136 protein-coding genes, 5 pseudogenes and 1 riboswitch (1 of these 142 running past the window's edge) are annotated in these 164,515 nt (G+C 61.4%); of the genes and pseudogenes, 80 read left to right on the top strand and 61 right to left on the bottom strand.

All coding sequences use genetic code 11. The annotated features are described in order from the left end of the window. Positions 1 to 317: 317 nt before the first annotated feature. The 10 genes from DQ405_RS11795 to DQ405_RS11750 all read right to left on the bottom strand — a co-directional run bounded on the left by DQ405_RS11795 (position 318) and on the right by DQ405_RS11750 (position 17,193). Complete coding sequence (locus DQ405_RS11795; protein ID WP_168424403.1) at positions 318 to 803, bottom strand: hypothetical protein; 486 nt, start codon at positions 801 to 803, stop codon at positions 318 to 320. Beyond that, the gene (locus DQ405_RS11790; RefSeq protein ID WP_168424402.1) at positions 800 to 1,087 is read right to left on the bottom strand and encodes a hypothetical protein; all 288 of its coding nucleotides are present in this window, start codon (positions 1,085 to 1,087) and stop codon (positions 800 to 802) included. The genes DQ405_RS11795 and DQ405_RS11790 overlap by 4 nt, the downstream gene beginning before the upstream one ends. Before the next feature lie 7 nt (positions 1,088 to 1,094). Further along, complete coding sequence (locus DQ405_RS11785; RefSeq protein WP_168424401.1) at positions 1,095 to 4,532, bottom strand: T6SS effector BTH_I2691 family protein; 3,438 nt, start codon at positions 4,530 to 4,532, stop codon at positions 1,095 to 1,097. Between the two features lie 14 nt (positions 4,533 to 4,546). Continuing rightward, a complete protein-coding gene (locus tag DQ405_RS11780; RefSeq protein WP_168424400.1) occupies positions 4,547 to 5,395 on the bottom strand; it encodes a DUF4123 domain-containing protein in 849 nt (282 codons plus the stop codon). Next, a complete protein-coding gene (tssI, locus tag DQ405_RS11775; RefSeq protein ID WP_168424399.1) occupies positions 5,392 to 7,491 on the bottom strand; it encodes a type VI secretion system Vgr family protein in 2,100 nt (699 codons plus the stop codon). The genes DQ405_RS11780 and tssI overlap by 4 nt, the downstream gene beginning before the upstream one ends. Before the next feature lie 190 nt (positions 7,492 to 7,681). After that, the gene (locus DQ405_RS11770) at positions 7,682 to 8,200 is read right to left on the bottom strand and encodes an Hcp family type VI secretion system effector (RefSeq protein ID WP_021206448.1); all 519 of its coding nucleotides are present in this window, start codon (positions 8,198 to 8,200) and stop codon (positions 7,682 to 7,684) included. 280 nt (positions 8,201 to 8,480) lie between these two features. After that, complete coding sequence (selO, locus tag DQ405_RS11765) at positions 8,481 to 9,941, bottom strand: protein adenylyltransferase SelO (protein WP_168424398.1); 1,461 nt, start codon at positions 9,939 to 9,941, stop codon at positions 8,481 to 8,483. A gap of 81 nt (positions 9,942 to 10,022) precedes the next feature. Continuing rightward, complete coding sequence (gene mscK / locus DQ405_RS11760) at positions 10,023 to 13,322, bottom strand: mechanosensitive channel MscK (RefSeq protein WP_168424397.1); 3,300 nt, start codon at positions 13,320 to 13,322, stop codon at positions 10,023 to 10,025. A 109-nt stretch (positions 13,323 to 13,431) separates the two neighbouring features. After that, a complete protein-coding gene (locus DQ405_RS11755) occupies positions 13,432 to 15,177 on the bottom strand; it encodes a potassium/proton antiporter (RefSeq protein ID WP_168424396.1) in 1,746 nt (581 codons plus the stop codon). A gap of 213 nt (positions 15,178 to 15,390) precedes the next feature. After that, positions 15,391 to 17,193 carry an acyl-CoA dehydrogenase gene (locus tag DQ405_RS11750; RefSeq protein WP_168424395.1) on the bottom strand — a complete coding sequence of 601 codons (1,803 nt, stop codon included), beginning with the start codon at positions 17,191 to 17,193 and terminating at the stop codon, positions 15,391 to 15,393. Positions 17,194 to 17,490: 297 nt separating this feature from the next. On the opposite strand from DQ405_RS11750, the gene fni reads away from it, so the two are divergent. Beyond that, a complete protein-coding gene (fni, locus tag DQ405_RS11745; RefSeq protein ID WP_168424394.1) occupies positions 17,491 to 18,540 on the top strand; it encodes a type 2 isopentenyl-diphosphate Delta-isomerase in 1,050 nt (349 codons plus the stop codon). 25 nt (positions 18,541 to 18,565) lie between these two features. Here fni and DQ405_RS11740 read toward each other — a convergent pair whose 3' ends face one another. After that, on the bottom strand, positions 18,566 to 19,606 hold the full coding sequence (locus DQ405_RS11740) for an NAD(P)H-dependent flavin oxidoreductase (RefSeq protein ID WP_168424393.1): 1,041 nt from the start codon (positions 19,604 to 19,606) through the stop codon (positions 18,566 to 18,568). Between the two features lie 142 nt (positions 19,607 to 19,748). Between DQ405_RS11740 and DQ405_RS11735 the strand changes: the two genes are divergently transcribed. Further along, positions 19,749 to 20,588, top strand: coding sequence for a 23S rRNA (adenine(2030)-N(6))-methyltransferase RlmJ (locus DQ405_RS11735; RefSeq protein ID WP_168424392.1), 840 nt, complete (start codon positions 19,749 to 19,751; stop codon positions 20,586 to 20,588). A gap of 103 nt (positions 20,589 to 20,691) precedes the next feature. Here DQ405_RS11735 and DQ405_RS11730 read toward each other — a convergent pair whose 3' ends face one another. After that, positions 20,692 to 21,666: a serine/threonine protein kinase gene (locus tag DQ405_RS11730; RefSeq protein ID WP_168424391.1), complete on the bottom strand. Its 975-nt coding sequence runs from the start codon at positions 21,664 to 21,666 to the stop codon at positions 20,692 to 20,694. Positions 21,667 to 21,735: 69 nt separating this feature from the next. After that, the gene (locus tag DQ405_RS11725) at positions 21,736 to 22,443 is read right to left on the bottom strand and encodes a ComF family protein (protein ID WP_168424390.1); all 708 of its coding nucleotides are present in this window, start codon (positions 22,441 to 22,443) and stop codon (positions 21,736 to 21,738) included. Between the two features lie 83 nt (positions 22,444 to 22,526). Between DQ405_RS11725 and bioB the strand changes: the two genes are divergently transcribed. From bioB to DQ405_RS11675, 10 genes are all read left to right on the top strand, one after another. Further along, entirely contained in the window at positions 22,527 to 23,585 is a 1,059-nt protein-coding gene (gene bioB / locus DQ405_RS11720) for a biotin synthase BioB (protein ID WP_168424389.1), read from the top strand. A gap of 122 nt (positions 23,586 to 23,707) precedes the next feature. Beyond that, complete coding sequence (gene bioF / locus DQ405_RS11715) at positions 23,708 to 24,889, top strand: 8-amino-7-oxononanoate synthase (protein WP_168424388.1); 1,182 nt, start codon at positions 23,708 to 23,710, stop codon at positions 24,887 to 24,889. Continuing rightward, positions 24,882 to 25,604, top strand: coding sequence for an alpha/beta fold hydrolase (locus tag DQ405_RS11710; RefSeq protein WP_168424387.1), 723 nt, complete (start codon positions 24,882 to 24,884; stop codon positions 25,602 to 25,604). The genes bioF and DQ405_RS11710 overlap by 8 nt, the downstream gene beginning before the upstream one ends. Beyond that, positions 25,601 to 26,422 (top strand): malonyl-ACP O-methyltransferase BioC, encoded by an 822-nt coding sequence (bioC, locus tag DQ405_RS11705; RefSeq protein ID WP_168424386.1) that lies wholly within the window; start codon positions 25,601 to 25,603, stop codon positions 26,420 to 26,422. The genes DQ405_RS11710 and bioC overlap by 4 nt, the downstream gene beginning before the upstream one ends. Continuing rightward, on the top strand, positions 26,422 to 27,108 hold the full coding sequence (gene bioD, locus DQ405_RS11700) for a dethiobiotin synthase (RefSeq protein WP_168424385.1): 687 nt from the start codon (positions 26,422 to 26,424) through the stop codon (positions 27,106 to 27,108). The genes bioC and bioD overlap by 1 nt, the downstream gene beginning before the upstream one ends. 89 nt (positions 27,109 to 27,197) lie before the next feature. Further along, positions 27,198 to 27,455 carry a hypothetical protein gene (locus DQ405_RS11695; protein ID WP_168424384.1) on the top strand — a complete coding sequence of 86 codons (258 nt, stop codon included), beginning with the start codon at positions 27,198 to 27,200 and terminating at the stop codon, positions 27,453 to 27,455. 236 nt (positions 27,456 to 27,691) lie between these two features. Continuing rightward, a complete protein-coding gene (locus tag DQ405_RS11690; RefSeq protein ID WP_168424383.1) occupies positions 27,692 to 29,497 on the top strand; it encodes a phenylacyl-CoA dehydrogenase in 1,806 nt (601 codons plus the stop codon). 144 nt (positions 29,498 to 29,641) lie between these two features. After that, positions 29,642 to 30,940, top strand: coding sequence for a diguanylate cyclase (locus DQ405_RS11685; RefSeq protein ID WP_168424382.1), 1,299 nt, complete (start codon positions 29,642 to 29,644; stop codon positions 30,938 to 30,940). Between the two features lie 108 nt (positions 30,941 to 31,048). Next, a complete protein-coding gene (locus DQ405_RS11680) occupies positions 31,049 to 32,842 on the top strand; it encodes an acyl-CoA dehydrogenase C-terminal domain-containing protein (RefSeq protein ID WP_168424381.1) in 1,794 nt (597 codons plus the stop codon). Between the two features lie 219 nt (positions 32,843 to 33,061). After that, entirely contained in the window at positions 33,062 to 34,840 is a 1,779-nt protein-coding gene (locus DQ405_RS11675; RefSeq protein WP_168424380.1) for an acyl-CoA dehydrogenase C-terminal domain-containing protein, read from the top strand. Between the two features lie 400 nt (positions 34,841 to 35,240). Here DQ405_RS11675 and msrA read toward each other — a convergent pair whose 3' ends face one another. Then, a complete protein-coding gene (gene msrA / locus DQ405_RS11670) occupies positions 35,241 to 35,888 on the bottom strand; it encodes a peptide-methionine (S)-S-oxide reductase MsrA (RefSeq protein WP_168424379.1) in 648 nt (215 codons plus the stop codon). A 100-nt stretch (positions 35,889 to 35,988) separates the two neighbouring features. Continuing rightward, a complete protein-coding gene (locus DQ405_RS11665) occupies positions 35,989 to 38,661 on the bottom strand; it encodes a sensor domain-containing protein (protein WP_168424378.1) in 2,673 nt (890 codons plus the stop codon). 110 nt (positions 38,662 to 38,771) lie between these two features. On the opposite strand from DQ405_RS11665, the gene DQ405_RS11660 reads away from it, so the two are divergent. Then, positions 38,772 to 39,299 (top strand): hypothetical protein, encoded by a 528-nt coding sequence (locus DQ405_RS11660; RefSeq protein ID WP_168424377.1) that lies wholly within the window; start codon positions 38,772 to 38,774, stop codon positions 39,297 to 39,299. A 78-nt stretch (positions 39,300 to 39,377) separates the two neighbouring features. Here DQ405_RS11660 and aceF read toward each other — a convergent pair whose 3' ends face one another. Both aceF and aceE read right to left on the bottom strand, forming a co-directional pair. Next, the gene (gene aceF / locus DQ405_RS11655) at positions 39,378 to 41,381 is read right to left on the bottom strand and encodes a dihydrolipoyllysine-residue acetyltransferase (RefSeq protein ID WP_168424376.1); all 2,004 of its coding nucleotides are present in this window, start codon (positions 41,379 to 41,381) and stop codon (positions 39,378 to 39,380) included. A 27-nt stretch (positions 41,382 to 41,408) separates the two neighbouring features. Next, complete coding sequence (gene aceE, locus DQ405_RS11650; protein WP_168424375.1) at positions 41,409 to 44,054, bottom strand: pyruvate dehydrogenase (acetyl-transferring), homodimeric type; 2,646 nt, start codon at positions 44,052 to 44,054, stop codon at positions 41,409 to 41,411. A gap of 276 nt (positions 44,055 to 44,330) precedes the next feature. On the opposite strand from aceE, the gene glnE reads away from it, so the two are divergent. The 14 genes from glnE to DQ405_RS11580 all read left to right on the top strand — a co-directional run bounded on the left by glnE (position 44,331) and on the right by DQ405_RS11580 (position 61,280). After that, entirely contained in the window at positions 44,331 to 47,276 is a 2,946-nt protein-coding gene (glnE, locus tag DQ405_RS11645; protein WP_168424374.1) for a bifunctional [glutamate--ammonia ligase]-adenylyl-L-tyrosine phosphorylase/[glutamate--ammonia-ligase] adenylyltransferase, read from the top strand. 45 nt (positions 47,277 to 47,321) lie between these two features. Beyond that, complete coding sequence (gene ilvE, locus DQ405_RS11640; protein WP_168424373.1) at positions 47,322 to 48,245, top strand: branched-chain-amino-acid transaminase; 924 nt, start codon at positions 47,322 to 47,324, stop codon at positions 48,243 to 48,245. An 81-nt stretch (positions 48,246 to 48,326) separates the two neighbouring features. Then, a complete protein-coding gene (waaF, locus tag DQ405_RS11635) occupies positions 48,327 to 49,361 on the top strand; it encodes a lipopolysaccharide heptosyltransferase II (RefSeq protein ID WP_168424372.1) in 1,035 nt (344 codons plus the stop codon). Continuing rightward, positions 49,362 to 50,363 carry a lipopolysaccharide heptosyltransferase I gene (gene waaC, locus DQ405_RS11630; protein ID WP_168424371.1) on the top strand — a complete coding sequence of 334 codons (1,002 nt, stop codon included), beginning with the start codon at positions 49,362 to 49,364 and terminating at the stop codon, positions 50,361 to 50,363. After that, positions 50,363 to 51,484, top strand: a complete 1,122-nt coding sequence (locus DQ405_RS11625; RefSeq protein WP_168424370.1) for a glycosyltransferase family 4 protein — start codon at positions 50,363 to 50,365, stop codon at positions 51,482 to 51,484. The genes waaC and DQ405_RS11625 overlap by 1 nt, the downstream gene beginning before the upstream one ends. Then, on the top strand, positions 51,481 to 52,296 hold the full coding sequence (rfaP, locus tag DQ405_RS11620) for a lipopolysaccharide core heptose(I) kinase RfaP (protein ID WP_168424369.1): 816 nt from the start codon (positions 51,481 to 51,483) through the stop codon (positions 52,294 to 52,296). Before DQ405_RS11625 ends, rfaP begins: the two co-directional genes overlap by 4 nt. Next, positions 52,293 to 53,030, top strand: a complete 738-nt coding sequence (locus DQ405_RS11615; protein ID WP_168424368.1) for a lipopolysaccharide kinase InaA family protein — start codon at positions 52,293 to 52,295, stop codon at positions 53,028 to 53,030. The genes rfaP and DQ405_RS11615 overlap by 4 nt, the downstream gene beginning before the upstream one ends. A gap of 67 nt (positions 53,031 to 53,097) precedes the next feature. Next, on the top strand, positions 53,098 to 54,537 hold the full coding sequence (locus DQ405_RS11610; RefSeq protein WP_168424367.1) for a lipopolysaccharide kinase InaA family protein: 1,440 nt from the start codon (positions 53,098 to 53,100) through the stop codon (positions 54,535 to 54,537). Positions 54,538 to 54,635: 98 nt separating this feature from the next. Continuing rightward, positions 54,636 to 56,375 carry a carbamoyltransferase C-terminal domain-containing protein gene (locus DQ405_RS11605; RefSeq protein WP_168424366.1) on the top strand — a complete coding sequence of 580 codons (1,740 nt, stop codon included), beginning with the start codon at positions 54,636 to 54,638 and terminating at the stop codon, positions 56,373 to 56,375. Between the two features lie 2 nt (positions 56,376 to 56,377). Then, entirely contained in the window at positions 56,378 to 57,529 is a 1,152-nt protein-coding gene (locus DQ405_RS11600) for a glycosyltransferase (RefSeq protein ID WP_168424365.1), read from the top strand. Positions 57,530 to 57,558: 29 nt separating this feature from the next. Continuing rightward, on the top strand, positions 57,559 to 58,254 hold the full coding sequence (locus tag DQ405_RS11595) for a CatB-related O-acetyltransferase (RefSeq protein WP_168424364.1): 696 nt from the start codon (positions 57,559 to 57,561) through the stop codon (positions 58,252 to 58,254). Then, a complete protein-coding gene (locus tag DQ405_RS11590; RefSeq protein ID WP_168424363.1) occupies positions 58,251 to 59,210 on the top strand; it encodes a glycosyltransferase family protein in 960 nt (319 codons plus the stop codon). Before DQ405_RS11595 ends, DQ405_RS11590 begins: the two co-directional genes overlap by 4 nt. Positions 59,211 to 59,212: 2 nt before the next feature. Next, positions 59,213 to 60,124, top strand: a complete 912-nt coding sequence (locus DQ405_RS11585; RefSeq protein ID WP_178114079.1) for a DUF6625 family protein — start codon at positions 59,213 to 59,215, stop codon at positions 60,122 to 60,124. Positions 60,125 to 60,149: 25 nt separating this feature from the next. Continuing rightward, positions 60,150 to 61,280: a glycosyltransferase gene (locus tag DQ405_RS11580; protein WP_168424361.1), complete on the top strand. Its 1,131-nt coding sequence runs from the start codon at positions 60,150 to 60,152 to the stop codon at positions 61,278 to 61,280. Here the strand turns inward: DQ405_RS11580 and DQ405_RS11575 are convergent. After that, positions 61,226 to 61,861, bottom strand: coding sequence for a toluene tolerance protein (locus DQ405_RS11575; protein WP_168424360.1), 636 nt, complete (start codon positions 61,859 to 61,861; stop codon positions 61,226 to 61,228). The genes DQ405_RS11580 and DQ405_RS11575 overlap by 55 nt on opposite strands. Before the next feature lie 98 nt (positions 61,862 to 61,959). Between DQ405_RS11575 and DQ405_RS11570 the strand changes: the two genes are divergently transcribed. The 3 genes from DQ405_RS11570 (at position 61,960) to hldE (ending at position 66,496) form a co-directional block, all read left to right on the top strand. Next, positions 61,960 to 63,144 (top strand): O-antigen ligase family protein, encoded by a 1,185-nt coding sequence (locus DQ405_RS11570; protein WP_168424359.1) that lies wholly within the window; start codon positions 61,960 to 61,962, stop codon positions 63,142 to 63,144. Then, entirely contained in the window at positions 63,141 to 64,958 is a 1,818-nt protein-coding gene (msbA, locus tag DQ405_RS11565) for a lipid A export permease/ATP-binding protein MsbA (RefSeq protein ID WP_168424358.1), read from the top strand. Before DQ405_RS11570 ends, msbA begins: the two co-directional genes overlap by 4 nt. Before the next feature lie 116 nt (positions 64,959 to 65,074). Then, positions 65,075 to 66,496 carry a bifunctional D-glycero-beta-D-manno-heptose-7-phosphate kinase/D-glycero-beta-D-manno-heptose 1-phosphate adenylyltransferase HldE gene (hldE, locus tag DQ405_RS11560; protein ID WP_168424357.1) on the top strand — a complete coding sequence of 474 codons (1,422 nt, stop codon included), beginning with the start codon at positions 65,075 to 65,077 and terminating at the stop codon, positions 66,494 to 66,496. 32 nt (positions 66,497 to 66,528) lie between these two features. Here hldE and DQ405_RS11555 read toward each other — a convergent pair whose 3' ends face one another. From DQ405_RS11555 to DQ405_RS11540, 4 genes and pseudogenes are all read right to left on the bottom strand, one after another. Beyond that, positions 66,529 to 67,416 (bottom strand): metal ABC transporter ATPase, encoded by an 888-nt coding sequence (locus DQ405_RS11555; protein ID WP_168424356.1) that lies wholly within the window; start codon positions 67,414 to 67,416, stop codon positions 66,529 to 66,531. A gap of 37 nt (positions 67,417 to 67,453) precedes the next feature. Then, positions 67,454 to 68,266 (bottom strand): aldo/keto reductase, encoded by an 813-nt coding sequence (locus DQ405_RS11550; RefSeq protein ID WP_168424355.1) that lies wholly within the window; start codon positions 68,264 to 68,266, stop codon positions 67,454 to 67,456. After that, a pseudogene (locus tag DQ405_RS28545) lies at positions 68,263 to 69,436 on the bottom strand (NAD(P)/FAD-dependent oxidoreductase). The gene DQ405_RS11550 and the pseudogene DQ405_RS28545 overlap by 4 nt, the downstream one beginning before the upstream one ends. Positions 69,437 to 69,515: 79 nt before the next feature. Continuing rightward, positions 69,516 to 69,848, bottom strand: coding sequence for a DMT family transporter (locus tag DQ405_RS11540; protein WP_168424354.1), 333 nt, complete (start codon positions 69,846 to 69,848; stop codon positions 69,516 to 69,518). A gap of 146 nt (positions 69,849 to 69,994) precedes the next feature. On the opposite strand from DQ405_RS11540, the gene waaA reads away from it, so the two are divergent. Further along, a complete protein-coding gene (waaA, locus tag DQ405_RS11535; RefSeq protein ID WP_168424353.1) occupies positions 69,995 to 71,266 on the top strand; it encodes a lipid IV(A) 3-deoxy-D-manno-octulosonic acid transferase in 1,272 nt (423 codons plus the stop codon). 147 nt (positions 71,267 to 71,413) lie between these two features. Here the strand turns inward: waaA and DQ405_RS11530 are convergent, their stop codons facing one another. Continuing rightward, complete coding sequence (locus DQ405_RS11530) at positions 71,414 to 72,871, bottom strand: TolC family outer membrane protein (protein ID WP_168424352.1); 1,458 nt, start codon at positions 72,869 to 72,871, stop codon at positions 71,414 to 71,416. A 196-nt stretch (positions 72,872 to 73,067) separates the two neighbouring features. Continuing rightward, a riboswitch (TPP riboswitch) is annotated at positions 73,068 to 73,173 on the top strand. 104 nt (positions 73,174 to 73,277) lie between these two features. Between DQ405_RS11530 and thiC the strand changes: the two genes are divergently transcribed. Continuing rightward, the gene (thiC, locus tag DQ405_RS11525) at positions 73,278 to 75,158 is read left to right on the top strand and encodes a phosphomethylpyrimidine synthase ThiC (RefSeq protein WP_446730877.1); all 1,881 of its coding nucleotides are present in this window, start codon (positions 73,278 to 73,280) and stop codon (positions 75,156 to 75,158) included. A 229-nt stretch (positions 75,159 to 75,387) separates the two neighbouring features. Continuing rightward, positions 75,388 to 76,683 carry a putative hydroxymethylpyrimidine transporter CytX gene (gene cytX, locus DQ405_RS11520; protein ID WP_168424351.1) on the top strand — a complete coding sequence of 432 codons (1,296 nt, stop codon included), beginning with the start codon at positions 75,388 to 75,390 and terminating at the stop codon, positions 76,681 to 76,683. Here the strand turns inward: cytX and DQ405_RS11515 are convergent. Then, entirely contained in the window at positions 76,655 to 77,383 is a 729-nt protein-coding gene (locus tag DQ405_RS11515) for a DUF3298 and DUF4163 domain-containing protein (protein ID WP_168424350.1), read from the bottom strand. The two genes, cytX and DQ405_RS11515, sit on opposite strands and share 29 nt — an antisense overlap. Before the next feature lie 227 nt (positions 77,384 to 77,610). Between DQ405_RS11515 and nudF the strand changes: the two genes are divergently transcribed. The 9 genes and pseudogenes from nudF (at position 77,611) to DQ405_RS11470 (ending at position 87,033) form a co-directional block, all read left to right on the top strand. Continuing rightward, positions 77,611 to 78,228: an ADP-ribose diphosphatase gene (gene nudF, locus DQ405_RS11510; RefSeq protein ID WP_168424349.1), complete on the top strand. Its 618-nt coding sequence runs from the start codon at positions 77,611 to 77,613 to the stop codon at positions 78,226 to 78,228. Then, positions 78,225 to 78,671, top strand: a complete 447-nt coding sequence (locus tag DQ405_RS11505; RefSeq protein ID WP_168424348.1) for a DUF1249 domain-containing protein — start codon at positions 78,225 to 78,227, stop codon at positions 78,669 to 78,671. Before nudF ends, DQ405_RS11505 begins: the two co-directional genes overlap by 4 nt. Before the next feature lie 201 nt (positions 78,672 to 78,872). Continuing rightward, positions 78,873 to 79,688, top strand: a complete 816-nt coding sequence (cpdA, locus tag DQ405_RS11500) for a 3',5'-cyclic-AMP phosphodiesterase (protein WP_168424347.1) — start codon at positions 78,873 to 78,875, stop codon at positions 79,686 to 79,688. A 158-nt stretch (positions 79,689 to 79,846) separates the two neighbouring features. Beyond that, positions 79,847 to 80,464, top strand: a complete 618-nt coding sequence (locus tag DQ405_RS11495) for a YqiA/YcfP family alpha/beta fold hydrolase (RefSeq protein ID WP_168424346.1) — start codon at positions 79,847 to 79,849, stop codon at positions 80,462 to 80,464. A gap of 18 nt (positions 80,465 to 80,482) precedes the next feature. Further along, on the top strand, positions 80,483 to 82,369 hold the full coding sequence (gene parE / locus DQ405_RS11490; protein WP_168424345.1) for a DNA topoisomerase IV subunit B: 1,887 nt from the start codon (positions 80,483 to 80,485) through the stop codon (positions 82,367 to 82,369). Beyond that, positions 82,366 to 83,348, top strand: a pseudogene (locus DQ405_RS11485) (esterase-like activity of phytase family protein). The gene parE and the pseudogene DQ405_RS11485 overlap by 4 nt, the downstream one beginning before the upstream one ends. After that, complete coding sequence (locus DQ405_RS11480; protein ID WP_168424344.1) at positions 83,345 to 83,872, top strand: TIGR02281 family clan AA aspartic protease; 528 nt, start codon at positions 83,345 to 83,347, stop codon at positions 83,870 to 83,872. The pseudogene DQ405_RS11485 and the gene DQ405_RS11480 overlap by 4 nt, the downstream one beginning before the upstream one ends. Then, entirely contained in the window at positions 83,869 to 86,127 is a 2,259-nt protein-coding gene (gene parC, locus DQ405_RS11475; RefSeq protein ID WP_168424343.1) for a DNA topoisomerase IV subunit A, read from the top strand. The genes DQ405_RS11480 and parC overlap by 4 nt, the downstream gene beginning before the upstream one ends. A 210-nt stretch (positions 86,128 to 86,337) precedes the next feature. Next, positions 86,338 to 87,033, top strand: a complete 696-nt coding sequence (locus DQ405_RS11470) for a PqiC family protein (protein ID WP_342030410.1) — start codon at positions 86,338 to 86,340, stop codon at positions 87,031 to 87,033. A gap of 161 nt (positions 87,034 to 87,194) precedes the next feature. Here the strand turns inward: DQ405_RS11470 and DQ405_RS11465 are convergent, their stop codons facing one another. Further along, on the bottom strand, positions 87,195 to 88,748 hold the full coding sequence (locus DQ405_RS11465; protein ID WP_168424342.1) for an AhpA/YtjB family protein: 1,554 nt from the start codon (positions 88,746 to 88,748) through the stop codon (positions 87,195 to 87,197). 208 nt (positions 88,749 to 88,956) lie between these two features. On the opposite strand from DQ405_RS11465, the gene serB reads away from it, so the two are divergent. Next, a complete protein-coding gene (gene serB / locus DQ405_RS11460; protein ID WP_168424341.1) occupies positions 88,957 to 90,171 on the top strand; it encodes a phosphoserine phosphatase SerB in 1,215 nt (404 codons plus the stop codon). A gap of 131 nt (positions 90,172 to 90,302) precedes the next feature. On the opposite strand, the gene DQ405_RS11455 is transcribed toward serB, so the two are convergent. From DQ405_RS11455 to DQ405_RS11435, 5 genes are all read right to left on the bottom strand, one after another. Then, positions 90,303 to 92,369, bottom strand: coding sequence for an EAL domain-containing response regulator (locus DQ405_RS11455; RefSeq protein ID WP_168424340.1), 2,067 nt, complete (start codon positions 92,367 to 92,369; stop codon positions 90,303 to 90,305). 62 nt (positions 92,370 to 92,431) lie between these two features. Then, positions 92,432 to 94,249, bottom strand: coding sequence for a molecular chaperone (locus DQ405_RS11450; protein WP_168424339.1), 1,818 nt, complete (start codon positions 94,247 to 94,249; stop codon positions 92,432 to 92,434). A 154-nt stretch (positions 94,250 to 94,403) separates the two neighbouring features. Continuing rightward, positions 94,404 to 95,306, bottom strand: coding sequence for an archaetidylserine decarboxylase (gene asd / locus DQ405_RS11445; protein ID WP_168424338.1), 903 nt, complete (start codon positions 95,304 to 95,306; stop codon positions 94,404 to 94,406). Positions 95,307 to 95,317: 11 nt separating this feature from the next. Next, positions 95,318 to 96,133 (bottom strand): rhodanese-like domain-containing protein, encoded by an 816-nt coding sequence (locus DQ405_RS11440; RefSeq protein ID WP_168424337.1) that lies wholly within the window; start codon positions 96,131 to 96,133, stop codon positions 95,318 to 95,320. A gap of 45 nt (positions 96,134 to 96,178) precedes the next feature. Next, positions 96,179 to 97,693: an HDOD domain-containing protein gene (locus tag DQ405_RS11435; RefSeq protein WP_168424336.1), complete on the bottom strand. Its 1,515-nt coding sequence runs from the start codon at positions 97,691 to 97,693 to the stop codon at positions 96,179 to 96,181. A 165-nt stretch (positions 97,694 to 97,858) separates the two neighbouring features. On the opposite strand from DQ405_RS11435, the gene motA reads away from it, so the two are divergent. Continuing rightward, positions 97,859 to 98,710 carry a flagellar motor stator protein MotA gene (gene motA, locus DQ405_RS11430; RefSeq protein ID WP_168424335.1) on the top strand — a complete coding sequence of 284 codons (852 nt, stop codon included), beginning with the start codon at positions 97,859 to 97,861 and terminating at the stop codon, positions 98,708 to 98,710. Between the two features lie 2 nt (positions 98,711 to 98,712). Beyond that, positions 98,713 to 99,729, top strand: coding sequence for a flagellar motor protein MotB (gene motB, locus DQ405_RS11425; RefSeq protein WP_168424334.1), 1,017 nt, complete (start codon positions 98,713 to 98,715; stop codon positions 99,727 to 99,729). A gap of 43 nt (positions 99,730 to 99,772) precedes the next feature. Here the strand turns inward: motB and rsgA are convergent, their stop codons facing one another. Beyond that, complete coding sequence (rsgA, locus tag DQ405_RS11420; RefSeq protein ID WP_168424333.1) at positions 99,773 to 100,804, bottom strand: small ribosomal subunit biogenesis GTPase RsgA; 1,032 nt, start codon at positions 100,802 to 100,804, stop codon at positions 99,773 to 99,775. Positions 100,805 to 100,928: 124 nt separating this feature from the next. Between rsgA and DQ405_RS11415 the strand changes: the two genes are divergently transcribed. Both DQ405_RS11415 and orn read left to right on the top strand, forming a co-directional pair. Beyond that, the gene (locus DQ405_RS11415; protein WP_168424332.1) at positions 100,929 to 101,738 is read left to right on the top strand and encodes a class I SAM-dependent methyltransferase; all 810 of its coding nucleotides are present in this window, start codon (positions 100,929 to 100,931) and stop codon (positions 101,736 to 101,738) included. Between the two features lie 28 nt (positions 101,739 to 101,766). Further along, on the top strand, positions 101,767 to 102,309 hold the full coding sequence (orn, locus tag DQ405_RS11410) for an oligoribonuclease (RefSeq protein WP_168424331.1): 543 nt from the start codon (positions 101,767 to 101,769) through the stop codon (positions 102,307 to 102,309). Between the two features lie 25 nt (positions 102,310 to 102,334). On the opposite strand, the gene DQ405_RS11405 is transcribed toward orn, so the two are convergent. The 3 genes from DQ405_RS11405 to DQ405_RS11395 form a co-directional block, all read right to left on the bottom strand. Next, positions 102,335 to 102,976, bottom strand: a complete 642-nt coding sequence (locus DQ405_RS11405) for an oxidoreductase (RefSeq protein ID WP_168424330.1) — start codon at positions 102,974 to 102,976, stop codon at positions 102,335 to 102,337. A gap of 20 nt (positions 102,977 to 102,996) precedes the next feature. Continuing rightward, positions 102,997 to 104,676: a C13 family peptidase gene (locus DQ405_RS11400; protein ID WP_168424329.1), complete on the bottom strand. Its 1,680-nt coding sequence runs from the start codon at positions 104,674 to 104,676 to the stop codon at positions 102,997 to 102,999. Positions 104,677 to 104,751: 75 nt separating this feature from the next. Further along, a complete protein-coding gene (locus tag DQ405_RS11395) occupies positions 104,752 to 105,207 on the bottom strand; it encodes a MaoC family dehydratase (RefSeq protein WP_168424328.1) in 456 nt (151 codons plus the stop codon). 189 nt (positions 105,208 to 105,396) lie between these two features. Between DQ405_RS11395 and DQ405_RS11390 the strand changes: the two genes are divergently transcribed. The 3 genes from DQ405_RS11390 to DQ405_RS11380 are packed head-to-tail and all read left to right on the top strand — an operon-like array spanning position 105,397 to position 107,075. After that, positions 105,397 to 105,759 carry a CidA/LrgA family protein gene (locus DQ405_RS11390; protein WP_168424327.1) on the top strand — a complete coding sequence of 121 codons (363 nt, stop codon included), beginning with the start codon at positions 105,397 to 105,399 and terminating at the stop codon, positions 105,757 to 105,759. Then, positions 105,756 to 106,475, top strand: a complete 720-nt coding sequence (locus DQ405_RS11385; RefSeq protein ID WP_168424326.1) for an LrgB family protein — start codon at positions 105,756 to 105,758, stop codon at positions 106,473 to 106,475. Before DQ405_RS11390 ends, DQ405_RS11385 begins: the two co-directional genes overlap by 4 nt. 9 nt (positions 106,476 to 106,484) lie before the next feature. After that, the gene (locus DQ405_RS11380) at positions 106,485 to 107,075 is read left to right on the top strand and encodes an LON peptidase substrate-binding domain-containing protein (protein ID WP_168424325.1); all 591 of its coding nucleotides are present in this window, start codon (positions 106,485 to 106,487) and stop codon (positions 107,073 to 107,075) included. A gap of 27 nt (positions 107,076 to 107,102) precedes the next feature. Here the strand turns inward: DQ405_RS11380 and DQ405_RS11375 are convergent, their stop codons facing one another. Then, positions 107,103 to 108,422 carry a bifunctional DedA family/phosphatase PAP2 family protein gene (locus DQ405_RS11375; protein ID WP_168424324.1) on the bottom strand — a complete coding sequence of 440 codons (1,320 nt, stop codon included), beginning with the start codon at positions 108,420 to 108,422 and terminating at the stop codon, positions 107,103 to 107,105. A gap of 243 nt (positions 108,423 to 108,665) precedes the next feature. Here DQ405_RS11375 and DQ405_RS11370 point away from each other — a divergent pair, with 243 nt between their 5' ends. From DQ405_RS11370 to lipB, 11 genes are all read left to right on the top strand, one after another. Beyond that, positions 108,666 to 109,931 carry a glutamate-5-semialdehyde dehydrogenase gene (locus DQ405_RS11370; RefSeq protein ID WP_168424412.1) on the top strand — a complete coding sequence of 422 codons (1,266 nt, stop codon included), beginning with the start codon at positions 108,666 to 108,668 and terminating at the stop codon, positions 109,929 to 109,931. Further along, on the top strand, positions 109,931 to 110,590 hold the full coding sequence (nadD, locus tag DQ405_RS11365; protein WP_168424323.1) for a nicotinate-nucleotide adenylyltransferase: 660 nt from the start codon (positions 109,931 to 109,933) through the stop codon (positions 110,588 to 110,590). The genes DQ405_RS11370 and nadD overlap by 1 nt, the downstream gene beginning before the upstream one ends. Before the next feature lie 14 nt (positions 110,591 to 110,604). Then, positions 110,605 to 110,964 carry a ribosome silencing factor gene (gene rsfS / locus DQ405_RS11360; RefSeq protein WP_045424039.1) on the top strand — a complete coding sequence of 120 codons (360 nt, stop codon included), beginning with the start codon at positions 110,605 to 110,607 and terminating at the stop codon, positions 110,962 to 110,964. Positions 110,965 to 110,971: 7 nt separating this feature from the next. Then, positions 110,972 to 111,439, top strand: a complete 468-nt coding sequence (gene rlmH / locus DQ405_RS11355) for a 23S rRNA (pseudouridine(1915)-N(3))-methyltransferase RlmH (RefSeq protein WP_168424322.1) — start codon at positions 110,972 to 110,974, stop codon at positions 111,437 to 111,439. Positions 111,440 to 111,455: 16 nt separating this feature from the next. Next, positions 111,456 to 113,345, top strand: a complete 1,890-nt coding sequence (gene mrdA / locus DQ405_RS11350) for a penicillin-binding protein 2 (RefSeq protein ID WP_168424321.1) — start codon at positions 111,456 to 111,458, stop codon at positions 113,343 to 113,345. Positions 113,346 to 113,383: 38 nt separating this feature from the next. Next, positions 113,384 to 114,487, top strand: a complete 1,104-nt coding sequence (gene rodA, locus DQ405_RS11345) for a rod shape-determining protein RodA (protein ID WP_174824669.1) — start codon at positions 113,384 to 113,386, stop codon at positions 114,485 to 114,487. 83 nt (positions 114,488 to 114,570) lie between these two features. Further along, on the top strand, positions 114,571 to 115,518 hold the full coding sequence (gene mltB, locus DQ405_RS11340) for a lytic murein transglycosylase B (protein WP_168424319.1): 948 nt from the start codon (positions 114,571 to 114,573) through the stop codon (positions 115,516 to 115,518). After that, the gene (locus DQ405_RS11335; protein ID WP_168424318.1) at positions 115,515 to 116,504 is read left to right on the top strand and encodes a septal ring lytic transglycosylase RlpA family protein; all 990 of its coding nucleotides are present in this window, start codon (positions 115,515 to 115,517) and stop codon (positions 116,502 to 116,504) included. The genes mltB and DQ405_RS11335 overlap by 4 nt, the downstream gene beginning before the upstream one ends. A gap of 77 nt (positions 116,505 to 116,581) precedes the next feature. Beyond that, on the top strand, positions 116,582 to 117,739 hold the full coding sequence (locus DQ405_RS11330; protein ID WP_168424317.1) for a D-alanyl-D-alanine carboxypeptidase family protein: 1,158 nt from the start codon (positions 116,582 to 116,584) through the stop codon (positions 117,737 to 117,739). A 59-nt stretch (positions 117,740 to 117,798) separates the two neighbouring features. Next, complete coding sequence (locus tag DQ405_RS11325) at positions 117,799 to 118,083, top strand: DUF493 domain-containing protein (protein WP_168424316.1); 285 nt, start codon at positions 117,799 to 117,801, stop codon at positions 118,081 to 118,083. A 61-nt stretch (positions 118,084 to 118,144) separates the two neighbouring features. Continuing rightward, the gene (gene lipB / locus DQ405_RS11320; RefSeq protein ID WP_168424315.1) at positions 118,145 to 118,801 is read left to right on the top strand and encodes a lipoyl(octanoyl) transferase LipB; all 657 of its coding nucleotides are present in this window, start codon (positions 118,145 to 118,147) and stop codon (positions 118,799 to 118,801) included. A gap of 87 nt (positions 118,802 to 118,888) precedes the next feature. Here lipB and lipA read toward each other — a convergent pair whose 3' ends face one another. From lipA to leuS, 6 genes and pseudogenes are all read right to left on the bottom strand, one after another. Further along, entirely contained in the window at positions 118,889 to 119,941 is a 1,053-nt protein-coding gene (gene lipA / locus DQ405_RS11315) for a lipoyl synthase (RefSeq protein WP_168424314.1), read from the bottom strand. A gap of 315 nt (positions 119,942 to 120,256) precedes the next feature. Further along, complete coding sequence (locus tag DQ405_RS11310) at positions 120,257 to 121,555, bottom strand: lytic murein transglycosylase (RefSeq protein WP_168424313.1); 1,299 nt, start codon at positions 121,553 to 121,555, stop codon at positions 120,257 to 120,259. A gap of 60 nt (positions 121,556 to 121,615) precedes the next feature. Continuing rightward, a complete protein-coding gene (gene arfA, locus DQ405_RS11305; protein WP_158186233.1) occupies positions 121,616 to 121,774 on the bottom strand; it encodes an alternative ribosome rescue factor ArfA in 159 nt (52 codons plus the stop codon). A 149-nt stretch (positions 121,775 to 121,923) separates the two neighbouring features. Further along, the gene (gene holA, locus DQ405_RS11300) at positions 121,924 to 122,952 is read right to left on the bottom strand and encodes a DNA polymerase III subunit delta (RefSeq protein WP_168424312.1); all 1,029 of its coding nucleotides are present in this window, start codon (positions 122,950 to 122,952) and stop codon (positions 121,924 to 121,926) included. A gap of 41 nt (positions 122,953 to 122,993) precedes the next feature. Continuing rightward, a complete protein-coding gene (locus tag DQ405_RS11295) occupies positions 122,994 to 123,599 on the bottom strand; it encodes an LPS-assembly lipoprotein LptE (RefSeq protein WP_168424311.1) in 606 nt (201 codons plus the stop codon). A gap of 44 nt (positions 123,600 to 123,643) precedes the next feature. Continuing rightward, a pseudogene (gene leuS, locus DQ405_RS11290) lies at positions 123,644 to 126,249 on the bottom strand (leucine--tRNA ligase). A gap of 255 nt (positions 126,250 to 126,504) precedes the next feature. On the opposite strand from leuS, the gene DQ405_RS11285 reads away from it, so the two are divergent. Continuing rightward, on the top strand, positions 126,505 to 126,957 hold the full coding sequence (locus DQ405_RS11285) for a hypothetical protein (protein ID WP_174824668.1): 453 nt from the start codon (positions 126,505 to 126,507) through the stop codon (positions 126,955 to 126,957). Positions 126,958 to 127,028: 71 nt separating this feature from the next. Beyond that, positions 127,029 to 127,801, top strand: a pseudogene (locus DQ405_RS11280) (YdcF family protein). A gap of 36 nt (positions 127,802 to 127,837) precedes the next feature. Here DQ405_RS11280 and lnt read toward each other — a convergent pair. The 10 genes and pseudogenes from lnt to DQ405_RS11230 all read right to left on the bottom strand — a co-directional run bounded on the left by lnt (position 127,838) and on the right by DQ405_RS11230 (position 137,498). After that, positions 127,838 to 129,349, bottom strand: a complete 1,512-nt coding sequence (lnt, locus tag DQ405_RS11275) for an apolipoprotein N-acyltransferase (protein ID WP_168424310.1) — start codon at positions 129,347 to 129,349, stop codon at positions 127,838 to 127,840. A gap of 96 nt (positions 129,350 to 129,445) precedes the next feature. Then, positions 129,446 to 130,294: an HlyC/CorC family transporter gene (locus tag DQ405_RS11270; RefSeq protein ID WP_045163810.1), complete on the bottom strand. Its 849-nt coding sequence runs from the start codon at positions 130,292 to 130,294 to the stop codon at positions 129,446 to 129,448. A 38-nt stretch (positions 130,295 to 130,332) separates the two neighbouring features. Next, a complete protein-coding gene (gene ybeY / locus DQ405_RS11265; protein ID WP_168424309.1) occupies positions 130,333 to 130,785 on the bottom strand; it encodes an rRNA maturation RNase YbeY in 453 nt (150 codons plus the stop codon). Beyond that, a complete protein-coding gene (locus tag DQ405_RS11260; RefSeq protein ID WP_168424308.1) occupies positions 130,778 to 131,776 on the bottom strand; it encodes a PhoH family protein in 999 nt (332 codons plus the stop codon). The genes ybeY and DQ405_RS11260 overlap by 8 nt, the downstream gene beginning before the upstream one ends. Before the next feature lie 145 nt (positions 131,777 to 131,921). Further along, positions 131,922 to 133,262, bottom strand: coding sequence for a tRNA (N6-isopentenyl adenosine(37)-C2)-methylthiotransferase MiaB (gene miaB, locus DQ405_RS11255; RefSeq protein ID WP_168424307.1), 1,341 nt, complete (start codon positions 133,260 to 133,262; stop codon positions 131,922 to 131,924). A 155-nt stretch (positions 133,263 to 133,417) separates the two neighbouring features. Next, positions 133,418 to 133,942, bottom strand: a complete 525-nt coding sequence (locus DQ405_RS11250; protein ID WP_168424306.1) for a tetratricopeptide repeat protein — start codon at positions 133,940 to 133,942, stop codon at positions 133,418 to 133,420. 120 nt (positions 133,943 to 134,062) lie between these two features. Further along, positions 134,063 to 134,691: pseudogene (locus DQ405_RS11245) on the bottom strand (hypothetical protein). Next, positions 134,691 to 135,980, bottom strand: coding sequence for a glutamate-1-semialdehyde 2,1-aminomutase (gene hemL, locus DQ405_RS11240; protein WP_168424305.1), 1,290 nt, complete (start codon positions 135,978 to 135,980; stop codon positions 134,691 to 134,693). Before hemL ends, DQ405_RS11245 begins: the two are co-directional and overlap by 1 nt. A 70-nt stretch (positions 135,981 to 136,050) precedes the next feature. Further along, positions 136,051 to 136,689: a thiamine phosphate synthase gene (thiE, locus tag DQ405_RS11235; RefSeq protein ID WP_168424304.1), complete on the bottom strand. Its 639-nt coding sequence runs from the start codon at positions 136,687 to 136,689 to the stop codon at positions 136,051 to 136,053. A gap of 14 nt (positions 136,690 to 136,703) precedes the next feature. Continuing rightward, positions 136,704 to 137,498, bottom strand: a complete 795-nt coding sequence (locus DQ405_RS11230) for a hydroxymethylpyrimidine/phosphomethylpyrimidine kinase (RefSeq protein ID WP_168424303.1) — start codon at positions 137,496 to 137,498, stop codon at positions 136,704 to 136,706. Positions 137,499 to 137,736: 238 nt separating this feature from the next. Between DQ405_RS11230 and DQ405_RS11225 the strand changes: the two genes are divergently transcribed. From DQ405_RS11225 to DQ405_RS11210, 4 genes are all read left to right on the top strand, one after another. Continuing rightward, positions 137,737 to 139,680, top strand: a complete 1,944-nt coding sequence (locus DQ405_RS11225; RefSeq protein ID WP_168424302.1) for a sensor histidine kinase — start codon at positions 137,737 to 137,739, stop codon at positions 139,678 to 139,680. Positions 139,681 to 139,948: 268 nt separating this feature from the next. Further along, positions 139,949 to 141,598, top strand: a complete 1,650-nt coding sequence (locus DQ405_RS11220; RefSeq protein ID WP_168424301.1) for an acyl-CoA dehydrogenase family protein — start codon at positions 139,949 to 139,951, stop codon at positions 141,596 to 141,598. A gap of 152 nt (positions 141,599 to 141,750) precedes the next feature. Then, on the top strand, positions 141,751 to 142,008 hold the full coding sequence (locus DQ405_RS11215) for a type II toxin-antitoxin system prevent-host-death family antitoxin (RefSeq protein ID WP_168424300.1): 258 nt from the start codon (positions 141,751 to 141,753) through the stop codon (positions 142,006 to 142,008). Between the two features lie 7 nt (positions 142,009 to 142,015). Continuing rightward, positions 142,016 to 142,270: a Txe/YoeB family addiction module toxin gene (locus DQ405_RS11210; protein WP_168424299.1), complete on the top strand. Its 255-nt coding sequence runs from the start codon at positions 142,016 to 142,018 to the stop codon at positions 142,268 to 142,270. Between the two features lie 57 nt (positions 142,271 to 142,327). Here DQ405_RS11210 and DQ405_RS11205 read toward each other — a convergent pair whose 3' ends face one another. Beyond that, positions 142,328 to 143,278 (bottom strand): threonine dehydratase, encoded by a 951-nt coding sequence (locus DQ405_RS11205; protein WP_168424298.1) that lies wholly within the window; start codon positions 143,276 to 143,278, stop codon positions 142,328 to 142,330. An 80-nt stretch (positions 143,279 to 143,358) separates the two neighbouring features. Here DQ405_RS11205 and DQ405_RS11200 point away from each other — a divergent pair, with 80 nt between their 5' ends. Together DQ405_RS11200 and amn are read left to right on the top strand one after the other, a co-directional pair. Continuing rightward, a complete protein-coding gene (locus tag DQ405_RS11200; RefSeq protein ID WP_168424297.1) occupies positions 143,359 to 144,699 on the top strand; it encodes an aminotransferase-like domain-containing protein in 1,341 nt (446 codons plus the stop codon). 74 nt (positions 144,700 to 144,773) lie between these two features. After that, a complete protein-coding gene (amn, locus tag DQ405_RS11195) occupies positions 144,774 to 146,246 on the top strand; it encodes an AMP nucleosidase (RefSeq protein WP_168424296.1) in 1,473 nt (490 codons plus the stop codon). Positions 146,247 to 146,450: 204 nt separating this feature from the next. On the opposite strand, the gene DQ405_RS11190 is transcribed toward amn, so the two are convergent. Next, complete coding sequence (locus tag DQ405_RS11190; RefSeq protein ID WP_168424410.1) at positions 146,451 to 146,933, bottom strand: GNAT family N-acetyltransferase; 483 nt, start codon at positions 146,931 to 146,933, stop codon at positions 146,451 to 146,453. Between the two features lie 337 nt (positions 146,934 to 147,270). Here DQ405_RS11190 and DQ405_RS11185 point away from each other — a divergent pair, with 337 nt between their 5' ends. The 3 genes from DQ405_RS11185 to DQ405_RS11175 all read left to right on the top strand — a co-directional run bounded on the left by DQ405_RS11185 (position 147,271) and on the right by DQ405_RS11175 (position 150,299). Next, complete coding sequence (locus DQ405_RS11185) at positions 147,271 to 148,164, top strand: DMT family transporter (RefSeq protein WP_168424295.1); 894 nt, start codon at positions 147,271 to 147,273, stop codon at positions 148,162 to 148,164. Positions 148,165 to 148,241: 77 nt separating this feature from the next. Next, positions 148,242 to 149,105 (top strand): isocitrate lyase/PEP mutase family protein, encoded by an 864-nt coding sequence (locus DQ405_RS11180; RefSeq protein ID WP_168424294.1) that lies wholly within the window; start codon positions 148,242 to 148,244, stop codon positions 149,103 to 149,105. A 42-nt stretch (positions 149,106 to 149,147) separates the two neighbouring features. Next, positions 149,148 to 150,299, top strand: a complete 1,152-nt coding sequence (locus DQ405_RS11175) for an MFS transporter (RefSeq protein ID WP_168424293.1) — start codon at positions 149,148 to 149,150, stop codon at positions 150,297 to 150,299. Between the two features lie 4 nt (positions 150,300 to 150,303). Here the strand turns inward: DQ405_RS11175 and DQ405_RS11170 are convergent, their stop codons facing one another. Further along, a complete protein-coding gene (locus DQ405_RS11170; protein ID WP_168424292.1) occupies positions 150,304 to 151,020 on the bottom strand; it encodes a TorF family putative porin in 717 nt (238 codons plus the stop codon). A gap of 301 nt (positions 151,021 to 151,321) precedes the next feature. Here DQ405_RS11170 and DQ405_RS11165 point away from each other — a divergent pair, with 301 nt between their 5' ends. Beyond that, positions 151,322 to 151,588, top strand: coding sequence for a DksA/TraR family C4-type zinc finger protein (locus tag DQ405_RS11165; RefSeq protein ID WP_168424409.1), 267 nt, complete (start codon positions 151,322 to 151,324; stop codon positions 151,586 to 151,588). A gap of 126 nt (positions 151,589 to 151,714) precedes the next feature. Here the strand turns inward: DQ405_RS11165 and DQ405_RS11160 are convergent, their stop codons facing one another. The 3 genes from DQ405_RS11160 to DQ405_RS11150 form a co-directional block, all read right to left on the bottom strand. Beyond that, positions 151,715 to 152,905 (bottom strand): GAF domain-containing sensor histidine kinase, encoded by a 1,191-nt coding sequence (locus DQ405_RS11160; protein WP_168424291.1) that lies wholly within the window; start codon positions 152,903 to 152,905, stop codon positions 151,715 to 151,717. A gap of 92 nt (positions 152,906 to 152,997) precedes the next feature. Further along, entirely contained in the window at positions 152,998 to 154,482 is a 1,485-nt protein-coding gene (locus DQ405_RS11155; protein WP_168424290.1) for an NCS1 family nucleobase:cation symporter-1, read from the bottom strand. A gap of 298 nt (positions 154,483 to 154,780) precedes the next feature. Further along, on the bottom strand, positions 154,781 to 155,341 hold the full coding sequence (locus tag DQ405_RS11150) for a GNAT family N-acetyltransferase (RefSeq protein WP_168424289.1): 561 nt from the start codon (positions 155,339 to 155,341) through the stop codon (positions 154,781 to 154,783). Positions 155,342 to 155,987: 646 nt separating this feature from the next. Here DQ405_RS11150 and DQ405_RS11145 point away from each other — a divergent pair. The 6 genes from DQ405_RS11145 to DQ405_RS11120 all read left to right on the top strand — a co-directional run bounded on the left by DQ405_RS11145 (position 155,988) and on the right by DQ405_RS11120 (position 161,362). Further along, positions 155,988 to 156,851, top strand: coding sequence for a branched-chain amino acid ABC transporter permease (locus DQ405_RS11145; RefSeq protein WP_168424288.1), 864 nt, complete (start codon positions 155,988 to 155,990; stop codon positions 156,849 to 156,851). Further along, a complete protein-coding gene (locus DQ405_RS11140; protein WP_168424287.1) occupies positions 156,851 to 157,879 on the top strand; it encodes a branched-chain amino acid ABC transporter permease in 1,029 nt (342 codons plus the stop codon). Before DQ405_RS11145 ends, DQ405_RS11140 begins: the two co-directional genes overlap by 1 nt. Next, positions 157,872 to 158,639, top strand: a complete 768-nt coding sequence (locus tag DQ405_RS11135; RefSeq protein WP_045163780.1) for an ABC transporter ATP-binding protein — start codon at positions 157,872 to 157,874, stop codon at positions 158,637 to 158,639. The genes DQ405_RS11140 and DQ405_RS11135 overlap by 8 nt, the downstream gene beginning before the upstream one ends. Beyond that, positions 158,623 to 159,333, top strand: a complete 711-nt coding sequence (locus DQ405_RS11130) for an ABC transporter ATP-binding protein (protein WP_241729940.1) — start codon at positions 158,623 to 158,625, stop codon at positions 159,331 to 159,333. The genes DQ405_RS11135 and DQ405_RS11130 overlap by 17 nt, the downstream gene beginning before the upstream one ends. A 24-nt stretch (positions 159,334 to 159,357) precedes the next feature. Beyond that, complete coding sequence (locus tag DQ405_RS11125) at positions 159,358 to 160,506, top strand: ABC transporter substrate-binding protein (protein WP_168424286.1); 1,149 nt, start codon at positions 159,358 to 159,360, stop codon at positions 160,504 to 160,506. A 217-nt stretch (positions 160,507 to 160,723) separates the two neighbouring features. Further along, the gene (locus DQ405_RS11120; protein ID WP_168424285.1) at positions 160,724 to 161,362 is read left to right on the top strand and encodes a pseudouridine synthase; all 639 of its coding nucleotides are present in this window, start codon (positions 160,724 to 160,726) and stop codon (positions 161,360 to 161,362) included. A 9-nt stretch (positions 161,363 to 161,371) separates the two neighbouring features. Here DQ405_RS11120 and DQ405_RS11115 read toward each other — a convergent pair whose 3' ends face one another. The 4 genes from DQ405_RS11115 to DQ405_RS11100 form a co-directional block, all read right to left on the bottom strand. Beyond that, the gene (locus DQ405_RS11115; protein ID WP_168424284.1) at positions 161,372 to 161,590 is read right to left on the bottom strand and encodes a DUF2788 domain-containing protein; all 219 of its coding nucleotides are present in this window, start codon (positions 161,588 to 161,590) and stop codon (positions 161,372 to 161,374) included. A 172-nt stretch (positions 161,591 to 161,762) separates the two neighbouring features. After that, positions 161,763 to 162,242 carry an Lrp/AsnC family transcriptional regulator gene (locus DQ405_RS11110; protein ID WP_168424283.1) on the bottom strand — a complete coding sequence of 160 codons (480 nt, stop codon included), beginning with the start codon at positions 162,240 to 162,242 and terminating at the stop codon, positions 161,763 to 161,765. A 304-nt stretch (positions 162,243 to 162,546) separates the two neighbouring features. Beyond that, positions 162,547 to 163,482, bottom strand: a complete 936-nt coding sequence (locus DQ405_RS11105; protein ID WP_168424282.1) for a cation diffusion facilitator family transporter — start codon at positions 163,480 to 163,482, stop codon at positions 162,547 to 162,549. Continuing rightward, the gene (locus tag DQ405_RS11100) at positions 163,482 to 163,898 is read right to left on the bottom strand and encodes a polyribonucleotide nucleotidyltransferase (RefSeq protein WP_168424281.1); all 417 of its coding nucleotides are present in this window, start codon (positions 163,896 to 163,898) and stop codon (positions 163,482 to 163,484) included. Before DQ405_RS11100 ends, DQ405_RS11105 begins: the two co-directional genes overlap by 1 nt. 177 nt (positions 163,899 to 164,075) lie before the next feature. On the opposite strand from DQ405_RS11100, the gene hrpB reads away from it, so the two are divergent. Beyond that, on the top strand, positions 164,076 to 164,515 hold the 5' end (the start) of the coding sequence (gene hrpB / locus DQ405_RS11095; protein ID WP_168424280.1) for an ATP-dependent helicase HrpB. The gene runs 2,080 nt beyond the window's last position; 440 of the gene's 2,520 nt are visible here — the first part of the coding sequence; the start codon lies at positions 164,076 to 164,078; the stop codon falls past the right edge of the window.

Genomic DNA, 164,515 nt, shown 5'->3' with positions numbered 1-164,515 from the left:
CGCCGGCTATAAATCCGGAAAGAGGGGATGATTTGATCGTTTTTTAGCCGAATCACCGTTTTGAAATCGGCAAGGGCTGGAGTCAGCCAGAAATACCTGACTACTTCAGACCATCCCTAGCAACGCATGTTGATTAGCATGTTTCCACCGATGGTCGTCTGGAAGTTCTATGGGCTGCTTCCAGGGAAGAGTCTGGATAAGTTTGTTCAAGGTACTACTCATAAGCAATCATTCACTCGTATGTGGCACCTACAAAGGGAACAGCCAGGTGTTTTGTGAAAATAGCGCCATATCGGTATTGGATTTCTATTGATTTTTTAAAACTGTAAGACCTCTATTTTTTTACGTGTGTGTGGGGTGTCTGTGTTTTTTGAAAGTATGATTTCAGCAGTGGTTTCAAAATCTTTTTCGTGACAGAAAATATATGTCCACCACGGCAGTGTCTTGTTGAGATTCTCGTTGAGCCACTCATATTCCAAGCTGATTAGGTGACGTGATTTGTCTATGTAAATGTGCTTTATTTCGTCCCAGGTAAATACATTGTGTCTGTAGAGACCGTGCATTTCTTGGAATTGCTTTGAGTTAGCCAGGCCTAGATAAAGCAAGCCCATGCCGCCAGGCCCGGCGAGTGCTATCCAAAAGGCCGATGGGGCAAGTGCGACAACGAATAGAACGGCGATAGCGGAGATAGCCGTCAGCCATTTCAAGACGATCATCCAGCGCTTGCTGGGGGATTTCCATTCGCAGGTCTCTATGCACTCCTCAGTTAGGCGATAAGAAAATTTTGTTTTCTGATGTGTCATGGTGTATATCCCCCCATTGTCAATAGGTAAAATGGAACTCCCATGAATTTCTCAAGTAATGACTGAGCGGCAATGTTGTAGGCGATGCCAATAAATACTAGAGTTATAATTGTTAAGAGAGAGAAAAACATAATATTTGCGACTTTTGTATTGTAGGGCCTTGCTTCTACACTCCACTCCAATAAGGCAGGTTTGTTGGCGTTTTTCCATTGGTGGCGGCGTGGAAGCTCAATGCGCTTATTCCAGTTAAGAGCATGTAGGCATCTGGTGAATGCATTGATCATAAATAAATCATTTACTCGTATGTGGCACGTGCAAGGGTAGCAAGCGGGTACTTTGTGAAGAGAGCACCATATCGGCAACAGGTTCCTTGCTGAAAGCATCGCTTTTCAGGTCCGCCTCGGAAGACGAGATGCCTATATCCACGCGGAACATATAGCCCTGGCCGTTGGCGCGTTCCAGAATCTGCTCCGGGTAGCGAACTTCCAGCTCCAGCGCGGGGGGACGCTGGTAGGCGATCCAGGTTTGCCAGAGGCGGTGTTGTGTGCCCTCGGGGTAGAGGGTGTCACCAGGCAGTGGCCCATTGGGGCGCTGCGCAGGTGGTTGACCAAATTGGTCGATGGGCGCCCAGTGGCCTTCGAGGAGCTGGTCGTAGAACTTGTCTGCCATGCCTTGCATCAGGCTATCGGAAAACCAGCCGCTGTCGACCATGGCCGGTTGCAGTTTTACGCTTGTTCCCGCCAGTTCGGACGGTAGCAGGAGTTGTAGCCAGAAACCGGTATAGATGCGTGGGCCACGCCCGTAGTAAGTCAAGGTGGAGGCGCGAGCCGCCAGGCTGGGGCGCAGGCAGATTTCTTTCAGGGTGCGCAGTTCCTCCTTATGATGCTCGTCACTGTGCGTCCAGGTGGGAGATTTTCCCCAACTGCTGCGATACAACCAGAGCCGTAGACCCTCGCGCTTGTATTGGTTGGCAACCATGCTGGCGATCAGGTAGATCACGCCAAGTAACGCGATGATGATGGTCACCGGGTTGGACATGACCCAGGCAAAACCGAACCAGAAGCCCAAGGCGCTGCCTATTAATTGTGCTCCTGCCAGCCCTGCCATTGCAGTCAATGTGTAGAATTTCACGCTTAAAGCTAAACTCTCGGTTTTGCTGGTCGTTTTGGCGATATCTTTGTAAACCTGCCAGGCCTCTACTCCCGCAGCGATGGCGCCGAATGCAGCCATGCCCATGGTGCGTAAAACCAACTGCCGAGCCAGCAATGAGGCTTCAACTTCGCCCGTTTTAAGCCAAGCCCTCACACCTGCTTTTGCAAGTTGAGTGGTATTCCGGCCAATTGTTTTTTCAAGCTTGGCCCACTTGTTCCACGCCGGCACCGTCCAGAGCGCCATCAGTGCGTTGGCGGTATAGGCGGCATTGGCGCCGACCGTGCGCAGCTCATCCTCACGGAAAATGCCGTCATTGCGTGCCTTGTCCAGGCTATTGATGAAGTTCCAGATATTCAGCCCTGCGACCAGCACGGGCAAACTGCCGCCGAGCTCTTGGTTTATCCACTGACGGCTGCGGGCTGCATAGCCTGCCGAACTTCTTGCTTTGAGCTGCAACTGATCGAGCAGCTCTGACTGGCCCAGTGTCGCAAGCCACATGTTTACTTGGCGGGTTTGTACCTTGGTGATCCTGGTTTCGGTGACGACGCTACCGATTACCTCATTAGGCCGTTGCAGGTTCAGCGTCTCGCGCTTTTGTTCCAGCCCGAGCAACTGTATGCGCGCCGAGCGTTTGTCGGGGCCTTTACCGGGTAGAGAAAGAGTGCGTTGCAGGCCCTTGATGTTCTTTTCGAGCTGGGCAACCTGCATCTGCCATTGACGGTTCTTCTTCGCGAACTCGGGATCCAGAATCAAACGCGTCTGCGTGGAGATTTCCGTAGAGACCAAGACTTGGGTGACGCTGAAGGCAAAGATTCGAACCTTGGGCGCAAATTTCGTGCTCAAGGCAGGCAACAGAACAAAGGCCATCAGGTTCCAGCTGTCCTTGGCTTTTTGCCCCACTACGTTGCGCAAGGTCTCGAAGGCACGCTTGCCGGGTTCGGAAAGGCTCTTGTACAGGTTGCTAGCTTGTACGCTCGGCAGGTCAAGTACCGATTTCACCTCGTTGGCACGGCTGACTTCGCTAGTGATGTCGGAGAGTCCGCCGTGAGCCTGGCCGCTGCCGTCGCCCTGCCGCCCCTGATTGTCGATGGTGCCGTAGGTGGTGAAGTTGGTGGAGATCTTGTCGATCAGCGCGGAAAGCTCGGCGCTGAAATTGAACAGCGCCAGGCCTGCCAGCGTAGTGGGTTTGCCGTACTGCTCGCAGAGCCATTGCTTGCCCGTGTCGCTCGCGCCCAATTGCTCGTAAAGGTTGGCCATGGTGTCCAGCAGATCGGTCGATTGCTGCGGGTGGCAGGGGTCATAGAAAACCTCTTCCGCTTTCGGACTAAAGCTTTTCAGCCAGGCGAGCAGGTCGCTTTCGCTGCGTTGGATGTGGGTATTGAGGCGCTCCATTTCATCGGCGCGCTCTTGCAGATAACTCCAGGCCTCATCGAAGCGAACGTCCTCGCGCCAGATCTTTTTCTGCTGCCATTCTTCTACCAGTGCGCGCCATTTAGGCCCCGACGGTGGGTTACCCCAATTCGTGCGAAATTGCTGTTGAACCCGCTGCACTTGCAGCGATTTGAGTGTCAGGGTCGCGTCACTGCCGCTGTGATTGAGTAGCTGCGCTTCGCTATCGAGCAGGCTGTGAGCGTCTTTGATGAAAGCTTGCTTGCGGCTTGGGTTAGTCGATACCGATTTGGGCATGAAGGGGTCTAGTTTGACGCCGCAAAGCCCCTGAATGAGCGTAGCGCTATTGATCTTGTTGGCGTGCTGTTTGTCTGCTGCTGCCAGTTCCAGCCAGCGGCCCTGCAGATTCATGGCCAGGTCATCGACGATGGCCATGGGATCGTCCAGAGCAACGAAGAGGGCACTGTCCTGATCGGGTACGCTGCCGAGTATGAGAGCCTGGTCGATCGGCTTTTTGCAGGGGCGGGACGAATCATCTTTGTTCGCCGCCACCAGGCAGCTCTTGAAGGTCGGGGCTTCTCCTCCTGCCAGGATATCGGCGACCGCGCTGCCTATTTCGCGGATAGGAGCGGCATGTGCTGCCTGCATCTGGGTGCAGTATTGCGGCAGGTTAAGCACGCGCATCCAGCGCTTTTGCTCCTGCGGGTTGCTGCGCATTTTTTCGCACAGGCGCCAGGTCCACTGCACGGGGGCGTAGGCAATGAGTAGGCGGCTGCGCTTTGGGTAAAGCAGATAAGGTTGGCTGTCACCGGGGTTGTTTCGCTCATCCTTGCCCAGCTGTGCGCTACCCCATTGATGGCGGGTGAATTGGTGGCCATTCACCTGATATTCGTGAAGGGTGCGATCAGTTTCATTCCACACATAAAGCCAGCCGTCACGGAGCTGACGCAGGGTATAACTACGCGTCTTGAGCTTCGGCAGGTTGCTGCTGGACCAGCCTTTTGGCAGCGGGTTTGGACCTTGGGCACTGCCGCGTGCCGGTGACTCATCTATCGCATAGCGAACGGGATGGATCGCAATTTCACCCGCTTTCAACGGGCACTGGCCGTTCGCATTGGCGGGCTTGTCCTCGAAGGCCTGATTGCGTTTGGCTTGTTGCAGCATTTTGTCGGAAGTTGTCGTGCTCATGGAAATCCGTTCCTTTAGCCGGTAAGGCAATCTTCATCCAGAGCTTGAATACGTCGCTCTGGAGGCAGTTCCTGGGCGTCTGGCACCTTGGCTAGCCAAGCTTGGTAGGGGCTATCGAGGCGTGTGGCGAAGTCGTCTCCCCAGCAGGCGCAGCGCTCGACCCAGATCGCAATACTCTGTTCATTGACCAGCCCCCAGGCTTCGGCATCTAGCAGACGCTGTTCCAACCATAGATCTCGCTCTTGTTCGGCAAGGCTTGATAAGGTTTGTGGATAGTCTTCGTTCAACCAGTCGTAGAGGCGTTCCTTGAAGCTTCGCCGATAAGCCTGTTCTAGGGCCTGAACCTGGTCATCGGCGAGGTGGTTGAGTTTGCCCTCTAATGTCGGACTGTGTGGTTGCGGACGATAGGAGTGCCATTCGACTGCTACCGAGGGCGCCCACCTTGGAGGGGATAGTGGAACGAGCCATTCACCGATGGGGCCCAACAGACTTTGATAAGCGGACGAGGGATAGCTGTTCAACCAGTAAGAGGTCACCAGTGGGTCAGCGAAACGGAAGAGGCTGTAGCTACCAAAGTCGTCCGTGACGGTGATGTACTGGCTCAGGTGATCGGCGACATCGTTCAGCGGTGCTGAACTCTGTAGCCTGCTGGCCTGACGCTGAAGAAGAGGGTTGTGTTGCCATTCATCGAGCAATGATGAATGCGTATCTAGCCCTACCAGAATTGGGCCGATTTCTTTGACGCCGTCCCAGCGGGTGCCGTTGTAAAGTGGGATGACCTCGATATGCTCGCCTGCTGCATAAAACCATTGCAGAGCGTCCTGGCGGAGCACACCATCTACGAGCAAGAAGTCTCGGCTCATGCCCCGGCCTCCTGGTTGGCTCGCTCGCAGATCTCACAGCGTGGAGAGGCTCGTAATAAAGCTTGGCGCTGCGCAGGCACTAGGAGCTCGCCTGCCTTATCCGCATCCGCCGATTCCACCGCGCCCGGCTGGACCGGCGCAGCCCCCGACCCCTTACCCGGACTGCCGCCAGAGTTCATCCTGATCACCGGCCCGACCATGGTGATGCCGCTCGTATCGAGCTTGATAAAGCTGCCGGCGGCTTTGAAGGTCAGTTCGCTGCCCGCTTCGAGGACGACTTTCAAGCCGCTGGAGAGGTGGATTTCCTGGCCGGCCTCTACGAATTGGCCGGTGCCGATCTTCACGTGTTGGTTGTTGCCGATGGTCAGGTGGTCGTCTGCTTTGACTTCGCTGCGGCGGTCGCCGTGGGTGGTGCGGTGTTCTTCGGCGCGGAATTCGCTGTAGCTGTTGGCCTCGACGGTGTCATGGCGTTCGTGGCCGATGCGGATCGTCTGGTCGTGCTCGATGTTCTCGTCCCAGTCGCGTTGGGCGTGGATGTAGATCTGCTCGGCGTCCTTGCGGTCTTCGATGCGAAGTTCGTTGTAGCCACCCCCGCCGGGCGTGCTCAGGGTCTTGAAGACGCTGCGGGTCTTGTTGGCCGGCAGGTCGTAGGGGACGGCGTTTTCCTTGTGGTAGAGACAGCCGGTGATCAGTGGCTGGTCGGGATCGCCCTCGAGGAAGGTGATCAGTACTTCCATGCCGACGCGGGGAATGGCGATGCCACCGTAGCGGTCGCCGGCCCAGCTCGATGAAACGCGCAGCCAGCAGCTGGTTTTGTCGTCGGCTTGGCCGTGGCGGTCCCAGAAGAATTGCACCCTTACTCGACCGTATTCGTCGCAGTGAATCTCTTCACCGGCTGGCCCGGTGACAACCGCACTCTGGCTGCCAAGGATGCGTGGCTTGGGGTGGTCGAGCGCGGGACGGAATGGGACGGCCCAGGGCGTGGCGGTGAAGTGGTTGCGGTAGCCTTGGTGGAAATCGGGGCTGGCAAGAGCCCCTTCACCGCAGCCTTCGTCCCGGAGGGGAGGGTGGGTCGGAACGTGCAGGCTGGACGCGCTGGTGACCGACTCCTCCAGTACCTGCGGTTGTTTGCCTTCGTGATGAATTTCGGTGAGCAGCCATAGCTGATTCCAGTCGCCGCGCGGATGATCGCTGAGTGAGAGGAAGTGGCCGCTGACCAGCTTCGGCTGATCGCTATCGCCCACGGCCAGTTCGAAATCGTGGCGGTGGCGTTCCAAGGCGCGGCGGGACAGGTGTTTGCCACGCTCGCGATCGACGAAACGCCCTGGGTAGTCGTAGTCCTCGAGGTCGGGCTGAGTGCCGCTCTGAACCGCCGCCTCCATCGTCAGGCGTGGCTTTTCGAAATCGTAATCACGGCGGGTGACGCGGCCGGTACGGGTTTCGATGCGCACCCCGAAGCGCTTGATTGCCGGCTCGTCGGCGACCAGGCCGCTGTCCTGCTGATACGCGACCGGCGCAAGGGTGGGGAATACCGTCTGGTCATCGCCAAAGACCAGCATATGACCGGATTCGCTGTGCCGGAAATGGTAGTGAATGCCTTCTTCCTCGCAGAGGCGCTGGATGAAGTGCAGATCGGTTTCGTCGTATTGAACGCAATAGTCTCGCTCGGGGTAGATCACCGGACCGAGGTCGAAACGATGACTGTCGCCGGCGAGAATGCCGTGCTCCTCCAGGACCTGGGCAATGATCTGCGGCACCGAGAGGTGCTGGAAGATGCGCTGGTTGGTCCGGTGCGCCAGATAGGCAAGCCTCGGGACAATGATCAGCTGGTAGCGCGTCAGGCGTTCGCCGGACTCGCCTTGGGCGGCGCGATAGACCTGGCCGTGGATGCCGCCACCATCCCTGGCGAATGTCAGGAACGCGGACTGCTGAAGCAGGCTTTCGAAATCCAGATCCGGACGCTCGCTGACCAGCTCCAGTTCGAAGCGGTAGGGCTGGCTGATGGCTTCTTTACCGCTGAATTCGAGCACTTGAAAGTCATGCTCGATGCCTTCGATGTGCAGGGAAAAGTGCTTTTGATTGGCGGGGGCGAACATCCTTGTTCCTCCTGGATCCGTCCATGGTGTGCGCCAGGGCGCATGCGGGGGCTTGATGTACCACGCATCGACGGCGTTGCGGTGCGCTGGGTCGCGCATTGTTTCGCCGCGGTTTCAATTTCTATTACTGCTTCGCAAAAAAGCTTCAGCCGGGACGTGCCCGGCCAAAGTCATTGATGCGGTGATCGCTTTAGCTGGCGATCGGGGTGCGCCAGTCGTCGGAGCCGGAAGTACCGGAGACTTCGTGGGTCCAGACGATCTTGCGGTAGGTGAAGTACACGTCTTCCAGATGGGTGAAGTGGGACATGTTCGGGTCCTGGCAGTTGGGCATGCGCGACTGCACGTCGACGATCACAGCGTCTTCCAGCTCGATGGTGAAGTAATGCTCCTGGGTGCCGGTGGACGAGGTGCGGTACCACTCCAGGCGGCACTTGTTCAGGCGCTCACCGGAGGTTAGGGCGTTGAAGATCAGCGGCGACGATTTATCGAACACCTTGGTGATCATCAGCGGCTTGTGCACGCGCTGGCCGGTGGGTTGGCCGGACTGAGGGTCGCGCGGGATGATGACCTGGTGCTGGAACGCCTGCACCAGGATTTGGTCTTCGTGTCCTTCCTGGAAAATATTGCCGACCGAGTCCTCGGTAAACGTGCCTGCGGTGATCAGGCCTTGCTTGGTGCCTTCGAGGGACAGATACGCGGGTGTTGGCATGAACGCTCTCCTTGCCTTGTGAATGCCGGAATGGCAGACGAGTCACTACAAGGTGCGTGCCAGAAAGTTCAAATCCTTTTAAAATCAATACCTTGTAGCAGACGGCAAGAAGGGCAGGATGAGCGCTGCGGGAAGACGCACATTTAGTTGAGCAACATCCTGCCGGCACCTGTGCAGGATTTGGCACATATCCGCATAAGTCCAGTGGCCACGCGCCGTGCGGCTGGGGAAACCGCTCCGCCAGGCGGAGCGCTGCGCAGCATCTTGCGCAAAGGTCACGTTAGGACGAGCAGCTGATTTCCAGATGTTTGCCCCATTCCGGCGGGCGTTCAGCGTAGCGCTCCATGCCCGGTTGGTCGTCGAATGGATGACTGAGCACAGCGTGCAGCTCGCGTACCGGACCGTAATCACCGGCCTCTGCGGCTTCGATCGCCTGCTGGGCAAGGTAGTTGCGCAGGATGTACTTGGGATTGATCGCCTGCATGCGCGCTTGCCGCACGGTCTGGTCGTCCCCTTCACGTTGAGTGCGCTGGAGGTAGCCCGCGGCCCAGTCGTCGAACGCCTTGATGTCGATGAAATCCTCACGTAGCCGAGCCAGGGCCTGCTCGGGTGCGTGATCGCCAAGTTCGCGGAAGAAGTTCGTGTAGTCGATAGCGCTGTCCTGCATCAGCTGCAGCAGACGCTGCACCAGCGTTTTGTCCTCTTCCTCGGCGGTCCGGAAGCCCAGACGCCGGCGCATCAGGTCGAGCCAGGCAGCTTCGTAGATCGGCAGGAACAGGTTCATCGTCTCGCGCAACTGCTCCACCGCGACGAAGGGCGTCAGGGCCTGGGCCAGGGCGGCCAGGTTCCAGTGCGCGATGGGCACCTGGTTTTCGTAGGAGTAGCGCCCCGCATCGTCGGAATGGTTACAGATGAAGCGCGCATCGAAGTCATCGAGGAAGGCGTAAGGGCCGAAATCGAAGGTGATGCCGAGGATCGACATGTTGTCGGTGTTCATCACGCCGTGGCAGAAGCCATAGGCCTGCCAGTAAGCGATCAGCTCGGCGGTGCGCTCCAGCACTTGGCGGAAGAACGAGTGGTAAGGCTCGGGGTGCTCGAGGCAGTCGGCGAAGTGGGATTCGACGACGTGATCGAGTAGCTGCTTCAGTTCATCGTGTTGCTTGGTGTAGTAAAAGTACTCGAAATTGCCGAAGCGCACGTGGCTTTGCGCCAGGCGCAGCAGCATGGCGCCACGCTCCTGGCGTTCGCGATAGACCGGCGTATCCGAGCCGGTCACACAGAGCGCGCGTGAGCTGGGAATGCCCAGCGCATGTAGGTGCTCGCTGGCGAGGAATTCACGAATCGAGGAGCGCAGCACGGCACGGCCGTCACCCATGCGGGAGTACGGTGTCTTGCCCGCGCCCTTGAGGTGTAGATCCCAGTGCTCGCCCGCCTCGTTGACCACCTCTCCGAGCAGCAGGCCACGACCGTCGCCCAGGCGCGGGTTGTAGCTGCCGAACTGGTGACCGGAGTAGACCATCGCCCGCGGTTCGGCGGTGCTCCAGAGTTTGTGACCGGAAAACAGCTCGGCGAACAACGGATCGTCAGCCACTGCCGGATCGAGACCGAGCAGCGCCATGGCCGCTTCGCTGGCGATCACCAGGCGCGGTGCCTCCAGCGGCTGCGGCGTCACTTCGGTGGAGAACACGTCGCCCAGTCGGGCGAAGCGGTTGTCGAAATTCAGCTCGGTGAGAGTCTTCACGGGGGCTCCGGGCGGTCCTGAAATGTAGCGCTCGCAGGCGAGGGCACGTTGAATTGGAGGTCTTGCCTGTCGGGGCGTTCCTCAACTCTGACCGTTGGCAGGCGCACCAAGAGGCGTTTCGTTGTGATCGGCCCGCGGTATTTCCAGGCCCGGCGGCGCATTTTTCAGGTGCACGTCCAGCTGACGGAATGCGATGACGATCCCGCGAACGCGGAACTCCTGATCGATACGTCGGTTTATCTCATCGATAACCGGATTGCGGTCACCAAGATCCCGCACATGCAGGCGAAGCTCGTGCTCCAACCGGCTCTCGCCGAAGTTGAGGAAGAAGACCTGCGGTTCAGGCTCCTTGAGCACGCGGGGGTTCTCCCGGGCTGCCTGGAAAAGGAGATTTCGCACTTCTTCCAGCTCGGAGCCGAACTGCACGCCGATGCGAATCGTGACCCGGGTGATGGTGTCATTGAGCGACCAGTTGACGAGCTGGTCGGTCACGAACGTCTTGTTCGGGACGATGATCTCCTTGTTGTCGAAATCGGTAATGGTCGTCGCCCGAATGCGAATGCGGCTGACTGTTCCAGACAGATTGCCAATGGTTACCACGTCGCCGATGCGTACCGGTTTCTCGAACAGAATGATCAATCCCGATACGAAGTTGGCGAAGATCTCCTGCAGGCCGAAGCCTAAGCCCACCGACAACGCAGCGACCAGCCATTGCAGCTTGTCCCAGCTCACGCCAAGGGTCGATAACGTCGTGACAATGCCGATGCCAACCAGTGTGTACGAGAGCAAGGTACCCGTCGCATAAGCGCTGCCCTGAGCCAGGCGCATCCGGGACAGTACAAGTACCTCGAGGAGGCCCGGCAGGTTGCGTGCGAGCGCGAAAGTTATGACGACCGTGGCCAGTGCACCGAGCAGGTTGTTCAGGGTGATGGCAGACGTGCTGGCGGTCTCACCGCTGCCGCTGGTGAATTCGTACAGGGTGACGTTATCGAGGTACGACACCACACTGATCAGGTCAGCCCAGACCCAATAGAGCACAACGAAGAACAGGCCGAACATGGCCAGCCTGGTCAGGCGCAGGGATTGTTCATTGACCTGTTCGATGGCAAGACCTGGCTCGGCCGCACCTTCGTTGGCTGCACCGGCATCATCGGAACCGGCTTCTCGCTTGGCGATGGCCCGCTTGTATGCCAGGCGTCGCGCAGCCACGGTCAGGCCTCTGATCAGCGCGGCCTCGATGACGACCCAGGCTAGCAAGAGATACAGCGTATCGATCAATCGGCCGGTCAGTTTAAGGGCGGTGTAGTAATAACCAAGCCCCACGACCACGATCAGCGCCAGTGGCAGCATGCTGAACAACAGACCGATGATGCGCCGCACTGGCGGGGCGTTCTGGCTTGATGGGCCTTTGAGCAGCAGGCGCGTCAGGCGCCAGCTCATCAGCGCGAAGCAGGTCAGCACCACGGCAATGCCGATCACATCGTCGACCAAGCTGCCTGGTTGATGTTCTGCAATGGCCACGACCGCTACGAGGGCTATGACGACCAGCCCCAGGCGACGAATCTCGTTGCGCAGGAAGACCACCTGGGGGCGGAACCAGCCAAAATGAGTCTCGGCCACTCGATTCGGCGAGAGCATCCGATAGGCGCTGTAGAACACCAGCCAGGCCTGCGCCATCTGGTAGAAGGCGGCACCGAGGCTGACGTTTTGTCCTCGCCCGTCCATCTGCAGGAGGTAGCCACAAAGTGCCAGGAACAGCGCGCCGGGGAGTGCCAGCAAGAGATTCAGCAGCAGCGCCAGCGGCGTGTGCAATTGGCTGTCGTGGCGGAAATGGCCGATGTCGGCGCTGAGCAAATCGAGCTTGGCGTTGATGGCGTTGCGGCGCCAGAGCAGTAAACCGATCACCAGCAGTAGCGGTACGAAGAACAGCGGTCGTTCCAGCAGTCCGGCGCCGAGCGCCTCGAACACGGAGCCCCAGGGCATCGCACGCAACTGGCGATCCAGCAGCGTCGGCACGCTCTTGAACCAGTCCAGGTCCAGCGGCTTGTTGCTCGGGATCCAGAACATCTGCTCGTCCAGCGTTTCGCGCAGTGCCTGAGCTTTGGTCTGAAGCTGGCGTTGATTCAGCTGCAGAGTGATCGATTCGCTAAGCAGTGCGTTGAGCTCGTGGTTCAGCCGGTCGAGCAGCTCGCTGCGGGTGCGTATCAGCTCCAGCAATGCACTGCGCAGCTCCGGCGTGACTTCGTTCGGCGGAAGCTTGGCGAGCTGCTGATCGACGTAGTCTTCAACGTTGCCGCTGAGCTCCCGACGCTGGTTCAGCTCGAACTGGTACAGGCGAATGTCGGCGATCTCATCGGCCAGATTCTTGTCCAGGCTTAGCTGCGGCAACGCCTGCTTCTGCTGGTAGAGAACCTTCGATAGCAGCAGGCTGCCCTCGAGTACGGCAATTTGTTCTTCCAACGCTTGGTCGGCTTGGTTCAACGTGTCCAGCTGCTGGCGCGTTTGCAGATTTTCCTGGGTCAGGTCGTTGAGGCGTTCGGTAGCCCGTAGCAAGTAATTTGAGAGCTTGCGGTTCTCGGCGCTTTCAGCGGGCAACAGCTTGTCGGAGCCGGCTTTCTCGGCTTTTAGCGAGAACTCTGCGACGGTCTGCTCGGACTCCTCGCGGCGTTTGTTGTTGATCGCCGTCTGCAGCGCCATGGTTTCCTGCTCGGCGCGTGCGATGCGCTCGGACAGCAGATCGCGCCGGGCGACGCCAAGGTCTTGTAGCAGGCTGTTGCCGGCCAGCTCGTTGCGGCGCAGCTCGATTTGCGCCTTGAGCGCGGCCCTCTCGGCACCGAGCAGTGCGCGGCGCTCGTCACTCAGTGGTTTGCCGCCTTCGCGTCCTGCCTTGAGCAGGCTATTGATCTCGTCGATGCGAGTCTGGTGCTTGCTGATGTCCGCCTGCGCACGTTCAGGGCGCGTCTGGGCGCTGATGATCATGCTGTTGGCTGCTGTCAGGGCCGTTTGCCAAGCCGACAGCTGTTCGATGCGCTCGGCCAACCGTTGTTCGAGCGCGGGAACCGTCAGCTTGGCCAGTTTCGCGGGTAGATCGCTGGTGTCGCTGCCTTTGAGCTTGGTCAGTTCCCGCTGCGATTCGGCGATTTCCTTGGTTGCCCCGGCGAGCTCGGCCTTGAGTTCGTCCAGGCGCCGCTGGGCCGTCTCGGTTTGGTCCGCGAGGCGCTGGGCGCTTTCATCAACGCTGGGCTGCGCGTCTTTCGGCGCTTCTGCTTCGCCAGCCTGGCTGCCAGGCAGGCCAGGCACCGTGGGTGCGGCTTGAACAAGGGCGGAAGACGGGGCGATGACGAACAGAGTCGCCAGCAGCAGGGTTCGGAAGAGGGCCATGGGTGCTATCGGAATACGAAATGAGTGCGGAGTCTAAGGGCTGCGGATGGCCGAGGCGAGTCCATAGATCGGAACGCCTCAGCCCGCGTTATATGCGGCGAGGCACGTCTCAGAAGTGCAAACTCGGGCCCGGCGGATTGCCTTCCGGAAACTTCAGGCCGACCTTGCGTACTTCCCCGTGCTCCATCGCCGCGATGGTCCACGTCAGGCCGTTCCACTCGACCTGATCACCGACGACCGGCTTGCCGCCGACGCGTTCGGCCATGAATTGACCGATCTGCTGGTCGCCGTTCACATCGCCCAGTTTCAGTCCGTAGAGAGCCGCGAGAGCGCTCATCTGCGCCTCGCTCTCCAGAATGAAATCACCGAAGAAACGCATGTCGCGCCCGCGCTGTGGCGCCTCGCTGAACAGCTTGCCGAGCGCTGGCAGATCCTCCTCGTGGCCGATCACGCAGAGAATGTCGTCGACTTGCAGACGCGTGCTACCGGAGGGGTGAAGCAAGGCCTTACCGCGGAACAGCGCGGCGATGCGGGTGCCGGTCGGCATTTTCAATTCGCGCAGCGCAGCGCCAATGCACCATTTCTTCGCGGTCAGCCGGTAGATGAACATCTCCCACTGGCTGGTGGTGTGGATCTGTAAGCCGGTGCGGGAGATCGGCAACGGCGATGGCGGCACTTCGACCTTGGCTTTCTTGGCGGCCCAGGTCAGTGTCGTCCCCTGCAGCAGCAGCGAGACCAGCACGATGAAGAACGCTACGTTGAAGAACAGCTGGGCGTTCTCCAAACCGGCCATCAACGGAAACACCGCGAGGATCACCGGTACCGCGCCGCGCAGACCGATCCAGGATATGAAGAGTCGTTCGCGCAAATGGAAGCTGCGAAACGGCGCCAGGCCAATGAATACCGCCAGCGGCCGGGCAAAAAGGATCATCCACAACGACAGCGCCAGCGCCGGTAGGGCAATCGGCAATAACTCGCTGGGCGTAAGCAGCAGCCCGAGTACCAGGAACATGCCGATCTGGCTGAGCCAGGCCAGGCCGTCGAACATGTGCAGAATACCGTGGCGATTGCGAATGGGCCGGTTGCCCAGGAGCAGACCGCAGACGTAGACCGCGAGAATGCCGCTGCCGCCGATGGCGCCGGACAGCGCGTAGATCATGATGCCACCGGCCACGGCCAGCAGCGGGTAAAGGCCGTCGGCGACCGAGAGACGGTTGATCAGGTGCAACAGCAACCAGCCGCCGAACAGGCCCAGCAGGGTGCCGATACCGAACTGCTGCAGCAGATTGAGAAAGAAACCCCAGCCGAAGCCGGTCTCGCCAGAGGCCAGCATGTCGATCAGCGCGACGGTGAGGAACATTGCCATGGGATCGTTGCTGCCTGACTCAATCTCCAGCGTCGAGCCGACCCGTTCGTTGAGTCCGCGCCCGTTGAGTAGATTGAACACGACCGCAGCGTCCGTCGAGCCGACGATGGCGCCGATGAGCAGGCCTTGCATCAACGGCAACTGGAACAGCCAGGCCGCGGCCAGACCGGTCAGGCCGGAGGTCACCACTACGCCAGCAGTGGCCAGCGAAAAGGCCGGCCAGAGCGCGACACGGAAGGTGGCGGCGCGGGTGCGCATGCCACCATCGAGCAGAATGATTGCCAGCGCCAGGTTGCTGATCAGAAAGGCCAGCGAATAGTCATCAAAGACGATACCGCCGATGCCGTCGACGCCGGCGAGCATGCCCACCGCGAGGAATATCACCAGAATCGGCACGCCGAGGCGAGTCGACAGTGAGCTCATCAGGATACTGGCCGCAACCAACAGGGCACCGATAAAAAACAGGTAGTTGATGTTGCCGATATCCAAGCGCGCGCTCCGTAGATCAGTCTCGCATGATGTCATGCAGGGTGCATGCCAGCGATTCTAACCTGCTGATTTAGCGAGCTGTCAAAAAAAGCCGGTGGAACGACGGACGTGCCCCGCCGACACCAAAGCCTGGTGTCGGCGGAGCACGAAATAGAATGTGCGTAGGGTGCCCTGCGGTCCTGACTTAGTTGCCGGGCCGGGCGCGCTGCTTCGTCAGAACCAGCTGTCCTGCATGGCCAGGCAGGTGTCATCGCGGCTGGCGAGGATGGCAAGCTCGTGATGGCAGCTCGGCACCTCCCAGGTCAGGAAGTAGCGCGCCGCCTGCAGTTTGCCGCGGTAGAAGTCCGTGTCCGCCGGGTTGCCGTCCGCGAGACCCTGTTCGGCGTGGATCGCCTGCTCCAGCCAGCGCCAGCCGATTACGGTGTGACCAAAGACCTTCAGATACAGCGCCGAGTTGGCCAGTGTCTGGTTGACCTTGCCTGCCATCAGGTCGCCGAGCAGCGCCTGCGTCACTTCGGTCAGGCGCGCGAGCAACTGCTCCAGCGGTTGGCGCAGGGAGTCCAGCGAGCTGAACGCTCCGGCGCGCTTGCAGGTGCTTTGGATCAGACCAACCAGCTGCCGCAGGCCGGCACCGCCGTTCTGGCTCAGCTTGCGGGCCAGCAGGTCCAGCGACTGGATGCCGTGGGTACCTTCGTGAATCGGATTCAGTCGGTTGTCGCGGTAGTACTGCTCGACCGGGTACTCACGGGTATAACCGTGACCGCCGAGAATCTGGATCGCCAGTTCGTTGGCCTTGAGGCAGAACTCCGATGGCCAGGATTTGACGATGGGCGTGAGCAGGTCCAACAGCTCGTGGGCGTGTTTGCGGTCGTCCTCGTTCGGCGCGGTATGTTGCTCGTCCACCAGGCGTGCGGCGTACAGCCCCAGATCGAAGGCGCCTTCGACATAGGCCTTTTGGGTCAGCAGCATGCGCTTGATGTCGGTGTGCTGGATGATCGGCACCTGCGCTGAGGCCGGGTTCTTGCCATCCGGGAGGCGGCCCTGCGGACGCTCGCGAGCATAGTTCAGCGAGTACAGGTAGCCGGCGTAGCCGAGCATGATCGCGCCCATGCCGACGCCGATACGCGCCTCGTTCATCATCTGGAACATGTAAGACAGGCCCTTGTGCGGCTCGCCCACCAGATAGCCCACGCAATTGCCGTTGTCACCGAAGTTCAGCGCGGTCGAGGTCGTACCGCGCCAGCCCATCTTGTGGAACAGCCCGGCCAGGACCACATCGTTTCGTTCGCCCAGCGAGCCGTCATCGTTGACCAGGAACTTGGGCACGATGAACAGGCTGATGCCCTTCACCCCGGGCGGGGCGTCCGGCAGCTTGGCCAGCACCATGTGCACGATGTTCTCCGAGAGCGGATGGTCGCCGCCGGAAATGAAAATTTTGTTGCCCTTGAGGCGATAGCTGCCGTCGCCGGCCGGTTCGGCGCGCGTACGGATGTCCGACAGCGACGAACCCGCATGGGGCTCGGTCAATGCCATGGTGCCGAAGAAGCGGCCTTCGATCATGGGCTGCAGGAAGCGCTGCTGCTGCTCTTCGCTACCGAAGGTCTCGATCAGGTGCGAGGCGCCCATGGTCAGCATGGCGTAGGACGAGGTGCCGACGTTGGCCGCCTGGAAATGTGCGAAGCAGGCCCGCGCGAGCAGGTTGGGCAGCTGCATGCCACCGTCGTCGAAGCTGCGCGAAGCGTTGTGGAAACCGGCTTCGATGAAGGCATCGACCGCCGGCTTTACCTCCGGGATCAGCACCGCTTCGCCGTCCTGGTAGATCGGCTCGTTCTCGTCGGCCTTGCGATTGTGCGGAGCGAAGAGGTTCTCAGCGATGCTGCGGGCGGTGTCCACGGCGGCGTTGAAGGTCTCGCGGCTGTGGTCGGCGAAGCGCTCGCGCTGGGTCAGGGCCTCGGCATCTAGCACTTCATAGAGTTCGAATGCCAGGTTGCGTGGGCAAAGCAGAGTCTCGGACATGACAATTCCTCCGTTTTTATGCGGCCGAGTCTAAGGAGGCGCCAAGACGGCTGCCTAGCACCATACATTCGAGTGATGAAAGGACACAGCGGTGCTTGCTGGCCCTTGCCAGATGCCGTTCCAGTGTGGGCTGTTGGATGCCGCCGGCAGTTGGATCGGTTGTCCATGGTCGCTCTCGGCATCGATCAGCACCGCTCGGCGCGGCGGGTTCTGGGCCGTTCCGTCTGCCAAGACATTTCGCGGGTGCACTTTCGCCGCGCGAGCCCGTCAACAGAAATGCATCCGAACGAGGCGCCAATGAAAAAAGACCTACTTGCCGAGCGTAAGAACGATCATCTGAACATCGTTCTGGATCCGCATCGCGCCGGCTCCCGCATCGATTCAGGCTTCGCTGCGCTGACCTTCGAGCACTGTGCGTTGCCAGAGTTACGTCTCGACGAGGTAAACATCCAGAGCCGACTACTCGGCCGAACACTCGCAGCGCCCCTGCTGATCAGCTCCATGACCGGCGGCGCCGAGCGCGCCGCGCAGATCAACCTGCACCTGGCCGAGGCCGCCGAGACGCTGGGCATCGCTCTGGCGGTGGGGTCGCAGCGCATCGCGCTGGAGACGGGCGCCAACCAGGGGCTGACTCGTCAGCTACGGCAGCTGGCCCCGACTATTCCGCTGCTGGCCAACTTCGGTGCCGCGCAGCTGGTGTCCGGCTATGGCCTGGACGAGGCGCGGCGCGCAGTCGAAATGATCGACGCCGACGCGCTGATCATTCACCTCAACGCTTTGCAGGAGGCCGTCCAGCATGGCGGCGACCGCAACTGGTGCGGCGTGTTGGCGGCGATCGAGACGCTGGCTTCACGTCTGCCGGTGCCACTGGTGGTAAAGGAGGTGGGGGCTGGTATCTCCGCGGACGTGGCGCGACGGCTGCTCGATATCGGCGTTTCGGTGATCGACGTGGCGGGCGCGGGCGGCACCAGTTGGGCAGCCGTCGAAGCCGAGCGCGCCAGCGACCCGCAGCAGCGAGCTGTCGCCCAGGCGTTCGTCGGGTGGGGGATTCCCAGCGCCCAGGCGATTGCGCGGGTGCGTCGGGCGTGTCCGGATGCGCAGCTGATCGCCTCCGGCGGTATTCGCGACGGCATCGATGCGGCGAAGGCGATACGGCTGGGTGCCAATGTGGTCGGTCAGGCGGCAGGCGTGCTGGATGCGGCGCTGCGACGCCCGGGGGCGGTAGTCGAGCATTTTCAGGTGCTGATTCAGCAACTGCGAATTGCTTGTTTCTGCACCGGCTCAGCCGATCTGGTCGCTCTGGCGCAGGCGCCGCTGCTGCCGCCCTTCGATCCCTCCGCTTGCTGAGGGATGAGGGTGGCTGACTGACCGCTCAGCGCCAGCCGATGGCCAAAGCCTCGGTCTGTTGCGCCGCCGGAACCGTACGGCAGCCGCTGACGTTCTGCCCGGCCCAGAGCGGTGAAAAATGATCGAGCCCCTGGGCTTCCGCCTGCGCCCGCAGCGCGCCGATCGCGTTGCCAGCCAGGGGAAACGCCGGAACCGCACCGGGCCGGGGGCCAAGCTCGCGAATCAGGCGATTGGCGATGCCGCGGGCGGGGCGGCCGGAAAACAGCGTGGTCAGCACGGTGTGTTCTGCCGCCGGGCTCTGTAGCGCCTGACGATGCAACGTGCTGGCTCGACTCTCGTCACACAGCAGATAGGCGGTGCCGACCTGCACGCCGGCGGCACCAAGCGTTTGCGCCGCGGCAACGGCGCCCGCGTCGGCAATCCCGCCCGCGGCGATGACCGGTATATTCAGCGCGGCGACCAGCTGCGGCAACAGGGCAAAGGTGCCGACCTGGCCGTCGATGTCATTGCTGAGAAAAATCCCGCGATGACCGCCGGCTTCCAGGCCCTGGGCAATCACCGCGTCTACGCCTTGCGCCTGCAACCAGCGGCCCTCCGCAAGGGTCGTGGCGCTGGAGATAATCTTGGCACCGGTCGCGCGCACGCGCTGTAACAGCTGCGGCTCGGGCAGCCCGAAATGAAAACTGACGACGGGTGGACGATGACGCTCGACCACCTCGGCCATAGCGGTATCGAAGGGCTTGCGTGTGGCGCCGCCGGGAATGCTTGCGGCGTCGATCCCCTGCTCATCGAGATAAGGTGCCAGCAAGGCCAGCCAGGCTTGGTTGCGTGCGGGGTCTTCAGCAGGCGGTTGGTGACAGAAGAAGTTGACGTTGTAGGGGCGGTCAGTGAGTGCCGTCATGGCGCTGAGCTCGGTATCCAGCGACTCGGCGTTGAGCATGCCGGCAGGAATCGAGCCCAGACCGCCGGCGTTGGATACGGCCGCGGCGAGTTGATGGTTCTGCGAACCGGCCATTGGCGCTTGGATTATCGGCAGCTGAATGCCGAAGAGGTCTCGAATGTCCATTCTGGGTTCCTTGTCGCTTGCCTCGAAGGTAGCACTTTAGCAGCGGCTACGCCGGTCTTCGCCAATTTGGCCAGGCGCCGCGTCTTGCCTCTCTGAATCGGCACGCTGGGCAGTTAGACTGTGCGCTCTTCAGGAGTGCCCGATGAATTACCGCCACGCTTTTCACGCCGGCAATCACGCCGACGTGTTCAAACACCTCGTCCTGTCCCGGCTATTTGCCTTGCTCGCTCGCAAGGAAGCGCCATTCGCCTACCTCGACAGCCACGCCGGCGTCGGGCTGTATGACCTGGCCGGCGACCAGGCCAGCCGCACCGGCGAATGGCTGCACGGGATCGCCCGGTTGTGGCAGGCCGATGGCATTCCGGCTTCGGCCGAAGCCTATCTGAACGTGATCCGCGCGCTTAATCCGGACGGCGCGCTGCGCTACTACCCGGGGTCGCCGGAGTTGGCGCGACAGCTGACCCGCCCCCAGGACCGCTTGCAACTCAACGAGAAGCATCCCGAGGATGGGCGTCTGCTGAAGGACAACATGGCCAGCGACCGCCGCGTTGCCGTGCATCTGGGGGAGGGTTGGCATGTCCCGCGGGCGCTGATGCCGACCCAGGAAAAGCGTGTGGCGCTGTTGATCGATCCGCCATTCGAGCAGGCTGATGAGCTGGCTCGCTGCGTGCAGGCGCTCACCGAAGCGCTCGGACGCATGCGCCAGACAATCGGCTTGATCTGGTACCCGATCAAGGATGAGCGTCAGCTCAAACGCTTCTATCAGCAGCTATCGCGCAGCGGCGCGCCGAAGCTGTTGCGTGCCGAACTCTATGTTCATCCCACCGACGAGGCGCTGCGCCTGAATGGCTCGGGTCTGGCGATCAGCAACCCGCCGTGGGGCCTGGAAGAAGAGCTGCGCGAACTGCTGCCCTGGTTGGCCACATTGCTCGGGCAAAGCGAAGGCGGCTGGCGGCTGGATTGGTTGATCGAAGAGAAGTAGCGGAAGGCTGGAAGCGGCGTAGGACGGATGTCGATTTTTACATCCACCAAGACTCTGCCCGGTGGGTCGGGGAAGCGTGACCCACCCTACGCGAGCTTCTCGTTCAGAACAGCTTCAGCGGCTCTTCCTGCAGCGCGGACATCTGCTCGCGCAGGGTCAGGATCTGATTGCCCCAGTAGCGCTCGGTGCCGAACCAGGGAAAGCTCATGGGAAAGGCGGGATCGTCCCAGCGGCGTGCCAGCCAGGCGCTGTAGTGCATCAGGCGCAGCGCGCGCAGGGCCTCGATCAGCGGGAGTTCGCGCGGGGCGAAGTCGTGAAATTCGTTATAGCCATCGACCAGCTCAGACAACTGCCCGAGCCGCTCGTGACGTTCACCGGCGAGCATCATCCAGATGTCCTGAACCGAAGGCCCCATGCGGCAATCGTCCAGGTCCACCAGGTGGAAGGCGTCATCCCTGGCGAGAATGTTGCCCGGGTGGCAGTCGCCATGCAGGCGGATCGGTAGGAACTCGGTGCGGGCGAACACATCGTCGACTCGCTTGAGCAGGTCGCGGGCCACCGATTCGTAGGCCGGCAGCAGGCTTTTCGGTATGAACCCGCCGTCTAGGAGGGTAGCCAGCGAGTCGTGGCCGAAATGCTGAGCCGTCAGCGTTTCGCGGTGCTCGAACGGGCGACTGGCGCTGACCGCATGCATACGTCCGAGCAGCTGTCCGAGGCGGTAAAGCTGGTCGAGATTGCCCGGCTCCGGGGCGCGACCGCCGCGCCGCGGGAACAATGCGAAACGAAATCCGGCATGTTCGAACAGCGTTCTGCCCGCGTGCTCCAGCGGCGCAACCACCGGGATCTCGCGGTCGGCCAGCTCGTGCGAAAACTGATGCTCCTCAAGAATTGCTTCGTCGCTCCAGCGGCCGGGGCGGTAGAACTTGGCCACGAGCGGTGTGCTGTCTTCGATGCCAACCTGGTAGACGCGATTTTCGTAGCTGTTCAATGCCAGCACGCGGGCGTCGCTGATGAAGCCGGCACTTTCCACCGCATCGAGCACAAGATCAGGCGTGAGTGTGTCGAAGGGGTGGCTCATGGTCGGCTCCGTAAATGGGTCGGCCAGTGTATTGCACTGGCGCGTTTACACAACCGCGGCTCTGGCCGCCTAATCGCCTGGCTTCGGCGTACGCGCCAGGCAATAGATATCGACCCGTACGGCGCCCGCACGTTTCAACAGGCGAGCCAACGCTTCGGCGGTTGCTCCGGTGGTAAGTACGTCGTCTATGACAGCCAGGTGGCGACCGGCGATCTGTCGCTCGTCGGTCAATGCAAAGGCCTGGCGCAGATTTCGGCGTCGGCCGGCGGCATCCAGTTCTTGCTGTGACTGGGTGTCCTGAGTACGTTGCAGCAGCTCGTTCCGCACAGGCAGGTTCAGCACTGGGCTCAGCCAGTTGGCGAGCATCTGCGCCTGGTTGAAGCCCCGCTGACGCAATCGTTTGCGGGCTAGTGGGACGGGGAGCAACAGGTCCGGGCGCGGCAGGCCTTCGTCGAACCGATGCTGCAGATAGCGCGCCAGATGCTCGGACAACAGCCGGCCGAGTGGCCAGCGCGACTGGTGTTTGAAACGGCTGATCAGGCTGTCCACCGGGAAGGCGAAGCGCCAGGGCACCGCGACATGCTCGAATGCGGGTGGATGTTTGAGGCATTGGCCGCAGATCAGTCCGCTTGCGGCCAGCGGCAGCGCGCAGATGGAGCATTGCCCCCCGAGCCAGGGCAGTTCGGCCTCGCAGGGTCCGCACAGTGATTGCCCGACTTCGCAGCGCTCATCGCAAAGTTGGCAGTAGTGTTCGAGTTTTAACCAGTCGTAAACCATGAGTCCTTTCCAGGTTGACAGCATCTTCGGCTTGGCTAACCATCTCGCATCCGTGCCAAGAACCTATGTACAAGGAATGCCCCATGAGCGCCACTGCCGCTTTTGCCACGCGTCACGACTGGAGCCTCGCTGAAGTCAAGGCGCTCTTCGAGCAACCCTTCAACGACCTGCTGTTCCAGGCGCAGACGGTGCATCGCCAGCACTTCGACGCCAACCGCGTGCAAGTCTCCACACTGCTATCGATCAAGACCGGTGCCTGCCCGGAAGACTGCAAATATTGCCCGCAGTCCGGCCACTACAACACCGGGCTGGATAAAGAAAAGCTGATGGAAGTGCAGAAGGTGCTGGAGGCGGCGGCCGAAGCCAAGGCCATCGGTTCCACCCGTTTCTGCATGGGCGCGGCCTGGAAGCACCCCTCCGCCAAGGACATGCCTTATGTGCTGAAGATGGTCGAAGGCGTAAAGGCGTTGGGTCTGGAAACCTGCATGACCCTCGGCAAGCTCGATCAGGAGCAGACCAAGGCGCTGGCGGCGGCGGGGCTGGACTACTACAACCACAACCTCGACACCTCGCCGGAGTTCTACGGCAACATCATTACCACCCGCACCTACGCAGACCGTCTGGAAACGCTGAGCTATGTGCGCGAGTCGGGCATGAAGATCTGCTCCGGCGGCATCCTGGGCATGGGCGAGTCGTTGAACGACCGCGCCGGCCTGCTAATCCAGCTGGCCAACCTGCCCGAGCATCCCGAGTCGGTCCCGATCAATATGCTGGTGAAGGTCAAGGGCACGCCGCTGGCCGAGGAGCAGGATGTCGACCCCTTCGACTTCATCCGTATGCTCGCCGTGGCGCGGATCATGATGCCGAAATCCCACGTGCGGCTATCAGCCGGCCGCGAGCAGATGAACGAGCAGATGCAGGCGCTAGCGTTCTTCGCCGGTGCCAACTCGATCTTCTACGGCGAGAAACTGCTGACCACCGGCAACCCGCAAGCCGATAAGGACATGCTGCTGTTCAAGCGCCTGGGCATCCAGCCCGAAGCGCGCGAAGAGCATGACGACGAAGTGCATCAGGCGGCCATCGAGCAGGCATTGGTCGAACAGCGCGACAGCAAGCTGTTCTATGACGCCGCCTCGGCTTGATCCCAATTAACCTGGCTACACGAATCCTGTAGGAGCGAGCGCGCGCCTGATCCCGGCTCGCGAAGCAATGCCGCTGCTACAGGGTCGCCAGCAAGCTGGTTCCTACAACAAGTCCGTCCGCTATGCCTTTCGATCTCACTTCCCGCCTCGCCGAGCGCCGCGCCGCGCACCTTTATCGCCAACGTCCTTTGCTGGAAACGCCGCAGCAACCGGAGGTCGTGGTCGACGGTGAGTCGCTGCTAGCGTTCTGCTCCAACGACTACCTCGGTCTTGCCGGCCATCCCGAGGTGATCCGCGCTCTGCAGCAGGGGGCCGAACGTTGGGGCGTTGGCGGTGGCGCTTCCCATCTGGTGATGGGCCACAGCACGCCGCATCACCAACTCGAAGAGGCCTTGGCCGAATTCACCGGACGTCCACGGGCGCTGCTGTTCTCCACTGGCTACATGGCCAATCTCGCGGCGGTCACCGCGCTGGTGGGGCAGGGCGATACGGTGCTCGAAGATCGCATCAATCACGCCTCGTTGCTGGACGCCGGTTTGCTCAGTGGCGCGCGTTTCTCGCGGTATCTGCACAACGATGCGCAGAGCCTGGCCAAGCGTCTGGATAAAGCGACGGGCAATACCCTGGTGGTGACCGATGGCGTATTCAGCATGGACGGTGATCTGGCCGACCTGCCAGCGCTATGCGCCACAGCGAAGGCCCGGGATGCCTGGGTGATGGTTGATGATGCCCATGGCTTCGGCCCGCTGGGCCAAACCGGTGGCGGCATCGTCGAGCATTTCGGCCTCGGCATCGATGACGTGCCGGTGTTGGTCGGCACGCTGGGCAAGGCCTTCGGTACCGCTGGCGCATTCGTCGCCGGCAGCGAAGAGCTGATCGAGACGCTCATTCAGTTTGCCCGCCCTTACATTTACACCACCAGCCAGCCGCCAGCGGTCGCCTGCGCGACGCTGAAAAGCCTCGAACTGCTGCGTAGCGAAAGTTGGCGCCGCGACCATCTGAACCGACTGATTGCACGCTTTCGTCAAGGCGCAGCCGACATCGGACTGAGCCTGATGGACAGCCCGACGCCGATCCAGCCGATTCTGGTCGGTAGCAGTGAGCGCGCCCTGAAGCTCTCCGCGGCCCTTCGCCGACGCGGCGTCCTGGTCGGCGCCATTCGTCCGCCAACTGTACCGGCCGGCAGTGCGCGGCTGCGTGTGACATTCAGTGCGTCCCACAGCGAGGCGCAGGTTGAACAACTGCTGGATATCCTGGCCGAAAGCTGGAGTCGATTGGCCGAGGAGCCAGAAACCGATGCGTGATCAGCTGATATTGCTGCCCGGATGGGCGTTCGGCCCGGCGGCCTTGCAACCTTTATACGACGCATTGGCCGATTTGGCGCCAGATCTGGAGGTGGTGATCGAGCCGCTGCCGGAACTGGTCGCGAAAGAGGCCTGGCTCGATGAGTTGGATCAGCGTCTGCCGCATGGCAGCTGGCTGGCCGGATGGTCGCTGGGCGGTATGCTCGCCTCGCAACTGGCCGCGCGCCGCGTCGACACCTGTCGCGGCCTGATCACCATCGCCAGCAACCCCTGTTTCCGTGCCCGGCCGCAGTGGCCGGAAGCCATGGCGACGGACATCTTCGATGCCTTCCATGAGGCGTTCCGCCTCGATCCTGAGGAAACGCTCAAGCGCTTCCGCTTGCTGTGCGGTCGTGGTGGTTACGACCCACGAACGCTGGCGCGACAGCTGCAAGTCAGTCAATCCCAGCTGCCAGCGCCAGTGCTGGATGCCGGTCTGCAGCTGCTGGCAGAACTGGACGGGCGCGGCGCGCTGCATGGCTATTTCGGCCCTCAACTGCATCTGTTCGCCGCTAACGATGCGCTGGTGCCGGCGGCGGCCTGTGATGCCCTGCGACGATGGATGCCCGGGATTGTCACCAGGCTGATACCGGGCGCCAGTCATGCGCTTCCGCTGGAGCGCCCAGATGAGGTTGCCGCGGCGATGGTGGCGTTTATCAAGGGTGCTGCGGCATGAACAGATCGGCTGCGGTGAGCGCATCAACTGCCAGTTCCGGGTTGCCCGACAAGCGCCAGGTTGCCGCATCGTTTTCTCGCGCTGCCGCCAGCTACGATGCCGTGGCCGAACTGCAGCGGGCTGTCGGCAATGCACTGGCCGATCGTTTGCCCAGCGATCTGAGCCCAGCGCGCTGGCTCGATCTGGGCTGTGGCACCGGTTATTTCTCACGGGCGCTGGCGAGCCGTTTTCCCGCCGCTGATGGCATGGCAATGGATATCGCCGAAGGCATGCTGCGTCATGCGCGACCGCAAGGTGGCGCCGGCGCGTTCGTCGCAGGCGACGCCGAGTGCCTACCGCTGCGCGATGCATCGGTCGAGCTGATCTTCTCTAGTCTGGCGCTGCAATGGTGCGATGACTTCACCGCTGTGCTGAGCGAGGCGAGCCGGGTGTTGCGTCCGGGCGGGGTCTTCACATTCAGCAGCTTGTGCAGCGGAACCCTGCAGGAGCTGCGCGACAGCTGGCAAGCGGTGGATGGCTTCGCCCACGTCAATCGCTTCCGTAGCCACGAGGCGTATCGGCAGCTCTGCGCCACCAGTGGCCTGAATGTGGTCAGCCTCGATGTACAGCCGCAGGTGCTGTATTTCGCCGAGCTGCGCCAGCTGACCACGGAACTCAAGGCGCTTGGCGCGCATAACCTTAATCCGGGCCGTCCCGGCGGCCTCACCGGGCGCGCGCGAATCCGAGCGTTGATCGATGCCTACGAACAGTTCCGAACCCCCGCCGGGTTGCCGGCCACCTATCAGGTCATTTACGGCGTACTGCGCAAGGAGCATTGATGGCTGCGTTTTTCGTGACCGGAACCGACACCGAAGTCGGCAAGACCACCATTGCCGTCGGGCTGCTGCATGCCGCTCGACTGTTGGGGCACAGTACGGCGGCGGCGAAACCGGTGGCGTCGGGCTGCGAGAGGACGGTCGAGGGGCTGCGCAATAGCGATGCGCTGGCATTGCTCGGCGAGTGCACCCTGCCGATGCACTACGAGGCGGTCAATCCATTCGCCTTCGAACCGGCCATTGCGCCGCATCTGGCGGCGCGGGAGGCAGGTGTCGATCTGAGCGTTGCGCAATTGGTTGCTCCGGTCCGGCAGATGCTGGCGCTGCAGGCCGATTTCTCGCTGGTCGAGGGTGCAGGTGGCTGGCGCGTGCCATTGGCGGGTGACGAAACGCTGTCCGATCTTGCCGTGCAGCTCGGGCTCCCGGTGATCCTGGTGGTCGGGGTTCGCCTCGGCTGTATCAACCATGCGCTGCTCAGTGCTGAAGCCATCGGACGCGACGGGCTGCGACTGGCGGGTTGGGTCGCTAATATCATCGATCCCTCGACGTCGCGGCTGGAGGAAAACCTTGCCACGCTGGCCCAGCGACTATCAGCCCCCTGTCTCGGACGAGTGCCGCACCTCCCGCCGGCTGGCCCATCGGACGTGGCAGCCTACCTGGATATCGAGCCACTCATTCCGGCCCGCTAAGGTGCTTAGCCGTTATAGCGATACGTCATTGGCGAGAATATTCCGGCTCTGCTTCAATGATGGCTAACTGATTGCGCGAGGGTTGCAGCATGCAAATCAACAACAGCCTCCTCTCTGCCGGACTGGGCGCCTACCAGGCTGGGCAGCAGCGCGTCGATGAAGCCGGCGCTGCAATCGCCACCGGCGCTCTGCCGGTCGCAGAGAATTCACAGGCGGTTGCCGATACGGTCGAACTGACCGAGCAGCTGATCCAGATGAAAGTCGGGGAGCACACCGCGAAAGCCGGGGTGCGGCTGCTGCAAAGCGCCGACGAAGTACTTGGTACCCTGATCAACACCAAAGCCTGACCCCCACCGGTCGCATGACCGGCATCCCTTTCTGGTGGTATCCCTCTCCTGTCTTGTCTCGATGCGGCGCCAACCAACGGTGCCTGGGTCTCTGCTTGACATCGTGCAGGCCTAAACGTATGTTTCAAACGCCTGTTTGACCTGCCGTGCTGCTGCCTGGGGGTCACAATCCAATCCAAGTCTGGCCGGGCAAACCGGTCAACTGAATCAAAGAACCCACCGCTGAGGTTTACGCTATGCCCGACTACAAGGCCCCCTTGCGCGATATCCGCTTCGTACGTGACGAACTGCTCGGCTACGAAGCGCATTATCAGAGCCTTCCGGGTTGTGAAGACGCCACCCCGGACATGGTCAACGCCATCCTCGATGAAGGCGCCAAGTTTTGTGAGCAGGTCATCGCTCCGCTGAATCGCGTGGGCGATACCGAAGGTTGTACCTGGAGCGAGTCCGGTGTGAAAACACCGACCGGCTTCAAGGAGGCTTATCAGCAGTTCGTCGAAGGTGGCTGGCCGAGCCTGGCCCATGACGTTGAGCACGGCGGCCAGGGCCTACCGGAGTCGCTGGGCATGGCCATCAGCGAGATGATCGGCGAAGCCAACTGGTCGTGGGGCATGTACCCCGGCCTATCTCACGGCGCGATGAATACTCTGCATGAGCACGGCACGCCCGAGCAGCAGCAGACCTATCTGACCAAGCTGGTCTCCGGTGAATGGACTGGCACCATGTGCCTGACCGAGCCGCATTGCGGCACCGACCTGGGTATGCTGCGCACCAAGGCCGAGCCTCAGGCCGATGGCAGCTACAAGGTTTCCGGCACCAAGATCTTCATTTCCGCGGGCGAACACGATATGGCCGACAACATCGTCCATATCGTCCTGGCTCGCCTGCCCGATGCGCCGCAAGGCACCAAGGGCATTTCCTTGTTCATCGTTCCGAAGTTTCTACCGAACGCCGACGGCGGCGTTAGCGAGCGCAATGGTGTGTCTTGCGGCTCCCTGGAGCACAAGATGGGCATTCACGGCAACGCCACCTGCGTGATGAACTTCGACAGCGCCACTGGCTTCCTGATCGGCCCGCCGAACAAGGGCCTGAACTGCATGTTCACTTTCATGAACACCGCACGTCTGGGCACCGCTCTACAGGGCCTGGCCCATGCCGAGATCGGCTTCCAGGGCGGCATCAAGTATGCGCGTGAGCGTCTGCAGATGCGTTCGCTGACTGGCCCGAAAGCGCCGGAAAAAGCCGCTGACCCAATCATCGTGCACCCAGACGTGCGCCGCATGCTGTTGACCATGAAAGCCTTCGCCGAAGGCAACCGGGCGATGCTCTACTTCGCCGCCAAGCAGGTCGACATCACCCAGCGCAGCCAGGACGAGGAGCAGCGCAAGGCCGCCGATGCGATGTTGGCTTTCCTGACACCCATCGCCAAGGCGTTCATGACCGAAGTCGGCTTCGAATCCGCCAACCACGGCGTGCAGATCTATGGTGGCCACGGTTTCATCGCCGAGTGGGGCATGGAGCAGAACGTTCGTGACAGCCGCATCTCCTGCCTGTACGAAGGGACCACCGGTATCCAGGCGCTCGATCTGCTGGGCCGCAAGGTCCTGATGACCCAGGGCGAAGCACTGAAAGGCTTCACCAAGGTGGTACACAAGTTCTGCCAGGCCAACGAAGGCAACGAGGCGGTCAAGCAGTTCGTCGAGCCGCTGGCCAAGCTGAACAAGGAGTGGGGCGACCTGACCATGAAGGTCGGTATGGCTGCGATGAAGAACCGCGAAGAAGTCGGTGCCGCCTCGGTGGATTACCTGATGTATTGCGGCTACGCCTGCCTGGCCTACTTCTGGGCCGACATGGCGCGTCTGGCGTCCGAGAAGATCGCGGCGGGTGAAGACACCGACGGTTTCTACACCGCCAAGGTGCAGACTGCGCGCTTCTACTTCCAGCGCATCCTGCCGCGTACCCGTGCCCACGTCGAAACCATGCTGTCCGGTGCCGACAACCTGATGGACATGGACGAAGCCCATTTCGAGCTGGCTTACTAAATCGTTCGTGATAAAGAAACCGCTGCCTCGGCAGCGGTTTTTTTGGCTTCGAAAACCCTGCTGTCTCCGGTGCGCTCCTTAACTGGTGTTTGGCGCATCAACTGCTGGCACAATGCCTGTTTTCATGTCTACGCCGGAGCCTCCGTGTCTCGTCAGAGCGCACGCTTGTTCAGTCATTTCTATGCGCCGTTGGCATTGTTGCTCGGTGGACTGGCGGCCGCTCGGCAGCCGCATCTCAACGAGTTCTTCACTTCCCTCTTCAATGTACTGCCGACTGTTCTGTTGCTGCTCGGCGCGGCGTTCTGCATCGCCTATGCACGGATTCGAGAGACCTGTCTGCTGGCGGTGACCTACCTGAGCTATTTCCTGCTTGATACCCAGGTCGATCATTACCGCCTCTCCGGCACGCTGTTGCCTGAGGCCGCGCTGACCTTTCATCTCTGCTGCCTGCTATTGCCGACGCTATACGGACTGTATGCGCTGTGGCACGAGCGTACGCATCTGTTGCAGGACGGGCTTGCGCGTCTGGCGGTATTGTTTGCGGTGGTGGTGTCAGCCCTGGCCCTAGCGCGGCGGTTCCCAGATGCGATGCTCGATTGGCTGTCAGAGATCCGCTGGCCGTTCCTGCAGGCGGACTGGCTGCAGCTTATCCAGCTGGCCTATCCGGTATTTCTGGTTGCCCTGTTGGGGCTGCTGATCCAGTACCTGCGGCGTCCGCGACCGGTGCACGCCGCCCAGCTGGTGGTCCTGGCGGGTCTGCTGCTGATGCTGCCGCAAGTGTTCAGCCGTCCGGGTGCGCTCAACGTGTTGAGCAGCGTGATGATGCTGGCCCTGGTGGTGTCGATTGCGCAGGAGGCTTACCAAATGGCGTTCCGTGACGAGCTGACCGGCCTTCCGGGACGCCGGGCACTCAACGAGCGTTTGCAACGGCTGGGGCGGCACTACGTCATTGCCATGGCTGACGTGGATCGCTTCAAGGCGTTCAACGATACCCACGGTCACGATGTCGGCGACCAGGTGCTGCGGCTGGTGGCGAGCCGATTGCGCAAGGTTGGCGGCGGCGGGCGTGCGTACCGTTACGGCGGTGAAGAGTTCGCGTTGGTGTTTCCCGGGCGTGATCTACAACACTGCCTGCCACACCTGGAGGCGGTCCGGCAGGCGGTTGAAAGCTATCCCATGCAGCTGCGCGACAAAACCAGCCGGCCGAAGACCGCCGAGCAGGGTCGGCAGCGTCGCGATGTCGGTGCGGCTGGCACAGTTTCGGTGACCATCAGTATCGGTGCTGCCGAGCGTCTGGCGACGCAGCGCACACCGGACGAGGTCATCAAGACCGCAGATCAGGCGCTCTACAGCGCCAAGGGCGCCGGCCGTAACTGCATCCGAGCGCACGGCGATAACCGTCGTGGTGCCGTGCGCGCTAAAAGGCAGACGACCAGCGCTTGACCAGTTATGACGGCGCATTCATCGCCTGTAATGTGATTGTTGAAGGGGTCGGACTACCAGTAGCGTGCCTGTGATAACAACGCACCGCGCCGCCTACTGGAGAACCCTATGCCCGCTTACAAGGCCCCCTTGCGTGATATGCGCTTTCTGATCGATGAAGTGTTCGATTTTCATGGCAGTTACGCCGCCAACGGTGCCGACGACGCCACGCCGGACATGGTCAGTGCCATCCTCGAGGAGGGCGCCAAGTTCTGCGAGCAGGTTCTCGCGCCGCTGAATCGCAGTGGTGACGAGGAGGGCTGTCATTTTGAAAGCGGCGTGGTGACCACACCCAAAGGGTTCAAGGAAGCCTTCGCTCAGTACGCCGAAGGCGGCTGGATGGGCCTGGCCTCGGACCCGACCTACGGTGGCCAGGGCCTGCCGCATTCGCTGGGGCTGGTCATCGGGGAAATGGTCGGTTCGGCCAATACGTCCTTTGGCATGTATCCGGGGCTGACCCACGGCGCGATGGCCGCGATCGGGGCCCACGGTACGGAACAACAGAAGCAGACCTATCTGACCCGCATGACCGAAGGTCGCTGGACTGGAACCATGTGTCTGACCGAGCCGCACTGCGGAACGGACCTGGGCATCATCAAGACTCGCGCCGTGCCGCAGGTGGATGGCAGCTATGCGATCAGCGGAACCAAGATTTTCATCTCCGCTGGCGAGCACGACATGAGCGAGAACATTGTGCATCTGGTGCTGGCCAAGCTGCCCGATGCGCCCGCTGGCACCAAGGGCATCTCGCTGTTTATCGTACCGAAGTTCATGCCCAACGCTGCGGGCGAAGCGGGCGAGCGTAATGGCGTCGTTTGTGGCTCCATCGAACACAAGATGGGGATCAAGGCGTCGGCCACCTGTGTGCTCAACTTCGACGGTGCTACCGGCTTTCTCGTCGGGGAGCCGAACAAGGGCCTGAACTGCATGTTCACCATGATGAATCACGCACGTCTCGGTACGGGCATGCAGGGATTGTGCAATGGCGAGGCGAGTTTCCAGGGCGCGATCCAATATGCCAACGACCGTTTGCAGATGCGTTCGTTAACGGGGGCGAAATTTCCCGATAAGCCTGCTGACCCAATCATCGTGCACCCGGACGTGCGCCGCATGCTGCTGACGATGAAGGCGTTCAACGAAGGCAACCGCGCCCTGGCCTACTTCACCGCGCAACTGCTCGATCAGACCCACAGCCCGGACGAAGCCAGGCGCCAGGAAGCCGAAGCACTGCTCGCGTTCCTCACGCCCATTTGCAAGGCCTTCATGACCGACACGGGGCTTGAGGTCACCAACCTGGGCATGCAGGTGTTCGGCGGCCATGGCTATATCCGCGAGTGGGGCATGGAGCAGCTGGTACGTGATTGCCGTATCGCGCCGATCTATGAAGGCACCAATGGGATTCAGGCGCTCGATCTGCTTGGGCGCAAAGTCCTGGGCAGCCAGGGCAAGCTGATGCTCGGCTTTACCAAGCTGGTGCATAAGTTCTGCGAAGCCAACGCGCAACATCCTCAGTTGCAGAGTCACGTAAGCCAGTTGGCTGACATCAACCGTGATCTGGGCGAGATCACCCAGCGGGTCGGCATGGCGGCGATGAAGAACCCGGACGAAGTCGGCGCGGCGTCGGTTGATTACCTGATGTACTGCGGCTATCTGATTCTCGGCTACCTCTGGCTGCGCATGGCCGTGGTAGCGCAGGGCAAACTGGATGCCGCAGAAGGCGATGCGGCCTTCTATCAGTCGAAGGTAACCACTGCGGAGTTCTACTTCGCACGGTTGCTGCCACGTACCTCCGCGCATAAAGCCGCGATTGGGGCCGGTAGCGCAAGCTTGATGAAGTTGGCGTCCAATCAATTCGCCTTCTAAGGCATCCCTCGGCCGAGCCCGCCATGTGCGGGCTTTTTATATCGATTCGAGGCAGGTTCATGCCAGTCACCTGGGTGCTGGCAGGCATGACCGACTTGTCGAGACGAGAACCGATTGGTCATTTTAAGACGCTTCGGGCGACGATTAGTCTTCAGTTAGACTCGCGAAACTGCTGCGGCCAACCGGCCAGGCGATACGTTTTCTGCGAGGTCCTTTCCTATGGCTGACTACAAAGCGCCGTTGCGCGATATGCGATTCGTCCTGAACGAAGTCTTCGAAGCCCCGAAGCTCTGGCAGACGTTGCCAGCGCTGGCCGACGTCGTGGATGCGGAAACCGCTGAGGCCATTCTCGAGGAAGCGGGCAAGATCACCGCGAATACCATAGCGCCGCTTAACCGCAGCGGTGATGAAGAAGGTTGTCGCTGGGTCGATGGCGCGGTCAGCACACCGGCCGGCTATCCGGCGGCCTATCGCCTCTATGCTGAAGGCGGCTGGGTTGGTGTCGGCGGCGATCCAGCCTACGGCGGCATGGGCATGCCCAAGGCGATCTCGGCGCAGGTCGAGGAGATGATGAATTCAGCCAGCCTGGCGTTCGGCCTCTATCCGATGCTGACCTCTGGCGCTTGCCTGTCGATTTACGCCCACGCCAGCGAAGAGCTGAAGCAGAAGTATTTGCCGAACATGTATGCCGGTATATGGGCCGGCTCGATGTGCCTGACCGAGCCCCATGCCGGCACCGACCTGGGCATTATCCGCACCAAGGCCGAGCCCCAGGCGGATGGCACCTACAAGGTCAGCGGCACCAAGATCTTCATTACCGGTGGCGAGCACGATCTCACCGAAAACATTATCCATCTGGTACTGGCCAAGCTGCCCGATGCGCCGGCCGGCTCACGCGGCATTTCGCTGTTTCTGGTGCCCAAGGTCATGGTTAACGAAGACGGAAGCCTTGGCGAGCGCAACAGCCTGAGCTGCGGCTCGATCGAGCACAAGATGGGCATCCAGGCTTCGGCCACCTGTGTGATGAACTTCGACGGCGCCACCGGCTGGATGGTCGGCGAGCCGAACAAGGGCCTGGCCGCGATGTTCACCATGATGAATTACGAACGCCTGGGCGTCGGCATTCAAGGGTTGTCGACCGGGGAGCGCTCCTACCAGAGCGCCATCGAATACGCACGTGAGCGTATCCAGAGCCGCGCCCCGACCGGTCCGGTATCACAGGACAAAGCGGCCGACCCGATCATCGTGCATCCCGATGTTCGCCGAATGTTGCTGACCATGAAGGCGTTGAACGAGGGCGGTCGCGCTTTCTCCAGCTACGTCGCGCTGCAGCTGGACATCGCCAAGTTCAGCGATGACACCGACGCCCGCCAGCGCGCCGAAGCGCAGGTAGCGCTGCTGACGCCGGTAGCCAAGGCCTTCCTCACCGATATGGGGCTGGAGACTACCGTGCATGGCCAGCAGATCTTCGGTGGCCACGGCTTCATTCGCGAGTGGGGCCAGGAGCAGTTGGTGCGTGATTGCCGAATCACCCAGATCTACGAGGGCACCAACGGTATCCAGGCACTGGATCTTCTTGGTCGCAAGGTGGTGGGCAGCGGCGGTGAGCTCTACCAGGCGTTGGCTGATGAGATTCGGCGCTACTGTGCGGCAGCCGGCCCGGAACTCGGTGAGTTCGTCACGCCGCTCAAGGCCGCGCTGGAGAACCTGGACGCGCTCACCGCTTTCGTCCTCGACAGCGCGAAGAACAACCCCAATGAGATCGGTGCGGCCTCGGTGGAATATCTCCACGTATTCGGCTACACCGCCTACGCCTATATGTGGGCGCGGATGGCGGGCGCCGCGATCGGCAAGGAAGGGCAGGAGGATTTCTACGCGAGCAAGCTCGGTACGGCGCGGTTCTACTTTGCACGGTTGCTGCCGCGTATTCATTCTTTGAGCGCATCGGTCCGCGCCGGCAGTGATTCTCTGTACCTCCTGGACGCCGCTCAGTTCTGATCGGCTTAACCCGTACAGGCATAATGAAATTAATGCGCCATGACAGGGAACAATGCGCCACTACTCCAGTCATAGATCTGCACCGTTTGTAGCCAATGGCTTACACGCTGAACCCATGGATGAGTTGCGTGTAAGTAAATGCCTACAAACTGTGGTGCAAATTGCTACTACAGGTTTATCCGACCGGGCGGTAGTCTTTTGCGTTATGGACGCCGCGTAGGGAAGCGCATCGAAAAACACGGAAGCGTAGCGGAACGACGCCAGGAAGGCGCAAGTCACGGATGTCAGGATTCAGTCTGCAAAGGCCCCGCTTCGGCGGGGTTTTCTTTTTGAGTCGAAAATCGACGCCGTGCATTTGCAACGTTATGCCTCCGCCCAAGTATTAGTTCCCAGACCAGCCTCAAGCTGGCATGCACACGCCCGTGCCGCCGAGCCCACAATAACCACCTGGATTCTTCGCCAGATACTGCTGGTGGTAGGCCTCGGCGTAATAGAATGGCGGGGCTTCGGCGATTTCGGTGGTGATACTCCCTAGCCCGTGTCGGTTCAGTTCCGTCTGGAAGCTTTCTTCACTGATGCGTGCCGCCTGCAGTTGGGCGGTATCGAAGCAGTAGATCGCCGAGCGATACTGGGTACCGATGTCGTTGCCCTGGCGCATGCCCTGGGTCGGGTTGTGCGCCTCCCAGAACAGCCTGAGCAATTCGTGATAAGCAATCTGCTGCGGATCGAACACCACCAACACGGCTTCGGTATGTCCGGTGAGGCCGGAGCAAACTTCCTCGTAGGTAGGGTTCGGCGTGTGACCTCCGGCGTAACCCACGGCAGTGGTCCAGACACCGGGTTGCTCCCAGAACCGCCGCTCAGCTCCCCAGAAACAGCCTATGGCAAAGACCGCTTGTTGCAGGTGAGTCGGGAAGGGGGGCTGCAGCGGGTTGCCGTTGACGAAATGAGCAGCGGGCACGGGAACCGCGGTGGCGCGTCCAGGCAAGGCTTGTCCCGCATCTGGGAGTGCCTGTTTGTGTACGAGAATTTGCGAGCGCAGGGTCATGATGGTCCTCGTGCCTGATGGTCTTATGGGCTGCTGGAAGCCTAGGCTACCAAGCGACTAAAACCAACGCGCTTTACACCGATGGTGTGCTGACGAAAGGTCAGAGCCAATTCGTGTAGCGGCGGAGTGAGCTGAGCAGTTCTCGGCCAGGGATCGGCCTATCGAATAGATAGCCTTGGCCAATATCGCAGCGTTGGTGGCGCAGGAATGCCAGTTGCTCGGTGGTCTCGATACCTTCGGCGACCACCTTGAGATTGAGATTGCGAGCCATGGCGATCACGGCGGAAGTGATCTCGATATCGTCCTGGTTGCCGGGGATGTCTTTGATAAAGCTTCGGTCGATCTTGATCACATCGATCGGGAATTTCTTCAGGTAGCTCAGTGAGGAGTAGCCGGTACCGAAATCGTCCATCGCCAAGGTCACGCCCAGTGCCTTCAAGCCGATCAACTGTTGGCGAGTTTCCTCGGTGGCGTCGAGCAGCAGCCCCTCGGTCAGCTCCAGTTCCAGGCAGCCAGGGGGCAGCCGTTCTTCGGAAAGGATGGTGGCGATCGAACCGACGAGGTCTGGATCGGAAAACTGCTTCGGCGATAGATTGATTGCGATCTGCGGCGCACCGATACCCAGCGAAGCGAGCTGTAAGCCCATCCGGCACGCTTCGCGAGCCACCAACTTGCCAATAGGAATGATCAGTCCGGTCTCTTCGGCAACGCTGATGAACTGGTCTGGCTGGATCATGCCTTTTTCCGGATGATTCCAACGCAGCAACGCCTCCAGGCCCTGCAGGCGGCCGGTACGCAGACAAAGCTTTGGCTGGTAATAGACCTCAAGCTCGTTCTGCATCAGAGCGCGACGCAGGTTGTTCTCCACGAACAGCTTGTAGTTCGCCTCGGCGTGCAGGGCTTCGGTGAACACCTGGACCTGATTCTTTCCGTTGGCCTTGGCTCTGTGCAGCGCTTGCCCGGCGTGCTTCATCAGCGTTTCCGGGTCGCGACCGTGCAGGGGCGCGCAGGCCAGGCCCAGGGAGCCGCTGACACTGATCAGCTGTTTGTCGACGAACAACGGCTTGTCCAGGATGCGCAACACCTGATTCGCCAGGTGCTGGCCTTCTTCCAGGTCCATGTCGTCGAGCAGAAGGGCGAATTCGTTGCTGGCGAAACGCGCCAGTACAGTGTCCCGTTTCAGGCTGTTACGCAGACGTCGCGCAAGGCTGGCGAGCAGCTTGTCACCGGTCTGGTGGCCGAGACTGTCATTGATGCGCTTGAAGTTGTCGATGTCGACCAGCAACAGGCATAGATGCGGCGTCTGGTTGTTGGCGAAGCGCTCTTCGATGCTGCGGATGAAGAACGGGCGATTGCCGAGGCTGGTCAGGTTATCGGTATAGGCCAGGCGCTCGATACGCTGCTGCGCCAGCTTGCTCTGAGTGATGTCCTCATAGATACCGATGTAATGCGTCAGCTCGCCGTTCTCGCCATACACCTTGGAGATCGACAGCTGGCCCCAGTATGGTTCGAGGTCCTTGCGCCGGCTTCGGAACTCGCCCTGCCAGCTGTTGCTTTCGGCCAAGCTGGATGAGGAGTTGAACAGCAGCTGGCTGAGGTTGTCCAGCGTGGTCAGCTCGGTGAGGTGACGTCCACGGATTTCATCGGCAGCGTATTGAGTGATGGCCGAAAAACTAGGGTTCACATAATCGACAATGCCATTCTTGTCGACGAGGATGAAGGCGCTTGCACTCTGCTCCACCGCCCGCTGGAACAGATACAGAGTATGTGTGGCGCTGAGTCGTTGCTGGTTGGCCAGCACCTGCGCGTACTGATCTGCCAACTCACCGGCGAACGCCACCTCGTCTGCATGCCAGGCGCGGACGCTACCTGAATGCTCCAGGCAGAGCACGCCGATAACCTCACCGCCGACCCGGATGGTTGCATCCAGAATGGATGTGGTTCCCGGCATCTTGAACGAGCGGCCGGTCAGCTCCTGGGTGCGGGGATCCAGTTGAATGTTGGACACATCGATGGCTCGGCCACTGTGCAGCGACTCCATGTAGCGAGGGCAGGCGGATATATCCAGCGCTGGCGGATGTTCATGGCTGTCCTTGTCGCCTCGATGAACGGCAACGGCCGTGAGTTGATTGCCGTTCAGGTGCCAGATGGCGGCTCGCGCAATGCCATAGGCCTCGCTCGCGGCCTGGGTGATCAGCTGCGCGGCCTCGACCTGCGGGTTGGTCGAGCTATAGCGGTGCCGAGCCAGGCGTACGATCAGGCTCTGCTGTGTGCGGGATCGAATGAGGTGCTCGAGATGCACATCGGTGGTTTGCTGGTAGAAATCAGCCGAAAGTTCGGGCACCGAATCCGGTAAATGCTGCCGCGGCTTTGCTCCCGGGTGCGGCTCGATGATCAAGTAGCCACGGAGAATTTCTCGACCATACTGTTGGCAAAGCTCGCCGATCTCCAGCAGATCCAGCGCGCCCTCGGTCGTATGCAGACGGTAACGGATGGAATAGTGGCCCCGGATGGCCAGTTGTTCCTGAACGATGTCATGCGCCTGTAGGCGCACGGCTGGTTCCATCAGGCTGGCATATGGCGAATCGATCAGCGAGCACAGCTCGTGGGCCGGTTGGCCGAGGTGCCGTTCGCAAGCAGGATCGAGATAGAGCAATGCCCAGCTGGATTCGTTCAAACGCTCGAAACGCAGCATCCCGAGCCTGGAAGGCACTGGCAACTGCGTCACAACCTCGGTCGCCAGACGGCTGGCGGCATCGGTATGTATTTTCATCGAGCGGTTTGCTTCCAGTATGCTGCGGGAGTCGCTTCGCTAGCCGCAATCTACGGCGTTTTAGCGGCGAAACGATGGCTAAATAATATTAGATACGGCAAGGGTGCATCATGCGACAGGGACTGACAAGCCGACTTTCGAAGTTACTTCTGATCACGCTTCTTCTAGGCTCCAGCTTACCGCTACAAGCGGTTGAATCGAATACTCTGGATTCAGCTGAATCAGCCAGTTACCTGGCCGGGTTGAAGGCACTGTACCTCACCTCGGATGAACGCAAAGCCCTGCTTTCCCATAGCAATGCCTTGCTGGAAACCCACGCGCTGAAGGCTGCGTATCAGGTCGGTCAGGCCAATCCGCAGGATCTGAATTATCGCCTGAGCGTGGGCGCGCCAGGGGAGTTGCGAATTCGTGAGGAGCGACGCGGTGCCTCGGGCAATATCGCCGTACGCAACCGCAGTCTTTCGGTATTCGGCATGGATCCTTACCTACAATATCAGTGCCCGCCGCAGGGCATCGTTTGCGTTTTTGCCAGCCCGGCGGGAGGTGAGCCCTGGCTGACTATTCTGCGTGACCCCGAAGGCGCCGAAGCGCTGGCGAAGGCCTTGTCTTTCCTGTTTCGTAATCTGCAGAAAGGCTGAGACGAGCCGCGCCTGGTGCCGGGGCTAACAGCTCAAAAAAAACCGCCGGAAGGCGGGTTTCTTTTATCGCTCAATGAATCACAGCAGCATCGTGCGGATATCCGCCAACAGCTCGGACAGGCGCTTGGTGAAGCGCGCCGCCGCGGCGCCGTTGATGACGCGGTGGTCATAGGACAGCGATAACGGCAGCATCAGGCGGGGCTGGAAAGCCTTGCCGTCCCACACTGGCTGCATGGTTGCCTTTGAAACGCCCAGAATCGCCACTTCCGGTGCATTGACGATCGGCGTGAAGCCGGTACCGCCAATGTGGCCGAGGCTGGAGATGGTGAAACAGGCGCCCTGCATGGCATCCGGCGACAGCTTCTTGGTGCGGGCCTTCTCGGCCAGCTCCGCCGCCTCGCCTGCCAGCTGCAGCAGGCTCTTCTGGTCGACGTTCTTGATGACCGGTACCAGCAGGCCGTCCGGCGTATCCACCGCAAAGCCGATGTGCACGTACTTCTTGCGAATCACTGCCTTGCCGCTAGGTGCGAGCGAAGCATTGAATTCCGGAAGTTCCTTGAGCAGGTGAGCACAGGCCTTGAGCAGAAGCGGCAGTACCGTCAGCTTGACGCCGGCCTTCTCCGCGACTGATTTCTGCGCAACGCGGAAGGCTTCCAGCTCGGTGATGTCCGAGGACTCGAATTGGGTCACGTGCGGCACGTTCAGCCAGCTGCGATGCAGGTTGGCGGCACCCACCTGCATCAGGCGGGTCATCGGTACTTCTTCGATTTCGCCAAACTTGCTGAAGTCAACCTCAGGAATCGGCGGGATACCCGAACCACCCGCGGCGCCTGCTACTGGGGCCTGCTTGGCCTTGTTCATCATGGTCTTGACGTAGGCCTGAACGTCTTCCTTGAGAATCCGCCCCTTCGGCCCGGTGCCCTGGACGTCGGCCAGTTCGACACCAAACTCGCGTGCGGTCATGCGTACTGCGGGACCAGCGTGCACCTTGGTGCCGGCCTTGCTCGGGCCGTTGACTGCCGGCGCTGGAGTCGCGGCGGCCTTGGCTTCCGGTACGCCTTGCTTGTTCGGTGCGACAGCCTGCTGCTGCGGTGCAGCCTCCTCGGGCCTGGCTGCGGGCTTTTTCGCCGGTGCGGCGCCTTTGACCTTGAGGGTCAGGATCAGGTCGCCGGTCTTGGCCTCATCACCGATCTTGAGCGACAGCGACTCTACGATGCCGGCCTTGGGCGCAGGAATCTCCATACTGGCCTTGTCCGATTCCAGCGTGATCAGCGATTGATCCGCCTCGACGCTGTCGCCGGCCTTGACCATTACTTCGATCACGTTCGCACTGCCGCTGGAGCCGATGTCCGGGATACGAACCTCTTCCACGGACTCGCCAGCGGCTTCGGCGGGTTCTTCCTCAGCCTGCTCGCTCAGCTGTTCCTTTGGCTCGCTCGCTGCCTGGCTTGCTGGCGTTTTGCTCGCTGCCGGCTTGCTTGGCGCTGCACCCTTGAGGACCAGGATCATGTCGCCGGTTCCGACTTCGTCGCCTACCTTGACCGAAATGCTTTCGACCACGCCCGCTGCTGGAGAGGGAATCTCCATGCTGGCCTTGTCGGACTCGAGCGTGATCAGCGGTTGCTCGGCCGCGATGGTATCGCCGGGCTTGACCGAAATCTCGATCACGCTGGCTTTGCCGGAGGAGCCGATATCCGGCACCTTGATGTCCTGAGACTCGCCTTCCTCAGCGGAGGCCGACGGATCCTCATCGCCGGACGGCGTGGACGCTTCGGCTTCGTCTGCCGGGCCGCCGGTAGCTGCGCCCGCTGGCTCGGCAGCGGCTGGTGCCGGCGCTTCTTCCTGGCCTTCCTCGCTTTCCAGCTCAAGCAGCTCGTCGCCTTCTTTCAAACGATCGCCCAGTTTGACCTTCAGGCCTTTCACCACGCCCGCCTTGGGCGCGGGAATTTCCATGCTGGCCTTGTCGGACTCAAGCGTCAGGATGCTCTGGTCGGCTTCGATGCGATCACCGACCTTGACGAACAATTCGATTACTTCACCCTCACCGCTGCCGATGTCGGGTACGCGTATGGTTTCACTCACAATAGGTTCTCCTGTGCGCACGCAGCATCAGCAATCCAGTGGATTGCGCTTCTCGGGGTCGATACCGAACTCGGTGATGGCATTGGCCACAACCTTGCGTTCGATGGCGCCGCGATCGGCGAGTGCCTGCAAGGCGGCGACGGCGACCCAGCGACGGTCGACTTCGAAGAAGTCGCGCAGCTTGGCGCGTGAGTCGCTACGACCAAAGCCGTCGGTTCCCAGAACCTGATACTCGCGGGACGGCACCCACTGACGGATCTGGTCGGCGAACAGCTTCATATAGTCGGTGGAAGCGATGACCGGCCCGTCTCGACCTTCCAGACACTGCTCGACATAGCTCTTGCGCCGCTCTTCGGTGGGGTGCAGGCGGTTCCAGTGATCGGTCGCCAGCCCGTCGCGACGCAGTTCGTTGAAGCTGGTAACGCTCCAAATGTCGGCACCGACGCCCATCTTGGCAAGGATATCCACCGCGGCGCGCACTTCACGCAGGATGGTGCCGGAGCCCAGCAGTTGCACGCGGTGCTTGAAGTCGCCTTTGGCTTCTTCGAGCAAGTACATGCCTTTGATGATGCCGTCTTCGACACCCTGCGGCATGGCCGGCTGCTGGTAGTTCTCGTTCATCACGGTGATGTAGTAGTAGACGCTCTTCTGCAGCTCCATCATCTCGTGCATGCCGTGATGCATGATCACCGCCAGCTCGTAGCCGTAGGTGGGGTCGTAGCTGCGGCAGTTGGGGATGGTGCTGGCGAGGATGTGGCTGTGGCCGTCCTCGTGTTGCAGGCCTTCGCCGTTGAGCGTGGTGCGCCCGGACGTGCCGCCCAGCAGGAAGCCGCGAGTCTGGGCATCGCCCGCCGCCCAGGCCAGGTCGCCGATACGCTGGAAGCCGAACATCGAATAGAAGATGTAGACCGGCAGCATCGGCTGGTTGTAGTTGCTGTAGGCGGTACCCGCGGCCATGAACGAGGAGAAGGCACCGGCCTCGTTGAGGCCTTCCTGCAGGATCTGGCCGTCCTTCTCTTCGCGGTAGTACATCACCTGATCGCGGTCGACCGGCTCGTACAGCTGCCCCACCGGCGAGTAGATACCGAGCTGACGGAACATGCCTTCCATGCCAAAGGTACGCGCCTCGTCGGCGAGGATCGGCACAATGCGCTTGCCCAGATCCTTGTCTTTGACCAACTGAGACAGGATGCGGCCGAAGGCCATGGTGGTGGAGATCTCTCGATCGCCGGAACCGTCCAGTACGGCCTTGAGGGTTTCCAGCGGAGGTGTCGGGATGCTGAAGCTCTTCGGTCGGCGCTGCGGTAGCGAGCCACCGAGCTTTTCGCGGCACTTGCGCAGGTACTTCATTTCCGCGCTGTCTTCGGCTGGACGGTAGAACGGCAGTTCTTCGAGCTGCGAATCGTTGACCGGGATATCGAAGCGATCACGGAATTTCTTCAGACTGTCGATATCGACTTTCTTGGTGTTGTGGGCGATGTTCTTCGCCTCACCGGCACCGGTGCCGTAGCCCTTGATGGTCTTGGCCAAGATGACTGTCGGCTGGCCCTTGTGGTTGACCGCCTGATGGTAGGCCGCATAGACCTTATAGGGGTCGTGACCGCCACGGTTGAGCTTCCAGACTTCCTCGTCGGACATGCTCTCGACGCGCTTGAGCAGTTCCGGGTCGGCGCCGAAGAAATGCTTGCGCACGTAAGCGCCGTCTTTGGCCTTGTAGTTCTGATATTCGCCATCGATTGCCTGGTCCATGCGGCGCTGCATGCGACCGTCTTCGTCGGCGGCGAACAGCGGGTCCCACAGGCGGCCCCAGACGACTTTGTTGACGTTCCAGTTGGCGCCTTTGAACACGCCTTCCAGTTCCTGGATGATCTTGCTGTTGCCGCGAACCGGGCCGTCCAGGCGCTGCAGGTTGCAGTTGATGACGAATACCAGGTTGTCGAGATTCTCGCGGCCGGCCAGGGAGATGGCGCCGAGGGTTTCCGGCTCGTCGCACTCTCCGTCACCGATGAAGCACCAGACGCGCTGCTTGCCTTTGGGAATGAAGCCGCGGTTTTCCAGGTACTTCATGAAGCGTGCCTGGTAGATCGCGGTGATCGGCCCCAGACCCATGGAAACGGTCGGGAACTGCCAGAAGTCCGGCATCAGGTGTGGATGGGGGTAGCTCGAGAGCCCCTTGCCATCGACTTCCTGGCGGAAGTTGAGCATCTGGTCTTCGGTCAAGCGGCCTTCGAGATAGGCGCGGGCGTAGATGCCAGGCGAGGCGTGGCCCTGGTAGTAGATCAGATCGCCGCCGTGCTCCTCGGTAGGAGCCTGGAAGAAGTAGTTGAAGCCGATGTCGTACAGCGTCGCGCTGGAGGCAAACGTAGAGATGTGTCCACCCAGGTCCGGGTCCTTCAGGTTGGCGCGCATCACCATTGCCAGCGCGTTCCAGCGAACCAGAGAGCGAATGCGTCGCTCCATGAACAGGTCGCCGGGCATCTTGGCTTCGCGGGTGACGGGGATGGTGTTGCGGTACGGCGTGGTGATGCCGTAAGGAAGTGGCGTGCCGCTGCGGGTGGCCAGTTCCCCCATCCGTGTCATCAGATAGTGGGCGCGGTCTTCACCTTCGCGGTCGAGTACTGACTCGAGGGCGTCCAGCCATTCCTGGGTTTCGACGGGATCGAGATCTTGCATGGCTTGCTCCAGGGCGGAAAGGCTTCCAGAATCGGTTGCCTGCTTCGCGGCCGGCTTTGTGGGCCGGGGCGTGTATGTTCTTGGATGATTGGGCCGGGGGTAGAACCGGCTCTGTAGTTTTACTACAAAACAACGGCCAATTCAGCCCCCTGTGACATTATTTAGTAGTAAAACTACAACATCGACGGTTCGATCTGGCTGGCTTACCTGCGCGCCAATGGCTCTAGCCTGGCGCTTCCGCTGTCCTGCTGCGGCTAAGGCGTTAAGGAACCTTATATGAGTTTGCCATCACGGGTTGCATTGCCGACATCGCTACTGCCATTGGTCAATCGTGCCGAGGAGTCGTTCCTCGGTTCGTTACGCGAATCGTCGGAGCAGGCACTCAGACGCTTTGATGCATGGCCTGCTGAGCGCCGTGACGCATTCGGCAGGGTCTGTGCCGCCAGCGACTACGTCGCCGAACAGGTTAGCCGAGATCCGGAAGTGTTGCTGCATCTGGCCGAGTCGGGCTTGCTGGAGCGCTCGTTGAAGGCCGGTGAGATGCGAGCGGCGCTTGCCGAGGTGCTCGCCGAGTGCACTGATGAAGACAATCTGGCGAGGCTGCTAAGGCGTTTCCGCAACCGTCAGCAGGTGCGAATCATCTGGCGAGATCTGACCCGCCAGGCGGATCTTGCCGAAACCTGCGGCGATCTGTCCGATCTGGCGGACGCCTGTATCGACCTGGCCTATCAGTGGCTGTACTCGCGGCATTGCGATCAGTTCGGCGTCCCGACCGGCCGACGCACCGGTAAAGCGCAGCAGATGGTGGTTCTCGGCATGGGCAAGCTGGGGGCGTGCGAACTCAATCTGTCTTCTGATATCGATCTGATCTTCGGCTACCCGGAGGGCGGCGAGACCGTTGGGGCGAAACGGTCGCTGGATAATCAGGAATTCTTCGTTCGCCTCGGCCAGCGGCTAATCAAAGCGCTCGATGCGCCGACCGTCGACGGTTTCGTATTTCGTGTGGACATGCGCTTGCGGCCCTATGGCTCGTCCGGCTCGCTGGTGTTGAGTTTCAACGCGCTCGAGCAGTACTACCAGGATCAGGGGCGCGACTGGGAGCGCTACGCAATGATCAAGGCGCGTGTGGTGGCTGGCGACCAGACGGCTGGCAAGGAGCTGCTGGATATGCTGCGGCCATTCGTTTATCGGCGCTACCTCGACTTCTCGGCCATCGATGCGCTGCGCACGATGAAGCAGCTGATCCAGCAGGAAGTGCGACGCAAGGGTATGGCGGCCAACATCAAGCTGGGCGCCGGCGGCATCCGTGAAGTGGAATTCATCGCCCAAGCCTTCCAGCTGATCCACGGTGGGCGCGATCTGAGTTTGCAGCAGCGGCCCTTGTTAAAGGTGCTGGCAACGCTGGCCGGGCAGGGTTACCTGCCGCCTGCTGCGGCCGAAGAGCTGCGCGAGGGCTATGAGTTCCTGCGCTACACCGAGCATGCGCTGCAGGCCATCGATGACCGTCAGACACAGATGTTGCCGGACAATCAGATCGATTGCGATCGCATCGCCTTTATGCTCGGGTTCGACAGCTGGAAGGCGTTCCATGAGCGCCTGTTGTATTGGCGTGGCCGGATCGACTGGCATTTTCGTCAGGTGATCGCCGATCCTGATGAGGATGAAAATGCCGAAGGCGAGGCGCTGGTCGGCGGCGAGTGGTTGCCCTTGTGGGAGCAGGACTGGGACGAAGAGTTCGCCTGCCGCCAGCTGAGCGATGCCGGTTTCCGCGACGGTTCGGCCGCCTGCCAGCGCCTAGCCGCACTGCGCAGCGCCAATCAGGTGCGAACCATGCAGCGGCTGGGGCGGGAACGGCTAGACGCCTTTATTCCTCGTCTGCTCGCCCAGGCCGTCGAGCAGGACGATCCTGATCTGGTGCTGGAGCGGGTCCTGCCGCTGATCGAAGCAGTGGCGCGGCGCTCGGCCTATCTGGTTCTGCTGACGGAAAACCCCGGTGCGCTGCAGCGGTTGCTGGAGCTTTGCGCCGGCAGCCCCTGGATTGCCGAACAGATCGCACGCTTCCCCCTGTTGCTCGATGAGTTGCTCAACGCCGGGCGTTTGTTCAGTCCACCCCAGGCGCCGGAGCTCGCGGCCGAATTGCATGAACGGCTGGCGCGGATTCCCGAGGACGATCTCGAACAACAGATGGAGGCGCTGCGGCATTTCAAACTGGCGCACCGGCTGCGTGTGGCGGCTTCGGAAATTGCCGGGACCTTGCCGCTGATGAAGGTCAGCGATTACCTCACCTGGCTTGCCGAAGCGATCCTCGAACAAGTGCTGGCGCTGGCCTGGCGGCACACGGTCGCTCGCCACGGCCAGCCGCAGCGCGTTGATGGCGAGCTTTGTGATCCGGCTTTCATCATCATAGGCTATGGCAAGGTCGGGGGTATCGAGCTCGGCCACGGCTCCGATCTGGATCTGGTATTCATTCACGATGGCGATGCCAATGCCGAAACCGACGGCGCCAAACCCATCGATGGCGCACAGTTCTTCACTCGCTTGGGGCAGCGCATCATTCATTTGCTGACCACCCAGACGACCTCCGGCCAGCTCTACGAAGTCGACATGCGGCTGCGTCCGTCCGGTGCCTCCGGGCTGCTGGTCAGTTCTCTGAGTGCGTTCGATCGCTACCAAAGCCAGGAGGCCTGGACCTGGGAACACCAGGCGTTGGTGCGCGCGCGCGTGCTGGTGGGTTGCCCGCAGCTGTCGGCGGATTTCGAGAAGGTACGGGCCGCCGTGCTGGGGCGTCCGCGTGATTTCGAGCAGCTGCGCCGAGAGGTCAGCGAGATGCGCGCGAAGATGCGCGACAACCTCGGCACCCGTACGACGCAGGCGGGCCTCGCTGACAAGGCCTTCGAGGCGCAGGGCGAGTTCAATCTCAAGCAGGATGCAGGTGGTATCGTGGATATCGAATTTATGGTGCAATACGCGGCTTTGGCGTGGTCGCACCAGCATCCGCAACTGCTGCGCTATACCGATAACATCCGCATTCTCGATGGGTTGGAGCAGGCCGGGTTGATGACCGGCGATGAGGTTCGGCTGCTGCAGGATGCCTACAAGGCATACCGTGCTGTTGCCCACCGGCAATCACTGCAAAAACTGACCGGTGTGGTGAGTGGGGATCAATTTCATGACGAGCGTCGCGCGGTGATGCGAATCTGGCGTGAGCTGGGGCTCAGCTGATCTCGTCTGCAAACAGAGCTTTTATCGAATTCCGAGGTGGCAACAATGTCGATGGCCGATCGTGATGGCGTGATCTGGTATGACGGTGAGTTGGTACAGTGGCGCGACGCGACCACCCATGTGCTGACCCACACCCTGCATTACGGCATGGGCGTGTTCGAAGGTGTGCGCGCATATAACACACCGGCTGGTACGGCGATCTTCCGCCTGCAGGCGCATACCGATCGTCTGTTCGACTCGGCGCATATCATGAACATGCAGATGCCGTACTCGAAGGAAGAAATCAACGAGGCGACTCGTGCCGCCGTGCGCGAAAACAACCTGGAGAGCGCCTACATCCGGCCGATGGTCTTCTACGGATCCGAAGGCATGGGCCTGCGCGCCAGCGGCTTGAAGGTACACGTCATCGTTGCCGCCTGGCACTGGGGCGCCTATATGGGCGACGAAGCGCTGGAGCTGGGCATCAAGGTGCGTACCAGTTCCTTCACCCGTCACCACGTCAACATCAGCATGACCCGTGCGAAATCCAATGGCGCCTACATCAACTCCATGCTGGCGCTGCAGGAAGCCATTTCGGGCGGAGCCGACGAAGCGTTGATGCTGGATCCGGAAGGCTACGTGGCGGAGGGTTCAGGCGAAAACATCTTCATCATCAAGGACGGCGTGATCTACACCCCGGAAGTCACCGCCTGCCTCAACGGCATTACCCGTAGCACCGTACTGACTCTGGCCGACGAGCTGGGCATCAAGGTGGTCGAGAAGCGCATCACCCGCGATGAGGTCTATATCGCTGACGAAGCCTTCTTCACTGGCACCGCCGCGGAAGTCACCCCGATTCGTGAAGTTGATGGGCGCAACATCGGCATTGGCCGACGCGGTCCGGTCACCGAGCGCATCCAGAAGGCCTATTTCGATCTGGTGTCCGGCAAGACTGAAGCCCATGCCGAATGGCGGACGCTGGTCAAGTAAGCCGCTAGCTGGAAGCCAGAAGCTGGAAGAGCGAACCTTTCCAGTGCCCGCTTCCAGCTTCGTGCTTATGGCTTTGAACTTATGAATATTCTGATTGTGGGTCCTAGCTGGGTCGGCGACATGGTGATGGCGCAGACGTTGTTCGTCTGCCTGAAACAGCGCTACCCGGACTGCCAGATTGACGTACTGGCGCCCGAGTGGAGTCGGCCGATTCTCGAGCGGATGCCGGAGGTGCGCCAGGCGCTGAGTTTTCCGGTAGGCCACGGTGTGCTCGACATGGCGACCCGGCGCGCGACCGCCCAGCGGCTGCGTGGCCAGTATGGACAGGCGATTCTGCTGCCGAACTCGCTGAAGTCGGCGCTGGTACCGTTCTTTGCTGGGATTCCCAAACGTACTGGCTGGCGCGGCGAAATGCGTTTCGGCCTGCTCAACGATATGCGCAAGCTCGACAAACAGCGCTATCCGCTGATGATCGAGCGCTTCATGGCGCTGGCCTTCGAGCCAGGCGCCGAATTGCCCAAGCCCTATCCGAAGCCGTTCCTTCGTATCGACGCCGAGAGCCGCGATGCGGCGCTCGCGCGTTTTGCGCTGAGCGTGGATCGGCCGGTCCTGGCGCTTTGCCCGGGTGCGGAATTTGGCGAATCCAAGCGCTGGCCGGCTGAGCATTTCGCCAAGGTGGCAGAAGCGAAGATCCGCGACGGCTGGCAGGTCTGGCTGTTCGGTTCGAAGAATGATCATGCCGTGGGCGAGGCAATCCGCCAGCAGTTGATCCCTGGGTTGCGCGAAGAGGCGCTCAACCTGGCGGGCGAAACCAGCCTGGCCGAAGCGATAGATCTGCTGTCCTGTGCCGAAGCCGTGGTCTCCAATGACTCCGGCCTGATGCACGTGGCCGCCGCGCTAGGTCGCCCGCTGGTGTCGGTCTATGGTTCCACCTCGCCAGCGTTTACTCCGCCGCTATCCGATCAGGTCGAGGTCGTTCGCCTGGGTCTCGATTGCAGCCCATGCTTCGAGCGCACCTGCCGTTTCGGTCACAACAACTGCATGCGCGAACTTGAGCCGCGCTCGGTAATCGAGGCGCTGGATCGCCTGCTTCCGCAACCGATTGAGGTGCGCTGAGTGAGGGTGTTGCTAATCAAGACATCCTCGCTGGGCGATGTGGTGCATACGCTTCCGGCGCTGACCGACGCGCAGCGGGCAATGCCCGGCATACAGTTCGATTGGGTGGTGGAGGAAGGTTTCGCCGAGATTCCAGCTTGGCATCCGGCTGTGGCGCAGGTGATTCCCGTGGCGATTCGCCGCTGGCGCAAGCATCCTTTGCAAACGCTCCGCTCGGGTGAATGGCGTCGCTTCAAGGCGCGTCTGCGCGAGGCACGCTATGACCTGGTGATCGATGCGCAGGGTCTGCTCAAAAGCGCCTGGCTGACCCGTTACGTCAGTGCCTCGGTCGCAGGCCTGGATCGGGACTCGGCTCGCGAGCCGCTGGCATCGCGCTTCTATGATCGCCGCTACGCTGTGCCGCGCGATCAGCACGCGCTGGAGCGGGTGCGGCAGTTGTTTGCGCAGTCGCTCGGTTATCCGCTCCCCAGCTTGAGCGCCGACTACGGTCTGGATCGCCGCTTGCTGGCGACGCCCAATGAGCAGCCCTATCTGTTGTTTCTGCATGGCACCACCTGGCCGAGCAAGCATTGGCCGGAGCAGTATTGGCGCGAGCTCGCCGAGCGTATGAGTGAATTCGGCTGGGCGATCCGTCTGCCTTGGGGCAATGCGGACGAAAAAGCGCGCGCCGAGCGCATTGCAGCGGACCTGCCGAGCGTCTCGGTGTTGTCTCGGTTGAATCTCGGCGGAATCGCCAAGGTCATTGCCGGAGCGCGTGCCTGTGTCGCGGTTGATACCGGCCTGGGTCATCTGGCAGCCGCGCTGGATGTGCCCAGCATCTCGCTTTACGGTCCGACCCTGCCTGGTCGTGTTGGCGCTTATGGGCGCTCGCAAGTCCACTTATGTGCAAGCGGCCCGAACGCCGGCAAGGGCGATCGTCATAAACCCTGCTTCGACGACCTGCTGCCCGAGCGCGTCGCGAGCGAACTCAAGGCCCTGTTGCGGTCATCGGAGACACACTGATGCAGCTGGCCTTCATTCTGTATAAATACTTCCCCTTCGGCGGGTTACAGCGCGACTTCATGCGCATCGCGCTGGAATGCCAGCGTCGCGGGCACGCCATCCGTGTCTACACAATGATTTGGGACGGGGAAATCCCGGAAGGGTTCGAGGTGTTGATCGCGCCGGTCAAGGCTGTCTTCAATCACACCCGTAACGAGCGCTTCACGGCCTGGGTCGAGCAGGATCTGGCGAAGCGCCCTGTCAGCCGGGTGATTGGCTTCAACAAGATGCCGGGGCTGGACGTTTACTATGCGGCCGATCCCTGTTTCGAAGACAAAGCACAAACCTTGCGCAATCCGATCTACCGGCGCTGGGGCCGTTACAAGCATTTCGCCGAGTACGAACGCGCGGTGTTCGAGCCGCAGTCGAAAACTGAAATTCTGATGATCTCCGAAGTGCAGCAGCCATTGTTCGTCAAGCATTACGGGACACCGGCCCAGCGTTTCCACCTGCTACCGCCGGGAATTGCTCAGGACCGTCGCGCGCCATTCAATGCTGCTGTTATACGGGCCGAGTTCCGTCGGGAATTCAAACTTGAGGATGATGAGCTGCTGCTGGTGCAGATCGGTTCCGGTTTCAAGACCAAGGGGTTGGACCGCAGCTTGAAGGCGCTCGCTTCGCTGCCACTGACATTGAAGAAGCGTACGCGCTTGTTCGTCATTGGTCAGGACGACCCCAAGCCCTTCCAGCTACAGGCCCGGAACCTGGGGATATCCGCTCAGGTGATGTTTCTTCAGGGACGCAACGATGTTCCGCGCTTTTTGCTTGGGGCCGACCTGCTGATCCATCCCGCCTACAACGAGAACACCGGTACCGTACTGTTAGAGGCGCTGGTCGCCGGGCTGCCGGTACTGGTCACCGATGTCTGTGGCTATGCCCATTACATCGCTGATGCCGATTGCGGGCGCGTAGTGCCCAGCCCATTCGAGCAGAGCCGGCTTGATCGTCTTTTGGCCGAAATGCTGGTCGACGATGAGCAGCGCCGGTGCTGGGCAATAAATGCGTTGGCCTACGCAGACAGCGCTGACTTGTACAGCATGCCCCAGCGCGCCGCGGATGTGATTCTGGCGGAGCGCCCATGAAGCTGATTCTGGCGGAACCCTTCAAGTCGCTGTGGGCTGATCGGGATGCGTTCGAGGCGGTCGAGCAGCTTCAGGGACAGGTATACCGGGAGCTTGAGGGCCGCCGTACGCTCAGAACGGAAGTCCACGGTCGCGGCTACTTCGTCAAGATCCATCGCGGCATCGGTTGGCGCGAAATCTTTAAGAATATCGGCACAGCCAAGGCGCCGGTTCTCGGGGCCGGCCAGGAGTGGCGGGCAATCAATCGCTTGCACGACGCTGGTGTGCCGACCATGACCGCTGTCGCTTACGGCGCGCGCGGCAGCAACCCAGCGACGCAGCACTCGTTCATCATCACTGAAGAACTGGCGCCTACCATCAGTCTGGAAGATTTCTCGATGAACTGGCGTGAACAGCCGCCACCGCCATCGCTCAAGCGTGCGTTGATCGCCGAAGTCGCCCGCATGGCCGGGACCATGCACCGCGCCGGAGTCAACCATCGCGATTTCTATATCTGCCATTTCCTGTTGCATACCGACAAGCCGGTGAAAGCGAGCGATTTCCGCCTGTCCCTGATCGATCTGCACCGCGCTCAGACTCGCAGCCAGACGCCACGCCGTTGGCGTGACAAGGATCTGGCCGCACTGTATTTCTCTGCGCTGGATATTGGCCTGACCCGCCGCGACAAGCTGCGTTTTTTGCGGCTGTATTTCCAGCGGCCGCTGCGGGAAGTCTTGCGTGACGAGGCTTCTTTATTGGCCTGGCTGCAGCGCAAAGCCGAAAAACTGCAAAGCCGTTTCCAGCGTAAGTACGCGCCAGGTGCACAGAAGTGAGCCGTTGGCGAATCGTCGGCGAAGTCAACGCCGACGCGGCACGTGCATTTGCCAGTTTGGAGGTGGTTTTCGCGCTGAGTGGAGAGCAGATTACCCGTGACCCTCTGTCCGAAGTGCTTCGTGTCAGCGTTGGCGGTCAGCGTTTTTACGTGAAGCGCTACTGGGCGGCCGGAAAAGGCGTGCGACGTTTTATCGGGCGCTCACGGGTCGAAGCCGAGTGGCAAAACCTTCAGCATTTTCACGACTGGGGGATTGCCGTTGCGCCGCTGGCTGCCTGGGGGCTGGAGCGACGAGCGGGGCTTTTTCGGCGTGGGGCCTTGATCACCCTGGAAGTACCCGGAACCACTGACATGGCGGCCATGGCCCTCGTTGGTGATGCGCGTCTGGCGGACCCGCATTGGGTTCGCCACGTCAGCGAGCAGTTGGCCAATGCAGCGCGGACACTTCACGAGCACAACTTTGCGCACAACGATCTGAAATGGCGCAACCTGCTGGTTAACGAAGCAGGAAAGCTGTTCTTGATCGATTGCCCGTCCGGCGACTTCTGGTGGGGGCCGTTTTTACGGCATCGGGTGGTCAAGGATCTGGCCTGCCTGGACAAGGTGGCGAGATACACCTTGTCTCGTACCCAGCGGCTGCGTTTCTTCCTGCTCTACAGGCGGCGGGCGCGGATCGGCGTCGGTGACAAGGCGTTGATCCGAAAAATACTGACTTATTTCGAGGGGCGCGAGTGAAGGGTTTCATTTCGCTGGGAGCCTGCGCGCCGCATCGCATATGTCTGTCGAGAACGAGGATGCTTGCGTGAAGCTTGATCAGCTACGCCTGGCCGGGCGAACTCCTGCGTTGCCGCTGAGCATTGCGCTGGGTACCGAAGACTTGCATGTCGAGCAGTGGCTACGGGTATTACCTGGGCAGCGCTACGTAGCGCGAGCCCAGTGGCGCGGAAGTCCTGTGCTGGCCAAGCTTATGGTCGGCGAGCGCGCGCGCCGCCATTTCGAGCGCGAGCTTACGGGTGCGCAACTGCTCGCCGCGCAGCAGCTGACCACGCCGGGGCTGCTGGATAAGGGCTTCGACGAAGAGGGTGGTGGCTGGCTGCTGTTCGAGTTTCTGAATGGGGCGCAGAGCCTGCACCACGCTTGGCTTGGCGTGGCCCGGCAGGTGCCGTTGAGCGCTGACCAACAGAACGTGCTCGGCATTGCGCTGGCGGAAATCGCGAAGTTGCACGCCCAAGGGCTCTGGCAGAGCGACCTGCATCTGGACAATTTGATGCGCCACGATCAGCGGCTCTATCTTATCGACGGTGGCGGGGTTCGTGCCGAGGAGCCCGGCCAGCCGTTGTCTAGGGAGCGCGTGCTGGAGAATCTGGCGCTTTTCTTCGCTCAGCTCCCTGCGGTGCTGGAGCCCTTCATCGAAGAGCTGCTGGTGAACTACCTGTTGGTCAACAATGCGCATGCACTTCCGCTCGAGGCCCTCCTCGATAAAGTGCATGCGGCGCGGTATCAGCGGCTTGCCAGCTACCTCAAGAAGGTCGGCCGTGATTGCACGGCGTTCAGCGTGCGCCGCGATAGCTCCGGCCTGGTCGCCTTGCGCCGCGAATGCGAGGCGCAGCTGCGCGAAGTGCTAAGCGACCTGGATGGTCACGTCATCGCAGGCGTGCCGCTCAAGCAGGGCGGTAGTGCCACGGTTGCACGTGTGGATACCCAGGGCCAAGCATTGGTTATCAAGCGCTACAACATCAAGGGCGTGGTGCACTGGCTCAAGCGCTTCTGGCGTCCGTCTCGTGCCTGGCACAGCTGGGTCGAAGCGCATCGTCTGGAGGTTCTGGGCATCGCTACGCCGCAACCGCTGGCCATGGTTGAGGTGCGTCGGCTCGGCCTCCGTGGGCGCAGCTATCTGATTACCGGCTATGTGGATGGGCAGGATATAATCACGCGTTTCGCCCATTACGTGGATGGTGTGCCCCCCGAACAGGAGTTGCTGGCGCTGGAGCAGCTGTTCGCTGCGCTGATTCGCGAGCACATCAGTCATGGCGACCTGAAAGGTACCAATATGCTATGGCTGGACGGTAGCTGGGCACTGATCGACCTGGATGCGCTGCAGCAGCATCGCAGCATCGCTCGATTCAATCAGGCCTTTGCCAAGGATCGTGAGCGTTTGCTGCGCAACTGGCCTGTCGACAGCGCTCTGTATCGTTTGCTGGACCAACGTTTACCGAAAGGCAGCTTGAAGCAGGACGCTTAAAGCTGGGACAGAAGCCCGCAGGCTACTTACTACAACACGCTATTGCTTCAAGCTTCCGGCTTTAAGCTCCAAGCTGCTTTCTCAAGAGGCTTTATACAGTGGCACTGACAATTCTCGGCCTTTCCGGCGCCCTCAGTCACGATCCTTCCGCCGCGTTGTACATCGACGGTAAGTTGATCGCTGCAGCGGAGGAAGAGCGTTTCGTGCGTGACAAGCATGCCAAGAACCGCATGCCCTACGAGTCAGCAAAATTCTGCTTGGAGCAGGCCGGTATCAAACCTGCCGACGTCGATGTGGTGGCGATTCCTTTCGCGCCGATCAGCATCTTCGAAAAAGCCCGGTGGCACTACGCCAAGCGCTACTGGTACGCCCCGGATCGTGCGCTCGATGCCATTCTGTTCGGTAACCGCCGCTACAAGCGCTACCACAAGCGCATCCAGTGGTGCCTGCAACAGCTGGGTTTCGATCTGAAAAAGATAAAGATCGAGTCGGTCGAGCACCATCTGGCCCACGCCTCGAGCGCTTATCATTGCTCGGGTTTCACTGAAAAAACTGCGATTCTCGGCATCGATGGCAAGGGCGAGTACGCCACAACCTTCTTTGGCTACGGCGAGAATGGCCGCATCCACAAGATAAAAGAGTTCTACGATCCGGATTCGCTGGGCGGCCTGTATGGCGCGATCACCGAGTTCCTCGGGTTCGAAATGCTCGACGGCGAATTCAAGGTCATGGGCATGGCGCCCTACGGTGATGCGGCCAAGTACGACTTTTCGCGTTTGGCCAAATTCGAGAATGGCGAGCTGACCATCAACACCGATTACGCCAACGTCATCGGCTTTCGCCGCTACAAGGAAAAAAGTAAGGGTTATTACTTTTCACCCAAGCTGATCGAGTGGCTGGGGCCGAAGCGCGAAGGCGATATCGCCGACGACCCCTATATCCACTATGCCGCCAGTATGCAGGCCCTGTTCGAAAAACTGGCGCTGCAAATGATGGATTACTACCTGGGCGACATCCTCAACGAGACCGGCAAAATCGCCTTCGCCGGCGGCTGTGCGCTTAACGTGAAACTCAACCAGAAGATCATCGCGCGCCCGGAAGTGAGGGAGCTGTTCGTCCAGCCCGCCTCCGGCGATGCCGGTACAGCAGTTGGCGCGGCGGCTTACGTCTCGCATCAGCGTGGTGTGCCGGTGGAAAAGATGGAGCATGTCTATCTTGGGCCTGCCTACACCAATGAAGACATCATTGCCGCATGCGCGCGCCATCCTAATAAGCCGACCTGGCAGCAGATCGATAACATGCCCCAGCGGATCGCGCAGATCATGGTCGAGGGCAATCCGGTTGCCTGGTTCCAGGGCCGTATGGAGTTCGGCCCGCGCGCCCTTGGCGGTCGATCAATCATTGGCTGTCCGAGCGTGCCGGGCGTGGCCAATCGCATCAACGAGCAGATCAAGTTCCGCGAGCGCTGGAGGCCCTTTTGCCCATCGATGCTCGACACCGTCGCACCGCAGATGCTTAAAGTCGACCATCCAAGCCCCTTCATGACCTTTACCTTCGAGGTCAACGAGGGCTGGAAGGAGCGTGTGGGTGAAGTGGTGCACGAGGACGGCACCTCGCGCGCTCAGGTTTTGGAACGCCGCCATAACCCGCGCTGGTATGACCTGATGCTCGAATTGGAGAAACTCACCGGCAATGGCGTGTCGTTGAATACGTCGCTGAACCGCCGTGGCGAGCCAATGATCTGTTCACCGACTGATGCGCTAAATATGTTCTACGGATCGGATCTGCAGTATCTGATCATGGAGGATGTGTTGGTGGTGAAGGATGGGAAGGGCTAGGCATGAGCTCATCGAAGGATCCCGGCAGCCAGCAGTGGGTGCTGCAGCTTTGCCATGGCTATGACGGTCCCTTCCTTGACTGCGCCCGACAATACGCAGTGCTATTCAGCGGGACGCCATACAAGGTTTGCACCGTCTATTTGACCGGTGCGCCAAGTGCAGAGGCCGAGAACGGTTCGGCTTCTGACGAAGTGATCTTCCTCGGCTATAGCAGCAAAGACTTGCGCGGTCTCAAGCTCGACGCCATGCGCCGACTACGACGGATCGTCGCGGGGCGAAATTTCCGCTTCTGCATCGCCCACCGCTTCAAGCCAATCTACGTTGCCTTGTTAGCGACCCGAGTGCCGGTGATTGGCGTGCATCATGCCTTTGGCGTGTACAGCCGGCGGATGCGCCGTTGGTTCGTCAACTGTTTCCGCTCACGCCTGTTGCTGCTTGGTGTTTCCAATGCGGTGCGCGACGAGATTCGCACCCATCTTCCAAACTGGGAGTCCGCGCGCATCGAGACGCTGTACAACCGCATCGATGTCGCCGCGGTACAGGCTGAGCAGGTCTCGCGTGAAGCCGCTCGTGAAGCGCTCGGCCTGCCGGATGGTATATGGGTGGTCGGCAATGTTGGTCGACTGCACCCTGACAAAGACCAGACCACCCTTATCCGCGGTTTTGCTCAGGCGTTGCCTCAATTACAAAATGGAAGCCTGCTGGCGATCATGGGCAGCGGGCGCCTTGAGGGCTCTCTTCGCCAATTGGCGAAAGATCTGAATATCGCTGAGCAAGTTCTCTTCCTTGGGCAAGTCCCATCGGGCCGGCGCTATTTCAAAGCCTTCGATGTGTTCGCTCTGACCTCTGACCACGAGCCGTTTGGCATGGTGTTGCTGGAGGCAATGGCGGCCGGGGTGCCGGTTGTTACGAGTGACTGTGGTGGTGGGCGGGAAGTGATAGATGGCGCTGGCCTTGTATTTTCACTCGGCGACAGCACAGTACTTGCGAACAGGTTGATTCAGATATCGGATATGAGCGGTGAAGAACGCGCCTTATGCACGACGAGAATGCTCGATCGACTGGGCGATGCCTTTTCGGATAGCGCTGTGCGCTCTTGTTTCTGGCAGATGGATATCGTTTCTTCTATCGCTCGGTCGGCCATGGCTTCCTGAGGCGAGCGAGTTTAGGAGTTCCCGGTTGCATGATTACCTGGCTTAGAAATGAATATTGGAAGCGATGGATTCGTCGACACGGGTGCAAGTTAGCAAGCGGCGTATCGGCTTTGCGCAAGGGAAGCCGCTTAACCATCGAGACTGGCGCCGAGCTTGGGCATGTTCAATTGCTCTTTGATGAATTGAACATCGGTACTCGTACCTATATGCGAAGCGGCGGCGAGCTGCAGAACGTCGCTTCGATCGGGCGCTTCTGCTCAATCGGGTCGAATGTCGTGCTGGGCCAGGAACGCAATACCCACCCTAGTGACTGGGTCAGCTCTCACCCGTTCCAGTATTCCGGAACCGCTTGGCATTACCAGGCACGTTCCACCCCGGCTTGCGTCGGACATGACGTGTGGATAGGGCGCGACGCTATGGTTATGGAGGGCGTAGATATCGGTACTGGTTGTATTGTGGCAGCTCGCTCGGTAGTCACTAAAAGCCTTCCGCCTTACTCGATTGCCGCCGGCGTTCCAGCCAGGGTCGTCGCGCAACGGCACCCCCAACTCATGGCGCAGCAACTGCTCGCGTCGAAATGGTGGGACCTTCCGATAGCCGATCTAATCCGCCTGCCGCTCAACAATCCTGAGGCATTCCTGCGGGAACTGAGCGAAAGGACGTCTGTCGCTGGACTCAGGCCTAAAACTTTATGCATAACGCCGGATCGCTGCCACACTCTATGAATATTTTGTTGCTTGTTCAGGCCGAACAGCGCGCAATCCTTGATCGCTTGTACGAGGGCATCTCCACACATTGCAATTGCGATCTCCGTTGGTTGAGCTGTGAGGATCAGACGGATTTGCGCGGCTATTTTCGTCGGGAAGTCGACGTACATCGCTATGATCGGATCCTCTTTTTTCTTCGCTTCAAGCAGGAAATCCGCCAGGTTTCGTTTATCCGTACCGTACCTAATCTGGTAATTCTCGAGCACGATGCTTATCAGAACTACATTTCTTGTAAGTACGCCGGAAAGTTCAGCAAACACTATGCAAAGTTACCTTGGGCGCGAGTAATCAGCTCTGGGTACATGGTAAGTGAGCGGCTGCGCAAAGAGGGCTTTGATGCGATATTTGTTCCAAAAGGCTACGATCAGACCGCCTTGGTTGACATGCGGTTGGAGCGAGATATAGAACTAGGGTTCATCGGCAGCATAAAGAGTGGCGCTTATAGCGAACGGAAAGCCTTGCTGACCGAGCTGGCAAAGTTTGAAGATCTGGTCGTGACGCGCACCAACTCCGGTGAGGATTACCGGACCATGCTCAACCGCATTCGTTTCTTCGTCAGTGCCGATGTTGGCATGGGCGAATATATGATCAAGAACTTCGAGGCCATGGCCTGCGGCTGCGTATTATTCGCTTGGGATCAGGGCGAATCGGAAAATAAGGCGTTGGGTTTTGTCGATATGGCGAATCTGGTGCTTTACCGAAGTCTCGAGGAGCTGCGAAGCAAACTTGGGATACTGCGTTCCGATCCCGCGCTGGCTGTCCGCATTGCTGCGGCGGGGCGAGCATTGGCCGAGGAGCGATATACTTTTTTGAACATTGGGCGGCTTATTGTCCAAGCACTGGAGGAACCGCTTCGAGAGCGCCCGGCGATGGGGCTGTTAAATCGGTTGCGCCTGCGATTAGGGATGAAGTGAACATGCGTATTCGTCTTTTGATTCCCTATTTCGGTCGCTGGCCGTTTTGGCTGCCTTTCTTTTTGCAAGCCTGCAGATGGAACACTGACATCGAGTGGCTTTTTTTTACGGATTGCGGTGCGCCAGATAATTTGCCAGAGAACGTAAAGATCCAGCCAATGTCTTTCGCAGGCTACTGCCAATTAGTGAGTAAGGGGCTCGGCATCTCGTTCAACCCAACTAGCCCTTACAAACTCTGTGACATCAAGCCAGCATTGGGATATTTACATTCCGAGCATTTGGAGGGCTTCGATTTTTGGGGTTTCAGTGATATCGATCTCATCTATGGGGATTTGAGACAATATTTTTCTGATGAGCGGCTCTCCAGATACGATCTAATCTCTACGCACGCCCGCCGTATTTCTGGCCACCTGTGTATGTTGCGGAACAATAAGCGCATGCGCGAGGCCTTTATGAACATTCCCGGTTGGCAGAGCTGTTTCGAAGACCCTGCCCACTATGCGTTCGATGAAGGGGCGTTCAGTCGATTATTTATTCGACACAAAAACTGGCCAGAAGGGATTCGGCGGATAGCTGATAAGTTTAATCCGTGGCGCCGGCGTAGCGAATTCACTGAAGCGTTCAGCACCCCGCATGCTCGCGTTCCCTGGCTCGGCGGTGGCTTCGACTTCCCAGAGTGCTGGATGTGGAACGTTGGAAAACTAACGAACAACCGGGATGGTTTACGTGAATTCCCCTATTTCCACTTCATAACTTGGAAGAGCTCGAAGTGGTCAGATGGTCAGTCTGAAACATTGATCCAGCCTCCGGATCTGTCTTCAAGACCCGCATGGTGTATCACGGAACAGGGTTTTCGACCTTATGGCCGCAGTCTGGGCTCTGAGGAAAAAGCCAGTGTCGTTGAAGTGCTTTAAAGCGGCCTGACTGGAGACGGCAAAAATGAGCACAATCAGTATTGTCTGGTCCTCGGGCAAGGCTTATGCGTCGATCCACAAGGTGCACGACCAGATTCTGTCACTGGCAGCTAACCGGGGCGATATACACACCTGGGTTTTGCAGGGCCAGGAGGATGCGGCGGCTCAAGCGAGCGGAAGGCCGTTGTATTGGCAGACAAGCACGAGAGCGCTGAAAGGCAAAGGCGTTTGGAGGTTATTGCAGTGGAGGCTGCAACGGCGTCTCGCTCGTGAAATAGGTCGTGTTAAGCCCAAGGCGATGCTGCTTGATGGTATTGGCGTGGCGCGGCTGATTGTGCCGGTAGTCGTAGGGTCGCATGCCGCTGAGCCCCAGGTGATTGTGGTCTTTCATGGTGAGGGCCGTCTTCGAGAAAAGGATAAAAGCCTGCTCAGCGCTTTGCCAGCGCATCGCTTGAAATTGATCGCAGTATCCGAAGCCCTTGCCGAGTCGCTACGCTTTAAGCTGGGCATGCCAGTAACCGCAGCGAGAACAGCAACCAACCCACACTCATTCAGACAATCGCTTATCCCTGGTCACGAAGCCAGGGCAAGGCTGGGTGTCGATAGGGACTGTCTGCTTCTAGGAGCGGTAGGGCGCCTGGTTGAAGGCAAAGGCTATCTGGCGATACTCGACGTTATGATTAGGCTGTCACGAAGCCGGGACGATCTACATCTCGTCATCGTAGGCGAAGGTGCGCAACGGTCTGAGCTGGAAAAGCGTATCCGGAGCTTAGGGCTAGAATCAAAGGTAACCTTGGCGGGGTATCGTGACGACGCTGCACGGCTTTACCGAGCCTTTGACGTAATGCTGATTCCATCGCACAACGAGGGGTTGGGTCTGGTACTGCAGGAGGCTGTACTGGCCCGGGTACCGGTTGTTTGCAGCGACCTGCCTGTTTTCATCGAGCAGCTTGGCCCCAGCGGCGTCTATGTAGCAACGGATGATATCTCCGGCTGGGTCGGTGCCGTTGGGCGAGTGATCGACTCGGATCGCGAACTGCTTGCAGGCGAGCAGGATCGTCAACTCGCGCCAGAAGTCAGTTGGAAGCAATTCTGTAAAGGCTACGCAGACTTACTGCTATCTGACGGCGACTCTGATCCGGTCAAAGCCTTGTAGAACTGGGAGAACGGAAATTCGTTCTGCATTTTTTCTCGCTTCAAATATCGACTGAAATGCGCGAGGTTGCGCTTGACCATGTAGTTTGGCAGTGGTTTGCCCAGGAACCGCATATCCGCAATATCGATCAGGCCCAGCGCGTTTTCCGGCGTCAGGACGATGTTACCTAGGTGAAGCGAGCGGAAGTAGACACCCCGTTCGTGTAGTCCACGAACGAACAGGATGAGCTTTGGGAGGATTTGCTCCCAGCTGAATTCGGGCCGGACGGCAAGCTGGGTCAAGGACGTGCCTGGCAAGGGTGCGTAAAGCACTGCACTGAGCGACGTGTCAGGTAATTCGTACAGCGTGTGAACTCTCAGCGTAGCGATGCCAAGTGCTCGCAGTCGCTCAGCGTTTTCGGCGAAACGGCGCGAGTAGGGCCGCAGGAGAGCAGAGGATAGCCATCTCTTGCGGCGAAAAAACTTCAAGAACTGGCCGTTCTCGAGTCGCAAAACCTTCGGGCCGAGGCTATCCGCCTCCAGAACAACGGCGTTAGTGGTGAGCAGTTGCAAGTCTCGCTGGCATAATTGGCTTACGTGCATCAATGACTAGGCCTGGATCGCGTACGAACGTTATAAGGGGCGCGTATTCTAACATCGCCGTTAGTGGCACATTTCGCTTGTCTTCTAAAAGGAGTTTTATGGATTGCCGTCGATTGGGGCTGGCCTGGTTAACCTTGGGTCTGCTCTGGTTTTTGCTTGGAATAACCTGGAGTTCTACGACGAAGCTATACCAGCAAGGTTTGATAGTTTTGTTCTGGCTTCCGGCTTTATGGATGTCCTGGTCACGGAGGCAGTTTCTCCTTGACGTCTGGCGGCTTGAAAAACCTCTCGTATTAGCCCTGTTTGCTTTGCTCGTGTGGAGTGCACTCAGCGTGATATGGACCGCTGCAGACGAGCCCGCACGTGAAGCCAAACGGCTGCTCTATGTCGTGTGTTTCTTGCTAGGCCTGCTGTTGGTGGGGGACGTACCTTCCCGTATGACTGCTGTACTGCGATGGGCTGGCTTTGGGCTGGCACTCGCTGCGTTAACAGCACTTGTTTACCACTACGGTATTGTGGGCATGCCTTGGGAATGGAGGGTTGTGGGGCTCGGCCTGCTTGACCATCCAATTATCGGCGGCTATGTGGTCGGAATGGCGTTGATATGGTGGTCATGTTTGCCTCCTAGACGAACAGTTCTGCGTCTTGTCTGGGCGGCCGGGCTGTTGATGCTGTTTACGTTTGCGGTGATGACGCAAAGCCGTGGATTGTGGATCGCGCTGTTGGTTAGCGTACTGTTGATTCCCACCTGGCAAGCCGGGCGTGCAGGCTTGATCATGGCCTTACTGTTCGTAGTTGCGGCGATCATCGGTTATTGGTTATTTGGCCAGTATGTGGTCGCCAGAGGCACATCCTACCGTCCCGAAATCTTTGCTGCCAGCGTTGGGATGATTGCTGACAAGCCCTGGCTGGGCTTGGGGCTGGGAAGCGATTATCGAGTCGAAGCGCTGGGGCGCTTGTTTGATCACACGCATAACCTGTTCATCCACGTGGCCTTGGAACTGGGCCTGCCTGGCCTCATCCTCTGGCTAGTGATTTGGGGTCGCAGCTTCGTCATAGCAGTGCGCGAGCGCGCTACGACTCTAGGCAACATGCTGATCGGTCTATGGGTGTTCTGTACCATGGCACTGCTTTTCGACGGCGCGAGTCTTTGGAACTCCCCTCGACCCGAATGGTTCTTGACCTGGTTGCCGGTGGGGTTGGCGCTGGGGCTAATCGGCGTGCGAGCTACCTCGAAGTGTTACCATTCCCGCCCTTCAACGCGCGAGTGCAGTCCTCTATGAGTGGCTCATCCCTGAACGCTGACACGGCATCCGGTCTTAGCATTTACTTGCGCTTGCTGCGCTATGTGATCCCCTACTGGAAATTGTTCGCTGTCAGCCTGCTGGGCTTTCTGCTTTTTGCCTCCACCCAGCCGATGCTCGGCTATATCCTCAAGTTCTTTGTCGATGGGCTGAATAATCCCGATGCAAGCTTTTTTGCCCAGGTACCGCACCTGAGCGAACTGAAGTCGCTGGCCGATCTCAAGCTGCTGCAGGCTGTACCGCTACTGATCGTGCTGATTGCGGTGATGCAGGGTATTGGCTCTTTTCTCGGCAATTACTTTCTCGCCAGAGTATCGCTGGGGTTGGTGCACGACCTGCGCGTGGCCTTGTTCAACAACCTGCTCGTGTTGCCAAACCCTTATTTCGACAATCACAACTCCGGTCATCTGATTTCGCGTATTACCTATAACGTGACCATGGTGACCGGCGCAGCGACGGACGCGATAAAGGTAGTGGTGCGAGAGGGCATGACCGTGATCTTTCTGTTCGCCACGCTGTTGTGGATGAACTGGAAGCTGACGCTGGTGATGGTGGTGATTCTCCCGGTCATCGGCGTAATGGTGTCCAGTGCCAGCAAGAAGTTTCGCAAACAGAGCAAGAAGATTCAGGTCGCGATGGGTGACGTCACCCATGTGGCATCCGAGACGATTCAAGGTTACCGGGTGGTGCGTAGCTTCGGTGGCGAATCGTATGAGCAAAATCGCTTTTTTGATGCCAGTACCGACAACACCGGCAAGCAGCTGCGCATGGTCAAGACCAATGCGGTCTATACCCCTACGTTGCAGTTGGTGATTTACAGCGCGATGGCGGTGTTGATGTTTCTGGTACTGTACATGCGCGGAGACGCCTCGGCGGGTGATCTGGTCGCCTACATTACGCTTGCCGGTTTGCTGCCCAAACCGATCCGGCAACTTTCCGAGGTGAGTTCCACTATCCAGAAAGGCGTTTCTGGAGCTGAAAGTATCTTCGAGCAGCTTGATGAGTCGCCCGAAGCAGACAGTGGTACGTTCGAGCGCGAGAAAGTTACCGGGAAGCTGGAGGTCAGCGATTTGAGCTTCGTTTATCCAGGGACGGATAAGCAGGTGTTGCACGACGTCAGTTTCAGTGTCGAACCGGGGCAGATGGTGGCGCTGGTTGGACGTTCTGGGAGCGGCAAGTCGACTCTGGCCAACCTCATACCTCGTTTTTATCATCACACTCGTGGGCAGATCCTGCTAGATGGTATGGAGATCGAGGATTACACCCTGCGTAATTTGCGTCGGCACATCGCTTTGGTTACGCAACAGGTCACGCTGTTCAATGACACAGTCGCCAACAATATCGCTTATGGCGATTTGGCGGGCGCACCGCTTGAGGATATCCAGCGCGCGGCCCGCGATGCCTACGCCGATGAGTTCATTCGGCAGATGCCTCAGGGCTACGACACCCATGTTGGTGAGAATGGCGTGCTGCTTTCAGGTGGTCAGCGCCAACGCCTGGCCATTGCCCGCGCGCTGCTGAAGAACGCGCCGGTTCTTATTCTTGACGAGGCTACGTCGGCGCTGGACACCGAGTCCGAGCGGCACATCCAGGGTGCGCTGGATCATGCAATGACGGGGCGTACGACGCTGGTCATTGCCCATCGGTTGAGCACGATCGAGAAGGCGGATTTGATCTTGGTGATGGAGCAAGGTCGCATCGTCGAGCGTGGTACCCATGCGCAACTGCTCTTGACCAACGGCGCTTACGCCCGATTGCACGAGACACAGTTCAAGAGCGACGAGCCGGAGTAAGTGGCGCTGTCTGCCATGCGCCGCCGGTCTTCAATGCCCGTCTCCTTAGAGTAGCTGCGCCGGCTTGGGCGGTTCGTCATGTTATGATCCTCCGCTTTTTTTGCTCCGGAGCCCCCATGAAGCTGTCCATGCCCCGATTCGACCAAGCCGCCGTTCTGGTGGTTGGTGATGTCATGCTCGATCGATACTGGCATGGCGGTACCTCGCGGATATCGCCGGAGGCGCCGGTGCCGGTGGTGAAGGTCGAGCAGGTGGAGGATCGGCCGGGTGGTGCGGCGAACGTCGCGCTGAACATTGCGGCACTTGGTGCGCCGGCAGCATTAGTGGGTGTGACCGGTGTAGATGAGGCGCGGCAAAGTCTGACGGACAGCCTGGCCGCCGCCGGGGTAGGCGCGCATTTCCAATCCATCGAGCATCAGCCGACGATCATCAAACTTCGCGTCATGAGTCGTCATCAGCAACTGTTGCGGATGGATTTCGAGGAGCCCTTCGATACGGATCCCGTTGCGCTGCTGGCGCAAGTCGAGGAGTTGCTGGATGGCATCAAGGTGGTGATCCTCTCCGATTACGGCAAGGGTGCGTTGCGTAATCACCAGGCTTTGATCCAGGCTGCTCGCAAGCGCGGCATTCCGGTACTGGCCGACCCCAAGGGCAAGAATTTTGAGATTTACCGAGGTGCGTCGGTGATCACGCCGAATCTTGGTGAGTTCGAAGCCATCGTTGGTCATTGCGCAGACGAAGCCGAGCTGGTGGCCAAGGGCGCCGAGCTGATGCACAGCCTCGAACTGGGGGCTCTGCTGGTCACACGTGGCGAGCACGGCATGACCCTTTTGCGACCGGAGCATTCTCCGTTGCACCTGCCGGCGCGGGCCCGTGAAGTGTTTGACGTCACCGGTGCCGGCGACACCGTCATCTCGACACTGGCCGCTGCGATCGCCGCCGGCGAAGAGTTGCCGCAGGCCGTTGCGTTGGCCAATCTGGCGGCCGGTATCGTCGTCGGCAAGCTGGGGACGGCCTGCATCAGTGCGCCTGAGCTGCGTCGTGCCGTTCAGCGCGAGGAGGGCTCCGAGCGCGGTGTGATGACACTTGAACAGCTGCTCACTGCCATCGAGGATGCCCGAGCCGAGGGTGAGCAGATCGTCTTCACCAATGGCTGTTTCGACATTCTGCATGCCGGTCACGTGACCTATCTGGAGCAGGCCCGCGCGCAGGGCGATCGGCTGATCGTCGCGGTTAACGATGATGGCTCGGTGAGCCGTCTGAAAGGGCCGGGGCGACCGATCAACTCGGTCGATCGGCGGATGGCCGTTCTAGCCGGTCTCGGCGCGGTGGATTGGGTGGTCTGCTTCCCCGAAGATACGCCGGAAAACCTGCTGGCGCAGGTGAAACCGGACGTTTTGGTCAAGGGCGGCGACTATGGAGTCGATCAGGTTGTAGGTGCGGATCTGGTCGCGGCCTACGGTGGCGTGGTGAAGGTGCTAGGGCTGGTTGAAAACAGCTCCACTACCGCGATAGTCGAGAAGATACGCAGCCGCTAAAGCGTACCGGGCACGATGGGACGATTCTGCCGCTAATGGCAAGCGGCAGCGGTGGTCGTGTCGATCCAATCGCGCCAGCGGATGCGTTCGTCCCGCACGACCCACTCATGCTGCGGCGCAAAGCTCTCCGACAGCCATAACCCGCGCGTGCTGGCGGGCACCGGCTGGCCCTTGCGCAGGGTTAGCAGCGAGGCGGTGGGACGCCCTTGTTGCAGCGGAATCAGGTACAGATCGGGACGGCTGCGATCCAGCTGCGCCACGAGCTTGCCGTCTTCGAGGCGCTCGTCGACGTGGAATAGGCTCAGCTCCCGGGTCTCCTTTGGCAGCTCCAGGCGCATGTCGTAAACCAGCTGCAGCGATGCGGTGGGGAGGTGCACGTAGGCCCTCGGCCGCTCCATGAGAGTCATTTGTCCGCATTGGACCGGCCGGGCCGATCCGGACAGCGAAGCCAGATTGAAATGCACGGCTTCGCGGTAGCGCAGGCTGCCTTGATAGGGCGCCGGTAGCCAGATATCACCGAAGCGTCCAGCGAGCCAGCCTTCCGGGGTTTCCAGTAAACATTCCTCGGCAACTTCCTGGATGGCCGTCAGCAGCGGCAGGCTGAGTTCATGTGCCGGTACATAACCGGAGATCAGCTTCAGCACGACATCGCCGCGATCCAGACGTTGCTGACGCACCAGTACCCAGTAGTCCTGGCCTTGCCAGCGGAGCGTCAGGCGCACTGAAACACCGAGGTTGGCCAGTTCAAGGCTGAAGCGGGACGGATTGTCGACCGCAACTGGCCGCCGTCGCTCGAGCATCTCGCCGAAGTTTAGCGGGCGGCCTAGGCTCTGGTAGCGCAAGCCATCTGCGCTGGCTTCGACAAGCAGCGGCAGGGTCTTGAAGGCGGTGGGATTCTTGCGGATCAACACGCGCGGCATCGGCTCCTCCTGGCATCGGGCGGCCGTAGGGCCGTCGTTATTGTTGTTGGGACAAAACGGCTGCAGCGATATCCACGTTATCTGACAGGTGTTGCGGGTTGATGGTGCCGACAATGGCGGCGCTGACTCCCGGATGAGCGAACAGCAGCTCGAAGCTGGCTCGCACCGGGTCTTCGCCTGGCTTCAAGCAGGCATGACCGCTGGCCAGGGCTTTTTTTATCAGGATGCCCTTGGTGTGGGATACAGCGTAGTCGAGTACCGGGCGTTCGGCCTGTTCATTGAGATTGTAGGTCACCATGGCGCAGTCGCCCTGATCGAGCGCAAGCAAGCCGCCTTCGACGGTTTTGCCGGACAGTCCGTAGCCGAGGATCTTGCCCTCGCGCTTGAGTTCAGCAAGCGTCTCGTACACGCCGCTGTTTCGCAGAATATCCACGTCCCGTCCATCCGAATGCACCAGCACCAGGTCGATTCGGTCGGTCTGCAGGCGCTTGAGGCTGCGCTCCACAGAGCGCCGAGTATGCTCCGGGGAGAAGTCGAAATGCGATTGGCCGTCGGTGAATTCTTCGCCGACCTTGCTGACGATGACCCACTGATTGCGTTGGCCCTGCAGCAGCGGGCCCAGGCGCTGCTCGCTGATGCCATAGGCCGGGGCGGTGTCGATCAGGTTGATGCCAAGGTCCTGGGCCAGCCCGATCAACTGCCGCGCCTGCGCATCGTCCGGAATGCGAAAACCATTGGGATACTTGACGCCTTGATCGCGGCCCAGCTTGACGGTGCCGAGCCCCAGTGGCGAAACCATCAGGCCGGTGCTGCCGAGCGGACGGTGCAGGTCGTGTAACGTTTCGCTCATGACAATAGCCCCTCCCAGAAAGGCCCGGTGACGGCCGGGCGCGGCAGTGCTGGCAGCGGAGAGTATTGCTGCGGGTGGATGCCGTCGCGGATCAGGGCAGCCTGAACGCGGTCAGCGAAATCCGGTGACAGCGCCAGTTTGGTCGGCCAGCCCACCAGCAGCCGACCTTGTTCCGCAAGAAAGGCACTGTCCGGCCTGGACTGGGCCGACTGGGCCGGTTCGGCGCGATCGATGCGAAGCGTGGCCCATTGGGCTGATGAGAGGTCGATCCAGGGCACGAGTTCGGCCAGCTCCTTCTTCGCCGCAGCGATCTGCGCCGCTTCATCGCGTGCTACACCGTCGGCCTCCGCCAAGTCCCCTCCCAGGTACCAGATCCATTCGCCATCGGCCGCCGGGTGGCTAGTCACTGTGATCCGCGGCTTAGAGCCGCCTCCCAGGCAGTGTGCGTACAGTGGCTTCAGCGTGGCAGCCTTGACCAGCACCATATGCAGTGGGCGTTTTTGCATGGCTGGCTGTGCGAGGTCCAGTGCGCGCAGCAGCTCCGCATTGCCGGCGCGCGCTCAGGACGATGCGCTGCGCGCGTATCACGCGACCATCGACGATCAGCCCCGTCAATTCATGATTCTCGCGCAGCGGCTCGACCGTGTCGGCAGCCAGCAGACCGCTGCCGGCCAGTTCCGCCAGGCGCTGGATCAGGCTGGGTACGTCCAGCACCAATTCGCTGAGTCGATACACCTTGCCCTTGAAGCGAGCATCCTGCAGCGCGGGCGGCAGCTCGCTGCCCTTGACCTGGCCGACTCGCGAGCGCACGGCCTTGCTGGCAAAAAAGCTGGTGAGGTTGCCGGCCAGGGTGCCGGGTGACCACAGATAGTGCGCATCGGAGAGCAGCCGCACGCCGGAAAGATCCAGTTCCCCGTTGCCGGCCAGGGCCTCGCGCCAACGCCGCGGCATATCGGCGATGGCTTCCGACGCACCGGTCAGAGCCCCGCTTAACGCGTACTTGGTGCCGCCGTGAATGATTCCCTGTGACTTGACGCTTTGCCCGCCACCGAGCGCACCCTTGTTGATCAACAGAGTCGAGTAGCCTTGCTGGCGCAGGCGCGCGTTCAGCCACAGACCGGCGACCCCACCCCCCACGATCAGGATGTCGGTGCTCAGGGAATCGGACATGGGCGGGCCTCATTGTGGAAACAGGCGCGCAGTATAACCGCTTGCCCGTCGGCTTCATGTCACCGCCCATAGTGGGAAGTCAGTGCCCTGTACTACCGGAAAACAGCTGGATCACCACCACGCCGGCAACGATCAGAGCCATGCCGAGTATGGCCGGCGGGTCGAGCTTCTGCTGATAGATCAGCGCTGCCGCGATGCTCACCAGGACGATACCGAGGCCGGCCCAGACGGCATAGGCGATCCCGACCGGAATGGTTTTGACCACCAGGCTGAGCATCCAGAACGAAATGCTATAGCCGACGACGACCAACAGCAGGGGCAGCGGGCGGCTGAATCCATCCAATGCCTTCATCGAGGTGGTCGCGATCACTTCGGCGGTAATAGCAATAGCAAGGTAGATGTAGCCTGTCATGCGGCCTCCGGTGGCATGCAGGGCGAGCGATTCGCGCTGCGGTTCATTCGGCTGCGCCAGCGCTGGCAAGTTCGGCGCGCTGTCGCTTTTCCTTTCCAGTCGTCGTGGTGGCCGTTTCGCAGAGGCCTTTGCTAAGCTCCGCGCCCATGAATCGTACCCTTTATACCTTGTTGTTCCATCTCGCCTTGCCCGTCGTGATGGTTCGCCTGCTCTGGCGCGCCCGGCGTGCGCCTGCCTATTCGAAGCGCATTGGCGAGCGTTTTGCCGTTGGGCTGCCCGAATTTCAGCCGGGGGGGATTTGGGTCCACGCGGTCTCGGTGGGGGAGAGCATCGCCGCCGCGCCGATGGTCGGTGCGCTCAGGGCGCGCTACCCCCAGTTGCCGATTACCGTGACCTGCATGACCCCGACGGGCTCCGAGCGGATCAGGGCGCTGTTTGGCGATACGGTGCAGCATTGCTACCTGCCTTATGACCTGCCCTGGGCAGTTTCGCGTTTCCTGCAAAGGCTGCAGCCGAAGCTGGCGGTGGTAATGGAAACGGAGTTATGGCCGAACCACATCCATCAATGCGCCCGTCGCGGTATTCCCGTGGCGCTAGCCAATGCGCGGTTGTCAGAACGCTCGGCCCGCGGCTATGCGCGCTTCGCCCGGTTGACCGGCCCGATGCTCGCCGAGCTGAACCTGATCGCTGCACAGACCGAGGCCGAGGCCGCACGTTTCCGCCAGCTCGGTGCGCGCGACGCTGCCGTGCAGGTGACTGGTTCGATCAAGTTCGATCTCAGTATTGATCCGACTTTGTCGAGGCAGGCGGAAGCCCTCCGGCAAGAATGGAGCGCTACCGCCCGTCCTGTTTGGATCGGCGCCAGCACCCATACCGGCGAAGACGAAATTCTGTTGGCCGCCCACCGGCAGTTGCTCGTCGCACATCCCGACGCCTTATTGATCCTGGTGCCACGGCATCCGGAGCGCTTTGGCTCGGTGTTCGAGTTGTGCAGAAAGCAGGGCTTTACCACCGTCCGCCGCTCGCTCGGCGAGCCGCCCCTGGCGGGAACACAGGTGCTGCTTGGCGACACCATGGGCGAGTTGCTGTTTCTCTTTGCGCTGGCGGACGTAGCCTTTGTCGGCGGCAGCCTGGTACCCACTGGCGGCCACAATCTGCTGGAACCCGCTGCCCTCGGCAAGCCGGTGCTGACCGGTCCGCATTTGTTCAACTTCCTAGACATCGCCGCGCAACTGCGAGATGCCGGCGCGCTGAAGGAGGTCGGCAGCGCGCCTGAGCTGGCGGCGGGAATCGAGGTGTTCTGGACAGATCCGGCGAGTACCGAGCAGGCTCGATCCGCGGGATATCGTGTGTTAAAGAACAATCAGGGCGCACTGGGCCGGCTATTGGAGGGATTGGCCCGGCTGCTCAATGGCTGAGTCGCAGCCCGCTTGCTATCGGTGGGCTTTCACTTAATCCATTCTCACGCCGGAAGGGCGAGCAGCGCGCGCCGCAGAGCGGGTTGTTTCGCCCAAGCCAAGTCCTCGGTCAGATCAGACCTCAGGCGAGCGAACCCCGCCGCTGTCCTACTCCACGCGCACGGGTCGACCGAAACTCTCCGACAGATCCGGCGGCAGGAAGTCGCTGTCCGGGTCGTAATCCGATTTCAAATAGCGCTGCAAGTCCTCCAGGTCGCCCGGGTTGAGCGTGCCGGCCGCCTGCTTCAGGCGCAGGCTGTCGAGAATGTAGTCGTAGCGGGCGTTGTTGTAGTCGCGGACTGCGGCGAACAGCCGGCGCTGGGCGTCGAGTACGTCGACAATATTCCGCGTCCCCACCTGATAACCGATGTCAGTGGCCTCCAGCGCGCTCTGGTTGGAGATGATCGATTGCAGGCGTGCCTGCACCTGCTCGACATCCGTATTGACCGCGCGGTGCAGGTTGCGGGTGGATTCGACTACCTGCCGGCGCAGGCTCTCGCGTTGCTGCTCGGTCTGGGTGAGTTGATGAAAAGCTTCGCGGCTCTGTGACGTGGTCAGGCCACCGCTGTACAGCGGAATGTTCAGCTGCAGGCCAATGCTGCTTTGCTCGACGTCGCCGTTGTAACGCGGCAGATCGAACCCCGGAATATCGGTTGAGCCGGTATTGGAGAAGCCCAGGCTGTCGTTGTCGCCCTTGCTGTAACGCGCGACGGCATCGAGCGTCGGTGCATGGCCGGCACGGCGCTGGCGCAGGGTTTCCTCGGCGGCGGTGACTGCTTGGGTGCTGGCCAGCAGATCGAGGTTTTGTTGGGCAGCGGTATTGACCCAGGCGCTGGCGTCGTTCGGGACTGGTGGTAGCACCGGCAGGCTGTGCTCGATGCCTTCGAGCGCCAGGTACTCGCGATTGGTGAGGGTGAACAGTGCCTGGAAGGCATCGTCGACCTGGCGCTGGGCGATCATCCGATTGGCGCGGGCGGTATCGAAGCCAGCCTGGGCTTCGAGCACATCGGTGCGATCGGAAAGGCCTACTTCGAAGCGCTCGTCGGCCTGATCGAGTTGCCGCTTGAATGCGGATTCCTCAGCCTTCGTGGCGGCGAGGTTGTCTTGTGCACGTAGCACCGCGAAGTACGCCTGAGCGGTCAGGCGGATCAGATCCTGCTCGGCGATGGAATACTCAAGCGCCGCCTGCTCGCTGATGGCTTCGGCCGCCTGCAACTGGAACCAGCGCTCGGCGCGAAAGATCGGCTGGCTCAGCGTCGCCTGATAGACGGTACCGGTACGTGACAGCGAGCGGGAACCGGCGTCGGTGTCGAGCTCGGTGCGGGTATTGCTCATCTCCGCACCAGCGGTGAGATTCGGCAGCAGGCCGGCACGCGCCTGAGGTACAACTTCCTGGATAGCCTTGTACTGGGCGCGCGCCGCCGCAAGGTCGGCGTTGTTCTCGACGGCCTGACGATACACGCTCACGAGGTCGGTGCGGCTGGAGAGGGCGGGTGCAGTTTCGGCCCATGCCAGCCCCGAGGAGGCGACGGTCACGGCGAATGCCAGCGTGAGTCTGCGCAGCATGTGCGTCTTTCCCTGAAGCGGAGTGATGGGCAAGGCTATGCGCCGTCACGCGACCGGTCAAGCGGCGTGGCGGTGCCGTCTCGGCGCTTGTCGCGCAGGCTCCGGCAGCTCAGTCAGTCGTAGCAAAAATGACCCGGCGGTCGCGCCATTTGCGGTTCGGCGTGGCTTTCCCCTGAACACTTGATTAGACTCGGTCCCGTTCTTGTCGGGGTGCCTTGAGTGAAAGGCTGAGATCGGATAATCCGGATCCCGTTGAACCTGATCAGGTTAAGGCCTGCGTAGGGAACAAGATGTGCTCGTCAGCCGCTCCGACGAGTACTCTCGGCGCCAGTCCCGGCGCGCCCCGATGCCCTTCACCCGCCGTGTTTTTCAGGTTCGCTCCGACAGCTATCGAGGAGCCAATCTGATGCGTGCAGAACAACAAAACCTGAGTGACTCGGCGAAGGTCGATCAACAATCGATCCAGCCTTTCCCGCGTTCGCAGAAAATCTACGTGCAGGGCTCGCGCCCGGACATTCGCGTGCCGATGCGCGAAATCAGTCTTGACGTGACCCCGACCGACTTCGGTGGCGAAATCAACGCGCCGGTGCTGGTCTACGACACCTCCGGTCCCTACACCGATCCGAGCGTGACCATCGATGTGCGTAAAGGCCTGGCGGATGTACGTTCGGCTTGGATCGACGACCGCGGCGACACCGAACTGCTCGATGGGCTGACCTCTCAGTTCGGTCAGCAGCGGCTGACCGATGCCGAGCTGACCAAGATGCGCTTCGCCCACGTGCGCAACCCGCGCCGCGCCAAGCCAGGCAAGAATGTCAGCCAGATGCACTATGCACGTCAGGGCATCATCACGCCCGAGATGGAATTCGTCGCCATCCGCGAAAACATGAAGCTGCAGGAAGCGCGCGCCGCCGGTCTGCTTACCGAGCAGCACGCTGGGCAGAGCTTCGGCGCCTCGATTCCGAAGGAAATCACCGCCGAATTCGTGCGTGCCGAAGTGGCCCGCGGCCGGGCCATCATCCCTGCTAACATCAACCACACCGAGCTGGAGCCGATGATCATCGGCCGCAATTTCCTGGTGAAGATCAACGGCAATATCGGCAACTCGGCGCTGGGCTCGTCCATCGAGGAAGAAGTCGCCAAGCTGACCTGGGGCATTCGCTGGGGCTCGGACACCGTAATGGACCTGTCCACCGGCAAGCACATCCATGAAACCCGAGAGTGGATCATCCGCAACTCGCCAGTACCGATCGGCACCGTGCCGATCTATCAGGCACTGGAAAAGGTCAATGGCGTGGCCGAAGACCTGACTTGGGAGCTGTTCCGCGACACGCTGATCGAGCAGGCTGAGCAAGGCGTGGACTACTTCACCATCCATGCCGGCGTGCTGCTGCGTTATGTTCCGCTGACCGCCAAGCGCGTCACCGGTATCGTCTCGCGTGGCGGTTCGATCATGGCCAAGTGGTGCCTGGCCCATCACCAGGAGAATTTCCTCTATACCCATTTCGAGGAAATCTGCGAAATCATGAAGGCCTACGACGTCAGCTTCTCGCTGGGCGATGGCCTGCGTCCGGGCTCGATCGCCGATGCCAACGATGCCGCGCAGTTCGGCGAGCTGGAAACCCTCGGCGAGCTGACCAAGATCGCCTGGAAGCACGACGTTCAGTGCATGATCGAAGGCCCTGGCCACGTGCCGATGCAGCTGATCAAAGAGAACATGGACAAGCAGCTGGAATGCTGCGACGAGGCGCCGTTCTACACCCTCGGCCCGCTGACCACCGATATCGCGCCGGGCTACGACCACATCACCAGCGGCATCGGCGCGGCGATGATCGGCTGGTTCGGTTGCGCCATGCTCTGCTACGTCACGCCCAAGGAGCACTTGGGGTTGCCGAACAAGGATGACGTCAAGACCGGGATCATCACCTACAAGATCGCCGCGCATGCCGCCGACCTGGCAAAGGGCCATCCGGGCGCGCAGATTCGCGATAACGCCCTGTCCAAGGCGCGTTTCGAGTTCCGCTGGGAAGATCAGTTCAACCTCGGCCTGGACCCGGATACCGCCCGCAGCTACCACGACGAGACGCTGCCCAAGGACTCGGCCAAGGTGGCACATTTCTGCTCCATGTGCGGGCCGAAATTCTGCTCGATGAAGATCACCCAGGAGGTCCGTGAGTACGCCGCGCAGAACGGGCTGACCGACGAGCAGAAGGCCATCGAAGCGGGCTTCAAGGAGCAATCCTCGCGCTTCAAGGACGAAGGCTCGGTGATCTACAAGCAGGTTTGAAAACGTAAAGAGCGCTGAAAGCCAGAGGCTGGCGAAAAGCCGACTCTGGCACGTCGGTGTGCCGCGACATGCTTGTTGTAGGAGCGAGCTTGCTCGCGAACAGACTTGAGCGTTCCTCGCAATCAGGCTTCGCGAGCAAGCTCGCTCCTACGCGGCAATGATTTTTATCGCTTGTCTGGCTGGGTGAACTACCCGTCGGGCCATTCAACGATTTTTGAGAATTCCATCCGTGAACACGCCCGGCCGTTATTCCCCTAATCAACGCGTCGCCTATAAACACCGTGTGTTCGGCGGGCGCGATATGTTTTCCCTGTGGTTTTCGCTGGGTATCGGTCTGATGGTGCTACAGCTGGGCGCCTTGCTGGCGCCGGGGCTGGGCATGAGCAGCGCCTTGCTGGCGATCGTTTGCGGCACCGCCGTTGGCGTCTTGCTGCTCGGTGCGGTCGCGGTGATCGGCAGCGATACCGGACTGTCGTCTATAGCCAATCTGAAGCGCACCCTCGGCGATCGCGGCGCGGTACTGCCGGCCCTGCTCAATCTGGCGCAGCTGGTGGGTTGGGGCGCGTTCGAAATAATCGTCATGCGCGACGCGGCGAGCCTGCTCGCGGCCCGTGCGTTCGGCGAGCAGAGCTGGCTGATCAGTCCCGCGCTCTGGACGCTGTTCTTCGGGATGCTGGCGACGCTGCTGGCGGTCACGGGCCCGCTGACCTTCGTGCGACGGATTCTACGCAAGTGGGGTATCTGGCTGTTGCTTGGCGCCTGTACCTGGCTGACCTGGAACCTGTTCGACAAAGCCGATCTTGATGTGCTCTGGGCGCGGCGGGGCGACGGTTCTTTGCCTTTCGCGCTGGGCTTCGATATCGCCATTGCGATGCCCTTGTCGTGGTTGCCGCTGATTGCTGACTATTCGCGCTTCGGCAGGTCCGCGGGTCGCGTGTTCGGCGGCACGGTGCTTGGCTTCTTCGTCGGTAACGTCTGGCTGATGGGACTGGGAGTGGCTTATACCCTGGCGTTCGCCGACAGTGGCGAAGTCAACGCATTGCTCCTGGCGCTGGCTGGTGCGGGACTGGGTATTCCGTTGCTACTGATCCTGCTCGACGAATCGGAGAACGCCTTCGCTGACATCCATTCGGCGGCGGTGTCGGTAGGTGTGCTGCTACCCGTTCGGGTCGAACAGCTGGCGCTGGTCATCGGTGCACTCTGCACGCTGATCGCCTGGTTTGCGCCGTTGGCCGAGTACCAGAGCTTCCTGCTGCTGATCGGCTCGGTGTTCGCTCCGTTGTTCGGAGTGGTGCTGGTTGATCACTATCTGCTCCGTCGCCGTGGTCTGCTGCCGGCGCCGCACCAGACCTTGCGCTGGGAGACGCTGCTGGCTTGGGGGTGCGGTGCGGTTACCTACCACGTGCTGGCGCGCGTCTGGCCGGAGATCGGCGCCAGCCTGCCGGCACTGTTTCTGTCTGGTGGCCTGCTGCTGTTGCTGAGCCGCTTTGGTCGCGCTACGGCAGGTACGCCGGTTTCACAATAGCTTCGAGCGCTTCGTAGGGGATCTCCAGCTCTGGATGGCCGCTCGAATAGGGCGCGATGCTGTAGACGTCATATTTGAGCAGCACTTTGTCGCGTAGCAGCGCGATATTGGAGGTCCGCTGGAAGGGCCACTGCCGAGCGAATTCGGCGTCATGCTGGTTGGCCAACAGCCAGCGCTGATGCGCCTGTGCGGCGGCGCGCCAGAAGGCGCCTTCCTTGCCCGGGACGAGGATGTCGGCGAGCCCCAGCTCGCGGTCCTGTTCACGGTCATAGTTGATGAAGCCGCGACCCGGCATGCCGTGGGCGCCGCCGGTATAGAGATAACTCGACAACTCGATGACCAGCAGCGAATCATGTTGCTCGCGCAGCTTGGCCTGTAGGTAGCTGCTCCAGCCCCGCTCGGCGTCGCGCAGAAAGTCGCGCTGGTAGCCCTCCAGCGTCGCCGGCAACTCGGCGTCAGGGTTGTTCACGGTCATCTTGCGCAACCGCTCGTCGATCAGGGCGTTCAGCGCAGGCTCATCGACGAACAGATGGGTATCGATGTTGACCAGCGGGCAGTTGTCGTCCTGCTCGGAGCAACCGGCAGGGCGCTGCTCGCTGATGGCCTGCCGAACCTCGACAGGTGATTCGCTGCGAAAGTGCTGGCAGGCGCTGAGTAGCAGGCTGAGCGCGATCAGTGGGAGGGCTTGGCGAAAGGGCATCAATGATTTCATGGCTCTTGTGGTGACTGCGGTGCGGTTTCGAGTGCCTTCGGTGAGCGAAGTTCGTAAGCGGGCGCCCGGTAATTTTTACCGATGCGAGTGGTCTGCAAAGGGCTGCGCCTGAATAAACGGCGCGCTAGGATGACACCTGAGAGACCGCTCACGCCGTGACGGTTGCAGCCTTTCCCCGCCAGGCTGGCGCGGACAAACCGATATGTGAGTGATACATGACTGATACATTCAAATCCGGCCCGGATGATGTCGAGATCATTGAGCGAGAGCAATGCTTCAGCGGCTTCTATCGCCTGGATCGCCTGCAGCTGCGGCATCGCCTGTTCAGCGGCGGCATGGGTCGGCAGTTGGAGCGCGAGCTGTTCGTTCGTCACGATGCGGTCTGCGTGTTGCCCTACGACCCTCGCCGCGATGAGGTCGTGCTGATTGAACAGTTCCGGGTCGGTGCGATAGGCAAGGTCGATAATCCTTGGCTGATCGAGCTGGTGGCGGGTCTGATCGACAAGAACGAGCAGCCCGAGGAAGTAGCACGTCGCGAAGCGATCGAGGAAGCCGGGCTGGAAGTGGCCGAGCTGTGGCCGGTGACCACCTACTTCCCATCGCCGGGTGGCAGCACTGAGCGCGTGCACCTTTATGTCGGGCATTGCGACAGCTCCAATGCGGGCGGCGTGTTTGGCCTGGATGAAGAGGGTGAGGATATCCGTGTACATGTCTGGTCGGTGCAGCGGGCGTTGCAGGCCGTGCGCGATGGCGGCATCGACAACGCCGCAAGCATCATCGCGCTGCAGTGGCTGGCTTTGAATCGCGACGAGATCAGGGGGGCATGGACATGAGGCAGACGCGCGAACGGTACCGCGTCGACCTGCTGGAACTGCAGGCGGCGTGCGAAGCGAATTACATGCGGCTGATGCGTCTGCTGCCCGACATGCGTAGCCAGCCCGATACACGCCGGATTGCGATGAGCCAGGGTGACCGGCTGTTGGGCGTGCTCGTACTGAAAGTCGTGGAGAGCTGCCCCTATACCACCACCGTGCAGATCAGTCAGCAGGACTGCCTGCCTTGGCTGCCAGTGCCGCAGATGGATGTGCGGGTCTATCACGATGCACGTATGGCTGAAGTGATCAGTGCCGAGCATGCCCGGCGTTTCCGCGGCATCTATAGCTATCCCAACGCGCAGATGCACCAGCCTGACGAGAAAAATCAGCTCAACCTGTTCCTCGGCGAATGGCTCGGTCATTGTCTGGCCTGTGGTCATGAGCTCGAGCCGGTGCTTTGATTGCGGCGCTTCAGCTGAAAGCCACAAGCTACATCTGGACGCAGAAAAAGCAGAAGCACGAATATTTGACAACCGTTCGTCGCCAGCCCGGTACTGAAGCGCGTGCAGCCCGATCTGTGATGCATGCCCGCATCGCGTGGTTTACCCCTGCATCTCCGAGCCACCATAATTCCTCCGCAATTTCGCCAAAGGAGACGGGTCTTGGCTGCTGCGCCCCCCACTGCTGAAAAGGATTCGGTACTGCTCGTGCAGCTCACCGACAGCCATCTGTTTGCCGAGACGGGTGGCAAGCTGCTGGGCATGGATACGGCTGAAAGCCTGCAGCGGGTAGTCGATCTGATCCTTGACGAGCAACCTCGCGTGGACCTGATGTTGGCCACCGGGGATTTGTCTCAGGACGGCTCGGTCGCTTCTTATGAACGGTTCAGACAGCTCTCCGAGCGCATCGAAGCGCCCGTGCGCTGGTGCCCCGGTAATCACGACGAACTGGATGCAATGCGGCAGGCGGCTGGTGAGAGCCAGTTGATGGCTCCCGTTCTCGAAATCGGCACCTGGCGCGTGGTGATGCTGGATACGCTGGTTCCCGGCTCGGTCTTCGGCATGCTTCGTGACGATCAGTTGGAGCTATTGGAGAAAACCCTGTTACAGGCTCCGGAACGGCCCCATCTGGTCTGTCTGCATCATCATCCGGTCATGATCGGCAGTCGCTGGATGGACAGTATCGGGCTGCATAATCGCGAAGCGCTGTTCGAGGTCCTCGATCGCTTCAGCTGCGTTAAAGCGTTGGTCTGGGGACACATTCATCAGGAGTTCGACGACTGGCGCAGCGGTGTTCGATTGTTGGCCACTCCGTCGACCGGCGTGCAGTTCACGCCTGGCAGCGAGGATTTTCAGGTTGATACACGTGCGCCGGGCTACCGCTGGCTGCGCCTGTATGCCGACGGAGCACTTGAGACCGGTGTCTCGCGAGTGGTTGGCATCGATTTCGAGGTCGACTACAGCGTCAAAGGGTATTGATAGCTCCACGCCCAGCCCGAAGCAAAAGAACATTGGTGCTGGCCAGCCACACACTGGCCAGCTTCCAGCTTCCAGCTTCCAGCTTCCAGCTTCCAGCTTGCAGCACGCGCGCCTCGCCTAGTAGCCTTTCCTGTCTTTTGTCAGCTCAGCGAACCCGCATGATCAGCACGCAGCCCGCCATTCTTTACATGCACGGCCTCAACAGCTCTCCGCTTTCGCACAAGGCCAGCCAGCTGACCGCAGCGCTCGAGCGTATCGGCATGGGCGCGAGGCTTCGAGTGCCGGCATTGCATCATCATCCGCGGCAGGCCATCGCCCAGCTGGAAGCGGCAATCGCCGAGCTGGGGCGTCCCGTGCTGGTCGGCAGCTCGCTCGGCGGATACTATGCAACGCACCTCGCCGAACACCATGGCCTCAAGGCTTTGCTGATCAATCCGGCCGTGGCGCCGCATCGTCGCTTTGACGGTTATCTCGGGCCGCAGACCAATCTCTATTCGGGTGAGGTCTGGGATCTGACCGAGGATCACGTCGTCGCCCTGTCCGAACTGGAAGCCCCATCACCTCAGGATGCCGAGCGCTACCAGGTCTGGCTGCAAACCGGTGACGAGACGCTGGACTACCGCCACGCGGCAGATTTCTACAAGGGCTGCGCCGTGCGCATTCAAGCCGGCGGCGATCATGGCTTCCAGAGTTTCGCCGAGCGGCTTCCTGCGTTGCTGGCCTTTGCCGGCTTCGACCCGGCCATCTTTGCTGAACTCGATTTTTCCGATTTATAAGGACATCACGAGACGCACATGTCTTATACCGCCGAAGCCATTGAAGTCCTGTCGGGCCTGGACCCTGTCCGCAAGCGTCCGGGCATGTACACCGACACCTCTCGACCCAATCACCTCGCTCAGGAAGTCATCGACAACAGCGTCGACGAGGCCTTGGCGGGCCATGCCAGCTCGGTGCAGGTGATCCTGCATCAGGACAACTCGCTGCAGGTAATCGACGATGGCCGCGGCATGCCGGTGGATATCCATCCGGAAGAGGGCGTGTCGGGTGTCGAACTGATCCTTACCAAACTGCATGCCGGCGGCAAGTTTTCAAACAAGAACTATCAGTTTTCCGGCGGCCTGCACGGGGTGGGCATCTCGGTAGTCAACGCGCTGTCGACGCGGGTCGAGGTGACGGTCAAGCGTGACGGCAACGAATACCGCATGGCCTTTACCGATGGCTTTAAAGCCAGCGAACTGGACATCATCGGCACGGTTGGCAAGCGCAACACCGGTACCAGCGTGCATTTCTGGGCTGACCCCAAATATTTCGATTCGCCAAAGTTTTCCATCAGTCGGCTCAAGCACGTGCTCAAAGCCAAGGCAGTGCTATGCCCAGGGCTGAACGTCAGCTTCGAAGACAAGAACACTGGTGAAAAAGTCGAATGGCATTACGGGGATGGCCTGCGTTCGTATCTGGTCGACGCGGTCAGCGAGTTCGCCCGCCTGCCTGACGAACCCTTCTGCGGCAGTCTGGCCGGCAGCAAGGAGGCCGTCGACTGGGCGCTGTTGTGGTTGCCTGAAGGCGGTGACAGTGTTCAGGAAAGCTACGTCAATCTGATCCCGACGGCGCAGGGCGGCACCCACGTCAACGGTCTGCGTCAGGGCCTGCTGGATGCCATTCGCGAGTTCTGTGAATTCCGCAATCTGCTGCCACGCGGCGTCAAGCTGGCGCCTGAGGACGTCTGGGAGCGGATTGCCTTCGTGCTTTCGACGAAGATGCAGGAGCCGCAGTTTTCCGGTCAGACAAAAGAACGTCTGTCCTCCCGCGAGGCTGCGGCGTTCGTCTCCGGCGTGGTCAAGGATGCGTTCAGCCTCTGGCTCAACGCGCATCCTGAACTGGGGATGCAACTCGCCGAACTGGCCATCAGCAATGCCGGTCGGCGACTCAAGGCAAGCAAGAAGGTCGAGCGCAAGCGCATCACCCAAGGTCCGGCGTTGCCCGGTAAGCTCGCGGATTGCGCCGGGCAGGATCCGGCGCGCTCCGAACTTTTCCTGGTCGAGGGCGATTCCGCCGGCGGCTCTGCCAAGCAAGCGCGGGACAAGGAGTTCCAGGCGATCATGCCCTTGCGTGGCAAGATCCTGAACACCTGGGAAGTCGACGGCGGGGAAGTGCTGGCCAGCCAGGAAGTGCACGACATTGCGGTGGCCATCGGTGTCGATCCCGGTGCGGCGGACCTGGCTCAGCTGCGCTACGGCAAGATTTGCATTCTCGCCGACGCCGACTCGGATGGCCTGCACATCGCCACGCTGCTTTGCGCGTTGTTCGTTCGCCACTTCCGCCCGCTGGTGGATGCCGGCCATGTCTATGTGGCGATGCCGCCGCTGTACCGCATCGATCTAGGCAAGGAAATCTTCTATGCGTTGGACGAGCCGGAGCGCGACGGCATCCTCGACCGCCTGGTGGCCGAGAAGCGCCGCGGCAAGCCGCAGGTCACCCGATTCAAGGGGCTCGGGGAGATGAATCCGCCACAGTTGCGTGAAACCACCATGGATCCGAATACCCGTCGGCTGGTGCAGCTGACGCTTGATGATTTCGATGGCACGCGCGAGATCATGGACATGCTGCTGGCCAAGAAGCGCTCAGGTGATCGCAAGAGCTGGTTGGAATCCAAGGGCAATCTCGCCGAGGTGCTGATTTGAAAGGTCGTTGGATTGCGCTCTTGTTTGCGCTGGCGGCGCCGGCTTGGGCGGCCGAGGGCGCGGCGGAGCTTGCGCTGGTCAGCGAGCACCCTGTCGAAGGCATTGCTCAGGGCAATCTGTCCGGACTGGCGTGGTGCGGCGATGCCCTTTGGGCTGTCTCGGATCGGGAAGATAACGTTCTATACCGACTCGATGCCAGCGACACCGTCTGGAAGGCCGAAGCCGAGCGTTTCGAGTTACCGCCTGTGCCGAATACCGGTTTGTCATGGGGGGTGCGGGTACGTACGGTGGTTTTCGGCATGCTGCGTGGCGGCGAAATGGATTTCGAGGGCTTGAGCTGTGACAGTCTGGGCAACCGCTATCTGGTCAGCGAGGCGCACGCGGCGGTGCTGAGAGTCAGCCCGGCGGGCACCGCCGAGTGGTTGAATCTGCCTGACGGACTGATTCGTCAGCGCGCGCGAGCGGAATGCTGCTTGAATTCAACGCGATGTTCGAGGGCATCACTGTCGATCCGAAAGCCAATCGTCTGTGGCTCGCGGCCGAACATAGTCGCCGAGGCCTGATGGTGATGCATCGCAAGCAGAGCGCCTGGCAATGTATCGGCGGCTGCGTATTGCTGGCCGAAGGAGGGCGCGAAACGCCCCCGGCAGCAATGGGCGAGTCCGATCAGCCGAGGAGATTCTCCGGGTTGGCATTCCACATGAACAAACTATTCACCTTGGAGCCTGTTTCCCACCGGATCTGCCGACGCAAGCCGTCGATGGGCGACAGTGAAGCGTGCTGGTCCTACGCGGCCACGGCACTGGCCGACCTGCGTCGCTATGATTCGCCGTTCGGTAATGCCGAGGCGCTCTGGGTCGATGCGGAGGGCGCCTGGATCGGCATCGACAACAACGGACTCACGCGTGCCGATGGCGAAAAACGTCCCGTCGTCTGGCGCTTCGCCGCGCCAAAGGGCGGCTGGGGTGCCAAGCAGTGACCCAGCCTGCCGGCCGCCGTGCCGGCCGCGTCATGCTGGTGCTGGCGTGGGGCGCAGGGCTGCTGCTGGCCACTCGTTTTTTTGGCGATTGGGAGCAGAGCCGTTTCAATCCCAATCGTGAACCCGTTTCAGTGGTGCGCGGCGACCAGATCGAGGTACGGCTGGAAAGCAACATTCAGGGCCACTTCGTCGCTGACGGGCTGATCAACGGCGAACCGGTCACCTTTCTATTGGATACCGGTGCTACGGACGTGGCGATACCTGCCGAGCAGGCGGAGCGCCTCGGTCTACCCCGTGGCGCCCCCGTGGCGCTGCAGACCGCCAACGGTCAGACCACCGGTTATCGTACGATGCTCGATAGCCTCACCTTGGGGGACATCGTGCTGCACGATGTGCGTGCTCTCATCGCGCCAGGCTTTGGCGGCGAACAGGTGCTGCTCGGCATGAGCGCCCTGAAACAACTCGAATTCACTCAGCGCGCGGGCACTCTGGTGCTGCGCCAACACGCCACGGATCGACCATGAGCGAAACTATCGACCTAAGCCTGGACGGCGTGGAGCGTCGCTCCCTCGCCGAGTTTACCGAGCAGGCTTACCTCAACTACTCGATGTACGTGATCATGGATCGCGCACTGCCGCATATCGGCGACGGGCTCAAGCCCGTGCAGCGGCGCATCATCTATGCGATGAGCGAACTGGGGCTGAACGCCGATTCGAAGCACAAGAAGTCGGCGCGGACGGTGGGTGATGTGCTCGGCAAGTTCCACCCTCACGGTGATTCGGCCTGTTATGAAGCCATGGTGCTGATGGCTCAGCCGTTCAGCTATCGCTACACCCTGGTCGACGGCCAGGGGAACTGGGGGGCGCCGGACGATCCGAAATCCTTCGCCGCGATGCGCTACACCGAAGCACGCCTGTCGCGCTATTCGGAAGTGCTGCTGACGGAGCTGGGGCAGGGCACCGTGGACTGGGTGCCGAACTTCGACGGCACGCTCAACGAGCCGGCGACTTTGCCGGCGCGCCTGCCCAACCTGCTGCTCAACGGCACGACTGGTATTGCCGTGGGCATGGCCACCGACGTGCCGCCGCATAACCTGCGCGAAGTCGCCGCCGCCTGTGTGCGCCTGCTCGACGAGCCGGGGACGTCGGTGGAACAGCTCTGCGAGCATGTTCAGGGTCCTGATTATCCGACCGAAGCGGAGATCGTCACGCCACGCGCCGACCTGCTGAAAATCTACGAGACCGGCCGCGGCTCGGTACGCATGCGCGCTGTGTACCGCGTCGAAGATGGCGATATCGTGGTCACTTCGTTGCCGCATCAGGTGTCTGGCTCCAAAGTGCTGGAGCAGATCGCCGCGCAGATGCAGGCCAAGAAGCTGCCGATGGTCGCTGATCTGCGCGATGAGTCGGATCACGAGAACCCCTGTCGAATCGTCATCATCCCGCGCTCCAACCGGGTCGATGCCGACGAATTGATGCAACACCTGTTCGCCACCACGGAGCTGGAATCCAGCTACCGGGTCAATACCAACGTTATTGGCCTCGATGGCCGGCCGCAGGTGAAGAACCTCAAGGTACTGCTGAGCGAATGGCTCACCTACCGCATCGGTACCGTGCGCCGCCGTCTGCAGTTCCGTCTGGACAAGGTCGAGAAGCGCCTGCACCTGTTGGAAGGCTTGTTGGTGGCCTTCCTCAACCTCGACGAGGTGATCCACATCATCCGCACCGAGGACCAGCCCAAGCCGGTGCTGATGGCGCGTTTCGAACTGTCCGAATTGCAGGCTGACTACATTCTCGACACGCGCCTGCGTCAGCTGGCGCGGCTTGAGGAGATGAAGATTCGCGGCGAGCAGGACGAACTGGCCAAGGAGCGCGAGAAACTATTGGCGCTGCTCGGCAGCGAGGCCAAGCTGAAGAAGCTGGTGCGCAAGGAGCTGATCGCCGACGCTGAAACCTATGGTGATGACCGGCGTTCGCCCATCGTCGCGCGGGCCGAGGCCCGGGCGCTCTCGGAAAATGAACTGCTGCCTTCCGAGCCGGTCACCGTGGTGATTTCTGAAAAGGGCTGGGCGCGTTGCGCCAAGGGCCACGACATCGACGCGACCGGGCTCTCGTACAAGGCCGGTGATGGCTTCAGAGGCGCCGCCGCGGGTCGTTCCAACCAATACGCCGTGTTCATCGATTCGAGCGGCCGCAGCTATTCGCTGGCGGCGCATTCGCTACCTTCGGCGCGCGGGCAGGGTGAGCCGTTGACCGGGCGGCTGACGCCGCCACCCGGCGCCAGTTTCGAATGCGTGCTGCTGCCTGATGACGATGCGCTGTATGTGATCGCATCCGATGCCGGCTACGGCTTCGTGGTCAAGGGTGAGGATCTTCAGGCCAAGAACAAGGCCGGCAAGGCGCTGCTGTCGCTGCCGGCTGGCGCGCGCGTGGTGGCGCCGCGACCGTTGAAGAATCGCGACCAGGATTGGCTGGCCGCGGTCACGACGGAGGGCCGCCTGCTGGTATTCCCGATCCGCGACCTGCCGCAACTGGGCAAAGGCAAGGGCAACAAGATCATCGGCATCCCCGGCGATCGCGTAGCTAGCCGCGAAGAGTATCTGACGGACCTCGCCGTGCTGCCCGAGGGGGCGACTCTGGTCTTGCAGGCCGGTAAGCGCACGCTGTCGCTCAGGGCCGATGATCTGGAACATTACAAGGGCGAGCGTGGCCGGCGTGGAAACAAGCTGCCACGCGGTTTCCAGCGTGTGGATGCGCTGCTGGTCGAGGTTGCGAGCTGAGTCAGGAGGTCACTATAGGCTGGCTTCCGACGGCGGTTTCACGGAAGATAGCAACCTTCATTTTTCAACCGATTCGCCGAAGCGGCTGAACATCAGCCGTTTCGGGACTGACAATCGGCACGGGACCGCGGGTGATCGACAGCAGCACGGCGGACAGACGCCTGCTGAGTTAAAACGTCGCCAGGGTCCGGTGCAAGGGTAGAGACGAACGTGCAGCGCCTCACAACTGCTTTACTGCTAGCCTGCGCCAGCCTCGCTGGTTGCGTTACCCAGCCAGTGCCGATGTACCAGCTCGACAACGGTGCCGTCGAGATGCCTGTGCCAGCGGACGATGGCGCGGCGATACTGCTCGGGCCTGTGGTCCTGGCTGACTATCTACGGAATGACGCCTTGCTGCAACGTCTGTCGGATGGCGGTCTGGCCCCTGACGTGCAACAGGCGCGCTGGGCCGGTGACCTGCAAGGCAACGTGAACCAGCTGTTGCTGCGTCAACTGGCCTGGCGGCTGAAAACGCAGAGCCTTGAACTCAGTCCAGGCAGCAAGGGTTTCAATCCTGACGTGCGGGTTGAGCTCGAAATCACCCGGCTGGATTCTGGTCCGCAGCACCCCGCGGTGCTTGAGGCCCACTGGCGCTTGCTGGACAAGCAAGGAAAGCGTCAAAGCAGTCGTCTGGTTCGGTTGCAAGAACAGCACCAGGGCAGCACCGGCGACCAGGTGCGCGCGCAAAGTGAGCTGTTGCACCGATTGAGTGAAATGATAGCCACCGCCATCGAGCCAGTGGCAGTCGCAGCCAGGGCGCCGCGCAAGCGCAACAGCGTGAAGACGCCAAGCAAATCCGAGCCGGTACCCCCGGCTATTCCCGCCGCCGAGCCGATCAGAACCGATCTGGAAGTGTTTCGCTTCTGACAGGCTATTCCTGGCGGTAGGTTGTTTGGTCAGCGGCTGCGCTTCAAGCGCGGGCTGGTCTCATCCGTTCCCCCTTGATGCGACCATGCAGATGCCAGCCACACCAGGAGCGGCACCGCACAAACCTCCAGGCCTGTCATCGAAGTGGACTGGTTCCGGCTTCAGCTTCGGCTACGAAGCTCGTGCATGCGTGCGAGCTGGCGCTCGAGCAGGGACGGATAAGGTTCAAGCAGACGCTCGACGCAGCAGGCGCCCTCCGGGCTGGCGATGGGGCGGATGCGCGCCCGTTGCCGAATCAGGCTGTCTTCGCCAATACCACGCTCGACAAGCAGCAGGTTGCGGCTGTGCTGGGACATGGCCAGTGCGGCTTGTGCCGGCTCACTCAGCAGAAGATCGCCCTGGCTGAGGTCGTAGAGCCGTTCGCCCTGGGTCAGGCCTAGCTGTAGCTGTAGTGTAATGCCGCTATCGGCTACTTCGATCTGCAGGGCGTGCCCGAGTGCGCGCATCAGCTCGCCACAGCAAATCGCATGGGTCAGGTAGTTCTGCTCATCATCCTGGCTGTGGAACAGCATCAGGCTGCTGCCATCATTGAGGGTGTGCAGTTCTGCCTGATACAGGGTTGCGGCCTGCTGCAGGCAATCGCGGTAGCGTTGCAGCAGCTCTGTAAGCCGCGCGCGCGGCAGGCGTCGGAGTTGCTCCTGAGCACCGAGCTGAATCGCCAGCACCCCGCTTTTGCCCGTCATGACTGACGGTTTGGGTGCGACCATTACCGGAGCTGCCACTGGCTGCGTTTGGACTTCTTCAAATGGCGGATCGTCATCGAACGGGTCGAAGTCGTCTGAGCGGATCTCTGCATCGGTGAGGTGATCAGCCGTACCCGCGTCTTGATCTTCATCGAGGTGATCATCAGGCCCGACCCCGGAGTGCTGGTAGCCGGTGACCGGTGCTGGCGCAGGTACCTCGAAGTGTGCCGAGTAGAGGTCCTGCATACTGTCGTCCAGCTCGATCTCCGGCTCGGGCTCTTCGGGTACCAGGCGTGCCTGAAGCTGCCGCGCCAGATCACCAATCTCGTCCTGCCGACCTGCGCCGGGTGCCGGATCGTCCGGGTCGCGCAGCCATAGGCGCAGCTGCATCAGGGGAAGCGAGAGTTGCCGGCCCAGGCGCATGCTGAGGGTAAGGGTGAGCGCAAGCAGGATAAGGCTGAGCAGCCCCATACTTTGCAGGCTGATGGTCATTGGTTGCTGGAATTGGCGCATGTCGAGGCTGATGCGCAGGTGGCCGGCGATCACCTCCTGAAAACTGATAGGCGTGGAGTAGAGGCCCTCCTCGTCGCCCAGCATATTTCGCTGCGGACGTGAACCTGACTCAGCCAACACGCGATTGTCGACGCTGTAAATCGCTGCGTGCGCCACCAGCGGGTTCTTCACCAGATTGCTCAGCAGAACATTGAGACTGAGAATGTCATTGGCCACCAGCAGATCGGTCGCCGATGCGGCGGTCTGCGTCATCAGGCTCTGGCCCAGGGCATCGGCCTGCTGCTCCATAGCGTGTTTGAACTGCATGCCCATCACCCAGGCATAGATAATCAGTGCCAGAGCGACCAGCAACAGCGTGTGACTGGCCACCCGCAGCACCAGCGGAACGCGGTGCTGACGCAGCGCACGGTAGATCAGCAGGAAGAAATTGTCTGGCTTGACGGATGCGGGCCGGTTCACAGAGCGCGGCTCTACTCTTAGGGAAGTGCCGCGCAGTATACGGAAAGCGCACTGGGGGCTGAAGGTCTGCCGGTCAAAGCTGACGAATTGCAGATAACGGTGTGGTTCCGCCGTGTCTGTCCCGTCCTGTCATGACTGACTGCTATGGCGCTCAGCGGCAGGTCGGCTGTTGTAGAATGCCTGCCTTCTTTGCCATAGGAGCTGCGCCTTGCGCGAAATCGTCCTGATCAACATCACCGGGGAAGATCGCCCCGGATTGACCGCGGCCATTACCGGCGTGCTCGCTCAAGGTGGCGTGAATATTCTGGATATCGGTCAAGCTGTCATACATGACACCTTGTCGTTCGGCATCCTGGTGGAAATTCCCGATACCGAACGCGCCTCCTCGGTTCTCAAGGACGTGCTGTTTATGGGCTACAAGCACGATCAACAGGTGCGCTTCACGCCGGTCGCCGAGGAAGACTATCAGCAGTGGGTCGCAGGGCAGGGCAAGCCTCGGCATATCGTCACGCTGCTGACTCGCAAGGTTACCGCCGAGCAATTGCAACGGGTCAGCTCGATCACCGCCAAGTACGGCCTCAACATCGATCATATTGATCGCCTTTCGGGGCGCCAGCCGCTGGATATGCCCGAGGAACTGGGCAAGGGCTGCATAGAGTTCTCGGTACGTGGTGAACCGGCCGATACTGCAGCGCTGCGCGCCGAGTTTCTTAGCGTGGCACAGGAGCTCAATGTCGATATCGCCTTCCAGCGCGACTCGGTGTTCCGGCGTAATCGCCGGTTGGCGGTGTTCGATATGGACTCCACGCTGATCGAAGCGGAAGTCATCGATGAGCTGGCCAGGGTGGCTGGAGTTGGCGATCAGGTCTCGGAAATCACCGAGCGAGCCATGCGCGGTGAGCTGGACTTTCGCGCCAGCTTCAAAGAGCGCCTCGCCCTGCTCGAAGGGCTGGAGGAGCGTGCGCTGGCCGAAGTCGGTGCCAATCTTCGGCTGACCGAGGGAGCCGAGCTGCTGTTCGCTGAACTGAAGCGGCTAGGCTACAAGACGGCGATTCTGTCGGGTGGCTTCACGTACTTCGCGCACCAGTTGCAGGCCAAGCTTGGCATCGATTACGTCTATGCCAATGAGCTGGAAATCGTCGACGGCAAGCTCACCGGCGTCGCTCAGGAGCCCATCGTCGACGCCCAGCGCAAAGCCGATCTGCTTCGCGAACTGGCCGAGCGGGAAGGCTTGCGCCTGGAGCAGACGATTGCCGTGGGTGACGGCGCCAACGATCTGCCGATGCTAGGGTTGGCCGGGCTGGGTGTGGCCTTTCGGGCCAAACCGCTGGTCAAACAATCGGCCAAGCAGGCGATTTCGACACTGGGGCTGGACGGCATCCTCTATCTGCTCGGCTTCAGGGATAGGGAAGGGGTTGAATAGAGGCAGAAGCAGCAGCGAGCTAGAAGCTGAAAACTAGAATCAAAAGCAGCCACGAGGCGCATGGTGTTTATGTAGCCGCCTGCGGCAGCGGAGGTCGAACGCTTCGCAGGCTGCGGCTTCACAGCTTCCAGCTATTCGTCGTCCGAAGAGAAGTTGTAGTCCATCGACTGGCTCGGCCCCTGCAGATATTGACCCTGAATGTAGCCGACGCCCACCTGCCACAGCGTGGCCAGGATGGTGGCGCTGTCGACGAAGGGCACGATGGTCTGTTTGGATTGTTCGTGAAGGTCCGCCAGTAGTTGCTTGAGCGCTTCCTGATTTTCCTGGCGGCTGAGGTCCTGGGTATAGGAACCGTCGATTTTTACGAACTCGGCCTTGAGGTGCTTGAGCGTGTTGAACGGATTGAGCACGCAGCCGAACTGGCTGAGGGCGATGCGGCAACCCAGCCCGATGAGCCCTTGGGTCAGCGCCTTTGCCTGCTTGAGGTAGGCAACGGCATCCTCCTCGTCGAGCTGGAAGACCAGCGAGTCGGGTGGCAGGCGCGACGCCTTGAGCGCAGCTCCCAGCCAGTTAAGCAGGGAGGGATCCTGCAGGCTGGCGCTGGAGAGGTGGATGAACAGTCGCGTGCTGTGGCCCTTGCTGCGGTGTTCAGCGACCAACTTGATGGAATTGAGCAGTACCCAGCGATCTATCTTGGTGGCCAGTCCCGCTTCTTTCGCCGTGCCGAGAAATTCGCTGGGCGGCACTTCAACGCCTTGTGGATCAAGCAGGCGTAGCAGGACCTCGTAATGCTCGTGGCTGTCGCCCCGCAGGCTGATGATCGGCTGGAACAGCAGACGGAAGCTGTTCTTTTCCAGCGCCTGCTGCAACATTGCCAGGATGTTGCCTCGGTTGGCTGCCGCCGCCAGCTCGTCGGCCGGGTCGAAAACGCGAAGCGCATTACCATCGACAAGTTCTTCGGCACAGCGGTGGGCGCGGTCGATCACATCCCGGGCTTTCGCGGTCTGTTCGTCGAGCGCAGCGACGCCGATGCTCAGACTGGTCTGAACGGTACGGCCACTGATATCGAACAGATGCCCCTCGACCTTGCGCAGCAACTCGGTCAATGGCTGTTGAAGTTGCTGGGGCGTGGCCTCCGCCATCAATACCGCAAATGCATCGTCGCCGAAGCGTGCCAGCTCGGCCTTCTGCGGGAACTGCTCGCGTAGCAGCCCGGCCAGTTCGGCCAGCAATCGGTCGGAATCGCCCAGGCCGATCTCGGCCTGCAAGCTGGCAAAGCGATCAATCCGGATATAAGCGAGGCTTGAGCTTTGGCCAGCGTTCACCGCGCGCTCGACCGCGCTGTCCAGCGATTCGAGGAAATGGTTGCGGTTGTAAAGTCCTGTCACCAGGTCCTGGCTGCTGATTTCCCGCAGCTTTTCCAGTTCGGCATTGCCGCTTTCTGCGCGAATGACGACCTGAATGCAGGGTTCGCCATCATAGCTGGCCGGTGAAAAATGCATGCGAGCCTTGAAACTGCCACCATCGGCACGGACACCGCCGCACACCAGTTCGGCGCTGCCCTGCAGGCTCTGGTAGTTCTTCAGGAAACCTTTGAACTCACCCTGATCGCAGGAGGCGATCAGGTCGATCATCGGCATGCCCTCCAGCTCCTCGACATCCTCATAGCCGAATAGCTCGAGATAGGCGCGGTTGGCGTAGATATGCATGCCGTCATGGACATACGCGATGGCATCCACTGAGCTTTCCAGCAAGAGCTGGCAGCGCTTCTCGGCCTCACGCAACGACAGCTCCGCGGTGCGGCGCGCACGGCGGTCCTCGAGGTTCGCCAGCTCCCGGTTGGCGATCAGGATCAGCCACTCGTCCTCGCCCTGCGGTAACGCTCCGTGTGCACCCAGTGCGAGGGCTTCGGTGATGGAATCGGCGTCGTTGCCGTCGATCAGCTGGATGACCGGAATGTCCTTGGCTTGCTTGCGGATGGCGCCGATGGTTTCGCTGGGATCGAGATTGACGCTGGTCGGTGCATTGATCAGCAGATCCCAGGTCTGTTGGAGTGCATCGGCAAGGTCCTCGCTGGAGGTGAGTCGATGCACCCGCGTCGCCTGGCCTGCGTTGCGAAACAGGCTGACGAGTCGCTCAGCTTCATTCTGCGAATCCTCAAGGATCAGCAGGCGGATGGTTTTCTTTTGCGGGGCCATGGCAGCAGCTTTGGAGCGCGCCGTAGACAGGGCGCGAAGGCTAAAAAACGGTGAGCCGCAATCTACAGCGTGTTCCAGAGCGAGTCAAAATCTTCGCCTCGAGGGACAGCATGAAGGCCCCGAGCTGTGATCGGCATCTCCTGGGAAACGGCGACCAGGCCCACCAATTGATATTCGAACTGGTTGTAGCTGCTAGTGCCGGTCTGGCGACGGCAGAGCAGTGCGCGCTGCTCATCGCCGTTCTGGTTGATCTGCACTTTCTGGCCCTCTTGGAACGGCAGGCGCGGCACGATCAGCGTCGCCGGGCGTGATATGACGCTTATTTCCGGCAGAAGCAGGGCGCGTAGATATTCGCTGCCCTGCTCCGTCTTGCGTAGCAGACGAAGGCCGCAAGGTTGAGCTGATGGCGCGATGAGTTCCACACCCATTTGCGGCCCGCTGCCGCGAACCTGGCGAATCCAGCGCACTACCGCAACGCTCCAGGTCTGGCTGGTGGCGTCCTGCAGGCCGAGCAGTTCGCCCGCTTGGAGCTGTGCCGGCACTTCGCCTGGCCAGGATAGGCAGAAGCCGCCGGGGCTCTGGTCGACCCGTTGCACCTCGAATGTCGGGAACAGGCATTCGACTGGTGGTGGCGCGAGGTCCTCCTTGTCCGTCGTGGTTGCCATGACGGGGCGGACGAATTCGATGTGGTCGTTCGGCAGGACCCCGTCTTCGTTGATCGCCTGGGCGTCGAACGCAACGGCCCAGACATCAGGTGCTGCATTGTTAAGCTTGAAGACCGCTGATTGCGTCGCGTCTGGCCGTTGCAACAGCTCCCCGAATGGGCGTTGATTCGCCAGATAGTAATGCAGTGCACTCATGCCGATGCATAGCGTCATCTGGCCTTGCGCAGGGGTGCGCTGAAAGCTGCGCTCGGAGATATCGCCCCAGGCCGCGCTCAGGTGTTGCAGAAGGTCGAGGCTCAAGCCTTCGGGGACTATGAGCGAGGTCTCCTGGAGAGTATCCGATGGCGACTGCAGGTGTCTCTGAATGGCCTTGACCAGGCCGTGCGGGTCAATGCCGAGCAGGTTGGCCCGCCCTGCGGATGTGAACATCGATCGATAGCGCGGTGGGCCATCGATACGGGGCGACACGCCGAACAGGCTGGACGGCGCTTGTGCGCTCTGCAGGCGAACCAGCGTGCTCCAGGGCTCCAGGACCTGCGCCAGTTGCCCTACGTCCTGCTGACGCATCTGATTGCAGCGGGCGCTGCCGATCATAAGGGCGACGATGTAGCTCTGTTCGGCGCTCAGCCCTTTGACCCGGTAGGCCAGGTCGTCACGTACGAGAGAGCGATGCACACCATGAGTGGCGGCGATGGCATACAGTTGATGAAGCTCGAGCCAAAGACCATCGGGCGTAGGGCTGTACAGCTGCGTCGAGCGTACGAGCATTGCGCAGAGGCTGCGGATGGCTCGTTGCAAGGAGATGGTGAGCAGTTGCAGACGCTCGCGCCCGGTTTGCGGAGCAAGTTCGACCGAGATCAGTTTGTAGCCGATCGCGAGATGGTTGTGCAGCGCCTGACACAAACTTGCGACCTTGCGTGGGCGCTCGCCGAGTACGATCGGCTGATTGATGACGTAGCGTTCCAGTTCGCGGCAGACGAAATGGATTTCTGGGCGAAGCAATTCGAGCAACTGAAGACGATTCTGGGCCGTCGTTCGCAGCTGATTGAGTTCCAGCATCGCTTGGTAGAGCTGCCGTGCAGTTTCGCCGAGATTGGCCTTGGGCAGGCCGGAAAGCCAGCGCCTAACGCCGCGCGCGCTGGGCTCGCAGAAGGACAACTCCTGGCAATCCGGCGTCGGCACGCGCAACGGCGATGGTTGGCTCTGGTTTTCCAAGCGATGAACTCCGTGGCGTACGTGCGTCACGCATCGCCGACGATTCGGCGATGGATGAGCACTTGTCACTGCGTGATGTCAAAATGCAATCGTTGCGTGACATCATAGCGAACACGGAGAGGTTGGCTAGCGGCAGCCGACCATTGGTTCGGTTCTATATCTGCGTCGAATCGGAACCCGGTGCGTTAAACGGAGAAGCGGGCTTGGCCTGGCCCAGGCTCTCACCCATGCAAACTGGCGTCAGCGCCGTTAATTGCTCGGCCCAGCTGACCTGATCCGGTCCGAATAGCACGATCACTGTGGAGCCCAGTTTGAATCGGCCCATCTCGGCGCCTTTCTCAAGCCGGATGGGGGCTCGGGCCGGTTCGTCGTAGCGGAAGGTCTTTAGCGTGCGCTTGGGTGGGGTCACCAAGCCGGCCCAGACCGTCTCGATGCTGGCAACGATCATCGCGCCGACCAGAACCATGGCCATCGGCCCCCGCTCGGTATCGAACAGACAGACCACGCGTTCGTTACGAGCGAACAATTCCGGTACGCCTTCTGCGGTGACGGTATTTACCGAGAAGATGCGACCCGGTACGTAGACCATTTCGCGCAGGGTGCCGGCCAGCGGCATGTGTACACGGTGATAATCCTTGGGCGACAGGTAAACGGTGGCGAATTCGCCGCCCATGAAGGCCGCCGCACGCTCATGGTCGCCCCCAAGCAGTTCCATCACGCTGTAGCTATGGCCCTTGGCCTGGAAAATCCGCCCTTGCTCGATCTGACCCAGCTGGCTGATTGCACCGTCACAGGGGTTAAGGACCGCGCCTGGGGTCGGAACCAGCGGGCGGGCGCCGTCTTTCAACGCGCGGGTGAAAAACGCATTGAAATGCTCGTAGGCAGTCGGGTCTTCGACCTGGGCTTCACGCATATCAACCTGAAAGTGCCGCACGAACCATTTGATGAAAGTGTTCTTCACCCATGGCAGGCGGCACTCGGCGAGGCAACCGGCGAGGCGCGAAATCAGATGGTGCGGGAGCAGGTACTGGCTGAGTACGAACAAACGATCTTTCATGGATGACCTTTTCATTGCTGGATCGGGGTGTCGGGCAGGTTGCCCCATTCGCCCCAGGAACCTGGGTATCCCTTGATTCGTGGATAGCCCAGGGCCTTGGCCAGCAGGTAGGTGAAGCCGGAGCGGTGATGCGTCTGGCAGTGAGTAATGATTTCTTTGTCGGCGGTGATACCGAGTGCCTCCAGCCGTTCGGCAATGTCCTCGCGGATGCGTAGCGCGCGTGCCGGATCCATAGCCGCCGTCCATTCGAAATTGATCGCCCCGGGAATATGGCCGGTACGTGCTGCGAGTGCTTTTTCGCCGCGGTATTCCTCGGGCGAACGGGCGTCCCAGATCACCAGATCGGAAGCGCCGAGCCGGCTTTCGATGTATTCACGGGTCGCGCTGGGGGCTTCGTCGAGTTGCAGTGCGATCGGCCCGCCTGCGGCGGCGGGGCTGTCTTGCGACAACGGCCGCTGCTCGGCCAGCCAGGCATGCAGCCCGCCGTTCAGGTAGTGGTAGTGGCGGTGACCGATGACGTCCAATAGCCAGATGAATCGCCCGGCCCAGCCGCCCCCTTCATCGTCGTAAACGACGTAGACCGCGTCGGCACGATGCCCCAGCGCGCCGAACAGGCTTTCCAGCTGGGACTTGCCAGGCAGTTGCCCCGGCGCTGGCGGCTGGCCAAGTTGGGTCTGCTTGGGATCGACGAATCGCGCCCCGGGCAGGTGGCCTTCGGCATAGCGGGCCGCGCTCGTCAGGTCGACCAGGATCAGTTCGGGGGCATCCAGTCGCTCGGCCAGATCGGCCGGTTCGATTACCAGGGGCAGGGTAGAAAAGGCGGACACGGCAAGCCTCGGTCGGTCGGAAAGGACCAAGTCTAGCGAAAAAAATCAGCGGCCGCGTTTGCTGTATATCGCCAGGGCCCGCTCGATGCACTGGGCGGTCTTGGTAAAGGCTTGCAGACCCACTTCGCTGAACGCGGTGTTGCTCTGGTCGGCCACCAGCAGCATAACTACCCGGCCCTCATGACCCACGGAGCGCAGCAGCACATGTTCGCTGGGGAACAGCGCCTTCAGGGCTCCCGGCAACAACGCTGAAAACTGCGCCACGTTGTCGGGCTCGAGTCGCAGCAGCACGGGCTTTTCCAACAATCTGCGCAACACTTGGCTCTGGGTTGCATCGAGGGTCAGTCTGGCGGCTTCGGGCGGCAATCCGTTCGCCTGCTGGCTGACCAGGCGCTGTTGCTTGCGATCAACAAGCATCAACAGCACCCGCTGCATACCTGCACAGGTCAGTGCTTGGCATGCGGTCGCGGTGAGCTGAACGATATTGTCGTATGGACAGGGTTCGATGAGCAGTTCACGACAATGCGTGCGCCATTGCGCCAGCGCTTCGGTATCGGGCAGCTTCGCCAGCCGTTGGGCCTGAAAAACACTTGCCCATGGCCACAGAAGTCCTTGCGCCGGATGCCAGAGATCGGTCGGCCCGGTCTCCTGTGCGCTGGCTACGGCTTGCTGATGCACCATTTGCTGCAGCTCGGCCAGCGGCACCTGCAAATAGAGCCCGGCGAGACGCTGCCAGCGCAGGCTGTGAATGCCGCTCCAGCTGTGGTGTGCCGAGAGCGCCAGGCCATTGGCGAGGACGATGGTGTTGCCCGGCAGGGTCAGCCAGCGGCGTAGCTCCGGATCGGCATCGAGCATTTGTTGCTGGTGCAGCGGGTGTTCATTGTCCCGGGCGATATGCAGTGCCTTGATCAGCATGCGCCGATTGTCGCTCAGCAGCCTGTAGCCCTGGGCAATCCAGCCAGGCAGTCGCCAGTGTTCGGCCGTCACCGCGCAAAGCTCCAGCAGCGGCACGCCGAGCAAGGACTGCTCAACCTGGTGGGCCGGTTCACGCCTGACCAGCACCCTCTGCTCCCAGGCCTCGAACAGTTCCGGATGTGCCGCGATCAGTGCCCAGATGGGTGCGAGAAACAGCAGGCTGCTCCAGTGGATTTCCTGCCAGAGCCGCGCGAGGCGGGCGGCGAACAACCCGTTGGCTTGCTGGCTGGCATGAGCGCTGATAAGCAATATCTGCCGCAGAGGCCTCGGGATGTCACGGGGTTGGCTTGCCGGTATCCGAGCGAACAACGCCTCGGCGCGTTTCAGGCCAATGCGACTGAGCGCCACTTCCAGGCTCTCGGCCGGTTTGCTGGTGGATACGGCGTTACGATTGGCTTCGCGAATCACGCTCAGCGCCAGGACCGGGCTTTCCTGGGTCAGCTCTGCGATCTGGCGCATGGACATGCTGCTATCGCCCAGCGCCCGATGGACGCGCGCATACGGGTCGGCAAACGCAGGCAACACAACGGCGTCCAGCGTCTTGAGCCAGGCGGGAAGAGAGCGGGGTACAGGAGTCGTGGTCATGGCGCCATCGAACTAGCATTTCATCGGGATGGCCTTTAGTCTGGCGCAAAACGACCGATAACCCGAACAATTCTTTCATACGCCCCCGCCTGTAACCCAGTGGGCGCGCGACACCGCGCGGCTTCTTCCAGGTGCCCTGTGATCAGGTTCTAGACGTACCCTCCTATGGCAAAAATCATCGGCATCATCGTAGTCATCGCCAGCGTGCTTGGCGGTTTCGTGCTGTCCGGCGGCAAACTCGGCGCGCTTATTCATCCTTTCGAACTGATGATCATCGGTGGCGCGGCACTGGGCGGCTTCCTCCAGGCGAACCCGGGAAGCACCATCAAGGTAGTGTTCCGGAAGTCGCTACAGATGTTCAGCTCGCGGTATACCCACAAGTACTACCTTGAAGTGCTGGGGCTTCTCTATGAAATTCTTAACAAGAGTCGTCGCGAGGGCATGATGGCGATCGAGGCGGATCTGGAGGAGCCCAGCGCCAGTCCCATCTTCAGCAAATACCCGGCGATTCTGAAAGACGAGCGGATGACCGCGTTCATCTGCGATTACCTGCGGATCATGTCGTCGGGCAACATGGCCCCGCATGAACTGGAGGGGCTCTTCGACATGGAACTGAACAGCCTGAAAGAGGAACTGGAACATCCCTCCCATGCCGTAGCCCGCGTTGCCGATGGCCTGCCTGCGATGGGTATCGTCGCGGCGGTGCTGGGTATCGTCGTTACCATGTCGGTGCTGGCCGAGGCGAACAATGCCGAGATCGGCGAAAAGGTCGGCACGGCCCTGGTCGGTACCTTCCTCGGCATCCTGGCCTCCTATGGCTTCTTCGGTCCGCTGGCGGCCGCGCTCGAACATGACGCCAAGGAAGAACTGAACCTCTATGAGGGCATCAAGGCGACCCTGGTCGCGTCCGCCTCCGGCATGCCGCCGACCCTGGCGGTGGAGTTCGGCCGCAAGGTGCTGCTGTCCGCGCACCGGCCGAGCTTCTCCGAGCTGGAACAAGCCATGCGCGGTAGCTGACCGTGGACAACAACCAACCGATCATCATCAAGCGGGTCAAGAAAACGGCCGCCGGTCATCACGGTGGCGCATGGAAGATTGCCTTCGCCGACTTTGCGACCGCCATGATGGCCTTCTTCCTGGTGATGTGGCTGATGTCCTCGGCCACGCCGGAACAGAAGCGCGCCATTTCCGGCTACTTCCAGGACCCTATTGGTTTCACTGAAAGTGCGAGCCCACATGTGATCGATCTCGGTGGCACGCCGACGCCAGCCCCCGACCGTACCCTCAATGATGAAGTGGACCCGGCCGTCCAGCAGAGCGAATCGAAGATTGATGCCGAGCAGGCGGAAACCTTTGCCGAGCAACTGGAGCGCGAGCGGCTGGAGCTATTGCTGCAGGAGTTGCAGAACAAGGTCGATGAGAATCCAGACCTGACCCGCTTCAAGGACCAGATATTGTTCGAGATTACCCAGGATGGCTTGCGCATCCAGATCATGGATGCGGCCAATCGGCCGATGTTCGCCTTGGGCAGCTCGCAGCTGCAGCCCTATTTCGAAGACATCCTGCTGGCAATGGCCGATACCATTCGCGCGGTGCCGAACAAGATCAGTGTCAGCGGCCACACCGATGCCAAGCCTTACTCGGGGCGAGGCGATTTCGGCAACTGGGAGCTGTCCTCGGGGCGTGCCAATGCGGCCCGGCGTACCCTCGTCGCCGGTGGCTACCCCGAGGAGCAGATCGCTCGCGTGGTGGGCTATGCCTCGTCGGCGCTGTTCGACCGTGAAGAGCCATTGAATCCGGTCAATCGGCGCATCGACATTCTCGTGCTGACCAAGAAGGCGCAGCGCACCATCGAGGGCGAACAATCGGACGCGGCAGGTGCGTCTCCGGTTCCAAGGCAAGGGCCCCCGAGCGATGCCCCGATGCCGGCTTCAGTCGAAGAGACCATCGAGCCGCTGCAACCGCCGCAATTGCGTGAGCGGCTGAACATCTTCGAGGATGGCGTGCTGGAGTTCGATCAGCCCGGCGGCAACTGATTCAGGCGCTTGGCCTCCGGTTCGTGGGGAAAGTGCCTGCTGACTAATAGTCGGCTTCCGGCAGGCTACTGATGATATGCCGGTAGCTGGCCATGCGCTGCGGCTGGATTTCCCCCTGCTCCAGCGCTTTCAGCAGTGCACACCCCGGCTCGCGGTCGTGCTTGCAATCACGAAAGCGGCAATGCCCCAGCAATTCCTGGAACTCGATGAAGCCGGCTTCCACATCGGCGCGGCTGACATGGCCCAGGCCGAATTCGCGAATGCCCGGGGAATCGATTAGCTCGCCGCCGCCGGGAAAGTGGAACAGTCGTGCGGTGGTGGTGGTATGTGTGCCCTTGCCGGTCATTTCCGACAACGCTCCGACGCGGGTATCGACGCCAGGCAGCAGGCTGTTCACCAGCGATGACTTGCCCACTCCTGACTGGCCGACGAACACGCTGACGTGGCCGTCGAGCCTGGCCTTCAGTGCGTCCATGCCTGCGCCGTCATGGGCGGAAACCTCCATCAGCGGGTAGCCCAGCGTTCGGTACACCCCCAGCAATGCATTGAGGGCACCTTCGTTCTGCGCATCGATCAGATCCGCCTTGTTCAACAGCAGCAGCGGCGTAATACCGGCGTGCTCGGCGGCGATCAGGTAGCGATCGATGAGGTTGGCGTGAGGTTCCGGCAAGGGAGCGAAGACGATGACGATCAGGTCGACGTTGGCGGCCACCGGTTTGAGCTGGCCGCGAGTGTCGGGTCGGCACAGTTCGGTTTGCCGCGGCAGTTGCGCGACAATCACGCCGATGCCTTGATTGCCTGGACGCCAGACCACTCGATCGCCGGTGACCAGGGCTGGCAGGTTGGCGCGCAAGTGGCAGCGGAAGACCTGGCCGCGGTGCTCGTCCTCCTGGGCTTCCACTTCCACCTGCACACCGAAGTGGGCGATCACCAGGCCGGTCTGTTCCGGACCGAGATCGCCGCCCTCGAGCTCTTCGATGGTGCGTGATTCCCGCCGTGCTGCGCGCAATGCGCGCTCTTCCTGGATCTTCTCGATGCGCCAGTTCTGCCGGCGGTTGAGTTGGCGTTTGGCCATTTGAGTGCGGTGCCCAGGCTGGAAAAGTGGCGAGTCTAGCATGCCGTCGAGCGCGGCTACGGCCCTGTATGGAGCGCTGTCGGATGGTTAGACTTCGCTTCCGTTCTTGCTGCAGCGAGCGCCCATGCCTGCTTTACGTGTTGCGCGATATCCGACCCTGCTGGCTTTGCTCAGCCAGTTGTCGTCACTGCTTGTCAGCTGGCTGCTGTTGCTGGTTCTGGCGCGGTTGCTGGGTTGGCATGTCAGTCTGCTGACTGCGGCCTGGCTGCAGGGGGCGCTCGCGGCGCTGATCGGGCAATTATTCGGACTGTCGCGCTGGTGGCTACCGATCAATCTCGGCTTCGTGCCGGGGCTGGTCCTGCTGCAGGGGCATTCGTTGCCACCCTGGATGCTGCTGGTTGGCTTCATGGTGCTGGTGTTATTGAACTGGAATGCGTTGACCGAGCGGGTGCCGCTGTATCTGACCGGCACCGCAACCGAGCAGCAACTAATTCTACGGTTGGCGCAACTGCCGGACAGCTTTCGGCTCATCGACCTGGGAAGCGGCCTCGGTGGCACCCTGCTGCGGCTGGCGCGGGCCTTTCCGGACGGGCAGTTCGTGGGCGTCGAAACCGCGCCGCTGACCTTTGTGTTGTGCTGGTTGCGCTGCCTGTTCCAGCGCAACTGTCGGGTGCGCTTTCGTAGCATCTGGCGTGAGCCGCTGGGTCATTACGACGTGATCTACTGTTTCCTTTCGCCTGCGCCCATGCCGGTCTTGTGGGAGAAGGCGCGCGAAGAGATGCGCCCGGGCGCGCTGCTGATCAGCAACAGCTTCGAAGTGCCGGGCGTCGAGGCGCAAGAAGTCCTGCCTGTCGATGACTGGCGTCACTCGCGCCTACTGATCTGGCGGCCCGGGGGCGATGCGCAACCTGACGGCCGCACTGCGAGCGGCTAAACTGCGCGCCACAGCCAAGGAGCTCACCATGCAGAACCCGCAGAATCTGATCTGGATCGACCTGGAAATGACCGGCCTGGATCCGGACAACGACGTCATCATCGAGATGGCGACTATTGTCACCGACAGCCAGCTCAACGTTCTGGCCGAGGGGCCGGTCATTGCGGTCCATCAGAGCGACGAAATTCTCGCCGGCATGGATGAGTGGAATACCCGTCAGCATGGCGGCTCCGGGCTGACTCAGCGGGTGCGTGACAGCCGAATCTCTACCGAGGAGGCCGAAGCTCAGACGCTGGCGTTTCTCGAGCAGTGGGTGCCCAAGGGCAAGTCACCAATCTGCGGCAACAGCATCTGTCAGGATCGGCGCTTCCTGTACCGTCGCATGCCGCGCCTGGAAGCGTACTTCCACTACCGCAACCTGGATGTCTCGACTCTCAAGGAGCTGGCGGCGCGCTGGGCGCCGGAGGTGCTGGCCAGCTTCAAGAAGAGCGGCACGCACCTGGCGCTGGACGACATTCGTGAATCGATTGCCGAGCTGCGCCACTACCGCGAGCACTTCATCAAGTTTTGAACGACAACCACACGGATGCAGCAGCTTACCGCCCTAGCTTCCGCAGCTCGTCGGATTCGACTATCCGCGTACCGTCGCCTTCCTCCAGCGCCAGGCGCCAGAGCGCACGAGCTAGGGTGCAAGCAGAGATACCGCGGTATTTGCCGGGCAGCAGATAGGAGAGTGGCGCGGTCAGTCGCTCGACTGGCCGCACTTCCGTGCGCGGACCGAGTAGCTGCGATGGGCGTACGATGGTCAGTTGCGGCCAGTCCTGGGCGCGCAGAGCCTCTTCCATCTCGCCCTTGACCCGACAGTAGAAAATCGAGCTGTCCGGGTTGGCACCCAGGGAGCTGATTACCAGCAGATGCCGCACATCCAGTTCGCGCGCGCGTCTGGCGAACTGCACGACCAGATCATGATCGACCGCACGGAAGGCTTCCTGGCTGCCTGCTTCCTTGATGGTGCTGCCCAGGCAGCAGAAGGCGGTGTCGATGTCTCCCGGCAACTGCGGCAGCAGCGTCTGCAGCGGTCCGACCGGGTTTACAAGTCGCGGGTGTTCGGCCAACGGCTTGCGGCAGGGCGCCAGGACGCACTCCACAGTGGGTTCGTTGAGCAGGCGGTCGAGCAGATGCTCGCCGGTTAGCCCGGTGGCGCCGGCAAGCAAAATGCGCTGTGGCGTCAAATACATGGTTTGGCTTCCTGTAACGATCAGTCGGTCGGCGTGGGCTGTTGTTCGTTCAGCGCACGCCAGTGTTCGACAACCTGCTCCGGGGCCCAGATCTGTGGCTCCGAAGCCTGATAGTCGTCGGCTTGCTCTCGTTCGGCAACTCTCTCCTGTGCCAGCGTGAAGGCTTCCACAATATCCCTGGTCTGCTGCAGGGCCTCGGCGAACAGCGCGCGGCCGAAGTAGGTGAAGTCGCTTTCCTCTGAGCAGCCGAATGACACCCGGTCGGCGCGAGCAGCTGTAATCACGAGGGTGTTCGGGCTTTTCAGCGGTTCAATGAATCCGCCGGAATAGCAGGCGGAGATCACCACCACCTTGTCGCGTCCGGCGAGCGGCTGCAACAACGCCGCCAGATCGGCTGCGGGCAGGTCCTCCAGCGCCAGCCGCGGTTGTGTCAGTACCAGCTTATGGTCGGCCGAGCCGTGACTGGTTAGATAGATGAAGATCAGGTCCTCTGCACCGCTGCGCTCGGATAACGTGTGAATGGCGCGGGAGAGATTTTCGCGGGTCGCCAGCGGCCGATCGGTGAAGTGGTCGCGATGGTTGATCAGTGTGATCTGACCATGGGCGGCGAAGCGTTCCGCTAATAGCTTGTCGACATAACCCACTTCGCGCAGGAATACGCTCTGCTGCCCGTCTCCAGCGAGGGTCAGGCTGTAGAGCTCCGTCGCCGGGGTCGATGCCGGTACTGCCTCGAGCGCTTCGGTGAGCAGCTTCCCCTGGCGCAGCAGGCCGACCTCCAGCGGATCCGGCAGACGCCTGCCGGTGGCGTCATGGCTCAGGCGACCGGCACGCCAGATGCCGGTCTGTGTCGTGCCGTCAGCGAGGGTGAGGGTGCCCGGCCCGTCGAACCGACCCGCTCGGAAACGGCCCTTGTAACGGCTGCCGTCCGGCTGCAGCAGGTCGCCCTCGCCGTGATACTGCCAGCGCCTGAACGCTCCGCTATAGCGGGTGCCGTCGACGCCTGCATACTCGCCCTCACCGCTCAGTTCGCCGTGCTTGAAGGTGCCCTTCCAGACTGCGCCACTGGCGTCTTCATAGCGGCCCGGACCATGGAACAGGTCGTCACGGAACTGGCCTAGATAGTTCGCGCCGTCACTGCCTCGATAAGCGCCTTCGCCATTCAGACGGCCTTTGACGAAGGTGCCGCTAAACTCGCCGCTGGCATCGCTGCGGGTGCCTTCGCCGTCGGGCTGGCCATCGACGAAGCTGCCCTGATAGGTGGTGCCGTCGGCGTGCTGCAACGTGCCCGTGCCATGGTAGAGGTCGTTCTGGAATTCGCCTTCATAGCTCAGGTCCTGCTCGGTATAGCGGCCCTTGCCGTTGAGGCTGCCACGCAGGAAGCGCCCCTCGTAGATGCCGCCCGTGGCATAGGTGAAACGGCCCTGGCCGTCGAACAGCCCCTGTTTGAACTCGCCTTCGTAGTGATCGCCGTTGGCACCCTGCCAGAAGCCCTGGCCGTGCCACTGACCATCTTTGAACGAGCCGCGATAATGGCTGCCATTGGGATAGTCGATGCGCCCTTCGCCCTGCAGCAGGCCATTGACGATCTCTCCGCGGTAGCGTCCGCCGTCTGGCAGCACGGCATCGGCGGGCAGCAGCAGCTCGCCTTCACCGCAGGCGGCCAGGAGGCAAATGAACAAGAACGGGGTGAGGTGGCGCATGCGGCTATCCAGAAATGCGATGACCGCAGTATGCCGCAAACCCGACGGGGTGCGACAACGCCGCACCCCGTCGACTCAGATGACGCAGAGCGCCAGGGTTTCGGCGATATAGGCGGGCTTCTCCACGCCCTCGATTTCCATTACGGCCCGCGATTTGAGCAGCCACTGGCCCGGGTTTTTCTCGTAAGCGTCGAGCAGTGTCGCGGCCACGCGAACCCGCGAGCCGACCCTGACGGGTTGGATGAAACGCAGACTGTCGAGCCCGTAGTTGACGCCCATCTTGGTGCCTTCGGGCCTGATCATCAGGTGCTCCATCAGCATCGGCAGCAGCGACAGCGACAGGAAACCATGCGCGATGGTGCCGCCGAACGGCGTCTGTGCGGCTTTCTCAGGATCGATGTGGATGAACTGATGGTCGCCGGTGCAATCAGCGAATTGGTCGACTCGCTGTTGATCGACGGTGAACCATTCGGAGCGACCAAGCTCCTTGCCAATATAGTCCTTGAGTTCTGCAACGGGTACTTGCGGCATATATCCCTCCGGGCATTTGTTGTTTTGTTCGAATACGAGTGCGGATGGTTAGATCAGCATGCGCCTGGCGGCGAAACAACCAAGGATGATTACCGCGAATACTGGGTCATAGGCCGGACCGGCGCCTGCAGGGGTTTCATTGCAGAGAGCGGCCTATAATTGCGCTCCTTTTTTGCTGCGGAGGCTTTCATGTTGTTACGCGGGTTAACCTGGCTGGTGCTGTTTCAACTGCTCGGCACCGCGCTCAACGTGATGGTGCTGCCAATATTGCCTGGGCCGATTATCGGGTTGCTGCTGCTGTTCGTGGCACTGTTGGTTCGTGGTCAGGCGAGCGAGTCGCTACAGTTGGCGGCGCGGAGTCTGTTGCGTTACCTGCCGCTGCTGCTGGTACCGCCAGCGGTGGGAGTGATGGCCTATACCGAGGCGATCCTCGATGATTTCTGGGCCATCGTTGGGGTATTGGTGCTTTCACTGGTGGTGTCGTTGATATTCACCGGCTGGCTGATGCAACTATTGATTCGCCGTCAGCAGCGCAAGGCGGGCCGAGCATGATCGCGGTGCAGTGGCAGGCGGCCTGGGACGCGGTGATCCACCACCCGCTATTCGGCGTGGCGATCACCCTGGCAGCTTTTCAGTTGGCTTATGCGGCCTACGAAAAAACTCGCTGGGTGTATCTGCAGCCGGTGCTGGTATCGATGGTAATGGTCATCGGAATCTTGCTGGTCTGCGGACTCAGTTATGACGAATACCGCGGCAGTGCGCAAATGCTCACCGTGTTGCTCGGGCCCGCCACCGTGGCGCTGGCGGTGCCCCTGTATCTCAACCTGCGGCGGATTCGCGAGTTGTTTGGACCGATCATGCTCACGTTGCTGCTGGCTGGAACCGGCGCCACTGCGCTGGGAATGGCGCTCGCCTGGGCCTTCGGCGCCGACCAGATGATTCTGATGACGCTGGCGCCCAAGTCGGTGACCTCGCCAATCGCCATGCTGGTAGCTGAGCAGATTGGCGGCGTGGTGGCGCTGGCGGCGGTTTTCGTGATGATTACCGGCATCATCGGCGCGATCGTCGGTCCGGAACTGTTGCGCCGCTTTGGCGTTCTGCATCCTGCTGCCCGCGGCATGGCGCTGGGCCTGACCGCGCATGCCGTGGGGACCGCGCAGGCCCTGCAGGAAGGCGACGAGTGCGGTGCTTTCGCAGCGCTGGCGATGAGTCTGATGGGTGTGATGACGGCGGTGCTGCTGCCGCTGGCCGTGTTGCTGTTGTCGTAAGGAGCTTGAATGAAACTGCCGTTGTTTCCGCTCGATACCGTGTTGTTTCCCGGTTGCACACTCGATCTGCAGATTTTCGAGGCACGCTATCTCGATATGGTCAGCAGCTGCATGAAGGCGGGGCATGGCTTTGGTGTGGTGCGCATTGTCGAAGGCAGCGAGGTGGGGCTGGCGGCCCGCGAATATGCCCCGATCGGTTGCGAGGCGCTGATCCGCGACTGGCAGCAGCGCCCCAATGGTTTGCTGGGCATCCGCGTCGAGGGCGGGCGGCGCTTCGATGTGCTCTCGGCCGAAGTGCAACGTGATCAGCTGACGGTCGCCGAGGTCAACTGGCGAGATGAGGGTGACGACAGGCCGCTGGGCGACGAATACGCCGACCTGGCGATTCTGCTCGAGGCCCTGGGTCAGCACCCGATGGTCGAAACCCTGGGCATGGGCGGCGCGGCGCAGGGGCAGCGTTCGCTGGCGCATCAGCTGGCGTATCTGTTGCCCTTTCAGCCGGAGCAGAAGGTTGAGTTGCTGCAGCTGGACGATCCGCAGCAGCAGCTCCAGCGCATCCAGCGTTGGCTGGAGCAATTGCAGGGAGATGCCGTCGATTAGGGCTGCCTGGCTACTGTCGCCGAGCGGTTACTGATAGCGATACAGCAGCATGGCACCCGGTAGTGCCCAGACCGCAAACGCTCCGATCAGCCCCAGGGTCGCGGGCAGAATCAGCCACCATATCCGGGGCGAGAGCGCTTGCATCGGTGTGCGCCACTGAACGATGGTCAGGCTCACGGCGCAAATGGTGGCGGCCAGCAAGGCGCCGGCAATCACATCGGTAGGCCAGTGTACGCCCAGATAAACCCGTGACAGGGCAATGGCGGTCGCTGGCAGCCCAGCCAGCAGCACCCAGGCCAGGCGCAGGCGCGGTGGTTGACCGCGCCCTGCAAGTACCCCGAGCGTGAGAAAGAAAGCGAACGCCGCCGAACTGTGACCGCTGGGGAAACTGAAGCTGTGCAAGGGGTCGAGAAGTATTTCCGGGCGGACCCGCCCAAAGGTTGCTTTCAGCGCACCATTGGCCAGCGCTGTGCCCAGCAGCGTGAGGATCGCGAAAGCGGCCGCTCGCCGCTGCTTCACCGCGATTAACAGCAGGCTCAGAAGCACCGCGGCCCATAGCTGTGTGTGGAAGTCGCCAGCGCGGGTGACCACGACCATGAATCGGTCGAATATCGGGCTGCGTTCGCCCTGGACGACTGTCATCAGGCCTTCGTCGAATTCCACGAGATGGGGCCAGCCGAAGAACAAACCGATCAGAATCGCGGCGCTGAGGCCGGCGGCCAGCGGCGTGACCCAGCGCATCTGATGCAGGCTGCTGTGCACCACGCCGCCAATCAATATCAACAGCGCGCCGAGGATGAGTCCGGCCTCCGGCCAGAATCCATCCGGCAACGGCAATCGTACGGCAGCGCCAGCCGTCCAGCCCGGCAGCAGATAGGCCATCGCCCAGCCGGCCGCGGCAATCAGGCTGACCAGGAAGAAACGCCCGAACGGCATATCGAGCATGCCGGCGGTGAGTGGCAACATGGGCCGCAGCGGACCGATGAAACGGCCCACGAGGAGGCTGGCGATGCCGTAGCGTTCGAAGTACAGCTCGGCCCGCGTCAGCCATTCCGGGTGGTCGCGCAAGCCCCGAATGCTGCGAATGTTCTGGTGATAGCGTCGCCCCAGCCCGTATGACAGTAGATCGCCGAGCAGGCCACCGGCGTAGCCCAGCAGTAATGTTTCGCCGAGACTCAGCACGCCGCTGCCGGCGAGCATGGCAATGGCGAATACCAGGACGGTGCCGGGCATTAGCAGGCCGACCACCGCTAGGCATTCCAGGCAAGCCACCAGGAACAGGCTGAGGCCCAGCCACTGGGGGTTTTCAGCGAGCCAGCCGGTGAGTGCGGTGAGCCATTCGGGCATGGGTTTTCCTTGAATCGAGACGGTTTCGACCCGGCAGTAGGTGCCTCGGTTTCAACCCTGCGCTGATAATGCCAATGCCATCGGCAGCTGGCGATGGCTTAAGTGTGGGTTCGTCCGGTCGTATGGCCGGGGTGGTTGCACCTCGGGGCCGTCGCGTTACAGCCATTCGCCCGGCGCTGCTGTGCGTGAGGCGTGCGGGTGGCTATAATCAGCCGCTTTCCCTTCAGTCAGGCTAGCCAGACCATGACCGAGTCCGTACTCGACTACATGACCCGCCTCGGTCGCGCCGCGCGCGAGGCGTCGCGCGTGCTTGCGCGAGCCACCACCGCGCAGAAGAACCGCGCGCTGCACGCCGCTGCTGCCGCGCTCGATGCCGCGCGCGAGGAGCTGGTCAGTGCTAACCAGCAAGACCTCGCTGCGGGGCGCGCGAATGGTCTGGATGAGGCTATGCTCGATCGTCTGGCGCTGACCCCGGCGCGCATTGACGACATGATCGAAGGGTTGCGCCAGGTCGCGAGCCTGCCCGATCCAATCGGCGAAATTCGTGACATGCGGTACCTACCGTCGGGTATTCAGGTCGGCAAGATGCGCGTGCCGCTGGGTGTGGTCGGGATCATCTATGAGTCGCGGCCGAACGTAACCATCGACGCGGCCAGCCTCTGTCTGAAATCAGGCAACGCCACCATCCTGCGTGGCGGCTCGGAAGCGATTCATTCGAACCAGGCGATTGCCCGCTGCATCCTGTTGGGGTTGGCCGAGGCCGATCTGCCGGCTGCCGCGGTGCAGGTCGTCGAGACCATTGATCGTGCTGCCGTCGGTGCGCTGATCACCATGCCCGACTATGTCGACGTCATCGTGCCCCGCGGTGGCAAGGGTCTGATCGAACGCATCAGCCGTGATGCCAAGGTGCCGGTGATCAAGCATCTGGACGGCATCTGTCACGTGTTCATCGATCAGGCTGCTGATGTCGGCAAGGCCATTCGCATCGCAGATAATGCCAAGACCCAGCGCTACGCGCCTTGTAACACGATGGAAACGCTGCTCGTGCACGCGTCCATCGCTGAGCGTGTCATGCCGCCGCTGACTGCGATCTATCGGGACAAGGGCGTCGAACTGCGAGGCTGCGCGCGAACCTGCGAATTACTGGGCAACGAAGTGCTAGCCGCCAGCGAAGAGGATTGGTCCACCGAGTACAACGCCCCGATCCTGTCGATTCGAATAGTCGATTCGCTGGACGATGCCATCGCGCACATCAACCGCTACGGTTCGCAGCACACTGACGCGATCGTCACGGAAAATTTCACCGATGCGCGGCGCTTCATCACCGAAGTCGACTCGGCGTCGGTGATGATCAATGCATCCACGCGTTTCGCCGATGGATTCGAGTATGGGTTGGGCGCAGAAATCGGTATTTCCACCGATAAACTGCACGCGCGCGGACCGGTGGGTCTGGAAGGGCTGACCAGCGAGAAGTATGTGGTCTTCGGCGACGGTCACGTGCGTACTTGATGAGCGCTACCCGCAGGCCACGGCGCATCGGAGTTCTCGGTGGCACCTTCGATCCGGTGCATATCGGGCATTTGCGCGGGGCGCTGGAAGTCGCCGAAACGCTGAAGCTCGATGAGGTGCGCCTGACGCCGAATTTCCGTCCGCCGCATCGCGAAACCCCGAACAGCTCCGCACAGGACCGCCTGGCTATGGTCCGGTTGGCTGTACAGGATCTGCCGCTGCTGGCGGTCGATGCGCGCGAGCTGGAACGCGACAAGCCGTCGTATACCCTCGACACGCTGGAATCGCTGCGTGAAGAGCTGGAACACGACGACCAGATCTTTCTTATCGTCGGTTGGGACGCCTTTTGCGGGCTGCCCAGCTGGCATCGCTGGGAAGAGCTGCTCGATCACTGCCATATCCTTGTCATGCAGCGGCCGGATGCCGACAGTGAGGCGCCGGAAGCGCTGCGGGACCTGCTGGCGGCACGCAGCGTGAATGACCCGCAGGCCCTTGCCGGCGGGAGCGGGCAAATCGCCTTTGTCTGGCAGGCACCTCTCGAGGTGTCGGCCACACGAATACGTCAATTTCTGGCCAGCGGCCGGTCGGTCCGTTTTCTGGTACCCGACGCCGTACTGGCTTATATCAACGCGCACGGACTGTACCGGGCGTCGAACTGAGGTTGTTTCACACTATGCAAAATGATTCTTTGGCCCAGCTGGCCGTTAGCGCCCTGGAAGACCTGAAAGGCACCGATATCACGACCATCGATGTCCGCGGCAAGACCAGCGTCACCGACTTCATGGTGATTGCCAGCGGCACCTCCAGCCGTCACGTGAAGTCGTTGGCTGAGAACGTACTCGAGAAAGTCAAGGAGCAGGGCGTCCGTCCGCTGGGCAGCGAAGGGCTGGACGGTGGCGAGTGGGCGTTGCTCGACCTGGGCGATGTGGTGGTGCATGTCATGCAGGTTCCGACTCGCCAGTTCTATGACCTCGAGCGTCTCTGGCAGGGCGCCGAGCAGAGCCGCGCGCAGCACGCAGGCGAGCAGGAATAATCGATCCATGCGGATCAAGCTGATCGCGGTGGGCTCGAAGATGCCGCGTTGGGTCGAAGACGGTTGGCATGAATATGCCAAGCGCCTGCCGTCCGAGCTGCCGCTGGAGCTGCATGAAATATCGCTTAACACGCGCGGCAAGAATGCCGACGTGACGCGGTTGATTCGCCAGGAAGGCGAGGCCATGCTGGCGAAGGTGCAGCCCGGCGAGCGGATCGTCACCCTGGAAGTGACGGGTCGCCCCTGGAGCACCGAGCAATTGGCGACCGAACTGGAGCGCTGGCGGTTGGACGCGCGCAACATCAACCTGATGGTTGGCGGGCCGGAGGGGTTGGCGCCCGAGGTCTGCGCACGTAGTGAACAACGCTGGTCGCTGTCGCCGCTGACCCTGCCACATCCGCTGGTGCGCATTCTCATCGGCGAGCAGATCTATCGCGCCTGGACGTTGCTGTCGGGTCACCCTTACCACAAGTAGTACAGCCAAGCCCAAGATGTCCCAGCCGATTCCCCTCAAGGACCATGAAAAGGACGCCCGCCTGGTGCGTCAGCGCGTGCTTGTGGGCGGCGCAATGGTGTTGCTGCTGATCGGCGTGTTGATTGCGCGTCTGTATTACCTGCAGGTTGTGCAATACCAGCACCATTCCACCCTTTCCGAGAACAACCGCGTTCATGTCCAGCCGATTCCGCCCAATCGGGGGCTGATCTTTGATCGGACCGGTAAGCTCATCGCGGATAACCGCCCTAGCTTCAGCCTGACGGTGACTCGTGAGCGCGCCGAAGATTGGCGCAAGACGTTGGATACCGTGGTCGAGGTACTGGAGCTATCCAGCGAGGAGCGCGAGCTGTTCGAGAAGCGCGTGCTGCAGGGGCGGCGGCCGTTCGAGCCGGTGCCGATCATGTACGAGTTGTCCGAGGAGCAGATTGCTCGCATCGCCGTGGATCAGTTCCGTCTGCCTGGCGTCGAGGTTGCCGCGCAGCTGGTCCGGCATTATCCGCAGGGGGAGCACTTCGCGCATTCGGTCGGCTACGTCGGCCGGATCAACGAGGCGGAAGTCAAGCAGCTCGATCCGGTCAACTACAGTGGCACCCACCACATCGGCAAGACCGGCATCGAGCGGTTCTATGAAGACGCCTTGCATGGCCAGGTCGGTTACGAGGAAGTCGAAACCAACGCTCGTGGCCGCGTGCTACGCGTGCTCAAGCGCACCGATCCGATTCCAGGCAAGGACATCACCCTGACGCTTGATCTGGAGTTGCAGGAGGCGGCCGAGGCCGCTTTGGCGGGACGCCGGGGAGCGATAGTGGCGTTGCAGCCTGCGACTGGCGAGGTGCTGGCGATGGTCAGTCAGCCGAGCTTCGATCCCAATCTGTTCGTCACTGGAATCAGTTTCAAGGCGTATGGTGAGCTGCGCGACTCGATCGATCAGCCGCTATTCAACCGCGTGCTGCGCGGTTTGTACCCGCCTGGGTCGACCATCAAGCCGATGATGGCGGTGGCCGGCCTCGACACGGGTGTCGTAACCGAAGACAGCAAGGTATTCGACCCAGGTTTCTTCCAGCTTCCGAATGTGAAGCACAAATATCGAAACTGGAACCGCGGTGGCGATGGGTGGGTGGACCTGGAAACGGCGATTCTGCGCTCCAACGACACCTACTTTTACGATCTGGCCCACAAGATGGGCATCGACCGGATGCACGAGTACATGACCCGTTTCGGCATCGGTCAGCGTGTGGCGCTGGACATGTTCGAAGAGACCGCCGGCCTAATGCCGTCGCGAGAGTGGAAGCGGGCACGTTACCGTCAGCCCTGGTATCCGGGCGAAACCGTCATCCTGGGGATCGGGCAGGGTTACATGCAGACCACGCCGCTGCAGCTAGCCCAGGCGACCGCGCTGATGGCGACGCAAGGTAAGTGGATTCGCCCGCATCTGGCGAAGAGCGTCGAGGGTGTGTCACCGGTCGATCCCGAGCCGGTGCCGGACATCCAGCTGCGCGATCCTGACTATTGGGATGCCGCAATCGATGGCATGGAAGCGGTACTGCATAGTGCGCGCGGTACGGCCAAGAAGGTCGGTGATACTTCCGTCTATCGCATTGCCGGCAAGAGCGGCACAGCCCAGGTGGTGGCCATCAAGCAGGGCGAACGGTACGACAGCGAAAAGCTTGCCGAACGGCATCGTGACCACGCGCTGTTCGTGGCCTTCGCACCCGTGCATGACCCGCAGATCGCGGTCGCGGTCATGGTGGAGAACGGCGAGTCCGGCTCCGGTGTGGCGGCCCCGGTGGCCAAACAGGTCATGGACGCCTGGCTGCTCAACGAGGCAGGTGAGCTGAAGGCCGAATATGCGCCGCCGTTGACAGCCGAAGGACCCAAGCCATGAGCGGGACATTCGACCGCACGCTCTCGACTACCGATGTGATGCGCCGTCGGGCGACGCTGCTGCAGCGTATGCATATCGATGGGATATTGCTGCTACTGCTGCTGCTATTGGCGGCCGGTAGTCTGTTTGTTCTCTACTCGGCGGGCGGCAAAAACTGGGAGCTGCTGATCAAACAGGCCACCTCTTACGGTATTGGCCTGGGTGCGATGCTCGTGATTGCCCAGCTCGAGCCCAGGTTCATGGCGCGTTGGGTCCCGCTCGGTTATCTGGCGGTGGTCGCGCTGCTGCTGGCGGTGGAATTCGTCGGCTATACGGCGATGGGCGCGACCCGCTGGATCAACATTCCCGGAGTGATTCGCTTCCAGCCGTCCGAGTTCATGAAGATCATCATGCCGATGACGATCGCCTGGTATCTCTCGGCACGGGCCCTGCCGCCCAATATCAAGCACACGGCAATCAGCCTGGCGCTGATCGTGGTGCCCTTCGTGCTGATTCTCAAACAACCGGATCTGGGCACGTCGCTGCTGGTGCTGGTTTCCGGTGCGTTCGTGTTGTTCATCGCCGGGCTGCGCTGGCGCTGGATCCTGACTGCGATAGCGGCTCTCGTCCCCATCGCTGTGGCCATGTGGTATTTCGTCCTGCATAACTATCAGAAACAGCGCGTGCTGACCTTCCTCGACCCGGAAAGCGACCCGCTAGGCACCGGCTGGAACATCATTCAATCCAAGGCGGCGATCGGTTCGGGCGGTGTATTCGGCAAGGGATGGCTGCTGGGCACCCAGTCGCACCTGGATTTTTTGCCGGAAAGCCATACGGACTTTATCATTGCGGTCCTGGCCGAAGAGTTCGGTCTGGTCGGCGTCTGCCTGCTGCTGCTGGTCTATCTTCTGCTGATCGCGCGCGGGCTGGTGATCACGGTTCAGGCGCAGACCTTGTTCGGCAAATTGCTTGCCGGCGCGCTTACGATGACGTTCTTCGTATATGTGTTTATCAATATCGGTATGGTCAGCGGGCTGCTGCCGGTCGTAGGGGTACCGCTGCCCTTTATCAGTTTTGGTGGCACTTCGTTGGTGACCCTGCTATCAGGGTTCGGGGTTTTGATGTCGATCCACACCCATCGCAAGTGGATCGCACAGGTTTGATTAGAGTGAATTTCTTGAATTCAATACGGTTTGGCTGGTTGGCACGAGCGCTCTGTGGGGCGGGTCTTTTCGGTGCGTTCAGCATGACTCCGGCGGCTTTGGCGGCGGATTACCAGGGCGAAAAGGTCGCCGAGTTCGTTCGCGAAATGACCCAGGACTACGGGTTCGCCAGTGAGCAGCTGATTGAAATGCTGGCGCAGGCGGAACGTAAACAGGCGATTCTCGACGCCATTTCGCGGCCGGCTGAGCGCGTCAAGCCATGGAAGGAATACCGTCCGATCTTTATCACCGATTCGCGCGTGGCTCAGGGGGTCGATTTCTGGCGTGAAAACGAGGCCGCGCTCGCACGCGCCGAACAGGAGTATGGCGTGCCGGCCGAGGTGATCGTCGCGATCATCGGCGTCGAGACCTTCTACGGTCGTAACACCGGGAGCTACCGCGTCATCGATGCGTTGTCGACATTGGGCTTCGATTATCCGCCGCGCCAGCCGTTCTTCCGCCAGCAGCTCAAGGAATTTCTGTTGCTGGCCCGCGAAGAGCAGGTCGATCCGCTGACGCTGACCGGTTCCTATGCCGGTGCGATGGGCCTGCCGCAATTCATGCCGAGCAGCTTTCGCGCCTATGCCGTGGATTTCGATGCCGACGGTCGTATCGATATCTGGAAGAACCCGGTCGATGCCATCGGCAGCGCCGCTAATTATTTCAAGCAGCACGGCTGGACGGCTGATGAGCCCGTCGTAGCGCGGGCGACGGTAAAGGGTAAGCGGCACAGCGAAGGACTGACCGAGGGCCTCGAGCCGGTCAAGAATGCCGCCGAGCTTCGCCAACTGGGCTGGCAATGGCAAAACGATAAGGACATGGCGGATGACACCGCCGTGACTGCCTTCCGTCTGGACGGCGCCGACGGTGACGAATACTGGGTAGGCTTGCCGAACTTCTACGTCATCACTCGCTACAACCGGAGCGTAATGTACGCCATGGCGGTGCATCAGCTTGCCGAGCAACTGGCCCAGGCGCGGGGGACCCAATGACGGTTCGTTTGCTGACGGCAGCCGCCGCCGTTGTCCTCGTGGCCGCGTGTTCGTCTTCCCCGACGCCGCAGCCGCCGGCATCTACTGTGAGCACGGGTATCAGTGGCCCCGATGATTATTCACGCCCGCACAAGGACGGCGCGCCCTGGTGGGACGTTGATGTGTCCAGCATTCCCGATGCGACGCCCACGCCACATAACGGGCCGTTCAAGGCCAATCCCTACACGGTATTAGGCAAGACCTACTATCCGATCGGTGATGGGCGCAACTATCGGGCCACCGGTACTGCGTCCTGGTACGGCACCAAATTTCATGGCCAGCCGACCGCCAACGGCGAGAAATACGATCTGTACGGCATGAGTGCGGCACACAAAACCTTGCCCCTGCCCAGTTACGTTCGGGTGACCAACATCGATAACGGCAAGACGGTAGTGCTGCGGGTCAACGACCGCGGCCCGTTCTATTCGGATCGGATCATCGATCTGTCTTTCGCTGCGGCGAAGAAGCTGGGTTACGCAGAAACCGGGACGGCGCGGGTGAAGGTCGAAGGTATCGACCCCGAGCAATGGTGGGCCGAGCGTGGTCAACCCGCACCGATGATGCTGGCCCAGCCAAAGAAGGTTGCCAGTAAACCTGCCGGTAACTCGCTAGCGCAGCCGGTCGAGCAATACACGCCGCCCCCAGCGCAGCACGCGGGCGCAACCGTGCCGGTCCAGGTCGGCGACAGTGGCAAGGCGGCCGCTGCCAAGCCTGGGGTGTTCCTGCAGGTCGGTGCGTTCGCCAATCCGGACGCTGCACAGCTGTTGCGAGACAAGCTCAGCAGCATGACCGCTGCGCCGGTATTCGTCAGTTCGGTGGTTCATCAGGATCAGATCCTGCACCGGGTGCGCCTCGGGCCGATCGACTCCCTGGATGAAGCCACGCAGCTCGAGCAGAGCGTCCGTCTCGCCAATCTGGGAACTCCACGGCGAGTACGGGGCGATTAAGGCCACGCCCTGGCCATGTATGGAAAACGACCCTGATTCAACAATTGTTTTTGCCAACACCACTTTCTGAGAGAGCAATGACTATCACCACCTTCGTGCACCGCCTGTTCCTCGTCACCGTGCTGGCCGTAGCGCCAGCCGCCTGGGCCGAGCCGATCATTCCGTCGCCACCGCAGCTGGCGGCGAAATCCTACGTTCTGATGGACGCGGCCAGCGGCAAAGTGCTGGTTGAGAATGCGGGCGATGAACGCCTGCCGCCGGCCAGTCTGACCAAGCTGATGACTGCGTACATCGCCACCCTGGAAATCCAGAAGGGCCAGATCTCCGAAAGCGACATGGTCACCGTCAGCGAAAAGGCTTGGCGTACCGGCGGTTCGCGGATGTTCATCCAGGTCAATACGCAGGTTTCGGTCGACGATCTGCTGCACGGCATCATCATCCAATCCGGCAATGACGCCAGCGTGGCCATGGCCGAGCATATTGCCGGCAGCGAAGAAGCCTTCGCTGATCTGATGAACAGCACGGCCCAACGGTTGGGCATGACCAACAGCCATTTCATGAACTCCACCGGGCTCCCACACCCGGAGCATTACTCGTCCGCGGCTGACATGGCCAAGCTGGCTCGCGCCATCATCTATGAAGATCCGGCGCATTACGGCATTTACGCGCAGAAGGAATTCTTCTGGAACAACATCAAGCAGCCCAACCGCAATCTACTGCTGTGGCGTGACAAGACGGTTGATGGGCTAAAAACCGGGCATACCGAAGAAGCTGGCTACTGCCTGGTGGCCTCGGCAGTGCGCGACGGCATGCGTTTGATCAGCGTCGTGTTCGGCACCGACAGCGAGCAGGCGCGCGCCGCCGAAACGCAGAAATTGCTGACCTACGGCTTCCGCTTCTTCGAAACCAAGACCTTCTACCAGAAGGGTGTCGAGCTGGCACAGTCGCGGGTCTGGAAAGGCCAGCAGGAGCAGATCAGCGCAGGGCTGGCGAACGACCTGACTCTGACCCTCCCGCGCGGCCAAATGGACAAGCTGCAGGCTGGCCTGACCTTCAATCCCGAGCTGACAGCGCCCATCCAGCAAGGTGATGTGATCGGCAAGGTGGAAGTCACCCTCGATGGCCAAGTACTGCAGAGCACAGACCTGATCGCGCTGCACGCCGTGGAAGAAGGTGGGTTGTTCCGCCGTCTCTGGGATAGCATTCAGCTGTTCTTCTTCAATCTCTTCAACTGATATCTCTTGAGTGCGCCCTGGTTGTTCGCCGGGCGCGCTTGCGGATCACGAGTCCGGCCATGACTGAAAGCAAAAGCGAAACACAACCACCCAAAATCGAATTCCCTTGCGAACGCTATCCGATCAAGGTGATCGGTGATGCTGGCGAGGGCTTCAGCGAGGCGGTGGTGGAGGTTATTCGGCGACATGCGCCGAGTTTTGACGAAACCACGCTGGTGACTCGGGACAGCCGCAACGGGCGCTTCCTCTCCGTGCAGGTGCTGATTACTGCAACGAGTGTCGAGCAGCTGCAGGCGATCCATATCGATTTGCGCGCCACAGGGCGCGTGCACATGGTGCTCTGATGAGTCATCGGTCAGCGGCCGTCGTTTTCGCATCCAATTTCGCTGCTTCGGGTATTCAGCAATGAGTGCCGCTATCCTCGGCATTCGCGAACTCGGACTGGTCGAATATCAGGCGGCTTGGCAGGCCATGCAGCGCTTCACCAATGCGCGCACGCCTGAAACCAATGATGAGATTTGGTTGCTGCAGCATCCGCCGGTGTTCACCCAGGGGCAGGCCGGCAAGGCCGAGCATTTGTTATTGCCCGGTGATATTCCGGTGATCCAGGCCGATCGGGGAGGGCAGGTGACCTACCATGGCCCTGGGCAACTGGTGTGTTATCTGATGCTGGACGTCAGGCGGCTGGGCATCGGCGTACGCGAATTGGTCAGTCGAATCGAGCAAAGCCTGGTCGATTTGCTGGCCAGCTACGATGTGCAGGCCTTGGCCAAACCCGACGCGCCAGGCGTCTATGTCGATGGCGCAAAGATTGCCTCACTCGGGCTGCGTATCCGCAACGGGCGCTCGTTTCATGGCCTGGCGCTCAACGTGGACATGGATCTAGAACCTTTTGGGCGGATCAACCCCTGCGGCTACGCCGGCTTAACGATGACCCAGATGGCCGATGTGATTGCTGGGCCGATAGCGTTTTCCGAGGTCAGTAACCGCCTGCGTGAACAGCTGGTCAGGCACCTCGGCTACGCGCAGCAGCAGACGCTGACGGGCGCAATAGATTGCTGAGCGGGGCGTTTGATGTGAGCGGGAGGGATGGCGAATTTAAAACGCCTGCCCCAGGCGGAGCCTAGAGTCAGGCGTTATTCGGCCCGATCAGTTCAGGTTGAGGGTCGGAATCAGGCTGCTGTCGAACGGCTGGCCCGGCACCGGTACAGGAGCAGCCAAGCCCAGGTTGTTCTTCTCGAATACCCGGTCGGCTCGGTAGCTGGAACGCACTAGCGGGCCGGCGGCGACTTCCATAAAGCCCTTTTTTAGCCCGATATCGCGGAGACGGTTGAATTCTTCCGGGCTGACCCAGCGTTTGACCGGCAGATGGTTGCGGGTCGGCTGCAGATACTGGCCGAGGGTGAGGATGTCTACACCAATGGCGCGAAGGTCATCCATGGTCTGCAGCACTTCCTCGTCACTTTCGCCCAAGCCCAGCATCAGACTGGTCTTGGTCAGCATCTCCGGACGATGACGCTTGGCGTGCTCCAGCACGCGCAGGGTCTTCTCGTAGCCGGCGCGGGGGTCGCGCACTTCATGGGTCAGGCGCTTGACCGTCTCGACGTTCTGCGCGAAGACTTCCAGGCCAGAATCCGCTACGCGTTCGATGGCTTGCAGGTCGCCGTCGAAGTCCGGCGTAAGTGCCTCCACGACCACCTGCGGGGTGCGCTCCTTGATGGCGCGCACACAGGCGGCGTAGTGTGCGGCACCGCCGTCGTCCAGGTCGTCGCGGTCCACCGATGTCAACACGATATAGCGCAGCGCCATCAGCTCCACCGACTTGGCGGTGTTCTGTGGCTCCTCCTGATCCAGCCAGCCGTTGGGATTGCCGGTGTCCACTGCGCAGAAGCGGCACGCGCGGGTGCATACCGAGCCCATCAGCATGATTGTGGCGGTACCGTTGGACCAGCATTCGCCCATGTTCGGGCAGTGAGATTCCTGGCATACGGTGCTCAGACGATGTTCGCCGACATTACGCTTGACCGCCTCGAAGCGGCTGCCGCTGGGTGCCTTGACCCTCAGCCATTTGGGCTTGGGTTCGAACACCTGGGGTTCGCTTGAGGCGCGGCGCTTTTGCCCGTCCTTGATCGCGGTGATGCCCTGAGTGGTGCGGAATTTATCGCCGCTGGAAACGGTTTTGGGCTGGGAGGTATCGGACATAGGCAAATCTGGGCTCCGCTAGAGGCTCCGTGGACGAGGCGGCGTATGGCCGCGCGAAGTTTATCACAGGCGCTGACCGTTCAGTCCGTCTGGCACCGGGTCGCGATGGTCCGTTGCCGGGGGCCATTCGCTACTGCTGGCCGATGTCTTGGGCCTCGCCGACGCGGAGCTCGCCCTCTGCATCAGGCGGCCCGCGGTTATGGCGTTAGTGATCTGCGGCTCACTGACTGCGAGCGTCACCCGCCAGCCAGGATGAGTTGTCAAAACTGCGGGACCCGCCTGCCAAGTGGGCGGCTCGGGGAAGAGCCATGCTCGCTAAGGTTCTGCCCGCAGCCGTCCCAGCAATTCCTGCGTCGGATGGCCGTCGGCCGGCCAGCCGAGCTGTTGCTGGAAGCTGCGGATGGCGTTGCGGGTATTGGCGCCGATGATGCCGTCTGCAGCGCCTGGGTCGAAGCCCTGGTTCAACAGGCGCTCCTGCAGCTCGAGGCGCTCGGAGCGGCTCAGCGGCTGCTCGCCCTGTGGCCAGCTTGCCCGAACCTTGCCGGCGCCGTCGAAGCGTTCGGATAACAGGCCTATCGCCAGCGCGTAGGAAGAAGAATTGTTGTAGCGCAAAATCGCCCGGAAGTTATCCAGGACCAAAAACGCGGGGCCGCGATAACCGGCGGGAAGCAGCAGGCTCGCCGATGCTTCATCCGTGCCCGCTGGCAGCCCGTTCAGGCCGAGCTTGCGCCACTCCGCCAATGGCTTGCGGATGCTGCTATCGGCCAGCGCATAGTCGAATCCTTCCGGCAGGCTGACTTCAAAGCCCCATGGCTGACCGGCTTTCCAGCCAGAGGCCTGCAAGTAATGCGCAGCGGAGGCCAGGGCATCAGCCGAACTGTTCCAGATATCCCGACGGCCGTCCCCGTCGAAATCCACTGCATGGGTGTTATAGGTAGTCGGAATGAACTGCGTCTGCCCCATCGCGCCGGCCCAGGAGCCACGCAGCTGACCGGCGGCGACATCGCCGTGCTCGAGGATTTCCAGCGCTGCCAGCAACTGACTTTTGGCGAAGCCCGGGCGCCGGCCTTCATGTGCCAATGTGGCGAGCGAGCGAATCACGTCCTTGTCGCCCATGATCTGTCCGAAGCTGCTTTCGAGGCCCCAAATCGCCACCAGAGTATCGCGATCGACTCCATAGCGCGCTTCGATGCCATCCAGCGTCGCGCTATGTTGATCGAGCAAGCGCCGGCCACCATCGACCCGCCGTTGCGAAAGGGCACCGTCCAGGTACTGCCAGACCGGGCGGGTAAACTCAGGCTGGCTGCGATCGGCAGTGATGATGCTCGGATCAGGGGTGACCCCCGCGAAGGCACGGTCGAAAACCTGCGCCGAGATTCCGGTCTGAAGGGCTTCGTTGCGAAACGCCTCGCGCCATTCGGCGAAGCTTTGCTGTTCCGGCTCGGCTTGGGTCGGCTCGTCCGGTTTGACCTCGGTAGTGATCGTCGTCGGCTGACTGGGGGCAGCCTGTATGACCGGCGTGACGGGCTCGGCGGCGCAAGCGACCACGATGCTTAGGGCTGACCCGGCAATCAGGGTACGCAGCAGCAGTATGGGAATGAAGGTGTAAAGCATGCACCACTCTCGGCAAGTCATCGGCAGGTGACATTATCACGCTTTGGATAGCGTGGCTTTTCAAGCCGCCAGAAGGACCGAAGCCTCCCAGTTGGTGGACTGGGAGGCTTCACGGCGGTAGCTGCCTTTGCCTTTCTTTGGCTGTTCCTGGCGGCTGCGAAACAGGGGTTGCGCCACCAGAGTCTTGGCCTTGTTCGGCCGCTTTCGTTGCTTGCTCATCACTTACCCTCTTGATTGCCTCTAACCGGGCGAGGGTATCATAGATACTGTACAAAAAATGTCCAGAGCCATAGTTCGACGGTGAGCTTCAACTAAACGTGTAAAAGCTGGGCAGTATCGAAGCGGCAGCTCCGGCATCGATCCGCTCACTACAGCCGGACTCTTCGGCCACTCAATTGAAGGCAGAGATCGGTTAGTCCGACCCAAGGATCACCCTCGGCCTGCCCCTTGATCTGCTCGTCGATGCGCTGTGCATCCATCAGCAGGCGCTGCCAGCCTGCCGCATCGTGGCGCTGCAGCGCCTTGCTGACCAGCGGTTTACGTTTGTCCCATACTGGCGGGCGGGCCTGGCTGAAGGCGCGGTCGAGCGGCACGCCCTGGCTGTACTGCTGAGCGATATTGGCCAGTTGGCGAACCTCGCGAGCCACGGCCCAGAGGATGACGGGCGCTTCGACGCCTTCGCCGCGCAGGCCGGTCAGCATCTGCAGGATGTGCTCCGGCTGACCCAGCAGCGCAGCGTCGATGAGGCCGAAGACATCATAGCGAGCGCTGTCGGCGACGGCGGCCTGCACGGTTTCGGCAGTCACCTGGCCACCTTCGGCAAGGAGTTTGAGTTTTTCGATTTCCTGCGCGGCGGCGAGCAGGTTGCCCTCGACGCGTGCCGCGATCAGCTCCACGGCGTCTTGGTCAGCCGCCAGCCCGGCCTGGGACAGGCGTTGGCGGACCCATTGCGGCAACTGCTGCGCATCCACCGGCCAGATTTGCAGGAATTGCACCTGCTTGCCATCGATCAGCGCCTTGGCCCATTTGGTCTTTTGCGTATTGCCGTCGAGCTTGGGCAGGCTGACCAGCAGGACGGTGTCCTCGGCCGGGCGCGCCAGATAGTCGATCAGCGCCGCGGCCCCCTTGTCACCGGGTTTGCCGTTGGGGATGCGCAACTCCAGCAGGCGCTTTTCGGCGAATAGCGAGAGGCTGGCCCCGGCTTCGATGAGTTGGCCCCAGTCGAAACCGGTTTCGACGTTGAGCACCTGGCGCTCGCTGAAGTCCTGCTGCCGACAGGCACTGCGAATTGCATCGCAGGCTTCCTGACAGAGCAGGTGCTCGTCGCCGCTGACGACATAAACCGGCGCGAGCGGAGCTTGCAGGTGCTTGGCGAGTTGGGCTGGGGAAAGCTTCATGAGGTTCGGAGGACGGCAGCCACTGCGGTGGCTGCCCTTCATCACTGAATGGGTAGTTCGATGGGCGACTGCAGTGGACGTTGGCTCTGCTCGCGCATCTGCGCTTCGATGGCCTCGGCTTCAGCGCGCTGCCTGGCTTCGGCAGTCTGCTGCAGTTGATCGAGCTGTGCTGGGGTGATGCCGCGGATCCGCATGCTCAGCTGCTGCAACAGTTCGCGGCGCATTTCCTGGCGCAACTGACCAGCTTCCTGGTCGGAGCCGATGAGGTTGCTGCTGTCGTGCACATAGACTTTCTGTACCTCGACGCTATCCTCCAGCAACACGGTGTTCTGCGGGCCGCGGAATTCATAATCGAGCACACTGGTCAGCTCGTATTCGGCACTGCGCGCCGAGGTTGTATAGCTGGCGGTGCGCTGGCGGTTCTGTTCGCGAACCAGGTCGAGGGTGTAGCGCGCCCCCGGGTAGACGCGGACGCCGTTGTCCTTGAGCAATTCCTCGAGCTGCTTGGCAGTCTCGCCATAGCTGTTGCGCGCCTGCAGGTTGATTTCCTCGAGGGCGAAGCTGGTTTCGCCCGTGCCGCGTAGCTGAAAACCACAGGCGCTCAGCAGCAGGGCCAGGCCGGCCACCACGAGATTGCGTTTGATCATCTTGTTATCCCCTTGCCAGCCTTGGCGCGCGGCGCCGAGGCGAATCAGTTAGCGACGATATTGACCAGTTTGCCGGGCACTACGATGACCTTGCGAATCGTCAGTCCCTCAGTGAAGCGCACCACGTTTTCGTTGGCGCGTGCACAGGCTTCGACTTCTTCGCGCGAGGCGCTGGCCGATACTTCAATCTGCCCTCGCAGCTTGCCGTTGACCTGTACCACCAGGGTCAGGTTGTCCTGAACCAGTGCCGTCTCATCCACGGTGGGCCAAGGAGCATCAATGATCGCGCCGTCATGACCCAGGTTGCTCCAGAGTTCGTGACAGATATGCGGAGTGATCGGTGCCAGTAGCAGGGCTACGGTTTCCAGGCCTTCCTGGAGCAGGGCGCGGTCTTGTTCGCTGATTGTCGCGGCCTTCTCCAGCACGTTCATCAGCGTCATGACCTGGGCGATGGCCGTGTTGAATTTGTGGTGCTGGCCGACGTCCTGGCTGGCCTGCTTGATGGCTAGGTGGATCGCGCGGCGTACGGCTTTCTGCTGGTCATCGAGGCTGGCGAGGTCCAGCTTGCCGGTCGCGCCGGCGCTGACATGGGCATGAGCCAGGCGCCAGACGCGTCGCAGGAAGCGGCTCGCACCCTCGACGCCGGAATCGGACCATTCCAGGCTCATGTCCGGCGGTGAGGCGAACATCATGAACAGGCGGCAGGTGTCGGCACCGTATGCATCGATCATCGCTTGCGGGTCGACGCCGTTGTTCTTCGACTTGGACATCTTCTCGGTGCCGCCGATTTCCACCGACAGGCCATCGCTGGCGAGCTTGGCGCCAATCACCTTGGCTTTGGCATCACGCTCGACGATTACGTCCGCTGGGTTGAACCAGTCCTTGCCGCCGTTTTCCAGGGTGCGGTAGTAGGTGTCGGCAATGACCATGCCCTGGGTTAGCAGGTTCTTGAATGGCTCGTTAGAGCTGACCAGTCCTTCGTCACGCATCAGCTTGTGGAAGAAGCGGGCGTAGAGCAGATGCAGAATCGCGTGCTCGATGCCGCCGATGTACTGGTCCACCGGTAGCCAATGATTGGCAGCCGCTGGGTCGACCATGCCCTGGTCGTAATGCGGCGAGGCGTAGCGGGCAAAGTACCAGGACGACTCGACGAAGGTGTCCATGGTGTCGGTTTCGCGCCGGGCTGCGGCGCCGCACTTGGGGCAGCTGCAGTCATAGAATTCCGGCATACGGGCCAGCGGCGAGCCGGCGCCGTCAGGAACGACATCTTCGGGCAGCACCACCGGCAGCTGATCTTCCGGCACCGGCACGTCGCCACAGGCATCGCAGTGAATGATCGGGATCGGGCAACCCCAGTAGCGCTGCCGGCTGATGCCCCAGTCGCGCAGGCGGAACTGGGTACGCGCCTGGCCGAGCCCCTTGTTTTGCAAGGCTACTTCCATGGCGTCGAAGGCGCGTCGAAATCCAGGCCGTCGAATTCAGCGGAGTTGATCAGTTCGCCGTGTTCGCCATAGGCGTCGGTCCATGGCGCGGGTGTCCCGTCGCCGGCGCTGGTGCGCACCACCGGCTTGATCGGCAGGTCGTACTTGGTGGCGAAAGCGAAATCCCGTTCATCATGGGCAGGCACTGCCATCACAGCGCCTTCGCCGTAATTCATCAGCACGTAGTTGGCGACCCATACCGGCAGCAACTCGCCGGTCAGTGGATGCTGGACGCGCAGGGCGGTGGGCAGGCCTTTCTTTTCCTGGGTGGCGATGTCAGCTTCGGCCACGCCGCCACGTTTGCACTCGTCGATGAAGGCCTGCAGTTCGGGATCGTTCTGGGCCGCCAGGGTGGCCAGCGGATGTTCGGCCGCCACCGCAACATAGGTGGCGCCCATTAGCGTATCGGGACGGGTGGTGAAGACCTTCATCACGCCTTCGCTGCCGATGCTGGCTATGTCGTAAGGGAAGCTGATCTCCATGCCGCGCGACTTGCCGATCCAGTTGCGCTGCATGGTCTTGACCTGCTCGGGCCAGCCATCCAGTTCGTCCAGGCTCTGCAGTAGCTCATCCGCGTAAGCGGTGATCTTGAAGTAGTACATGGGGATTTCGCGCTTTTCGATCAGCGCGCCGGAACGCCAGCCGCGGCCATCGATGACCTGCTCGTTGGCCAGCACGGTCTGGTCGACCGGGTCCCAGTTGACGGTGCCGTTCTTGCGGTAGATCACGCCCTTCTCGTACAGACGAGTGAACAGCCACTGCTCCCAACGGTAGTAGTCGGGCTTGCAGGTAGTGACTTCGCGCGTCCAGTCGACCGCCAGGCCCAGGCTTTTCAGCTGGGTACGCATGTAGTCGATGTTTTCGTAGGTCCACTTGGCCGGCGCGACCTTGTTCTTCATCGCGGCGTTTTCCGCCGGCATGCCGAACGCGTCCCAGCCCATGGGCTGCAGGACGTTCTTGCCCTGCATGCGCTGATAGCGGGCAATCACGTCGCCGATGGTGTAATTGCGCACGTGGCCCATGTGCAGCTTGCCGCTGGGGTAGGGGAACATCGACAGGCAATAGAAGGTGTCCTTGCCTGGCTGTTCGCTTACTTCAAAGGATTTCTGCGTGTCCCAGTGGGACTGCGCGGCGGCTTCGATTTCGCGGGGCTGATACTGTTCGTACATGGCTACTGGCGTTGGATAGAGGCTGGCTGTTCGCGAGGCGGCGAAGGCTGCGGAAATACCGGGCTGAGGCCTGGCGAAGACGGCGGCGCTACGGGCGGATGCGAACGCATGGAAGCGCCGTAGCATACATGACCCCCAGCGACCGAGGGAAACCTGATTTACCTGCGCGGCGCGGCCCCGTTGGTCGCGGGCGGCGTTGTCGTTCGAGTCTGAGCTACGCTTGGAGAGGGGGCGGGACGAACGAAGAGGTGAATCATGGCTAAAGAACGCCAGGCAGATGAGGGCAACCTGTACGGACGCGTGCTGCAGCGGCTGACAGTGGCTCTGGAAGAGGCGGAACGAACCGCAGATGGCAATGGCGCGGCTATGGGCGAGCTCGAGGTCGGCGGCTTGACTCCCGCTGAGTTCGACCTGATCCGCGCCTATCTTCAACAGGATTCGCAGTGGCTGTCAGGCTGGCACGCGGCCGCTGAAGAGCAGGCTCAGCTGGTTCGTCAGGCGACGCGCCCAGCGCTGCGCAACGTACTGCGCCATCATCCGGGAAAGCGCAACAAACAGGCGCCCCTGTCGCTCCAGCAGGCGATGAACTGTGCGCTCTGTGGCGCCAGCGTGACTTGGCCCGAGGGCGCGGGTCCCGTCGCCTGCTCGGCTTGCGGCTCTCAGCTGCTCCGTGCCAGGCAGCGGTTGCATACCTACCCAAAGCACTGAAGGCGTTCTGGCAGCCGACAAGCCGTTGCTTCGGCGGTTAAAGTTGCAGCGACCATCTGCCGGAGCTGCACATGCCGATTCGCTATTTCTTCAAACAACTGCTGCTGCCGCCGGGCGGCCTGCTCCTGCTATTGCTCGCCGCGTGGTGGCTCCGTCGCCGTGCGCCACGGCTCGCCGCGCTCTGTTTCGTGCTGGGATTCGGCGGGCTGTGCTGATCAGTCTGCCAGTCACCGTGGAATGGGCGGCGCGGGCGCTGGAGCGCGAGACGGCGCTGAATCAGGCGGAATGGCCGGGTCTCGCGCAGCGGGCGCAGGCGATCGTGGTGCTCGGCGCCGGTCGTGAACAGGCCGATCCGGGTTGGGGGGCGGATCAGCCCAGCCATATCGCGCTCGAGCGGCTGCGTTACGCCTCGCGGCTGGCCAAGGCCTCGGGGCTGCCGATTCTGGCCAGCGGCGGATTACATTATGGCGAGCCACCGAGCGAAGCCTTGCTGGCCGCTGAGGCGCTGCAGCGCGATTTCTCCACGCAGACGCGCTGGCTTGAAGAGCGCAGCCGGACCACCTGGGAGAATGCGCTGTACAGCGCCGAGATGCTCAAGGCGGCCGGAGTCGAACGGGTCGTACTGGTGACTTCGGCGTCGCACATGCCAAGGTCGCGTTGGTGCTTCGAGCAAAACGGCCTAGAGGTGATTGCTGCGCCCATGGGCTTTCTCGGCGTGCCCAACGGGAGACCTTTCGGCGGCTGGCTGCCCGAGTCGAAAGCGGTCTGGCAAAACGGACTGCTGCTCAACGAGGCGGTGGGAATGCTGGTCTATCCGCTGCTCTATGACGGCAACGCCAAATGAGGGGATGAGCCCTCATTTGGCGCACGATCGTGTCGGTCAGGCCGGCCGACGGCAGATCAAGCCCCAGCCAAGCAGGAGCACGCATACCAGAATCAATGGCCATGAGCGCCATTGCAGGTACGGTGTCAGTCCCTGCATCGGCGTGACTTCGCCGTACAGGACCGCTTCCTCGAAGGCCGGAACCTGCTCGGTGATGCGCCCCTTTGGATCGATCAGCACGGTGACGCCGTTGTTGGTGGCGCGGATCATCCAACGTCCGGCTTCCAGCGCGCGCATCTGGGCCATTTGCAGGTGCTGCAGCGGGCCGATTGAATGGCCGAACCAGGCGTCATTGCTGACCGTGAGCAGAATGTCGCTTTGCGCCGCGAGGCTGGCGGCAAACTCTGGATAGACCACTTCATAGCAGATGAACGGTGCGATCTGGTAACCCTTCGCCTGTAGCAGTGCTTGCTCGGGCGTGCCGCGGGCGAAGTCTGACATCGGCAGGTCAAAGAATGCGATCAGGCCACGCAGCATGTCCTGGAGCGGTACGTATTCGCCGAAGGGCACCAGTTTCTGTTTCAGATAAGTGCCTTGCGCGTCGCCGGCGGTGGTCAAGCCATTGTAGTAGCGCAGCTCGCCGTCGGCGTTGGGCTGGCGTATCGGCACGCCGGTGATCAGCGCCGACTGCCGATCCTGGGCGAAGCGGTTCATCATCGTCAGGTAGCCTTCGGCGTGCTCCTTGAGGATCGGTACCGCGGTTTCCGGCCAGACAATGAGATCGACGGGGCGGCTGCGGAACGTCATGTCGCGGTAGAGCAGTAACTGCATCTCGAGCTTCTTCGGGTCCCACTTGATGCTTTGGGCGACGTTGCCCTGCATCGCGGCGACAGTGATCGGCTCGGCCTTGGCCGTCGTCCACGGGTGTTGGCCGAGACCCAGCGCGCCGCCCCAGAGCGCCGCCAGGATTGCCAGCGAGCCAGCAAGTGCGCGCCTGCGTGCGAACAGGCGAGGCAGCTCGGTCAGCAGGCTTGCGGTCAGTACGATCGCGAAACTCAGCAGCCAGACACCGCCAACGGGCGCGAGCCCGGCCAATGGGCCTTCGAGCTGACTGTAGCCGGCGTAGAGCCAGGGGAATCCGGTCAACACCCAGCCGCGCAAAGCATCCAGTGCGAGCCACAGCGCGGCGAACACCAATGCAGCGAGCAGCGGGGCATGTGCCGGCCTCAGCCAGCGCGACCAAAGCCAGCCGAGCAGCGCGAAGAACAATGCCAGGCCGGCAACGAAACCGAGCGTAAGCGCGCCCGCCAGAATGGGCGGCGCCGAGCCGAAGTCGTGAATGCTGACGTAAACCCAGCTGACGCCCGATGCGAACAGGCCGAACCCGTAGCACCAGCCGCGGCCAGCCGCCTGTCTCGGGGCCAGTTCGCGCAGTCCGAGATAGATCAGCCCGATCGACAACAGGGCCAGCGGCCAGATGTCGAACGGCGCGAGCGACAGGGTGGTCAGGGCACCAGCGGCAAGCGCCAGCAGGTTGCCCGGCCAGCCGGGGCGGGTGATCCAGCGCATGGAGTTTCCTTGAAAGACTGCCGCCGGTACGGTGACCGGCGGCGGGAATACGGAGCGGACGAGTCTACCGAAGGTTTCGGTGCGCGGGCAGGGAGCCTAGCGGTTTTCCGTCTCAGTGCGCGTCAGGCGCAGCATGTGCACGCGGCGGCTGTCGGCATTCAGCACGCGGAAGCGGAAACCGTCGATTTCGGTCACCTCGTTGCGCTTGGGTAGATGGCCGAATGTGCTCATCACCAGCCCGGCCACGGTGTCGAACTCTTCGTCGGGAAACTCGCTGTCGAAGAACTCGTTGAAGCTGTCGATCGGCGTCAGCGCCTTGACCAGAAAGTCGCCGCTGGGCAGCGGGCGGATGTAGCTGTCTTCCTCGATGTCGTGCTCGTCTTCGATGTCGCCGACGATCTGCTCAAGTACGTCTTCAATGGTCACCAGCCCGGCGACACCGCCGTATTCGTCGATGACGATGGCCATGTGGCTGTGGTTCGCGCGGAACTCTCGCAACAGCACGTTGAGGCGCTTGGATTCGGGAACAAAGGTGGCCGGGCGCAGCAGGTCCTTGATGTCGAAAGGCTGTTGTTCGTCCTGCAGGATCAGCGGCAGCAAATCCTTGGCCAGCAGTACCCCGATCACCTCGTCGAGGCTATCGCCGACCACCGGATAGCGCGAGTGTGCGGCGGAGATGATTGCGGGCAAAAACTCCTTCGGTGACTGGTCGGCGCGGATGCTCATGACTTGTGAGCGCGGCACCATGATGTCGCGTACCTGCAGGTCGGCCACCTGAATGGCGCCCTCGACGATTGCCAAGGCTTCGTTGTCCAGCAGTTTGTTCTGGTGGGCGCCGCGCAGTACTTCCAGCAGCTCCTCACGATTTTTCGGCTCCTGGGCAAAAGCCTGGGTGATTTTCCCAAACCAGGACTTCTGCCCGTTGCTCGATCGGTCTTCGCTCATGTTTTTGACTCAATGGTCCTTGCAGTTGCCCGTTCGGGCTATTCGGTGGCGTAGGGGTCGGCGTGACCCAGCTCTGCCAGCAGTTGACGCTCGAGGCTTTCCATTTCTTCGGCTTCGTCGTCGTCGATGTGATCGTAGCCGAGCAGGTGCAGGCAGCCGTGTATCACCAAGTGGGCCCAGTGCGCCTGCGGAGCCTTGCCTTGTTCGACCGCCTCGCGCTCGACCACTGGCGCACAGATCACCAGATCACCGAGCAGCGGAATGTCCAGTAATCCATCCGGGACATCCGCGGGAAACGACAGTACGTTAGTGGCGTAGTCCTTCTGCCGCCAGGTGCGATTCAACTCGCGGCCTTCGGCTTCGTCCACCAGGCGGATGGTCAGCTCGGAATCGGCAGTGCGCTGACGTAGCGCCAGTTCGCACCAGCAGCGCAGATCCGTTTCGTCAGGTACCTCGCCGTCGGTGGCGCATTGCACATCGAGCTCAATCACCGCGGCGATCTCGCTGGCCGGACGGGGACTGGTTGTCTTCGAACGCCTCGTAGGCCTCGACGATGCGCTGTACCAGCGGGTGACGCACCACGTCCTTGGGCTTGAAGTGGGTGAAGCTGATGCCGTTGACGTCCTTGAGCACTTCGATGACGTGCGACAGGCCGCTCTTGGTGCCGCGTGGCAGATCGACCTGGGTGATGTCACCCGTAATCACTGCGGTCGAGCCGAAGCCGATACGGGTAAGGAACATCTTCATCTGTTCCAGCGTGGTGTTCTGACTTTCGTCGAGAATGATGAAGCTGTTATTCAGCGTTCGTCCGCGCATATAGGCCAGCGGCGCGATCTCGATCACCTGTTTCTCAATCAGACGCGCCACGTGCTCGAAGCCGAGCATCTCGTACAGTGCGTCATAGAGCGGGCGCAGGTAGGGGTCGATCTTCTGCGCCAGATCGCCCGGCAGGAAGCCAAGCTTCTCGCCGGCCTCGACGGCCGGCCGTACCAGCAGGATGCGACGGACCTGCTCGCGCTCCAGCGCATCGACGGCGCAGGCGACTGCCAGATAGGTCTTGCCGGTGCCGGCTGGGCCGATGCCGAAGTTGATGTCGTTATCGAGGATCGATTGCACGTAACGCTGCTGATTGACGCCGCGTGGGCGGATATTGCCCTTGCGGGTGCGCAGCGAAACGTTCGGCGTGGTGGAAGAGTTGTTCAGCTCTTCCATGGCGGATTCTTGCAGGAATAGGTGAACCATATCTGGCGAAAGCTCAGCGCTCTTGGTCTCGCGGTACAGGCGTCGCAGGAGATGTTCAGCGGCTTTGGCCACATCGGTCGGGCCGACCAGCTCGAACTGGTTGCCACGATTGCGAATTTCCAGTTCCAGGCGTTGTTCGATTAGGCGCAAATGCTCGTCGAACTGACCGCACAGGTTGGCGAAGCGGTTGGCTTCAAAGGGTTCCAGCGTGAAGCGATGAGGTTCTATGGGGGCGTTCAAGGGCTTTTGATTGACCTGCTCTGCAAAAGGGTTTGATGAGGATAGCGCCGCGCGACGAAAAAAGCAGCGGCGTGCCGGCCTTGGCAATACGTGGCGAACAGGCGGCTGGCGCTGGTGTGGACCGCCAGCCGCGGCGCCGGCCTGCTCAGCCCGCGGTCTGCTCCAGCAGCGTGCCACGCAACGAGTGTGGCAACGCATCGTCGATGTGTACGTCGACGAACTGGCCGATCAGCCGCGGATTGCCGCAGCGGAAGTTGACGATGCGGTTGTGCTCGGTGCGGCCCTGAAGCATGCCCGGGTCTTTCTTAGAGTAGTCGGTGACGAGAATACGCTGCTGCGTACCCACCATCCGTCGGCTGTTTTCGAAGCCCTGCTGGCTGATGCGTTGTTGCAGGATGGCCAGCCGCTGCTTCTTGACCTCATCCGGCGTCTCGTCGACCAGGTCGGCTGCCGGTGTGCCGGGCCGCGAGCTGTAGACGAACGAATAGGAGAAGTCGAAGCCGACGTCTGCGATCAGCTTCATGGTCTGCTCGAATTCCTTTTCGGTTTCACCGGGGAAGCCCACGATAAAGTCCGAGCTGATCAGAATGTCCGGTACCGCCGCCTTCAGCTTGCGAATCCGGGACTTGTATTCCAGTGCCGTATGGTTGCGCTTCATCGCCGCCAGCACCCGGTCGGAGCCCGACTGCACTGGCAGGTGCAGGTATTTCACCAGCTCCGGCACTTCGGCATGGGCCTGGATCAGCGCGTCGGAGAATTCCAGCGGATGGCTGGTGGTGTAGCGGATGCGGTCGATACCGTCGACCGCGGCCACCACGCGAATCAGTTCGGCCAGATCGGCGGTGCGTCCGTCATGAGTAGCGCCGCGGTAGCCGTTGACGTTCTGGCCCAGCAACGTAACTTCACGGACACCGTTTTCGGCGAGGTGGATCACCTCGGCGAGCACGTCATCGAAGGGCCGGCTCACTTCCTCACCGCGGGTGTAGGGCACGACGCAGAAAGTACAGTACTTGCTGCAGCCTTCCATGACCGAGACGAAGGCGGTCGGCCCGTCGACGCGAGGTTCGGGCAACCGGTCGAATTTTTCGATTTCGGGGAAAGAAATATCTACTTGCGGCGTTTTCGTGGTGCGGGCCGCGTCGATCATTTCCGGCAGGCGGTGCAGGGTCTGCGGACCGAACACCACGTCGACATAAGGCGCGCGGTCGCGGATCGCTGCGCCTTCCTGGCTCGCCACACAGCCACCGACACCAATCACCAGCTGCGGGTTTTCCAGCTTCAGCTCACGCCAGCGACCCAGTTGTGAGAATACCTTTTCCTGTGCCTTCTCACGAATCGAGCAGGTATTGAGCAGGATCACGTCGGCATCTGCCGGGTTGGTGGTGATCTCCAACGGTTGCTGCTCGCCCAGCAGGTCCACCATCCGCGAGCTGTCGTACTCGTTCATCTGGCAACCATGGGTTTCGATATAGAGCTTGCGGGTCATGTTACGGGCCGGCGTTGTGCAAAAAATGACCGGCGATTATACGGCCAGGACGTGGGCGATAAAAGCGGAAGAGCAGCGGTAAGCTTCAAACCAAGTTTCAAATTGAAAGCCGAACCGCTTAGCACCCATTTTGATGCCAGCTCGCTTGCAGCGTGTTACTCACCCGCTGTCTGCAGATCCATCAGATAGTCGCGAAAGATTTGCCCGAGTACCTGGGTGGCGATCTCCAGCTCGTCGCGGCGCATCTGTGCTGACACGCGATCGGCCGTGTCCAGCGCGTCTTCCTCACCATTGACCGCCGACATCTTCAGCACCACATAGGCCTGGACGTTGTTTGCCGGCACGCCTTCGCCGCGAAAGAACATCACGCCGAGTCGATGCTGCGCCAGGGCGTGTCCGTGCAGCGACGCCTGTTCGAACCAGTGCAGCGCCTTGGCCAGGTCGCGGGGCGTGCGACGACCATCGTAATGGTATTCACCCAGCTCGTAGGCAGCCTGCAGATCACCTTCATTGGCGGCCTGCTCGCACGCGCGCAGGGCTTCACGCATCGCTTCCGGTGCCGTATTGAGCGCACAGCGGGAAGTTGCCGGAATCAGCAGCGAATTGCCGTCAGCGGTGGCCAGCAGGGGCGTGAGAAGCAGCAGGCAGCCAAGGGCGAGGCTGCGGCCGGTGCGAGTCATGGATCAAAGCGCCTCGAAGAGCAGGGCGGTGACTGAATGTCCGGCAGAAACGAGCCGACGTTCACATTATGGATAAGCCGATGCCCGCTTACAAAGGCTTTGATGGCGCCTGTTCGGCTTTTATGCGGGCGCGCTGCGTTCCTCGCGAAGATTCCCTGGCAAATTGAGCAACAGCCAGGCAGCTACGGGGCAGACCAATGCGAGCCAAAGCTGCTGGTAGGCATCGAGCGGGTTGGGCCCTATCGACAGCCCGGCCCAGGACAACAATGCCAGCATCAGCGCGCCGCCGGTCACGCCAGCTGCAGCCTGCCGTCGCGCGGGCCATTGCAGCAGGCCGGCGTAGGCCACCAGCAGGGCGCTGAGTAGGCCCAATGCGAGCGAGTAAGGGGCGCTCCAGCCGAGTTGCCGAGCGAGCTCGAAGAAGGCGCACAGCCCGATTACGACTCGTCCCCAGGTCGGGCGGCTCCAGATCCATTGGCGGCTCAGCGTCAGCGCCACCACGCCGACCAATGGTAGGCCGAGCAGCAGGGTTGACTGCAATAACCAGCGCTCTGCTTCTAGCGTGTCGAGGCCGAACGCCAGTCTTGCCAGGGCGCAGGCCCCGGTGCCGGCCGCCAGACTAAAGGCGAGCAGGGCGCAGAACAGGGCTGGCTGGTCCGGCTCGCCATAACCGCGGCGCGCGTCCCGATCCAGATCGCGCTGGCCAGCGCGGTCACCACCAGCAGCGCAGCTTGTAGCAGCTCGGACATCAGGCAGATTTCAACTGGGCAAAGGCGCGCTCGGCGGCATCGAGGGTCAGTTGCAGCTCTTTGTCACCATGGGCAATGGAGGTGAAACCGGCTTCGAATGCGCTGGGCGCAAGGTACACGCCACCCTCGAGCATCAGGTGGAAGAACCGCTTGAAGCGCTCGGCGTCGCTGGCCATGACGTCCTCGAAGGTGACGATGTTGTCCGCTTCGCTGAAATAGAGACCGAACATGCCGCCGACCTGAGTGGTGACGAAGGGAATGCCGGCGGCGGCCGCGCGCTCTTTCAAACCCTGCAGCATACGGGTGGTGTAGGCGGTGAGCTCATCGTGGAAGCCGGGACGATTGATCAGCCGTAGCGTGGTGAGACCGGCAGCCATCGCCAATGGATTGCCCGACAGGGTGCCTGCCTGGTAGACCGGGCCCAGCGGGGCGATGCGCTCCATGATGGCGCGTTTGCCGCCGAAGCAGCCGACCGGCATGCCGCCGCCGATGATCTTGCCGAAAGTGGTCAAGTCCGGGGTGACGCCATAATGAGCCTGGGCGCCGCCAAGGGCGACGCGGAAGCCGGTCATGACCTCATCGAAGATCAACACCACGCCATGTTTATCGCATTGCTCACGTAGCCCCTGCAGATAGCCGGGTGCCGGTGGTACGCAGTTCATATTGCCGGCGACAGGCTCGACGATGATGCAGGCGACCTCGTTGCCGACCTCGGAGAGCATCTTCTCGACGGCGGCCAGGTCGTTGAACGGCAGGGTCAGGGTGTGTTTGGCGAACGCCGCCGGCACGCCCGCCGAGCTGGGCACGCCCTGGGTCAGCGCGCCGGAGCCGGCTTTTACCAGCAGGCTGTCGGAGTGCCCGTGGTAGCAGCCTTCGAACTTGATGATGCTGTCGCGGCCGGTATAGCCGCGAGCCAGGCGAATGGCGCTCATTGTCGCTTCGGTACCGGAGCTGACCATGCGCACCATCTCCATGGACGGCACCAGGCTGCAGACCAGTTCGGCCATTTCGGTTTCCATGGCGGTCGGCGCGCCGTAGGACAGGCCGTGCTCCAGCTGGCGCCGCACCGCGTCGAGGACCTCGGGATGGCTGTGGCCGAGAATCATCGGGCCCCAGGAGCCGACGTAATCGACATAGCGCTTGTCGTCCTCATCGGTGACGTAGGCACCTTCGGCGTGCTTGAGAAACAGTGGCGTGCCGCCAACGCTCCGGAACGCGCGAACCGGCGAATTTACGCCGCCGGGAATGTGATTCTGAGCACTGGCGAAGAGGGTTTCGGAACGGGACATGCGGGCCTCTCGATCAAGGAATACGGAAATACAGGTTGGACGCCGACGGCAGGACCTGCCATGACACCGATCAGTTGCTGGCGAACAGTTCGCTGAAGGTATGCGCGCGACGTTCGACCTCGCTGGCTGACTCGGCCGCGAACAGCGCATGCACCACGGCGACCAGGCTGGCCCCACACGCGATCAGATCCGGCGCGTTTTCCAGAGTGACGCCGCCGATCACGGTGATCGGCAAGGCGATGCGCTGCCGAGCCTGCTTAAGCAAATCCAGGGTGGCAGCCGGAGCGCCGGGCTTGGTGTTTGAATTGAAAAATCTGCCGAAGGCGACATAGCTGGCGCCCTCGTGAGCGGCCTGTTCAGCCAACTCCAGGCGTGCATGGCAGGTCGCCCCGATGACGGCCGTACGACCCAGCAGAGCGCGTGCCACCGAGAGCGAACCATCCTCCTGACCCAGATGCAGACCGGCTCCCAGGCGTGCGGCCAGTTCGGCATCGTCATTGATGATCAGCTGAGCGCCGTGGCGTTCACAGAGCTCCCGCAGCGCCTCGGCTTCACGTATCCGACGCTTGTCATCGTCGGACTTGTCGCGGTATTGCAGCAGTCGAGCGCCACCCTTCAGCGCCGCTTCGGCGTAGGGCAGCAGACGCCCGTCGGCCAGCAGCTTGCTATCGGTGATGGCGTAGAGGCCGCGCAGCTTGGTGTCCTTCATATGCAGCTCTCCAGTCAGGCCAGATCCAGGGGGAGGCGACGGGGGATGTACTGTCCGCGGCCGGGGGATTCGGCATCCCGAAGGGTGCGCCAAGTGTAATCAAGAGCGGACTTGACTGCGCTGGCGAGCCCTTCACCAAGGGCCAGACGGCCGGCGAGCGCGCTGGCCAGCGTGCAGCCGGAACCATGATAGCTGCCCGGCAGACGCTGGCAGCTGAAGTCGTGTCGGCTACCGTCGCGTGAGTAAAGGCGGTTATGGACCTCGGTCTCGTCGCCGTGTCCGCCGGTGATCAACAGATGACGGATGTAAGGCAGTAGCTTTCGCGCGCACTCGCCGGCGCTGCCCTCGGGTAACTCGGCGAGTATCCGCGCTTCGGGCAGGTTCGGCGTAGCGATAGTTGCCACCGGAAACAGACGCTCGCGCATGGCGTAGCCGACTTCGTCCTTGCCCAGTGCACCGCCGCCACCGGCGCGTAGCACCGGGTCGCAAATCAGGGGTACGCCGGGGAGTTTTTGCATTATTTCAAGCACTGTCTCGACCATCTCCACCGAGCCGAGCATGCCCAGCTTGACTGCGGCGATCGGCAGATCGGCGATGACCGCATTGGCCTGGGCCAGCACCCAGTCGCGATCGAGCACGCGAAAATCGCTCACGTCAACGGTGTCTTGCACGGTTAATGCGGTGACGGTTGGGGCGGCGTGACAACCCTGAGCGATCAGCGCTTCTATGTCCGCCTGCAATCCGGCGCCGCCACTCGGGTCGTGGCCGGACAGGCAAAGAACGACAGGGCGAGAGCAAAGGCCGGTCATCGATGGGTTTCCCGTATACGTGGCGTAGTGGTTGGCCAGGCCTAGGCGCAGCCAATTTCAAGGCGTGCGAGCTTATCACCAATCCACCTGGGCGGCTTGCACGGACAAGTGTGGGCGCATTGATGGAACAACTACCGCGCGGGTTTACCCTGGCATGCTAAAGTGCCATCAATTCGCGGGCCGCGAGTGTTCAGGGAGCCGGATTCTTCTGACGCGGCCTGGCAGGTCTTAGATCGCCATGCGCTACCTTTTCATCCTCATTTTCGGTCTGTTGCCGACGCTGGTTAGCGCAGTCGTGTTCGACGACAGCACTCGGCGTCTACCGCTGGGTCATCACATGGCGGTGTGGGAGGACCCCGGTCGGGGCGACACCATCTCGGACGTGCTTGTGCTCGATGCGGCCGGGCGTTTCACCGATCACCGGGACGATGTGCTTAATGCGGGCTATTCGCGTTCGGCCTTCTGGCTGCGCATCGACCTGCAATACCGCGCCAATCATTCCCACGAGCGTAATCGCTGGTGGTTGGAGCTGGCGTACCCGCCGCTGGATCGACTGGATATTTATCTGCCTGATGGTCAGGGTGGCTACTACATAGCCGGGCAGAGCGGCGACTCGTTGCCTTTCAGCCAACGGCAGATCAAGCAGCGCAACCACCTGTTCGAGCTGGAGCTGGCACCTGACCGGCCGCAACGGATCTACCTGCGGGTGGAGAGCGAGGGCTCGATCCAGGTGCCGCTGACGTTATGGGCGCCAGTGGGCTATCTCGAGGAGCAGTCGGCACACATCTACGTGCTGGCAATTATCTATGGCGTGCTGCTGGTGATGCTGGTCTACAACCTGTTCATCTACCTCAGCGTGCGAGATCGCAGCTACCTTTATTACATCCTTTATATCGGGTCGTTCGGCCTCTACCAGGTCTCGGTCAACGGCCTGGGCGTGCAATATCTCTGGCCTGACTCGTCATGGTGGGCCAATGCGTCCACGCCGTTTCTGATCGGTGCGGCAGCCCTCTTCGGCAGTCAGTTCGCCCGCAGTTTCTTGCATACCCGCGAGCACAGCCTCTGGATCGACCGCACCCTCATCACGCTGATGGCGTTCGGGGGGCTGACCATGGTGTTAGCCCTCACGAGCAGCTATTCGCTGGCGTTGCGCCTGGCCACCTTGCTCGCGCTCTGTTTCATCGTGGTGATCCTCATCGCCGGCGGCGTGGCCTGGTACCGCGGGATGCGAGTGGCCCGCTATTTTTTGATCGCCTGGACGGCCTTTCTCGTCGGCGGCCTTATCAACACGCTGATGGTGTTGGGCTATCTGCCGCACACCTTTATCACCATGTATGCCGGGCAGATCGGCTCCGCCCTCGAGGTTGCGTTGCTATCGCTGGCATTGGCCGACCGCATCAATGCGATGCGGGAAGAGCGCGCCGTTATCCTGGAGGAAACCGGCCGCAAGCTGGAAGAGATGAACCGCGAACTGGCCGAGAGTAATCGTCTCAAGGATCAATTCCTGGCGAATGTTACCCATGAGCTGCGCACGCCCATGCATGGCGTTTTGGGTGGCCTCGACCTGATGCGGACCCTCGAGTTGACTGGCGAACTGGAGCAATACCAGCGCATTGCGGCTGGCTCGGCCCGCGAGATGATGCGCTTGGTCAACGATATCCTAGCCCTGACCGAACTGCAGGCCGGCAAGCTTCAGGTGCGCAATGAGCCGTTCGGGCTGCGGGCAATGGTCGATGAGCTGCACGTGCTCTACGGGGCGCGTGCTGCGGTGCGCGGGGTGGGCTTCAAGCTTGAGCTTGCCAATGGATTGCCCGATAGGTTGGTCGGCGATCCCGTCAAACTGAAGCAGTGCCTCGGCTATCTGCTCGACAACGCCATCAAGTTCACCCTGCAGGGACGCGTGACGCTGGCGCTGGCCGGACATGACGAGGCTGATTCCCGGTTCATGCTGGAAGTGGATGTGACAGATACCGGGGTCGGCTTCGAAGCGCCCGCCGACGACACTCTGTTCCATCATTTCCGCCAGCTGGACGGCAGCATGACCCGACAATATGGCGGTCTGGGCATTGGCCTTTCACTCTGTCGCCAGCTGGTCGAGTTGCAAGGCGGTGAAATCTCTTATCGGTCGGAGCCGGGACGGGGCAGCCGCTTCAAGGTGCGCTTGTCGCTTCGGTTGCCGTGAATCCATCCGGTGTTGCTCCGGTGTCCTGTCGGATCAGCGAACCGGAGCATGCTCGGCGATTTCCCGGGCGCGATGCGCAGGTTTTGGCCGAAACCTCACTTTTTCAACGCACGCATGCGTGCTTCACTCTTCTTGCGGGTTGTCTGGAGAGGCGGCTCGCATCGACCCGGCAACGCCCAGACGGTGAAGAAGGGAGCGACCCTTCGGGATCATCGCAGCGATTTGTCAACCTGGTCGATCATCGCTTTCGCCTGCCGAGGAGACGACCGTGAGCCTGCGTCAATATGCTGAGACCCACGAGGTGCTGAACCAAGTCCCGCCGCTGGACGGTGCGAACCTGTATCGCCTCGACCTGCCATTGCAGGAGTGGGTGCGACGTTATAAAGGCGGCTGGGCCGAGTCGCGGCTGGATGCATACGGCGCACTGGCCGGTGGCCCGCTGATGGCGGCGGGCTTTCTCGCCAATGAAAACAAGCCGGTGTTCAAGAGTCACGACCGCTACGGACACCGCATCGATCTGGTGGAGTTCCATCCGGCCTACCATGAGCTAATGCGTACCGCGATCGGTCACGGCATACCGTCGCTGCCCTGGACCGACCCTCAGCCGGGAGCTCAGGTCGCTCGCGCGGCGCTGATGTATCTGCATAACCAGGCCGAGTCAGGCTCAAGTTGCCCGCTGACCATGACGTACGCCAGCGTTCCCGCCTTGCGCTTGCAGCCCGGCGTCGGCGATCTCTGGCTGCCAAAGATCCTCAGCCTCGAATACGACCCGCGCAACCTGCCCATGGAGCAGAAAAGCGGTGTCACCATCGGCATGGCGATGACCGAGAAGCAGGGCGGAACTGACGTGCGCGCCAATACCACGCGTGCGCATGCGGTGGGCGCGCGTGGTCCTGGGCAGCTGTACGAGCTGGTCGGCCACAAATGGTTCTGCTCGGCGCCCATGTGCGATGCCTTTCTGACCTTGGCACAAACCGACAAGGGCTTGTCCTGCTTCCTGCTGCCACGACATCGTCCAGATGGCAGCCGCAACCAGTTCTATATCCAGCGGCTGAAGAACAAACTGGGCAACTGGTCGAACGCCTCCAGCGAAGTCGAATATCGCGGGGCTCTAGCCTGGATGATTGGCGAGGAAGGCCGCGGCGTGCCGACCATCATCGAAATGGTCTCCTCGACCCGCTTCGACTGCATGATTGGCTCCAGTTCGTTGATGCGGCAGGCGCTGACCCAGGCCATGCATCACTGTGCGCATCGTCAGGTCGGTGGGCGGGCACTGGCCGAACAGCCGCTGATGCAGAACGTGCTGGCCGACCTGGCGCTGGAAAGCGAGGCCGCGCTGGCGTTGACCATGCGCATGGGGCACGCACAGGACAATCCCTTCGATGAGCAGGAAGAGAAATTCGCCCGGCTGGTTACCGCCATCGGCAAGTACTGGATATGTAAGCGAGCGCCGGAAATGATTGCCGAGGCCAGTGAATGTCTGGGCGGGGCCGGCTATGTTGAAGAAACCATCATGCCGCGGTTGTATCGCGAGGCGCCGGTCAACTCTATCTGGGAGGGTTCGGGTAACGTGCAGTGCCTGGATGTGCTGCGCGCTTTGTCGAAGGAGCCCGGCGTGATCGACGTACTGTTCGCCGAACTTGGTGATGGCCATGGCGACACCCGCCTTCAGGCGCATATCGCCCGACTGCAGGCCGCGTTCACCGACCCCGCCGATATTCAGTACCGCGCCCGCCAGCTCACCGAAGACGTCGCTGTCGCGCTGCAGGCCAAACTGCTGCTCGAAGCTGGCAACAGCGCTGTCTCCGATGCCTTTATTGCCAGCCGCCTGGAAGGGCGCGGCCGGGTGTTCGGCACGCTGCCGCGCGGGCTCGACATCAGCGCGCTGTTGGCGCGTAGCGCGCCTTTCCTTGACTAAGTTGCTTGGCCCAGCGGATCTGGGCCCTGACTGCCAATAGTCCTAAGGGCGCGTGGTCGGCCCCGTGGCAGCAACTCGATACCGGGGGAGAGCAGGCGGTTGATGATATGTACGTGTTTCTGTACAGTCCGCGCTTACAAGAGGAATCTCCCATGCAAACCATCAATTACACGACCGCTCGCCAACACCTCGCTGAAACGATGGACCGTGTCACTGGCGACCGCGCACCGATTTTGGTAACTCGGCAAAAGGGTGAGCCCGTCGTCATGATGTCGCTCGCCGACTTCAATGCGCTGGAAGAAACTGCTCATCTGCTGCGTTCTCCGGCGAATGCCGAGCGCCTGATCAAGTCGGTCAACAATCTGCGCGCCAGTAAGGCCCAGTCTCGACAGTTGCTCGACGACGAGTAAGCGCGGCATGAACATCCTGTTCACGCCCGAAGCCTGGGAGGACTACCTGTGGTTCCAGCAGAACGACAAGGCGGGCCTCAAGCGGATAAACCTTCTTATCCGCGATACCCAACGAAACCCATTCAGTGGAATCGGCAAACCGGAGCCGCTCAAACACAACCTGAGTGGTTTCTGGTCAAGACGGATTAGTGGGGAGCACCGGCTGGTGTATTCCATTGATGACGGCGAGCTGCAAATCGTGATGTGTCGCTATCACTATTGAGCTGCCTGCCTGCCTGCCTGCCAGCCAGGCGCAGCAGGGCTTAAGCACCTTCGTGTGCTAGGCCAGTATCCCCGCCAACACCTCGCGGTCGATGTTCGCACCACTGAGTACTACTGCAATCCGCTCGCCACGGTTGCGCTCGCGTTCCTGCATGGCTGCGGCGAGGGCGGCGGCGCCGGCGCCTTCGGCGAGGTTATGGGTGTCTTCGTGGAAGGCGATGATGGCCTGGCGGATATCGGCATCATCGACGCGCACGATACGCGCGGCGCCTTGGCGGATGATCTCCAGCGCTTCCGCCGACGGCATGCGGCACGCCATCCCGTCGGCGAAGGTATTGGCCGTTTCAGTACAAACGATGCGGCCGTGCTCAAAGCTCTGGGCGTAAGCATCGGCGGCGCTGGACACCACGCCGATGATCTCCGTGTCCAGGCCCAGCAAATCGCGGGTTCGGATCATTCCGCAGATTCCCGAACCGAGCCCGATGGGCACATAGACCCGACGCAGGTTCGGCACGGCTTCGAGTAGCTCCAACGCATAGGTGGCGACGCCTCTGATCAGGTCCGGATGCAGGGATGGGACGAAATGCCAGCCGTTGGCCTCGGCCAGTTCCGCGGCCCGCTGGCGAGCGGTATCGAAATCGCGACCGTGCTCAACTACCTCGGCGCCGCACGCGCGCATGGCGGCGTTCTTTTCCGTGGAGTTGCCCTCGGGAACCAGGATCTTCAGGCGCAAGCCTGCCTTGCGGGCGGCCATCGCCAGGCTGATGCCGTGATTGCCGCGAGTCGCGGTGACGAGCCCCGGCAAATGCGCTTCGCGCTTGATCAGCTCGTGCACATAGAGCACGCCGCCGCGCACCTTGAAAGCGCCGGCTGGCGTATGGTTCTCGTGCTTCACCCAAACTTCGCAACCAATACGCTCGGCCAGCAACGGCCAAGCGTATTGAGGGGTCGACGGTACGCTCCGGTGAATCAGATCGGCTGCCTGGCGCAGTGAATCGAGATCGAACATCGAAAACTCCTTGGCGGGTTTGACGTTGATCCTAGGTGGCGCGCATTGTATGGGTAAATATTTATATTGCATGGCCAGCAATGTGGTTACCCAAACTCGAACCTGATGAACAACCTCGCTACCTCGCGCTGGTCGATGCCATCGCATCGGCCATTGCGCGTGGCGAGTTGAAGCCGGGTGATCGATTGCCTCCCCAGCGGAGACTGGCCTGGGCGCTCGGCCTCAATCCCAGCACGGCAATGCAGGCCTACCGCGAAGCGGCGCGTCGGCATCTGGTGGGGGGCGAGGTAGGGCGCGGTACTTATGTACTGGCCAGCAGTCGGGAGGCCAGCCTGTTCCGGCTGAAAATGCCCGATGCACACCCAGAGCTGGTCGACCTTTCGACCAATTTGCCGATACTCGACCCAGACGATGAAGACATGCAGCGCAGCATGGCGGCACTGTGCGCCACGGGTAAGCTGACGAGTCTGCAAGGTTATCCATCGGCGCGTAGTCTGCAGCGGGGCCAGCTCGCGGTGAGTGGCTGGTTGCGTGGTCGAGTGGTTGAGATCCCGCCGCAGCAGGTGCTGCTCTGTGCCGGGGCGCAGCAGGGCGTGCTCGCCGCGCTGATCGGATTGTGCGATCCAGGCGAGCCTGTCCTGGTCGAAGCCCTGACGTCCCCAGGTATCAAGGCGGCGGGACGTCAGTTGCGGCTGCCGCTGCACGGGGTAGCAATGGACGAGCTAGGTATTCTGCCAGACGACTTCGACCGCCTGGCCCGCGCCACGTCGGCCCGTGTGGCCGTGCTGACGCCCTGCATGCAGAACCCGACCGCGGCCAGCATGAATGCTCAGCGCCGCGAGGCCATCGCTGCCGTGGCTCGCAGGCACGGTTTGCTGATCATTGAGGATGACATTTACGGCGCGCTTGGAGATGAGCCGCCGCTGGCTGCGACTTTGCCCGAACGCACCCTGCTGATCAGCAGCCTGTCGAAGACGGTCGCGCCTGGGTTGCGCCTGGGTTTTATCGCCGGGCCAGATCGGTGGCTATCGCGTATCGATCCGGAACGGCAAGCGACCAGCTGGGCCTTGTCGACGCTCTGCCTGCAGATCGGCTGCGATTGGCTTGAGGATGGCACCGCGGCCCGTCGGCTGGCCTGGCAACGTGAGCAAATGACCCGGCGCTGGCGGCTGGCGCGGAAACTGCTTGGGTCCGTCTCTTCAAATGCCTCGCCGCATCTGTGGCTGGAGCTGGATGAAGGCCAGAATTTGCCGCTGCTGTGTCGTGATATCGGGATCGAAGCGGCCATGGCCGACGTGTTCGCCGTCGGCCATGGTGCGCCCAACGCTCTGCGTCTGAGCCTGACTGCGGCGCCCAGCCTGGCGGTGTTGAAAGCCCGGCTGGAGTCGTTGGCGCTGCGGATCGCCGTGACTGAACGATGATTGCATGATTCCGGTGCTACCGCTGTCATCGAACAGCAGGCAAGATGTTTTCAATGACCGAACAAGGAACCATCATGAAGCCAGCAGGCGAAACCTTCCGTATTGCCACCAGCGCTGAGGCGGCCGTGGATCACCTTGCCGAGTTGCATCAGTATGCAACTTCGTCATTGCACCAGGCGCTGAAGCGCTACGTGGCGTCGCGTCAGGAGCCGGATGCGGCCGAGCGGGCGATGTTCCGTTACCCCGAATTGCGCCTGACCTACGAGTGTCATGGTGAGGTGCCAGCATCTACCCGTGCCTACGCCAAGATACAGGCGCCGGGCGTCTACAGCGTCACCGTGACCCATCCAGCGGCGTTCCGCAGCTATCTGCTCGATCAGCTGCGGCCGCTGATGCATGACTTCGGCGTGAAGGTCGAGGTGGGCATCAGCGAGCGCAACATCCCCTATCCCTATGTGATCGAGCAGGGCGACGAGCTGGCCGGTACAGGCGTAACCGCGGCTGAACTGGCACGGGTGTTCCCCAGCACCGATCTGTCCGCCGCCACCGACGACATCGCCGACGGCCTCTATGACTGGGAGCATGCCGACCCCTATCCGCTGGCCTTGTTCGACGGGGCGCGGGTGGACTTTTCGCTGCGCCGGCTGGTGCATTACACCGGCAGTGACTGGCGGCATGTGCAGCCGTGGATTCTGCTGACCAACTATCACCGGTACGTCGACCAGTTCATCCGCCATGGCTTGGACATGCTGCGCGACGACACCCGCTTCGTGCGCATGGTGCTGCCGGGCAACATCATCATCGAGCGCGGTATGGAGGAGGGCGAAGCCCAGTCGATCATCGGTGGTGTGCTCTGGCACCGCTACCAGATGCCGGCCTATCACCTTCAGGCGGCTGATGGCGATGGCGTTACCCTGGTCAACATCGGCGTTGGCCCCTCGAACGCCAAGAACATCACCGATCACCTGGCCGTGCTGCGTCCGCACTGCTGGCTGATGATCGGCCACTGCGGCGGCCTGCGGCAGTCGCAATCGATCGGTGACTACGTGCTGGCCCACGCCTACATGCGCCGTGACGGGATTCTCGACCGGGTGTTGCCGCCGCACATCCCGCTGCCCGCGCTGGCCGAAGTGCAGCAGGCGCTGCAGGAAGCCGCCGCGCAGGTCACCGGCGATAAGGGCGAAGCGCTGAAAAAGCGGCTGCGCACCGGTACCGTATTGACCTACGACGATCGCAACTGGGAGTTGCGCTGGGCGCAGGAACGGCCGCTGATCAACCTGTCCCGTGCAGTTGCGGTGGACATGGAAAGCGGCACCATTGCCGCCCAGGGCTATCGCTTACGGGTGCCCTACGGCACCTTGCTTTGCGTTTCCGACAAGCCGCTGCACAGCGAGATCAAGTTGCCGGGCTCGGCCAATGCCTTCTATGAGCGCGCCGTGACCCAGCATCTGAAGATCGGTATCGCCGCGCTCGACCTGTTGCGCAATCAGCTCAACTCGCTGCATTCACGCAAGCTGCGCAGCTTCGACGAGCCGCCGTTCAGGTAAGGGCGTAACGGCCCTGCCTGTAGGAGCGAGCTTGCTCGCGAAGCGTTTGCGTGGCCTGGGTTCGCGAGCAAGGACTGCTCCAACGGGCAGCAGGTTTGCTTAGGCAGAAACAGCGCGCAACCCTTGGTTAGGGCGCGTTTCTGCTAAGTGAAGAGTATTACCATCTCAGTTCGGCTTTGCAGGCGTTCCGCTGTGCCGCTTCGCTCAATGCAGCGCGCGCACCATGTAGACGGCAGGGATCTGATAGCTGGCCAGATTGTTGGCCTGCGGCTGATCCAGTTCGTCATGCGCGGCATAACCGAGGCGGGACCAGAAAGCTTCCGAATCCTGTACCGAGACCAGCGCCGAGTAGCGCAACTTCTGGGTACGGGCCTGCTCCAGGTTTTTCTGCACCAGGGCCGGGCCGATACCGCGGCCGCTGGCACGACGGGCGACAGCAAGGTCGTGCAGGTACAGACAATCGGCTTCGGTGTGATGCTGGAATTCGCCGTCCAGCGGGGTCACCTTGCCGACCCGCGAATGGTAGGCGAAGAGATAGGCGCAGACACCGAGGGCGTCTTCCGCTACCCAGGCCAGCTGAGGGCAGGCGGCGAGGCGGGTGCGGATCACCGCTTCGTCTTCAAGAACTGCAGCGGCATAGGATTCTTCCTGAATCGACATCACGGCAGGAATATCGCGCGCCTGCATCGCTCTCAACTGGAACATCTGAACACTCGAACGGACTCGGCCGGCTCTGCGACCGCAACGGGCCGGCGATCATACGCGATCGGAAGAATAGGCGTAAGCCAGCCGACGGAAGGCCTGATGCCGCATGCCTCACGAGCGTGGCGGGCGCTCGCAGGACGGTAAGAATGCCAGCGGAGATTCCGCCTCGGGGCCAGTGGCGAGCATCCGGGGCGGATCCATGGCGCTGCGTCGTGCTTCATCCACCTGCGGCTGGTCGGCGTAAGGCTCGCGGTGACTGACGTCAGCGCCTTTTGCGGGCATAATTCTTAGTTAGCTACTTATCCTTCTGAGTCCGTCATTGAATAATTCACACCATCCACTGCTTGGCGTCCTGCTCATTCTCGTTTCGTGCCTGACGCTTGCCACGCACGATGGGCTGTCCAAGTACCTGACGCAGCTCTACCCGGTGTTCCTGGTGATCTGGGCGCGGTACATGGCGCAGACGTTCCTGATGTTGGCGCTGTTCACGCCGCGCATGGGGCGCCGCGTCTTTCATACGCTGCGGCCCAAGCTGCAGCTGTGTCGTGGCATCAGCCTGGTCGGCGTCAGCATGCTGTTCATCAGTGGGTTGAGTTACATCCCGCTGGCCGAGGCCACGGCGGTAATCTTCCTGACGCCGTTGCTGGTGACCATCGCATCGGCATTGCTGGGCGAGCGGGTCAGCCGCAGCCAGTGGCTGGCGGTGGGCTGTGGTCTGCTCGGCGTGATGATCATCGTGCGACCGGGCGGTGCGCTGTTCACCCCGGCGATCCTGTTGCCCTTCGGCGCGGCAGTCAGCTTCACGCTTTATCAGCTGATCACCCGCCGGCTCAGCAGCACCGACCATCCCGTGACCAGCAATTTCCTCACCAGCCTGGTCGGCAGCGTGGTGATGAGTGTGCTGGTGATTTTCAATTGGCAGACGCCGACCCTGCATCACGCGCTGATGATGGCGGCGCTTGGGGCGATGGCGATGAGCGGGCATCTGCTACTAACCAACGCGTTCCGCTTTGCCAGTGCCGCGACGCTGGCACCGTTCACCTATGCACAGATCATCTTCGCCGGGGTCGTGGGCTTCTTCGCCTTCGGACATGTGCCGGATCTCGGTGCGATCGTGGGCATGGCGATCATCATCGCCAGCGGGCTCAGCATGGCCTACGTTCAGGGGCGCCAGCCGCGCCCTCGACTTGATACACCCGCGGATGTGTCGTAGGGCCCTCCGCGCAGCTTCCAACACGTGACCGAACAAGGGCGACTCGACCCTTGCGTGCGCTTTATCAGGAAAAACACATGCAACGAATTTCTCACCACACCCTGCGTAACGACTTCCGCCGGCTGCTGGCCTCGGACCGCTGTTATCACACCGCCTCGGTATTTGATCCGATGTCGGCCCGTATTGCCGCCGACCTCGAATTCGAAGTCGGCATCCTCGGCGGCTCGGTGGCGTCGCTGCAGGTACTGGCGGCGCCAGACTTCGCACTGATCACCCTCAGCGAGTTCGTCGAGCAGGCAACACGCATCGGGCGCGTGTCGCGCCTGCCGATCATCGCTGACGCCGATCATGGCTACGGCAACGCGCTGAATGTCATGCGCACTGTGGTCGAGCTGGAACGCGCCGGAATCGCCGCGTTGACCATCGAAGACACCTCGCTGCCGGCCAAATTCGGCCGCAAGTCCACCGACCTGATCGGCATGTTCGAGGCGGTCGGCAAGATCCGTGCGGCGCTCGAAGCACGTATCGATCCGGAGCTCTGCATCATCGCCCGCACTAACGCTGGCGTGATCGGCCTGGAAGAAGTGATCGCCCGGGTGCAGGCCTACGAGGCCGCGGGTGCCGATGCGATCTGCCTGGTCGGTCTCGAAGATTTCGAGCAACTCGAGCAGGTCGCCGAAAAGCTCAGCGTGCCCTTGATGCTGGTCACCTACGGTAATCCACGTCTGCGTGACAACGAACGATTGGCTGCGCTCGGCGTGCGGATCGTGGTCAACGGTCACGCCGCCTACTTCGCGGCGATCAAGGCGACTTACGACTGTCTGCGCGAGCAGCGCCAGATCGATGCGTCCGATCTCAACGCGTCGCAGCTGTCGGTCAAGTACTCAACCGCTGACGAGTACATGGTCTGGGCAGAGGAATACATGCAGGTCAAGGAATAACCGCCACCTGCAGCGCCGCCGCCAGCCGCCTTTGGAGACCCGATGAGCCCACGTCTGCTGACCTTCATGGTGGCCTTCGCCGCGTTCCTCGGACCCTTCACCCAAACGGTCTACGCGCCGATCCTGCCAGAGCTGGGGTCGGCGCTGGCGACCACGCCGCTGCTGATCAACCTCAGTATCTCGATCTTCACGTTTGTGCTGGCGTTCATGCAGATCGTCTACGGGCCGCTGGTGGATCGCAACGGTCGCAAGCCCACCCTGCTGCTGGGGTTGGCGATCTACGTCGGCGCCTCGCTGGGCTGCTTTCTGGCGCAGAGTATCGAATGGCTGCTGGTGTTCCGCGCACTGCAGGCGGTGGGAATCGCTGCCGGTGCGGTGGTGGCGGTCACGGTCATCGGTGATCGTTTCGAGGGTGCGGAGCGCGGCCGGGCGATGGGCTCATTCCAGATGATGGTGGCGCTGGGCCCGGTGCTCGGTCCGGTTGTCGGCGGCTTCATCGGCGAGCATGTGGATTTCCACTATGTGTTTCTGTTGCTGGCGGCGGTTGGTGCGCTCGTCCTGTTGGCCAATGGGCTCTGGCTGCAGGAAACGCGTCCGACCGACGTCACGCCCAAGGCCTTTCATCCTTCCGAGTACCTGGACGTGCTGCGCAACCGCCAGGGCCTGGCGATCATGCTGCTGAGCTTCGTGCAGTACTACGCCTTCTATAACTATCTGGTGTTCATGCCACGGGTGCTCGACACCAGCTACGGCCTCAGCGCCAGCGAAAAGGGGTTGGTTTTCCTGCCGTTGTCGATCGCGGTGGTGGCCGGCAGCTTCGCCGGTGGTCGGTTGTTGGCGCGCTGGCAGCCACGGCCGATGCTGCTACTGACCGCCAGCTGCAATGTCCTCAGTGTGCTGCTGTTTCTCGGCGTTGCTCAGCTGTCGCTTGCCTGGCTGGTGATGGCGGCGGCCGCGTTTGGCTTGTTCCTCGGATTGTCACTGCCGGTGCAGACCAGCCTGCTGATGGATCTGTATCCGCACAACCGCGCCACCGCCGTGGGCAGTTACAACTTCTTCCGTTTCATGGGGATGGCCACCGGTCCGGTGCTAGGGTCCTGGCTGTATCAGGATTCGAATCTGTCCCTGCTCTACGGCTTTGCGACAGCGGCCTTTATGCTGGCCGTGTTGCATGCACGGATGCGCTTTCGCTAGCCACTCAGAACAGTGCGCGCTCGGCCTTGAGCATGAAGAAACCTTCGCAATGGGCGTTCTGCCCGTTGTAGACGCCGCACTCCGGCCCGCTCAGGTTGGAGTCGGTATAGGACAGGTCCAGGTGAATGCCGAGCAGCGGACGGGACAGGTTCAGCGACCAATCGTCAAACACCCGCACGCTGCCGCCGACGTGGTACATCGGGCTGTCCATCGAGTGGCTGGCGTATTTCAGGCGCACGTCGAGGTCGAACGGCCGAAATGACCCGAGCTCCAGCAGCAGCGTGCTGTCGGTACGCCCCGGCGAACTGCTCAACGCGCCACCCAGACGGCTACCGGCCAGGTTGATGCCAGCGTAGTACTGATGCCGGTCCCAGTTTTCCATTTCAGGGAAGCTGTAGCGGATCACGCCCAGTTCGAAACCCGGCGTGTCGGCAAAGCGCTGCTGGGCGTAGCCGACATAGGTATTCAGCTCCAGTGTGCCTTGCAGAAGGCCCATGCTCGGCGCCCATTGACCCACGTACATGCCGCTGGTGTGGGCCAGGTCCAGGCCTCCGCGAAAGGTGCTTCCGGCGGTCGGGCTGACCAGGCCCTGGGCCATGCTGCGGGTAGGAGCCGTGCCGAGTTTAAGGTCGAACTGTCCGACTTCCCGCTCGACGATCTGTGGTTGACTGGCGCATCCGGCGAGGCCGAGTACCCATGCCATTACGAGTTTCTTGCTCATACACCGATTCACTGGTGGATTTGATACAAGCCGCCCGTTGGCGACCGCAAAAACGGCAAGTCCAGAGCGCCAGAGGTGGTGTCTGCGCTCGCTTGCCTGATCAATCGCGGGAAGGGTAGACGATGCAGCCTCGATGAGGTCCCCGCTCGTCGTTTTGACGCCAAGGTAACGACGGACGGGTGCCGGTTAGTTGGCGGGAGGTAATGCTGCCAAGTTGACGTTGCGTCGGAACGGTTGTCCGCGACGCCGATCTAACAGGTTGGTACCAAATGACCTGTCTTCAGGCAGGTGGGAGGCAATGATGGCCACGGGCTGGGCGAACGAAGGCGCCGTGCAGGAGCAGATCGACAGCACCATCGAAGATGCGGTCCAGCGAGCGCGTAGCCGATTGGGGCGAGGCGAAAGCCTGACGCACTGCGAAGAATGTGATGCGAAGATTCCTGAGGCGCGACGGCAGGCAGTCCAGGGCGTACGGCTCTGCGTGAAATGCCAGGCGGAACAGGATCTCCAGGAAGCGAAGTTCAGCGGCTACAACCGACGCGGCAGCAAGGACAGCCAGCTGCGTTGATCGCAGCGGAACGCTATCGGCGACAAACGAAGCAATTGCTTCATCAAACGATGCTGGCATGTGCGAAACCAGCGCTTCGTTCGCCGACCTTCGCTGGCCTCTGCGGGGCGATCAAGCAGATCGTGCCTAGCGCTGCGGCGACGCTCCGGTCGGCATGCTGAAGATGAAGGTGGTGCCGGCCTCAGATGTCGAGGCCGCGCGCATTGTGCCGCCATGCGATATCGCGATTTCGTTGATGATGTAGAGCCCCAGGCCTAGGCCGGACTGGACGCTGGAAGGTTCGCGCCAGTACGGTTGGAACACCTGGCGCAAGCGCTCGGGCGGGATCGGCGTGCCCTGGTTGTTCACCGCCAGGATGAAATCGCCGGCTTCGATGCGTGCGCTGACCGATATGCTGCCGTCCACCGCACCGTGCGTTAGCGCGTTGGCGAGCAGGTTGGACAGTAGCTGTGCCAGCCGATCCGAGTCGCAGCGGACGATGCCGAGCGGAGCAATATCAGCCTCGATCAAGCGCTGCGGATGGGCGCTTTGCATCTCGGAGACGATATGAGTCAGCACGCTATGCAGATTGCCGCAGTCGCGGAGGTTCAACGGGATGCCGTTGCCCAGGCGGCCGCGAGCGAAATCCAGCACGTCGTCCACCAGCCGCGAGGCGCGGCAAGTCGCGGTGAGCATATGATCGACGATGCGGGTAACCGAGGGCTCTTTCGAACGCCGCAGCAACAGCTGCGCCCCAGACATAATCGATGACAGCGGGTTGCGCAGGTCGTGGCCGAGCAAGGCGATGAACTGTTCGCGCAGTTCTGCCGTTTGCCTGGCATCAAGCAGGGCAGCCTCGGTTGCTTCGAACTGCTTCTCGGCCTCCAACTGACTAGATAGCAGCTTGGCAAACGATTCCATCATGGCCAATGTCGACTGCCTGGAGAAGATGGCAGGCAGCGGGTCGAGTGCGCAGATCGTACCGAAGAAACTACCGTCGGCGAGAAACACCGGCGCCGATATATAGCTTTCGAAACCGTAGAGCTTGGGCGTGTGATGGTTGCAGTAACGCTCGTCCTCGCTGGCCTTGCTTATGATGATCGTCTCGTGGGAGGTATGGATTTCGTGGCACAGCGTAGTGGTCACGTCCAGCTCGCCACCTACCTGCAAGCCGAAGTCGATCTTGTCGAGGACCGCACAGGCCGTCCACGAATCATGCGTAACCCGCGCAACGGCGGCGAAGCGTAAGCCGGTCGTTTCGGAAATAACCTGGAGGATGGCAGGCACCGCACTGATGCGGCTGATGATCGAAATGTCTTCGGTCACCGATCGGTTCATGCTGATCATCGTGGAAGTGTGGCGCAGCGGGTGGCTGGCCACTTTAACACGCTGAAAAGGACCGGCTGTCGCAGCCGGTCCGTTTACCTGCTTCAGCCATGCGGCGTCAGAGTAGGTGCCGCGCTTGCCGGTAGCGACTGCTTGCGCATCAGCAGATAGTGCACCGCGCCACCGAACAACGCGCCCAGTAGCCAGGCGAAGCCCGACAGGCTTTCCAGGCCGGGCGTCCAGACCGAGGCTACCGAAAATACCGAGCTGAGCCCGAACGCGATGATCGCTTTGCGGTTCCAGCCGGCGTTGAAGTAGTAGGTCGAGCCGGGCTCGGCCGAGAACAATTGCTGCACGTCCAGTTGCTGACGGCGCACCAGATAGTAATCGGCGACGATGATGCCGTACAGCGGTGCCAGCACGGCGCCCAGTGTGTCGACGAAGGCGGCGATGCCGACTGCGCTGATGAACGACACCCACAATGCACCAATAAAGAAGGCGATCGCGGCGGTAATGAAACCGCCGGTACGGGCGCTGATGCGTGCCGGTGCCAGGTTGGCGATGTCGTACGCCGGCGGGATGAAATTGGCGACCAGATTGATACCAACGGTGGCGGCGAAGAAGGTGATCGCGGCGATCAGCGTAAGGCCGACATTATCGATGCGTGAAACGATATCGGTCGGGTTGGTCAGCGTTTCGCCGAACACCACCACCGTACCGGCGGTAATCACCAGCGCGATCAGCGAGAAGATCGCCAGGCTGACCGGCAGGCCGAGGAAGTTGCCAATGCGCATCTGCCGCTCATTTTTCACGAAGCGGGCGAAGTCGCCGTAATTGATCACCACCGCCGCGAAGTAAGCGACCATGGTGCCGACCACCGCGGCGAAGGCTGCGATCGGACCGCCAGCGTAGCTGCCGGAGCCGCTGAAAATGCTGCCCAGCGCGCCGACCAGGCTCGGGCCGGCCTGGTAGCAGATGGCGATCATCATCGCGATCATCACCAGATAGACCAGCGGCCCAGCCCAATTCAGGAAGCGCGTCACCCAGTCGACGCCACGTACGAACAATGCGACTTGAAAAACGCAGACGATCACATAGGCGACCCAGTCGATCGCTGTCAGCCCCAGCAGCGTGGCTTCCGAGCCCGAGCCCGAGCCCGAGCCGAATAGGGTGCGAATCAGCAGCGCCACGGCGGTCGAGGCGAAATAGGTCTGCACGCCGTACCAGAAGATCGCCACGACGCCGCGCACGACCGCCGGGAAATTCGCGCCGCGCACGCCCATGCTGGCGCGCGCCATGACCGGGAATGGAATGCCGTACTTGACGCTGGGTCTACCGGTCAGCTGCACCAGGCCCATGACGATGAAACCGGCCAGCACAATGCCCGCCAACACCGCCCAGCCGTTCAGGCCGTAACTGATGAACAGTGTCGCGGCGAGCGTATAGCCGAACAGGCTTTGGATATCGTTGGACCAGACGTTGAAGATCTCGAACCAGCCCCACCTGCGCTTGGCGGGGGCGAGCGGGGCGAGGTCGGCGTTATACAGACTGGGATCGATCTGCTTGATCTGAAAGTCGTCGTGATTCATCTGTAGGCGCTCTGTGCAAGACTGTGGATTGTTTTTGTATGCAGTTCTTGTTTCGCATATGGCGGAGACCGCGAATTCAGGCCTTGTTGGCGCCGTCAGGAGCCTGAGACCTAAGCACAGCCTAGAAGCTTAATTTCAGATTCGCCTACACTTTGTATACATAAATAATCGTTTTGTTATGCGATTTAACCAGGGGCTGTCTAGCACGCGGCTTGCAAAGACTTCCACTGCAGCCGTCACCGCGAAAACGGCGTCGATATCCGCTCTGATCGAGCGGCCACTGATACTTGCCGGGGCATTATGGGTTGGATCTTCTGTTCAGTGTCAGCTGCATCACGGTCAGGTCCAGCCAGCGGCCGAACTTGCAGCCGACCTGGCGCATCTGCGCGGCATGGACGAAGCCAAGCTGCTGGTGCATATGAATGGAAGCGCGGTTCTCGCTTTCAATCGCGGCAATCATTACGTGCTTGTCCAGCTGCCGGGCGCGCTCGATCAACGCCTGCATCAGGCTGCGGCCGATGCCGCTGCCGCGGTGGTCCGCGCTGACATAGACTGAATGCTCAACGGTGTGGCGAAAGCCATCGTGGGGGCGCCAAGGGCCGAACGACGCGTAGCCGGCCACGCGCTGTTCGTCGTCAATGGCTACCAGCACCGGGTAGTTCTGTTCATGGCGTTCGGCCAGCCAGGCGCGGCGGTTATCGAGGTCGACGACGTGGTCGTTCCAGATCGCCGTGCTGTTCTGCACCGCATCGTTGTAGATTTTCAGAATGCCTTCGAGGTCGGCGTCCAGGGCGTCACGTATCTGCACGTTGATATCCTTCAAAGCGGTTCGGGGTCTTCGCGGTCTTGGCCGCAACATTCATTGACCTCACTATCACCGGATTGGTTGAGGCACGGCGACGAGCTTGTGTCGTCAGGCGACGGTGGCCTCGATCTGCATATCCGGAACCATCTACCGCGCACTGTCCATCGCTTGCGCAGGGTGTTGTGCCGAAGCGCATCAGCTCGGTTACCGTTTGGTCGTCGCGGGCGTTTTGGGGCAGGGCGGTCATGTAGAGCGTAGATCTGTAGCGTCGATCGAATTCTCCGAGCAATCGCCATGCCTTGCCCCATCCCGGTGCGCCACCGTTGCTGGCAGCCCCCCGTTGCGGTCCGCGAGGATATTCGAGTTGACCCAATGCCGAGGCGTGCGGTTGCACCATTTCGGTGCATCATGGCCGCAAACCTGAAAACGTGACTCGGTTTGGTGCGTTCAGCTTATCTGCAGACCCGTCTATGGCCGAGGTCCGCGCCCGCGCCGCTGAGTTTATGGCCTAGCCGTCGCGATCTGGCCATGCGCCAGCATCACTCCTTTTTATGGGCTTGTATCTGTTCCGAGCGGCTCGTTTGACGGGCCTGTCGGCGAGTGCCAATGTCAGTCGAGCGAATACTTCGACCGGCCCGGACCGGTCGTAGGGTCGCTCGGTGGTGGCACCCATAACAACAAGATCCACGGAGACGCCGCATTGAATCTATTGTTTCAGCAAGTGCTCAACGGCCTGACCCTGGGCAGCATCTACGGGCTGGTCGCCCTCGGCCTGACGCTCGTCTACGGCATCCTGCACATCCCCAACTTCGCCCACGGCGCGCTGTACATGGTCGGCGCGTTCGCGTCCTACTTCTTCATGACCGATATCGGCTTGCATTACTGGATCGCCATGCTGGCCTCCGGTGTGGTAGTGGCCGTACTGGCGGTGCTATCGGAGCGGCTGGTGTTTCACCCGCTGCGCAACGCGCCGCCGATTCACGACAAGATCGCCGCCATCGGAATCCTGCTGTTTCTCGAAGCGGTGGTGCAGATGCTCTGGGGCTCCGACTTCCGCCGCATGGCCTCGCCCTATGGCGGCATCCTCAACTTCGACGGGCTGATCATTCCCGAGCAGCGCCTGCTGATCATCGTCGGGGCCTTTACGCTGATGCTTGCTCTGCACCTGTTCCTGCGCAAGACGATGCTGGGTTCGACGATCATCGCGATGGCGCAGAGCCGTGAGGGGGCGTTCCTCGTCGGCATCGATGCCAACCGCGTGGCCATGTTGACCTTCGCCATCTCCGGCATGCTCGCCGCCTTTGCTGCGACGCTCTATGCACCGATCAACCTGGTGTATCCGGCGATGGGGCACCTGGTGATCATGAAGGCCTTCGTCATCATTGTGCTGGGTGGCATGGGCAGCATCCCTGGGGCCATTCTCGGCGCGATGATTCTCGGTTTCGCCGAAAGCTTCGGTGGTTTCTATCTGTCGTCAGACTACAAGGACATCATCGCCTTCTCGCTGCTGGTGGTGATTCTGTCGTTGCGCCCAACCGGGCTGTTCGCCAAGGGGGCTCACTGATGCATCGTTTCGCTTCGTTACTGACCGGCCCCGGCTGCAAACCGGTGCTGCTGGCATTCGCGTTGGCCTTCCCGCTGTTCGCCAAGAGCGAGTATCAGGTCTATGTGATGGCCAGTGCTTTTATCTGGGCAATCGCGGTCTATGGCCTGAACATCATCACCGGTTACTGCGGTCAGCTGAACCTGGCTCACGGCGGCTTCTTCGCCATCGGTGCCTACACCCTGGCGATTCTCACCGCTGACCATGGCTGGAATTTCTGGCCTGCTTTCGTGGCGGCCGCGCTGGTTTCGGCCGCCGTCGGTGCGCTGGTCGGCATCGTCTCGCTGCGCTTGAAAGAGCACTTCTTCGCGATCTTCACGCTCTGTGTGGGCTTCATCATTTACTTGTTGATCGACAAGTGGGAAGAGCTGACCCACGGCGCCATCGGCATTCGCGGTATCGCGGCGCCGGACGGCTTCGGGCTGGTGGATTTCAGCCAGACGGTGCCGTTCTATTACCTCGCGCTGCTGTTTCTGGTCCTGGCGATCTGGTTCGCCGGTCGCCTGGCGCGCTCGCTGTTGGGCCGTACCTTCATGGCCATCCGCAACGGTGATGCGCTGGCCCAATCGCTGGGCATCGACCTGATGCGCAACAAGCTGCTGGCCTTCGTCCTCTCCACCACCTATGCCGGTGTTGCCGGTGGACTCTACGCCTCGATGATCCGCTTCATAGGGCCGGAGGAAGCCAACCCCAACCATACCTTCGACATGATCACCTACCTGCTGGTCGGCGGCTTCGGCACCCTGTTCGGTCCGCTGGCCGGGACCGTCGGGGTCGTCTGGATCACCCAGTCGCTGCAATTTCTCGAAGACTACCGGATGATCATTTTTGGCCCGCTGATCGTGGTGCTGGTGATCTTCATGCCGCGCGGTGTGATCGGCACCTTCCTTGGCTGGAAGCTGCGCAAGGACACCGCAGCGGCACGTGCCAAGGACCCGCGCGGTGCTACCAAGGTCACCCCAGGCAACGAGGTGAACAACAATGCTTAAGGTCGAAAACCTGACCAAGATGTTCGGCGGGCTGGCGGCGGTACACGACGTCAGCGTCGAATTCGAGGCGCGCAAGATCAACGCCATCATCGGCCCCAACGGCGCCGGCAAGAGCACCTTCTTCAACCTGATTTCCGGCGTTCACAAGCCCAGCTCCGGGCGCATCCTGATCGACGGTCACGATGTCTCGCGGATGCGCTGCGATCGCGTGGCCCGGCTTGGCGTCGGCCGGACCTTTCAAACCACGCACCTGTTCGAGCAGGCCACGGTGCTGGACAACCTGATCGTTGGCCACCGTTTGCGCACCCGATCCGGCCTGTGGGACGTGCTGATCAACTCCAAACGCCTGCAGCAGGAGGAGCGCGAGTGCCGCGAGAAGGCCCGCGCCGCACTGGATTTCGTCGGCCTGGCGCATCTGGAGAACCGCGTGGTGCTGGACATATCCCAGGAAGAACGCAAGCGCGTGGCCTTCGCCCTGGCGCTCGCCACCGAGCCGAAGCTGGTGCTGCTCGACGAGCCGGCGGCCGGCGTCAACCCGGAAGAGACGGAGGGGCTCGCCCAGCTGATCCGCAAAATGCCCGAGCACGGCCTGACCGTATGCCTAATCGAACACAAGATGGACATGATCATGGGCCTGGCCGACAAAATTATGGTGCTCAACTACGGCGAGAAGATCGCCGAGGGTACGCCCGCCGAGATCAAGGCGAACCCGGCTGTCATCGAGGCCTATCTGGGGAGCGACTATGATGCTGCAGCTTGATCGGGTCGATGTCTGCTACGGCAGTTTCAAAGCGCTCACTCAGGTCTCCATGACCGTCGGCGCCGGCGAGCTGGTGGTGTTGCTCGGCGCTAATGGCGCGGGCAAGACCACCTTGTTCAACACCATCAGCGGCTTGCTCAAGCCGACAGCCGGCAGCATTACGCTGGAGGGCAAACGCATCGACGGACTCAAACCGTCGGGTCTGGTCGCAGCCGGCGTTGTGCATTGTCCGGAAGGGCGCAAGCTGTTCCCGCAGATGTCTGTCTCGCAGAACCTCGCCCTCGGCGCCTATCTGCATCGCCGCGACAGTGAGGGCAACAAGCGCAACCTGCAGGAAGTGCTCGACCTGTTTCCCATCCTGCACGACAAGCGAAACCAGCCGGCCGGCTCACTGAGCGGCGGCCAACAGCAGATGGTGGCGATCGGTCGGGCGCTGATGAGTCGGCCCCGGCTGCTGATGCTAGACGAGCCCTCGCTCGGGCTGGCGCCGCTGGTGGTCAATCAGATGTTCGAGGTGATCGCGCGTATCAACGCGTCCGGAACCAGCGTGCTGCTGGCCGAACAGAACGCCTTCGCTGCATTGAAAATCGCTCACCGCGCCTACGTTATCGAGGGCGGCAGCCTGGTGATGGAAGGCGATCAGCAGGCCATGCTGGGGAACGAAGCGGTGCGCAAAGCCTACATCGGCGCCTGATCAGTCGTAACCAAGGAGACAACAATGAAAACGCTCAAAGCGCTTGGAATGGCGATTGCCACCTTGTCCGCAGCCCATGTCGGTGGCGTATATGCCGAACAGACGCTCAATATCGGCTTTACCGGCCCGCTCAGCGGCGGCGCCGCGCTCTATGGCGAGAACACCCTGTCGGGGCTGCGCATGGCGGTGGACGACACCAACGAGGCCGGCGGCATCAAGATCGGTGACGAGACCTACAAGGTCAATCTGATCAGCCTCGACGACAAGTATTCACCGAGCCAGGCGGCCACCAACGCCAAGCGGCTGGTGAAGGAATCGAAAGCCGCTGCCGTGTTCGTCCCGCATACCGGCGGCGTGTTCGCGTTGCAGGATTTCAACGTCGCCGATAATTTCCTGATCATGGCCTACACCAGCGTGCCCTCGGTGACCGAGCAGGGTAACCCGCTGACGGTGCGCATCCCGCCGGAATTCACCGGCTATGTGGATGCCTTCTCCGACTACGCCCTCAAGCACTACGGCAAGAAGCTCGGCATCGCCGGCGCTACCCACGAGTACGCCAAAATCTGGACCGACATGATGACCAAGGCGTGGGAGCAGAAAGGCGGGGAGATCGTCGCCAGCAACCCCATGGACTACAACAAGTCGACCGACTTCTATACCGGGGTAAGTCGAGTGATCGCCTCGAACCCGGACGTGATGTTTGTCGGCGGCGCCTCGGAGCCCACCGGCCTGGTTATGCAACAGGCACGTCAGATGGGCTTCCAGGGCGGCTTCATCGTGATGGACCAGGCCAAGCTGGACGAGATCGCTGCCGTGACGGGAGGCCTGGATCTGCTGGAAAACTCCATCGGTGTCGTACCGCTGTCGGAGTATGACAGCGAGGTCGCGAAGGTCTTCGTGGAGCGTTACAAGGAAGCGCACGGCAAGGTGCCGGGCTCGGAAGCGGCCTACAACTACTTGGCTTTCCACGCCATGGCCAAGGCCATGGAGCTGGCCGGTAGCACCGAACCGCAGCAGGTCCGCGCAAAGATGGCCGAGGCGATCAGCTCCATGAACCCCAAGTACAACCTCTACTCGATCCAGGGCATCACCGAGGACGGCGGCTTCATCACGCCGACCACCATGGCCGTGGTGGAAAACGTCAAGATCGTTCGTAAGCAGATCGGGGAGTAGTGGGTTTCGCTGCGCCAAGATATTCCAGCCGCTTCAGGCGGGCCGTAGCGGAGCACCAGGGTGCCGTCGTGCGAAACAGGGCCAGCCGCCGCTCGGTGCACAGCGGTCGCATAGGGGTAGCGGGCAACGGTGGTCAGCGCATATACGACCGGGCGGGTGGCTTGCGGCTCCTGCGCTGTCGCCCTAGCATGGCCGGCCCGATTCGGAACCCTTGGTCATGCCACGTACTTCTCGCCCACGCCCGCCGCGGCTGGCTGGTACAGCCCAGCCGCGGCGTGTCGCCAAGGCGCCACCCGCCGAGCCGCGCCTGTTACTGCTGAACAAACCCTACGATGTGCTCACCCAGTTCAACGATGCCGACGGCCGCGCGACCCTGAAAGACTACGTCCAGGTACCGGGCGTCTATCCGGCCGGTCGCCTGGACCGGGACAGCGAGGGCTTGTTGCTGCTGACCAACGATGGACAACTGCAGGCGCGTATCGCTGATCCCAAGCACAAGCTGGCGAAGGCCTATTGGGTTCAGGTGGAGGGCGAGGCGAGTGAGGAGCAGCTGGCACGGCTGCGCGACGGCGTTGAACTCAACGATGGCATGACGCTGCCGGCCGACGCGAGGCTGCTGGCCGAGCCCGAGCTCTGGCCACGCAATCCGCCGGTGCGCTTTCGCAAAAGCGTGCCGACCTGTTGGCTGGAGCTGGTCATTCGTGAGGGGCGCAATCGCCAGGTACGGCGTATGACCGCTGCGGTCGGGTTGCCGACGCTGCGGCTGGTGCGGGTACGTATCGGCGACTGGGCGCTGGACGGCCTGCAGCCTGGGGAATGGCGCGAGGAGCCGGCGCGGCTACCGCGCCGGAGCTGACCCGTTCAATCAGTGCGGAATGCCCTGAGACACTTCGATGATATAGCCGATGACCGGCTTGGCGAGGAACGCGAACAGGCACAGACCCAGGCCCAGAAACAGAATCGCCGTGCCAAGCCGGCCGGCCTTCGACTTCTTGGCCAGGTCCCAGATGATGAACGCCATGAAGGCCATCAACCCGCCGACCAGGACGATCATCATCCACTTCTCGAAAACTTCCGGATCCATCGATTTCTCCGCTTGGCTAAGTCTGAATGCATACGACAACAGCTATGACAGCGGGCGGACCTGTTTTTTAGCGAGCGAGGCGCTTGTTCGAATATGGCGCGCGGGGGCATAGCAAGGCGGCGCGAGTATACGCCAGGACTGGTATCGATGCCGCTGATTGCGGCAATGGGTCTCAGGTGCGCAGGTGCTCCAGCGGCAGTTCGGTGCTCGACGACACTTGCCGCAACACGAAGCTGGAGCGAACACTGGAGACGCCTTCGATGCGCGTCAGAGTGCCGAGCAGGAAAGCCTGGTAGTGCTCCATGTCTGGCACCACCACCTTGAGCTGGTAGTCCGCATCCATACCGGTGACCAGGCTGCATTCGAGCACTTCCGCGCATTTGCCGATCACGCCTTCGAAATGCTCGAAGCGCTCGGGCGTGTGCCGGTCCATGCCGATCAGCACGTAGGCGGTGAGCGTCAGGCCAAGCTTCTTGCGATCCAGCAGGGCGACCTGGCGAGCGATATAGCCGTCATCCTCGAGTTGTTTGACCCGTCGTGAGCAGGGCGAGGGCGACAGCCCGATGCGCTCGGCAAGGTCCTGGTTGGAGATGCGGGCGTCGTGCTGCAATTCATGAAGGATGCGAAGGTCGTAGCGATCGAGTTTGCTCATTTTAGAAGACTCTCTTTGTTCCGTTGCGCGGAACTATGCGCAGAAGACGATAGATTGCGCAATGGGGTCTTATCTGAGCAATATTCGCAAGCATTTGCCGGCAGGCGGGACGTAAGCTTTATCCAACTTCAGCCCCCGGCAGAAATGACGCGGTACTTACCCCTCCGCGCCAACCGTATACCTTACCGAGGCTATCGGTCCGGGCCAGCACCGCTCACAAGGCGCTGCCGAAGAATCCGCCACAAGCGGCCAGCGAATTCAGAACAGTATTGAAAAAAGACCACGTCTCACCACGTGGTCTTTTTTATGCCTCGCCGGTGGGTTCCGGGGTTGGGCGTGGACTTACCACTTCCAGCGGATCGGCGTGCACCAGCACTTCGGCGCGCGGATACTGGTCGTGAATCGCCGCCTCGACCTGATCGCACAAGGCGTGTGCCTCGATCAGTGGCAGCGTGCCGGGAAGCTCCAGGTGCATCTGCACAAACCAGCGGGTGCCGGAGACCCGGGTGCGCAGGTCATGACAGCCGACCACACCGGGTACATCGCAGGCCAGCCGGTGCATGTGCTCGCTGATTTCCGGCGGTAGCTCAGTATCCATCAGCACCGCGCCGGCTTCGCGCACGATGCTCAGCGCGCTCCAGAAAATGTAGACCGCAATGGCAATGCCGAACACCGCATCCAAACGCTCCCAACCATAGCCGGCAAGGACCAGCGCCACCAGGATGCTGCAGTTGAGCAGCAGGTCGGAGCGATAGTGCAGCGAGTCGGCGCGAATCGCCGTGGAGCCGGTTTCACGCACCACATGCCGCTGATACGCCAGCAGCGCCACGGTCAGCAGCAGCGACAGCAGCATGACCGCGATACCCAGCGCCGGCGCGCCCAGTGGCTCCGGATGCAGCATGCGGTCGACGCCCTGAACGCAGACGAGGATGGCACTGACCGAGATGAACGCGCCTTGACCGAGCCCGGCCAGGGCTTCCGCCTTGCCATGGCCGTAGCGGTGATCTTCATCCGCCGGGCGCAGCGAGTAGTGCACCGCCAGCAGGTTGAGCAGTGATGCAGCGCCATCCAGCAGCGAGTCGGTGAGCCCCGCCAGCAGGCTCACCGAACCGCTCAGCCACCACGCCAGCGCCTTGCTGGCCGCCAGCGTCAGCGCCACGGCCAGCGCCAGCCGAGTGGCGCGGCGCATCAGTCGTGCATGTTCGGCGCTGACGCCCTTGCGCTCGCGGGTGTGTTGCATCAGGCGGCCGGACGCAATCCGAAGGCGGCTAGCTGCTCGACGCTACCGCTGTGCTGGATCAGGTGCGGATCGTTCAGCGGCAGGCTGCGGCCGGTTTCCTGCTCGATGATCGCCTTGAGCTTCGCCTGATCAATCACGCCGTCGGCGCCAATGGCTTCCTGGAGCTTTTCCGGCGCCATGGAGTATTCGTTGTCCGGCAGATAAATGGCGCCCGTGGCGAAGTCGATGCCGAAGGCGATCAGGCCGGGAATCACGTAGAACAGCAGGCCCACGGCATTGGCGACCGCGATGGCTGGGTCGATCTTGCCGTCGATCTGGCCTCGGCGGTCCGGGTAGAACAGCGTGCCGCAAGCGGTCAGTTGAGTGAACAGGGAGACGGCCAGCACGCCGCCGATGACACGGGAACGAGTACGCATAAGGACCTCCGGAGAAAGTGGCGCAACTATACAAGGGCTGCGTGATGTTTTCTCGACATCAGACAGCTCGGCCGAGCGCTCTGTTCGGCCTGGCGAGAATGCTTGCGACAGAGATAGCCCAGCCGCTTTCCACGCGCTGCGGATCGTTATAATCGCGGCCTTGAAAGCGGAGTCTCCATGATCGCCCTACCCATTGACCAAGCACTGCCGGCCCTGCGCCAGGCCCTGAGTGAACGTGACGAAGCCGTGCTGGAAGCCCCACCGGGTGCCGGCAAGACCACCCGCGTGCCGCTGGCCTTGCTCAACGAGCCTTGGCTGGCCGGGCAATCGATCGTCATGCTCGAGCCGCGGCGACTGGCGGCACGCGCCGCAGCCGAGCGCCTGGCCAGTGAGCTGGGCGAGAAAGTTGGTGAAACAGTCGGTTACCGTATCCGCCTGGACAGCAGGGTCGGGCCGCAGACCCGTATCGAGGTGGTTACCGAGGGCATTCTGGCGCGTCGCCTGCAGGACGATCCGGGCCTGGAAGGCGTTGGCCTGGTCATCTTCGACGAATTCCACGAGCGCAGCCTAGACGCCGACCTGGCGCTGGCCCTGACGCTCAATGCCCGCGATCTGCT

The organism is Pseudomonas sp. SST3 (genome assembly GCF_003325755.1).
Note: the sequence above shows the minus strand (reverse complement) of the source record. Positions and strands in the feature narration are given on the sequence as shown.

What these genes read in the sequence shown, in the direction of transcription:
- DQ405_RS11530 (WP_168424352.1), bottom strand. Translation starts at nt 72,871, where the DNA reads ATGCTGCGCAGACTCACGCTGGCATTCGCCGTGACCGTCGCCTCCTCG.
- waaA (WP_168424353.1), top strand. Translation starts at nt 69,995, where the DNA reads ATGAATCGTACCCTTTATACCTTGTTGTTCCATCTCGCCTTGCCCGTC.
- aceE (WP_168424375.1), bottom strand. Translation starts at nt 44,054, where the DNA reads ATGCAAGATCTCGATCCCGTCGAAACCCAGGAATGGCTGGACGCCCTC.
- DQ405_RS11625 (WP_168424370.1), top strand. Translation starts at nt 50,363, where the DNA reads ATGCAGCTGGCCTTCATTCTGTATAAATACTTCCCCTTCGGCGGGTTA.
- DQ405_RS11405 (WP_168424330.1), bottom strand. Translation starts at nt 102,976, where the DNA reads ATGTATTTGACGCCACAGCGCATTTTGCTTGCCGGCGCCACCGGGCTA.
- rsgA (WP_168424333.1), bottom strand. Translation starts at nt 100,804, where the DNA reads ATGGCCAAACGCCAACTCAACCGCCGGCAGAACTGGCGCATCGAGAAG.
- DQ405_RS11695 (WP_168424384.1), top strand. Translation starts at nt 27,198, where the DNA reads ATGCAAATCAACAACAGCCTCCTCTCTGCCGGACTGGGCGCCTACCAG.
- DQ405_RS11660 (WP_168424377.1), top strand. Translation starts at nt 38,772, where the DNA reads ATGCGACAGGGACTGACAAGCCGACTTTCGAAGTTACTTCTGATCACG.
- DQ405_RS11200 (WP_168424297.1), top strand. Translation starts at nt 143,359, where the DNA reads ATGTGGTTACCCAAACTCGAACCTGATGAACAACCTCGCTACCTCGCG.
- DQ405_RS11590 (WP_168424363.1), top strand. Translation starts at nt 58,251, where the DNA reads ATGAATATTTTGTTGCTTGTTCAGGCCGAACAGCGCGCAATCCTTGAT.
- DQ405_RS11370 (WP_168424412.1), top strand. Translation starts at nt 108,666, where the DNA reads ATGACCGAGTCCGTACTCGACTACATGACCCGCCTCGGTCGCGCCGCG.
- DQ405_RS11515 (WP_168424350.1), bottom strand. Translation starts at nt 77,383, where the DNA reads ATGCCCTTTCGCCAAGCCCTCCCACTGATCGCGCTCAGCCTGCTACTC.
- DQ405_RS11225 (WP_168424302.1), top strand. Translation starts at nt 137,737, where the DNA reads ATGCGCTACCTTTTCATCCTCATTTTCGGTCTGTTGCCGACGCTGGTT.
- arfA (WP_158186233.1), bottom strand. Translation starts at nt 121,774, where the DNA reads ATGAGCAAGCAACGAAAGCGGCCGAACAAGGCCAAGACTCTGGTGGCG.
- DQ405_RS11600 (WP_168424365.1), top strand. Translation starts at nt 56,378, where the DNA reads ATGAGCTCATCGAAGGATCCCGGCAGCCAGCAGTGGGTGCTGCAGCTT.
- mrdA (WP_168424321.1), top strand. Translation starts at nt 111,456, where the DNA reads ATGTCCCAGCCGATTCCCCTCAAGGACCATGAAAAGGACGCCCGCCTG.
- DQ405_RS11180 (WP_168424294.1), top strand. Translation starts at nt 148,242, where the DNA reads ATGCAACGAATTTCTCACCACACCCTGCGTAACGACTTCCGCCGGCTG.
- DQ405_RS11325 (WP_168424316.1), top strand. Translation starts at nt 117,799, where the DNA reads ATGACTGAAAGCAAAAGCGAAACACAACCACCCAAAATCGAATTCCCT.
- DQ405_RS11795 (WP_168424403.1), bottom strand. Translation starts at nt 803, where the DNA reads ATGACACATCAGAAAACAAAATTTTCTTATCGCCTAACTGAGGAGTGC.
- lipB (WP_168424315.1), top strand. Translation starts at nt 118,145, where the DNA reads ATGAGTGCCGCTATCCTCGGCATTCGCGAACTCGGACTGGTCGAATAT.
- DQ405_RS11710 (WP_168424387.1), top strand. Translation starts at nt 24,882, where the DNA reads ATGCGTGATCAGCTGATATTGCTGCCCGGATGGGCGTTCGGCCCGGCG.
- bioD (WP_168424385.1), top strand. Translation starts at nt 26,422, where the DNA reads ATGGCTGCGTTTTTCGTGACCGGAACCGACACCGAAGTCGGCAAGACC.
- bioB (WP_168424389.1), top strand. Translation starts at nt 22,527, where the DNA reads ATGAGCGCCACTGCCGCTTTTGCCACGCGTCACGACTGGAGCCTCGCT.
- DQ405_RS11455 (WP_168424340.1), bottom strand. Translation starts at nt 92,369, where the DNA reads ATGGCCCCGCAAAAGAAAACCATCCGCCTGCTGATCCTTGAGGATTCG.
- hldE (WP_168424357.1), top strand. Translation starts at nt 65,075, where the DNA reads ATGAAGCTGTCCATGCCCCGATTCGACCAAGCCGCCGTTCTGGTGGTT.
- DQ405_RS11150 (WP_168424289.1), bottom strand. Translation starts at nt 155,341, where the DNA reads ATGTTGCGGCCAAGACCGCGAAGACCCCGAACCGCTTTGAAGGATATC.
- holA (WP_168424312.1), bottom strand. Translation starts at nt 122,952, where the DNA reads ATGAAGCTTTCCCCAGCCCAACTCGCCAAGCACCTGCAAGCTCCGCTC.
- ilvE (WP_168424373.1), top strand. Translation starts at nt 47,322, where the DNA reads ATGTCGATGGCCGATCGTGATGGCGTGATCTGGTATGACGGTGAGTTG.
- asd (WP_168424338.1), bottom strand. Translation starts at nt 95,306, where the DNA reads ATGAAAGATCGTTTGTTCGTACTCAGCCAGTACCTGCTCCCGCACCAT.
- fni (WP_168424394.1), top strand. Translation starts at nt 17,491, where the DNA reads ATGAAAAAAGACCTACTTGCCGAGCGTAAGAACGATCATCTGAACATC.
- DQ405_RS11285 (WP_174824668.1), top strand. Translation starts at nt 126,505, where the DNA reads ATGGCTAAAGAACGCCAGGCAGATGAGGGCAACCTGTACGGACGCGTG.
- DQ405_RS11435 (WP_168424336.1), bottom strand. Translation starts at nt 97,693, where the DNA reads ATGACCACGACTCCTGTACCCCGCTCTCTTCCCGCCTGGCTCAAGACG.
- DQ405_RS11390 (WP_168424327.1), top strand. Translation starts at nt 105,397, where the DNA reads ATGTTGTTACGCGGGTTAACCTGGCTGGTGCTGTTTCAACTGCTCGGC.
- DQ405_RS11100 (WP_168424281.1), bottom strand. Translation starts at nt 163,898, where the DNA reads ATGCGTACTCGTTCCCGTGTCATCGGCGGCGTGCTGGCCGTCTCCCTG.
- DQ405_RS11505 (WP_168424348.1), top strand. Translation starts at nt 78,225, where the DNA reads ATGAGGCAGACGCGCGAACGGTACCGCGTCGACCTGCTGGAACTGCAG.
- msrA (WP_168424379.1), bottom strand. Translation starts at nt 35,888, where the DNA reads ATGACCCTGCGCTCGCAAATTCTCGTACACAAACAGGCACTCCCAGAT.
- tssI (WP_168424399.1), bottom strand. Translation starts at nt 7,491, where the DNA reads ATGTTCGCCCCCGCCAATCAAAAGCACTTTTCCCTGCACATCGAAGGC.
- amn (WP_168424296.1), top strand. Translation starts at nt 144,774, where the DNA reads ATGAAGCCAGCAGGCGAAACCTTCCGTATTGCCACCAGCGCTGAGGCG.
- DQ405_RS11310 (WP_168424313.1), bottom strand. Translation starts at nt 121,555, where the DNA reads ATGCTTTACACCTTCATTCCCATACTGCTGCTGCGTACCCTGATTGCC.
- DQ405_RS11230 (WP_168424303.1), bottom strand. Translation starts at nt 137,498, where the DNA reads ATGACCGGCCTTTGCTCTCGCCCTGTCGTTCTTTGCCTGTCCGGCCAC.
- DQ405_RS11555 (WP_168424356.1), bottom strand. Translation starts at nt 67,416, where the DNA reads ATGCCGCGCGTGTTGATCCGCAAGAATCCCACCGCCTTCAAGACCCTG.
- DQ405_RS11250 (WP_168424306.1), bottom strand. Translation starts at nt 133,942, where the DNA reads ATGACTCGCACCGGCCGCAGCCTCGCCCTTGGCTGCCTGCTGCTTCTC.
- DQ405_RS11375 (WP_168424324.1), bottom strand. Translation starts at nt 108,422, where the DNA reads ATGCCCGAATGGCTCACCGCACTCACCGGCTGGCTCGCTGAAAACCCC.
- DQ405_RS11140 (WP_168424287.1), top strand. Translation starts at nt 156,851, where the DNA reads ATGCATCGTTTCGCTTCGTTACTGACCGGCCCCGGCTGCAAACCGGTG.
- DQ405_RS11585 (WP_178114079.1), top strand. Translation starts at nt 59,213, where the DNA reads ATGCGTATTCGTCTTTTGATTCCCTATTTCGGTCGCTGGCCGTTTTGG.
- DQ405_RS11135 (WP_045163780.1), top strand. Translation starts at nt 157,872, where the DNA reads ATGCTTAAGGTCGAAAACCTGACCAAGATGTTCGGCGGGCTGGCGGCG.
- DQ405_RS11395 (WP_168424328.1), bottom strand. Translation starts at nt 105,207, where the DNA reads ATGCCGCAAGTACCCGTTGCAGAACTCAAGGACTATATTGGCAAGGAG.
- DQ405_RS11415 (WP_168424332.1), top strand. Translation starts at nt 100,929, where the DNA reads ATGCCTGCTTTACGTGTTGCGCGATATCCGACCCTGCTGGCTTTGCTC.
- DQ405_RS11190 (WP_168424410.1), bottom strand. Translation starts at nt 146,933, where the DNA reads ATGCAGGCGCGCGATATTCCTGCCGTGATGTCGATTCAGGAAGAATCC.
- DQ405_RS11580 (WP_168424361.1), top strand. Translation starts at nt 60,150, where the DNA reads ATGAGCACAATCAGTATTGTCTGGTCCTCGGGCAAGGCTTATGCGTCG.
- DQ405_RS11750 (WP_168424395.1), bottom strand. Translation starts at nt 17,193, where the DNA reads ATGTCCGAGACTCTGCTTTGCCCACGCAACCTGGCATTCGAACTCTAT.
- DQ405_RS11680 (WP_168424381.1), top strand. Translation starts at nt 31,049, where the DNA reads ATGCCCGCTTACAAGGCCCCCTTGCGTGATATGCGCTTTCTGATCGAT.
- nadD (WP_168424323.1), top strand. Translation starts at nt 109,931, where the DNA reads ATGAGCGCTACCCGCAGGCCACGGCGCATCGGAGTTCTCGGTGGCACC.
- DQ405_RS11105 (WP_168424282.1), bottom strand. Translation starts at nt 163,482, where the DNA reads ATGCAACACACCCGCGAGCGCAAGGGCGTCAGCGCCGAACATGCACGA.
- rodA (WP_174824669.1), top strand. Translation starts at nt 113,384, where the DNA reads ATGCGCCGTCGGGCGACGCTGCTGCAGCGTATGCATATCGATGGGATA.
- lipA (WP_168424314.1), bottom strand. Translation starts at nt 119,941, where the DNA reads ATGTCCGATACCTCCCAGCCCAAAACCGTTTCCAGCGGCGATAAATTC.
- DQ405_RS11165 (WP_168424409.1), top strand. Translation starts at nt 151,322, where the DNA reads ATGGCCACGGGCTGGGCGAACGAAGGCGCCGTGCAGGAGCAGATCGAC.
- DQ405_RS11130 (WP_241729940.1), top strand. Translation starts at nt 158,623, where the DNA reads ATGATGCTGCAGCTTGATCGGGTCGATGTCTGCTACGGCAGTTTCAAA.
- DQ405_RS11570 (WP_168424359.1), top strand. Translation starts at nt 61,960, where the DNA reads ATGGATTGCCGTCGATTGGGGCTGGCCTGGTTAACCTTGGGTCTGCTC.
- DQ405_RS11550 (WP_168424355.1), bottom strand. Translation starts at nt 68,266, where the DNA reads ATGAGCGAAACGTTACACGACCTGCACCGTCCGCTCGGCAGCACCGGC.
- rsfS (WP_045424039.1), top strand. Translation starts at nt 110,605, where the DNA reads ATGCAAAATGATTCTTTGGCCCAGCTGGCCGTTAGCGCCCTGGAAGAC.
- bioC (WP_168424386.1), top strand. Translation starts at nt 25,601, where the DNA reads ATGAACAGATCGGCTGCGGTGAGCGCATCAACTGCCAGTTCCGGGTTG.
- DQ405_RS11175 (WP_168424293.1), top strand. Translation starts at nt 149,148, where the DNA reads ATGAGCCCACGTCTGCTGACCTTCATGGTGGCCTTCGCCGCGTTCCTC.
- DQ405_RS11780 (WP_168424400.1), bottom strand. Translation starts at nt 5,395, where the DNA reads ATGAGCCGAGACTTCTTGCTCGTAGATGGTGTGCTCCGCCAGGACGCT.
- nudF (WP_168424349.1), top strand. Translation starts at nt 77,611, where the DNA reads ATGACTGATACATTCAAATCCGGCCCGGATGATGTCGAGATCATTGAG.
- DQ405_RS11385 (WP_168424326.1), top strand. Translation starts at nt 105,756, where the DNA reads ATGATCGCGGTGCAGTGGCAGGCGGCCTGGGACGCGGTGATCCACCAC.
- parE (WP_168424345.1), top strand. Translation starts at nt 80,483, where the DNA reads ATGTCTTATACCGCCGAAGCCATTGAAGTCCTGTCGGGCCTGGACCCT.
- waaF (WP_168424372.1), top strand. Translation starts at nt 48,327, where the DNA reads ATGAATATTCTGATTGTGGGTCCTAGCTGGGTCGGCGACATGGTGATG.
- DQ405_RS11205 (WP_168424298.1), bottom strand. Translation starts at nt 143,278, where the DNA reads ATGTTCGATCTCGATTCACTGCGCCAGGCAGCCGATCTGATTCACCGG.
- DQ405_RS11380 (WP_168424325.1), top strand. Translation starts at nt 106,485, where the DNA reads ATGAAACTGCCGTTGTTTCCGCTCGATACCGTGTTGTTTCCCGGTTGC.
- motA (WP_168424335.1), top strand. Translation starts at nt 97,859, where the DNA reads ATGGCAAAAATCATCGGCATCATCGTAGTCATCGCCAGCGTGCTTGGC.
- DQ405_RS11125 (WP_168424286.1), top strand. Translation starts at nt 159,358, where the DNA reads ATGAAAACGCTCAAAGCGCTTGGAATGGCGATTGCCACCTTGTCCGCA.
- thiE (WP_168424304.1), bottom strand. Translation starts at nt 136,689, where the DNA reads ATGAAGGACACCAAGCTGCGCGGCCTCTACGCCATCACCGATAGCAAG.
- miaB (WP_168424307.1), bottom strand. Translation starts at nt 133,262, where the DNA reads ATGACCCGCAAGCTCTATATCGAAACCCATGGTTGCCAGATGAACGAG.
- DQ405_RS11160 (WP_168424291.1), bottom strand. Translation starts at nt 152,905, where the DNA reads ATGAACCGATCGGTGACCGAAGACATTTCGATCATCAGCCGCATCAGT.
- glnE (WP_168424374.1), top strand. Translation starts at nt 44,331, where the DNA reads ATGAGTTTGCCATCACGGGTTGCATTGCCGACATCGCTACTGCCATTG.
- DQ405_RS11170 (WP_168424292.1), bottom strand. Translation starts at nt 151,020, where the DNA reads ATGAGCAAGAAACTCGTAATGGCATGGGTACTCGGCCTCGCCGGATGC.
- DQ405_RS11675 (WP_168424380.1), top strand. Translation starts at nt 33,062, where the DNA reads ATGGCTGACTACAAAGCGCCGTTGCGCGATATGCGATTCGTCCTGAAC.
- DQ405_RS11690 (WP_168424383.1), top strand. Translation starts at nt 27,692, where the DNA reads ATGCCCGACTACAAGGCCCCCTTGCGCGATATCCGCTTCGTACGTGAC.
- msbA (WP_168424358.1), top strand. Translation starts at nt 63,141, where the DNA reads ATGAGTGGCTCATCCCTGAACGCTGACACGGCATCCGGTCTTAGCATT.
- DQ405_RS11400 (WP_168424329.1), bottom strand. Translation starts at nt 104,676, where the DNA reads ATGCGCCACCTCACCCCGTTCTTGTTCATTTGCCTCCTGGCCGCCTGC.
- DQ405_RS11740 (WP_168424393.1), bottom strand. Translation starts at nt 19,606, where the DNA reads ATGGACATTCGAGACCTCTTCGGCATTCAGCTGCCGATAATCCAAGCG.
- hemL (WP_168424305.1), bottom strand. Translation starts at nt 135,980, where the DNA reads ATGTCCCGTTCCGAAACCCTCTTCGCCAGTGCTCAGAATCACATTCCC.
- DQ405_RS11735 (WP_168424392.1), top strand. Translation starts at nt 19,749, where the DNA reads ATGAATTACCGCCACGCTTTTCACGCCGGCAATCACGCCGACGTGTTC.
- DQ405_RS11540 (WP_168424354.1), bottom strand. Translation starts at nt 69,848, where the DNA reads ATGACAGGCTACATCTACCTTGCTATTGCTATTACCGCCGAAGTGATC.
- DQ405_RS11595 (WP_168424364.1), top strand. Translation starts at nt 57,559, where the DNA reads ATGATTACCTGGCTTAGAAATGAATATTGGAAGCGATGGATTCGTCGA.
- thiC (WP_446730877.1), top strand. Translation starts at nt 73,278, where the DNA reads ATGCGTGCAGAACAACAAAACCTGAGTGACTCGGCGAAGGTCGATCAA.
- DQ405_RS11575 (WP_168424360.1), bottom strand. Translation starts at nt 61,861, where the DNA reads ATGCACGTAAGCCAATTATGCCAGCGAGACTTGCAACTGCTCACCACT.
- DQ405_RS11215 (WP_168424300.1), top strand. Translation starts at nt 141,751, where the DNA reads ATGCAAACCATCAATTACACGACCGCTCGCCAACACCTCGCTGAAACG.
- DQ405_RS11725 (WP_168424390.1), bottom strand. Translation starts at nt 22,443, where the DNA reads ATGGTTTACGACTGGTTAAAACTCGAACACTACTGCCAACTTTGCGAT.
- mscK (WP_168424397.1), bottom strand. Translation starts at nt 13,322, where the DNA reads ATGGCCCTCTTCCGAACCCTGCTGCTGGCGACTCTGTTCGTCATCGCC.
- parC (WP_168424343.1), top strand. Translation starts at nt 83,869, where the DNA reads ATGAGCGAAACTATCGACCTAAGCCTGGACGGCGTGGAGCGTCGCTCC.
- DQ405_RS11330 (WP_168424317.1), top strand. Translation starts at nt 116,582, where the DNA reads ATGACTATCACCACCTTCGTGCACCGCCTGTTCCTCGTCACCGTGCTG.
- rfaP (WP_168424369.1), top strand. Translation starts at nt 51,481, where the DNA reads ATGAAGCTGATTCTGGCGGAACCCTTCAAGTCGCTGTGGGCTGATCGG.
- DQ405_RS11110 (WP_168424283.1), bottom strand. Translation starts at nt 162,242, where the DNA reads ATGAGCAAACTCGATCGCTACGACCTTCGCATCCTTCATGAATTGCAG.
- bioF (WP_168424388.1), top strand. Translation starts at nt 23,708, where the DNA reads ATGCCTTTCGATCTCACTTCCCGCCTCGCCGAGCGCCGCGCCGCGCAC.
- DQ405_RS11270 (WP_045163810.1), bottom strand. Translation starts at nt 130,294, where the DNA reads ATGAGCGAAGACCGATCGAGCAACGGGCAGAAGTCCTGGTTTGGGAAA.
- DQ405_RS11120 (WP_168424285.1), top strand. Translation starts at nt 160,724, where the DNA reads ATGCCACGTACTTCTCGCCCACGCCCGCCGCGGCTGGCTGGTACAGCC.
- DQ405_RS11295 (WP_168424311.1), bottom strand. Translation starts at nt 123,599, where the DNA reads ATGATCAAACGCAATCTCGTGGTGGCCGGCCTGGCCCTGCTGCTGAGC.
- DQ405_RS11730 (WP_168424391.1), bottom strand. Translation starts at nt 21,666, where the DNA reads ATGAGCCACCCCTTCGACACACTCACGCCTGATCTTGTGCTCGATGCG.
- DQ405_RS11115 (WP_168424284.1), bottom strand. Translation starts at nt 161,590, where the DNA reads ATGGATCCGGAAGTTTTCGAGAAGTGGATGATGATCGTCCTGGTCGGC.
- DQ405_RS11665 (WP_168424378.1), bottom strand. Translation starts at nt 38,661, where the DNA reads ATGAAAATACATACCGATGCCGCCAGCCGTCTGGCGACCGAGGTTGTG.
- DQ405_RS11495 (WP_168424346.1), top strand. Translation starts at nt 79,847, where the DNA reads ATGATCAGCACGCAGCCCGCCATTCTTTACATGCACGGCCTCAACAGC.
- DQ405_RS11790 (WP_168424402.1), bottom strand. Translation starts at nt 1,087, where the DNA reads ATGATCAATGCATTCACCAGATGCCTACATGCTCTTAACTGGAATAAG.
- DQ405_RS11785 (WP_168424401.1), bottom strand. Translation starts at nt 4,532, where the DNA reads ATGAGCACGACAACTTCCGACAAAATGCTGCAACAAGCCAAACGCAAT.
- DQ405_RS11210 (WP_168424299.1), top strand. Translation starts at nt 142,016, where the DNA reads ATGAACATCCTGTTCACGCCCGAAGCCTGGGAGGACTACCTGTGGTTC.
- lnt (WP_168424310.1), bottom strand. Translation starts at nt 129,349, where the DNA reads ATGCGCTGGATCACCCGCCCCGGCTGGCCGGGCAACCTGCTGGCGCTT.
- DQ405_RS11770 (WP_021206448.1), bottom strand. Translation starts at nt 8,200, where the DNA reads ATGCCAACACCCGCGTATCTGTCCCTCGAAGGCACCAAGCAAGGCCTG.
- DQ405_RS11335 (WP_168424318.1), top strand. Translation starts at nt 115,515, where the DNA reads ATGACGGTTCGTTTGCTGACGGCAGCCGCCGCCGTTGTCCTCGTGGCC.
- DQ405_RS11155 (WP_168424290.1), bottom strand. Translation starts at nt 154,482, where the DNA reads ATGAATCACGACGACTTTCAGATCAAGCAGATCGATCCCAGTCTGTAT.
- mltB (WP_168424319.1), top strand. Translation starts at nt 114,571, where the DNA reads ATGACTCCGGCGGCTTTGGCGGCGGATTACCAGGGCGAAAAGGTCGCC.
- rlmH (WP_168424322.1), top strand. Translation starts at nt 110,972, where the DNA reads ATGCGGATCAAGCTGATCGCGGTGGGCTCGAAGATGCCGCGTTGGGTC.
- orn (WP_168424331.1), top strand. Translation starts at nt 101,767, where the DNA reads ATGCAGAACCCGCAGAATCTGATCTGGATCGACCTGGAAATGACCGGC.